We start from the raw sequence: 230,686 nt of genomic DNA, 5'->3' as shown, positions 1-230,686 counted from the left end.
ATGCCGGTTACATCGCGCTGAACACAGGCATCGCGGTGGGGGCGCTTGTAACGTTGATCCCTGAGGTTCCGTACGACCTGGAGCGCGACGTCATCGCCAAGATGAAGGCCACGCAGAAAACCGGCAAGCAGCATTTCATCATCATCATCGCCGAGGGCGTCGGCCATGCGCAGGACCTGGCAAACGAGATCCAGTCCCGCACGGGCATCGACTCCCGCGCTACCGTGTTGGGCCATGTGCAGCGCGGCGGCTCGCCCACACTGCGTGACCGTGTCACGGCCAGCCGTATGGGCTACCATGCCGTGGAGCTTCTGCGCAAGGGAATCTATAACCGTGTGGTCGCAACAAAGGCCGAGTCTATCGTTGACTACGATATTTCTGTGGCTCTTTCCATGTACAAGACCATTGATACAACGTTGCTGGACATCGGCTCCACGATTTCCATTTAATTTGTAAAAAACGGCAAGGGTGCTGCTTTTCGGGCGGCACCCTTGCTTTTTTGCATCAAAAACACGATTTGCCCCCGCCGTGAATATACTGTATTACTGCAACAGGGAAGGAGGGGGCTGAAATGCGGCGTTTTCGGAGGCCTGCTGTAACCGTGTCCAAAAGACGTGTCATACTGTTTCGGCTGTTTTTGGTGTTTTGCGCGGCATTTGCCGTGTTTTCCGTACTGGACAACCGTCTGCGTCCGGTGATCACCACAATGGCGCAGTACCAGTGCCGCGTGGTTTCCGTGCTGGCTATGAACGAGGCGGTGATGGAAGAATTGAATGAGGTGCAGGATATTGAACAGGCACTGGTGGAAGTGGACAAAGCGCCGGATGGCACGGTATCTGCCATCGAAATCAATTCCGTAGAAGTAAACCGCCTGAAAACGCGGCTGACAGACGCCGTGGCCAACCGGCTCCTCTCCGTCCCAAAACAGGATGTGCGCATCCCGCTGGGCACGCTTCTGGGCTGGCAGATCATGGCGGGGCGAGGGCCGGACATCCCGCTGCAGGTGGTGCCGGCATCCTTTGTGCAGAGCACGATCGTGGACACACTGGAGACGGCGGGCATCAACCAGACACAGCACCGCATCTTCATCCGTTTCACAGTGGAAATGAGCGCCATCCTGCCCGGGTATTCCACAAGCGTAACGGTGGAAAATGAAGTGTGCATCGCCCAGACGCTGATCGTAGGCAAAGTGCCGCAATTTTACGCATCCGGTTCGTAAATTTTATCCGTGCGCGCTGTATGCAATGGCGCTGTTTTATGCTATACTATTAACTGTATTTCTATGCGACTGAGGTGGTATCTTGGAGATTGCAGAGGCGCGGGAGCGCTATGCGGCCCTGAAAGAAAAAATCGATTATCACAACCATCTGTATTATGACCTGGATGCGCCGGAGCTGGATGATTATGCGTACGATGCGCTGACACGCGAGTTGAAAGCGCTGGAGGCGGAACATCCGGAATTCGTGAACGAAAGCTCCCCCACGCAGCATGTTGGCGGCGTTGCCTCCGGCCGCTTTGAAAAAGTGACGCACATTGTAAAAATGGAGAGCCTGCAGGATGTTTTTTCACTGGATGAAGTCCGGGAATTCGACGCGCGAATGCGGGAAGCCGGTCTGGCGCCGCAGTATGTGGTGGAGGCAAAGATAGACGGCCTCTCCATCAGCCTGGAATACCGGAATGGTGTTTTTGTTCGGGGCTCCACCCGGGGCGACGGCATTGTGGGGGAAGACGTAACGCAGAATCTCGCGACGATAAAGGATATCCCGAAGCGCTTGCCAGACGGAGCGCCGGACTTTCTGGAAGTGCGGGGAGAAGTATATATGCCCCGCGATGCTTTTTTGAAGCTGGTGGAGGAGCAGGAGCTCAGCGATAAGCAGCCATTTAAAAACCCGCGCAACGCGGCGGCGGGTTCGCTGCGTCAAAAGGACAGCGCCGTCACTGCCGGCCGTGGGTTGTCCGTATTTGTGTTCAATCTGCAGCGTATCGAGGGAATGACGCTGCACAGCCACAAGGAAAGCCTGGACTACCTGGCCTCGCTGGGGTTTCCGGTATCTCCGCGGCATGCGCGCTTCTGTAATATCGATGACGTGCTCCGGGAAATCGAAGCCATCGGCGCGCTGCGCGGTACGCTGCCGTATGACATTGACGGTGCAGTGGTGAAGGTGGACGATTTTGCACAGCGCGATGCGTTGGGAAGCACGAATAAGTTCCCGCGCTGGGCCGTTGCCTTCAAATATCCGCCCGAAGAGAAAGAATCAAAGCTACTGAATATCGAGGTTTCTGTCGGGCGCACAGGCGTGCTGACGCCGACGGCTGTGTTTGAACCGGTGCTGCTGGCGGGAACGACCGTTTCCCGGGCTATCCTGCACAACGAGGATTTCATCCGGCAACTTGGCGTCGGCATCGGGGATGTGATCCGCGTGCGCAAGGCGGGGGATATCATTCCGGAAGTGGTGGCTGTAGTACAGCATGCTCCGGATGCGCAGATGTTCGAGATGCCGCAGGCGTGCCCCTCGTGCGGTGCGCCGGTGTCGCACATGGAAGATGAGGCGGCCCTGCGCTGTACAAACCCCGAATGTCCGGCCCAGACGCTGCGCAACATCATCCATTTTGCCTCCCGGGCTGCAATGGACATCGACGGCTTCGGCCCGGCAGTAGCCAGGCAGCTTGTGGAACGCGGTCTTGTGCATACCGCCGCAGATATTTACGACCTTACAGCGGAACAGCTTATCACACTGGATAAGTTCAAGGAAAAATCCGTTTCAAATCTTCTGGCGGCTATCGCCGCTTCGCGGCGGAATGGGCTGGACAAGCTTCTGTTTGCTCTGGGCATCCGCAATATCGGCAGTAAGGGCGCCGCACTGCTGGCGGAGCATTTCGTTACGATGGAGGCGGTGCAGGCCGCGGCGGAGGAAGAAATCAACGCGATCGACGGCTTCGGAGGGGTGATGACCGAGAGCGTGCTGGACTTTTTTGCCAAAGATGGTACGCAGGATCTGGTGCGCCGTCTGCGGGAGGCTGGCGTCAATATGCGCTACAACGGGCCGAAAAAGACAGACCGTCTGGCGGGCAAAACGCTGGTGGTTACCGGCACGCTGCCCACGCTTTCCCGCACGCAGGCAGAAGCGCTCATCACACAGAACGGCGGCAAGGCGTCGTCGTCCGTCTCTAAGAAAACGAGCTATGTGCTCGCGGGCGAGGCGGCGGGCTCCAAGCTGACAAAAGCGCAGTCGCTGGGCGTCCCTGTTATCAGCGAGGAAGAATTTCTTGCGATGCTCCAAGCGCAGCGCGATACGATTGAAAGCTGACACCTTAAGCGCCGCGCTGTGCGGGGCGCCCGAACAATTCTGATAAAAGTGAGGAATGGAATATGGAAATCGATGTACGGCACATCGCGAAGCTTGCGATGCTGAAGATCCCGGAGGAACAGGTGGAAGCGTTTGAAAAAGAGCTTTCCGGTATCGTTGCGATGGTGGAGAATCTGCCGGAGATCCCCAGTGCGGCCACGCTGCTGGAGCCGGGCAATGTCATGGAGCTGCGCGAGGATGCCGTTGTGCCCTCGTATCCGCGGGATGAAATGCTGCAAAACGTGCCCCAGGCCGTTGCGGGCTGCATCGTCGTGCCGAAGACCGTAGAGTGAGGAGGGCATACAATGGAACTGTATAAAAAATCAGCGGCAGAGCTTTCCGCCCTGCTGCGCAGCAAAGAAGTGACCGCGTGCGAGATCCTGGACGACACGCTCGCGCGCATAGACGCGGTAGAGCCGAAGGTTGACGCGTTTTTGTCCGTAACGGCGGATACCGCGCGTGCGAAGGCAAAGGAAGTGGATGAAAAAATCGCCAGAGGGGAGACGCTGGGCGTGCTGGCCGGCATTCCTGTGGGGATAAAGGACAATATCTGTACCAAGGGCCTGAAAACGACCTGTGCCTCCCGGATGCTGGAGAATTTTGTGCCGCCGTATAATGCGACGGTAGTGGAGAAGCTGGCGGCCGCAGACGCGGTAATCCCCGGCAAGCTGAACATGGACGAATTTGCCATGGGCGGTTCGTGCGAAAATTCTTATTTCAAGCCCACGAAAAACCCTTGGGATACCACTCGTGTGCCGGGCGGCTCATCCGGCGGAAGCGCGGCCAGTGTGGCTGCGTGCGAGGTGCCGCTTTCCCTCGGCTCCGATACCGGCGGTTCCATCCGCTGCCCAGCCGGTTTGTGCGGTATCGTGGGCCTCAAGCCTACATACGGCGCGGTATCGCGCTTCGGCCTCGTAGCGTTTGCTTCTTCGCTGGACCAGATCGGGCCGTTCGCCCGTACAGTGGACGATGTGGCGCTGCTGTTCAGCGCCATCTGCGGCAGAGACGCGGCGCATGATGCGACCAGCAAGGAATATGCTTTCCCGGGCATAACGACGGGCGTTAAGGGCTTGCGCATCGGTGTGCCGAAAGAGTACTTCGGAAAGGGCGTCAGCGCGGAGAATAAGGCCGCTGTATGGAAGGCAGTGGATGACCTGAAAGCGCTGGGCGCTGAAATCGTCGAAATTTCTTTGCCTTCCACGGATTATGCTCTTTCGGCCTATTATATCATTTCCTCCGCTGAAGCGTCTTCGAATCTGGCGCGTTATGACGGCGTAAAATACGGCTATTCAGGCAATCGCGAGGGCAATTTGAACGATCTTTATCTTTCTACGCGCAGCGAAGGTTTTGGCGCGGAGGTAAAACGCCGCATCATGCTGGGCACCTATGTGCTTTCCAGCGGTTATTATGACGCGTACTACAAACGCGCGAAGATGCTGCAGCGGATGATCGCGCAGGAGTTTGAAGATGCATTCCGGAAATGCGACGTCATTGCCACGCCTACTACGCCTACCACGGCGTTCCGCCTGGGTGAAAAGACGAGCGACCCGCTGGAGATGTATGCCTCGGATATCTGCACTGTTACCGTGAATATCGCGGGCCTGCCGGGCATCAGCGTACCCTGCGGGTTCGGCGCGGGCAGCCTGCCCATCGGCCTGCAGCTCATCGGGCCGAAGTTCAGCGAGGCAAAATTGCTGGGCGTTGCGAAAACTTACGAGACTGCCAGGGGCGGTTTTGCGGTAAAGGAGCTGTGACGAGATGATAAACAGGGATTATGAAGTAGTGATCGGCCTTGAGGTGCATGCCGAGCTGTGCACCGAGACCAAGATTTTCTGCGGCTGCAAAAATGCTTTCGGCGCAGAGGTGAACACATTGTGCTGTCCGGTGTGCATGGGGATGCCCGGCACGCTGCCGGTGCTGAACAAGCAGGTGGTGGATTACGCCATAAAAATGGGCCATGCGCTGAACTGCTCTATCAACCGTGTGAGTAAAAATGACCGCAAGAACTATTTTTATCCGGACCTTCCCAAGGCATATCAGATCAGCCAGTTTGACGTTCCGTTGTGCGAAAACGGTTATTTGGACATCCTTGTGAATGGCGACGTACGGCGCATCGGTATCACGCGCATCCACATCGAAGAGGATGCGGGCAAGCTCATTCACGATGATTCCTTTGACGGAACGTTGGCGGATTACAACCGCTGCGGCGTGCCGCTCATTGAGATGGTTTCCGAGCCGGACCTGCGAAGTGCGGAGGAAGCAAAGGCGTACATGGAAGCCATTACAAACATCCTGCTTTATCTCGGCATCTCAGACGCCAAGATGCAGGAGGGCAGTGTGCGCGCAGACGTGAACGTCTCTGTGCGTCCCCGCGGACAGAAGGAATTCGGCACTCGAACCGAGATGAAAAACGTCAACAGCTTCGGCGCGGTGTACCGCGCCATCCAGTATGAGGCGCAGCGGCAGATCGAGGTCATCAGGAAGGGTGGCGTTATCGAACAGGAGACCCGCCGCTGGGATGATGCCAAGGGCAAAAGCTATGTGATGCGCTCGAAAGAGGATGCGCAGGACTACCGCTATTTCCCAGACCCCGATCTGCTCACGTTTGAAGTGAGTGAAGCGCACGTTCAGGAATTGAAGGATTCCATCCCTGAACTGCCAGTGGCTAAGGCGCTGCGCTATGTGAAAGAGTATGGCCTGCTGCCGGTGGATGCGGAACTTTTGGCCTCCAACCGTGCACGTTCGGAGTTTTTTGATGCCTGTGTGGCGCTTGGCAATTGTGATAAGAAGCTCATTTGCAACTGGATGATCGGAGATATTGCAAAGATTTTGAACGAGCGCCGCATTGAGATCACGGATACAGCCCTGACAAAAGAAAATCTGACGGAGATGATCGCTCTGATCGAAAAAGGCACCATCTCCAACACAGCTGCAAAAACAGTGCTTGACGTGATTATTGAGACGGATGTTCCTCCGGCCAAGGTCGTGGAAGAAAAGGGGCTTGCTCAAATCAGCGATTCGGGAGCGCTGGGTAAGATCGTAGACGATGTTCTGGCGAACAACCCCAAGGCTGTGGCGGATTATAAGGGCGGCAAGACCAATGTTGCGGGCTTCCTTGTGGGCCAGTGTATGAAGGCCAGCAGAGGGCAGGGGAATCCCGGCGTTCTGCGCGAAATGCTGCTTTCGGCCATTGAAAAACTGTGATTTTCAGAATTAAGAACAGTAAAAACGCCTGCACGGATAAACCGCGCAGGCGTTTTTGGTTAGGCGCTATTTCCTCAGGGCGTGGCAATTTTCGCCGCCAGCGTCATGTCGTCCATAAAGCCTTGGAAGCTGAACAGCACAAGGATCTCATCGTAGCCGCCGCGTTCGATCAGACTGTCCACTTTTTTATTGAGATAGCGGAAGTCCACAATCCCGATAGAGGCGTAATCCTCGACGAGATAGGGAATGAAAGCATTGGCATAACTGTCTTTGATGATGAGGATACTGCCTGTGCCGTTGCCCTCCAGAACAGAATAACCGTTGTTGCCGCGCAGGAATGCCTTATATTTGTCCCGTGTTTCAAAATCGGCGGTGTTGTACAGCGGGCCGGTTTCGCCGCTTTCGCTGCCGTCTGCGTTGGCCGTGTAGACAGTCAGCTGGTTGGGCAGATCGTAATACGTGATGGTATCAGGCACCACGTCGTAGTTGCGGGCTTTGGAATAGCTTGTTCCGTAAAAGTTTTCGACCTTTTTTTCATTCGCGGCCGAGCGGTCAAACAGCGGAAGGCCTTTGCTGCCTGCAAACTGTTCATATGCAAGGTAAGCGCCTTCACTTGTCCAGTGATGATCGGTACGGTAGAAAATGTATTCATCACCATGGGCGCGCAGTGTTTTTCGCAGGTCATACACCGCCGCCTGGCCGGACAGCCGTTCGACGATGCTGTCGTGATAGATATCCTCATCCGCAACAGGTGCCTGCCAGGGCAGCTTTTCAGAAAGCACAAGGCTGGATGAGGGCGCGATCATAACGCTCACCTTGCCGGGATGGCGCTGCGCCATGCGCTCAACAGCGTCGAGATTTTTTTCAAAGCGCTCGCCGACGGCAAGAAATTTCGGGAAGAGATAATTGTCTTTGCCGAACCAGATGCCGTTGTTTTCCGTTTTGAGAAGCATTGCCTCCGCGCGGCTTTTCAGGTCGATCCATCCGTCACGGAAAATGAACTGGTCTTTGGTGTATTCAGTATATTTGGCCATCCAGGGATCGTCTTTGGAAAGAACCCCCGCAAGAGTGAGCTTGGGCGGCTGCATCAGCTTCCGGTTCTCCAACTCGGAAAATTCCCGCTTGGGCCAGAGTGCGTCCAGGATGGAAAAGCAGAACAAAAAGGCGAGAAAAAGCAGAACGATGGGGAACTTTTTCAGCTCCTGCCATAAATTGCGGATCATTCCGGGGCCTCCTCGATTTCATCTCGGTTTTGCTGTGCAAAACCGGCCAACGCCGCTCCCATAGGGTATTGGTCGCGGCGCCTCCTCGATTTCATCTCGGTTTTGCTGTGCAAAACCGGCCAACGCCGTTTCCATATGGTTATTGGCTGCGGCGCTCCCTCTTTTTTCAGTGACCGCTTGTCAGAAGCGGAAATATAAGAACGGACTGTTCGTGGCGTCCACCATATAGGCGATGGTCACAACAAAAATCAGCGCAAGAACCAGCCCGCGCATCAGCGTGTTCGTTTTGAATTTTTCATACAGCTTCTGCGGAAGAGGCGTAGCGCACAAAATGCCGACAATGAGCAGAGCGCCGTAGTTGCGCAGGAAGTACAGCGGTGAAACGCCGCCCGAGGGCACGAACAGCTTTTGAAGCAGCAGCCCGAGCGAAACGCCTTTGTCGCTGCCGACGAACAGCGCCCAGCCCACAATGACAAGCAGCATCGTGTAAATGTGCGGCCAGACCTTGCCCTTTTTCAGGTGCGGCAGCAGCCAGATTTTTTCAATCATCAGCAGCACACAGTAATAGAGGCCCCAGAAGATGAAGTTCCAGTTTGCTCCGTGCCAGAAGCCGGTAAGGAACCATACTACAAAAATGTTGAACAGCTGGCGAGTCAGACCCTTGCGGTTGCCGCCAAGGGGGATATATACATATTCCTTGAACCAGCTGGACAGTGTGATGTGCCAGCGCCGCCAAAATTCAGTGATACTGCGCGAAATGTAAGGCAGATTGAAGTTGTCCGGGAAATCAAAGCCCAGCATTTTGCCCATGCCGATGCCCATCATAGAATAGCCGGAAAAATCGAAGTAGATCTGCAGGGCATAGGAAATGATGCCAAGCCACACCAGAGGTGTAGACGCGTTGGACAATCCAACACCTGCTTCCCATACGCCGTTTACATCATGGCCGATCACGTCGTACCAAAGCGCGCTGATACCGTCGGCCAGCAACACTTTTTTGGCAAGCCCGAAGATGAACAGTGAGATGCCCTCGTCGATGCGGTCCATCGTGACACGGCCCTTTAAAATGTGGAGCCGTTCCGCTACATCGCTGTATTTCACGATTGGCCCGGCAATGAGCTGCGGGAACATGACCACATAAGCGCCGAAGTTGATCAGATTATGCTCGGCTTTCACATCGCCGCGGTATACATCAATGGAATAGCTCATCGTCTGGAATGTATAAAAGCTGATGCCGAGCGGCAGAGTCAGGCGCAGGAGGGGAATGGACGTTCCTATTACGGCGTTGATGTTGTTGATGAAAAAGTCGGTGTATTTGAAAAAGAACAGCATGCCAAGGCTGCCGATGATACTGAACAATAAAAAGCCGCGTCGCGCAGCGGCGCTGTCTTTGAAGCGTTCAATGCCAAGGCCTGCAGTATAGTTGATTAGAATGGCGGCTGCCATTACCGGAAACAGGCGTACTTCGCCCCAAGAATAGAACACGAGGCTGCACAAAAACAGAACGGTGTTTTTCAGCCTTGCGGGCGCAAGATAATAAAGTGCCAGTGTGATGGGCAGAAAACGGAACAGGAACAGTACGGTGCTGAAGACCATGCTTTCACTCCTTGTTTGGAAACATTGCGCCGCCGGACATTCCCGCGGCAAAAAGCAAAGCCGGTACCCCGGAGGTACCGGCTTTGCGGGGCCTGTAAATGCTTATTTCAAAGCCTCGTCGATCGCGGCATCGACCTCGGTGTAATCGACGCCCGCAGCCGCGATGGCCAATACAGCGTAATCGCCTTTTGCAACGACGCGGCCGTCAGAGACCTGCTGGTATGCTTCGGGAAAATCATTTTGATAATTCTCGCTCACGGAAACAAGACCGTTTTTGTAATTTTCCAGCGCAGCCTTGATGTCGTCCACGCTGCCCGCAGAAGCCTTCACGACAAGCACCGTACCCGCCGTATTCGCCACGCCCGTTTTTTGGCCGGAAAACTCCTCGACCTTGTCCATATCTACGCCGAACTCATAGGTGAGGTCATCCTCGGTAATGTCCAGCGGATTTTCGATCTTAGCCACCGTTTCAACTGCGGAAGCAACATCGTTCACATTATAATTTGCGCTGCTGCCGCTGCAGCCGGCAAACGCGGCGCCCACAAGGCAAACTGCCAATAAACCAGCAAAAAAACGTTTCATAATCGGTTCCTTTCCTGAGAAAAATTGTTGTTACCATCTTACACGAATCTGGTAATATTTGCAAGGCCTTTCTGGGAGTGTGCGCAGAATCTTTACATTTTATACACAGCAAAACCGGCATGCGGCGGACGCTTGACAGAACGGGCAAACTTGCCTACAATCGTACTATCAGCCAAAGGAGATTCGTATGAAAAAAGCAATAAAAATGATCGCCGGAGCGTGTGCTGCAGCAGTGGTGTGCGCGGGTGGGCTTCTATATTATAATTTGTCCCGGCAAAACGTCCGCCACACTTCGGCGACATTTGTCATGGATGCTGTGGCGGACCAGAAGGTCTACGGTCCAAACGGAGAAAAAGCCATCGCGGCGGCGGAACAGGCGTTTCGTGAGATGGAGAACCGGCTTTCTGTATATAAAGAGGGGAGTGATATTGCACGTTTGAACGCGGCTGCCGGAAGCGGAGAGGCTGTGGCGGTCGAGGCGCAGACATACGCATTGCTCTCGCAGGCGAAAACACTCAGTGCACAGGCGGGCGGAGCGTTTGAACTTACAATCGCGCCGCTTGCACTGGCATGGGGCATTACCACGGATGCGCCGCGGGTGCTGCAGCAGGATGAAATCGACGCGCTGCTGCCGTTGGTGGATGACAGAGGCCTGCTTCTTGAATCCGGAACGGCGCGTCTGCAGCGTCCCGGCCAGGCGGTAGATCTGGGCGGTATCGCCAAAGGAGCAGCCTGTGACGTTGCGAAAGAGGTTTATGACGAATATGGCATCCGTGCGGCGCTGTGCTGGCTTGGCGGGAGCAGCATTTACGCACGGGGCGTAAAGCCGGACGGTGAAGCGTGGCGGCTGGGCTTTCGTGATCCGAAAGAGGAGGAATCGGTCTCGCTGGCGTCATTTGAAATCAGGGATGCGGTTTTCTGCACCTCCGGAGGATACGAACGTTATTTTGAGCAGGATGGTGTGCGGTATCATCATATTCTGGACCCCGCGACAGGGCGACCGGCGCAAAGCGATATCGTTTCCATAGGCATTCTCTGTGAAAATGGTGCGGAGGCGGATTTCTGGTCCACGGCCCTTTTTGTTCAGGGCAGGGAAAAGGCGCTGGAATATTTCGAGACAGGCGGTGAAGGCCTGCTTCTGGATGAGGACAACACACTGTATGTTTCCAAAGCACTTCAGGCTTCATTTGAATTGGCAGCAGAAGCAGAGGGGGCTTACCATGTTGTCTTTTTGTAAAAGCGGTTCGTGCATATCGCCGGAAAAGGAAGGTGAGTGTTCTGCGCAATGAAAAGACGCGCCGCGTGGCGTTGATGGGGCTTCTGTTTGCTCTGTCCGTGGTGCTTTCTTTTTTGGAGGGGACGCTCACGCCGCTGTTGGGGCTGCCGCCTGGCGTGAAGCTGGGTCTTGCAAATGTGGTTGTGATGTATGCGCTGTTCTTTCTGGGGCGCGGCAGCGCGTTCACGCTTGTTCTGCTCAAAAGCTTTTTTGTATTGCTCACCCGCGGTGCGATGGCCGGCGCGCTGAGCCTCGGCGGCGGTTTGTTGTCGCTTGGCGTAATGGCTGTCCTGTGCCTTTTCAGGAGCAGGCCTTCGGTATTCATACTCTCCGTGTGCGGCGCGATCACACATAATTTTGGGCAGCTGCTGGTCATCAACCTGTTGATGACTCAATCTGTTTATACATTGTATTATGCGCCTGTCCTGCTGCTTTCGGGCCTTGGGATGGGGGCGCTGACGTCGGTGGGGCTGAAGGCGCTTGTGCCGGCGCTGGAAAAGCTTGGTTTCCAAAGGTTTCAAAAATAATTGATATTTTTTATCAATAAATACTTGACACCAATTGGGAAGCATGATATATTATAGACACGGCAGCAATGCCTTTCAATGAAACAACAAAAATATAATAATGCTGGAGGAAACAAGTTATGTCTAAGTTTGTTTGCACTGTTTGTGGTTATGTGTACGAGGGTGAGGCTGCTCCGGAGTTCTGCCCGGTCTGTAAGGCGCCGGCTTCCAAGTTTGTTGAGCAGAAAGGTGAAATGACTTGGGCTGCCGAGCACGTTGTGGGTGTTGCCAAGGGCGTCGATCCTGAAATCATCGAGGGTCTGCGTATGAACTTCAACGGCGAGTGCAGCGAGGTGGGCATGTATCTGGCTATGGCGCGCGTGGCACATCGTGAAGGTTATCCGGAGATTGGTCTGTATTGGGAAAAAGCAGCTTACGAAGAAGCTGAGCATGCTGCGAAGTTTGCCGAGCTGCTGGGTGAGGTCCTGACGGACAGCACGAAAAAGAATCTGGAAATGCGTGTAGAGGCCGAGAACGGCGCGACTGCCGGTAAGATGGACCTTGCAAAAAAGGCCAAGGAGCTGGGGCTGGACGCCATCCATGACACCGTGCATGAGATGGCCCGTGATGAGGCCCGCCATGGCAAAGCGTTTGCCGGTCTGCTGGCCCGTTACTTCAAATAAGATTTCAACAGAACAGGCGGCAGAAAATTCTGCCGCCTGTTTTTCTTCTCTTTCGCAACAAAGGGATATCCCAATTGCTGAGGCAGGCTATATGATGGGGAAAACAACAGTGCAAGCGGTAAAAAGGAATGACGCGGATGGACGGGGCATATTGTTTACTCAAACATCTCGTGCGCCACGCGCTCCCCGGTACGGGGATAGACAGCCAGCTCGTTTTGCGCGTTTACGGTAGCGAGAAAAACGTCACCGATCCTTGTCACATGCTGCGCCTCAAGCTGCTTTTTCAGCCATACGTCGTCGTTGCCGGTGTATTTCAGATTTTTCGGAATAACGGTTCCGTCCAGGATGACGTTTACGCAGGGACGTTCCGGATCGGGAGTCATTTGGAGATCCTCCGGCGTAACGGGACGCTGGGCGGCCAGCGGCAAAAAGCTCACCTGGCCGTTGGTCTCCAGAATAGCGGTTTGCAGATCGGCAAGGTCGAAATAACCCGCTGTCCTGCACTGTGTTAGGAACTCATTGATGTCCAGCTTGGCCGCAGCCAGGTTTTTTTCGTAAAGCTTTCCGTTTTCATACAGGACAACGGGCTTGCCGTTGATGAATTTGCGCGCCGCCATAGATTTGCAGGTAATATAGGAGATCAGAGCGGCGGTGACGCCATATACGACCATGGCAGTCAGCGGCATCCAGTAGTCGTCCTCCAGGCTCGTGGCGAACTCCGCCGCGATGGAGCCTATGGTGATACCGTTTACGTAATCAAACATGCTCATTTGGCTGACCTGGCGGTTGCCCATAAGCTTAGCGAGCAGGAACAGTACGATGATGGAGAACAGGCTTGTAAAAAGAATATGAGGGATAACGTTCATGGAGCTTCTTCCTTTGCATTCATGTTTCCGCACGGCGGGCCTGCGGCAGACGCCGCTTTCCCTCAGTATACCCCATGGCACTTTGCTTTATTACCTGCCGCTTTTTTGCACGGAATGGCAATTGTATGTTTGGTATAAATGCGGTATGATGATAATGAAATGTGAGGAAAGGGGAATACCCTGATGAAGCATGTTTTTATTGTGAATCCGGTATCCGGGAAAGCGGACGCCAGCCTTTATCTTGTGCCGCGGCTGATCGACGCGGCGGCCGGTGCGGGTGTGGATTATGCTGTGGAGCTGACACAGCACGCCGGCCACGCGGCTGAAATCGCCCGGCAGTACGGTGATGACGGGGAACCGGTGCGCCTTTACGCCTGCGGCGGGGACGGTACTTTGAACGAGGTATTTACGGGGGCGTATCCCTATAAAAACGCAGAGGTGGCAAGTGTTCCGTGCGGCTCCGGCAATGATTTTGTGCGAAATTTCGGCGCGGCGGAGGATTTCCTTTCCCTTGCGGATAATATCGCAGGCACGGCGGTGCCTGTTGACTTGGTCGCGGCAAACGGCGGGGTCTCTGCGGCAATCTGTTCGGTTGGGCTGGATTCTGAAGTTGCATACAGCATTCCCAAATATCGCCGCCTGCCGCTGTGCGGCGGCCAGATGGCATATAATATTTCCATTGTAGAACGTCTTTTGCAGCCCATGGGACACAGGCTGCGCATTACGGTGGACGACGATGTGCTGGAGGGGGATTACCTCATCGCCACGGTATGCAACGGCGTCGCATACGGGGGTGGGTTCCGCGCTGCGCCCATGGCGGACCTGCAGGACGGAGTGCTGGATGTGATCATGGTAAAGAAAATGAGCCGGATGCGCATTGCGGGAGTACTGTCCAAATATAAAAACGGGCTCCACTATCAAAATGGTCGTGTCGTTCCGGAGCTTTCGGATGTGCTGGAATACCGCAGAGCGCAAAAGGTGTTGATCGAGCCGATGGATGGGAAGACTGTCATCACAAATATCGACGGGGAGTGCACTCCGGCGGACAGCCTTTCCGCACAAGTGCTGCCTCTGGCAGCGCGGTTTGTGCTGCCGGCTCCGCTGTATGCGCAGTTTGAGGACAGAGCTCCCGCCGTAACGGCGTGACATGACTTGAAGGCAGACAAATATGACAAATACCGGGTGGCTCCTTCGCAGGCCGCCCGGTATTGTTTTGTTTTCGTGCGAGTTCACAAAAAATTTTTATTTTACCCCCTTGATTTTTCCTGTAAATGTGGTTACAATATGTTTAGCACTCAAAGATATAGAGTGCTAAACAAGGAAAATTTAATTTAGGAGGAAAGTTTTATGAAAATCAGACCTCTCGCTGACAGAATTGTCATTAAAAATGTAGAAGCAGAGGAAACTACCAAGAGCGGCATCATCCTTACGGGCTCCGCCAAGGAAAAGCCCCAGGTGTGCGAAGTTGTCGCTGTGGGCCCGGGCGGCCTTGTGGACGGCAACCAAGTTGAGATGACCGTCAAGGTGGGCGACAGGGTATTGATCGCCAAATACGCGGGTACCGAAGTGAAGGTGGACGGCGACGAGTGCACCATCGTGCGCCAGTCGGACATTCTTGCCGTTGTAGAGTAAGCTCTCAGCAAAGTTGTTTTCATTCTATTTTAAAATAAAAGGAGTCGTTATTTATGGCAAAACAGTTACTCATGGGCGAAGAGGCGCGCAAAGCCCTCTGCGCCGGCATTGATAAGCTTGCCGATACGGTCAAGATCACACTTGGCCCCAAGGGACGCAACGTAGTTTTGGGCAAAAAGTTCGGCGCTCCGGTCATCACCAATGACGGCGTTACCATCGCCAAAGAGATCGAGCTGAAAGACCAGTTCGAGAACATGGGCGCTCAGCTCGTACGCGAAGTTGCCACCAAAACGAACGATGCTGCCGGCGACGGTACCACCACCGCAACGGTTTTGGCACAGGCGCTTGTTACCGAGGGCATGAAGAACGTTGCCGCGGGTGCAAACCCCATGGACCTGAAGCGCGGCATGCAGAAGGCCGTGAAGGCTTCTGTCGAGGCTTTGAAGGCGAACAGCAAGAAAATGGAGGGCTCTGCCGACGTGGCGCGTGTTGCCACGGTTTCTGCGGGCGATGAAGTCATCGGCAGCCTGATCGCTGAGGCGATGGAAAAGGTAAGCGCTGACGGCGTGATCACCATTGAAGAGAGCAAGACGGCTGAGACCTATTCCGAAGTCGTAAAGGGCATGCAGTTCGACCGCGGCTATATCACTCCGTATATGGTCACAGACACCGAGCGCATGGAGGCTGTTCTGGATGATGCATATCTGCTCATCACGGATAAGAAGATCAGTGTGATTCAGGATATTCTGCCCCTGCTGGAGCAGATCGTACAGTCCGGCAAGAAACTCGTCATCATTGCCGAAGATGTGGAGGGCGAGGCTCTGTCCACGCTGATCGTGAACCGCCTGCGCGGGACCTTCACGGTTGTCGCTGTCAAAGCTCCCGGCTTTGGCGACCGCCGCAAGGAAATGCTGCAGGACATCGCCATTCTGACGGGCGGCACGGTTGTCAGCGAAGAGCTGGGTTATGAGCTGAAAGACGCCACCGTCGATATGCTGGGCCGTGCCCGCCAGGTGAAGGTAACGAAGGAATATACCACCATCGTAGACGGTATGGGCGACAAGGAAGCTGTCAGCAACCGTGTTGCGCAGATCCGTGCGCAGATGGCGGAGACGACCAGCGACTTCGACAAGGAGAAGCTGCAGGAGCGTCTTGCCAAGCTGTCCGGCGGTGTTGCCGTCATCAAAGTCGGCGCTGCCACTGAGGTCGAGATGAAAGAGAAGAAGCTGCGCATTGAGGATGCCCTGAATGCGGCCAAGGCTGCCGTGGAAGAGGGCATTGTCGCGGGCGGCGGCACGGCTCCGCTGCACACGACTGCTGCTGTTGACGCTGTGATCGACGCTCTCGAAGGCGATGAGCGCACGGGTGCGCGCATCGTGCGCAAAGCACTGGAGGCTCCGCTGCGCCAGATCGCGGCCAATGCCGGCCTGGAGGGCAGTGTCATTATCGACAAAATTATGTCCGGCAGCGATGCCAACTATGGCTTTGATGCCCAGAAAGAAGTATACGGCGACATGATCAAGGCCGGTATCGTTGACCCGACCAAGGTCACCCGTTCTGCGTTGGAGAACGCGGCCAGCGTGGCGTCCATGGTCCTTACCACCGAGAGCCTTGTCGCGGATGAGCCGGAAGATCCCGCGGCCTCGGCTGCGGCCAACGCCGCCATGGCGGGCGGCGGTATGGGCGGCATGTATTGATTGCCCGGCTCCTGTTTTCATAAAATTTCCTTTGCCCTGCGGCGTTTTGCCGCAGGGCTTTTTGTATATTTGCGAGCCTTGGAGAAAAACTAATACCATTACAGAAAAGGAGGCAAACCCCATGGAAGAAATCACTGCCGTAGAGCTGGCCGGTTTTTCCGAACTGCTCACTCACGAGGAAAATATCATTAAAAAATACAAATGCTATGCACAGACCTGTGAGGACCCGGCGCTCAAAGAAATGTGCGAGGATATGGCCCAGCGCCATACGCAGCATTATGATGCGATTCTCAGCGAACTGAAATGAGGAGGGGACAAATAATGAATTGCTTTGATGATCAGGCGAAAATGACGGATGCGCTCAATTCCCAAAAATTCATCACGGGGAATTATAATCATTATGCCGGTGAATGCGCCACAAAGGAACGCAAGGATAAGCTGATGGAGATTCTTTCCGAGGAACATGACATGCAGTTTGAAGTGTTCAGCGAGATGCAAAAGCGGGGCTGGTATGAGCCGAAGCCTGCGCCTCAGCAAAAGGTGTGCGAGGCGTGCGAACAATTTGAACAAAAAGAAGGCTCCTTTTAAGATATAAGATAAGGTAAGTATGCTGCTCTATGCCCGTCTGAAGAACAATCGTCAGACGGGCATTTTTGTGTGTAAGCCGTCGAAGGAAAAACTGAAAATATTTGAGATTTTTTTAACAACTTTTTCATTTAACGGTTGCAACCGGGACGGATTTCATCTATAATATAAAAAGATATCGTAAAAAACAGGGAGGTTATTTCATGGGCATTTCACAGTTCCTTACGGTTGCGGCAAATACTGCATCCGGGAACCCCGAACCGTCCGTCGGCGTGGTTGTGGCAACGGGCCTCATCCTCGTATTCGGCGTTCTGGTGCTGCTCTACCTGCTCATTACGCTCGAGGGCATTATTTTTACATCTGTAGACCGCAGGAAAAAAGGCGCGCCTGCTCCGAAGAAAGAAGCGGCTCCCGCTCCGGTGAAAGCGGCTGCTCCGAAGGCTCCGGTTGTGGAAGCCGGCATCCCGGGCGAGGTCGTCGCGGCCATTGCCGCCGCTATCGCCTGCATGGACGGCGGCGAACATTATACGCTGCGCAGTGTTAAGCGCACAAGAGTGTCCGGGCGCTCCGCCTGGGGGCAGGCCGGTGTTGTGGCTTACACCGAGCCGTTTTGACAGGAGGGGATGAACAGACATGCAGGGCTTTTTAAACGCAGTCACCGGTATTGCCAATGAATCCGGCTTTGTCGGCATCATGGAGAATCCGGGCTATCTGATTATGATTATCGTCGCCTGCGGGCTGATTTATCTTGCCATAGGCAAGCAGTTCGAGCCGCTTTTGCTTTTGCCGATCGCTTTCGGCATGCTGCTGGCGAACCTTCCGTTTGGCGAGATTATCCACATGCAGTATTTCATCCCGCCGGAAGGCGCGGACCCTTCGCTGTATCCGATGTTCAGCGAGATCCTGCACCATGGCGGGTTGGCTGATATGCTGTATCTTGGCGTCAAGCTGGGCATTTATCCGCCGCTGATCTTCCTTGGTATCGGTACGATGACGGATTTCGGCCCTTTGATCTCCAACCCGAAGAGCCTGTTGCTGGGCGCTGCCGCACAGCTTGGCATTTTCACTACTTACATCGGAGCGAAGCTGCTTGGTTTTACCGGCCCGCAGGCCGGCGCCATCGGCATCATCGGCGGTGCGGACGGCCCGACAGCCATTTTCGTTGCCAGCAAGCTGGCGCCTGAACTGCTTGGCGCTATCGCTGTGGCCGCGTACAGCTATATGGCGCTGGTGCCCATCATCCAGCCGCCTATCATGCGCGCACTTACCACAAAGAAAGAACGTATGATCGTAATGGAACAGCTTCGTCCGGTTTCCAAACTGGAAAAGATCATGTTCCCCATTATCTGCACCATCATCATTTGTTTGATCCTTCCCACAGCCGTGCCTCTTGTCGGCATGCTGATGCTGGGCAATCTGATGAAAGAGTCCGGTGTTGTGGACCGCATCAACAAGACGGCGGGCAACGAGCTGATGAACATCATTACGATTTTCCTCGGTGTGTCTGTCGGCTGTACCACAAATGCAGAGACCTTCCTCAACAAGAACACGCTGTTCATCGTGGCGCTGGGCCTGATCGCGTTCTGCTTCGGCACTGCGGGCGGTGTTCTGTTCGGCAAAATCATGTGCTGGGCGACGCATGGCAAGGTGAATCCGCTGATCGGTTCTGCCGGTGTTTCCGCTGTTCCGATGGCCGCACGCGTTTCTCAGAAGGTCGGCCAGCAGGAAAACCCCCAGAATTTCCTGCTTATGCACGCCATGGGGCCGAATGTTGCGGGCGTAATCGGCAGCGCTGTGGCCGCCGGTATCCTCATCAATATGTTGAAATGACGCTTTTACGGAAAAAGCCGTTCCTTTGGGAGCGGCTTTTTCTTTTCAATCAGGTGCAAGTATGCTATACTAAATACGATAGTGCGCATGAATAGAATGCGCCAGAATACGACCAAAGGCGGAAAACAATGGAATCCCAATTTGAAACACAATTCCTTGCGCTGCGCAAAAAGTATATTGAGGCGCAATTCGGAAAGCTGAACCCGGTGCAGCGGGACGCGGTATTTACCACAGACGGGCCGCTGCTGATCCTGGCGGGGGCGGGCAGCGGCAAAACGACGGTGCTTGTCAACCGTATTGCGAATCTGATTCGTTTCGGCAGCGCGCACAGCAGCACATATGCGCCGCAAGGCGCCGGGCCGGAACAGGTGGCGGAGCTGGAACGCCTGCTGCACAGCGGCGGCGAGCCTTCCGAGGCTCTTCGGCCCTTCCTGCGGGAGCACACGGTGCGCCCCTATAATGTTCTCGCCATCACCTTTACAAACAAGGCGGCGGGGGAACTGAAAAATCGTCTTTCCGCCATGCTGGGTGAAGCAGGTCAGGATGTCAACGCATCTACATTCCATTCGGCATGCGTGCGTATCCTGCGCCGGGAAGCCGGCAGGCTGGGGTATCCCCAGAGCTTTACCATTTATGATACGGACGATCAGCAGCGCGCCATGAAAGAAGTATATAAGTCGATGAACATCGACGACAAGTTTCTTCCGCTGAAATCGGCCATCGGCGCCATCGGCCGTCTGAAAGACAAGATGATCAGCCCGCAGGACGCCATGAGCGCGCCCGCAGATACGCGTGCGGGGCTTGTTGCCAAGGTATACGACGCCTATCAAAAACGTCTTTTGCAGGCAGGTGCATTCGATTTTGACGATTTGATTTATGCCACAGTGAAGCTGCTGCGGGATTTTGAGGATGTACGGGAATATTATCAAAACCGGTTCCGCTATATCCTGGTGGATGAGTATCAAGACACCAGCGTGGCACAGTTTCAGCTTGTATATCTGCTGGGCGGCGAGCACCGGAACGTTTGTGTCGTTGGCGACGATGACCAGAGCATTTACCGTTTCCGCGGTGCAACGATTGAAAACATTCTTAATTTTGAACAGCACTTCCCCGGCGCAAAGGTCATTCGGCTGGAACAGAACTACCGCTCTACCTCCAATATCCTGAACGCGGCGAACTGTGTGATCAAGAACAATATGGGGCGCAAAGGAAAAACGCTTTGGACGGAGAACGGAAACGGCGAGAAGCTGATGTGCTATGAAGCGGATTCTGAGTTCGACGAGGCGGCCCATGTGGCGGCGGTGATCGGCCAGAACGTGAAAAAGGGCGCGAAGCTGCGGGATCATGCGATCCTGTACCGTATGAACGCACAGTCCGGGCCAATCGAAACCTATTTTGCCCGTGCGGGTATTCCGTATAAAATCGTCGGCGGCCAGCGTTTCTACGACCGTAAAGAGATAAAGGACATGCTTGCTTATATGAGCATCGTCGCAAACGAGCAGGACGATCTGCGGCTGCGGCGCATCATCAACGAACCGGCGCGCAAGATCGGCGCGACAACGGTGCAGAACGTGGCGGATATTGCGGCGGGGCTTGGCGTCTCAATGCTGGAGGTTATTGAGCACGCGCCGGATTATCCGGCGCTGGCGCGGGCAAGCGCGGCGCTTGGCGGCTTTTGGCGCATTTACCGCAGGCTGAAAGAAGCGTACGATACGATGCCTCTGGATGTGTTCGTTAGCGAGATGTTGGAGATCACGGGATACCGCAGTATGCTGGAGGCAGAGGGAGAAGAAGGCCAGACGCGCATGGAAAACATCGGTCAGCTTGTTTCCAGTGTAAAGACCTATGCCGATCAGCGCGGTCCGGAAGCCAGCCTGCCGGGCTTTCTGGAGGAAGTGGCGCTCATCAGTGATATCGACAGTTATGATGAAGGCGCAGATGTTGTCGTTCTGATGACCATGCATGCGGCCAAGGGGCTGGAGTTTAATTATGTGTTCATCGTCGGTCTGGAAGAAGGAATATTCCCCAGCGAGATGAGCCGGTATTCCAATGAAGATCTGGAGGAAGAGCGCAGGCTTTGCTATGTGGGTATTACCCGTGCGAAAAAAGAGCTTTATCTTTCCTGTGCGAACTCGCGCATGCTGTTCGGCCAGACGAAGCATAACCGCCCTTCCCGTTTTTTGGAGGAGATCGACGCCTCTCTGGTGGAGGTAGAGCAAAGCCCGGCTGCCGCGCAGACGAAGGCCATGCGTCAGCGTTATATGCAGCAGCAAAATGCATATTTGCAGACGGAATATGGCGCGGCAAGCATGCGCTCCACGGTACAGGCGGGATATTCGGCCCGTTACGGCGGCGCTTCCCACGGCTCTGGAGCGGGCGGCGCTTCACGCCCTGCCCGGCAGCGCGCTTCTGTGGGAGGCGGTTTTTCCACGGTTCAGGCGGGCAGCGCGGCCTCCGTTCCGCGAACGGAGGGCAGCGGAGCCTATCGTCCGGGAGACCTGGTGGAGCATAAAGTTTTCGGCCGCGGCGAGGTGCTGAAGGTAACGCCCGTGGCGGGAGATACCATCGTTGAAATTCGTTTTGATACGGCCGGCGTAAAAAAGACGATGGCGAATTATGCGCCGCTGAAACATATTTCTGAGTAAAAACGTCTTTAAGACGGGCGGCGCGCCGGAATTTCCTTTTGTGTTCCGGCCTCCGGCTGAAAACAGGCGCTTGCGGCCACCCGTTCCGCAAGAGGAAACGCAGCGCGGTCCGAAGCCGTCTTTGAAAGGGTTTTGAAGAATGGAAAAAACGCGCAGGCTTTTTTGCGAGATGGGCCCGTGGGCTTATTGGCTCTCCATGAAAAAGTGCCGTTTTGTGCGGCGTGTGCAGGATATGTTTTCCGGTGTGCGTTTTTCCCGGCATCGGCGGTGTGAGCCGCTGCCTGTCGTAGTGTATGCCCATAAGTCACTGATACGGCGCACACTTGGGACGGTGGACCAGAAGCTGCAGGAAAATAAAGCTGTTAATCTATCGCTTGCCGCACCCAGAGTAAACGGAGTGCTCATTCGTCCGGGAGAAACATTTTCGTTCTGGCGGATGGTGGGGCCGTGTACTGCGCGCCGGGGATATTTACCGGGCCTGACAATCAGCAAAGGAGAAACAGCCTGCGGCGTGGGCGGCGGGATGTGTCAGTTTACGAATCTGCTTCATTGGATGGTGCTGCATACGCCGCTCGTCATCACGGAACACCACCATCATGACGGATATGATCTTTTTCCGGATTTCGGGCGGACGATCCCATTCGGAACGGGGACCTCGATCCTGTACAACTATCTCGATTACCGTTTTTATAACCCTACGGAACAAACGTTCCAGATCTTGGTTCATACAGATGAGATTTATTTGTGCGGCGAGCTTCGCGCGGAACATGCGCTCCCGTACAAATACCATGTGCATGCGGAGGATGAATATTTTTCCTGTGAAGGAGAAAGCGTTTACCGCAACAACCGAATATGCCGCTCCCGCATCAACGTGAAAACGGGCGTTTGCGAGGAGCGCACCTGCATAAAAATAAACCATGCAAAAGTGCTGTACGATTCCTCCGGCCTTCCCATCCGGGTGTTGGAGAAATCGACGGCGGGAGAGGACAAGCCATGAAAGTAATGCTGATTGCACACACGCCGGAGCCGGAACGCGTTGTCGCGGCTGCGGCAAAGCTGTGTTATTCCAATGCGCACCTGGACGACCTGTTGGAGGGCCTTACGCCGGAGAAAAGCCGGGAATTTCTTTCAAAGCTCGCCAGCCTGGGGCATGAAAGCCCCACAGAACACGCATCCTTTACGTTTGCAATCGAAGGCGTGAGCCGCGCACTGCTTGCACAGATCACGCGCCACCGTATCGCGTCGTACAGCGTACAGAGTCAGCGGTATGTACGGCTGGACCAGTTTGAATATATTACGCCGCCGGAAGTGGCTCGGGACGAACAGGCCAGAGAGGCCTTTGACGCGGCAATGGCGGAGGAGGCGGAAAACTACCGCCGTATCGCGGAGTTGCTGAAAGACGGGCACATCCGCCGCCTGATGCAGGAGGGAGCGGATGAAAAAACGGCCGCGCGCAAGGCGGAAAAAATGGCCATTGAAGACGCGCGCTTTGTGCTGCCCAATGCCTGCAGCACGAAGATGATCGTTACAATGAACGCACGAAGCCTGAACAATTTCTTCCGGCACCGCTGCTGCCAGCGCGCCCAGTGGGAGATTCGGGAGCTGGCGGACGAAATGCTGCGCCTGGTGAATGAGGTGGCCCCTGCACTGTTTGCGCGCAGCGGCCCGCCGTGTGTATCCGGCGCATGCCCGGAGGGTTCAATGAGCTGCGGACGTGCCGCAGAGATGCGGAAGAAATATGCTTTTCTCAAAGGAGACGAAATGGTTTGAGCGGACGTTTGATCGTGCTGGAAGGGCTGGACGGTAGTGGGAAAGCCACGCAGACGGGGCTGCTCTACGAGGCATTGTGCGGACGTGGAGAACAGGCGATGAAGATCACCTTTCCGAATTATGAGAGTGATTCCAGCGCTCTGGTGAAAATGTATCTGGGCGGGGCTTTTGGGCAGGATGTGAATGATGTGAACGCCTATGCGGCGTCCAGCTTTTATTCTGTGGACCGGTATGCAAGCTATAAGACACTTTGGGGGTGCTTTTACCACGACGGCGGAACCGTGATAGCGGACCGTTATACGACCTCCAACGCGGTGCATCAATGTTCCAAGCTGCCGCGCGAGGAGTGGGACGCTTATCTCGCCTGGTTGTTTGATTTCGAATATCGCAAAATTGCCATACCGGAACCGGATATCGTCGTATACCTGGATGTGGACCCGGAGGTTTCCCAGCGGCTGATGTCCCAGAGGTATCATGGAGACGAAGAAAAAAAGGACATCCACGAAAAAAATATGGAATACCTGCAGCACAGCCGCCAGGCCGGGCAATACTGTGCAAAGGCACTCGGATGGAAGCGCGTGGCTTGCACGGAAGGTGGGCGGATGCGCGCTAAGGAAGACATCCATAAGGACGTTTTGGCACTGATTGCAAAGAGGTGACGAATATGGAAGAAAACAAAGAAGGAACCCAGCAGGCCGCACAAGAGGCTTATGTGCGGCAACTGGCCGAGCTTTCGGCGCGCGTGCTGCACATGACGGAGGAGCAAAAGCAGCGCAATGCGGCAAAAATCGAAGAGCTGAACAAACGTGTGGCGGCGCTGCCGCCTGCTCTGCGCGGGCTGTATGCTCAAAAGCTGCGTTCGTTGGCGCCGGAAGCGCCCGCGCCGCAGGCTGCGCCGGTGCAGCAGCCGCCCGCTGCTGATGCCGCATATGAGCCGGAGTATGCGGACGGCTATGAGTATGAAGAAGAGGATGAAGATGAAGTGCCCGCACGCAGACGGAAAAAACGCAAAAAACACGGATGCCTGATCGTGATGCTGGTGTTTTTGATGCTGGCGGCACTGGCGGCAGCAGCAGGCTGGTTCTGGCTGTCCGGCGAGGTGAGCGGCTCACGCGGTGCGGCTGTCACACAAAGCGTCACCATTGAAAAGGGGTCCGGCCCGCTGGCCATCGGCCAGAAGCTGCAGGATGCGGGGATCATCCGCTCGGCGCAGGTGTTCCGTTTTTATGTACGCGGCAAGGACGGTGCGGCGGATACACTGCAATACGGTACGTTTGAACTGTCCTCCGATATGAGTTATGATGAGATCATCGCCGCACTGCAGGTCGCTACAGATGACAGAGAGACGGTTCGGGTCACATTCCCGGAGGGAAAAACGGTGATCCAATACGCACAAATTATGGAGCAGGCGGGTTTGTGTTCCGCACAGGAATTTCTGGACGTGGCCAACAATGGAGATTTTTCCCAGTTCGGCTTCTGGGCCAAGCGCGAGGAAAAGCCCAACCAGTTCATGAAAGCGGAGGGGTATCTGTTCCCGGACACCTATGAATTCTTTGTGGGAGACACCGTGTACAACATGGTTGCCAAGATATACGGCGAATTCGACAATAAGATCACTGCTGAAATGTATGCACGCATGGATGAATTGGATATGACGCTGACAGAGGTTGTTACGCTGGCCAGCCTCGTGCAGGAAGAAGCAGGAAACGAGTACAGCAAAATGGTCTCCGCAGTGTTCCACAACCGCCTTGCCAGCGGCATGACGCTGGGCAGCAACGTTGCGTGGGACAAAGAAAAGGCCGACGACAACAACTATATTTATGACTCCATGGCCGGGCCCTATGGCTATGGCAGCTGGGATGCGATTCCGGCGGAGCTGCGCGAGGCGTACGATACCTACACGCATACAGGCCTGCCTGCGGGACCGGTGTCGAACCCGGGCCTGCTGTCCATTGAAGCGGCGCTGTGGCCGGAGGAAAACTGCGACTACCTGTATTTCCAGACGGACACACTGGGGAATTACCATTTTGCCAAAACAAATGCCGAGCATGAAGCAATCACGGCCGACCTGGAGAGCCAGGGGATCCGTCCGTGATTTTGAAGAAAAGGCAATAAAATAAGCGAAGCAGCCGCACCTCCTGTGTGCGGCTGCATTTTTGAGGTGATTGAATGAAACGGCCCGAAATTTTGAGCCCGGCCGGCGACCTGGAACGGCTGAAATTTGCCGTGCTGTACGGCGCAGATGCGGTATATGTGGGCGCTACGGAATTCGGCATGCGCAGCGCGCCGAAAAATTTCACGATGGAGCAGCTGGCGGAGGGCGTGCGCTTTGCCCATGCTAGAGGGCGCCGGGTTTATCTGACATTGAATACAGTGCCTACCAACGAGGAGATCGCCCGCATGCCCGATTTTATGCGGCGCGCACGGGAAACCGGCGTGGACGCGTTCATCGTTGCGGACCTGGGCGTGCTGGCGATGGCGAAGCATATTGCGCCGGAAATGGAGCTTCACGTTTCCACACAGGCGGGCATTGCCAATTATGCGGCCGCGTCTGCAGCGTATGATTTGGGGGCGAAGCGTGTGGTGCTTGCGCGGGAGCTTTCTCTGAATGATATCGCGGTCATTCGGGACAACACTCCTCCGGAACTGGAACTGGAAGCATTTGTCCACGGCGCCATGTGCATGTCGGTGTCCGGGCGCTGCCTGCTTTCGCATTATCTCACCGGCCGCGATGCGAACCGGGGAGAATGCACGCAGCCCTGCCGCTGGAAATGGCAGCTTACCGAGGAACACCGCCCGGGCCAGGCGTTTGAGGTTGGCGAAACCGAAGAGGGAAGTTACATTCTCAACGCGGACGATTTATGTACCGCGCCGTTTATCGACTTGATTTTACAGGCGGGCGTGGACAGCCTGAAAATCGAAGGGCGAGCCAAAACCTTCTATTACGTGGCCAGTACCACAAGCGCATACCGCCGTGCGGTGAACGCATATCTGGATGCGCCGGACGCTTACATGTGCCCCGAAGACGTGCTGGAGGAATTGACCCGTACATCGCACCGGCATTATTCCACCGGTTTTTATTTCGGCCGAGAAGGTGCGACGCAAAATACAAAGCACGGCGGCTACATTCGGGAATGGGAAGTTGTGGGCGTTGTAGATGAATGGCGCGAAGGAACTGCTTTTTGCACCCAACGCGGAAAGTTCCTGCTTGGAGAGGCGCTGGAAGCGCTTGCACCATCCGGCAAGGTTGTTGCCTTTACGCCGGAATGGATACAAAATGAAAGCGGAGAAGCAATCTGTGCTACGCCGCATGCGATGATGCGGTTCAGCATTCCGTGCACAGCCGCTCTGCCGGAGGGCACCATCCTGCGGCGCAGGGCAAACGCCGCAGAGGGGTGACGCGCCGGATAGGTGCAGAAGGCTTGGTTGATTCCACGATTAAAAACGCGCCCGGGCGGGTTGACGCCGGGCGCGTTTTGCGTTTGTATGCTATTTGGGAAAAGCATGCCTGGAAGGCGGCTCGGCCCAGAAGTCGGCCAGCAGTGCAGAGAGCTGTTCCGCGCTCTCTATCCGCCGCAGATGAGACCAGTGCGGGGGGAACAACCGGCGGTAGCTGCCGATTCGGTACCGGCTGTCGATGAGCAGCACGAGCCCGCGGTCTGTTTCCGTACGGATAACACGGCCGGCAGCCTGAAGGACCTTGTTCATGCCGGGATATTGATAGGCGTATTCAAAACCCATACCCATTGTGTCTTCGTAGTAATCCCGCAGGGCATTTTGTTCTACGCCAATCTGCGGCAAGCCCACGCCGACGATGATGCTGCCAATAAGACGGTCGCCTGCAAGATCAATGCCCTCGGCAAAAATGCCGCCAAGCACGCAGAAGCCCACAAGCGTTCCGGGCCTGTCGGCTGAAAACTGTGCGAGAAATGCCTCGCGTGCATCTTCGTCCATGCCGTTTTCCTGCACGGTCAATGGGACATCAGGATACATCATCGCAAATTCGTCGCTCACATCCTGCATGTATTTATAGGAAGGCAGAAACACGATATAGTTTCCCGCATGGGCGCTCACGGCCGCGCCGATGAGACGGCACACGGATTCCCGTGTGCGCTCACGGTCTGTATATTTTGTGCTGATCCCGGCAGCGGCGAGGCACAGCCTTTCCTGAGAAAATGGGCTTTGCAGGCGTATCGCTTTGGCGGCCGGGCCGCCGCCCAGCGTTTGAATAAAGTATTCCGCCGGTGATAACGTGGCGCTGAACAGAATGCTGGCGCGGCCAAGCGCCATGGATGCATCCAGAAACGGCGCGGCGTCCAGACAAAGCAAACGGACACAGACCTCCGAACCGAAGGCAGCGAGAAGCGTGGTGTAGTTCGTGTCGTAAAGCTCTGCGATGCGCAGATAAAAATGCACTTCAAAATAGAGCGCGAGCACTTCGGCGTGCAATTCGCCGTCACGGTGTTCTTCCAGCCAATCCTCACAGGCGGCGGACAGACGGGAGAGCAGCTTGTTCAACTCCGGCAAACCTTCCGGAATGACCAGCCGATGTTCATCCGCTTCCTCACAGCGGCGGCGCAGCTCGATCATTTCGCTGTTGACTTTGTTCAGAGCGGCCGTCAGCTTGCGGTGCCCTTTGCCCAGCGCTTTTTTTACGCCATAAACCGCGGATTTGAGCAGCTGTGCGGAATACATATCCCTCGCGCGATCCACCAGATTGTGCGCTTCGTCGATGAGAAAAATGAAGTCTCCGCCCTCGGTGAAAAAGCGCTTGAGGCTTACCACAGGGTCGAACAGGTAGTTGTAGTCACAGACGATGCAGTCGCACCAGTTGGTCAGGTCGAGCGCCAGCTCGAAGGGACACAGCTGCTTTTGCAGGGCAAATGCCTCGATATCCGCGCGGGTGAATTCGTCGGTTTGGGACAAAAAACTGTACAGCGCCGCATTGATGCGGTCGTAATAGCCGTCCGCCCGGGGACAGGCCTCCGGGGTGCAGACGCGTTCCTCCAGCGGGCAGATCTTGTCTTTGGCTGTCAGCGTGATGGTTTTAAGACGCAGCGGTGTGCCGCAGGATGTGCTGTGAACACGCAGACGCGCCAGCGCATCCTCGGCGGCCTGCCTTGTAATGGTTTTTGCCGTCAAGTAAAAAATGCGCTCGCCCTTTTCCTCACCCAATGCCTTTAGAGCGGGAAAAAGAGTGGAAACCGTTTTTCCGATGCCAGTGGGCGCGGCGCAAAACAACCTGCCGCCGCCCGCGATGGTACGGTACACCGCGCCGGCCATCTCGTACTGTCCGGGGCGGTAGGCGGGAAAGGGGAAGCGCAGTGCTTTCAGCGAGGCGTTGCGTGTGGCTCTCCACGCTGCCTCCATGTGCGCCCAAGGCGTATACAAACGCAGTGTATCCGTGAGAAAATCTTCAAGCGCTTCGGCGGAAAATGTGCGGCGGTGGCGGATGATCTCATCCGTGTCGACCTGATAATATGTGATTTGGATGTCCACGCCAGGCAGGCTTTCCCTCTGGCACAGGAACGCGCCGTAGCATTTAGCCTGCGCCCAGTGTAAGGGGTTAAAATCCGCCGTCAGCAGCTCGGCCGGTGCGCCTGTGGTTTTGATTTCGTCGATGGTAAAATGTCCGTCCGGCTCTGTGATAACTCCGTCGGCACGTCCCTCCAGCGTATAGCATACGTCGCCTACCGTGCGCTCTGCCTTGAAGGGTACCTCGGCTTTATAGGAATCTCCCGCCGCTTTTTGCAGCTTGCGGTGGATACGGCTTCCCTCGTTGGCGCGGTCAAAGCCGGAAAAGCGGCTGTCGATGCTGCCGCGGCGCAGCACGAATTCTACAAGCTCACGCACAGCGAGACGAATCTGAAGCGGCTCGGTTTCCATGGCGGAGACCCTCCTTCCCTTTAAAAACCGCACCGGTGCATGCGGTTTTGCGCATCCGTCCCGCAGTGTGCAGGGCGCCGCTTCACCGTTCAACGTGCAGCAGGATATGAGACGGTGCTGCGCCGCCGTGCCAGACGGTGTTGTGCGCGACACGGCTTTCGGTGCTGTTGTATGCATCTTTTGTATTGCTGTTGGGAAACACAAAATGCTTGGCGCCCGAAGTGACGCTCACCCGCAGACGGTGTCCGGGCAGAAAACAATGGGATATTTTAGAGGTGCGGATGACCAGTTTTTCTACCTTACCAGGCTCCAGATATTCTGGCGCGGAAAACCCGTTTCGGAAACGCGCGGCGAGAATGCCGTCCGCCAGCTTAACGCTGCGGCCTGCTTCGTCCACATCACACAGGCGTACCATAAAATCCGTATCCGGCGCATCGCTGGAGACATAAAGCGTCACGCGCGCGTCGCCTGTTACCGTAAGCGGCGCGGGCAGCGTGGGTGTGGTATAACATATATAATCCGGACGCTGCTCCTCTTGGGTGTAATCCTCCGGCACCGCGATTTCGTTCTCGCTCATGTCGATGATGTGGGTGCCGGGGTCCTGCGGGTCATAGGTATATCCTGTCCGGCCCTCTCGGCCGCAGATGGGGAACAGCGTTCCGTTTTCACCAAAATAAAACGGTGTGTCATCCGCGTTTTCCACGGGCCAGCGGCTCGCTGTTTTCCAGCGGTTTTCCCCCATCGTATAGTATTCCACGGGAGCGCTCTGTTCCACGCCGTTTTCTTCGCCCCGCAGGAAGTGGTCGAACCATTTCTGATACAGCAGATCCAGATCAAACCGCAGTGCTCCGGCGGGAAAGGATAGGGCGTGCAGGTCGTACCTGCTGTTGCCGCTGTGCTGCCAGGGCCCGAGCACCACCTTGCGCGTGCCCGGCGGGTAGCCGGCGGTGAGGTCCAGCGCCTCTGTGGTGCCCATACCGTTGTCGTCGAACCATCCGCTTTGAATGAGCACGGGAACCGTTTTCCCCGTGCTGCGTTTTGCCCAGTTGCCGCGCAGCCAGAAACTGTCTTCACAGGGGTGGGCCAGCATTTTACGGATAAAGGGAACATCTTCGCCCAGAGCCTTTTGGCCAATGTCCTCCAGCGGGCGGATATCCAGAATTTCATCCCAATCAGCCCGGTCCATGCGCTCTGGCGCGAAGCGGCGCTTTGTCATGGCGAAATTCCAGGCAAAGCCGCCGCTGGAAAAGCAGCCGCCGTGCAGCGGACCATCTGCAAAAGCAGTACCTGCCGTTACGACACTGATCATCGCCTTCAGATGCGGGTTGCCCAGAGCCGCCGCGCACCACTGTGTATATCCGAGGTATGAACCACCCAGCATGCCGACGCTTCCGTCGCACCATTCCTGCGTTCCAACCCAGGTGAGCGTATCGTCTCCGTCCTCCACCTCGTAATAATGGGGCAGCCATTCGCCGCCGCTCTCATTGCGTCCGCGTACATCCTGCACCACCACGGCATAGCCGCGGCGCACATAACGGAAATAGGTCTGTGCGCCGTCATCTTTGTCGTAGGGTGTCCGGACAAGCAATGCGGGAACGGGCAGCGGCGCTCCCTCGGGCAGATAAACGTCCGCGGCGAGCTCCACGCCGTCGCGCATAGGCATGTGGAACGTACCCAGCATGGAAACACCGTAAAGCGGACGGGCGGCATAATCCTTCCACAACGTCAGCGGCGTATATTCCTCGAAGCCGTCGCGCACCAAAAGATTGGCCTGTTCCCGGCAGGGGCAGAGCCATGCGATGAGCCGCCCGTCCCGGAACAGCGCGTCACAGGGAAATTTGACGCCGCGCTGGATGTAATAGAGCAGCCCGTTCCGCTCTGCGCGGGTATAGCGCAGGCCATCGACGGAAAATTCCGCAGGAGCACTGGCTGCTGCCGCTTCAAACTCGGTCCGCAGCGTCAGCAGCCGGTACGGCTGCAGCTTAACGGCGGCATAGTCTGTGTCATTTTGTGCTGTCATGGGCTGCGGCTCGGAAAAATCGAGCCCAAATATATCCCGACTGGAATGTGTAATGTCTGCGCGTTCCGCGGCAAAGCGGGCCAAAGCAATGCCGGAGGAGTAAAGTGTAAACGGTTCTTTCATTTTATAACACCAGCTTTTGGTTGATTTCTTTTACAACGGCCTCATCCAGCTTGCAGACAGCGCGGTCATAAGTGAAAAGGCCGTTTACTTCCAGCTCCACGTCTGTGAGCTGCGTGTAAATGGAAACGCACAGCCCCTTTTTCAGCAGCGGCAGGATCTGTTCTTCATGCAGCTTGCGGTAGGCGGCTGTCAGCGCGGCTTTATCGGGATACATCCGGTAGCCGAAGCTGTTCTCTTTATCCCATACATGACCGTCCAGCACCTGACTGTAACCACCGTATTCCGTCAGGGCGAACGCGCGGCCGTCCGGGTGCGGCGGACGCACCTTGAAGATGTATTTGTGGATGCTTTTGTAATCTCCCGCACCCTGGTCGTGCCAACCGCTGGCGTGGTCAACGGGGCGGGTGGGGTCCAGAGTCCATAGAAGCGCTGTGGCGGCTGCGGCGTCGAACTGGCCCCAGCCCTCGTTGAACGGCACCCAGGTACAAATGCACACGGCATCGGTCAGCGCTTCCACCATCTCTTTCAGTTCTTTGGTGAACTGAAGGCGCGCGGCGGTATTTTCACGCTTGAACCTCTTGTGCTTTTTATCGGATACCTGTACGCCGATATTCGGCAGGGCCACGGCAAGCAGATCCCCGGGGTAAGCCGCGCCGCTGGGCATATCCTGCCATACCAGCATGCCCATCGTGTCACAATGGTAATACCACCGGGCGGGTTCCACCTTGATATGCTTGCGCAGCATATTGAAGCCCAGCGCCTTTGCCTGTTCAATGTCCCGGCGCAGCGCTTCATCGCTGGGCGCGGTGTACAGCCCGTCCGGCCAGTATCCCTGATCCAGAAGCCCTTTTTGGAAGTAAGGCCTGCCATTGAGCAGAAAATACGGTGTGCCGTTCTCATCCGGCTGCACAGCGAAGGTGCGCAGGCCGAAGTAGCTTTCTACCCGGTCAGTCTCACGCCCGGCGCGCAGAAGGCTCAGGCGCACCCGGTAGAGAAACGGCTGTTCGGGCGTCCAGAGACGGGGCGCTTCAAACGAAACCGTCTGGCTGCCGCCCGCCGTAAACGTGTGGGCGGTGATGCATGAATCCTCCTCCAACACTTCCATGCATACGCTGCCGCTTTCGCTGGTCTGGACGAAGACCTCCACGGAATCCAGCGACGGTATGAAGTGAACGGATGTGAAGTGAGCACTGTCCACCTGCTCCAGCCAGACAGTCTGCCAGATGCCTGTTACCGCAGTATACCAGATGCCTTTGGGGTGCAGAACCTGTTTGCCACGTGGCGCGTCGCCTTTGTCGGTGTCATCCGTAACGGCGACCGTCAGCTCATTTTCCGCCGCGCGCACAAAAGAAGTAATGTCCAGCGTAAACGGACAGTAGCCGCCGGTATGCCCTCCGGCTTCCCGCCCGTTTACAAATACTGTGCAGGCATAATCCACTGCGCCGAAATGCAGCAGCGTACGCTTGGCTGCGTCGTATCCGTTGATGGAAAACGTGCGGAAATACCAGAGCGTCTGGCCCGGCAGAACAGGCTTTTCAACGCCGGACAGCGCGCTTTCCGGCGCAAACGGGACGCGGATGCCGCCTTGCCATACGGCCGGCTGCTCCGGACTTTCCGTAACGGCGTACTGCCACAGGCCGTTTAAATTCTGCCATTGCGCCCGGACCATCTGTGGGCGCGGATATTCGTCCAGAGGAGTGTCTCCGACGGGGAAAGAGGTGGATAGACGTTTCATTGTTGCACCGCCGTTCATTTGTGTTGGACAGAGCGCGTTTGCGGCTCTGTACGTATTCAGTTTACCACGGCGCGGCCTGCGGGGCAACTGAAAGCGGCGGCAAATGCGGAGACCGGGCTTTATTGCAATAAAGAAATAAAGTTTTTTCAAAAAACGTTTGACAAATCAAAAAGCCGTGGATATAATAAAATACAATATCCGCTGAAATGCAGTGAAGGGAACGAATAGCGCGTTTGCTCCGCGCACAGAGAACCGCCGGTTGGTGCGAGGCGGCAGGGGGCGCGCGTGAAAGTCTTCCCGGAGCAGCTTCGCCCAAGGGCGCTATGCCTGTGTAAGCGAACGCCGGTTTGGCACCGTTAAAGAGCCTGCGCGCTGCAATGGAGCAGTGCGCGCCGAGCGGCCGCGTTTTGTGCGGCAAACGGAGTGGTACCGCAGAGTGCTTGTGATAGGCCTTTGTCTCTGATGTAAGATCGAGACAGGGGCCTTTTTGTTTATTCGAAAACAGTTCACAGGGAGAATGAGGGAAGAAGGAGGGCGCAGGTATGGTATTGACAGGCGCGGACATTTTTGCAGAAGTTTTGGTGGAACAGGGCGTCGAGACGCTGTTTGGCTATCCCGGCGGTGCGGTATTGAATTTGTATGATGCGCTCTACAAGTACAGCGGCAAGATACGCCACATAATGACGGCTCACGAACAGGGGGCCGCACACGCGGCCGACGGCTACGCCCGCGCCACAGGAAAAACAGGTGTGGTTCTGGCAACGAGCGGCCCGGGTGCGACAAACCTTGTCACGGGCATCGCCACGGCATATATGGACAGCATCCCCATGGTGGCGATCACAGGCAACGTCGGCACCAGCCTCATCGGGCGGGACAGCTTTCAGGAGGTCTATATCGCGGGCATTACGATGCCCATTACAAAGCATAATTTCGTGGTGCGCAAGGTGGATGAGCTGGCGGACATTCTGCGGGACGCGTTCCGCATTGCGCAGACGGGGCGCAAGGGCCCGGTGCTGGTGGACATCCCGAAGGATGTGACGGGTGCAACGGCGGAATTTACCCCTGTGAAACCGCAGATCCCCGTTTACAAGACGGAGCTTGACGGACAGGAACTGGCCCGTGCGGCGCAGGTCATCGGAAACGCGCGCCGTCCCGTCATCTATTTCGGCGGGGGTGTGGCCGCGTCAGAGGCGGGCGAGGAGCTTTATGCGCTGGCCAAAAAGGCGGAGATCCCCGCAACTTATACGATGATGGCAGCCGGCGTACTGAGCTACGGAGACCCGCTGAACCTGGGCCTGCTGGGAATGCACGGCTGCCGCACCACCAACCGTGCGGTGAACGAGGCTGATCTTGTGCTGGCCATCGGTACCCGCTTTTCCGACCGTGTGGCGCTGAATACGGAAAAATTTGCGAAGAACGCGGCGATCCTGCAGATCGATATCGATCCCAGCGAGGTCAACAAAAACGTCGAAGTGGATTACAGCCTTGTCGGCGACGTCAAGCAGATATTGCAGGCTCTTCTGCCGTTGGTCAAAGATGCGAAGCACACGGAGTGGATGACGCAGATCCAGGCATGGCAGGCGCAGGATTACCGTCCCAAGGATGATAAGTACTGCATCCGCCCTCATCAGCTCATCGGCAAAATGTGCGAGCTGGCCGGGCCGGACGCGCTTTACGTGACGGACGTCGGCCAGCACCAGATGTGGGCCACGCAGTACATCCGCCATGTAAAACCCCGCAGTTTTCTGACGAGCGGCGGCCTGGGGACCATGGGCTTTGGCTACGGCGCGGCCATCGGCGCAAAGCTGGCGGTGGGCGAAAGCCGTCCGGTCATCCACATTACGGGCGACGGTTCTTTCCATATGAACCTCAATGAAGCATGTACAGCTGTCAGCTACGAGCTGCCCGTCATCACGGTCATTTTCAACAATACGGTGCTGGGTATGGTGCGCCAGTGGCAGACGGCGTTTTACGGCAAGCGGTATTCCAGTACGGACCCGCACCGCAAAACAAATTATGTAAAGCTGGCAGAAGGGTTTGGCGCGAAAGGCTATCATTGCGAGACGCTGGATGCGTTTTCGGCGGCGTTTGCCGAAGCGCTGAAATCGAAAGGGCCGGTGTGGATTGAATGTGTGATCGATAAAGATGAAAAGGTGCTGCCGATGATCCCGGCGGGCGGCAGTATCGAAGATATGATCATGGATTAAAGGAGGCGGCAGTATGCCCAGAGAAGTATTGAGCATCCTTGTGGATAACCATTCCGGCGTGCTGACGCGCGTGGCGTCCCTGTTTGGACGCCGCGGCTTCAACATCGACAGTCTGACGGTGTCCGCCACGGATGACCCCGCGATCTCGCGTATCACTATTGTGGTGCACGACGACGCCAAGGTGCTGGAACAGATCATCAAACAGACGGCGCGCCTGGAGGAAACGCGGGAAATTTTTCCGCTGGATACCGCCCACAGCCTGCTGCGCGAGCTGCTTCTGGTGAAGGTTGAGGCGGGCGAGGAAAATCGTTCAGCTATACGGGAGATCGCCAACATTTACAAAGCGAAGATCATCGACCTTTCCATCGGCAGTATGGTGATGGAGCTGACGGGCGAACCGGAAAAGATCGACGGCTTTCTGGATGTGCTTTCCCCATACAAAATACTGGAAATGTGCCGCACGGGCATCACGGCCCTGGAACGCGGCGGCGTGCACCGGCACGCGTGAGCGTTGTATCATCCGGCGCGGCACCCAGCCGTGCCTCACGGTAAATAATATATAGAGGGAGAAATGTAAAATGATCAAAAAGTATTATGACACGGACTGCAACCTGGGCTTTCTGGACGGAAAGACCGTTGCCATTATGGGTTACGGCAGCCAGGGCCACGCGCACGCACAGAACCTGCACGAGAGCGGTGTTGACGTTGTCGTTGGCCTGCGTAAGGACAGCGCAAGCTGGGCGAAGGCGGAAGCGGCCGGCCTGAAGGTCATGGAGGTGCCTGAGGCAGCCAAGGCTGCCGACGTTGTGATGATGCTCGTGCCGGATGAGATCGCCGCCGACATCTATAACGAGCAGGTAGCTCCGTACATGAAAGAGGGCGACGTGCTGATGTTCGCTCACGGCTTTAACATCCACTTTCAGTTCGTAAAACCCGCTAAGAACATCGACGTGATCATGGTGGCCCCCAAGGGCCCCGGCCACACCGTCCGCAGCCAGTACGTGGAGGGCAAGGGCGTGCCCAGCCTGATTGCCGTGGAGCAGGATTACACCGGCCATGCCAAGGATATCGCGCTGGCTTACGCCAGCGGCATTGGCGCAGGCCGCGCCGGCATTCTGGAAACCTCCTTCCGTGAAGAGACCGAGACCGACCTGTTCGGCGAGCAGTGCGTGCTGTGCGGCGGCGTGACCGAACTGATGAAGGCGGGCTTCGACACGCTGGTAGAAGCCGGCTATGAGCCTGAAATGGCGTACTTTGAATGTATCCACGAGATGAAGCTGATCGTCGACCTCATCAACAGCGGCGGTTTTGCCATGATGCGCTATTCCATCTCCAACACGGCGGAATACGGCGATTACCGGACTGGAAAGCGCCTCATCACCGAGGAGACCCGCAAAGAGATGAAGAACGTTCTGACGGAGATCCAGAACGGCACGTTCGCCAGTGAGTTCATGCAGGAATTTTCTCCGGCTGGCGGCCGTAAAGCGAAATTCCTTGCTACGCGCCGCGTAGAGAGCCAGCATCTGCTGGAGAAGGTGGGCGCAGAGCTGCGCAAGATGATGAGCTGGCTGAAAAAATAATCCGAAGCGAAAAGAGCCGCGCCGCGCGTCCCGAAAGACGCCGCGGCGCGGCTCTTTGATGAAACGGATGCGGAAAACGCCTCACACCTCGGCTTTCAGCAGCTCAATGAACTGCTTTGCCACACGGGGGCTGCGTCCGCCGTTGCGGATGGCGTGTGCCTCAGCTTTGATCATCAGCTCCGCTTCCGGCATTTCAATGCCGTAGAGCAGTGCGAGATTCTGTACGATATGGCAGTAAAGCTCTTTGTCCGGCCGGGAAAAAGTGATGGTAAGGCCGAAGCGGGCGGAAAGGCTCATCAGCTCCTGCATGGTATCCGCCAGATGAATCTCGTCGCCTTCCCGGTCGGAGAATGTCTCCTTCACCAGATGACGGCGGTTGGATGTGGCGTAGACCGCGAGGTTGGAACTGCGGCTGCTGACACTGCCTTCCAAAATCGCCTTCAGGGCGGCAAAGTCGTTGTCATTGGTGGAAAAACTGAGGTCATCGATGAACAGAATGAATTTGAGTGGATTGGCGCTGAGCGTTTCCACAAGGTCCGGAATTTGGTAAAGCTGATTTTTTTTCACTTCAATGAGACGAAGTCCTTCGTCTGCAAACGCGTTGGCAACGGCTTTTACCGTGCTGCTTTTTCCCGTGCCGGCATCGCCGTACAGCAGTACGTTGCTGGCGGGGCGTCCCTCCAAAAGGGCGCGTGTGTTGGCAATTACTTTCCCGCGCTCACGTTCATAGCCGGAAAGTTCGTCCAGCCGCTGAGGGTCCGGGTGTCTGACGGGAACGATGGCCCCGCTGTGTACGGTAAATACATGGTATTTGGCATAGATTCCATAGCCGTGGAGCGGAAGCGTGCGGATATTTTCCTCATAACGCGCGGCGAAATCCAGCGTTTGCGTGCCCCAGCGGGGCAGAAATGCGCCTTTCAGCGCGCCGCGCAGGGCGGCACCATCAAATTTGGAAAGCTCCTGCAAAAAGCAAAGCTCGTGTTGCAGGCATTCCGCAAGCTCGGCGGGAATCGACGCACCGGACGCCGCCCGGCGGACATACAGGTTTTCGTCCTCCAGTACGGCTTTCAATAAATAGGTGCTGAGGTCTCCGCCCCTTTCGTACAGTGCGGCGGCAAAGGCGCAATAGGCATCCGCACAGGCTTCCGCGTCCGAGGGCTGTGCGTGCAAAAGCGCCGCAAGCCGGGAAACAACAGGGTCCTCCAACAGCCCGCGGAATATGGTAAGGCTGTGCAGCCGCATGCGCAGGGCTTTATTTTCTTCCAACATAATGGGGATGCTCCTTTGTCTGCAAGATACCTTTTCAGTATACACGGGGCGGACGGAAGGCGCAATATTTTGCTTGCAAAATCACGCTGAAGTGGTAAAATTATTCTTAACGTTGTCCGATAGAGGGAATAATAGGGGAAAGAAGGAAACGGCATGCTCACACTGGACAAAATCTATCACGCCGCATATGTACTGAAATCTGTTGCACGAAAAACGGATCTGATTGCTGCTCCGGGACTCAATGCAGAGAGCGAAATCTATTTGAAGACTGAAAATCTGCAGGTAACAGGCAGTTTTAAGGTGCGCGGCGCCTATTATAAAATCAGCCAGCTTACGGCTGACGAAAAGGCAAAAGGCGTTATTGCAAGCAGCGCGGGCAACCATGCTCAGGGCGTTGCGCTGGCGGCTCAGCGCAGCAATATCCCAAGCGTTATCTGCATGCCGGATGGCGCGCCCATCAGCAAGGTGGAAGCGACTAAAGCATACGGTGCACAGGTCTGTCTTGTTAAAGGCGCCTATGACGACGCGTATGATTACGCCTGCAAGCTTCAGAAAGAGAAAGGGTATACTTTCATCCACCCGTTCAATGACGCGGAGGTCATTGCGGGGCAGGGTACTGTCGGCCTGGAAATTTTGGATCAGCTGCCCGACGTGGAGGTCGTATTGGTTCCGGTGGGCGGCGGCGGCCTCATCAGCGGCGTGGCTTACGCCATCAAGCATCTGCACCCGGAGTGCAAGGTGTACGGTGTACAGGCCGCGGGCGCGCCCAGCATGCGGGATTCCGTGCAGAAGCATGAGGCCATCACGCTTGACGGCGTGGCCACCTTTGCGGACGGCATTGCCGTAAAGCACCCGGGAGATTTGACCTACGAACTCGTCAGCGAGTATGTGGACGGCATCGTCACCGTGACAGACGATGAGATCGCTGCCGCGGTGCTGGCCTTGATGGAACGCCAGAAGCTGGTGACCGAGGGCGCGGGCGCGGTATCTGTGGCCGCCGCCATGTACAACAAGGTGGATATCAAGGGCAAAAAGACGGTCTGTCTGCTCTCTGGCGGCAATATTGATGTGAACATTTTGAGCCGCGTGATCACGCGCGGCCTTGTGATGGCAGGGCGCAACAGCACGCTCACCATCGAGCTGGAGGACAAGCCGGGCCAGCTCTCCGGAGTGAGCGATATCATCAGCCGCTGCGGCGGCAATGTGGTGAGTGTTCATCACAACCAGAGCGATACCAACATGGCCATCACAAGCTGTTATCTGCGCGTGGGCATGGAAACGCGCGACCATGCTCAGGTGGAGCAGATCAAGCAGGAGCTTGCGAAAGCGGGCTTTAAGCTGGTGGCAAACCAGCAGTGATTCCTTGTCTCAACGCATACATACCAGATAATAACAAACGCCCTCCGCGTCCGGCCTAATGGGCCGGACGCGGAGGGCGTTTCCCATTCTTTTGCTCTCAGAACAGAGAAAGCTGCTCTCCTTCAGGCAGAGTTTTTTTTGGCGCCGCGCCACCGGATGTAACGGCGCCGGATGGTATCTCGGCGAGGAACGGAGACGGCTCGCCCGGGTATGTGAGGATGAGTTCGTCCCGGGCGCGGGTGATACCGACGTAGAACAGGCGGCGCTCCTCCGCAAGGTCTGCAGCGCGCTCGGACATCTCCAACGGCAATGTGCCTTTGCATGCACCACAGAGAAAAACGGCGGGGAATTCCAGGCCTTTTGCGCCGTGCAGCGTCATCAGAGTAACCGCTCCGGCGGCGTAATTCTTTCGCCCGGCCCGCAGGATGTCCGCTTCTTCTCCGAGAGTAAGCGCGTTCAGCAAGGAATGCATATCCCGGTGAAACAGAGCTGTTCCAATCAGCTTCTGCAGCGGTTCGCTGCCCGCAAAGCCCGCGTCATCCCGCCAGCGTTCCAAAAGACGTGCAGGAGACTCCTGCGCGGCACACTGAGAAAATTTTCGCAGTGCGCACACAGCGGCACGCATCGGAAGCTCTGGAAATTCAGCCTCGGCTTTGTCCCAAAGATTTTCGTGCAATGCGCTGCACCCGGAGAAAAAAGCGCTGAGGCGCACCGCCTGTTGCGGTGAACAGGCCCAGCCGAGTTCCAGGGCAGTCTGCAGAGAATGCGTGTCCCCGGGTGCGAGCAGAAAGCGGAAGAAGCCTATGGCTGCGCGTACCGCAGGCTCAGACAAAAAGCTGTCGCGCCCGGCTACGGTATAGGGGATGTTTTCTTTTTGCAGACAATATTCCAGAATGTCTGCCTGGCGGTGGGTGCGATACAAGATTGCAATATCGGAAAAGCTGCGGGGTTGGATGCGTTCATCACCTGTGACTCCGCCCGCGTCCAGCATATCCATACCGCCAACCATACGGTTGATCTCTTTTGCAATAAAGATCCCCTCCGCAAGGGAACTGGCCGCCTGTGCCAAACGCACCGGCGCTCCGCTGCCGCGGTTGGGCAGCAAACTGCGCGCGCCGCCGGGATTGTGCCCGATCACAGGCAGCGCGCAGCCAAGCACCTCCGGCGTGGAGCGATAATTTTGGGTAAGGCGAACGACACGCAGCCCGGGGATATCTTCTGCCAAGCGGTCGAAGCATGCTGCATCCGCGCCGCGAAAGCCATAAATAGACTGGTCCGGGTCTCCGATGGCAAAAAGACTTTTGCAGCCTTTTGTCCATGCCCGCACAAGACGGTATTGCAGCGCGTCAATGTCCTGAAACTCATCCACCAGAAGATAAGTAAAACGCTGCGTTATCTCTTCCGGGAGCTCACCCGCTTCAAAAAGCGCCAGCGTTTCCAGGAGCAGGTCATCAAAATCCAGCACATCCAGCTCGCGGCAGCGGGCGACATAAGATTCACAGAACGCGGCATTCACATTTTCCGGCACCGGCAGTCCGTTTTTTTGCCGGGAAACAGCCTGCACCAGCTTTGCAGGCGGCAGCTTTGCCTCGGCCTGACGGAGCACGTCGGCGGCAACGGCCTGTGCATCCTCCTGTGAGAGAAGCGTCACGGCTTTGCCTGTCTCCCGCAGCAGTGAAAGGCAGATGGAATGGAACGTGCCGATGGTCAGGTCGCCGATTGTGCGGTCTTTGTCCAGCTCAGCGGTGAGCCGTTCGCGCATTTCACGGGCTGCTTTATTGGTAAAGGTGACGGCCGTGAGCTGCCGCGGGGATACCTGCTTTTCACACAGCAGATGAACGGCGCGGGAAACCAGCGTTTTCGTTTTTCCGGTGCCGGGGCCGGCGATAACAGCCACAGCGGGTTCGACGGCGCAGACGGCTTTCTGCTGCTCCGGATTCAGCTTGCTGTGAGCGGTTTGTACCGGCGCGGAAGACTTTGCGCCGGATGACTTTTGGGGTGCGTCTGTTTTTCGGGGCGTGCGTGCAGAAGCTTCGGGATGCGGCGCGTCGGAACTGAAAAAACTGATCTGTCCGTTAAGAGATTCGATTTCATCGGGGGAAAGAAGTTGGACGGTTCCGTATTGTCCATCGAAGCCCGGCGTGCGGGACACCTGCCCGCACCGCAGGCGGCGGATGCCTTCTTCCACACAAGGGCCGGCCGCACGGCGGATGTCCTCCAGCGGCGCTTGGCGCAGAATATAAAACTCCGGCCCAAGCTCCTCCAGAAGCGCTTGATACCGCGCGGCGACCTTGAGGCCTGAGGCGGAAAGTCCAGTGGACGCAGCAATCACATCCGGCAGCGGCACAAGGCTTTCAAACGGACGCGCGCCGGGCAGGGAAAAGCCTTCAGGTCTGTCGGCGAGCTGCTCCACCCGATGCTGCACGCCAATGGTGATTTTTTTGCCGCAGACAGGGCATCGTCCTCCGCAGGCTTCGGTTTCACCCGGCTCCAGGCACAGACCGCAGGCACGGTGGCCGTCCCAATGGTACTTGCCCTCCTCGGGGAAAAATTCCAGCGTTCCCGTCAGCGCAGCGGGACTGCGCCCTTGCAGCGCATCGGATAAGCCCGCGTAAGACGGTTCAATGTCCAACAGGTTGGCCTCGCGCCCAAGTTTGGCGGGAGAATGGGCATCTGAATTCGAGATCAGCGCATATCCATCCAGTGCGGAAATGCGCCAGTTCATGGGCGGATCGGAAGAAAGGCCGGTTTCAAGCGCGTGGATATAGGGCGTCAAGTCCTCAAAGCATTCCTCGATGGCGTCAAAACCTGAGAAAGCGCCGAACAGAGAGAAATGCGGCGTCCAGATATGTGCGGGGATAAACACTGCCTCTGGGCAGGTGTCCAGAGTGATTTCCAGCAGGTCACGGCTGTCCAGACCCAGGATTGGCCGTCCGTCCGAGTGGATGTTGCCGATCGCCTCCAGCTTCTGGGAAAGCCTTTCGGCAGCCTCGAGCCCCGGCAGCAGGATCAGATTGTGCACCTTACGCGTTTTGCCGTTCTTTTTGTAGATGGAGCTGATTTCTCCGGTCACTACAAAACGGGGTGCATCGTATTTGCCCGCGGTCTTGTCCGCCAGGCGAAGGCTTTCCCGTAATGTGTACAGGCCGTCCTCAGCAGGCTGCAGCTTGTCCAGTAGTTCAGCACGCCAGGCAGGATGCGTAAAATCTCCAGTGCCCACCAGCCCGATGCCCTTGCGGCGTGCCCAAAGGTCCAGCATCTCCGGTTCACAGTCATGGCTGGTAGCGCGGGAATATTTGGAATGGATGTGAAGGTCTGCAATCAACATTGTATCACCTGCTTGCTTTGAATTTCCTTTATATACCATGCGGCTTTGCATGGTTCAATGTTCTTAAAGCTCTGTGCGCGAGCGCAGAAGCGTGTGCAGTGCACACGCACAGCCGCGTAAGCGGCAGTTTTGAGGTTATTATACCATATTTCTAAGTTCACACTTCGCGTGCAGCTCGTGTTCACTAAGAAACATGGTATCTATGCCGCCAGGCTCATGCTTCGCTTGCGGCTCGCATTCGCTAAGCGCACATATTATACCATGACGCCGCACAGCGGCCACAACAAAACCGCACCTTGCTGCGGTTTTGCATGATACAATGTTCTCAAAGTTCTGTGCGTTAGCACAGAAGCGTGTGCAAAGCACACGCACAGCCGCGTAAGCGGCAGTTTTGAGGTTATTATACCATAATGCTGCGGCCTTCTACAATAAAAGCGCCCGTACGGCGCGGCGGAAAAAAACAATGTTTTTGCAGATTTCTCAGGTTCTGGGCCGGCCGATATTACGGGCGTAAGGGGAGAAGGATATTTTTGCGTGAGCCTGTTGACATTTTCGAAAGAAGATATATAATATCAATTGAACGGATGCTCATATGAAAGGATGTGCTTTTTATGGAACTGAGCCAAAACGAACGCTGCGAATATATGCATGTACACGAAGACATTGTAGCCAAAGTGGAGAAAGAGATGCCGGATGACGAGATCCTGTTCGATCTTGCAGAACTGTTCAAAATATTCGGGGACTCCACGCGCATCAAAATTTTGTATTTGTTGTTTGAATCGGAGATGTGCGTGTGTGATATCGCTCAGATGCTGCGTATGACGCAGTCGGCCATTTCCCATCAACTTGCGGTATTAAAAAAGAGCAAGCTGGTAAAATACAGGCGGGAAGGCAAGACCGTGTTTTACTCTCTGTCAGACGGTCATGTAAGGACGATCATCGACCAGGGAATGGAACACGTTTCTGAATAAACCAAATCAATTGAATCTTGGAGGTTGTCGGATATGAAAAAGCGTTTTAAACTTGTAGATCTGGATTGTGCGAATTGTGCGGCAAAGATGGAAGATGCCATTAAGAAGGTGGACGGCGTGAAGGACGCCACAGTCAGTTTTGTAATGCAGAAAATGACGGTGGAGGCCGATGACGCGCGTTTTGACGACATCATGAAGGAAATCGTTAAGGTGTGCAAGAGGGTGGAGCCGGACTGCGAGATTGTGCTGTAAATATGCGCCGCCCCGCGCGGCAGAACAGGGGATTAAAATATGGGTAAAAAGCAGAAGAAAATGCTGGCGCGCATTCTGGTCAGCGCCGTAGTGTTCGCGGCGGGATTCTTTTTGCCGCTCGCCGGCTGGTCACAGCTCGTCTTTTATCTTACGGTCTACGCAATCATCGGGTGGGACATCGTGTGGAAAGCCGTACGGAATATCGCTCACGGGCAGGTATTTGATGAAAATTTTTTGATGGCATTGGCAACTATTGGCGCTTTTTGTCTGCAGGAATTTCCCGAAGCGGTAGAGGTCATGCTGTTTTATCAAGTGGGTGAGCTGTTCCAAAGCTATGCGGTGGGGCGTTCGCGTCAGTCCATTGCAGCTTTGATGGACATCCGGCCCGATTACGCCAATATTGAACGTGACGGCAAACTGGAACAGGTTGACCCGGACGACGTGGCGGTGGGAGACACCATCGTTATCAAAGCAGGAGAACGCATCCCACTGGACGGTGTAGTTCTGGACGGAAATTCCACCGTTAATACAGCGGCGCTCACAGGCGAATCGCTGCCGCGGGATGTGGGCGCAGGCAGCGACGTCATCAGCGGCTGTGTGAATCAGAGCGGCCTGTTGCGTGTACGTGTTACAAAGGAATTTGGAGAATCCACCGTCTCCAAGATTCTGGATCTTGTAGAAAATTCCAGTACGAAAAAAGCAAAGGCGGAAAACTTTATTACAAAATTCGCGCGTTACTACACGCCGGCCGTCGTGATCGGCGCCGTGCTGCTGGCTGTGCTCCCACCGTTGCTGGGTATAGGGATGTTCAGCGTCTGGGTGGCGCGCGCGCTTACGTTTCTGGTCATTTCCTGCCCGTGCGCACTGGTTATTTCGATACCGCTCAGCTTTTTTGGCGGTATCGGCGGCGCGTCCAAGCGCGGCATTCTTGTGAAAGGCAGCAACTATCTGGAGGCGCTTGCTCAGACGGAAACGGTTGTTTTTGATAAGACCGGGACATTGACGCGCGGCACGTTCCAGGTGACCGCGGTCCACCCGGCCCGGGTTTCCAAGGAACAGCTATTGGAATTGGCGGCGTTGGCAGAGAGTTTTTCGGACCATCCCATCTCCCGTTCGCTCAAAGAAGCCTATGGCCGTGAATTGGACAACGCCCGCGTCAGCGATGTGGAAGAAATATCCGGCCACGGTGTATGCGCCCGTGTGGATGGAAGAACCGTTTGTGCCGGAAACGGTAAGCTAATGGATAAAATCGGCGCGCAATGGCATGAATGTCACAAGACAGGTACCGTCGTTCATGTGGCGGTAGACGGCGAATATGCCGGACACATCGTGATTTCCGACGCAGTAAAGCCGGACGCGGCCCGTGCGATTGCTTCGTTGAAGCGGCAGGGCATCCGCAAAACGGTCATGCTCACAGGCGATGCGAAGGCCGTAGGAGAAAGTGTTGCAAAGCAGCTCGGCCTGGACGAGGTACACGCGGAACTGCTGCCCGCGGATAAGGTGGAGCGCGTGGAAGAGCTGCTGAAGCAGAAGAGCGCAAACGGAAAGCTCGCTTTTGTCGGGGATGGTATCAATGATGCACCGGTACTCTCCCGCGCGGATATCGGAATCGCAATGGGCGGCCTTGGCTCCGACGCGGCCATTGAAGCGGCGGATGTGGTGCTTATGGACGATCAGCCCTCCAAAATCGCAACAGCGATGCGCATTTCCAAAAAAACGCTGCGTATCGTGCATCAGAACATCGTGTTTTCACTGGCTGTCAAGGGCCTGATGCTTTTATTGGGGGCATTGGGCGTGACCAATATGCAGGCTGCGATTTTTGCAGACGTGGGTGTTATGGTTCTGGCCGTTCTCAATGCGACCCGCGCGCTGCGCACAAAGGAACTGGAATAGAGCCGACAGCAAAACAGACCGGCACAGGCCTTTCAGTTGGCCTGTGCCGGTCTGTTTTGCTGTCGAAACCCGGAATCAAAATCGCAACAGCCGCTCTGGATTTCTTCAGAGCGGCTGTCCGCTTATGTTCTGTTTCAGTTTTTGAAATCGATTTCTACGCCGCCAATGGTCACACGGGAAATCTGCTCCAAGGGCAGTGGGGAAGTGAATTGGTTTTTGCAAATACGCTCTGTACCGTTCCAGGAGCTGGAAGAACCATTGACGGGAATGGGGGCGCCTGATTTGTCATATGCAAGGATTTCCGGAAGCGGGTCGCTGGAGCCGTTGTCATCCACTGTCACGGATACACCCATCGGCGAAAGTTCTACTTGCGTGACATGCCAGCCGCCAATATTCAGCTCCACATGCGCCACACGCTGACGGGACACACTTTCCAAACGGAAGGTAGTATCCCATTTGCCGGGTACGGCGTCCTCATAGGAGATGCCGCTGTATGCGACCGTCAGCTTTTCCGGGTCTGCGCCTTGCGGAAGTGGGAGAATATATTCGGTGTATTCGTAATACTGGCTTCCTCCGCGCGTTTCGCATTTCCCGAAATCAATGGAATGGATCGGCAGCTTTTCGTCCTTTTCGGGTTTTCCGGTCATCAGAAATACCTGAGTGAACTGCGCGTATTTGCCGACAGCGCTGTATTTAAGCTGCAAATGGAGCGCGTTATCCGCCACGCCGCCGGATGTGAGACCGCCCCAGGGGAACATGCTGTCCAGCGAACCATCGGATTCCGCAGGGACGAGCGCCTGGTCGCCGTTGAAGGGAGCGCCGGAATCAGAAAAGCCTACAGTGGTGCGGGTGGCGTTGCCTGTTATGGGCTGGAACGCAGGGGAGGGGAACACTGTTTCAATGTCGGAAACGCTGATACCGGTGTTCTGGTCCGACCATTCGGTCCTTCCCAAAAGAACAGCGCCAATGGAAAGCGTGATTTTTTTACCATTTAGATCCTCGCCGCATACGCCTTCAATGCGGAAGGTGGCTGTCGCAGTTTTTTCGTCGAATTGGACCATCTGCACCATCGGCGTCATGGCAATGCCGGAGAGCTGAACATCCGCCAGATTGGTCCGCTCATTGATGCGTGAACCTTCCAGATCCTTGACTGCAACATAAATATCCACCATGTCGTTGTCGTTCATCGCGGCAACAACCGTCGTTTCGATGCCGTTGTCGGTGCAGGAGCGCTCAATGGGCTGCAGCATGGAAGATATCTGTGTGCCCACTATGGCAAACAGATTTTGGACAGAGGGGACGGTGGTGGCCAGTACGCCCATGCTGCAGGCTAATATCAGGCAAAATACAGCCGCCACGGCAAGGGGACGGCGGAACCGGATAACGCGCGGCCTTTTTTTCTGCGCGGCCGCCTGAATGCGCTGCGCCATGTCATCGGGCACACAAAGCGCCGAAAGGCGTCGGTCGATCGCGCTTTTCATCGGGTTATTTTCCGTCGGCATACCATCCCTCCAATCTCTTTTTCAATTGCTCGCGCGCACGCTTGAGCCGCACAGAAACCGTAGATTCCGGCGCGTCCAGCACGCGCGCAATCTCGCTGATTTTCATATCCTGATAATAAAACAGCAGGATGACTTCCTTGTATTTAGGCTTCAGGTTCATGATCTCCCGCAGGAGCGTGTCATCTTCATGGGGAGAATCTTCTGCGGCCGGTATCTCATTCAATGCCTCCACGACGCTGACCCTGCGGTTCCAGGCACTGCGCAGATAGTCCTTACACACATTGATAGCGATACGCATTACCCATGTTTTTTCTCCGGCGGTGCCGTCGAATTGCGCGTAGTTGCGGTACACTTTTAAAAAGGTCTCTTGTGACGCATCCTCGGCAAGGTGTGAATCCTTCAAATAAAGAAAACACATGCGCAATACAGCGTTGCCGTATGCGCCAACGATACGCTCCATATCGGGCGGCGCAGCAGATTGCGCCGTCTGTTCGGGAATCACAGCGGCGTCCACCGCCCTTTCCTGCCGTTTAGACGGCGTTACTCATACAAAATCTTTCAAAATTGCATTGCAAAATCATTATAACCAGATAATGTAAAAAACGCAAATAAAACAGGGAAGAATGGGGATGCGGTGCGTTTTCGCAAACGGAGGCCGGGCGGAGCCAATAAGGCCGCGAAACCGAAAGCGCCTGAGACCTTATATGGCGTCCCAAGCGCTTGTTTTCAGCATTTTGCAGAATAGAAACAGCATGGCGGCACACCCTTGCGAAGCTGGAAAGGCGAACTGCAAAACGGAGGCTGTTTTACAATGCCGAAAAATTTTACATCTGCGTGTCCGGCGCAATCAGCTTTTCCGCCAGCGTTTTGCTGGCGTTGGCCCGCACGGCCATTTCCATAGCCAGCGCGGGGCGCGTCCCGGCAGCGGTCTCAAGCTGCGCCGCCTGCCGTGCCATATCCGCAAACGCGGTCTCTTGAAGGGTGCAAAAGCAGTCGAAAGCCTTCGCGAAGCCGCGTTTCTCCGCGCCGCCGTCGGTCTGCTCCTGCGCGCCTTCAAACTGGCTTTCCAGCAGCGCTTTCACATCGGGTATGGGCAACACCTGCTTGAGCAGGCCGATTACGAGCAGATAAGCGAGTTGGACGCGTCCATAACGTTTCTTTACCGGCGCGGGCACAATACGGAGCTTTACATAATTATTGATCATGCTGGCTGTCAGTGCATGACCACCGTTTTCAGGCAAAAAAGGCCCCAGATATTTGTCCAGCAGCGTCAGGACCTGATCGAGGTACAGGTCTATATCCGGCAGTTCGTCCCAACGCGGCAAACGTTGTGCGGCCAGCCCGGCACTCCAGGCGGCGACACTATTGTTTATTTCCATGATGATGCGGCACTCCTTTTGATTGGGCTGATTCTTTGGCAAAAATACGCCGGTAAATTGCAAATTCAGTATATCACGGTGCTTGCGAAGGAACAATAGCTTTGCGGAAATAGATTGACAAAAATGCAAAACGTGATAATCTAATTATTAAAACCAGATAAAGAGGTGCGGTGAATGATATCGAAGATTGAAGTGTGGGGAGACAGTATTTTGCGCGGCGTCGTGCTGGACCCTGAGACACGGCGATATTCCAGGCTGAAGGAAGCGTCCTGCGTGGCGCTTTCGTCACGCGCGCTCGGAATCCCATCCGAGAATCATGCGCGTTTCGGCATGACAAGTGAAAAGGGCCGCGTTGTAATGGAGCGGGAGATCCCTGCCCATGCGGAGGGAGAAGCGGCGCTGATCGGGTTCGGCGGCAACGATATAGATTACGACTGGCGAGCCGTCGCGGCCGACCCGCACGCGGAGCATCTGCCGCATACCCCGCCGAAACGTTTTTGCGAGAACATGCGTGCGATGGTATGCCTTGCGCGGTCACGCGGGATGGAGCCGCTGCTTATGACCTTGCCGCCCATCGACGCCGTACGCTACTACGAATGGATCGGCCGTGATATCGAAGGGAAAGAGAACATTCTTGTTTGGCTGGGGGATGTGCAGCAGATCTACCGCTCTCATGCCGCATACAACAGACTGGTGGTGGAACTGGCGCGGCAACTTGGATGCCGCCTGGTGGACCTGCGTGCATCTTTTCTGGAGAATGGCGACTATCGTCCGTATTTATGTATGGACGGCATCCATCCAAACGCGGAGGGACATGCGCTGATGGAGCGTGTTTTTCTAAGATATGCACGGGAAAATCTTCGTACGGCATGAATAAAATGAACAGCGTTTGGGAGAAATCCGGGGCGCTGTTTTTGTTGTATTCGCAAAAGGGCAATGTTATAATGTTTTTAGGTTTGCGGAACGCGCCCATGGCTCTGAAAGTGGGAAGCGTGCAAGACTGCGGCAAGAGTTTTGCCGTGCCGCAACAAAAAAACGTGCCGCCGGGCATGAACCGGACGGACGGCGGAATATATTGTAAGCAAGGAAGTGCCTTTTATGCAGTCTACTTATTTGAATTACGCGCTGCGCCAGCTGGAAGCAATCGTCAATATCCCAAGTCCCAGCGGCTTTACGGCAGAGGCCGTTCGGTACTGTTCGAACGAATTCGCCAATATGGGCTATACGCCTGAGATTACACCAAAGGGCGGCCTGCTTGTCTGCCTGGGCGGCGAGGGCGAAGGGCTTTTGCTGGGGGCGCACATCGACACTTTGGGCGCTATGGTGCGCGAGGTAAAAGCGAACGGCGCGCTACGCGTGGCCCCAGTAGGCGGCCTGCAGGCAAACAACACGGAAACGGAGACCGTGCATGTATATACGCGCGCGGGGAAGGTGCTGGAGGGAACACTTCAGCTTGAAAACGCCTCGGTGCATGTGAACGGAGAATATTCCAAAACACAGCGCACCTTCGATACGCTGGAGCTGCTGTTGGACGCCAAGACGCACTCTGCGGCGGAAACGCGCGCTCTTGGTGTGGATGTGGGCGATTATGTTGCTGTCGAACCGCGTTTCAACGTCACCGAAACAGGATTCATCAAAAGCCGCTTCCTGGACGATAAGCTGTCCGCCGCTATCCTGCTCGCTTATGCCAAATACCTGAAAGATACCGGTCGGAGGCCGCGCCGCAGAGTGTATGTGGATTTCACCGTGTTTGAGGAGGTAGGCCACGGCGGCGCGGTGATTCCGCAGGATGTAGTGGAGATGCTCTCAGTGGACATGGGGTGCGTTGGTACAGGGCTGCAATGCGATGAGACGATGGTCTCTATATGTGTGATGGACTCAAAAGGCCCGTCACATAAAGCGGTGGTGGACGGCCTGGTGGAGGCGGCGCTGCGCGCCGGGGTGCGCTACGCGCTGGATGTTTATCCCCACTATTCCTCGGATGCGGACGTAGCGGTCTGCGCAGGCAACGATGTACGGCATTGTGTGGTGGGGGCTGGTGTGTATGCCTCTCACGGATATGAGCGTTCCCACATTGAGGGGCTGGCCAACACCTTCGACTTATTGAATTCCTATATTGAAACCGCAGATTAAACAAGTTTTCGGGTAAACTGCCCAAATTTTGTGAAAGACTTGTGTTTTTTCGGGGGATACAGTATTATATTTTTCATAACTAATAATTTTTGTTTACACAAACAATGATGTTTGCGCGCAGAAGAGGGATACTCTGGAAGCGGCATTTCAGGGGGCCTTTAAAAAGGTCCCCTGTTGTTTTACACAAAAACGTTGGAAATGGAGGCATGGCAAAATGGAGAAACTCAGACAACAGATTGAACAGAGGCTTTCCGCCGTAATGGGCGACGCCTGCTTTTATTACGAGAACCTGGCGACAGGCGTGTGCTTCGGCCACGCGGCTGACAAGCCCGTAGTGGCGGCCAGCGTCATCAAGCTGGCGGTGCTTATTGAAGCGTTCCGCCAGATGGATACGGACGCTGTGCGCGCGAACGAGATGTTCGTGATTGCGCGTACGGATAAATTGCCGTCCTGCGGTGCGCTCAATTATCTGCATGACGGCCTTTGCGTCACATTCCGCGATCTTTGCGTGCTCATGACCATCCTTTCGGACAATACGGCCACGAATCTGCTCATCAAGCGTCTGGGCATCGGCAACATCAACGACACGCTGCGCATGCTGGGGGCAGAAAAAATGACGCTCAACCGCCTTCTGTTTGACCGTGAAGCATCGTCCCGCGGCATTGAAAATTATATCACGGCGCGGGAGGCAGGGCTGCTGCTCAAACGTTTGTACGACGGCGAGGCTGTTTCCGGGCCTGCCAGCGAAGATATGCTTTCGATCCTGAAAGACCAACGCCTCAATGGGAAGATTCCGTTCCTGCTGCCGCACAGCGTGAAGATCGCGCACAAAACAGGTGAGGACGATGGCATTACCCATGACGTGGGCATCGTATACGCGCGGCAGCCGTTTATTGTGTGCTTCTGTGGCGAACACGTATCGCCACCGGAATTCGAGCGCGCAATGCAGGATATCACCCTAATGCTGTATGAAAATGCGGAGCGAATTCGTTAAAATATTGTATAATCGAAGGAAAAAACTTGTAATCGTATGCGCTGTTTGGTATACTGGTTGCAATTTATAACCGCTGTAAAGTGCTAAAGTGTTCCGAGAGGAGGAACAGTACAATAATATGAAAATCACAGAAATTGAAGTCGGAGAGATATTCGTTCCGCTGGCAAAGCCCTTTAAAACGGCGCTTCGTACGGTAGAAAATGTAGAGGATATCGTGGTGCGTATCACAACCGACACCGGGGCCGCAGGGTATGGCGAGGCGCCGCCCACGGCGGTTATCACCGGGGATACCAAGGGAAGCATCCGCTGTGCCATCGAGGATTTTATCCGTCCCGCCTTGCTTGGCATGGAGATCGAAGATCTGGACGGCATTATGTACAGGCTGCATTCCAGCATTGTGAAAAACACTTCCGCCAAGGCTGCGGTGGATATGGCAGTGTATGATTTGTATGCCCAGCGCTTCGGCGCGCCGCTGTACCAGCTTTTGGGAGGCGCTGGGGACACGGTGGAAACGGATATCACCATCAGCGTAAATCCGGTTCCTCAGATGGTGGCGGACAGCCTTGAGGCGGTGCAGCAAGGATATAAGATACTTAAAATCAAAGTCGGCAAAGAGGGCCTGGCCGACGTGGCGCGCATCGCAGGCATCCGCAAGGCCGTAGGCAGCGGCATCCAGATTCGTGTGGATGCAAACCAGGGCTGGACGGCAAAGGAAGCCATTCGTATCATCACCGCGATGGAAGATAAAGGGCTGAACATCGACCTTGTGGAGCAACCGGTGCCCGCGCATGACCTGGACGGCATGCGCGCCGTCACAAAAGCTGTATATACGCCGATTCTTGCGGATGAAAGCGTGTTTTCGCCCGAAGATGCAGCCGAGATCATCCGCACCCGTGCGGCCGACCTGCTCAACATCAAGCTGATGAAGACCGGCGGCATTTGGCAGGCGCTGAAAATCTGCAGCCTGGCCGAGATGTACGGTGTGGAATGCATGATCGGCTGTATGCTGGAATCCAAGCTGGCGGTGAGTGCGGCGGCGCACCTTGCCGCTGCAAAGCGCGTGATCACCCGGGCGGATCTGGACGGCCCGTCCCTGTGCAAAGCAGACCCGTTCACAGGCGGCCCGCTGTATGAAAACGGCGTTATCCGAATGACGGACGCGCCCGGCATCGGCATTACGCGCGTTCCGGCGTTTGTATAAAACGGCCAAACGAAAAGCCCCGGGGCTTTTCGTTTGGGGAACAGGTGTTCCCCAAATGATTCCTTTTGTTCCGCGATGGAAAAGCGTTATCCGGCGTATCTTGTGAAACGCGCCTGATAATAGAGAGAGGGAAACGAAACGGAGGAAAGAACATGAAAAAGTTACTCGCGATCCTTTTGTGTCTGGCACTGGTTGTGGGCTGCTTTGCAGGCTGCGGCCAAAGCGCCGGAAGCGGCACTACGTTCCGCAAGATGTATTCGGGTGAAGTCACCACGATGAACTATCTTGTCACGGGCAGCACCAACGATTTGATCATTCCCGCGAACGTTATCGATACGTTGGTGGAATATGATGCTTACGGCGCCATCAAGCCCGCTTTGGCCGAAAGCTGGGAGACCAGCGAGGATGGCCTGACCTGGACATTCCATCTGCGCGAAGGCGTGAAATGGTACGATTATACGGGCAAGGAAGTCGCGCCTGTCACGGCGCAGGATTTTGTCGACGCCGCCATCTATGCACTGGACGCCAAAAACGCCAGCAGCACGGAATACATGATGGAGGGCATCATCGCAAACGCTACTGAATATTACAAATATACCTCTTATTTGTTGGAAAGCGAAAACGGAACCAAGACCACCGACGAGGATGGGGAAGCCATCGAGCCGGTGGCCGAAGTAAAGCCCGAGGATGTCGGTGTAAAGGCTGTGGACGATTTGACGCTGGAATATACGCTCGTACAGCCCACTCCGTATTTCCTGTCCGTTTTGAACTATGGCTGCTATCTGCCTGCAAACGGTGCATTCATGCAGAGCTGCATTGCCGAAGACGGTACCGATATGTTCGGAACAGACAACACCAAGCTGCTCTATAACGGCGCATATATCCTTTCCACGTTTGAGCCGCAGGGACGCCGCATCATGACGAAGAACCCCAATTACTGGGATAAGGACAATGTGTTCATCGACGCCATCGAGGAGACCTATAACAAAGAGATGGACACCATTGCGCCGGAGATGTTCAAGCGCAATGAAACGGATCTCGCGTACCTCTCCGCCGATATTCTGGATGCATGGCTGGCTGCGGACGACACCAAGAATATGGTCAGCCCGAGCCGGGTGGATTCCAGTTACTCCTATTTTTATGCGTTCAACTTTGAACCGAAGTTCGACGAAGCCTATGAGCCGGACAACTGGACGCTGGCCGTCAATAACGAGAATTTCCGCCAGTCCATTTTCCATGCGCTGGACCGCGTGAAGGCCAAAACCGTCATGCAGCCCTATGATCCGGAATCCTTCATCATCAATACGGTCACCCCGCCGAACTTTACAGATTTGAACGGCGTTGACTTTTCCGAAGTGGGGGACCTGGCCGCGATTTCCGCACGCGATTCCTTCCAGAGCGACAAAGCTCTGGAATACAAGGAAAAAGCTGTGGAGGAGTTAACAGCTGAGGGGGCGACGTTCCCGGTCAAGGTCCTCATGCCTTACAATCCCTCGTCCACGAACTGGGACAAAGAGTGTCAGGTCGTGGAGCAGCAGCTGGAAGGCCTGCTGGGCAGTGATTATATCGATGTGATCGTTGAGGCCGGGCCGTCTACGGGCTTCCTGTCGGAAGTCCGCCGCGGCGGAAAATTCGCTCTGATGAAGTGCAACTGGGGCGCGGATTACGCTGACCCCGCCACCTGGACCGAGCCGTTCAGTGACACCGGCTCCGACAGCTATCTCCACTGGCGTGCAGACACCGCGGCGGGTGTGCGGGATATCATCGCCGAATATGACGCGCTGGTAGCCGAAGCAAAAGCGCAGGTGGAGGATATGAGCGTCCGCTACAACACCTTCGCCCAAGCGGAGGCGTCCATCATCAACCATGCTGTTATCATTCCCTACGGCGTGGAAGGAGACGGCTTCAAGGCCACCCGCCTGAATGAGCTGGAAGCGGAATATGCCCCGTATGGTCTGGCGCGCCAGCGGTATAAATACCAGAAGCTGCGCACCGAGCCGATGAGCCAGAATGAATTCAACACCCTGTACGAGGCATGGCAGGCCGAGCGCGCCAAAGCACTGGCTGCTGAATGATCCGATTGTAAAAGCAGGCTTTGTCCGGATGCGCCGGACAGGGCAGGCGGCCGAAACAACGGCCGCCTGCTTTCATTAGGGAACGGGTGCGCCCGTTTCTTAATGAAAGCAGTCTGTACGGCGGGCATTGTATGTCCGCCATCCAACAAAACAACCAAGTAAGGAGCTCCTGCCCATGATCCGATACTCGGCCAAACGTCTGGCGCGGTCCATGCTCACGCTGTTCATTATTATAACAGTCGTATTCTCGCTGCTGCGCCTGATGCCGGTGGAAGGCTACTTCCAGAACTATGAAAAAATGAACGATGCGCAGATCCAGAACGGGCTGCGTCAGCTCGGCCTGCTGGATCCGCTGCCCGTACAGCTGATGAATTTTTACAAGCAGGTGCTGCACGGCGATCTCGGCGTGTCGAATATTTACCGTATGAATGTACCTATTACGCAGATCGTTGCGGAAAAGGCGCCTGTTTCCATGATGATGGGCGGTATGGCGCTTTGTATCTCGCTGTTGCTGGGCCTGCCCATGGGGGCCGCTATGGCGCGCGGGAAGGGAAAGTGGTTCGATAAGATCGGCACAGGGTTCGTCGTGCTGGTACAGGCGGTGCCAAGCGCCGTGTATTATCTGGTCATCCAGCTGTACGGCACGCAGATACCCGGCTTTCCGCTCCCGATGCTGTTCCGGATGGACAACCCGTTGAGCTGGATCCTGCCAACCTTTTCCCTGGCCATCGGAAATATCGCTTATTATGCCATGTGGCTGCGCCGCTTTATGGTGGACGAATCCAACAAGGATTATGTCATGCTTGCGCGTGCCAAGGGCGTTTCTTCGAAAAAAATCATGAGCGGACACGTGTTCCGTAACGCATTCGTACCTCTCGTACAGTATCTGCCCACGTCTTTTCTTATTACGTTGATGGGCTCTATCTATGTGGAGAGCCTGTATTCTGTGCCGGGAATGGGCGGCCTGCTGGTAGACGTTATCCAGCGGCAGGACAACACTGTGGTGCAGGCGCTTGTACTCATCTATGCCGCGATCAGCATTCTTGGCTTGCTGATTGGCGATATTCTGATGGCCGTGGTGGACCCGCGCATCAGCCTGAACAAAAAGGAGGGCGCGAGGTAATGGGATCGTTCAACAAAAAAAGCGTACAGCTGAGCGACAGCCTGAATCAGGCCACCGCACAGGCGCTGGACGGCCTGAGTGCGGCCGATGAGAAAGAACTGTTTGCATTCGCGGAATACCATCCCGAAGACGCGGAAAAAACCGGGTTTTCAGGCTATTCCTACTGGCGGAGCACACTGCGTGTGTTCACGCGCAATAAAATGGCGATGTTTCTGCTGGGCGTCATCATCGTTCTGCTGCTTTTTACGTTCATTCAGCCGTATCTGCCCGGACAACGTGACCCAATCGTTATTAATAACGATGAAAACGGCATCCAGATTATCAATATGAAGCCGAACAGTGAGTTTTGGTTCGGAACCAATTCCATCGGACAGGATCTGTGGAGCCGCGTTTGGAGCGGTACGCGCACCAGTCTGTTCATCGGCTTTTCCGTAGCCATGTGGGAGGTCGCTTTCGGCATTCTTATCGGCGTGCTGTGGGGTTATGTGCGCAAGCTGGATTTCTTTTTTACCGAGCTGTACAACGTTGTGGACAATATTCCGCAGACGATCGTGCTCATTCTGTTTTCCTACATCATGCGGCCCAGCGTGGGGACGCTGATTTTCGCCATGTGCCTGACGGGCTGGCTGACGATGGCGCGCTTTGTGCGCAACCAGATCGTTATCATCCGTGACAGGGATTATAACCTTGCGTCCCGGTGCCTGGGCACTCCGACGCGGCGCATCATTGTGCGCAACCTGCTGCCGTACCTGGTGTCCGTCATCATGATGCGCGTGGCCATGGCCATCCCGCTGGCCATCGGTAATGAAGTGTTCATCACATACATCGGTCTCGGTCTGCCGGTCTCTACGCCCAGCCTGGGCAACCTGATCAACCAGGGCCGCATGATTATGATGAACCCCTCTTTGCAGTATCAGCTGGTTTTCCCGACCGTCGTGCTGTGCATCATTACCGTCAGTTTTTACATCATCGGCAACGCCTTTGCCGATGCCGCTGACCCCAAAAACCATGTATTTTAAGGAGGACGGCGCAGCATGCAGGATGTGATCTTATCTGTGCAGGATCTTGAAGTGGAATTCACGCTCCGCGGCAAGACATTGCACGCCATTCGGGGTATCAGCCTCGACATCTGTGAAGGCGAGAGCCTTGCCATCGTGGGGGAATCCGGCAGCGGTAAATCCGTGTTCTGCAAAACGTTCATGGGTCTGTTGGATTCCAACGGCCGCGTCACCCGCGGCAGCATCCGTTACGGCGAAAAGGACCTTGCCGCCTTTAAAACGGAAAAAGAGTGGCTCAGCGTGCGCGGAAAGGAAATCGCTATGGTCATGCAGGATCCGATGACCAGTCTGAATCCGCTCAAAACCGTCGGCGCGCAGATCTGCGAAGCGCTGACGCTGCACCAGGGAATGAAGGGGGAGGCCGCCAAGCAAAAAGCTACTGAGATACTGGAGGATGTCGGCATCACTGAGGCGGCGCGCCGTTTCGGCCAGTATCCGCATGAGTTTTCCGGCGGTATGCGCCAGCGGGTGGTCATTGCCATCGCCATTGCATGCAACCCGCGCATCCTTATCTGTGACGAGCCAACGACGGCTCTGGATGTTACCATTCAGGCACAGATATTAAAGCTTCTGAAGGACCTGAAAGCCAAGTATAAGCTGACCACGCTGTACATCACCCATGACCTTGGCGTGGTGGCGAATGTGGCCGACCGAATCGCGGTGATGTACGCGGGCGATATCGTTGAAATCGGGACCTGCGAGGAAGTGTTCTACACGCCCAAGCACCCGTATACCTGGGCGCTGCTGTCCAGCCTGCCGCAGCTCGGTGTGCGGGGCGAGAACCTGTATTCCATTCCTGGTACGCCGCCAAATCTGTTCGCAGATGTAAAGGGAGACGCCTTTGCGCCTAGGAATCCGTATGCGCTGAAAATTGATTTTGTGGAGCGGCCGCCGTATTTTGAGGTGAGCCCGACCCACAAAGCGCGCACCTGGCTGTTGGACCCGCGCGCACCCAAAGTGGAGCCGCCGGAAAATATCCGCAATCTGCGGAGTGTGCAGGAGGGGAATGTATGACAATGGAAAACAAGCCTCTTCTGCAGGTCAAAGACCTCACAGTGACCTTTGGAGAGCGGCACAATAAGTTTACCGCCGTCAAAAACGTCAGCTTCGATATTTTCCAAGGCGAGACGTTCGGCCTTGTGGGCGAATCCGGCAGCGGCAAAACGACCATCGGCCGGACGGTCATCCGCATCAACCCGGCGGCGAGCGGCGAGATTTTGTACGATGGAGAACGCATCAGCGGCAGGATCAGCCGTGAAAAGGACAGGGAAGTCACCCGAAAAATACAAATGATCTTCCAGGACCCGATGGCCTCCCTCAACGAACGAGCCAAGGTGGATTACATCGTCTCCGAGGGGTTGTATAATCTGGGCGGACGCGTGTCGGAGGAAGAACGCCGCAAAAAGGTTGCGCAGGCACTTTCCGACGTGGGACTGCTACCGGAATTTGCCAGCCGTTTTCCGCACGAGTTCTCCGGCGGGCAGCGCCAGCGCATCGGCATCGCCCGCGCGCTTATCATGGAACCGGAATTCATTATTGCGGACGAGCCCATCTCTGCTTTGGACGTATCCATCCGTGCTCAGGTGCTGAACCTGATGGCCGAGCTGCAGCGTCGGCGCGGGCTGACCTATCTGCTCATCAGTCATGATCTCTCGGTGATGCGTTTCATCTGCGACCGCATCGCGGTCATTCATTTGGGACGCATCGTAGAGCTTTCCAGTACGGAAAAGCTATTTGCACATCCGCTGCATCCGTATACGAGAGCGCTGCTTTCCGCTATTCCGCTGCCGGACCCTGCGGCGGAAAAACGCAAGGTCCTGGAGGTGTACGACCCGTCCTGTCATCATTATGAGGCAGACCCTCCGACATGGACGGAGATCGAACCGGGACATTTTGTGCTTGCAAATCAGGAAGAACTTGAAAAATACCGGACAATGATTTAAACTGAATGACATGAAGGACGCAGCGCGGCGTTTTTCGCGCGGAGCGTCCGTGCTGAAAGCGGACAAAGCGTCCGCTTTCGGTGTTTCTGTATGCAGTTTACACAGTTTTTACACATGTTTCCGTTTGCCGCGGCTTTGCCCTCCGGCGGAGGAAAGCATGTGCCGGAGAAGTCGTAACCATTCTGAACAAGCAAAGGAGAGCTGCCATGATTATACCAAAACCGTTGTTTACAGGCGCGCGTGTCGCGCTGATCGCGCCTTCCGGCCCTGTTCCAGAAGGGCGCTTGGAGCCTGCCGTGGCCAGTGTGCAGGCACTTGGGCTGGAGCCTGTCGTTTTTCCGTCCTGTACCATGCGGCACGGTTATCTGGCCGGATATGACCGCGAACGTGCGGCAGATTTTAATAATGCGTTTTCGGACGCGAGCATCCATGGCGTTATCTGCATCCGCGGAGGATACGGTGCGCAGCGCCTGATGGACCGCATCGATTGGACTGCTATTGCAAAAACGCCCAAGGTGTTCTGTGGGTACAGTGATGTCACCATCCTGCATCTGATGCTGAATCAGCGCTGCGGCTTTGTTACTTATCACACGCCTATGCCAGCTACGGAATGGTATGCAGGTTTGGATGAATATACCGAGCGTTCACTGAAAAACGCGATTTTCGGCGTGCAGGAGCCGAATATCCTCAATCCAGACGGTATGCCGCTGTATACAATCGCCAAGGGCGTGAGCCACGGCGTGTTGACGGGCGGCAACCTGTCGCTGCTCGCCGCCTCTTTGGGAACGCCTTATGAAATCGAGACAAAGGATAAAATATTGTTCATTGAGGATATCGGTGAAACGCCGTACCGTATTGACCGCATGCTGCTCATGCTGAAGCAGGCGGGGAAGCTGCGCGCCTGCGCGGGTATTCTGCTGGGTGCGTTCACGGATTGTGCAGCACCTGACCCGGCGGAGAGCCTGACGCTGCGTGAGGTCATCACAGAATTGCTGCTGGATGAAGGCAAGCCGATCCTGGGGGCGCTTCAGTGCGGGCATATCATGCCTACGATGTCCCTGCCGCTGGGGGTAAACGTGAATCTTGACGCAACGAACCGCACGCTGCGGGTATTGGAGTATTGAATATGACCAGGCAAGAGCTTTGCGCCGCGCTGGATGCGCAGCTTGCAGCGGCGCAGGAACAGGTGTGCGTGCTGGCTGTCCCGTTGGCTGGCGGCGTGCCGTTGTATGAACGGGGCGCGGGCAGGAGGGCGGTCTCCGCGTCTACCATCAAGGTGTTCATCCTGCTGGCCGCGCTGGATGAGGTGCGGCGGGGAAGGCTCGCGCTGGACACGCCTGTGTCGGTCACAGCGGAAGACATTCTTCCTGACACAGGCGTCTTTGTGGACGGTCCCGGCATGCATCCGCTGGAGGAGCTGCTTGTGTGGATGATCGTCCTTTCCGACAATACGGCAACGAACGTGCTCATCGGGCTGCTGGGCGCCGAATGTATAAATGCGGCGGCATGCAGCGTTGGGACGAAAAACACTGTACTGGAACGCAAAATGCTGGATTGGGATGCAGTATCAGCCGGGCGCAATAATTATACCAGCGCGGAGGACCTGCTGCGCGTGTTCCGTGCGCTGTATGACGAAACAGTGCTCACGCCAGAGCTTTGCGCGCTGGCGCGCTCGATCCTGCGCCGTCAGCGCGATACGCGGATGCTCACCCGTTACATTTGGCAGGACGTGCCCTGTGCCCACAAGACGGGTGGCCTGGACCGTCTGAGCCATGATGCGGGAGTGTTCGAGCTTCCGGGCCGTCCGTATTTCATCGCCGTACTCATTTGGGACGCACCGGATATTGACGGCGACGAGCCTTTGGCGGGGCGTGTTTCGAAGTTGGTTTTCGATTATTATTCCCAGGAGGATACGCAATGAGTTTTGCTGTTGTGGTTTCTGATATCGCCCCTTTGTATACGAAGCCGGAGCCGTTGTGCGAGCTGGCGGATGAAGCGCTTTATGGTATGGCGGTGGAAGTGCTGGCACGGGAAGGGATGTATTGCCGTGTGCGCACCCATTACCGCTATGAGGGCTGGACGCCCGCGCGCTGCCTTCTGGAGGACGGCGCGCTTGCCGCACAATGGCAGTCGGTGCCAAAGCTGGTAGTGCAAAAACCTTATATCGATGTGCTGAACGAGCCGAAGGTACAGGGGGGCTGCCTGCAGAGCATGCCGAGGGGAGCTTTTCTCTGCCCGGAGGGCGGCCCGGATGAAAACCAGTGGCAGCCCGTTCGTCTTGCGGACGGACGTCTCGGCTACACCAAAGCAACTTATCTGGCTCAGCCGGCTCCCGCGTGGGAAAGCGTTGGGGAAGATGAACTGCGGCAGCGCTTATGCGGCGCCGCACTGTCTTATCTGGGCGCACAATACCGCTGGGGCGGTAAAACGCCGTTGGGCATCGATTGCAGCGGCCTTGTCTCCATGGCCTATCTGCTCAACGGTGTGATTATTTACAGGGATGCTGCCATCAAGCCGAGGTTTGCGCTGCATGAAATTTCATTTGAAGCAGCAAAGCCGGGCGATCTGCTGTTTTTCCCCGGCCACGTGGCGATGTATCTGGGAGAGGGACGGTTTGTTCACTCCACCGGACATACAGGTACAGAAGGCGTCATCCTCAGCAGTCTTGCGGAAGAGGCGCCGGATTACCGGGTGGATCTGAAAGAATCCATGACTGCTGTGGCCAGTATTTTCGGCGCGCCGCAGTGAAGATATTATCAATCAGACAGGGGATCGGAAAGCAATGAAAATCAAGGACTTTGGCGTTGAGATGTGGATGAACGCCTATGAAAACGACTGTACTTATAATTTGGCGGAGACCTGTGTGGAATCCCTGACCGTGGAGCAGCTTTTGGAGCTTGGCGGCTGCCGTGAGCAGGCTGTGGCCGATATCCTCGGCATGAAGCTGACCTACGGTGCGATTGAAGGCAGCCCGCGCCTGCGGATGCTCATTGCCGGACTGTATGAAAAACAGACACCGGAGAATGTTATTACGGCGCACGGGGCTATCGGTGCGAATCATCTTGTGATTGAAGCACTGGCCGGGCCGGGGGACGAGGTGGTCTCCGTGCTGCCCACTTACCAGCAGCATTATTCTATTCCGGAGGCGCTGGGCGCTGAAGTTCACATCCTGCCCCTGCGCAGCGGAAATGCATTTTTGCCCGACCTAGACGAACTGCGCGGCATGGTGAATAAAAATACAAAACTCATCTGTATCAACAACCCCAACAACCCGACAGGCGCCCTGATGGAACGGGAATTTCTGCAGGAGGTTGCCGGGATCGCCCGTTCTGTTGATGCATGGCTGCTGTGCGATGAGGTATACCGCGGCCTGAACCACGAAGGCGAGCCGTTCACGGCCTCTGTGGCAGACCTTTATGAAAAAGGAATTTCCACGGGCAGTATGTCAAAGACCTTTTCATTGGCCGGGCTTCGTCTGGGCTGGATCGCCGGGCCAAAAGCGCTGTTGGAGCAAGTATCCCGCCATCGGGATTACAGTACCATCAGCTGCGGTATGATCGATGAATATCTGGCCGGGATAGCTCTGGAGCACAAGGAGGCGGTCATCGCGCGCAACCGCGCCATCGTCACCGGAAATCTTGCCGTTTTGGAGCGGTGGCTGAAAGGACAGCCTAAGCTGAGCTTTGTAAAGCCGCGTGCGGGCACGACTGCCTTTTTGAAGATGGAGTTCGACATGCCCAGCGCAGATTTCTGCCGGGGGCTGCTGGCGGAAAAAGGCGTGCTGCTCGTACCGGGCAGTGTAATGGACCGGGAGGGATATCTTCGTATCGGCTACGCCAATACGCCGGAAGTGATTGCAGCCGGACTTGACAAAATGGGAGAATATCTTGCGGAGCTGCCGTTGTAAGCTCTGCGCGGCTGGCATTGCAGGCTGTTTCTTCCGCTTTGTTGTATCGATATACAAAAATATACAATATTCAGGAGTGAATTTAGTAGCATTCTGCTATTGTTTTCACGCCTTTTTTTGTGATATACTTTAGCACAATAAAGCATCAGAGAAAAATACGGTACACATCGTATTTTCCGGTGCCTATGGAGGGAAAGAAATGAAAAAGTTATTTGCACTTTGCCTTGCCGCTGTGGTGGCGCTGGGCCTTGCGGCGTGCGGCGGCTCCACATCGTCTTCGGCGGCCGCCTCAGAACCGGGAACATCCGACGCAGCATCCTCTGCGGCAGCTTCTGTTGCTGCCGCCGGCAAGGACCCGGCCAACTGCAAGATCGGCGTCATTCAGCTGACGGAGCATGTGGCTCTTGACGCCGCCCGCGACGGTTTTATCGACGCGCTGGTGGAAGCGGGCTTCAACCGGGAAAATATCGACGTGCAGAATGCGCAAGGCGAGATTCCCAATTGCGCGACCATTGCCACTAAGTTTGTCAATGATAAAGTAGATCTGATCCTGGCTGTAGCTACGCCTGCCGCGCAGGCCGCCGCACAGGCAACCACAGAGATCCCCATTCTGGCCACGGCAGTGACGGATTTTGTGAGCGCCGGCTTGGTGAACAGCGACGAGGTCCCGGGCGGAAACGTATCCGGCACATCTGATATGAACCCCATCGAGGAACAGGCCGACCTTTTGGTAAAGCTGGTGCCCGAGGCGAAAACGGTTGGTATTCTGTACTGCTCGGCAGAGGATAACTCCATTCTGCAGGCGGGCCTGGCAAAAGCCGCCTTTGAGGCGCGCGGCCTGACGGTGAACGAGTATACCGCCGCCGACGTCAATGAGATTCAGCCCGTCACCACAAAGGCTGTCGGCGAGGTAGACGCACTGTACATTCCCACAGACAATCTGTTTGCCGAAAACATGCCCACTGCAGCGCTGGTTGCGGAGAATGCCAAAATTCCCGTGATCTGCGGCGAGAGCGGTATGGTGGATTCCGGCGGCACGGCCACTTATGGCATCAACTACTATAATCTTGGTAAACTGGCTGCTGCTCAGGCGGTAGAAATTTTGGTGGACGGCAAAGACGTGGGCACGGTTCCCGTAGGCTTCGCCTCTGTGGAGGATCTGGAGTTTGCTGTCAACGAGGCGAATTGTGAAGCCATCGGCCTGACGCTTCCGGAAGATCTGAAAGGTTGAGTTTTATCCGGTGCGTTTGTGAAAAAAACAATAAAAACAGGCGGCAGGGCTTTGCCCGCCGCCTGTTTTGTGTTATAATTATTTTATCTGTACGCATTTGGGCGTAACGCTTAACAGTAAAGGACGGATATCATTATGGGCGGCATCATTGCGGCAATTCCCGGCGCGACGGCGCAGGGGCTCGTCTGGGGCGTCATGGCTCTGGGCGTGTATGTGACCTATAAGCTGCTGGACATCGCGGATTTGACGGTGGACAGCAGCCTTTGCACCGGCGGCGCGACAAGCGCCGTGCTGATTTTGATGGGAATGCACCCGCTGCTTTCTCTGGTTTTCGCGGTATTTGCCGGCATGCTTGCAGGGCTTGTAACCGGCTTTTTGCACACGCGTCTGCGCATCCCGGCCATTCTTGCGGGAATACTCACACAGCTGGGGCTTTACTCCATCAATCTGCGCATCATGGGCAAATCCAGCGTGGCGCTTCTGCGCCAGCCGGTGGTCATCAGCCTGGGAAACATCCCCATGGCATTGCTCATCGGCGTGCTGGTAGCGGCGGCTGTTGTCGCTGTGATGTACTGGTTTTTCGGCACGGAACTTGGCTGCGCCATCCGCGCAACGGGCAACAACCGCAAAATGGTACGCGCCCAGGGTGTGAATACCGACACGATGAAGATCATCGGACTGGTCCTCTCCAATGGTCTTGTGGGCCTTGCCGGCGGCTTGCTGGCGCAGTACCAGGGAAGCGCAAACATCAATATGGGCCGCGGCGCCATTGTCATCGGTCTGGCCAGTGTCATCATCGGCGAGGTCATCTTCGGCGCGCGCTTCAATTTTGCCTATCAGCTCGGTTCCATCGTGGCCGGGTCTGTGATTTATCAAATCGTTATTGCCTTTGTGCTGCAGCTGGGCCTTTCCACCGAGGACCTTAAGCTGTTCAGCGCGGTCACTGTTGCGCTGGCGCTCAGTGTGCCCGCATTGCAGAAAAAATTCCTGAAATCCAAATTTACGCCTGTGCCGGCGGGGAAGGAGTGAGCGGTATGCTGGAACTGAAAAACATCCATAAGGTGTTCAATCCAGGCACCATCAATGAAAAACGGGCGATTCAGAATCTCAGCTTCACACTGAACGACGGTGATTTTGTCACAGTCATCGGCGGAAACGGCGCAGGCAAATCCACGATGCTCAACCTTATTGCGGGCGTTTATACCGCAGATGCGGGCAGCATCGTGCTGGACGGCGCGGACATTACCAAACTGCCGGAGTACAAACGCGCCAAACTTTTGGGCCGTGTGTTTCAGGACCCGATGATGGGAACAGCCGGGAACATGGGCATTGAAGAAAACCTTGCCATGGCCTACCGCCGCGGCAGGACCCGCACGCTGCGTTGGGGCATCAGTAATGAGGAGCGCGAATTTTACAAAGAAAAGCTGCAGATGCTTGACCTCGGCCTGGAGGGGCGACTCACCAGCAAGGTTCGCCTTCTTTCGGGGGGACAGCGTCAGGCGCTGACGCTGCTGATGGCAACGCTGCAGAACCCCAGGTTGCTGCTGCTGGACGAGCACACCGCCGCGCTGGATCCAAAAACCGCGCACAAGGTGCTTACGCTCACGGAAAAGATCATTTCAGAGAATAGGCTGTCCACGCTGATGGTCACACACAACATGAAGGACGCCATCCGTTACGGCAACCGCTTGGTGATGATGCACGAGGGCAACATCATTTACGACGTGTCCGGTGAAGAGAAAGCGAACCTTCAGGTGAGCGACCTTCTGGCCAAATTCGAGGCCGTGAGCAACGGTGAATTCGCCAACGACCGCATGCTGCTGGCGTGATAATTTTTTCAAGGAAGGGGCGTCTGTTTGCAGACTTTTGACGCGGTGCTGTTCGATTTGGACGGCACACTCATTGATTCTGCGCCCGGTATCTTCGATTCCTTCGAGTTCACACTGGCGCAATATGAGATGACTGTTCCACAGGAACGGCTCAGGCGTTTCCTCGGGCCGCCGCTTCGCGAAAGCTTCGCAAAGCTGTTGCCGCCCGACGAGGTAGAACGCGCGGTGGAAATCTACCGCGCGCATTATGCCGAAGCCAGCGGTGCGCTGACAAAGCTATATCCCGGCACAAAAGAACTTCTGAGTGCGCTCCGGGAGGCAGGATATATCGTATGCCTTGCCACGTCCAAGGTGCGCTATGCGGCGCTGAAGCTGTTGGATAAACTGGAGCTTACGCCGTATTTTGATTACATTGGCGGTTCTTCTCCGGATGCTTCACTGGATACTAAAACAGCCGTGATCCGCCATGTGCTTGCCCAGCCGTGTGTACAGGACAAGCGGGCTGTGATGGTGGGCGACAGGGACAACGATATGCATGGGGCGGCGGATTGCGGGCTGCCGGCGGTGGGCGTGCTGTACGGCTACGGTTCCCGCGGGGAGCTGGAACCTTTTGCTCCGCTGTATCTTGCGCCGTCCGCCGGCGCGCTGCGTGCATGGCTGCTGCAGCGCAAAGATCAAGGGGAAGCTGCGCTTCCGGAAAAGGAATGACCGTATTTGAACGATACTTCTGCACATTTCAGAATGCGTGACTGGAAATATGTGCCGAAACGGCAGCGGCGCGCATGCGTGACGCTGATCGTCTGCATTTTGTTTTTTCTTGCTTCGGCGTCGGCCACGGTTCTGCTGCTGATCCTTGATGCACGTTCTGCCAATCCTGTTTTGCCGCAGGTGATGGCCGAACTTACCGGAAAGGCCGAGCCGGAGGTGCAACAGCCGGAGTTCCCCGGCGGCGCGCTGCCAGAGAGCGCAGATGCGGGCCAGGCCTATCTGGATGAAACGATTTTCGTAGGGGATTCCAATACTGTGCGGATGTTTGCCTACGGGCTTGTCCCGCTGGAAAACTATATGGCGTTGGAGGGGATGGGCATCGAGAGCATCTCGCAGGCGCCCTGTGTCTATTTCAGTGGGGAGACAAAAGTCTATACCATTCCGCAGGCCATCGCAAAAGTGAAGCCGCGCCGGGTCGTGATGACCTTCGGCACAAACAACGCCAGCGGCCAGTTTACCCGGGAGTCGTTTATCGATGCTTACCGCGACGCGATTGCGGCGATTCAGGATGCTTACCCGTATTGCGACGTCATCATCAACGCAATTCCGCCCATAGGCAAGGTGCGCTCTTATCCTGACATCACAATGGAAACGCTGGATGATTTCAATAAGGCGCTGGAAGAACTGGCGCAGGAGCTGGGACTCCCGTTCCTGAACTCGTCTGAAGCGCTCAAGGGCGGAGACGGCTACGCAAAGCCGGATTATGTGATCGGCGATGGGCTGCATCTGAGCCAGGCAGCGTTGGAAGAGCTGCTGTTCTATACGCGGACCCATGCGTATGAGGCAGAGGACAGGCGGCCTGTAGCTGTAAAAGCACCGGAACGCAAGGCTCCGCCTGCCTGGCAGGGCGTTGTGGCAGCATCCGGCGGCGCGCAGGCGAGCTGACCGGCTGTTTTCAAAAATAAACCGAGGAGTTTTTTATGAATATTTCCGTACTCGGCTGCGGCCGGTGGGGTTCTTTTTTAGCGTGGTACCACAGCGCAAAAAATGACGTGACGCTTTGGGGGCGCGAGGGCTCCCGCAGCCTTGCGGCGCTGCGGGAAACAGGCGGCAACCGCTACCTGAAGCTCCCGGAGTGTGTTTGCCTGACCAGTGATCTGGGCGCTGCTTTGGAATCGGCGCAGCTTGTCGTCATTTCCATCAGTGCGCAGGAGTTGCGCGCGCTGGCGCGATGCATTCAGGCTTATCCTGTGGCGGGCAAAACGTTTATCCTTTGTATGAAAGGCCTCGAATGCGGTACCGGAGACCGGCTGACACAGGTGTTCCGTAGCGAGGTGACGCAGCCCGTCTCGGTTGCCGTATGGGTGGGCCCCGGGCACGTAGAGGATTTTACAGCCGGCGTTCCAAATTGTATGGTTGTGGATTCCGACGACCGGACGGTGGTGGATTTCATTGTGGAAACGATGAGCACCGACCTCATCCGCCTATACAAAGGCGGAGACCTTGTGGGAACAGAGGTTGGAGCCGCGGCGAAAAATGTGATCGGCATTGCGGCGGGCATGCTGGACGGCAAAGGCCTTTCCAGCTTGAAAGGCTCGCTGATGGCGCGGGGCGCGCGGGAGATTGCGCGGCTCATCCGCGCCATGGGCGGAAACGAGCTTTCCGCATACGGGCTGTGCCACCTGGGCGACTATGAGGCCACGCTCTTTTCAAGCCACAGCCACAACCGGCAGTTCGGAGAGAGCTATATCAAAGGTGAGCCGTACGGAAGCCTTGCCGAAGGCGTGCCCACTGTGCGCGCCCTGGTGGAACTGGGGGCGCGCTATGGAGTGGAACTTCCTATTTGTAACACGATTTACGCCATTCTTTATGAAGAAGCAGACGCGGATGCCGCGTTGCGCACCTTGTTTACCCGCAGTGTAAAAGGAGAATTCGATTCCTGAATCCATGCGGCACATCCCGAAGCCTCCCGGCATAAGATGGGCACAAGGAGGTATGCCGTATGATCGAACACAATGCGTTTTGCAACAGTGAGCCGCAGGAGGATGCCCTTTGCGGCTGCGTGGACAACTATGACCTGACGGACTGGAACGATATCGAACCGCCGGACTGGGAGGGCGGCGATGCGCCGCACCAACGCTCCTGCCTGTGCAACGGAGAAAATGGGGACGCCTATGACAATCGGGACCCCGACGGCTGCCGGAATTGCTGCGAAGGGGAGTCCTGCGACGGATGCAGGGATCCTGAAATGGAACTCTTTATCCCAAAGGCATCTTCTCAGCAACAGCCGGAATCCGGGACGCAGCGGCCGATCGTTTATAATTATATGGAGAACGAGGGCAGCTACGAGGAGCAGATCATTCAAATTTGAAGCAGACTGCGGCGGGCATGCCTGCCGCTTTTTGCTGCCTTAACAGAATTTTATCGCCGGCCCTGTTGACGAACGCAGACAAATCATGGATAATAGTAACGATAGATTCTATTTTCGCGCAGAAGGGGCGTGGCGTTTTTTGGCCTTTTATTATTGCCTGCTGTTTGATGTGGACGGCACTCTGCTGGATTTCAATGCGGCGGAGGACGGCGCATTGCGGGATACGCTGGCGCATTTTTCCCTGCCAAACACCGAGGATGCCGTCTCCCAGTACCATGACATCAACAATGCGCTGTGGGCGGCGCTGGAGCAGGGGAAGGTACGGCAGGACAAGCTTGTTATCCAGCGCTTTGAAAAGCTGCTCGCTGCGTTTGGCGTGCAGGGCAATCCCGTGGAGATCAACGATTATTACTTAACACAGTTATCTCAGCGCGCAGATACGTTCCCGGGCGCTGAGGAAGCGCTGGAGGAACTGGCGGAAGTGGCCACGCTGGCTGTTGTTTCCAACGGCGTTGAAAAAGTGCAGGCGGGCCGTTTGGAAAAGTCGGGCTTGGGCCGCTTTTTTGACGGCGTGTTCGTATCCGGCCGGGTAGGCGCGACAAAGCCCGCCCGCAAAATATTCGATACGGCCCTCAATACACTGGGCATTGAAAACCGGAAAAAGGTACTTATGATCGGCGATTCTCTGAAAGCGGATATCGCCGGGGGCACGGGAGCGGGTATCGACACCTGCTGGTGCAACTTCCGCGGCGCGGTTTTGCCCGAGGGCGCTCCGCAGCCGACCTACACGATCCAGGGATATGAGGAATTGCTTCGCATCGTCATGGAAGAGGAGGAGCTTGCAAATGCCGGAAGTAAAGAAAAACGCCATCAGCTTTAAGTCCTCCAATGGAACGGACATCGTCGCGGGGTATTATTACACCTGTCCCGGGATGGAACCGCGCTGTATCCTGCAAATTTCCCACGGCATGTGCGAATACATCGGCCGTTATGACGATTTTGCCGGGTATATGGCGCAGAAAGGCTATGTGGTTTGCGGCAACGACCATTTGGGACACGGCGCCACAAGCAGCGGCCCGAACGGAACAGATGGCTATTTTGCCGAAAAGGACGGACGCAAATTTGTGCTGCAGGATCTGCACGAAATGAACCGCCTTGCCCGCGAGGCGTATCCGGGGCTGCCTGTTATCCTGCTCGGACACAGCATGGGCAGCTTTTTTGCGCGGATGTATGCCGTCCTGTATCCGGAAACGCTGCATGCACTGGTGCTCAGCGGCACGGGCGGTCCTAACCCGTTGGCGGGCGTAGGACTTGCTCTTACTGAGGCGATCGGCAGGGTGAAAGGGCGAAAGCACCGTTCGAAGTTTCTTAACAACATGGCGTTCGGCCAATATTTGAAGCGGGTGGATTCTCCCGATACGCCCTATGACTGGATCTCACGCGACAAAGAGGTCGTTGCACGGTATGCACAGGATGCAAAGTGTACGTTTATTTTTACTGCCAGCGCGTTTCACGAGCTAATGGCGATTTTGCGTGCGGTGAACCGTCCCCAATGGGCGCAGAAGGTGGACAAGCGTCTGCCCGTCGCGCTGTTTGCCGGCGACGCAGATCCGGTGGGAGATTACGGCAGAGGCGTTGAATCCGTTTACCGCGCGCTGAAAGATGCCGGTGTGAAAGACGTTTTCCTCAAACTGTACCCCGGCGCACGGCACGAGATATTGAATGAAACAAACCGGGCTGAGGTATACGCGGATATCCTCGCGTGGTGCGATGCCCATCAGGCGTGAAAGCTCGGGCAAAATGTTTTTGGATAAAGCGGCGGTGTACTCATGCCGTTGTTTTATATAGGCGATATCCCAAATCTTTGGAATGGAGAGAGAAATCGTAAATGGAAGTATTCATGAATTTTATCAATGCGATGTTTGGAAGCATCCTGTCGCTTGATCCCGTTTCGGCCGTTAAAATGGTCGTGATGTGGGCCATCGGCGGCACTCTGATCTATCTGGCTATCAAGAAGGACATGGAGCCCAGCCTGCTGCTGCCCATGGGCTTCGGCGCCATCCTTGTCAACCTGCCGCTTTCCGGCGCCATCGACCAGATGCATGAGTTGGGCATCGAGGTGGGCGCCCTGAGCGAGCTGTTCCGCGCGGGCATCTCCAACGAGCTGTTCCCGTTGCTGCTGTTCATCGGCATCGGCGCGATGATCGACTTCGGCCCGCTGCTGGCCAATCCCAAGCTGCTGTTGTTTGGCGCGGCCGCGCAGTTCGGCATTTTTATGACGCTGACGCTGGCCTGCCTGGTGAACCTGATTTTTCCGGGCATGTTCAGCATTCAGGATGCCGCCAGCGTTGCCATCATCGGCGCTGCGGACGGCCCCACGTCTATTTTTGTCGGCAACTTCTACGGCACCAAGTATCTGGGCGCCATCATTGTTGCGGCGTACAGTTACATGGCGCTGGTGCCCATCATCCAGCCGCCGGTCATCCGCATGGTGACAACAAAAAAAGAGCGTCTGATCCGCATGCCTTACGAGGCGAAGGAGATCAGCAAGACGGTGCGTATCCTGTTCCCGATCGTGGTCACCGTGATTGCGGGCCTGATTGCGCCGCGCAGCGTTTCTCTGGTCGGCTTCCTGATGTTCGGCAACCTGCTGCGTGAATGCGGTGTTCTGAACAGCCTTTCTGAAACAGCTCAGAATGTGCTGGCAAACCTCATTACTATCGTGCTCGGCATCACCGTTGCCACCCAGATGCAGGCGGATATGTTCCTGTCCTGGGGCACGCTGATGATCATGCTGCTTGGTCTGTTTGCATTTATTTTCGACACGGTCGGCGGCGTGATGTTTGCCAAATTCCTCAATCTGTTCACGAAGAAAAAAATCAATCCGATGATCGGCGCATGCGGCATTTCCGCGTTTCCGATGAGCAGCCGTGTGGTCCATAAGATGGGCCTGAAGGAAGACCCGCAGAACTTCCTGCTCATGCACGCGGCGGGCGTCAATGTCGGCGGGCAGATCGCCAGCGTTATCGCGGGCGGCCTGATCCTCAACCTGATCGCCAGAGTATAAGGAGGTACTGGTATGGATATGGTATTGCAGTCTCTCAGTGTCATGCTCATGGGCATGTGCGGTATTTTCATTGTTATGGGTATCATCAGCGTGGCCGTTTCACTGCTGAACCGGTTCTTCAAATAAAAGAAACTGGCAAAGAGAATCGATGCCTGCACAGGATGTCTGCGCAGGCTTGAGATACAATGAAGAAACCGCTGCCGAGGCGCATTCCCGGCGGCGGTTTCTTCCTGTTGCAGGGAGGAGGGCCGACGTGCCGAGAAAATTGTTCTTCCGATTGAAAGACGGTTTCCCACGGGTAAAGTTGTGTTTTTGCGTGCTCTGCGTTTTGACTTATCTGGCGCTCATCCGCGTGTCTGGAGCAAAGCTGTGGGGGATGTTTGTTTTCTTCCTCTGTGCCGCGGTGTATTTATACCTCCCCGGCCGTTTCTGGGCCCGCGTCACAGGAATGGAGAAGGTTCTGCCGGAATTCGCTGTGCCGCTGGGCGTCCTTCTTGGCACAGGCTTTCTGGCCGTCCTGTATTGTGTCAGCATGCGTTTGGGCGTTCTGTGGCTGCTGCGCGCGCTGCCGCCGGTGCTGGGGCTGCTCTGGCTGGTGCTCCTGCGGGGCGCGCCGCAAAGTCCGTGGAAAGCGGCACGCGCTGTATATGCGGACGGCGGATTCCTTTCACGGGTCACTCTTTGGTGTGTCCTGTCCGTTTTGTTTGCGCTGATGGTCAGCGTAAAAAATGCGCACCCTGCCGCTGCGGGAGAGATCGTGCTGACGCAGGATGTGATGTGGAATATCGGGAATGCCAATTCCTTTGCGCTGGGATTCCCTCCGCAGGACATCCGCTTTTCCATGGTGCGTTTTTCCTATCATTATCTCACGGAGCTTGTGTTCGGTGCGCTTTCTATTGTGAGCGGAATCGCCTGCTATGATATTTACGTGTTTTATGCGGGACCGCTGGTTTTGGCTGCTCTGCTGTGCTGTCTGTATGCACTGGGCATCTGCTTTTACCGCGGCCATCGGAACAAGGCGTTATTGTTCACCTTCGCCATGTTTTTGTTCAACTGCGCCAGCCTGTGGACAGCTCTGACAAACGGAACAGGCAGTTTCGGCAATACAAATATGATGCACCTCATTACGAACGTGAATGCGCAGGGAACAGCGGCTGTTTTTGTTTCGGTTTTTGTGATCCTGTTTACAGAAATGGCCCGCAGATGCTTTGATGTGAGTTGGATGTATCTGACGGTTTTTCTGGGCAGTTTTGCACTTGTGTGTTTTGCCAAAGGGCCGGCAGCAGCCATTGTCGTTTGCAGCTTTGCGGTCACAATGCTGTTTGTACTGTTCCGCAAACCGCGCTGGAGCCGGGCATTGACCGCGTTGGCTGGAGTTCTGGCGGTTTTCCTGGTGGTCTACCTTGTGATTTTTTCTTCCGGGACAAACACCAGTGTTCATTTCGGATTCAAGACGTTGGAAGCTTCCGCACCGCGCCAGTGGCTGCGTGCATGGATGGGAGACAGCGCAGCGGCCGGTGCGGTATGCATGGTGCTGGGAGCGGTTTTGCATGCATTTTGTATGCAGCCTTTTCAATTTCCACTGTATTTAAAAGGGCTTTGTAGGGACATCCACGGATTGCTGCGGCTTCCGGCGGAACGCTTGCTGGCAAACGGCATTGTGGCGGGCGGCTTTCTTGCCTATTTTCTGTTTTGGCATCCCTCATACAGCCAGCTTTATTTTGTTCTGATTGCAATTATGTTTATGAATCTGCTCGCGGTTGACCAGGTCACGACGGTGCGTACACGCGCGGGAAAAGCCTTCTGCACGCTGTGCGGTGCCGTCGGTCTCGCCACCAGCGCCGTGCTGGTGATTAACTTTACAGGCAGCGGGATGCGCCAGCTGGCGCGTAACCTTGATATTATCCCCAAGTACCCGTATGTCAGCACCGCCAGCGCAGGCGATGAGGCGGCGATGAAATGGCTGCAGAGCAATACGCCGCAGGATGCAGTGTTCGCTACCAACCGTATTCACAGCATGGCCAACGCCTCGGACGGTATCTCCAGCTTGTATACCGCGATGAGCGGCCGGCAGGCATATATGGAAGGCTATACCTATGCAGTGACGAACATGGGGGTTTCCGAGGCCGTTGTTGCGCAAAAGCAGGCTGTGAATACTGCACTGTTCGATGCATCGACGGCGCCGGAGGAAGTCCTGCGACTTTGTGCGGAAAACGGCATCGACTACCTTGTTTGTTCCAAACAGTATCCGGGCGACACAAGCCAGCTATCCGGGCTTGTGGTCGTGTATGAAAACGCCGACGTAACGATATACGCGGCAGATCAATGAGAAAATTATGTTATTAACGATACAAAACATTCAAAAATATTTTGGAGCTGAGCTGTGTCTCAGGAACATCAGCTGCGTGCTGGACGCACAAGACCGCGCCGGAATTATTGGCGAGAACGGCGCAGGCAAAACCACGCTCATCAAGATCATCACGGGTGAGCTGTACCCGGATGACGGAATCGTGACGCTGGCGCACGGGGCGACGATAGGTTATCTGGAGCAGAACAGCGTGCTGGACCCCGCATGCACGGTATATAGAGAAATGGAAAACGCGTTTCGTTCCGTTTTGGACGCGATGGACGAGATGAAGCGTCTGGAGCGTCAGATGGCGGAGTGTCCGGACGACCATATGCTTTTGGAACGTCATGCGCAGCTCTCCGCTGTTGTAGATGCGGCGGACGGCTATAATATGGACACACAGATCAAAAAGATATTGAATGGCATGGCTTTTCCCGCGCCGGATTATCAGAAAAGCGTGGCTGTGCTCTCCGGCGGCGAGCATACCCGACTTTGCCTTGCCAAGCTGCTGCTGCAAAAGCCTGATCTTCTGATTCTGGACGAGCCGACAAACCATTTGGATTTTGAGACGATGGAATGGCTGGAAAGCTATCTCAAAACCTATCCGGGCGCGATTCTGGTGGTGAGCCACGACCGTTATTTTCTTGATGCTGTCTGCAACCGCATTTTCGAAATCGAGGACAATACGCTTACAGCATATAAGGGGAATTATTCCGCTTATCTTCCGCAGAAAGAGGCGGCTGTGGCGCTTCAGCAGAAGCAGCATGATGCGGATATGGAGAAAGCCGCGAAGCTGGAAGATTATATTGCGCGTAATCTGGTGCGCGCCTCCACCACAAAAATGGCCCAAAGCAGGCGCAAGCAGCTTGAGAAAATGGAGATCACAGAAGCACCGCGCACCTCCCACACCGATCTGAAGTTCCGCTTCACCTTCGATGTGACGCCTTACAACGAGATTCTTACGGCGAAGAATATTTCTGTCACACTGGGCGGCAAAAGACTTGTTGAAGGATTGGATCTGCTTGTAAAGCGGGGAGAACGCCTGGTCATCGCGGGCCCGAACGGCGCGGGAAAATCCACGTTGCTGCGTGTGCTGGACGGCAAGCTGCGTCCACAGGCGGGCACAGTGCGCTTAGGCGCTGGCGCAAAGCCGTCTGTGTTCGAACAGCAACAGCTTCGCCGAGGCGGCACGGTCATCAGCACGATTTGGGACAAATATCCAAAATTCACGGAACTTGAGGTGCGCAGCCACTTGGCCAAGCTGAATTTTCGTGGTGAAGATGTATTCAAGCCGTGTTCGGCACTTTCGGGCGGCGAACTGGCCCGTCTGCGCTTTGCGGAAATTTTGCTGGAAAAGCCGAATCTTTTGTTCCTGGACGAGCCGACGAACCATTTGGATATCTATACCCGGGAATCTCTGGGGGCGGCGCTGGCTTCCTATGAGGGGACGCTTGTGCTCGTCACTCATGACCGTTATCTGATGAACAGCCTTGCTTGTCCAATTTTATTCATTGAAAACGGAAAGACTTCGCTATATGAAGATTATGACGCGATGATGCACCGCGGGGCTGTGCCGCCTGAAAAAAACATCGCACCGGAAAAGACGGCGTCTGCAGGCAAGGCTGCTTACGGCAAGGAGCAACGCCGCCGTCGCGCGGAGCTTCGCACACGGATCAAAGCGCTGGAGGATGAAATGGAGACTCTGGCCCTGCGCATTATGGCGTTGGAGGGTGAAGTGAACGACCCTGATGTTCTGCGGGATCACACGCGTCTGCGGGACGTATGCGATGAGCTGGACGATACCCGTTTTCATCAGGACGAGGTCCTGGCCGAATGGGAAAGGCTTGTGGAAGAACAGGAAGCTTACGAGCAGGAAAACGACGAATAACACAATACAGGTATGCCCCGGACGCATTCAGCGCCCGGGGCATTTTTGGTTCTAACGCCTGTCCGCGTTTCATATCATTGAACAAATGAATGGCAAAGGACGGGAAGATATGGACGCTTTTTATCATGCTGCGTCACAGCTGCCCGGTGCAGTCTCGCAGGCGCTGATGCGCATTCCGCCCCGGTGGGCGGGGGACATTACGGAAATCCGCCTGCGTTCGGGCCGCCCGGTGTCGCTTAGCACGCCGAGCGGCGCACGGTTTGTTTCCATAGACGGCGGTTGGCGAGAAAAACCGGATACAGGCGTGCTGTCTACGCCGCACACGCTGGTGCAGAACTGCTTTCAGGCCATCTGCGGATATTCGGTGCACAGTTTTGCGGATTGCATCGCGAACGGCTTTGTTCCGCTGCCGGGCGGGCACAGGGCGGGCGTGTGCGGTACGGCATTCGTGGATGGCAACGGAACCTTTACGCTCAAAAATATCACGTCCATCAATCTGCGCGTGGCTCGCACGGGCTTGTGTGCCTGCGACGCCGTTCTGCGTCCGCTGCTGTGCGCACCCGGCGTGGGGCTGCTGATCGCGGGTGCGCCGGGCAGCGGCAAAACGACGCTGCTTCGCGCCGTGCTGGCGGAGCTTTCCGCGGCGGGCCGAAAAACAGCCGTGGTGGACGAGCGTTTCGAAATCGCCCCTGTGGAGCAGTCCGGCTTCTGCACGCGGCTGCCTCAGCACTGCGACGTGCTTTCGGGATACCCCAAACACATCGGTATGCAGCATGCGCTGCGCGCACTTGCACCGGACGTTATCGTGTGTGACGAGGTTGGAGCAATGGAAGATATCGCGGCGATCACGCAGGCGGCAAACGCAGGCGTCGGGCTTGTGGTGACCATCCACGCGCCTGACGCGGAAACGCTGCGCCGCAGGCCGCAGTACACGGCTCTGCTGCAGACGGGCGCTTTCCGTCATGTGGCGTTTTTAAAAGGTAAGGAAACACCGGGCAGAATATCGGAGGTCGTGGATGCGGGAACTGTTTTTTAAATGTATCGGTGCGATACTTGTGCTTTACACGGGCGCAGCCATGGGCTGGCGCAAAGGCAACGCCGCCATGCGCCGCGTACAGGTGCTGGCGGATATCTGCGCTTTTTTGGGCGCAGTGCGGGACGACCTTCATTTCCGCTGCGGCCGAACGGAGGAAATCCTCGCTGCGGCACAGCAAAATACCCGGCTGTCGGCGCTGCCGCTTTATTTTTCCGATCTCGCCTCCGGCTGCGGCCTTCAGACAGAGCTGGACAATGCGCTTTGCCGCACTGAACGGGAAATTGCGGGCGTGACGCGGCGGGAAGAGCGCGTGCTGCTGCGCGGCGCGCTGGAGGGGCTGGGCGGCTGTCCCGCGCAGGAGGAGGAACAAAGGCTGGCCTACGCCCAAACACAGCTGGAAACCGCTTTGGATGCTGCCAGAGCGGAGGCTACCCAGCAGCGCCGGCTGTACCGGACGCTGGGCCTCTCGCTGGGCGGGGCTGCCGCGCTGCTGCTGCTGTGAGCCTGGCGGCGTTCCGGGCAGCACGCTGTATGTGAAAAAGGAGCGAAGCGGAAAATGAACATTGATTTTGTATTCAAGATCGCCGCCATCGGCATCATTGTAGCTGTGCTCAACCAGCTGCTGATCCGTTCCGGCCGGGAGGAACAGGCCATGATGACGACGCTGGCGGGGCTTATCGTCGTGCTGATGATGATCATCAGCCAGATCAGCGTCCTGTTCGACACCATCAAGGACCTGTTTGCATTGTGACCTGCCATGGACATTTTCAAGGTCCTGGGCTTCTGTCTGTGTGCGCTGGTGCTGTTGAGCGTACTGCGCCAATACAATCCCGGATACGCGGTGCTGGCCGCACTGGCCTGCTGCATGGTATTGCTTTGGTTCGTCATGCAGGCGCTGGGGCCTGTACTTTCTTTTGTGGAAACTCTTTCGCAGTTTTCAGGCTTCGAGCATTTGGGAACCGTGTTCAAGGCCGTCGCCATCGCGCTGATGGCCCAAAGCGTGCAGGACCTGTGCATGGAAGCAGGGCAAACGGCCCTTGCCGGACGCGTGGAGCTGGCGGGCAAGGTGGCCGTGCTGCTGGCGGCTATGCCGCTGTTCACGGTGCTGACGGATACGCTGCTGGCGCTGCTGCGATGAAGGAGCCGCTTCACTCACGAAGGATTTGGAAACGGCTGGCTTGCCTTGCAGCCATGCTGTTCTGCGTTGCGGCGGCCGGCGTGCCGGCGCTGGCGCAGGAGGCGGCGGGAGACTCTGGAAGCGGGCAATCCGGGATACCTGAGGAATGGGCGCAGGTCACGCAGGAAGCACCAATGACCGCCGGGGATTTCAGCGGGATGACATTGTCCGACTGGCTGGAAAAGGGCGCGGAAATACTGCGCGAGAGCTTGCATGAGCCTTTGAGACTATTGGCAAGGCTGTGCGGCCTGCTGCTGCTGGCGGCCGTGGGAAAAAGCATGTGCACCGAGCGAACGTCGCCGGAACTCGCGGGCCTTGTGGATACTGTTGTCACGCTGGCTGTGTTCACGCTCTGTTCTTCCTGCATGCTGGCGCTCACCGGTGTACTGCAGGATGCAATCGAAACAAGCCGCGTTTATATCATTTCTTTTGTTCCGGTGTTCGCTTCTGTGCTGACAGCCTGCGGACAGGTAGGCGGCGCGGCGCTGTACAGTGGCTTTTTCTTCGGTGCGGCTATGGTTATGGCAGATATTCTGTGCAGAGTGGGGCTGCCGCTCACGCGTGTGCTGCTGGCGCTGAATGCTACTGCGGCCGTAGGCAGTACGCTGGACCTTTCGCAATTGACCGCCTCCGTATGCCGATGGACGAAGTGGCTGCTCACGTTTTGCGCCACGGTGTTCGGCGCGCTCATCGGCCTGCAGGGGATATTTGCGCAGAGCGCGGATACACTCGCGCTGAAAACCGGGAAATTTCTGCTGAGCAGCGGCGTGCCCGTTGTGGGACGGGCAATCTCCGACGCAATGGGCAGTGTGCTGGCCGGATTGAAAATGCTCAAAGGCACAGTAGGGTTTGCGGTGATCGCCGTCATTGCGGCGTCGTTTCTGCCGCTGCTCATACAGTGCTGTGCGTACCACCTTGTGTTTTCCGCCGGAAACATCGTGGCGTCGGCAACGGGCGGCACCAAAAGCGCAAAGCTGCTTTCCGGCCTCTCGGATTGTGTGAGCCTTTACATTTCGATGGTTGTCTTTTTTAGCCTGATCGTCATTTCTTCCACGCTTGTGATGATCCTGCTGGGGAATGGAGGGTAGAATTGGAACAAATCAGGGCCTGGGTGCTGGCCGTGTGCTTTGCGTGTATCGCGGCCGGCATCCTCGGGCAGCTTTCTTCCTCCCGGACGCGGTTTTCTGTCATAAAGCTGATACTCACCCTATATATTTTAATAACCGCATTCGCCCCGCTGCAAAGCCTGGGCGATGGGCATGTAACGTTCGACATTCCGGAAGCGCCGCAGACAGTGCAGGCGCCGGATACGGAAGCAATGGTGTTGAACACGGTGTGCACACGGTTGGAGGATACTGTGCGCAGCGCGCTTGCGGAGAACGGGATTGCGTACACCGAAGTGGACGTGGCGTTGGACGCCGACAGCGAGACCGTAGAGGTGGCGGACGTCACTGTAATAGTCCCCGGCGGCACAGATGTTTCGGGCGTGGAGGATGTTGTCACAAAAGCGCTGGGAACACATGTCCCGGTAACGGTAAATGAAGAAGGATAATGCAAATGGAAAAGAAAGCGGAGCATGGGGGCTGGCAGGAAATGCTGCACGGGCTGTTCCAGAAAAAGAATTGGCTTTTCTTTGTCGGGCTCGCGGGGATCTGTCTGATTTTTTTATCCGACATTCTGTTCGGAGGCCGGGAGGGTTCCACGGGCGCGGCGCGGCAGAGCACACAGCAGGCTGTGAGCGCAGCGACGGGCGTTCAGGAATTGGAGACCCGCCTGACCGAAATGCTGGCGAGCGTGCAGGGCGCCGGCAAAGTGCAGGTGATGATCACACTGGAAAGCGCCGGAGAAACGGTGTATGCACGCGACGAACAATCTGATACACAGACGACGCAGGACGGATCGGACGGTGTGACGGACCGCAAGGAATCCTATAAAAGCGAGCATATCATCGTTGACGCGGCGGATGGAAAACAACCTCTTGTGGAAACGTACATCGAACCGGAGGTGAAGGGCGTGGCCGTGGTGTGCGAGGGCGGGGACGATATTACTGTGATAAAACGCATTACCGATCTGGTCTCGGTTGTATTGGGGCTTTCGACCAACCGGATATGCGTTACAAAAATGATTTAGACGGAGGATGCATATGAAAAGCGCAAAAAGCAAAAGACAATTCACCTTGCTTACCCTGGTGGTGGCGCTGGGCGTTGCGGTGTACCTGAACTGGGAGTACGCGAAAACAGACGCGCCTTTCGCACTGCAGGACCCCGGTGCTGTAAGCGCCAACGCAGCCGTGGAAACTGTTACAGACGGCACCACATCCGGCGTGCTGGACGCCCTGCCCGTGCAGGAGGCGCTGCCCGACAAGAACTACGGCGACGCACAGCTTGTGAGCGCGAATGAGACCAGCAACGACAAATACTTTGAACAGGCTCGACTGACACGAAGCAAAACGCGGGATGAAGCGCTGGACACCATGCAGCAGGCGCTGAAAAATGCCGAGTTGTCCGAGACTGAAAAGACAGCGGTCACCCAAACGCTCACCAACACCATCAACAGCATCACAGTGGAAAGCGACATCGAAAACATGGTAAAGGCGAAAGGCTTTGCGGATTGCGTCGCATTTATCGAGGGAGAAAAGATCAACCTTGCCGTGAAAACAGGCAGCGAAGGATTGGATAAGAGTGAGGTGGCGCAGCTGCGGGATATCATTTTGGGTAAAATGGAGACGGAGGCGAAAAATATCAGTATCGTCGAAGTGAAATAGGTGTTGTGAAAGCAGCCGGAAGATGGTATAATAATTCCAAAGCCGCTTCGACGGGCGGCCGGCGCACAGTTGGTGTGCCGGCTTTCCTATCGCCGGCGGCTTGTGGGATGCCGGCAGTGAAAAAACGTGCCCGGCACTCCTGAAAACTTGCATGTGCGCCCGCGCAGCGGGCAGGGAGGCTTTGAAATGGACGTTACAAATTCCAGCACCATCGGCGGCAGCCTGCAGATATCCACGGATGTCATTGCGAAGATCGCAAAGCTCGCCACGCTTGAGATCGAAGGCGTGAAGGAAGTATCCACCGGAACGATGGGTGTAAAGAGCCTGTTCAATAAGGTGAATCTTCAAAAGCCGATCCTCGTCCAGCTCACTGATGATGTGGCGGAGATCACGGTGAATATCATGGTGAGGTATGGTTATAAGATTCCGCAGCTCTGCGAGAAGGTGCAGGAAAACGTGAAAAGTTCTGTGCAGAACATGACATGCATCACCGTTTCTAAAGTCAACATTGTGGTAACAGGCGTCGCGCAGGAAACTGCCGGCCCGGAAGCGGAGTAACCGAGAAAATCCATGACCCTCCCGCTCTCTGCAGGAGGGTTTGTTTTTGTGAGGAATATCATGAAGAGAAGAATTGCCCGTGAAAACGCTTTTATCGCCGCCTTTGAAGCCAGCTTCAACGCCAACAGCATCGAGGAGATCGTTGCCGCATCACGCGAGCAGGACGAATATGCCGTCGATGCGTATGGCGAAGCGCTGCTGGCAAACTTTTACGCACACAGCGCCGAAGTGGACGATCTGATCAAGGCCAGGCTTAAAGATTGGACGCTGGCCCGTCTGCCGCGCGTAAATGCAGCCATCCTGCGCCTCGCCGTGACCGAAATGCGGTTCAACGGCAGCGACGATATGGACAGTATCGTCATTAACGAAGCGGTAGAGCTGGCGAAAAAATACGCCGGAGAAGAGGACTACCAGTTCATCAACGGCGTGCTGGGGGCAATCTCCCGGGAGGCGCACAGCGCAAAAGCGGACGAGCCTGCCGTTCCGGCGGACTCCGCTTCGGAGGAAGCCTGAGCATTATGTACACCCTTGGCATTGATACGAGTAATTATGCAACCTCTTTGGCTGTGTTCGACACCGCGGCCGAAGAGGTTGTTTGTGACCGTAAACGTTTTTTACCCGTGAAGCCGGGCGAACTGGGCCTCCGGCAGAGCGACGCCGTGTTTCACCATACGGCTGCGCTTCCGGAGCTGCTGCGGGAGCTGGATGCCGAGTTTCCGTTGCACAGAGTGGACGCCGTCGGCGTTTCGGAGAAACCGCGCCCGGTGGAAGGCTCATATATGCCGTGCTTCCTCACAGGGCTTGCAGTGGCACAGGGGCTGGCGCTGGCGCGCGGCGTCCCTTTGGTGCGCACCACTCATCAACAGGGGCATATCGCCGCCGCTCTGCTCTCCGCAGCGGGGGCGTCGCTTTTCGCACGGCGCGTGCTTGTGTTCCATATTTCGGGCGGAACCACCGAGCTCCTTTTGTGCAGCGGAACGTCTGTCGTGTGCCGGGTGGGCGGCAGCACCGACCTTTATGCCGGCCAGGCGGTGGACCGCATCGGCGTAAAACTGGGCTTTGCGTTCCCGGCAGGGGCGGAGCTTTCCAGCCTCGCTTCTGAATGCAGCGAAGAGATAAAGCCAAAGGTAAGCGTAAAAGGTGCGGACTGCAGCTTTTCCGGATTGGAAAACCAGTGTGCCGCACTGCTGGAACATGGCGCAGCCCCGGCTTACGTTGCGAAATATTGCCTGAGTGCCGTGGGCCAGACGGTACTTCGAATGATCTGTGCCGCACAGGAACAGTATCCCGGCGTGCCGGTGGTATGCGCGGGCGGCGTGATGAGCAGCGATATCATACGCGCTTATGTACAGCGGACGCAGCCGGATATTTATTTCGTACCGGGCCGGTATTCCAGCGACAACGCCATCGGCGTGGCCGTTCTGGCGGCAAAGGAGGTTCAGGCATGGCCAATGTGATCACGGTAACGGCGCTGAACCGTTATGTGAAAACGCTGTTGGAGCGAGACTCTGTTTTAACAGATGTGGCGCTGCGCGGCGAGATATCCAATTTTACGAACCATTATAAGACCGGACATTTTTATTTTTCCCTGAAAGACGAGCAATGCTCTGTCAAAGCAGTTATGTTCCGGCGTGATGCACAGAATCTGGCATTCATGCCGCAGAACGGCATGCGCGTCATCGTGCGGTGCCGGATTTCTCTGTTCGAGCGGGACGGCGCGTTTCAGGTCTATGTGGAAGATATGTTTCCGGACGGTATTGGTGCAATGCAGATGGCATTCGAGCAGCTCAAGGAAAAGCTTGACAAGGAAGGTCTGTTCGCTCCGGAGCACAAGAAGCCCCTGCCTGCAATGCCGAAATGCGTCGGCCTGGTTACCTCCAAAACGGGCGCGGCGTTGCAGGATATCCTCAACGTGACGCAAAGGCGCTATCCGATTGCACGTTTTCTGCTTTATTCTGTAACCGTACAGGGAAACGAGGCTGCTCCGGAGATCGCAAACGCCATTACGCGGCTGGACAAGGGCGGACGTGTGGACGTGATCATCGTTGCGCGGGGCGGCGGCTCACGGGAGGATCTGTGGGTTTTCAACAATGAGAGTATCGCCCGCGCGGCATTTGCCAGCAGTACGCCCGTAGTCTCGGCCGTGGGGCATGAAATCGATTTCTCCATTCTGGATTTTGTGGCGGATCTGCGTGCTCCTACGCCTTCGGCGGCAGCGGAGCTGGTGATGCCGGACATGGAAGCGGAATTGCGGGAGATTCGGCGCAGTTATTCAAATATTTGCAAAGAAATACAAAACCGCCTTCAGTTATGTTATAATAGAGTGCGGGATATAGAGGCGGCGCCCCAGCTTGCGGCGGCGCGTTCGCTGCCGCTGGGCCTGCTGCGGGAGCTTTCAGAAAAAGCTGACGCCGCCCGGGCTGCCATGCATGGCAAAATGGACGCCGCCAAGGGGCGCGTTGCTCACGCAGCCATGCTCTGCGGTTCGCTCAGTCCATACAGTGTACTGGCGCGCGGTTACAGCATCGCCCGGAAAGCGGGCTCTGTGCTCAAAAGCAGCGCGGACGCTTCGGAGGGCGACAGGGTAGAGGTACAGCTGGCCGCAGGACGGCTGAGCTGCAGGGTGGAAACGATTATTACAGAGGAAGAGCTATGAAAAAAGAAATGACATTTGAAGCGGCGGACACGGAGCTGGACGCTATCCTTGCGGAGCTTTCCGACTCGGAGACGCCTCTGGACCGCAGCCTTGTGCTGTACGCCAGGGCGGCAGAACTCATCGCCTTTTGCAACGAAACACTGCAAAAGGCGCAGATCACCATTGATGAGATCGACGCAAAAAACGCCGGGAAGCAGGAATAAAGAAGGAGCGTTCTATGGATTACAACGCGCAGTACCAGGCATATTTGAACACGGCCGAGACGGCGCTGGCGCAGCAGGCGGACCGGTGCTTTAACGAACGCTCCCGCGTGTGTGAGGCGGCGCGGTACAGCCTGTTCGGCGGCGGAAAGCGTGTGCGCGCCGTGCTTTGCCTGGCCGTGTGTGATATGCTGAACGGCAACAGAAACGCGGCAGCCTGTTATGCGGCTGGGGTGGAGATGCTGCACTGCTATTCTCTCATCCATGACGACCTTCCTTGCATGGATAATGACGATATGCGCCGAGGGCGTCCGTCGTGCCACAAAGCTTTTGGGGAGGCTACGGCTCTGCTGGCAGGCGACACTCTGCTTACGGCAGCATTCGAAACTCTTTCCGGTTCACCAGGCACTGCCGTCCAGAACACCGCCGCTGTTTGTGCGTTGAGCCGTGCGGCCGGGGCAAACGGTATGGTGTGGGGTCAGGAGCTTGACCTTGCTTTTGAAGAAAAGCCTGCCACGGCTGAAGAATTGCGCGAGGTGCACCGCAACAAGACCGGAATGCTCATCAACGCGGCGGCGCAGCTGGGAGCGGTGGCGGCAAGTGCGGACGATATTCAGCGGCAGGCCATTGCGCGATATGCCTTTTCCGTAGGACTGGTGTTCCAGATCATTGACGATATTTTGGACGTTACGGCGACGGCGCAGCAGTTGGGCAAACCCATTGGCAGCGACACTGCCAATGGGAAAACGACGTTTGTTACATTGCACGGCGTGGAACGCTCCCGCGGGATTGCGCAGGAATTGACAGACGGGGCCTGTGGCGTCCTACGCGCGGCATTCGGCGGCCGGGCGCAGTTTCTGGAGACCTTAGCGGCCAGCCTGCTGGAACGAAATCAGTAGAAAGGACCAGATCGTAATGCATGTTTTGCAACGGCTTTTTTTCGGGAATTACATCCTGTCCGTCGCTCTGCTCTCCTGGCTGGCGGCGCAGATATGTAAGACGATCATCAACTATATCCTGAGCGGCAAATTTGAAGCGGAGCGCATGTGGGGAGCAGGCGGCATGCCCAGTGCACACTCGGCGCTCGTCTGTTCCATGTTTATGGCCGCAGCAAAAAGCCAGGGCGTCAACTCGCCCATTTTCGCTATTGCATTTATCCTGGCCGCTATCGTAATGTACGACGCCATGGGTGTGCGGCGTGAGACCGGCGAACAGGCCAAGGTACTCAACCGTATGATATCCGACTGGCTGAGCGAAGACGAGGACGCACCTGCCTATCTGGCGCAGAATGGCCGCAAGCTGAAGGAAAAAGTGGGGCACACTCCATTTGAAGTGCTTTCCGGCGCGTTATTGGGAATTTTGATCGCTGTGATCGTCCCCGCACCCTGAAGGCAGTAAAACGATTGATAGAAAGGACGTGAACGGCACGCGCCTTTTAGACACGATCCATTCCCCGGCCGACGTCAAACGGCTGGATTTCGGACAGCTGCAGGAGCTGTGCGCGGAGATCCGCGCGTTTTTGATTGACTCCGTCTCCAAAACCGGAGGGCATCTTTCCTCCAATCTCGGTACCATTGAACTGACGGTTGCGCTGCATAAGGTGTTTGCTACACCCAGCGATAAATTTGTCTGGGACGTGGGACACCAGTGTTATACGCACAAGATCCTTACCGGGCGCAGGGAAGGATTCGACCGGCTTCGCATGCTGGGAGGCATCTCCGGGTTCCCAAGCCCGCGGGAAAGCGAACACGACGCTTTTATCGCGGGACATGGCAATACCTCACTCTCCGCTGCCATCGGCATGGCCCAGGCGAAGAAGCTTCGGCATGAGCCGGGCAAGGTCATTGCCGTCGTGGGAGACGGCGCTTTTACCGGTGGCATGATCTATGAGGGCATGAACAATATCCGTAGCCTGAACAATTTGATCGTCGTGCTCAACGACAACAAAATGTCCATTTCCAAAAACGTCGGTTCGGTGGCGCAGTATCTTACCCAACTGCGCACCAGCCCGCGTTATTTCAAAGCAAAACGGGATGTGGAATCTCTCCTGGACTCCACGCCGGTCGTGGGCGGCGCCATCAAGGCAGGCATCCAAACGGTGAAATCTGCATTTCGGCGTTCGTTGTATCATTCCACAATGTTTGAGGAAATGGGGTTCCAATACGTCGGCCCGGTTGACGGGCACGACGTCAAAGAACTTTCCATGTTGTTTGATGCATACCGGCAGGAGCAAAGCGCGCCGCTGTTCGTTCACGTTTTGACCATAAAGGGGAAAGGCTTTACGCCGGCGGAACAAAATCCCGGCGAATTTCACGGCGTTTCCGCTTTCGATGTAAATCATCTGACGGATCCGGACGTCGCGCCGGACAGCTCTTTTTCCACAGTGTTCGGGCAGCAGTTGGCACAGCTCGCCGGGCAGGACGAACGTATCTGCGCGATCACGGCGGCCATGAAGTACGGCACAGGGCTTCAGTATTTTTATAAGCAGCACAAATCGCGGTTCTTCGATGTGGGCATGGCGGAACAGCACGCCGTCACGTTTGCCGCCGGCCTGGCGGCAAATGGAATGCGGCCCGTTGTTTCAATCTATTCCACATTCCTGCAGCGCGGTTACGACCAGATCATTCACGACGTCAATTTGCAGCGTCTCAGCGTGCTTTTCGCGGTAGACCGCGCCGGCCTTGTGCCCGGTGACGGCGAGACGCATCAGGGTATCTATGACGCCGCGTTTTTCAGTGAGCTCGACAGTTTTCAGATCGTTTCTCCCTGCAATTACGCAGAATTGGCATATTGGCTGGAACGGCTCCTTCTGGAAGACGGCCCGCGTGCGCTGCGTTACCCGCGCGGCGCGGAGGACGAAGCGTTGGCCGCTCTGGACTGCAGCGGCCTGGAATACGACGTGTTTCGTGCGGAAGGTCCCGCGGATGCGGCGCTCGTGACCTATGGCGCACAGGCTAAGGAAGCGTTGGCGGCCGCGAAATTGGCCGCGCAGCAAGGCGTTTGCGTGGATGTGTACAAACTTACAGTGATACATCCTCTGCCGCAGGGGCTTTGTGATGCGCTCGGCGGTTACCGCAGCATCCTGTTTGCAGAGGAGGGCGTGCGGGGCGGCGGTATCGGTGAGCATCTGGCGGCCGCGCTGCTGGAGCGCGGCTGCAACGCGTCTTATCGGCATATCGCCGTGCCGAACAACGGGCTGACGCATGCTTCTGTGGACGAATTGCGCGCCCGCTTTGGGTTGGATGCGGCGTCCCTGGCAGCAGCTATTATGAAGCAAGGAGACGTCAAGTGAAAATTCGATTGGATCAATATCTTTGCCAAAACGGCCTGGCACAGAGCCGGGAGCGTGCAAAAGCGCTCATCATGGCCGGCATTGTGTATGTGGGTGAGGAAAAAAGCGACAAGCCCGGCAATATGGTAGACGAAAATGCACACGTGGAAGTACGGGGCCATGATATCCGATATGTGAGCCGTGGTGGACTGAAGCTGGAAAAGGCGATGCAGGTATTTCCGCTCACCCCGGAGGGAAAGGTTTGCATGGATATCGGCGCGTCCACAGGCGGTTTCACCGACTGCATGCTGCAGAACGGAGCTGTAAAGGTATATGCTGTGGACGTGGGCTACGGACAGCTTGCATGGACGCTGCGCTGCGACAAACGTGTTGTGAATATGGAACGCACCAACATCCGCCATGTGACAGCGGAACAGCTACAGGAGCCAGTCGCTTTTTTCAGCGTGGATGTTTCCTTTATTTCTCTCAAGCATATCTTTCCGGTCGCTGCCGCCATCACCGCGCCGGAGGCGGAAGGTGTCTGCCTTGTAAAGCCGCAGTTTGAGGCCGGGAAGGAAAAGGTTGGGAAGAAAGGTGTCGTGCGCGAAGCTGCTACCCACCGTGAAGTCATTGAAGCGGCGTCCGGCTTTGCCGTTCAGAATGGTTTTTCTGCCGTTGGCCTGGATTTTTCACCCATCAAGGGACCGGAGGGGAACATCGAATTTCTGATGCATGTGCGCAAATGCGTACAGCCTGAAGGCCTGCCGCAGCGTACGATAGAAGCGGTTGTGTCAAAGGCGCATGAATCCCTGTAAAGGTGTGGTTTTGTGACTGTTTTTTTGATCCCAAACCTAAAAAAGAAAATGCCGTTCCCACGGCGCTTCGTGCGGCAAAAACGCTGCGGGGTGCCGGCGCGCGCGTTTTGCTGTCCGATGCAGTGCGGGAGTATTTTGTCGGAATGGGACAGGAATTTGCGGAGGACGCCAAAGCGTTCGAACTTTGTGATGTGATCGTGACGGTGGGCGGCGATGGCACGATCCTGCACGCCGCACGCCAGAGCCTGGGATATAATAAGCCGCTTCTGGGCATCAACATCGGCCGTATGGGCTTTTTGGCCACCGTCGAAGCCTATGAGATGGAAAAGCTGGAACGCCTGGTGCATGGAGAATATATCCTTGACAGGCGCTCTATCCTTTCTGTTTCCGTGGACGGACAGAATCGGTTCCGCCAAACGGCGCTGAACGATGTGGTCATCTCAAAAAGCGGCATCTCTCAGACGGTCGATGTAGAGATTTTCTGCGACGACATTCTGGTCAACCATTACCAGGGCGACGGCGTGGTCATCGCAACGCCCACGGGTTCTACCGCATATTCGCTTTCTGCGGGCGGCCCGGTGCTGGATGCTCACATTGCAGGACTCGTCGTGACACCCATCTGCGCCCACAGCCTGCACAGTCCGTCCATGGTGTTTTCGGCCGGACGCCGTCTGCGCGTTTCGCTGTCTTCTCCGTTGGGGCCTCATAACGCGCTGCTCAGTTGCGACGGCCGCAGTCCGGAGACGATTTCCTGTCAAGACACAGTGGACGTCGCGCTGTCGGACAAGTACATTTCGCTGATCTGCTTCAACGAGGCGGATCAGTTTGAAGCCATAGACAAAAAGCTGAAAGGACGGTAACACAATGAAAAACGCACGCCACAGCAAAATTTTGGAGCTGATCGGCCAGCATTCTATTGATAAACAGGAAGAGCTTCTCGCGCATTTGCGCCGGAGCGGCTTTGAGGTGACGCAGGCCACCGTATCGCGGGATATCCGGGAACTGGGGCTTGTCAAAGTCGCCACCGGGGATGGGCATTACCGCTATGTCGCGGCCTCCGGCGCAGGTAAAAGCGCCCATTCGCCCAGCCGGTTTGAAACAATCTTCCGGGAATCTGTGCTTAAGGCGGATTTCGCGGGCCATTTTGTGCTCGTCAAATGCTATACCGGCATGGCCAATGCCGCCTGCGAAGTGTTTGACGCAATGGTGTGGAACGATGTGGTCGGCACGCTTTCCGGCGACGACACATTCCTTGTCCTGATGCGCTCCGAGGATGCCGCGCGCACTCTCGTGGGTGAGCTTGCGAAATATATTGCGCATTGACGCCGCTCTGCGGAGGTGATTTGCCATGTTGTGCGAAATAAAAATTGAGAATGTCGCCGTCATTGAAAAGGCTGCCGCTGTATTCAGCGACGGCCTCAATGTGTTGTCCGGTGAAACGGGCGCGGGCAAATCCATCCTGATCGATTCAATCAACGCTATTCTGGGGAACCGAACTTCCCGAGAGATCGTGCGCAGCCACACGCCCAAAGCCATGATATGGGCCACGTTCCGCGGAATCGGCGCAAAGACACGCGCCCAGCTTGCGGACGCGGGCTATGAAGCGGAGAACGAGCTGCTTCTCTATCGTGAGATCACGGCAGAGGGGAAAAGCACTTGCCGCATCAACGGCATGCCGGCAACAGCGTCTGTGGTGCGCGACATCTGCAGTGGACTTATCAACATTCATGGCCAGCACGACAATCAGAGCCTGATGAACCCTGCGCGGCATCTGGGTATTCTGGATTCCTTTGCGCAGAACGAGACGGCGCACGATGCTTATTATGTGGTCTACAAAGAGCTTTGCCGCGTCAAAAAGGAAATTGACGCGTTGTCCATGGACGAGACGGAGAAGGAACGCCGCATCGAGACGCTTCGGTTTCAAATTGAAGAGATCGGAGCTGCGGAGCTGCGGCCCGGTGAGGAAGATGAGCTGCTGAACCGCCGGACACTCATCCGCAACGCCCAGACCGTAACGGAACAGTTGAACATTGCTTACGCCGCGCTCAGCGGTGCAGAGGATGCTCCCGGCGCGGGCGAAATGCTGGGCAGTGCCGCCACGGCACTGGAGAGCATCAGCAGTCTTTCTGAGGATTTTGCACCGTTGGCTGAGCAGATGAGCGGGCTTTATTATACGGCCCGGGATGCGGCAAGCGACATTGCCGATATCCTTGCGCGCTGCGAGTTTGACCCGCAGGCGCTGGACGCTGTGGAGGAACGGTTGGATCTTATCTATCGCATGAAGCAGAAATACGGTGGGGATGTGCAGGATATCCTTGCTTATCTGGATGCGGCCACGGCGGAACTGGACGGTATTGAGACAGGCGCGCAGAGGCTGGATGAATTGTACGACCGTCAGGCGGCTTTGTACGATAAAGCAAAAGCGCTGGCAGACGCCCTGACGCAGACGCGGCTGGAGGCTTTTGAGCGCTTTAACGCGCAGATCACGGACGCGCTGCGCTTTTTGAACATGCCCGGCATCCGCTTCACGCTGTCACACAAAAAAGGCCCGCTGGCGGGCAGCGGACAGGACTCCGTTGAATTCAACATCTCTACGAACCCGGGCGAAGAGCCCAAGCCGTTGGCAAAGATCGCATCCGGCGGCGAGCTTTCGCGCATCATGCTGGCTGTCAAAAGCGCATTAGCGGATAAAGATGATATCGGCACTGTGATCTACGATGAGATCGACACCGGGGTCTCCGGTCTGGCGGCAGGGCGCATCGGTGAAAAGCTGAAGCAGACGGCGCAGGGCAGACAGGTCATCTGCATCACACATACTGCGCAGATCGCGGCGCAGGCAGATAACCACCTGCTCATCCGAAAAAACGTCAGTGAAGACCGTACTTATACGGAAATAGACGCACTGAGCGGGGAGGGCCGTGTGCAGGAGCTGGCGCGCATGATTTCCGGCGATAAAATTACGGAACTGGCGCTGGCGAATGCCCGGGAAATGCTTCGGATGGCAAAGGCTTGACAGCCGCGCGTATTTTGGCTATACTATAACCCATAAATGCAGCGACGGGAACGAGTACCTGTGAAAGCGCCGGCAAAGAGAACCTCTGTTTGGTGAAAAGGGGAGCGGTGCGCATGGCGAATACATCCCTGAGCAGCGGGCTGAACAAGTGATTCAGTAGGCCTTGCCGGGTGCGCCCGTTAAAGCGCAGTGTGTTACTGGACACACGGAGGCCGGCATCCGCGAGGGGCCGGTGAACAGAGGTGGTACCGCGGATATCCGCCCTCTGCCAAATTTATTTTGGCAGAGGGCTTTTTTGTATGTCTTCTGCCGCAAAACACAGGAGGAAGTTCCATGGAAAACGTATTCGATCTTTTCAAAGAGCGCGGTCTCATCGCGCAGGCCACCGACGAAGCATCCATTCGAGAGCTGTTGGGCAAAGAAAAAATCACTTTCTATACCGGCTTTGACCCTACGGCGGACAGCCTGCATGTGGGCCATTTCATGCAGCTTATCATCATGCGCTACATGCAGCAGGCGGGGCATCGCCCCATTGTCCTGCTGGGCGGAGGTACCACGATGGTGGGTGACCCCACAGGCAAAACAGACATGCGCAAAATGCTCACCCAGGAACAGATCCGGCACAACGCGGACGAATTTAAAAAACAGATGAGCAAATTCATCGATTTTTCCGAGGGCAAGGCCATCATGGCGAACAATGCCGACTGGCTTCTCGGCCTGAACTATGTGGATTTTCTGCGGGAGATCGGCGTGCATTTCTCTGTCAACAAGATGCTCACCGCCGAGTGCGTCAAAACACGTATGGAAAAAGGCATCACGTTCCTGGAATTCAACTATATGCTGATGCAGAGCTATGATTTTCTGCACTTGGCGCGGGAGTACGGCTGCAAAATGCAGTTCGGCGGAAATGACCAGTGGAGCAATATCATCGGCGGCGTGGAGCTGAACCGCCGATGTGATAACCGCGATGTGTACGGCATGACGTTCACGCTTTTGACAACGCGCGAAGGCAAAAAAATGGGTAAGACCGAAAAAGGAGCAGTCTGGCTGGACCCCGAAAAAACAAGCCCGTACGAGTTCTTCCAGTACTGGCGCAACATAGACGATTGTGAGGTGCAAAATTGCCTGAAGCTTCTCACCGGTGTGCCCGTCAAGGAGATCGACGCGATTGACATGGGCAACGCCTCCGACGTGAACAAGGCGAAGGAACTGCTGGCCTATGAGCTGACGAGCCTTGTGCACAGCAAGGAAGACGCCGAAAAAGCCATTGCCACAGCAAAACGCCTTTTCAGCGGTGAAATGGATGCGGAGCATATGCCCGCCACCGTTGTGGACGCGGCGCTTGTGGCGGACGGAAAGGCCTCCGTGCTCGACCTGCTCGTTGCCGCGGGCCTCGCGCCCAGCAAAGGGGAAGCACGGCGCCTGGTGCAGCAGGGCGGCATTTCCGTGGACGGCGAAAAGGTGACGGATGTATCGGCCGTCGTAAACGCCGAAGCGTTGGGAAAAGGCATCGTTATCAAAAAAGGTAAGAAGGTCTATCACCGTATTACACTGTAACCGGAAAACAACCAAAAAACAAGCCGGGATGCTCCGCAGAGGGCGGTCCCGGCTTGTTTTTTAATATGTCCGTTTATGCGGCAAATGCCTGACGCAGCACATTCAGCGCGCTGTCCTCATTTTCCCCGCGTACAAGCAGAGAAATATCCAGATCGGACGTCGTGATGAGCACTACCTCGATGCCCGCATCCCGCAGCGTACGCAGAGCAAGGGCAGCCACGCCGCAGCTTGTCACCATCTCTTCACCAAAAAGATTGATCTTGCTGTATCCGCTGCTGATAAGAGGCGCGCTGCCCGCGCCCGTGCGGTACTCCGAGATGGTCTGCATGGCGGATTCAAAATAAGACGCCGGCATTGTAAAGCTGAAGTCGATGGTAGCGGCACGGGGCGCGCTCTGGCAAATCATGTCTACAACAACGCCTTTTTGCGCAAACGCGGTCAAGGCGTCCGCAAGAGCCGAGGCCGTATCGGCCTCTGTAAAAGTAATCATCATAACGTCCTGCTCACTGGAAATTCTGGTTACGCCGTTCATAGCAATGCCTCCTTATTCAAGTACGAGAAATTCCGGGCTGATGTATTCTGTCAAAAGCTGTGTGATATATTCCTTACTGAAACCGGAAAAGCGTGCGCGCACACCATGAGCAGCAGCAAGTTCTTCCGTGTAATCCCGGTACAGATAGGCGCGCGCATTGGTGTAGTTGGAATCATAATGCATCACCATCGGCACCGCATGAACATTACCCACCGACGCGCTGGCGGAGCCGTCCGGCTGTGTTGTTTTGGTGATATCAAAGGTCAGGATCACACCGACCATGTTGTTTGCGGCAGCCTGTGTGGAAACAAAATTTCCCAGGGAATAGGCAATGGGAACCGTTTTGCCCGTTCCGGCTGCGGTAAGCAGCTCCACGGGCTGGATGACATGCGGGTGCGTGCCAATAATGACATCCGCGCCCCAGTCCGCAATTTTCTGTCCCAGCGCACGCTGGGCGTCGGTGGGAGTATGACTGCCTTCAACACCCCAGTGTACACCCACAACAACGATATCCGCCTGTTGGCGTGCAAGCTCGATCTGCTGCTGGATCACATCCTCCTGGCTGGTATAAATAACATTGGCGGCAGCATCGGAAGGCGTGGGGAGGCCGTTCGTCGTCTCCGTATAGGCCAGATAAGCGATGCGCACGCCCTCCTTTTCCTGGATGGGAATGTTGCCGTAATCGGCTTCGCCTGCGTACAGGCCCGTGGTGACCACGTCGTCCGGCATGTCGTCCCAGAAACGGAGCGTTGCTGCGATACCCTGACTGCCTTTGTCGTAGGAGTGGTTGTTTGACATGGAGATCACACGCCAGCCGACATCATATACCGCCCGCCCCAACGCGCCGGGCGTACAGAAACAGGGATAGGAGGAAGGCGGAAGCTCGTCCGTTACCAGAGTTTCCTGATTGATCCAGTTGATGTCGAAGTCTTTATAAAAAGGCGCGACATTTTCATACAAAGCCGTAAAATCATAACCTTCGCCGCCTGCACGGCTGCGGGCCTGCAGATAAAGACCGTCATGAATCAGGTTGTCGCCTGTGGCGGAAAAGCGCAGCGTCGTCACGGCGGGCTGCGGTTCCGGCTCGGGCTGAGAAACGGAAACGGCGGGCTCGGAGCCCGGAGCGGTGCTGGAAGACGAAAGCTGTCCCGATGCACCGCTTCCGCAAGCGGAGAGCAGCAAGGCCGGCACAAGCACCACGCTCAGCAAGGCTATGTGTTTTTGGTTTCTCTGTTTCATAGATGCATCAGATCCTTCATATTATACATCCCGGCGGGTTTTCCCGCCAGAAACACCGCTGCGTTCAGCGCGCCGTTGGCGAACACCTCTCGGGAACCGGCGCTGTGGGAAATGGTGATGACCTCCTCCGGTCCGGCAAAAATCACCTCGTGCTCGCCCACGATGCTGCCGCCGCGCACAGCGTGAATGCCGATCTCTGTCGGTTCACGTTTGCGCCGCTCGGCGTGCCTGTCATATACATAGTGGTAGGGAACCGGGGACGCGCCGCAAAGCTCATCTGCAATCATCAACGCCGTGCCGCTGGGCGCATCCAGCTTGTTATGGTGATGCTTTTCGATGATCTCTACGTCGAAATCTGTCCCCAGCACAGCGTTGGCCTGTTTGGCAAGCTCGATGAGCAGATTGACGCCCAAAGACATGTTCGCACTCTTGAACACCGCTACGGTTTTTGAAAGCTCACGCAGCGCCTGTTCCTGTCCCTCGCTCAGGCCCGTTGTACATATGACGCAGGGCAGCTTGTGCGCTCTGCAGTATTCAATGGCATTCTGCGTGGCGTCAGGGTTGGAAAAATCGATCAGCACGTCCGCTGGCACGGTGTTTTTCTCCAGTGACGGGAACACCGGAACAGCGCTTGGAAGCTCTTTCGCGTCCACACCAGCCACCACGCGGCAGTCTGTGCGCGCCTCGATCATTGTACACAGCGCGCGGCCCATACGCCCGTGGATGCCCTGGATGATGATATCGGTCATATTCACACTTCCTTTTCAAAGGATGATATAAGTATAACACAACAGCTTACCCGATGGCAAAACCAAAGGTAAGCTGTTGCGAAGCTGGGGCTGCATCAGGTTCGGCCGCAGGTGCAGCCATGCTCCTGGAGAGCAGCCTGTCGATTTGTTTTACGCTTTCAGGAAACCGGCCGCACAGAGCGCCGTGCGCAGACGTTCCCGGTTCGCTGCGTTCAAAGGAGCAAGCGGCATACGGCATTGTCCCGCGTCATGTCCCAGCAGATTCATCGCTTCCTTTACAGGAATAGGGTTCACGTCGCAGAACAATGCTTCGATCAGTTCCAGAAGCCGAAGCTGCAACGCAAGGCTTTCCGCGTGTTTGCCCTCGAAATAAAGCCGGCAGATATCGTGCGTTTCCCGCGGGGCTACGTTCGCCAGCACAGAGATCACTCCGATGCCGCCCAGAGCCAGCAGGGGAAGGATCTGGTCGTCGTTTCCGGAATAGATGGCCAGTTCGTCGCCGCACAGCGCAGCCGTTTTCGCGATGGCGCTCACGTTTCCGCTCGCCTCCTTGGTGGCCACAATGAGCGGATGCTTCGCAAGCTCTGCGTATGTCTCAGGCTGAATATTCATACCTGTGCGCGAAGGCACATTGTAAAGGATCATCGGCAGACCTACGGCGTCCGCCACCGCATTGAAATGCCGTACAAGACCTGCCTGGCTGGTTTTGTTGTAATAGGGCGTCACCTGCAGCAAAGCGTCTGCGCCGCGGCTTTTCGCCTCGCGGGAGAGGGCGACGGCGTGGCGCGTATCATTGGAACCTGTGCCGGCGATGACCGGCAGACGACGGTTCACCGTCGCACAGGCAAATTCTATCACATCCAGATGTTCCGTGTCGTTCAGCGCGGAGGCTTCGCCCGTGGTGCCGCAGATGACGATTGCATCTGTGCCGCCCGCGATCTGCTGCTCCAGCAGTTCTTTCAACACCGGATAGTTGACGGAACCGTCCTCCAGCATCGGCGTGATGATGGCCACGCCGGAGCCCTTGAAAATCGTCTGCTTCATGGGGGTATACGCTCACTTTCTTTTAAACGGTTTCTGAATCTCAAAACGGTGGGGAAGACGATCAGCCCATGTACCCCTCCGCCGCCAGCAGCTCTGCCAGCAGAACCGCACCGCCGGCGGCGCCGCGGAGCGTGTTATGTGAAAGGCATACAAATTTGTAATCATATTGCGTGTCGGGGCGCAGACGGCCGATGGAAACCGACATGCCGTTTTCCAGGTTGCGATCCAGCTTTGTCTGAGGGCGGTCGGCCTCTTCAAAATAGTGCAGGAACTGCTTCGGCGCGCTGGGCAGCTTCAGCTCCTGGGCCGGGCCGGAAAAGGCGGCCCACTTTTCTTTGATTTCCTCCATTGTGGGCTTTTTGTCAAAGCTGACGAACACCGCCGCCATGTGGCCGTCTGAGCACGCAACGCGCAGGCACTGGGCAGTAATGGAGGGCTTGTCGGCCGGAACGATCTGTCCGTTTTCAATATGGCCCCACAGCTTGAGCGGCTCTTTCTCGCTTTTTTCCTCTTCACCGCCGATGTATGGAATGCAGTTGTCAACCATTTCGGGCCAGGTCTCAAAGGTCTTGCCTGCACCGGAAATAGCCTGATAGGTGCACACAAGGCATTTGGAAACGCCGTAATCCCGCATCAGGGGATGCAGAGCGGGAACATAGCTCTGCAAAGAGCAGTTGGACTTTACGGCAATGAAGCCGCGTTTGGTACCAAGGCGCGCGCGCTGAGCGGAGATAACTTCAATATGCTCCGCGTTGATCTCAGGCACGACCATCGGGACATCCGGCGTAAAACGGTGCGCGCTGTTGTTTGAGACAACAGGGCATTCCGCCTTCGCATAGGCCTCCTCCAGAGCTTTGATCTCGTCCTTTTTCATGTCCACGGCGCAGAACACGAAGTCTACTTTCGCGGCAACGGCGGCAACGTCGGCGGCATCCATCACCACCATTCTTTTCGCTTCTCCGGGCATTGGCGTAGGCATGGCCCACCGTGCGCCCACGGCTTCCTCATACGTTTTTCCGGCGGAACGGGGAGAGGCGGCCAACGCCGCGAGACGGAACCACGGATGATTTTCCAGCAGAGAAACAAACCGCTGCCCAACCATACCTGTTGCGCCAACAACACCGACTTTGTATTCTTTCATTTTTAACAACCCTTTCCCATTGACCTCTTTATCTATTTTATGCGCATGATACAAAAACGATGAACATGCGAATAAAGCCGCAAAAGAAAAAAACCGGCTTGAAAAACCGGCAAGAATTGCAATATAATATATAAGATTGCTACCTTCCGCAGCGCAACGCGCCACGACGGACGCGACAGCCGCAAGCCTTTCAGCGTTGCAGCCAGGCGGCGCTTGCCGCGCGCTGCCTTCGGCGGTTTTCCCTTTTGACGCGGCTTAGGATTTTGGCAATCACGATACACGCGTTTACTCTTGAAAACCGCACCTCTGCGGTTTTTATTCTATTTATTGTTTAATATATCATCCACACAACGTGATGTCAATGAAAAGAAGGCCTGAACGATGCAAAAAAGCGACTTTTATTTTGACCTGCCCAAAGAACTGATCGCCCAGGAGCCATGTGAACCACGAGATGCCGCGCGCCTGTTGTGCCTCGGCCGCGCCAGCGGCGAGCTCCGTCATGCTGTATTCCGTGACCTTCCCGGCCTTCTGCAGCCCGGGGACCTGCTGGTCGTCAACAATTCCAAGGTGCTGCCTGCGCGTCTCATTGGGCACAAGGAAGGCACCGGCGCAGTCTGCGAACTGCTTTTGCTGCGGCAGGTGAAAGGCGACGTATGGGAATGCCTGGCCAAACCCGGCAAACGCCTGCATGCGGGTACGCGTATCATCTTCGGCGACGGCACACTGACGGCGGTCGTCCGTGATACAATGGAGGACGGCAACAAGCATGCGGAATTTTTTTACGATACTCCGACGCTGTATGAAAAACTGGACGCCTTCGGGAAAATGCCTCTGCCGCCCTATATCCAAAAGCAGCTGGACGACCAATCCCAGTATCAGACTGTATATGCGAAAGAGCTTGGAAGCGCTGCTGCGCCCACGGCAGGCCTGCATTTCACACCGGAGCTTATGGATACACTGCGAAAAGAAGGCGTCCGCTTTGCCGAGGTAACGCTGCATGTAGGACTCGGCACGTTCCGCCCTGTGAAAGAGGATGATATCCTTGACCACAAAATGCACAGTGAATGGTATTCCGTCAGCGAAGAAACCGCTCGTCTGATTCGGGAAACCAAGGCTGCCGGACGACGTGTGATCGCCGTGGGAACCACAAGCTGCCGCACGCTTGAAGCTGTTGCCACAAAATACGGCGAAGTCCGCGCATGCAGCGGCGATACGGATATTTTCATCTATCCGGGCTACCAATACAAGGCCATCGACGGTCTTATCACCAATTTTCATCTTCCGGAAAGCACGCTCATCATGTTGGTGTCCGCCTTCTGTGGCTACGAAAACACCATGCGCGCTTATCGTGTGGCCGTGGAAGAAAAATACCGCTTTTTCAGCTTTGGAGATGCAATGTACATTGGGTGAGTAAAAAATCCGGTCAGAGAGCAGGAGAACGAACTAATACAGCTTCTTTTTGCTAAACAGGAGTTTATCAAAACACTGGTTGGCGATGCCTTGTGATGACGTTTGAATGGACATAAAAACATCACTGTTGAACCTTTTTTCTGCAAATGCTGAAGCAGTGCCTATTGTCCATGTTGACTTTCGAAGAAAAGCCTGTTATGATAAAAGCAAAGAAAAGCGGTGTGGGGAAGTGTTCCTACACCGCTCATTTTTTGGGGATGCATTTGCCCGTTATAACGGCCCGCCGCATCCGTTTGCAAGCCTGTAACAGAGAGGAACGGTATATCAATGTACAAGCTATTGAAAAACGAAGGTTCCGCCCGCCGCGGAGAATTTTCCACTGTGCACGGAACTGTGCAGACTCCCGCCTTCATGAACGTTGCAACTGCGGCGGCCATCAAGGGAGGTCTCTCCGCGTTCGACCTGAAGGCCAACGACTGTCAGGTAATGCTGTGCAACACCTATCATCTGCATCTGCGTCCGGGTGACAAAAACGTAGCCAGACTGGGTGGATTGCATAAGTTCACGCGCTGGGACGGCCCCATCCTCACGGACAGCGGTGGATTCCAAGTGTTCAGCCTGTCGAAGCTGCGCAAGATTACTGAGGAAGGTGTTACGTTCAATTCCCATCTGGACGGCCACCGCATCTTCATGGGGCCTGAGGAGAGCATGCAAATCCAGGCAAACCTCGGTTCCACAATCGCCATGGCGTTTGACGAATGCATGGAAAACCCCGCGGAATACCAGTATGCAAAAGCCTCCTGCGATCGGACGGTTCGCTGGCTGAAGCGCTGTAAAGCAGAACTTTCGCGTCTGAAAGGCGAGGGCCTCGCCGTAAACCCTCATCAGCTTCTGTTCGGCATCAATCAGGGATGCTGTTATGACGACCTGCGCGTCGGCCATATGCAGGAGATCGCAGCGCTCGATTTGGATGGTTATGCCATCGGCGGCCTTGCCGTGGGCGAACCCAAAGAAGAAATGTACCGTGTGATTTCTGTGGTGGAAGAGCACATGCCCAAGGATAAGATCCGCTACCTGATGGGTGTGGGTACACCCGGCAACATCCTCGAGGGCGTACGGCGCGGAGTGGATCTGTTCGACTGTGTGATGCCCAGCAGAAATGCGCGTCATGGGCATCTGAACACTTGGAAGGGCATCATCAACATCAAAAACGCGAAATACGAACTGGATGAACAGCCGTTGGACGAGGCATGCTCCTGCGAGTGCTGCCGCAATTTCTCCCGCGCGTATCTGCGCCACTTATTCAAGGCTGACGAGATGCTGGGTATGCGGCTGGCCGTGATGCACAACCTTCATTTTTACAACAACCTGATGCTCCGTATCCGCGAAGCACTGGACAACGGTACCTTTGATGCGTTTTACCGCCGTTACGTGAATCTCCTGGACACCCGTATCTGACCACACCGCAAAAAGGTGAACAAACTGCAAAAAAACGGGAAAACACTTGCAACAGCGCGCTTTTTTCGGTATACTTTATGATAACGCTTATAAGGAGGAATATTTTTCAATGAGTGCAGAGACAACCAGTATGCTCGTCACATTCGTCCCGCTGATCGGTATGGTGGTGCTGCTTTATTTCTTTATGATTCGTCCCCAGAAAAAGAAAGAGAAGCAGGCCGCTGATATGCGTAATTCCATCGAAGTGGGCGACGGTATTACCACCATCGGCGGCATTGTTGGCCGCGTTGCCAGCATCAAGGAGGATACCTTTGTGCTGGAGACGGGGTCCGACCGTGTGAAAATGCGCTTCAAACGCTGGGCGATTCAGGACGTCGAGAAGCTTTCGCTGGATACCCCGGCGGACAGCAGCGCCAGCAAATAAATCCGGAATGAACAGACACCTCCATGCATACCTTTTGATAGGAACATGGGGGTGTTGTTTTATGCAAAAACGCAAAATGAGTGCCGAACGCGGTGCGCCGCGCCTTGCGGCACATGCCCTGGCCGGAATGGTGAGCGGCCTCGCGTCGGCATTCATCCTGTTTGGGCTGGTCGCAGCCGTTTGCTGCAAGGTGGATATTCCGCCGCATCTGCTTTTGCCTCTCTCCACCGTGGCAGTTTCGTTCGCAATGCTGCCCGCCGGGCTTGTTTTTGCAGCACTGCACGGAGAAAAGGGGATGCTGTACGGTCTGCTCATGGGGGCAATGTTTTTTGTGGCGCTCTGGATCGCAGCCTTGGCGCAGGGGCAGACCGAATTCACATCTCTGTCCGCCGTGAAAGGCGTTGCAATGATGTCTGCGGGCGCTATCGGAGGATATTTGGGCATCGCCCTCCGTGAACGCCGCCGCCGCATTCATTGAAAAAGCCCGTCCGTAAACGAATAAACCCCGCATTTCACTCATATCCTGTACAAAGCTTGTACAGCAAAGAGGAGTGTTAAAATGCGGGGTTTTATAAAGCCAAGGTTTACTCGTCTGCACATGCCATTTCGTGCGAAGGCAGAAAGAAGCCGCCATTCGTTTCATCTGCAGGCCGTCAGTCTGGCATTGGCTCTGCTGGCCGGAGTGCTCTGCGGCAGCTTCTGGCAGCATGCCTCCCAACAAAATGTATACCTGTCTTATTTTGCAGAACAATATCTTGCCGGGCACAATACCGGCAGCTTTTCCGCGGCAATGTCGGTATCCTTTTTGTCGGCTATGATATTACAGGCCGTCGTGCTTTTTTTCAGCCTGTCCTGTATCGGCGCGCCGGTGCTTGCCTGTGTGCCCGTACTGCGCGGTATTTCTATCGGATGTGTATCCGCCTACCTGTATGCCTCTATGGGGATGAGGGGTCTATTGGCCAATCTGATCCTTTTCTGGCTCCCGGCTATCCTGCAATCCGTATTTCTGGTTTTATTTACAGACGCTGCACTGGATACTTCCACAAGCCTGTTCCGGCTGAATTTTCTGGAACAGGCAACCGGAGCGGGCACCAAAATTAGCCGTTGCCTGCGGATTTTTGTTGTTTCCTCTCTCGGTATGCTGCTTGCGGCAATCTTGGAAGGGCTTCTTGCCGTAATATTCGCTCCCGTTTTCTTGAAATAAATGATCCTAACCGATGCACCTTAACCGCCATAAGGAGGAGGGGACAGGGAAAACGGCGTTCAGAGTTCGTCATCCGAATGCTTAGGCAGCGCTGCAGCCTTTACCGGCTGTTCAGGCGCTTTTTCAAAATCGAGCTTTGCAAAAGGAGACGCCTGGGCTGCCTGCCGAAGCTGTGCCGTCCCCATGTGGGTATAGATTTCTGTTGTGGATACATGCGCGTGGCCCAAAATCTCCTTGAGGGCGAGCATATCCACATGGCCTTCCTGATACATCAGCGTCGCCGCCGTGTGCCGCAATTTGTGAACGGAATATCCTTTTCCAGACAAACCCGCCGCTTTCAGACAGTTGTCCACAATTTGCTGGATACGCCGCGCGGAAAGGCGCTTCCCGGTATGCTTGGAAACAAAAAGAGCTTTTTTGTCCTGCAAATTCGGCAGTTTGGCGCGCTCGTCGCACAGGCGGCGCAGTGCAGTATTACACGCATCGTTCAAATAAACGAGCCGCTCTTTATTGCCTTTCCCGACGATCCGGATCGTGCCGTCATCATGAATATCGGTAATATTGATATTAACCAGTTCACTCAAACGCATCCCGCAATTCAAAAACAGCGTTAGGATACAATAATCGCGTTCGTAAAAGTCGGACTGCACATTTTTCAGCAGTTCGACGCCTTCATTCAATGATAAGTACTTGGGCAGACGTTTTTTCAATGCCGGCGTTTCCACGTCATCGGTGGGATTTATTTCCAAAACCTTCATTTTATTGCACAGATACTTATAAAATCCTTTCAGGCTGGAAAGCTTGCGTGCGCGAGTCGCGGGAGCGTTATCACGCTCCCGCGTGACATAATGCAGAAATTCGTAGATATCGCTGGTCGTGACGCTTTTGATTGTATCCAAATCCACGCGGCGGATGTCGATTTCATCCGGAGGCACATCTGCCGGGACAAGCCCGTGTGCCTGCATTAAAAAACGAAAAAAGGTGCGCAAATCAATGTAATATCCGTTCACTGTACGCGGCGAAAGGCCGCGGATGGTTTCACTGTCGTACAGATAACGTACGACAAGCTCCGGACAATCTTTATAGTCGCCATGTTTGTTTGGCTGGCGAGGATCAATATAGGTGCTCAAACCAATGACAAATCTTTAATCTCTCATCTTATTATAAATCAATCCCCTGAATTTCGCTAAATTTTGATTTAGCGAAATTGCTCCTATTCCTCATTCCTGTCGGATATGTCCCTCCCTTCGCTGAAATTCGGAGATTTTTCAAGATCAAGATTCGTCGTCCCTCCCTTTTTAGATTAATCCATAACTGCATTGAATCGTCTACAATAGCTGAATCGCTTGCTTCACATACGTTACACCCAGCAATTCCATTGTATTGAATTCCTTCGGATCGATTTGTGCAAGGCTGTGCTTGGGCACGACCGCACGTACAAATCCCATACGCTGCGATTCTCGAAGACGATATTCTAGATTTGTTACGTTTCGCACCTCACCGCCAAGCCCGACTTCACCAATTGCAATCATATCGTCCGGTACAGGTTTGTCCATCAGGCTGGATACGACCGCCAGGCAAACCGACAGATCGCATGCAGTTTCGTCCAGTTCCAGGCCGCCTACAATATTGATATAAACGTCCAAATTACCCAGAAAATATCCTGCCCGCTTTTCCAGCACGGCCAACAATAGGTTCATCCGGTTGAAATCAAACCCGGATGCGGCGCGGCGCGGCGTGCCAAAGCCTGTTTTGGTTACCAGCGCCTGAATCTCCGACAAAATGGGACGCGTTCCTTCCATCGTGCATGCAACACAATTGCCGCTTACGCCAATCGGGCGCCCTTCCAGCAGCAGCTTGGAAGGATTTTCAATCACTTTCAGTCCGGTGCCCGTCATGTCGAACATGCCGATCTCATTGGTGCTCCCATAGCGGTTTTTAGCAGCACGAAGCACGCGGTACGGCAGCATTTTATCTCCTTCAAAATAAAGCACGGTGTCAACAATATGCTCCATTACTTTCGGCCCGGCAATTGCGCCGTCCTTATTGACATGGCCCACAATAAATGTGGGAATTTCCAGCGTTTTTGCCACGGTAAGCAGCCGCGCCGTGCACTCCTTGACCTGCGACACGCTTCCTGCCGAGGATGATATCTCCGCACAGTGCATCGTCTGGATAGAATCAATAACGACAATGCCGGGTTTTGTTTGTTCAACCAAATCGCAAATTGAACCGATATCGGTCTCCGCCGCCAGCATGATATTTTCTTCTTCTACCCGCAGGCGTGTTGCCCGCAGCTTAATTTGCCTTGTAGATTCCTCTCCCGTGATGTAAAGTACATTCACTTGCCTGGAGATTGCCCCACATAATTGCAGAAGAAGCGTGGACTTTCCCGCGCCCGGTTCGCCGCCCAACAGCACGACGCTTCCCAAAACAATACCGCCGCCCAACACGCGGTCCAGTTCACTGATTCCGGTGATGATGCGGCTGTGCTCTTCCGTGGTGCTGATGTCCTTAAGCCTGCTGGCGATGATGGCCGCGTTTCCTGTCGCCGGAGCAGATACGCCCTTCCCTTTCGTTTCTTTTACGATGTCTTCCACCATTGTGTTCCATTCCCCGCAAGAGGGGCAGCGTCCCATCCATCTGGGGCTTGCTTCTCCGCAGGAGGTGCAGACGTATACAGTCTTAAATTTTTCCTTTGGCATAATAAGATTTCTTCCTGTTTATCCATAGTTTTGTTGTTTGTTACAGTATAGCATCAAACCCGTTCAAAATAAACAGGCTTTGAAAAAAACATCCCAAAGATGTTATACTAATCTTATATTGCCAGAAGGAGGCTGCACGAAATGCTCGCGATCCTTTCTCCCGCCAAAAACATGCACCGTGTGCCCACTCCGCCGCATGCTACGCGCCCTATGTTTTTGCAGCAGACCGAAACCCTCGCAGCATCGATGAAGCGTTATGCGCCGTTTCAACTGGAGAGCGTTCTGAAGGTCAACCCACAGCTTGCGCTGCGTGCATTTACGGATATCCAAGACTGGAATGCGTCTATCCCCGGCTCTCCCGCGCTCCTCAGCTATCACGGACTTGCTTACAGCGCTCTTGATGCCGCAACGCTCTCCCGGGAGGATCTCACCTTCGCTCAGGATACTCTTCGCATCCTGAGTGCTTTCTATGGCGTGCTGCGCCCATTGGATAACATTCTTCCGCATCGTCTCGATTTTGAAAGCAGTTTTCGCTGCTGCGGCAAAACAATGTATGAATTTTGGGGCAGCATGCTGCATGATGCCGTTTTTCAGGCCGGCGCCCCTGTTATCAATCTTTCTTCTGCCGAGTATTCGAAAGCGGTTTCCCGATATCTTCGCGCACAGGATGTTTTTATCACCTGTGATTTTCTGGAATTTAAACACGGAAAATGGTGCATGCCGGCGACCCATGCAAAAATGGCACGCGGCAAAATGGCACGGTTCATCGTGAAAAACCGCTTGACAGCGCCGGAACAGCTGAGCCTTTTCGAAGAAGACGGATATTGTTTTTCTCCGAAGCTGTCGACCTCCAGCCGCTATGTGTTTTCACGATCGTAATCAACCTGTAAAGCCAATAGACATTACAGTGCAAAAGCAACCAGGTGCTTTCGCATCTGGTTGCTTTTGCGCTTTTTAATGGATAGACTGTAAAAATGCACGCAGCCGCGGGCTTTCAGGGCATTCGAACAACTTTTCAGGAGTGTTCTCCTCCAGTATCTTTCCTTCGTCCATAAAGAGAACGCGGCTGGCGGAATCTCTTGCAAAACGCATATCATGCGTTACGATCAACATTGTAACCGCGCGCGCCACCAGCTTCTGTATCGTGACAATTACTTCGTTGGTCGTCTCAGGGTCCAGAGCGCTTGTCGGTTCATCAAACAACATGATCTGCGGATTCATTGCCAGCGCCCGAGCAATCGCAATGCGCTGCTTCTGTCCGCCGGAAAGCTGTGCAGGATAATTGTCCGCTTTATTTCGAAGCCCCACAACATCCAAAAGTTCCATGGCTTCCGCCAGAACTGCCGCCTTGTCCCGCTTGAGAATACGCAGCGGCGCGACGGTGATATTCTCCAGACATGTCAGATGCGGGAAAAGGTTAAAATGCTGGAACACCATTCCTGTTTTGGTGCAGATACGCCGCACTTCTTTTTCGGGGGGATATTTCGCCGTGCCTTTCACTGTGTCCACCAGCACATCCCCATCAATGACGATGCGGCCGGCAGAAACGCGTTCCAAATTGTTCACACAGCGCAGCAATGTGCTTTTGCCGCTGCCGGACGAACCGATGATCGCCACCGCTTCCCCTTGCTCCACCTGAAGGGAAACATCGTCCAGCGCTGTAAATGAACCAAACCGTTTGCTGACATGCTCGATCGACAAAATCGCCATATCTCACGCCTCCTTCCTCTCATGGCGGGAAAACCGCTTTTCACACCACTGCGAAAGCAGCGTGAGCAAAAAGGTGAGCGCCAGATAAATCACGGCAGCAATAAAAAATGCCGTAGGATTTACATCCCGGTTGTTGGCGTCCTTGGCCGCTTTCAGCAATTCTCCCACACCAATTGCCGTCACTAGGGCCGTATCCTTGATGAGCGTGATGACCTCGTTGCTCACAGGCGGAATTACACGGGCGATGGTCTGAGGGATGATAATGATGCGCATGGTTTGCCAGCGGCTGAAGCCGAGCGTCTTGGCCGCTTCGTGCTGGCCGTGGTCGATAGACTGCACACCGGCTCGATAGATCTCTGCAAAATATGCCGCATAATTCATCGTGAATGTAAGTACAGCGGCTACGGTATTTTCCATCCGGAACGCGGGCCCGAACATAATGGGGAGCCCGTAATACACAAAGAACAGCTGAAGCATCAGCGGCGTGCCGCGGAACACCCAAATATATGCCTTTGACAAAAAACGCACCGGAAAGAAGCGTGAAATCGATCCCAGGGCAAACGGAAGACCCAAAGGCAGTGATAAGACCAACGTCAGGAAGAACACCTGAAGCGTCTGCCACGTTCCTTTCAACAGTGCCGGCAAAATCGCCTGAATATATTCAAGATTCATCTTCGCTCCCCTTTTTGCAGTTCTCTGTGGCGCCCCGCAAAAAGCGCGGGCGGGGCGGCCCCGTCCGCGCTGTTCACATTTTAGCCTTTGACGACGATATCCGCGCCGAACCAGGCTTCGCTGATCTCCGCTGCTTTTCCGCTTTCAATCAAAGCGTTAATAGCGTCGTTGACGGCCTGCGTCAGTTCAGCGTCACCCTTACGGAATCCGATCGCATACAAATCGTCTCCAAAGTCCACTTCCGAGACGGCAAAAATGCTCCCCAGCTTGGCGTTTTTGTAACCGCCGTATACTTCATCGATGATCATGCAGTCCAGACGGCCCGCCTGCACATCCAAAATCACTTCATCATAAGTAGGATACTCCGTAATTTTGTCCTGAATGGACGCGTAAACGGCATCGTTCGTTACCGCTTCAAGCGCTGCGCTGCCGGCCTGGATGCCGATGTTATAATTCGCAAGATCCTCTTTGGCAGATACTGTAACGCCTTCCTTCGTCATAATGACGATTTTGTTGTTCAGATATGCCTGGGATAGGCTCATCGCTTCCTCACGTTCCGGCGTGATGGACATTCCATTCCAGATGCAATCGATATTTCCGGAAGAAAGCTCCATTTCCTTCGCATCCCAATCAATAGGCTGGAATGTCGCCTTTACACCCAATTCTTCGCACACTGCCGTAGCAAGGTCAATGTCGAAACCAACAAGGTTTCCGCTTTCGTCCCGGAAGCCCATGGGAGCGAATGTATCATCCAGACCGATGACAAGTTCGCCTTTTGCCTGAATATCCGCGAGTGTGGTGCCATATACGCTGCTGTTCACCGCACTCCCCGAAACCGAAGCTGGTTCAGATGCGCCGGCAGCGCCGGAGGAAGACACGCCCGCGCCGGAACCGCCGCAGGCAGTCAGTACAGTACCCAAAACTGCCGCGCTCAAAATAAGGCCGAAAATCTTTTTCATACGCTTTCAAACTCCTCTCATACCACAGTTCACTGCGGCGAGATTCATTATACTATATTACGCTATCATAGTAAAGTGAAAAATTGCTGAATATCCGTTTTTTTGCAAGAAAACACTTCTCACCTTTTCAATATGCCCAGAAGCAGCATGTCCAGAACTTCTTCGGCAGCCGCCAGCATAGAGCGAGCATCTTTGGGGTCATCTTTTGCGCAATACTGCTCCAGTATCCGGCGGAACACACACTCCAGGCTTTCCAAATAACGGGCTGCATGTTCTGCTTTTACAGCGGGACGCAAAGACATTTCGGCAATCACCTCTTGCAGGAAACGCCGGTTCATTTCACGCACGGGACGCCGCAGTTCCAGAATATCCGCTCTCAAGTGCTCCGGCATATGTACCATCGCACTCTCAAAAATCACTTCCCATGCGGGCTCCCGCGCAAAGAAGCGCTCGCGAAGCATGAAATATTGACGGATAGCGGCATGACTGTTTTCTTTTTGTATTTGCGTCGATTCTTCCTGGATATACGCCTGCAGTGATTGAAACAATTCTTTAACGCAAAGAAGAAACAATTCATCCTTGCTGGAAAAATAATGATACATCATCCCTTTCGAGATTCCGTGGCGCGAACAGATCCGGTCCATCGTCACGGTCTCGTATGGCTGCGCGCCAAATTCCGCCAGCGCCGCCTGAAAAATCGTCTTTTTTGCATGCTCCTGCCGTTCCCTTTGCGTCATATCACGGATTCCTTTCCGCCTGATGCAGTTCTCCTGCCCATTCAAAGCCTTTCTTTGCCATAAAAACAGCGATGATTTCATTGATAACCGCTGCGGCTGCAATCGTTCCTTGAATGATAGAAGCACACTCCGGCGCCGGGCCGTTCAGTACAGAGACCGCGATGCCGGTAAACACCAGCGATACTCCCGAATGCGGCAGCAACGTAAACCCTAAAAATTTTTTGACTGTCTGCGGCGCATGCGTGACGGATGCGCCCAAATATGCACCGCTGTATTTGCCTATCGCCCGGGCCGTGATATAGATGGCGGTATAAAGGCCTGCTCCGAAAATCAAATGGTAGTCCAGCGGCGCCCCCAGATTCAGTATCGCGATGATCAGGCTTATTCCGATTACAGGGTCCATCACTTTCATGATTTCTGCAAGCTGTTTCTCTGAAATCATATTTGCAAACACCGTCGAAAACGCCATACCAATAAGCAAAAAATTGATGGCCGGTACAGGCAGAACATATTGATTCAGCACCATGCCTATTGCCGCCGAACACAGCAGCAGCAACAGCATTGCGGCAAGCGCTCCGCTTGCCGTATGGGCTTTTTGAAGCAGTTTTCCCGCTACAAAGCCTGTTGCCGCTCCTATGAGCACAGGGAGAAAGACAAGAAACAGCACGCCCAAAACCGGAATCCCTGCCGTCGAAACGTGAGCCGAAACAAGCGCAACAACCGTAAAGAACACCAGTGCCCCGACAAGGTCGTCCAGCGCCGCCATAGGAATCAGCGTGCTCGTGACAGGCCCTGCAGTTTTCATTTCATTCACAATGGAAAGTGACGGGGCTGGTGCTGTGGCTAAAGCGATACCGCCGAACAGGAATGCCAGGTACAACGGCACGCCCGTTATCCCAAAAATGACGCCGAACACCAGGCTGACGACCAGAAATGTCCCCAGGGATTCGGTGATGGTCGTGACAACGATTTGCTTGCCGGCCTTTTTTATCTTGCGCCAGATAAGCTCCGTACCAATCATGAGGCCCACGACGCACTCCAGAATGCTTTCCGCAGTAGTATACCATGCGGCTTCCATCATGGGCTCGTTCAGAAGGCCCAGTGCGTGCGGGCCCAATGTCATACCTGCCAACAGCCATCCAAGAATTGCCGGCAATTTGAGCTTTGAAACCAGTTTTCCGAACAAAAAAGCAACAAAAACTGCGAAAATCAATTTCAACACATCTAAAAACACCATATTAAGCAGCACCCCAAAAATATAGACGAAGTCGTCTATTTATTGCGTCTTTTAGCATATCACTTTTAGACGGAACAGTCTATATCTTTTTTGTAAACTTTATTCGGCTGTCTAAAACCGTGGGAATTTGAGTTCTTTTCAGTTCAGACTTTTCCACTTATCCCCTTTCAAATTCCATTCGTCGGGTATCTCTCATAAACCTGGCGGCAAATCCTGCACCGGTTTGACATTTTCAACTCGCGCCAGGCGGAAGCACTTCTGAAAAATAGTGTGAAAATATCTCTGTCACTTGCTGCACTAAGCATACATCATTTTCAGCTTCACTTCAGTATTTTGATGTAATATAATAAAACCGAACACTGGAGGTAAAAGGCATCATGAGAATCCTGATTATAGAAGATGAAAAACTGCTGGCCGATTCGCTTAAAGCCCTGCTTGAGCAAAATGGCTTCGAAGCCGATGCCGCCTGCGACGGCAAAACCGGTGAGTATTATGCTGCGCTGGGAATTTATGACCTGCTGATCCTGGACGTGATGATGCCGGAGCGGGACGGTTATGAGGTGGCCCGGCGGCTTCGGGAAAGGCGGATGGAAATGCCCATCCTGATGCTGACGGCCCGATCTGAACTGGACGATCGAGTGACAGGGCTGAACGCCGGCGCCGATTACTACCTGACGAAACCCTTTGATACGCAGGAATTGTTGGCCTGCGTCAATGCATTGCTGCGCAGACAGGGCGTACATGTGGACGTGCTTTCCTTTGGAAATACCGTTCTGGACTTAGCCAGCGCCACACTGGTCTGTGGAGCGGAGCGTATTCGGCTTTCCTCCAGAGAGTTTGAGATCATGCGGCTTCTTCTCCGGGCGGAGGGAAATAACATTTCCAAGGAAACGATCCTCACCAAGGTATGGGGATATGACTCTGATGCGGTGGAAAATCACGTGGAGGTATACATCGGTTTTTTGAGAAAGAAACTTGCGAATATTGGCTCCAACGTGCGGATCGAGGCGATCCGCCGGCTGGGATATCACCTGGAGGTATGCGTACATGCTTAAAAAGCTGCGGCTCAAATTTGTGTTGATCAACATGAGCATCGTGACCATCATGCTCTGCGTCATCCTGGGATTGGTCTTTTATTTTACCAGCGCGAATCTGGAGGCCGCGAGCATCAATATGATGCAGAATATTGCGGCCAACCCACTCCATCTCGGAGTTCCCAATGAGAGAGAGAAGGATATTCGCCTGCCTTATTTTACGATCCAACTGGGACTGCGCGGTGAGCGCATTGCTGCCGGCGGCGGCTATTACGACTTATCTGACACGGATTTTCTGGATGATCTTGTAAACGCTGTTTTTTCGTCTCCAAAACAGCTTGGCATCATTGAGGAATATAACCTGCGATATTACCGCTCGGATATGCCGCTGAACCATTGTCTCGTGTTCGCGGATATCTCCAGTGAACGCGCGACGCTGAACGCTCTGCTCGGCACCTGCGGCTTCATCGGCGCGCTTAGCTTCCTCGTATTTCTCGGCATCAGCATCCTGCTTTCCCGATGGGCGGTAAGGCCGGTAGAGACGGCGTGGATGCAGCAGCGGCAGTTTGTGGCGGATGCTTCGCACGAACTGAAAACCCCACTCACCGTAATCATCACAAATACGGAACTCGCCCAAAGCAACGAGTGCAGTGAATCCGTCCGAAGGACATCACTGAACAATATTGCAGCGGTGTCCAGGCAAATGCGCAACCTGATTGAGCAAATGCTTGAGCTTGCACGCGCGGATAACGCTCGAGGAAAAGAACTTTCCGGCAAGGTGGAGCTGGGCAAGCTTATTTTAAATGCTCTGCTGACCTTTGAGCCGGTATTCTTTGAGCGCGGACGTATGCTGGAGCAACGGGTCATTGAGGATATTCATGTACAAGGCAGCGCGGAACAGCTCCGACAGATCGTGGATATCCTGCTGGACAATGCCCAAAAGTATTCCAGAGAAAGCGGGAAAACGTGGGTGAGCCTTCAAAAGAATGGGAAAAAGCGATGTCTTCTGACCGTAGAAAACGAAGGCGAGCCGCTTTCGCCGCAGGAAGCACGGGATATTTTCAAGCGATTTTATCGTGCCGATAAAGCGAGAAGCCGTACCGGAAGCTTCGGGCTTGGATTGTCCATTGCGGAACGCATTGCAATGCAGCACCATGGAAAAATATGGGCAGAAGGAAGAGATGGGGTCAACTGTTTTTTTGTGGAGCTTCCCTGTCTGTAACACAATCGAAAGAAGGCCAAACGCCGTACGCACTGCGGCGCTTGGCCTTCTTTGCGTACGATCTTCAGTGATCTATCTGACATCAGGCTGCGCTTTCAGCGTCATTTCAGCTTTGTGTGTTAACATGGAAATGCTGACAAAGCATAGCAAACAGGAATGGAGGCAAAAACATGATATCGGTCGAACATTTGACCAAATGCTATGGCGGCTTCAAGGCAGTCGATGACCTTTCGTTCGAAATCGACGAGGGACATGTATATGGCTTTCTGGGGCCAAACGGCGCCGGAAAATCCACCACCATGAACATTATGACCGGCTGTTTGTCTGCTACAGAGGGAAGCGTTAAAATTGATGGTTACGGCATCTTTGAAGATGCAGGCAAAGCAAAAAAACTGATTGGCTATCTGCCGGAGCAGCCGCCGCTGTATATGAACGAAACGCCGATGGAATATCTGCGTTTTGTAGGTGAGGCCAAAGGGCTTCATGGCGCAGAGCTGGAATCTCAAATCGAGGAAGTGATCCGCCAGACAAAAATCGGAGATGTGAAGGGCCGCAGGATTTCCGCGCTTTCAAAGGGTTACAAGCAGCGCGTCGGAATCGCGCAAGCGCTGCTGGGCAATCCGAGGGTCATCGTCCTTGACGAACCAACTGTCGGTCTGGACCCCATGCAGATCATTGAGATCCGCGCGCTGATCAAAGAGCTGGGACAAACGCACACTGTTATTTTCAGCTCACACATCCTGTCAGAGGTGCAGACGATCTGCGACCGGATTTTGATTATCGCCAAAGGAAGACTGGTCGCCTTTGATGAACCGGAGAACCTGGAAAAAAGGCTGCTGGCGCCGAACGAGATCACCATCACAGCCGACTCGTCCCAACAGGAGATCCGGGAGATCCTCTCCTCCGTCAAAAACATCTCGGATGTGCGCATCGAGGCGCGGGATGAAAGATTTGTACAGGCGCATATCAAAACCGACTGTGAAGATATTTTTGCAGTATCCCGCGCAGTGTTTTTTGCCTTTTCCACAAGAAAAACAGCTCTGCTTGAGATGTCGCTGAAAAAAGCGAATCTGGAGGACGTGTTTATCGAGCTGACAGAGAACGACAGAAAAAAACAGCCGTCTGAAGGACGCGCCCAAACAGCTAAAGCGGGAGAAAGTGAGGGAATGAGTAAATGACTGCGGTATTGAAGCATGAATTGCGGGCGTATTTCCATTCGCTGACCGCCTATGTGTTCGGCGCATTTCTGTTGGCTTTTGTTGGGATCGGCGCCATGATGTATAATCTTCAGGCATCTGTGAGCAACTTTGAATATGTTCTCAGCTTCGGCTGTCTCGTCTTTGTGGTCATCGTCCCAATCCTGACGATGCGCGTCATCGCGGAGGAGCGCAAGCAGAAAACAGATCAGCTCCTGTATTCCCTGCCCATCACCACCACACAGGTAGTCATCGGGAAATATCTGGCACTGCTCACAGTCTATCTTATCCCTCTGTGCATCATCTGTATTTACCCGCTGATTTTCTCGCAGTTCGGCGACGCTTATCTCTTGACATCCTATGGTTCTGTTTTTGCCTTTTTTGTTCTGGGCGCCGCGCTGATTGCAGTGGGCGTGTTTATTTCTTCCCTTACAGAAAACCAGGGCTTTGCCGCGGGCATCGGCATTGCTGTAATTTTGCTGAATTATTACAGCGTCAGCCTTTCAAAGTACGTCTCTTCCACGGCAACCGGCTCTGTGATTGCTCTGGGCGTTATTGTTCTGGCTTTGGGGGCGGTAATCCGATATTTGACAAAAAACGATAACCTCGCCTATGCGTTCAGTTTTATTCTGCTCCTGGCAATTGCGGCGGTCTGCTTTATCGACAGCTCTAAATTTGAGGGTTTGCTGCCGCGCATTATGGAAAAGCTGTCGCTGTTTGAGCGTTTTTACACCTTTGTCAACGGAGTGTTTGACATGACGGCCATCGTATATTTTCTGTCGGTTATTGTATTCTTCCTGTTTCTGTCTGTGCAATCGCTTGAGAAACGGAGGTATAACTGATGAAAAAGATGAACCTGCTAAAGAAAAATCCGCCAAGTTACAACGCCTTTCGCGGCGGCTCGTACTCGCTGATAATCTCTGCCGTAGTGCTGGCACTTTTGGTCGTGGCAAATGTCTTTGCTTCTGCCCTGCCCTCCGCAATGACAAAATACGACATCAGCTCTACGAAATTGTACTCCGTTACAAGCAACACAAAGGTAGTTGTGAACGCACTGGAGCAGGACGTGACGATTTACTGGATCGTTCAATCCGGAAAAGAGGACGACATCATTGAAAACCTGCTCAGCAAGTACGAAACCCTTTCCGGGCATATCAAGGTCGTAAAGAAAAACCCGGACGTTTTCCCGACCTTCACGGAACAGTATACAAACGAAACCGTTCAAAACAACAGCTTGATTGTGGAATGCGGAGACCGCAGCCGGTTTATCGGCTATGACGATATCTATATCCAAGAAGCAGATGTGTATTCCTATTCCTACAACACCTCCTTTGACGGCGAAGGCGCCATTACCTCAGCCATTGATTATGTGGTCAGCGAGGAACTGCCGCAGTTGTATATGCTGGAGGGGCACGGCGAAGCAGAGCTTCCGGCTACATTCAGTGAACAAATTGAAAAGGAGAACATTGAGGTCAGCAGCTTTTCACTGTTGACGGTAGATTCCGTGCCGGAGGAAGCGGACTGTGTGCTGATTTACGCACCCACCAGCGATATTTCCGAGGAAGAACAGAAAATGCTGGCCAACTATGTGACAGACGGTGGAAAGCTGCTTGTCATGGCAGGGCCCACAGAGGAAGGGACGCTGAAAAATCTGTACGGTCTGCTGGAGGCATATGGCGTAGAGGCCAGCGACGGCGTAGTAATTGAGGCGGACCGGGAACACTATGCGTTTCAGGCGCCTTATGTACTGCTTCCGGATATGGCCGGTAGTGACATTACAGACTCTCTGATTGAAGAAAATTATTTTCCCATCATGCCGATTTCCCAAGGGATGAAGAGCACCGGCTCTTCCGGAAATGGGACTGTGACAGAGCTGCTCACGACCTCAGACGCAGCCTTCAGCAAAATTGCAGGATACAGCCTTTCCACCTATGAAAAAGAGGAGGACGACATTGACGGTCCATTCTCTGTTGCACTCTCGGTCGAGGCCAACAGCGGCGGGAAAATCGTCTGGTTCGCCTCGTCGAGCTTCCTTGAGGATATGTACAATGCCTATTCCTCTGGGGCCAACGGAGACATGGCCATGAACGCGTTGTCATCTCTGGTCGGCGAGAGCGAAGCCATGGCGATTCGAAGCAAGTCGCTGAATTACAATTATCTGACGATCAGCGCGTCCACGTCCTCTTTGCTGAAGGTGATGATGATCGGCGTGTTCCCGCTTTTGTATCTGGGAATCGGCATCTGCGTGGTATTGACAAGGAGGAAAAAACAGAATGAAACGGTATAAAAGGCTGTATCTGCTGCTGGGCGTTCTGGCCGTCGCCTGCATCGCAACCTTCGGTGTACTCCGATTCGAAGAACATCAGGAGCAGATCAAAAACAGCGATGAAATCATTTTGAAGGTTCCCAGCGACACAGTAACATCGCTGTCGTGGGAGTATCAGGAGGAATCCCTCTCTTTTCACAAGGAAGAAGTATGGCTTTACGATGAAGATGAAGCGTTTCCTGTAAGTGAGGAAAAGATAAATGGACTGTTGGCGCAGTTTGAGGAATTCGGCGCGTCCTTTATTATTGAGAATGTTCAAGATTACGGTCAATACGGGCTGGATGTCCCGGTTTGCACCATCCGGTTTTCCACCGATGAACAGGAATATGAGGTGCAGTTGGGCGATTACAGCAGCATGGATTCCGAGCGGTACGTTTCAATCGGAGATGGAAATGTCTATCTGGTGCAAAACGACCCGCTGGATCAGTTCGACGCAGTGCTCAGCGACATGATCGACCACGATGATGTCCCCCGCTTCGATGCCGTGGCTTCGATCCAATTTTCCGGAGATGAAACATACAGTATCGTTTATGAGGAGGGCAGCGATAACACCTATTGTGCCGATGATGTTTATTTTGCCCAAATAGGCGGCGAAATGCTGCCGTTGGACACCGAACGCGTGCAGAGCTATCTGGACAGTATAACCGACGCAGTTCTGACGGATTATGTCACCTATAACGCAACGGAGGAAGAGCTGCAGTCCTATGGGCTGGATTCACCGGAACTGACAATTTCGCTGAACTACACTTCGGAAGACGAAGATGGCGAGAGCTTTTCCGATGCCTTTGTGCTGAATATCAGCCGGGCTCCTGATGAAAAGACTGCGGCCGAAGCGGATGAGACAACCGAAGCGGAGAGCAGCGTCGAAAACGGAGAGACAGACAGCAAAGAGGAAGAGATTACGGCTTACGCGCGGGTTGGGGAATCGCAGATCGTCTATCAGATATCTGCAGCAGATTACAAAGCGCTGACAGCCGCGGCGTACAACTCTCTTCGTCATCTTGAGGTGCTCAGCGCAGACTTTGCAGACATCGAGCAAATCGACATTTCTCTTGATGGTGCGGAGTATACCATTGCTTCCGAAAAAAAAGGCAACGATCGCACATATTTCTATGGCGAGGAAGAGCTGGATATCGCCATGTTCCAGAGCGCTCTGGAAGGCTTGGTTGCGGAAAGCTTTACGTCCGAGCAGCCCTCGCAGCAAGAAGAGATTGGCCTGACGGTTTATCTGGATAATGAAAATCATCCGGAAGTTCAGATTAAACTGTATCGCTACGACGGCTCTCACTGCCTTGCGGTGGTTGACGGTGCGCCGGTGTCGCTGGTGACGCGTACCAGCGCAGTCGATCTGATCGAAGCCGTCCATGCCATTGTGCTGGACTAAAAGCGCGTGAAAGCACATGGGAAAACCATTTAATAAGCGGCCGCCGGAATGATTCCGGCGGCCGCTTATTGGTTTCCAGCAATACGGAGGATGTCTTTCATTTATGGGTATGCGGCACCATCCGTTATGGAAAGCTTTGCTTGAACTTCAATAGTGTAAACTTTATAAAATTTTTTCTTCGTTAATAAACCAATCCGAACCCATCGCCAATCGGCACAAGTTCGGATTCACGTGAAAAAACAAAGACTCTTTTTGACACCAAATGTGAACCTCTCCAACCTTGTGTGCAAGGGTCAAACGGTATGTGCTTCTTTTAATTGTTTGTTTTTAATCATGGTGTGCATTCTCGTATGCTTTCCGTACATCCTCCGGCAAACCATTAGGAATCATGCTCCGCACCCGATCTTCGCTGCCATCCTGCGCTGCCTGCCCATAGTACCAGCACTTGAATTTCAGCATATCCAACACTTGGTTCATATGGGCAATTTCCGCCTCCAGTGTTTCCCTTTGCTTTTCAAAGAGTGCCTTTCTCTGGGAGTAGGTGGATGCACCTTTCACGCACCAGTCCATAAATTGCTTAATATCCTTGATTTCCAGTCCGGACTTTTTCAAACACTCAATAACCCTCAATGCTTCAAGTTCGGTATCACTAAATTTGCGGATGCCCGATACTCGCTCCATCTCCGGAAAAAGTCCCTGTTTATCGTAATAGCGCAAGGTAGAAATGGGCAAACCGAACATTTCTGAAACTTGTCCAATCGTATACATACGCTCTCCTGAAAAAATTACAAATAAATTTTCAAATCCATCTTGACCTAAAGTCAGGTTTATGTATTACCATAACTATAGCAGAAATGCAAAACCGATGCAATGGAAAAAGGAGATTTTTCGATGCGTAAAAATGTTTTGATTATTTCTTCCAGTCCTCGTAAAGGCGGCAATTCCGAAACACTGGCAGCATCTTTTGCAAAAGGCGCACAGGATGCCGGAAACCATGTAGAAACAGTCTGGCTTCGTGAAAAGCAGATTGGGTTCTGCAAAGGCTGTCTGGCCTGCCTCAAGGCCGGTCATTGTGTAATTAAAGACGACGCGGCGGAGATTGCCGCAAAGATGCACGACGCAGATGTGCTGGTGTTTGCCACCCCGGTCTATTACTACAGCGTCAGCGGCCAGTTTAAAACCATGCTGGATCGTGCCAATCCGCTGTTCGGTACGGACTATGCTTTTACAAAAGCTTATCTTCTGGCAACGGCGGCGGAGAATGAAGCAGCGACGGTAGAGGGCACTGTCAAGGCGGTACAAGGCTGGGTAGACTGCTTTGACCGCTGTGAATTGGCAGAAACCATCTTTGCAGGCGGTGTCAGCAGCGTTGGCGATATTGCCGGACATCCTGCACTGGAACAGGCTTATCAGTCAGGCAAGGAGGTATAAACGTGGAAAATTTAGAATTGACCCAAGAATGGGATAAGGTCTTTCCCAAAAGCAACAAAGTAGACCATCAGAAAATCACCTTCCATAACCGCTATGGCATCACGCTGGCGGCGGATATGTATACGCCAAAAAATGCTGCCGGAAAGCTCTCAGCCATTGCGGTCAGCGGTCCTTTCGGCGCGGTGAAGGAGCAGTCTTCCGGGCTGTATGCTCAGACAATGGCGGAGTTTGGATTCTTGACCATCGCCTTTGACCCGTCCTTTACCGGCGAAAGCGGCGGCAGTCCCCGTTATGTGGCATCCCCGGACATCAACACGGAAGATTTCTGTGCCGCGGTGGATTTTCTGTCCGTGCAGGAAAATGTTGACCCCGACCGCATCGGTATCATCGGCATTTGCGGCTGGGGCGGCATGGCAGTCAATGCCGCTGCTATGGATACCCGCATTAAGGCAACCGCTGCCATGACCATGTATGATATGGCTCGTGTGAACGCCAATGGATATTTTGACAGCGAAAACACCGCCGATGCCCGTTACGCAAAGAAACAGGCGATGAACATCCAGCGCACCGAGGACTACAAAAACGGCAGCTACGCTCTTGCCGGCGGCGTGGTCGACCCACTGCCGGAGGATGCACCGCAGTTTGTGAAGGATTACCATAGCTATTATAAGACCCGGCGCGGCTACCATCCTCGCTCTCTCAATTCAGGCAGTGGCTGGAATGTCACTTCTTCTCTTCCCTTTATAAATATGCCGATTTTGCAGTATTCCAGCGAAATTCGCTCTGCCGTCCTACTGGTGCATGGAGAAAAGGCGCACTCCCGTTATTTCAGCGAGGGTGCATATGAAAAGCTGACCGGAGACAACAAGGAATTGATGATCATTCCGGGTGCAAACCACGTTGACCTCTATGACAGCCCGACTGCAATCCCCTTTGAAAAACTGAAAAGTTTTTTTGAGGAATATCTTAAATGAAAGAACGGATTTTTCTTTGTCTGCTGTTAGCGACTGTATCGCTGCTCTGCAGCTGCTCTGAGCAGCGGTATGTTCCAGACAGTATATCGTCGCATGCAGAAATCACCGCCAAGCCGAGAACTACGCAACCTGAGAAAAGCACCACTTTGCCTGGGCCCGAGCCACAGGAAAAAGAACTCACGATGATCGTAAATGGTATGGCGTTGGATGTCTCGTGGGAGGATAATGAAACAGTTGAGGAATTGCTCGTCTATGCCCAAAACGGAACAATTACAGTAAACACTACGATTTACGGCGGCTTTGAACAAGTGGGCAGTCTGCCTCAGAGTTTTTCCAGAAATGATGTACAGATGACCACCGAGCCGGGAGATATTGTGCTGTATTCCGGCAATCAGCTTGTGGTGTTTTTTTCCTCAAACACTTGGAACTACACCAAACTGGGGCATATTAACTTGGCTGCGGAGAAACTGGCGGGATTGTTGGGCGGTGACTCAGCGGTTATTGAAGTCAAATACGAATAATCGAGCAGAAAGGACGCAAGGAGTGCGTTGACCTTATAATACTTCCTGTTCGTATTATGCACAACATCCAGCTCTAAAAATTAAAAAGTTTATACACAAAAAGGCACTACGGCAACCAAGGAGTGGCCGCCGTAGTGCCCGCTTTCGTTAAATGGCAGGGACTTTGCAAAAAGAAACTGGACACCCGCTCTGATACACATTGTGTCAAAATTGGTGTCCAGTTATGGTGGAGATGACGGGAATCGAACCCGTGTCCGAAAAGAGGTCCACGCTAGTATCTCCGGGTGCAGTTCACCTACAGGATTCCCCCATCGGCAGGCCGGTAAACGGGCCGCCGCTTCGGTAGCTTCATCAGTTCATGGCAGCAAACAAAGCTTGATGCTGCTCACGTGCACCGCTAAATGATGCCTTGACCCCGGCGCGCGGTAAGCCGGGCAAGACAGCTGCCTTTAATTAGGCAGCGACAGCTAATTTATTGTTGTTAGCTATTTTTTTGGAGGCGTTTTAAGTGCGTCCCCCGAGCACTACCCGCTGCTTTCGCTTTCCTCTCTCCGTCGAAACCTTTACATCCCCATATAAAAGGCTGTTCGATGACAGCCTTAACGGCGCTGCTCTTTCATGGCGCGGTCGATGTCCCGTTTTGCTTCCCGCGCCGCCATATCGGCTCTCTTGTCATAGAGCTTTTTGCCTTTGCACACACCAAGCTCCAACTTTACTTTACCACGTTTGAAATAAAGCTGCAAGGGGATCAGTGTATATCCTTGCAGCTTCTGCTGCTCCTGCAGGTGTTTGATTTCCCGTTTATGCACCAGCAGCTTGCGTTTACGCACCGGGTCCCGGTTAAAAATGTTGCCTTTCTCATATGGGCTGATGTGCATGCCCAAAACATACAGCTCACCGCCATCGATCTCCACCCACGAGTCCTTCAGATTTACTGCGCCGGTACGGATGCTTTTCACTTCCGTTCCCACCAGCTCGACGCCCGCCTCCATGGCTTCCATGACAAAATAGTCGTGGCGTGCCTTGCGGTTCACTGCGATCAACTTGCTGTTTTCCTGTCCGGCCATTTTGTCACCTCCTGCCGTGGGATAATAGAATACCCGATTGCGGCCCCTTTGTCAAGTGCTTCGCCCGCACACGTCACAATTCGCCGCGGTTTGCCAGTGAACGCCCCAGTGTTACCTCATCGGCATACTCCAGATTACTGCCCACGGGAAGTCCATAGGCAAGCCGCGTGGCTTTCACACCCAGAGGCTTGACAAGCTTCGCCACATACATGGCTGTCGCCTCCCCCTCCACCGTGGGATTGGTCGCCATAATGATTTCCTTTACACCGCCTGCCTGAATACGCGCCAACAGCTCTTTGATGCAGAGCTGTTCTGCGCCCACACCGTCCATCGGAGAAATCAGCCCGTGCAGCACGTGGTACAGCCCCCGATATTCCCGCGTGCGTTCAAACGCCGTCACGTCCCGCGGGTTTTCCACCACACAGATCACGCTGTGGTCCCGCGCCTCTCCGGTGCAGATGGCGCAGATCTCATCCTCTGTAAAATTCTGGCACACTCTGCAGCGATGGATTTTCGTATGGGCTTCTTCAATGGCGCGGGCAAAGTCCAGAGCTTCTTCTTTATCCATGCTCAGCACCTGATACGCCAGGCGCGTGGCGCCTTTCCGGCCGATGCCCGGCAGCTTGGCGAATTGTTCGATCAGCCGTTCCAGCGGCGCCGCGTTATATCCCATAATGCGATTCTCGCTCCTTCTGCGTTCTTCCCGTTACAGACCCAGCCCAGGAATATTCAGTCCGCCCGTCAGCGCACCCATTTCCTTTTCCGATGCTTCGTCCACCACACGCACAGCTTCGTTTACCGCCGCAGCAATCAGGTCTTCCAGCATTTCCACGTCATCTTTTTCAACAACGTCCGGGTTGATTTTCAGCCCTGTCACCTGATGTTTGCCCGTCATCTTCAGTTCTACCATGCCGCCGCCCGAGGTGACGCTGTACTCCGTGTTTTCCAGTTCCTCCTGCTTCAGACGCATATTCTCCTGCATCTGCTGCACCTGCTGCATCAGCTGCTGCTGGCTCTGCTTGCCGTACCCCTGCGGTAATCTTGCTTTCATTACGATTTCTCCTTTATATCATTCGTTTTCGTAAACTATTTCAACACCCTGCCGTTCCAGCTGGCTTAGAACGTCTTCGGCACTCTGTCTGGCCTCTTCCTCCTGCCTTTTGCGCTTGTAGGGGCCGATGGCATATCTTGTGCCCGTCACTTCGGCAATGGTTTTTTTGATAAGGTCTGCCGAATAGTCATTTTTGCGCATATACTCCAGGAAAAGGTCGCTTCCGTCGATCAATACACGCTTGCCATCATAAAATGCATTGGAATTGCGCAAATAGACAAACAAAAGCTGATCCTTGGCCTCCATCGCCGCAACGACTTTTTTCCATGCCGCAAACGGCTCCTGTACCACACCGTCCGCCAACGGCGGAGGCGGCGCCAGAGATGGCGCCGCCGGCTTCGGCGCGGAAGGCTCCTTCTTCGGTGCCTGCTGCGGAGAGGATACAGCCACAGGTTTGGCTTCGGCGGCTGAAGCAGGCATTTGGGCAGAGGACACAACCGCCGGTGCAGTTTCAGCAGCCGAAGCAGCTGCCGCACTGAACTGCGCTCCCGGCGCAGAGACAGAAGCCGCCGCAAACGGCTGCGGGGCGGCAGGCACAGCAGCAAAGGGCTGCGAAACAACAGGATGAACCGTCTGGACATCCGGCGCACCCTCGCACAGCTTGAACAACGCGACTTCCAGCTCGATGCGCGCGTCGGTCCCCTTCCCCATCTTGTCCAGCGCACCACATAAGATCTTGATGGCGCGTACCGCATCATTCTGAGGAACTTTGGGCGCAGCCTCCAGATACTTCCGCTCTTCTTCCGGGCTCACACCTACCAGCAGACCTTGTCCGCCGGACATTCCGGCAAGCAGCAGATTGCGGTAATGCAGGATCATTTCATCGCACAAGCGCTTGATATCGATGGATTTCTCCCGCAGCTCCGCCACCAGGCGAAGCGCGCCCGCCGCATCCTGCCTTGCCACGGCACCGGCCAAATCAAACAGGTAGCTTTTATCAGTCACGCCCGCCATACGGCGCACAACGTCCGCATCCACCTGGTTCGTCACGCCTGCGCATGTATCCAAAATGGAAAGCGCGTCGCGCATCGCCCCGTCGGCCAACCGCGCGATCAGCCCGGCGGCATCCGGCGTCAATTCGATTTTCTCCTGCCCGGCCACATACAGCAAACGGCCCTCGATATCCTGAGGCGCAATGCGGGTGAAATCATAGCGTTGGCATCGGGACAGAATCGTCGCGGGCACCTTGTGGATCTCCGTGGTGGCCAAAATAAAAATAACGTGGCTGGGCGGTTCCTCCATTATTTTGAGCAGCGCATTGAACGCCGCTGTGGAGAGCATGTGCACCTCGTCGATAATATATACTTTGTATGTGCAGACACTGGGCGTGTAAGCCGTTTCATCCCGCAGATCCCGGATATTGTCCACGCCATTGTTGGATGCGGCGTCGATTTCCACAACGTCCATCACACTGCCATCGTCAATACCCGTACATACCGGGCATTGTCCGCAAGGGTCTGCGCCATTCCGGCTTTGACAGTTCACTGCTTTGGCGAATATCTTGGCGCAGGTCGTTTTACCGGTGCCGCGCGTGCCTGTAAAAATGTAGGCATGTCCTACTTTGTCGTGCAATATCTGGTTCTTCAGCGCCGTGGTAATGCCCGCCTGGCCCACAACGTCCTCAAATGTTGCAGGACGCCATTTACGGTAAAGCGCACGGTACATATTCACGGCCTCCTTTTGAAGATGCGGCAAAAAACAGGACAGGACGCGGCGCTAAACGCCCGTTATACGGCTCGGCATACAGAGGACAGGCTGCCTGCGGCGCACAAGGCAGGCCACTTAATGCTGCTCGGTTCCCCGCCTGACATGGTTCATGGAGCCCCGTCGCACAGGGCCCGCCCTCTGTATGCCGAACAGTACAAACCTTCGCCCTGTCCGGTTGTTCTCTGATGCGGCTCCCCGGCCGCCGCACCTTCGCCTTTATACGGAACTGCAGACATGCGTGGCCACGGCCGCGTCTCCGGGTGTTTCGGGTTATATTATACTATATTTTCAAGCCGAATGCAAGAAAAAAGCGGGACGCGGCAAAAGCCGCGTCCCGCCTGCACGCAGGCATTCTTATTTAATGATCTCTCCGCTGTTGGGGCCGCCCGCAGCATTGCTTTCGTCGGTATCGATATGCATAGCCGTAGCGAATTTCTCGCTCACACGAATGACCACATCATCGAACACCAGCTTACGGCCGTTGCCGCCTGTAACGACCTTGACAATATCCTTGTCCGCCACGCCTGCGGCCGCTGCATCGGCCGGAGTCATGTGGATATGCCGCTTGGCAATGATAACGCCCTCGCCGATCTCCACCTCGCCTGCCGGACCGACAAGCTTGCAACCGGCAGACCCGACCACATCACCGGATTCACGCACCGGTGCGACAATACCAATGGAGCGCGCATCGGTCATGCTCAGCTCCACCTGCGTGGCGCTGCGGCACGGGCCGAGAATCGAAACATTGGCAAGCTCCTTCTTCGGGCCGACAACCGTCACGCGCTCGTTAGACGCGTACTGGCCGGGCTGAGAAAGCTCTTTTTTCACAGTGAGCTGATATCCTTTGCCGAACAGGGTCTCCAGATCGGCCTCGGTTACATGCACATGACGGGCAGAAGTTTCCACAAGAATATTCATTATAAGTCCTCCTTCCAGGTACAATACTATTTTAGCAATCCGCATTTAAAACCGCAAGGGGTATGTGCTATAATTAAAAGAATAAAGCAATAAAAGGTGATTAAAAATGGATTTTGAGCAATTAAAGCAAACCTGCCTTGTGTGCGAAAAGTGCGATCTGTGCTGCACCCGCACCCACGTCGTGTTCGGCACGGGAAACCCCAACGCCGAAGTTCTGTTCATCGGCGAGGCGCCGGGACGCAACGAGGACGAGCAGGGCCTTCCCTTTGTGGGACGCAGCGGCCAGCTGCTGGACCAATACCTGAAAGCGATTCACCTGGACCGCGAAAAAAATGTGTTCATCACAAACATCGTCAAGTGCCGCCCGCCTGAAAACCGGGACCCTCTGCCCAATGAATGGGACGCATGCATCCCCTATCTGCGCGAGCAGTTCCGGCTGATCAAGCCGAAAATCGTCGTCTGCCTGGGGCGTATCGCCGCGCAGCGCATCATCCGTCCGGATTACAGCGTCATGAAAGAGCACGGCCAGTGGGTGGAAAAGAACGGCGTTTACTTCACCGCCACACTCCATCCCGCCGCGCTGCTCCGAAGCCCGGGCAACAAGCCGCTGAGCTTCGCAGACTATGTCGCCATCCGCGAAAAAATCGAAGCCGTGTGCACCCACACTTATGATTGACCGAAGCGCAGGCATTATCCTGCAAACCCGCTGTAAAACAGCGGGTTTTTGTGTCAAAATCCCAGCATTTACATACTATGGACTAAAGGGGTGTATGCATATGCAACAGCAGGAATTGGATTTCTTTTTGGGAGCGCTTTCCCCCACCGGTTTTTCTAGTTATTACACACAAGTTGTAAAAGATGCGGAAACACAGACCTCGGCCCTTTTGAAGGCCGGCCCAGGCTGCGGCAAATCTACCCTGCTGCGGCGCATCGCGGCCCATCTTGAGGAACAGGGCGAGACTGTGGAGCTCATCCACTGCTCCAGCGATCCGGACTCTTTGGACGGTGTCATCTGCGGCGCGCGGAAATTTTCGGTAGTGGATGCTACCCCGCCGCACGGCGCGGTACATAAACACACTTTTTCATGAAGAATATATAACGTCATATTTAATTATTGCAGAATACATTGCAAATGTTTAAAATTCGACTTTTTCGGCAAAACAAGCATTGCGTTCGCCCAAAAGCAGGTTCGCGGCTTCGTTTTCATGCTGCACGCGGTACTTTGCGGACAGAACATGCACAGAATACGGGACCCTTTTGTACGTATTTTCTAAAGAAAATGAGCAGAACGGAAAGCTGCCTTTAAAACAGCTTTCCGTTCTGTTATATACGTCTGCCGAATCTCGCCGGCGGTGTGTTTTACATATCTTCCAGGGGATTCGACCACGTATAGTGCAGCTCTGTTTTTCTCCAGTCCATGCGCTCCATCATGACGTCCATAGGCGTTCCCGCCTGCTGCACAGGCCGGAAGCTGACGATATTGTTCGCAGACGTCTTTCCGAAGAACATCTCATCACAGAAATCCACAATGGCGATCCAATCCGCCGCCTGAAATTCGTGTTTTCCTTCTCGGAAATGCAGAGCATTTTTTTCGGGGACACCCAAAAAATCAAACACTTCCTGCGCGGCACGCCAGGTGACCTGGGTGCCGAACGTGTTAGCCCAAACATCGCCCAAGCCGTCCGTTGTGATCAGTGCGCGCGGCGCAATCAACGCCTTTGCGAAGTGCATATCAAAGGGCAGGCGGTCCTCGTCTTGCAGTGTTCCCAGTTTGTCCAGAGAAAAGTTCGCCATAAACTCCATCTGATTTTTGGCCACCGGGAAATTGGAACGCGTATAGCGCTTTTGCCGCGCACCGAATTCTCCAAAGGCGTCCGTCCACCAGTATCCCAGCATGTCATTGATGCTGCCGGCCGTTTCGCACAGACCAATGCCTTCGCCGTAGCGTCCGCCCAAAAAGCGGAAGCAGCCCGCCCCGCCGCAGCCGGAGCCGTTGGGTGCGCACAGCGCGATGCGCTCGTCGTAAATTGCAGCGCACAGCGCTACCTTGCCGCCGCGGGAATGTCCTGTGGCGATGATCTTATCGGTATCCGCCCAGTCTGTTGTGAACAGATAATCCACCAGGCGGCTGTGTCCCCAGGCCCACATGGCAATGGCGCCCCAGTCGCACTCCGGGAAAGCCTTCGCCACAACACCGTTAATGGCGTCTCCGTTGTCCGGAGCGAGCTGTTCCTTGTCGAATTCCATAATGGCATAGCCTCTGCGGCAGACGATCTCCTCTTCTGCCGGAGAACCATGGGTTCCAGTAAATTGATTCCAAGTGAAAACAGGGACCTTGCCTTCTTTCACCGGCCGGATCAGGTCTGCATAAAACACGACCTCGCCCTTCCGTCCTGCCGTGAGCTTTATTGTTTCAGCCACGGCCTTTCCGTTGTAGACAGGACGCGAGAAAACGACCTCGCCTTTTGTTACGCCGGAATCTTTAGGCATATGTCCGTACAGGTAATGGGCAAGCATTTCTTTGAGATATTCCCGCTGCGCAGGCCATTCCTCGGGCACCATCACACGGCTTCCGTCCGGTTTTTCAAAGGGGTCCGGAAGTTCCGGGATGCTGGGCAAATCGTCTTTTTTGCGAAAATAGTATTCCATTATTCTTTTACGCCTCCAACCATAACGCCAGAAACAAAATATTTTTGCACGAACGGATACACTACTAAAATAGGCAAAGTAGAAACAACGATGGTAGCATATTTTATCATTTCGGACAACGCCAGCATACTTGAAGCGTCGCCACCCGTATTGACCATGGACTCTGCTGAGCTGGTGAGCAGAATCTCCCGCAGAAATATCTGTAGCGGGAATAATTCACGACTGCGAAGAAACATAGCTGCGGGCAGCCATTCATTCCAGCGTGCCACTGCATAGAACAGCAGTATTACCGCCACCGTCGCTTTACTTAACGGGATAATAATACGGAACAAACAAGTTATATCGGACGCGCCGTCCAACTTCGCGGCTTCAATCAGACTTTCGGGCACACTTGCGAATGCTGTGCGCATCACAATCATATTATATGTGTTCAGTGCCAACGGCACAAGGATAGCCCAACGCGTGTCGATAAAACCGAGTTCCTGTATCCATAGATAAAATGGCACGATGCCGCCGCTGAAATACATTGTGAAGAGGATGAACATTGTGAGCGGTTTTTTAAGCATATAACCTTTGCGCGAGAGTACATATGCTCCGAAGAAAGTAAGAAGCATGCTGATGGCCGTACCTCCTACCACATAGATAAGCGTATTGGTATAGCCTGTTAGAAGATCATTTGTGAAAACACGGCTGTATGCTGTTAGTGAAAAGCCCTTGGGCCACCATAGCAGCGTAAAATCGTGTTTCATGAACTGCGCCGGGTTGCTGAACGAGGCAAACACCACATACAGGAAAGGATACAGGCAAACAATTCCAATGAGCACAAGAAGACAGTGATTGCACACATCGAATACCTTGGCACCTAGGCCTTTTTTTCTACCATTCTTCTCCTCTCCTTCTCACCACAGGCTCGTCTCACTGACCTTGTCGCTGATTTTATTCACAATTACAACGAGGAAAAAGTTTACAATCGAATTGAACAGGCCCACGGCCGCACTGAAACTGAAATTTGACTCTACGACACCCTTACGATACACAAATGTGGAAATCACATCTGCCGTCTCATAGATGCTGCTGTTGTACAAAAGCAGTATCTTGTCGTATCCCACGCTCATGAACTGACCTACACGCAAAATGAACATAATAATGATGGTGGGCATAATAGCCGGAATCGTCACGTGGAGCACACGGCGGAATCGTCCAGCGCCGTCCACAGCGGCCGCGTCGTACAGCGTCGGGTCAACGCCGGAAAGCGCCGCCAGATAGATGATGGAGTTCCAGCCCAGCGTTTGCCAAAGATCACTGACAACATATATGGAACGGAAGCGGGCGGGATCCTGCAGCATTGTCTCGGCTGGAACTCCCACCATTGCCAGCAACGAGCTGACGAGGCCGGTGCTCTGAGTAAATTCCTTGATAATGCCGCAAATAACTACCAGCGAAATGAAGTGGGGCAAGTAGCTCACCGTCTGTATGGTACGCTTGAATAGCTTGCTTTTCACTTCGTTGAGCAACAGTGCAAATACGATAGGCAACGGGAATGTAACAAGAATAGTATACAGACTGAGCAGCATGGTATTCCGGATGGTTCGCCAGGCGTAAGGCCCGCTGAAAAATGCGATGAAATGCTCGAGGCCCGCCCATGGGCTACCCCAAATGCCTGCGCCGAAATTATAGTCTTTGAAGGCGATCTGTACACCGGCCATAGGAATATAGGAAAACAGAATATAAAATGCAATCACAGGGATTGCCATGATATAGATCCAGCGGTTTTTCACCAGATCGCGGCGCAGGTCACGCAATATGTGACGGGTGCGATTCATGATCAGTCTCCTTCTGTCGGCAGACATGCCGTCAGGGCGCAGTCCGCTCGAATAGATTTATGTCGGTTCATTTTGGGCACCGCCCCTTCATGCGGTGCGGTTATAATAGCGCTGCAGTGCGCCTTCCTGCAGTTCCAGCACACGGTCGAGCCCCATGGTCTTGAGTGTTTGCTGGTACTGCTCAAAGTTTGAAAGCGGTTCCGTGCCCATGATGAATTTCGAGAACATTTCCTCCACATAGGTGGACAATTCATTGTAGGTGTTGGCATATTCGCTGGCCTCCTCCGTCAACATCGTAATAGAGGGCAGGCCTGCGCGCACCGAACCGTTGGCATTCGATGACCAGAGATCCAGCGCCGCAATATTCTCGTCTACCGCGCCATCGGGCAGCGAGTAGTCGCGCTTGAGCACGAGACGCTGGGTATGATCCTGCGGATAGGGACCGTTGAGGTTCCGGTAGCGGGAGAAAGCCTCGGACGGCGTGTACTGGGAATCATTAAGAATCTGTTCCGTCAGTTCCGGCCAGCCGTCCACCATCTGATACGACTCGCCCTCGATGCCCCAGTTAAGCAGCATATTGCCTTCATCGCTCCAAGCGTAATCCAACACACGGCACGCCGTGGCAATATCTTTACAGGATGTTGTAATTGCGGCACCGGAGGCCGTATAGGCAAGGTTTCCCTGACGATAGCGCAGCTGCTGACCTTCTTCCTTCACGGGGTTCAGCACACCAATTGGATAGAAATCAGAATCAGGATCGAGCGCCAGAACTTGTCCGCGCAGTCCTCCGATACCGATGGGCATCATCTGGACCCATGCCCCCACCTCGCCGTTGACGATCTTTGTGTGCATCGTGGTGGCATCCTGCACCATAAAATCCGGATCCAGCAAGCCTTCCTCATACAGTCTATGCATAAATGTCAGATATTCGCCGTAGCCGTCCTCGGCTGGGCCGTACTGAATTGTGCCGTCCTCGCGCAGCGCAAAATCGCTTCCCATGCCTGGCATGCCCACAACGGGCAGCGTGATGTCGAATGCTGATGCAAAACTCTGAGCCAGCGTGGCATGAGTCCAATAAACGTTTCATCATAGGGCTCACGCTCGATAGTGTTCTGCCACACACCGCTGTCCTGGCTCGTATAGGTATATATAGCCGGGAAACAATAAATATTGCCTGAGTCGGTCATGATTTCTTTTGCAACGTCCGGGTGCGCCTCAAGATATGCTGTAAAATTCGGCGCATATTCCTCAATATAATCGTTCAACGCCACGATCTTTCCATCCGCAATGGCGGCGTCCGGACCGCCCGGATAGGCGTTCAACCAGCTGTAATACATGATGTCCGGCATGTCAGGCGAGGCAATGATAAGATTGAACTGTTCGGCGGACTGGCCGCTGGCAGGCTGCTGCCATACAATATCTACACCCAAATTCTCCTCGTATTTCTGCCAGCCTAAAGATTCGTCGAAACCTGAAAGTACGCTAGACGAAAGATTCAATGGATCCATCCACCAAGTGACGGACGTGGCCGTCCCCGAAGTGTTGGGCAACTCTCCATCTGGTCCGTTGCCGGATGACGGAACCGGCGTGCCGCCTTCACCGCAACCTGCCAGCGAGAGCGCCATGACTGCACATGCGAGAAATGCGGAAATGCTCTTCTTCATGTTTGTACCTCTTTTCACTCCATTTTATTATCCCGAAACGTCCGGGTTTCAACGCTTTCAGTTTATCAACCATTCGTCAAAATTGCCATCTTTAGTTTTTAATGCAATGTATTTTTGTTTTGTATTTACAGTTTTTCGCCATCGCTAGTTTTTTGTCTATCACTATTTTTTTCAAATCTATTTGTAAACCGCACAAAAAAAGCGGGAAAGTTTTGTCAACCTTCCCGCCGAGACGACATTTCAAGCTCAGCTGTTGATGCTTCCGGGCGTCGTGCCCTCATATTTTTTGAAGATACGGATAAACGTATTGATATTTTCGAACCCGGCCTCATGCGCGGCTTGCGCGACCGAAATGTGCCGTTCCAAAATACACTGCTTCGCATATTTGACGCGCAGGCCGCTGATGTAATTCAAAAGGCCGATCCCTGTTTGCTGTTTGAACAGGTTGGAAAGATACGGTACGCTCATGCCCAGGTATTCCGCGGCCCGGGATACATTGAAATCCAGGTCTCTGTAATGCTCATTCACACACTGCATGATGCGCTCCATCGGCTGTTCCCGCGCTGCGCCCGCCACAGTGTGAAAGCCCTCACAGGCGGCGGATGAGCGAAGCACCGTCGCCATCAGCATCTGTGCTATCTCATCCCGAGTGCCTGCGTGGCGCAGCAGATGCAGGTCCGCCCGCAGCGCCTCCCGCTGCTGCTCCCACACCTCGGGCATGGTTCCCAGGCAGCGCAGAATACCGCACAACAGGTCATACGCCAAACAGCGGCACATGCTGACAGGGAGCTCCTGCTCTTCCCAATTGTGCCGCAGGATCATCTGCAGAACAGAAGCTGCTTCTTCTTCATTTCCTGCCGCGATGTAGCGCATCAAAAGCTCTTCCTGCTCACTGGAAAGCCGCGGCACCTGCGCCGGTTGCAGAGTCGGCCCGCATTGTTCCTGACAACCGGCGGCTTTTTCATGCTGTTCGCGCAGCGCTTCGTTGGCCGCCAGATAAGCAAGATGGATGTTTTTAAAATCCCGCCATGGTTTTGAAAAGGCGCACAGAAAATCCCCGCCCGCCTCCCGCGCCGCGCGTTTCAGCAAAGCGTCCAGCTCCGCCACGGTTTGTTCGATCCCACTGCCGGTGGCCGCGTTTAAAAGTATGCTCCACTGGCGTCCGCGCGGCAGAAGATAAGCCCGGACGCCCTGCGCCATATGGTTCAAAAGATCCTCCAGCGCTTCACGCTCACTGCCGCTGTCCAGCAGCGTCTCCGCTCCGCCTCCGGCGTCCAGCAGGACCACACCGAACCAATCGCCGCTGAAGCCGGCATCCAGACGCTCCAGGACCTGATGCAGATGCTTTTCATCATATACAACGTCGCCTTCAATGCAGGACTGCACAAATTCCTGCCGCAGCTCGTTCCTCTGGTTCTCCCACAGCATTTGTATCTGATCTCTGCTGCTTTTTGCGTCTGTAAACGCAGCCAACAGCTGGTCATACTCATTTCCGCTCAGCGCGTGGCCCGCTGTGCCGGCAAGTTCCTTGCGAAGCCGGTTAAGCGGCTTGTATTGGATATACAAAAAACACAGACACAGCACCGCTGTCATGCAGACCATAGCCAGCATGACCGGGAGTGCCCGGCGGATGATCCAATCTGACTTTGCACCGATGGAAGACATCGGTACGACCGTGATAAGATGCCACCCGGCTTTCGGGAGCCGTTCGCGCTGTATCCAGTAGAGCTGTCCGCCCAATGTGATCTCCGAGTCCTCCGCGGAAGACACGTCGGCGTTTTCCAGCAGCTCCGCAACCGCAGCATCACCTGTTGCGCTCAGCAATGAGCCGTCCGAATCCAGCAGCACTGTCGTACTGTCCTCAACGGCGGAGTTTGACTGGATCATTCCCGCAATGGTTTCGGGGTTCATCACTTGTACCAATGTTCCTTTTGGCGTTCCGCCCACAAGGGGCACGCTCGTCAGCATCAATGCTTCTGATTTTCCGCCTGTTTCAAACACATACAGCTCGTTGTAATGATAGTCCTGCAAAAGTGTGGTGAAATCCCCGGCAGACATGGCGGCTTCCAGCCTTAACGAGGTGTAAAATTCATACAGTCCGTAAATTGTATCTTTGGAAAGAGTCCTGCCGATATTGTCCATGTAAAGATATCGGCTCACCTCTCCGCCGGACTGGAGCGCGTATACCGAAAGAGACTGCTGAATGGGCTGCAAATTGTAATATTTCGAGCCGCTTGGATCAGGCGTAGAAACAAAATCGTTTACCAGATAATCGTTGCTGATCTCATACGCACAGCGCTCCAGTTCATCGAAATAATCATTGATCGCGTTGTTGCTCTGCTTTTGCAGCGTCTGCGTAATAGATTTATATTCACTGATGAGCTGGTTTCGCGCATTGCGCCCCAGCATAATGCACATGACCACCATCATCAAGAGCAGCAGTCCATAGGAAAGACACCAGGTATACAATACGCTTTTTCGTTTAAACATCTTCCCCATCCCTCTCGTTAGCCATAGAAATTATTATAGCACACATGCAGACGGCGCGCAAAACATCGAAACAAAAGAGACTGCGGACGCCCTCTCTTCGATAGCGCCCGCAGCCCCAATATATCCTTAATAAATAGCAGCAATATGTATATGCCGTACAGCCTGAGAGAAAAAGCTTTTATTCTTCGCCACACGCGGGGAACCGCACGCAAGCATATCCTCAACCACACCTTCGAAATGCACAGAGGCGACACGCCGACGGTTCATGCACCCCGCCATCAACTTTACATGATGTTTGTTTGTGGAGATATCTTCGATTTTCCGTCGGACCCCACCGTCTTTCCAAAGTGCGATTCCATAGGTCCTATGAACCACACCGTGCTCATCTCTTATCGCTCCTGCTGTTACAAAATAATACTCCAACTGGAATCCGCCCTTTCCGCCGAAAATAATAATTGCAGAATCCAGTATACTGAAAAAAGGCGTTAATTGCCGTTAAGAAACCGCGGGCAGCCGCCAATCTTCCGTTAAGACTTATTCCTTTTCCCCGTCCAGCATCCGGTAACCGACGCCGGTCTCCGTAAAAATATATTCCGGCTCCGCGGGGTTCTTTTCCATCTTGCGGCGAATATTTGCCATATTCACGCGCAAAATCTGATTGCTGCCCCCTGTAACGCCGGGGCCCCAGGTCTCCCGCATCACAAAGTCGTAAGTAAGCACACGCCCGGCATGGCGCGACAGCAACGCGACGATATTATATTCCGTTTGCGTCAAATGCACATCCGCACCGTCTACCGTTACCCGGCGCTTGTCATAATCGATGCGCATTTTGCCCGCACGGAACACGCCGCCCGATGCATTTATATCCGCTCTGTTCTGGCTGTGGCGCAGCGCTGTGCGCACACGGGCCAACAGCTCGCTGGTCCCAAAAGGCTTTGTGATATAATCATCCGCGCCCAGATCCAAAGATTCCACCTTATCCCGCTCATGGGAACGCGCCGATACAACGATCACCGGCGTCTGTGTCCAGCTGCGCACCGTACTGAGCACTTTCTGCCCGTCGATATCCGGCAGGCCCAAATCCAGAATGATCAGATCCGGACAGTAGGAGGACGCCATCATCAACGCCTCCTCCCCCGTGGCTGCGCGTTTCACCTCATACTGGTTCGCGCGCAGAACCGTTGTGATGAAACTGGCAATGTTGCTTTCATCTTCCACCAGTAAAATCAAATATTTGTTTGCCATTTTTATTCCTCCTCCAGCGGAAGCCGAAATGTAAACTCCGCGCCGCCTCCAGGCACGTTGCGCGCCTCCATGGTTCCGCCGTGCGCTTTTACAATACTGTTGCAGACCGAAAGGCCGATTCCCATGCTGTGGTGGGCGTCCGCATGGTCCTCTCTGTCCCTTTGAAACATGCCGTCAAAAATATGCGCAAGCCGTTCCGGAGAAATGCCCGCGCCGTTGTCACTAACGCAAAATTGTGCGTTTTTCCCCTGCCGTGACACGGTAAGCCTTGCTCTTGTATCCGGCGGAGTATGAAAAGCCACGTTTTCCAGCAGATTTATGATCACCTGCTTGATGAGCATCGCATCCATGGGCACCATCAGCAAATCGTCCGGCACAGAAGCCGAGATCACGCGTTCCGGGAAACGTTTTCGAAATTTTGAAACAGCTTCTGCAACAACTTCCTCAGCCGCCTCCGGTACTTTATTCAAATTCGCTCCCACCGCCCCGTCTACACGCGTAACCGTAAGCAGATTTTCAACCATACCCACGAGCCATTCGGCATCTTCGTGTATCTCTCCCAGCAAAGTAAGGCGTTCTTTTGCTGTGAGCACACTGTCATTTTCCAAAATCGCAGAACTTGCCCCCAGAATGGAAGTAAGCGGCGTGCGCAGGTCATGCGACACGGCTCGCAGCAGATTGCTGCGCATCTTTTCGCGCTCTGCTTCAAGCTGAAGCTGTCCCTGTTCCTTGATGCGGGCCGTCATCGTGCTTGTTGTGACGGAGACAATGAGCGCACACAAAATCGTTACAGGATAACCGGGCAGCGTGAAATTGAACGCCCAGTACGGATAGGTGAAAATAAAGTTGGTAAGCAGCACGCCCGCGACTGCGGCAAAGGTTCCGTACAAAAAGCCCTGGGTAAACCTTGCAATCATGAACGCCGCCAACACATAAATGACCTGTACAGCCGCCATGTAATCATCTCCCGGGTTAAGTTCCCGCAAAATGATGCACGACGCTGTCGCCAGAAACAGACCGAACAGCGTTTTCAAGCAGTCTCCTGCGGATACGGGAAAGCACCGCTTGAAAAATCCGCTTATGCGGTTCGCCACAAAAATCACCTCTCCCTGTCTCATGCTCAGGAACTGCAATAGAAAAGCTCTTCTATATAATAACAAAATCCAGCAAAAATTCCTAGTACCCAGCTTTTGTGCGGAACGGCGGAACGGCAGATACAAATAAAATACGGAATATGCCACAATCTCCACGGCATCCACGAATTTTTTCTCAAATCAGCCAGTCGATTTTTATTTCCTGCGCACCTGTTTTACCATCTCTTTCTCCTATCTGAACATCTTGAATAAAAAGAGCCGCCAGTTCCCTTGTCAGAGCGGATGCTTCCGTAATCTCCTGTAAGTAAGTCTCCAGTTTCGTCCTGCCTCCCGGCGCTTTTTGTTCCTCTTTTTCCTCAAGAGCCAATGCTTCGAGCCTGTGTATCAATTCTTTTTTGTCCGCAAGGTAAACCCGGTTCAGTTCCAGAAACTGTTCTTCTTCCAGAATGCCACGGGATTTGTCCAAATACAGGTCGTGCAATGCCTTGACCCGCTGCTCAAGCTCCATCTTCAGGCGCAATTGTTCCTTTGTACGGCGTTTCCGGTCGCTCTGTGCAAGATCTTCCATAGCGCATACATCCGCCTGCTGCGGATCGAAATAGCGATTTATATGACATTGCAGCCGGCGCAGCACCTCCTCCTCCAACCAGTCCAGGCGGATGTTATGATTTGTACACAGAGGCTTGTGCGTCGCATACAGCTTGCACCTGAGATAAGAATATTTGCCGGCAGCCCGGCCGTTGCTGTAGCGCTGCATCGCGCTGCCGCACTGCATACAATGGACTTTCCCCGCCAGTGGATGCACCTCTCCCAGCCCCGTGGAGCGTGTGCGCGCATGCAGCATTTCCTGTACGCGCTCGAACGTTCTGCGGCTGATGACCGGCTCATGGGAATCTGGCACAATGATCCAATCGCGCTGCGGTACAGAAGCCATCTTTTTGGATTTATAGCTGATTTTTTTTGTGCGCCCCTGTACAAGGTCTCCCGTATACATCTGATCCCGCAGGATACGGCTTACTGTCGTGCGGTTCCACAGCCCATGGTCGTTGTGCGCTGCGCCGTTACGGTACGGATAGCCCATCGCCTGCTTGTGCCTCGTCGGGTTCGGCACGCCGTCCCGGTTCAGAATGGCCGCGATGCTCTGTGTGCCATGCCCCGCCAGATACAGCGCGTAGATGCGCCGCACCACGGCGGCCGCCTGCGGCTCCACGATCAGCTTATTTTTATCCGCCGGGTCTTTCCGGTAGCCGTAAAGCGGGAACCCTCCGATGTATTGTCCCGCCCGGCGCTTGTAGTCGAACACAGTACGGATATTTTCCGATAAGTCTTCCAGATACCACTCGTTGACAAGGCCGTTGATCTGCCGCGCTTTTTTGTTGCCCTTGATGTCCGTGTCCACGTTGTCGACCGTAGCGACAAAACGAATGCCCCACTCCGCGAATAAGCCGTGGATGTATTTTTCGACCAATTCCATGTCGCGCGTAAAGCGCGACTGTGTTTTCACCAGCACAATGTCGAACCGCCGCGCCTCTGCATCCGCGATAAGCTGTCGAAAGGCCGGGCGCTCCCGGTCAATGCCGGAGTAATCTTCATCACAATAAATATTGTAAATGTCCCAGCCCTTGTCCAGCGCGTACTTGATGAGCATGGATTTCTGGTTTTGGATGCTCTCGGACTCCGATTGCTTCTCCTCATCCTCCCGGCTCAGCCTGCAATAAATCGCCGCCGTCATGGCACTACCTCCTGCACAGTGTTCTGCTGCAACGGCAATACGGCCACATCGTTTTCAAAACAGCCGTCACACACAGGAAGAATTTTCTGTACGGGATTGTAAGTATTGCTCCATTTTCTGCTGAACGGATGTCTTCCTTTCAGCCTCTGTTTTCGCCTGAAAGGATTCTGTTACAATAAATATTGGCCGTTTCATATAGATCGCCCCGGTAATACTTATGCATCAGCAGCCCGTCCCTATCGCTCGGCAAACAGGACATTCTCCGGCAAGGAGCCGCACTGCCTGTATACCGCCACTCCGTTTTCGCAAATAAGAACATCTTGCATTTGGCTTTTAGCGCGGAATCCATCTTGAATGCGCATAAATTCCATTTCCACAAAAAAGCTCCCCGGAACAGTCAATTGGGCTGTTTCGGAGAGCTTTTTCTTATTGATTCGTATCTTTTTGATTTGCAGATTTGCGTTACATCCTGCAGGCGCTGCACCCCTGAGGGCATGCAGGAGAGGCATCGCCCTCTTCATTTTTGCCGAACACCTGTTCGTACAGCCGCTTGCCTGCCGGCGTCGCCGCGAGGCCTCCTTCTGCTGTTTCCTTCAATGCCGTGGGCATCGCGTCGCCTACGCGCTTCATCGCGAGGATCGCTTCATCGGCGGGGATAGGGCTGCGAATGCCAGCCAGCGCGAGCTGCGCCGCAACAAGAGCGCCCGCCACGCCTGCCGCATTGCGGTGGATGCAGGGAATTTCCACAAGACCGGCCACAGGGTCACACACAAGACCCAATACATTGCCCAGAGAGATGGACACCGCGTCACCCAGCATATCCGGCGTGCCGCCGCACAATTCCACAAGAGCCGCCGCAGCCATGGCTGCGGCACTGCCGCACTCGGCCTGACAGCCGCCCTGCGCGCCCGCAATGCACGCATTGTTTGCAATCACCATACCAACCGCTGACGCCGTGAACAGTGACATCACGCAAGCGCGCTCCGGCAGCTTACGCTCTGCCTGCAACGTGAGCACGGCGGCCGGCAGAATTCCGCAGGAGCCTGCCGTGGGCGCCGCAACGATACGGCCCATTGCCGCGTTCCATTCGCTGACTGCAAGCGCGCGGGTGAGCGCGCCGGAGAACACCCCGCCGCACAGCACGTTCCCTTCCCGCTCTGCACGTGCCATACGGTAAGCGTCTCCGCCCGAAAGGCCGCTGGCCGAACGTACGCCGGGCGCTTTCCCCTCCTCCACGGATGCCGCCATTACCGCGTAGCTTTTGCGCATGATTTCATACAATTCGTCCGCGCTCTGTTCCATTTGTACCGCCTGCTGCTCCAGCACCAGCTCAGAGAGCTTCCTCCCGCTTTGTTTCGCTGCTTCGATCAATGCGGCGATTGAATCATATCTTAAATCCATTCTCATTCTCCCCCGTTACATCGGTGCAAGCATCGTGGACGACAATACATTCGGAAGTTTTTCCACACAGGAATTCACATCAGGCTCCAGCGCGCCGTCCACCTCGATGGTCATGACCGCTGTTCCTCCTTTTTGTGCGCGGGAAAGGCGGAAATTACAGATATTGACGCCGCGCCGGCTCATTTCCTCCGTAACGGCGGCAATCGTTCCTGGCGCATCACGGTGCAGTACGATCAGCGTCGTATACTGACCGGTGATCTCCACAGCCATGCCGTTTACGCGTGTGACAAGAATATTTCCTCCGCCCACTGAAGCTCCCTGCACGCTCACCGTATGTCCCTGCGCATCCGTCAAAGTGATAAGCGCGGTATTGGGGTGTGCATTTTCCAAAGCAGCCGGCATGATGGTGATGGCCAGCCCGGCTTTCTGCGCAAGCGTCAAACTGTCGCGCAGGCGCGCGTCATCGGGCTTCATGCCCAGTATCCCCGCGACAAGCGCCTTATCCGTCCCGTGGCCCCGGTATGTCTTGGCAAAACTGCCGTGCAAACGAATGTCCGCCGTCACGGCCGGAGCACCCAAAAGCGCCCGTGCGATGAGCCCAATACGCGCCGCGCCCGCGGTATGTGAGCTGGACGGCCCGATCATCACAGGCCCGACAATATCAAATACATTCATGGAACCCCTCCACATTATGTTTTACATATGCGCTGCCGCCATTTGCCCGCCCCTCTGAACATCGCTCTGCGGCTTCGGGGTTATTATACTACATTTATCCCTTTTTTGATATGGGAAATATGTATCATCCGCAACCAAAAAGGCGGCGCTCCCGTGCAGAAACGCCGCCATGAATGGGTCAAATTTTGATTTTGAGCCACTTGTCATGTTTGAAGCGCCACATTGTGAGCAACAGGCGCAGAAGCTGATCGATGGCCAAGCCGAGCCATGCACCGAACAGCCCCATGCCCAGCGGATAAACAAACAGCCAGCCGGACAGCGGACGGATACACGCCACACTGATAAGAGAAACCAGCGCCACGAAACGCGTATCGCCGCCGCCGCGCAGGCACCCGCTGTAAATCACCTGAGATATCTGCAGGAACACGATGACCGCGACGAAATCCATGATCATGGCGCCGTAATCGAGGATCTCCGGATCTGCTGAAAAAAGGCGGAACACATCGCGGCCAAATACAACATACACAAACGCCACCGCTGCCGAGCACAAAAAGCCCAGCCGCTGGCAAAAGCCGCCGTACACCTTGGCCAGGTCCGGACGCTTTTCTCCCAGGCTCTGCCCGACAAGTGACACCGACGCAACAGAAAGGCCGTCGCCAAACGCAAAGGAAATGGTAATAATATTCATGCCGATCTGATGGGCGGCAAATGCGTTCGTTCCCAGGCGCGCCACGACCATCGTGTACATCAGGAAGCCAAAACGCAGGAACAGCTGTTCCGCCAGGGTGGCGGAACCAATGTTGGCGATGGAGCCGAGTGTCTTGCGGTCAAAGCCCACCGGCCTTTTATTGTAAAATAAGCAGAGGAAGCTGTCGGGATGCATTACCGAGCGCAAAGCCATTCCGCTGGCTACGACAGTACCCAGCACTGTTGCGATGGCAGCGCCGTTTACCCCCAGTGCCGGGAAGCCGAAGTTTCCGCCGATAAGCAGGTAGTTGAACACAATATTCACAAGATTTGAAACAATATTGGTACGCATCGCAATTTTTGTGTTGCCGACGCCGCGCTGAGCCGCATTGATGACCATATTCAGCACGTTGAAAAACTGGCAGCCCACAATGATGCGAAAATAACCCGTGGCAAGCTCGTGCGTGTCCTCGTTGGTTCCCGCGAGCCGAAGCACCGGCTCTGCAAAAATGAGCGCTAGAGCGGTGATAACGACAGTAAGCACCACTGTGATCAAAATTGCCTGTACCAGAACACGATTTGCGCCTTCGCGGTCTCCTTCCCCCTTGCGCCGTGCTACAATGGCACTGACCGCCACATTCACAGAAAGGAAAACCGCCAGACAAATGAATTTCGGCTGCCCGGTCAGACCGATGGCCGCAATGGCCGCGGCTCCCAGTGACGATACCATAATGGTATCCACCACGCTGACAAGCGCCACCAGAAAGGATTCCAGCGTGGAAGGCCATGCGACGCGGAACGCCCGCCTCAGCAGGTCTCCGTCGTCCGGCAGGGGTCCCTCCAGCTGTGTGCGCTTTAAAATGCGCCGCGCATTAAAAAGCAATGAAGCAACTCGGTTCAATTCCCAATCCTCCATACATTTGGCCGCATCACAGATGCGGCCATTTTTCCTATATATTTACATTATATAACACCTTTCGGCACAGAGCAAGCCGCCTGCTATGCCGTCAAAAAATCCCGGCCGAAGTACAAACGGCCGGGATACATTTTAAGATAACAGGAGCCGCTGCCTTATCCTTTGACCGCTCCCGCTGTCAAACCAGTGATGAACTGACGGTTCGCCAGCAGGTATACGATCAAAATAGGGATCAGGGCGATGGAAGCGCCGGCCGTCATAATGTGCCATTCTGCCGCGGCGTTGGCAGAATAACGCAGATTTGCCACAGCCACGCTCAATGTTTTCAAGCCCGGGTTTGACATCGTGAAAACCTGTGCCGTCACAAATTCGTTCCATGCGGTGCGGAATGCAAACAGCGCGATGACGCCGAGGATGGGTTTGATCGCAGGAACAATGATCTGCCAGAAAATGCGGAACGTACCTGCGCCGTCTATGGTCGCAGCTTCATCCAGTTCCTTGGGAACACTGCGCACAAAGCCTGAAACCATGAAGATATTCGCCGCCTGCCCGCCCGTGAGCAGCAATGCCAGCCCCACCATATTACTGGTGAGTCCGACGGCATGCAGAAGGCCGTACAGCGGATACAGCGCCACAGAACCCACGGAGATGAACATGCTGAGCAGATAACTTGTGGTGAGCAGTTTTTTGCCCGGGAACTCTCTGCGGGCAATGATATATGCAGCCATCGAAGCAGTCGTAACTGTGAACAACACGGTCAGCAGGGCCAGCACAACACTGTTTAGCGTATATTTACCGAACTCCAGCTTCTGGAATGCGTAGATATAGTTTTCAATCTGCCATTTTTCCGGCAAGATACCGCCGCCCAGCGTAAGCTCGGCATTTGTTTTGAAAGAGCCCAACAGAGTGTAAATAACAGGATACAGCGTAAAAATGCACATTGCGCCCACAAAAGCCCATTTGAGCACCTGCCCGATGAAAGATACCGCCGCATCGCGGCGTTCGCTGGGGCGCATCTCTGCCCAGCGCAAACGGTGTGTTTTTTCCATAGCGGTCCCTCCTTATTCGCCCGTTACTTTGTCCAGCTTACTGCCGATAAAGAGATACAGACCGGTGATCAAACCGATGATGCAAGCCGCCACCAGGCTGACAGCCGCGCCGTATCCAAATTCCTGGGTGACCGTAGAGCCTGCGGAAATCGGGAAGAAGAGCTGGTAGATATAAAGGAACATGACATTTGTTTTGCCCATTGGACCGCCCTCGGTCAGCACCATGATGCTCTGCATATCCATAAAGGAAATCACCAGTGCCAGCATCAAGATCATCTTCAGAACCGGTGCCAGGAGCGGTATCGTGATGCGGAACAAAGTCTGTGCACCGTTTGCACCGTCCAGCTTTGCGCTTTCATATACATCCGTAGAGATCCCCGTCAGGCCTGCGATAAAATACACCATGTAGTTGCCCACACCACCCCAAACAGCCAGGATGATGACTGTGAGCATCGCATGCTGCACCCCCAGCCAGTTTATATTTTCATCGATGACGCCAAGCCACATCAGAAAACGGTTGATCTCGCCGTTGTATGTATTGAACAGCAGATAGAAGATAAGAGCCATCACTGCGCTGGACATAATGGTTGGCGTAAAAATAATGGACTGGCTCACGGCGTTGATGCGTGTGCTTTTACTGAGCAGAAATGCCAGCATGAACGCGATGGGCAGCGTAAGAATGAGTTTGCCCCCCACATAGACGAAGGTGTTTACCACAGAATCCCAAAACACAGGGTCCCTCGTAAAAACACGCACAAAATTGTCCATTCCAACAAACTTCGCCTCGCCGTAGCCGCGATAGTCGAACAGCATATACCGCAGCGCCCACAGGATGGGATACACCGTGAACACTGCGAACATGATGATGTTCGGCAGCAGCATCAGATACGAGGTGCGCTCGTTATAGACGCGCTCCCAGACCTTTTTCCCTTTCTTCGACATGCCGTCACTCCCCTTGCCGTAATTGGTACCTCAATTATACCGCCGGCCCAAGTATGCGAGGGAGGAAAATCATCGGAAGATATGTCTAAAATTCAACGAATATCAAGCCTTTCCCGCCAGGGCGGCAGCTTGATATTCACTGGGCGTCATATGGTAGAATTTTTTAAAACATACGGAAAAATATCGTGAATCCGCGTAGCCCGCCTGTTCGGCAACATCGCACACCTTCGTCTGCGGATTGCCAAGCAGCATGTGTGCGTGCTGCATACGCTGCGCTGTCAGGAATTCCGTAAACGTCTGCCCAGTCTCCTGCTTGAACAGCTGCCGCAGATAATTGGGGCTGATAAACAGTGCCGCAGCCACGTCATCCAGAGAAAAATCAATGTCTGAGATATGCGCCTGCACCACCTCGCTCACCCGCTCCGTCAGTATGCGCCGGGGCGGTTTTTCTCCCTGGCGGCGCAGCCAGTACAGCGATACGAAGTTCTCGAAGCAGGCTCTCAGCTCCTCCATGCTCGCCGCCGCCATGATCTCCTGCTGAAAATTTGTGAATTCGTAATAGCTCATCGGCATATCGGAAGCTGGTTTTTTCAGAATGGAATAGCATAAGCGCAGCACGCACATGCGAATGAATGTCGCATCGCGGATCTCCCGCTCCACAAACCATGCGAACAGCGCTTCGCAATTTTGGACAAAAGCAGCCCGGCTGCCGCACTGTACCGCGGCGGGGATGTCACGAAGGAGCTCCTCCGGCGGCTCCGGACACGGCAGAAGCTTTCCGGCCAAAACATCCTCGTAGGTGGTAACGGGCGCCGCCTGTTCCGGGAACGCATAGGCGCGAGCCTGCGTAGATTGGCGGTAGGAAAGCTCCAGCTTGGCGGGCGTTTCCGCAATACAGCCGACAAAAAAATGCACATCCAACGCCTGCGCGCGTTTACAGGATACCGCAATGGAAGTAAGCGCATGGCTCAGCGTGAGAAACAGCCCTGCGCGTGCCGTGCGGGGCGCACAGAACACCACCGCCTGCCGGGGCGGCGTGCCGAGACGGAGCAGTACAGTACGCACCGCGCCATAGAGCCGTTGTTCCAGCACCCGCTCTAAAAGAGCGCGCTGTGCGTCCAGGCCGTCGCACAGTACGCAGCAATAGCTTGTCCCCTCTTGCGCAAACACGGCGTTTGCCGCAGAGAGAGCAGGCAGCTCTTCTCCCAGCAACGCAGCACGGAAATAGCTCTGCAATTCCAGCTCGTTGGTTTTCTGCGTGTTGGTCCGCAGCGTTTCTATCTGGGCCCAGCGCAAAGCCTGTGCGTCCAGTTCCGCTGCGAAACGGCTCAAAGCGGAAACGAGCTTTGCAGTGTCCAACGGCTTCAGCAGGTAATCGCTGACCCCAAGACGGAGAGCCTGCACAGCGTATTCAAACTGGTCATACCCGCTCAGCACCAGCAGCTTTGCCTCCGGCAGAAGATCAGACAGGCTTTCCAAAAACTCCAATCCGTTCATGTGGGGCATCGTGATATCCGTCAACACCGCATCGGGCAGAATCTCCCGCGCCAGCGCCAGCGCCTCGCGTCCGTCCCGCGCCAGTGCTGCAACATCCCATTCCGGGCAGTTCTGCCGCACAAAATCCGCCACGCCCTCGCGGATGCTCTCCTCATCGTCCGCTATCAGTAAGCGATACATATTGCTCCACCTCATCCTGTGTGATACAGGGCAATCGCACGGCGGCCACCGTGCCGCGCCCATATTCGCTCTCCAGCATCAATCCGTACTCTGCGCCAAAATACAGCCTGATACGTTCGTTGACGTTGAAAATGCCGTACCCCTCCCCGCTGACGGAAAGGCCGCGCGCAAGGTCTGCCTGCAGCATGGCCAGCCGTTCCGGCGGTATCCCCGGGCCGTTATCCGTCACGCGCAGCTCCATCACACTGCCGCTGCGCCGCCCGGATATGGCAATAAGCCCCGGCGCCTCGCTCTCTTTGATCCCGTGATAAATCGCGTTTTCCACCAACGGCTGCAAAATCAGCTTAACGGTATAAAGCTGCAGGATATCCGGCGAAAGCTCCACCGTATAACTCAGCTTTCCGCCGTAACGCAGCTTCTGAATCTGCAGATAACTGCCCACATGCTGCGCTTCCTGCTCCACGGAAATGATCTCTCTGCCGCGGCTCAGCCCGATACGGAACAGCGTCGCCAATGCCGTTGTCATTCGGCTGATATCCTGCGCGCCCGCACGTTCAGCTTTCCAGCGAATGGAGTCCAGCGTGTTGTACAAAAAATGAGGATTGATCTGCGCCTGCAGCGCCTTCAGCTCTGCGCGGCGCTTGAGCTGCTGCTCCACACGCACACGCTCTTTTTCGTCCTGTAATTGGGCGATGTATGTTTCCTGTTCGTCCAAAAGCATGTGAATGTGCGCCAGCATGCTGTTAAAGCTGCGGGACAGCGTTCCGATCTCGTTATGATACGGATATTCAAAGCCCTGCCAGTCGTTTTTCACGTCCACACTGCGCATACGCTGCGACAGACGCGAAAGCGGCTGTGTTACGCTGTGGACGATACGGGTCAGCGCCACGAGAAGCACCAGCACCACAGCAAGACTGACGGCAAAAAACACATTGCGGATGTTCTGCAGCTGGCCCAGAATATGTTTTTCCGATTGAAGATAGACCACGTGCCAAGGAGCGTTTGCCAACGCACGGTGAGCCGTCAGATACTTCCCCCCTTGCGCTGCGGTTTCTGTAAAACCTTCGGTTTCAAGCACCGCATGCAGCGCCCCGTAGTCTTCCGCAAGCGCGGCGGCAGCCGCGCCTCCCGCCTGCGTAACCAACCGGCCCCGGCCGTCCACCAGCAGCATATCCGAACCGTCGTCGGGTACAATATCGTGCAGATACGCCGTCAGACGCGCTTTGTCGATATTGGCCAGAAGCACGCAATCGCCCCCGTAACCGTCTACGGAAAAACGGTACATCACAGGCAGCACCTCGCGATGCGTGATGAATATTTCATCTTTCTGCACTTCACCCCAAATAACATAGCTTTCGCTTTCTTCAGCCTGGCGCCACAGCACAGACGCCTCAAAGCGGTATTCCTGCTCGGTAGAGACGCCCATATCCGTGAAGCTGCTTTTGGGCGTATACAAAAAGATGGAACTGATGAGAGGCTCCGTTACCTTGTGCAGCGAGAGGCACGGCGAAAGCAGCGTCATCGCCACGCCCTGCGCCGACGGCTTATCGCTGAGCAGATAATCGGTCAATGCGCCCTCAAAGCTCGGGTCGAGCCGAATATAAAACAGCCGCTCCACTACATTGCGCAGCTTTGCGTCCATATAAGTCTGCGCCTGTGTGAGCGTCACATCCGCCGCGCTGCGCGCCTGCCGTTCCACATTTTCAGCCACATAGAAATACAACGCTACCTGGCACGCGATCAGCACGGTCAAAAGCACCGCCGTCACCAGCAGCGAAAGCTTTACCCTGAGGCTCGCGTTGCGGTAAGCACACAACAGCCGTTTCATTCCAATCCCCCCGGCACGAAGCGCAAAATACCGTTCATTCTTGCTTTGCACAGCAAAGCAAGAAAACCGCCCGGGCGGTTTTGCGCCGCTTTTTTATACAAGTATACCATTTTGCCCCGCCAAACGCCAAAAAGAGAGCCCTTGGGCAGGGTTCTCTTTCGGCGCTTAGGGTTTGTATTTTACTTGGCGGTGTCCTGCTTGAGCGGATCAAAATTGGGATAGACGATGCGCTCCGCACCACCGTCCACCAGCTTGTCGTAAGCGGCGTTGTAGCGGGTGTTCAGGTCTTCAATGGCACTGTCGATGTCCGTCACACCAAAAATGCACTCCACACAGGTGGTGTAATAATCCTTGCCTTCCACCACGACGCCCGCAGGCAGCGGCGGCCAGTTCTGGTCATCGGCATTGATGGCCAGATTCGGCATCTTCTCAATGGATTCCGGCGCTTCGGCGCTTTCCACGGCGCTGGGGATCATCACGGTGCCAAGCCCGGCTGTATGATACGGTCCCATAACCTCATCGCTGTGCAGGAACTTCATCACTTCCCACGCCTCATCCGGATGCTCCGTCGCGGGATTGATGCCGAGGTTCGAACCGCCGAACCAGAGCTGCTGCTTACCTTCCACCTTGCCGTTCACCGTGGGGAGCTGAGCGCAGTTCCAGTTTGCATCCGTCGGGAACTGGCTGGCATATACGCCCGGCTCCGCATGGCTGATGGAGATATACATCGCGATATTTCCGGCTGCGAATTGCGTGCGCAGCGGGTCGATATCCAAAGATTCACTGCCCGGGAACGAAACGCCGGTGGCGAACATTTCCTTGAACGCCTCCAGGACGGGCTTATAGCTGGAGAAGTCATAAGTACCGGTTTTGTAGTCAAACCCACCGCGGGTGCCGCCGCTGCGCATCACGATCATGTCGATGGAACGCGCCACGGAGCTCGCCGCGGATTTGAAGTTACCCGCAATGCCGTAAATCCCTTCACTGCCAAGCTGTTCTGTAACAAGCTTTGCGTCCGCCACCAGCTCATCCAGCGTTTGAGGTGGCCCGTCTATGCCTACACGGTCAAAGATGTCCTGGTTATAGAACAGGCGCGCGGCAGAAGCCGTGTACGGCAGCGAATAGATGCCGTCCCCCAGCGCGTTGATGCCTTCCACAAAAGCGCCTTCGCCAAAACGCGTTCTGTATTCGTCATCCATGTAAGGGGCAAGGTCCAGAAGCTGCCCCTTCTCCTTGACGACGACCTCGATCGGGTCCGTACCTGCAAGCTGGTACACATCCGGCGCTGTGTTTGTGCTGAACGCCAGATCCAGCATTTGGCTGTAATTGTCGGCATATACCTGGAAATCAATGTAGATATTTTTGTCGTTGGTCGCATTGAACTCTTCTATGAGCGGCGTCATATACGCCTGATCGTGACGGTTTGTGGTCCAGTAGGAAATCGTGATTTTCCCTTCCGCTCCTGCCGGCGTGGAACCGGCTGCCGGAGCGCTCCCGGATGCGGACCCGGACGCGCTGCCGGAGCCTCCTCCGCACGCGCTAAGCGAAAGCACCATAACACCTGCAGCAACTGCCGAAAGGATACGTTTTGCCTTTTTCATGTTTCTTCCTCCTTTGGTTGATATCCGCCGCGCCGTCTCCAGCGGCGCTGCCGTGGTTTCATGGTATCCGTTTTTCGCCCGTTTTAAAAGAGAAAATTTTCCGAACCCATGTGTGTTATCTTCAGTTTCAAGCGCCGGAGCCGCTACGCCTCACAATCGCACCATATCTCCAGGCCGTTTTCGCGAAACACTTTACCGACACGGATGGCGTCGGGCGCACAAACCGCGGCAGCCTCTCCGGACATCAGACGGTCCGTCATGGAAATATATCGTGCAATCGCCTGTTTTTCCCGCAGTGCGGGCAGCTCATGTCCAATACAGATAGAGTCAAATTCGCTCTCGCGCGCCCACAGTCTGCGCAGGCTGGCGTTGTACTCATGAAAATCATGTCCGGTGAGCGCCATGCTTACGTTGACCGTGTCGCCGGTAAACAGAAGCCTGTTTTCTTTGTCCAACAGACAAATGGAACCGGGCGAATGCCCCGGCGTGTGGATGACCTCCAGCCTCCGTCCGCCGAGATCGAACACATCACCGTCAGCCAAAGGCAAATACTCGGGCTGCGGAAGCTCCTGCCGGGGCACCAGCGCATCGATTTTCCTCTCGTTGCCCGGGTTGCGCACCGGCGCCCGCGTTTTCACAAACCATTTGCGCATCGTATTGTTCAGCGGGAAACGGCGGCTGTGTTCCCAATCCAGAGGGTGGAGATACACATGCGGGAAATGGCCCGCGCCGCCCACATGGTCCGGGTCTCCGTGTGTCGCAATAACAACGAGGGGAAGCCCTGTAAGCCTTTCGATGTCTTCCGGCAGCGGGCCGATACCTCCGCCCGTGTCGATCAATGCGGCCCGGTGTTTTCCGACCACGAGAAACATATTAACGAGTTTGTATTCACTGACCAGATAAGTATCCGGAGCTATTTTTACAACGGGCCGTTCCAGCATGTTGTTATCCTCTCCTTTAATCATACAAGGCGTTCGGGTTCATACCAGATCAGTACGCGCTTGTATTTGTATCCTGTTCCGCCATGCAGTGCATTCCGCCCTTTTTCCCCGTGTGCCTGTCCGGACAGCAGGAGATCCGTCGCTTCAATATAGTCCGTGATCATGGTTTTATCCGCCTTGTCCAGCGCGTCATGCCCCAGGCAAATAAAATCAAATTCTTTTTCCCGCGCCCACAGTCTGCGCATACTTTCGTTATACACTTTCACGGTACTGCTGGAATCTCCGCAGTTCAGCAGCAGACTGTCGTTGCACATATCGCCCGTGAACAGCAGACGGTTTTCCCTGTCCAAAAGACAGACGGAACCCAAGCTATGGCCAGGCGTATGGATGACTTCTATTGTGCGGCCTCCCAACTCGAAAACCGTTCCGCCTTCCATAGGGATGCGCCTCACAGGCCCGTTTTTCTGCACCAGCGCCAGAAGTTCTTCCTCCGTCGCCTCCGGGTTGCGCACAGGGCCGCGGCTTTTGGCATACCAGGCGCGCGCTTCTTCACCGCGGGCATAGCCCTCCTCCGACAGCTTGATATCCATCGGATGCAGGTGAATTTCCGGAAACAGTGCGGCTGCGCCGTCATGGTCAAAATGGCCGTGTGTGATGGCAACCGTGAGAGGCTTATCGGTAAGTTCCCGAACCGTCTCGGCCGCATTTCCGATGCCGGTACCGCAGTCGATGAGCAGCGCAGCTTCATCGCCCTCCAACAAATACATATTCACCAGTTTATATTCACTGATGAGCCAGGTGCGCGGTGCGATTTCGACAACAGGTTTTGCAAGCATATGTTTTCCTCCTTTTATCAGCCGGACTCTCGTTCATTTGAATCCGGCGCCGGTGTTGATCCATGCGCATATCTCATCCAAGGCCCAGTCTCTCGTGAAAAGTAGTTTCACATCCTATCGCTATGCGTCGTTTTTGTCCAGAAACAGCAAAAACTGCATCCAGTCCCACGCAGTCAGGTCATGGCCGCCCTCCCGGCGGTGATATCCGATCCCCTCTGTAATGATTGGCTCGCCCGCCAAAGGCGCATTCCGCGGCAGCTCCGGATGCCCAAACAACCGCCATGCGGCACTCGCCTCCCTTGCGCCGAGCCATTCCGCATCCGGATCGCTCCACGCGTCCTGCGCGCCGCTGGCCACATAGCAAAGACGCGGGGCAACAGCAGCCAGCAGCATATGCTGGTCAAACGGCATTTCATCTTCCCGCCAGGCATACCGTGCGTAGCTGGGACAGAACCAATGCGGAAAAAACGCATTGATGGAGGCCACATTCTCTCCGCGTTTTCCGCGCGACACCGCAGCACCTGTGCAGCCCGAATCGTTCACCAAAACGCTATGGATACGCGTATCCTGCGCAGCACACCACAGCGCTGTTTTCGCCCCGCGGGAGTGCCCGGCCAGAGAAATTTTTTTGGCATCTATTCCTGCATGGGCACACAAAACGTCTGCCGCTCGGCTGGCCGCAAATGCCCAAACGCCCAACGTTCCCAACCCGTCCGGCTCCCGGGCCGTGTCCTCCCCGGCAAACAGCCTCGCAAGTGCTGCTGGGAACAGCCTGCGGTCATCCGGCTGCACCTCTCCGGCATAAAACGCCGCAGCAGCCCGCCCGGATGCAAGTATCTGTTCCACCGGCCAATATCCCTGCGCGGTATCCCGTTCAATATCCAGAAGCTGCGGCATGGACGCCCCGCCCTTTTGGAACGCGGCCATCATCCGTTCCACATCTGTCCGCCATTCTTTCGGCGCGCGCGCCATCAGTTCCTCCAAAGCGGACATGTCCGGGCCCTTCACAGCCGCAGGAGTTTTCTCATGATTGCTGATCATCAGAACCGCCGGCACAGGCTTTTGCGGATTCGGCAACACCAAAGCCATGTGAAATGCCGCACTGCCCCGTTTTGTACGCACCGTGATCCTGTAAAATTCACGTTTTGCGGTGCCCTCCAGGGCTTCTGCTGCATACAGCAGATCCGCTCTTATTTCGAAGCCATCCCGTGGCGTGCGGCCGAAGACGTTTTTTTCAAATAAACGAACGATCTGCACACGGCGCTGTTCCCAATTTTCCGCGGTAATATCCGGCCCGTAAATGGGCGGCAGACAATGCTTCATCCCACAAGCACGCACCTTCCCGTATATTTCTTTCAAAATCTATTATACAGGCTTTTATCAGAAAGCCGTGTACAGTGGATTACGAAGCTTGGTTGAAAAAATTATGATGATGCTTTTTTCACAAATAAAAAACAGCCGCGCTGCGGAACTTTTCCACAGTGCGGCTGTTCATCGTTGTTAATAATAAAATGCGGGGCGTCAAGGCTTATACTCTTCCAAAAAAACGCCGTCCGCCTTAAGCTGCTCGCGCAGAGCGTTTGTATCCAGCTTATTTGCAGGCATGTCCGTGTGCGCACTCTGTGCAGCAGCGGTACCCGCCGCCTGGGCGATCCCCATGAGCACCGGAGTGACGCGCACCGCTGAGCACGCTACGTGTGTAGCGCTCAGGCAGCGGCCCGCCACAATAAGGTTCTCCACGCCGGGCGTGACCAGGCTGCGGTAAGGAACAGAGTACCAGCTGCCCGGCTTGAGGAATTTGTGTACGGTGTTTCCTCCGTCCGGCGAATGCACGTCAATGGGATAGCCTCCCATGGCGATGGCATCCGGGAACATCACATTGTCCGTCAGATCTTCAGCCGTCAGCTTGTAAACGCCATCCACTTTACGGCTTTCGCGAATGCCGATGTTCGGCCCGGAAAATGCCAGATGACAATTTTCAAAGCCCGGGATATACTTTTTCAAAAAACGCAGCGTTTCCTGCACCTGCTTACGGCCTTCTATCTCCGCTTCCGTCAAATCGAACGGGTCCACAGCACTGTGCTTGGCGATGCGCGTCATATTTACCACATATTCGCCGTCAGTGTTCGTTTCAAAACAGAGCACAGTATCCCGGTCGATATGAAATTCACCCGCATCCTTTGCGGCCTGAATCCTGCTGAACGCCCCGGAGATGTCATAGTGGCGCAGCTCACGCAGGTTGCGCGGCGTATAACGCGCCATGTCGTCCAGATTGTTCAGTACAAAATCGCAAACCTTTTCTCTGTCCACTCCGTAAACGTGAAAATTCATTGTCATCGGCTGGGCGAGATTGTCCTCCTCGCGGCCGTAAACACTCGTTACGCCGGCACTTGTGGCGACGTCCGCGTCCGCCGAAGCATCCACGAACACCTTGGCGGAAAGCTCATAAAAGCCGCCCTTGGTGTAGAGGCGGGCCGTGCGGATCACGCCATTCTCCACAGTACAGCCCGTGAACACCGTGTGATACATCAGCGTCACACCTGCTTCACGCGCCATATCCTCCCAAACGATTTTCATCCCCTCCGGATCAAACGCCGTAGTGGAAGAACAAAAACCTACGGCATCCGGGATATGCCCCGTGGAAAAGCCCCGGCGGATCATTTCCTCTTCCATTTCCTGGGGGATGCCCCGCACGACCTGCACGTCTCCCGCGTGGTATGTCATCTGCGGGCCGGTGCCGCATGCCGTCAGCGCACCGCCCAGATATCCGTTCTGCTCTACAAGGATCGTCTTTGCGCCCCTGCGCGCGCTGGCAATGGCTGCGACGGTTCCCGCCGGGCCTCCGCCGATCACAGCCACATCAAATTCCAGTTGCTTCATCCTTCCGCTCCCTTTCTTCGGTCAATTCATAATATGTACGGGCAAAGGCATGAGCGCCGATCTCCGAAAGTGCGCGCACACCGGTCTTTCCCAGCTTCAAAGGCCCCAGCTTCAGCATGGGAACTTGATATTCCCTGCTTGTCAAGCCCAGCTTCGTCCACTCCAGAAAGTGAAAATACTCATGGCTTAGGATAACGTTCTGCGCAGTTTCCAGTGTCATACCATTTTCCTGCGCCCACAGGCGGATAGCGCCAAGATACAGATGAATACGGCTCTGTCCCGAAATATAATCACTGAAATAACGCTGGTTTCCAGATATATAATCCTTATCGACACACTCGCAGACGAGGCCGCTGTCCGCGGCGATCTTGAAAAAATCCGTTTCACCGCCGTATTTTACAAAAATATCCCGCGCCGCCTGTTCACCTTTCCGCCAGGCCCGCTCCACGATGGAGGCACGGTCCTGCGGAAGGATCTTTGCGTAACAGACGTCGTACGTCAGCTCCTGGTCCGCAAGTTCCCTTCCCGGGAACGGCAGTGTATAATCCGGCATCATATCCTCCTTTGTCGGGCAGCCCCTGCTCAGGCATCAACGCGCTTGGTCGCGGCAACGATCAGCGGCTCCTGCGCGCCGCACCCGGCAAGCTCCACATTGCCCAGGCTATATATCTGTGTATCGCTGGAGAGACCGGAAAGGTCTATCACCCGTTTGCCCAACACCACATATAAGTTGGGCAGGTTTGCGCCGCCGTCGTTGTATTCCGTTAATTCTTCCAGCATCCATGCGGCATCCTTTTCCCATTCCGCTACGCTGGACTGCCGCACCCATGCATTGTTTTTCTGCAGGCGTATGACGCCCTCCTCGTCGATGAGGCGCAGCGGATGCGTCGTTTTTTTACGCAGGCCGAACAGCTTCTTTTCGACCTTGTCGTACTGCACCGCGAACATGGGACCGTTCTCGGCAACAATGCGAAGCTGAGCTTTGTCCGCGCCCAGATTTTCCGCCACAATGGCGAACAACGCATCTTTCCCCAGCTTCTGATTCATCATATCCTTGCTGCGCATCTCGGTCGCACCCACGGCGATTGCGCGGATGATATTGCGCTGGGTGTCCACCTCCACGCTCACCTCCACGGTGCCGGGAGCCGCGCCGTTCTGGATGGCCTTCAATTCGGCCTCCCGGCGCACGCTGATGATATCGTCGTCAGTGGGATTTGTCACCGTACGTTCCACCATATCACGCACCATGGCCAGCGCCACACCGATGGTGGAAATGACGGGCGCGTTTTTTGCGATGCGGTGCTTATGCCCCATCGTTTCCGCCAGGTGCGGCACGACGGTAGACGCGCCGCCGCCGCCGCCAACAAACACTGTATTGCGCGGGTCCATCTGATAATCTTTCATCAACTGTGACGCTACCCGGGCGTTTTTCTCCGCCGCAAAGGCCAGCACCCTTTTGGCCGCCTCCTCCACAGTGCATCCCATGTTATCCGCCAACGGCTTCCAGGCCTTTTCAGCAGCCTCCCGGCTGCCATAGGCATAATCATCCGGGTGGACATAGCCCGCAATGTTCGCCGCGCCCGCCATGGTGAGCGCCACTTTCACGCCATTTGTGCATTGGATACATGCGTATTCCGGGTCTGTGGGAGTGGGGCGCACGCCTGTGAGGCGCGGTTCCACGATGTCTTCCGGCTTGGAATAGACCTCGTACTCCAGATCAGCGATATGCGCGCTGCGCGGCCCGGTGCCGACAGCCTTTCCATCCCTGAGCTGCACCATGCTGCCGCCGCCTATCCCTACCGTACGAACATCCAGACTGTTTAAATAGGTTTTGTGTCCGCCCACCTCGGCGTATTGGATCATCACCTTGCCGTCCTTCACGCAGGAGATGTCCGTGGACGTGCCGCCCACTTCAAAAAAGATACCGTCGGTGAGCTTTTCATACATCAAAGCGCCCGCCACGCCTGCGGCCGGGCCGGAAAGAATGGTAAGGATGGGCCGGTTGCGAACCTCCTCCACCGTCATGACACCGCCGTCGCAGCGCATCACCATCAGCGGGCTTTTGATGCCCGCCCCCTGGATGCTGCGTTCCGTCATTGTGGCGGCCTCCAGCATTTTCGGCATGATGCTGGCATTCACTACTGCCGTGCGCGTGCGGATTTTCAGGCCGTAAAGCTTGGAGATATCGTTGGTCGCCGTGCCCGGTACGCCCAGTTCTGCGCACACATGCACGGCAGCGTTCTCATTCGCCGGGTCATCCACGCTGAATGCCTCGGCGGCAACGATGCTGGTCGCTCCCTGCCCAATCAGCTCCTGCACCGCGCTTTTTACTGCGGCCGCAACGTCCTGTGCCGCGCCGGTATCCACATAGACGTTTTCGCTGGGCAGGAACTTGCCTGCCGCCAGCTCAATGCTGCCCATCGCCGTGTCGGATCTGCTTTTCGCGCCCTGCAGGCCGCTCCCCATTGTCACGATACCCACGTTTGCAACGTCGCCTTCCAGCAGAGCGTTGGTAGCCTGTGTGGTACCGTGGGCAATGAAGGTAACATCCTCCGGGCGGATGCCGTTTTCCTCCATCACCTTATGCAGCACCTCCACGATGCCCGCGGCCACGCCCTCTTTGGCCGTGTGGGTGGTCGGCACCTTCACGGTGCCGATGAGTTCATATGTATCGTTGTTGATCGCGACAGCGTCGGTAAAGGTACCGCCGACATCGATGCCAATGCGCACTTTCATATCATGCATTCTCCTGTTCGTTGTTCTACCGGGCCTTTCACGGCCAGCCCAAGGGCGAAAGCATCTGCGCTTTTGCCCTTGGGCCGGCTGTGAAACGGAGCGCCGCTTCGCGGTCCGCGCCCCGTCCACAGCGGATAAAAGTTTATAAAAAATCAGAAATAAAGGAATGCGCTGAGCACCACACCGAAGACCGCGATGACCCACAGGTAGGGCAGCAGCTTTTTGGTGATGGTGTTTACATCCACTTCCGCAAAGTTCGCCGTCCAGACGTTCTGAGTATTTGTCGGGTCGCCGCAGCCTTGGATGCGTTCAGCCGCCAGGAAAGCGCCCATAACGGCCAGCGGGGACAGCGTGCCCAGGCCGATGACAAGTGCCGCAATGCCGGAGCCGAGGCCGAACAGGTTCATCGGGCCGCGGTACAGAGAGAGCGGAGCCAACAGGCTGAAGAAAATGATGTAAGCAATGCGGTTCGACGGAATGACTGCCAGCAGGAACGGATTGAGCACTTCCTTTACCATGCTGTGCGTCACAGCCAGGTACAGGATGCCGATGCCTATCATCAGGATAACGGCCGGGCCTGCATCCGTGATGCCGTCATAGCAGGTCTTGACCAGCAGATTCATCGCCTTGGAAAAGCTCTTGGATGTAAACACAAGCACCCAAATGATGCCTGCGACGAATGCCGGCACAACAGGCACCTTAAGCAGAGCGACCAGCAGGATGGGAACCAGCGGAGTGAGCATGGCCAGCGTACCGGCAACACCCTTGAGCTGGCGGGTCTCCGGAACATCGCTCACGGGGGCGGAGAAGGCAAATTTCACACCGTTTTTCTTGAATTCCACAAACACCAAGACCAGCGTGGCGATGAGCGTGGCAATCAGCAGATAGATCTCAAAACTCTTGATCTGTTCGATCTCCAGTCCGAAAATACTGGAAAAGCTCTTCCAGTTGGCAATGTTAAACGTGAGGCCCGTGGTGAATGCCATTAGGAAAATGCACGCTGCGCTGATAGCCGGAACGCCTACCGACACCAGAATAGGCAGCACGATGGAGCCAACCATAATGATAGAGCCCAGGCCGCTCAGCGTGGTGAACAGGATCGCCACGGCCACCACCATGATGAGGGTAACGACCAACGGGCGGTCACCGCCCAGCTCAGCGCTCTTTTTAATGATGTTTTCCGTTACGCCCGTCTTGTTCATCAACTGGCCGAGCCATGCGCCGAAAATAACGGCCATGATGGCGCTGCCCATACGGACAGTGCCGTTTTCCACCACCGTCTGCAGCCAGCCGATGGCATTGCCTTCGGCGTCGGTGCCCACGGCGGGCACGCCTGCAATGATGCAGATGATGACTGCCATCAGCGGCAGCGCTAACAGTGTGGGGATCTTCTTGGTCATCATCAGCGCCGCAATGACCAAAAAGACTACGATGATGAGGATACCTTGTAGCATAATTCTGCTCCTTACTTTCCGGGGCCAGGGGCCCCTTGTTCTATGTTCAGCCGCCGGGCGGCGGCCTACATACAGGGTTCAGACTGCGTCCGCAGCCGCACGGAAAGCGGCAGTGGCACGCTTTACGTCCTCCGGCCGCGCACCGCCCATCACAACGGCGCCAATCATTATGGCCTTGCATCCCGCAGCAGCCAGATGACGCACCTCTTCCGGGCGTATCCGCCGCTGTGTGGGCACCACACAGGGCTTGGCCGTCTTAGCCGCAATGTCCGAATAACGCAGGATATCCGCATAATTCATGGACGTGCCGTAATTTTCTCCCGGCTGGATGCTGCATTCCAAAACGTCGATTGCGGATGCGCGCACAGCATCCAGTGTATTCTGGGTATAATCCGTACCAATGGCAATCATGCTGGAAAGGCGCGTGCTCTCCATCATGTGGCAGGGAACGTACTGCGCATAGCTGGAAAAAAAGGAAAGCCCCATCTCTTCCAGCTCCAGCCGCTCCTCCTCATTGATGTAGGCGTCCTCCCCGCCGGGAACAAGGCCCACTGGCACATCCCCGCACAGGGCGATCAGCTCACGCAAAAAAGTCCTGTTTTCTGCAAAGGTGCCAAACGTGTTTCCGCTGGCGCGGTGCCAAACATTGCAGTGCACCTTGACAGCCTGCGCTCCGCCCTCCAATGCAGCCTCCGCCAGCGCAAGATCGTTGCGGGGCAATGCAGCTATGACGGAAAATCGGTTATCTGTGAGCATTTCTGTATAATCCATTCTGTCATTCCCTTCCTTTCCCGTTCTGAAGGCGGTGTACTCGTCCCCCCCCGCCTGCGGTGTGCCGCGGCAGACCTTGAAGCAAAATTTTTTTAAAATAATTTCAGCCCGCACAAAGAACGTTCTTACGGATACGCTCCGCCAGCAACGCCGAAAGATCCCGATGCGGCAAATCAGCCCGACGCACCTCCGGCGCCTGTTCGGAAAGCCTCTGCTTGACCTGCGCATCCACCTGCTCTACAAATCCACGCACTTTTGCAGCGTGTCCGGACAGCAAAACGGTATCCAGAGGGAACAGCGTGCACAACACTGCGATCAGGCCGGAAATCTGCGCGGATAGGATACCCGCCCAACCGCCCTGACGGGCGGGCAGAAGCCCTGTCTCTTCCGCATCGGGGCCTGCGGCCGCTTTAAGCGCCGGCAGGACCAGCGCGTCGCCGCAAAGCATCGGAGTGACATCAGAGCACATACCTTCCCGCAGCGGCAGCGGCCGTCCGGACAGCGTGATGCTGGCCAGCACGCGTTCGCCAATGGCGATATGGGCGGTGTTCTCTGCTTCCACATTCTCCCGCTGCTCCAGCGCACGGCTCACCGTATATACCTGAGAGTACTCTTCCGTCACCGGCACGCGAAATTGTGTAATCAGCGCTTCCCGCAGCGAAATGCTCGCGGAGGAAAAGCCGGTGGAATACATTACGTTAAATTCGCTCGCCTTCATGTCCTCCTGGAACAAGAGACCGAAGCCGGCCACCTTACCAGCATGGAGGCTGGCGGAATCAAAAAGCTCAAACACCGCGGCAGTGATGGCAACGAGCAACTCATTGCCGGAAAGATAGCTTTCCGACAACACCTTGCCGTTGCAGCGGTTCAAACACATATCAAACAAATCAAGGCTTGCGCCCTTTCTCCCGATGTTTACAACCGCTATGCAGCCGTATTCGGTGTTGATGTCCAGTGCAGTACGGCTTCGGCCTGCCGTTATGGCCCTCTGGCCGCTTTCGGCCAGAATCCCCTCTTCCAGCAGCTCTCCTACAAGAGCGGACACTGTACTGGGGGAAAGCTGTGTTTCATGCGCAAGCTCAATGCGTGACAACTCGCCCTTTTCCAGGATCGTGCGGATCAGCATTTCCCTGTTGCGCCGTTTCATCTCTTTCAAACCTGTTTTTTTCATGTTTCAAATTCTCCCATTGCAATGGCATTCTGAGCAGCGGGACGTCTCCCGCCACCTATTATTTCGGATTCCGAATCCGTTATTTCGGAGTTCGAAATAATTGTAGCTTTATTATATCGCCGCACCTTCTGGTATGCAAGGAGAAGTTTTCAGTGCATTGTTTTTTCTCTTTTTTGACAGAAATCCCAATGCGTTTTTTGTGCAATACTATAAAATCTCAATTTTTCCAGCCATTTCGTTTTATAAAGCAAAACAGCCGGGTACAGTTCAAACTGCACCCCGGCTGTTCCATTGCCCTCATGTCCTGAAAAACTACTCGATCGCCACTTTCATCACACCGTCGCGCCGGTTCTCGAACAAATCATAAGCTGCGGCGATTTCCTTAAGCGGATAGGTATGCGTGATCAGCGGCTCGGTGTCCAGCTTGCCCTGCGAAACAAGCTCCAGGATCTCTCCGCAGTCACAGCCATCCACACCGCCCGTTTTAAATGTCAGATTTTTGCCGTACATTTCCGGCAGCGGCAGTATCTGGCTGCCATTATACAGCGCAACGATGGTGACCACGGCGTTTGGGCGCGCGCACTTCCAGGCCAGACGGAATGTCTCCTCCGCGCCCGCTGCCTCCAGCACCACATCCGCACCGCCGTGGCTGCTGTTGGCCCGTACAAATTCAAGCGCATGAACCGGTTCCACCGTCAGGACCTCCGGATAATGCTCCCGTACAAAGCGCAGGCGCGCCGCGTCCTTTTCACAGACAATAACACGGGCAGGCCTTTTCAACAGTGCGCACAACAGCGTACAGATGCCTGTCGGCCCGGCGCCGATAATGAGCACGGTATCCTCCGGGCCGATTTCAGAAATGCGTACCGCCCAAAAACCCGTGGCCAGCACGTCGCCCACCAAAAGAGCCTGGCGGTCGCTGACATTGGCCGGAATCCTGTTCAACCCCTGATCGGCATACGGCACCCGGACATACTCCGCCTGTCCCCCGTCGATGCGGCAGCCCAGCGCCCACCCGCCGTTCGGATCAGTGCAGTTGTTTACATAGCCATGCTTGCAAAAAAAGCATTCGCCGCAAAACGTCTCTACATTTACCGCCACTCTGTCTCCAGGCTTTACAGCCGCTACTGCCGGCCCCACAGCCTCCACCACGCCCACCATTTCGTGCCCAACGGTAACGCCCGGCACAGCGCGCGGCACCGAGCCATGCTTAATGTGCAGATCGCTGGTGCAGATGCTGGCCAGCGTTACCCTGATAATCGCATCCCGGTCATCCTGCAAGGCAGGCTTTTGTTTTTCCTGCAATTCGAATTTTCCGCGTTCCACATAAGTATAGGCCAGCATAATTGCAATACCTCCTGAGATGTCCCGACGCCACGCGTCCTATTACTGTATTACCAATATCATACCATTTGAAACGTTGGGGTTCAATCACGGGTAAATGCTTCGATACTTTCTTCAAAAATGATCCTCGTAAAGGCTTCGTTAAAAAAAGCCTATCTTCATTGACATTGCATAAAGAGGTTCGCTATACTGTCTGCAATTCGCGGATTTTCCGTCCGCCGACTTTCAGGGAAATCTTTCCCTTAAAGGGCGGACACTGAAAAGGGCATGGCCCGCGCCTGTGAGGCGCCGGCTGTGCCTTTTCCAAACTGGAACCGCTGAAAACAAGGAGGCTTATGAAAGAAAACTGGTTGAAAATATTTTTGAAAGGGCTGTGTGTGGGGGGCACGATGCTTGTGCCCGGCGTAAGCGGCGGTTCCATGGCAATGATCCTGGGTATATACGACAAACTCATCACTTCGGTGAGTTCCTTTTTTGCCTGTAAAAAAAGGAATGCCTTGTTTCTGCTTCTATTTGCTCTGGGAGGCGGTGCCGGGATGCTGCTGTTCGCCAATCCGCTGCTTTACCTGCTGCAGCGTTATCCTCTCGTGCTCCGCTGGTTTTTCATCGGCGCGGTGGCGGGAAGCACGCCGATGATGCTGAAAAAAGCACAGATACACAGCGTCTCCTGGCGGCTCCCCGTGTTTCTCGTGGTCGGTTTCAGCGCCGTTGCATTATTTTCCATTCTGCCAGCAGCAGACGCCTCCGGAGCGGAAAATCCCGGCGCGCTGTTTTTGATCTGCGCCGGCCTGGTCGCGGCTGTTGCACTTGTTCTTCCGGGCATCAGCGTATCTTATCTTCTTCTCATGATGGACATGTACAATACAGTCATCCAATCCATCAGCCGCCTTTATCTGCCCTATCTGCTCCCTCTTGGTGCGGGCGTGCTTTTGGGGATTATACTAACGACTAAGCTGCTGGAACGCGCCATGGAAAAGCATCCGCAGCAAACCTATCTGCTGATTTTAGGCTTTGTGCTGGGTTCTCTGCCGGAATTGTTTCCCGGCTTCCCTGTTTCCGTCCCGCAATGGCTTATGTGCCTTTTTTCACTTGCCTTGGGCGGCGGAGCGATCTGGCTGCTCTCCTCACAGGAGGCGTGATCATTTCCGCAAAACATTCCGTAAAATATTTTGTGAAAGCAAGGTCAAATAAATGAATTTCATCAAAAGGCAGCCTCCGGGCCGCCTGATTGCCGCAGGTTTCGCGCTGGTGATCCTCGCCGGAGCCGCATTGCTGATGCTTCCTGTATCTGTTCGAGACGGCGCGCAGGTCACCCCCATTGATGCACTGTTCACTTCCACCAGCGCGGTCTGTGTTACAGGGCTCATCGCCATCGACACGGCGGATCATTTCACCGTGTTCGGGCGTACAATCGTTGCGCTGCTCATCCAGGTCGGCGGTCTGGGCGTTACTTCTGTAGGCGTCGGTTTCATTCTGGTAGCAGGCAAACGCGTAGGTTTCAAAAGCCGTTTACTGGTGCGTGAAGCCATGAATATGGAAAACGGAAAAGGCATCGTACGGCTTGTCAAATCCATTCTGCTCATGACACTGTGCTTCGAGGGTGCGGGCGCGCTGTTGAGCTTTCTGGTTTTCGTACAGGATCATCCTCCGGTGGAAGCCATAGGCATCAGCATATTTCATTCCATTGCCGCGTTCAACAACTCCGGCTTTGACATTCTCGGCGGGCTGCAAAATCTGATCCCTTATCAGAACAATTTACTGCTCAACTTAACCACCGCTGGGCTGATCATTTTCGGCGGATTGGGTTTTCTGGTTATCCTCGACATCTTAAAAAAGCGTTCGTTCCGCGCGCTGGCTCTGCACTCCAAAGTCGTCATCGTGATGAGCGCGGTATTGATCCTTCTGGGCACGCTGCTTTTGAAAGCGACGGAAAACGTCACATGGCTGGGCGCATTCTTTCAGAGCGTTTCGGCCAGAACGGCCGGTTTTTCCACCTATCCGATCGGTTCGTTCACTGACGCCGGCCTGTTTGTTTTGATCCTTCTCATGTTCGTAGGCGCGTCGCCCGGCTCCACCGGAGGCGGCATAAAAACCACTACGCTGTTCGCTCTTCTGCAGGCGACGCGCAGCGCGGCTACCGGGCGGATGCCCACGGCGTTCCGGCGCACTGTGGCCGGAGAAGTCGTCCAAAAAGCTTTTATCGTCACGCTGCTGTCTGCGTTCGTCGTATGCGGCGGCACGTTCATCCTGTGTCTTCTGGAGCCAGACCTCACATTTCTGCAGCTCTTATTTGAAGCGACATCCGCTTTCGGTACGGTGGGCCTGTCCACAGGCATTACGCCGCAGCTCCAGCCCGCCAGCAAACTGATCGTCATATTGATCATGTACACCGGACGTATCGGCCCGTTGACTGTGGCCTCGCTTTGGGCCTTCCGAACGGAGCAGCACGTCTGGTATTCAGAAGAAACCATCACCATTGGATAAGGAGAAAAGCATGGCAAAAAATAAGGATTCCGCGTCCTACGGCATCATCGGGTTGGGACGCTTCGGCACGGCGCTGGCCAAAAGCCTGGCTGCCGCTGGCAAAGACGTAATGATCATCGACAGCAGCGAGGCAAAGGTGCGCGAGCTGCGCCAATACACCGAACACGCATTTGTCGCGCACGATCTGGGCCGCGAGACGCTGGAGGAAGCCGGCATTCAAAACTGCGACACCGTCGTCGTATGTATCGGTGAAAAAATCGACACCAGCATCCTCACCACGCTCAATGTCGTAAGTCTGGGCGTGCCCAATGTCATCGCCAAAGCGATCAGCGAAGATCAGGGCGCGGTACTGGAAAAAATCGGCGCGGAGGTCATCTACCCTGAGCGCGACATGGCGCTGCGCCTTGCCAAGCGCCTGCTTTCCAGCAGCGTGCTGGATTATATATCTCTCAACAGCAATATTGAGATATCGGAGATACGCATCACGCAAAAGCTCGTTGGCCGCAGCGTACAGGAGGCCGATCTGCGCCGCAAATTCGGGTTAAACATCATAGCCATTGAGCGCGGCGAACAGACGATGACTGACATCAATCCCGCTCATGTTTTTGCGGTGGATGATATCATCGTCGTGGTCGGTAAAAACGAAAGCATACAGCGGTTTGAAGAGCATCTGGTTTGATGAAAACAGCATCAGAAAACAGCGCAGGGTATACTTGTCACACCCTGCGCTGTTTGGCGTTTCCCCTATCTCACAACCCGCCCGCGTAGCCATAACCGTTTCACCTCCAGCCGGTACGGCCGCGGGCATCGATAACGCAGTCCCCCGACGGAAAAGACGGCTGCCGCGCGGAAAATACCGGTTTGCCTTGTGCCGATGTGTTGGAGTATCACCTGAAAGGCCAAAACAAATTGATAATCAGGCCATCCGGCACTGAACCCAAAATCAAAGTATACCTGTCTGCAGCCGGCAAAAGCAACGCCGGCGTTGAAGCAATAAACACCACATTGACCAATGCGGTTTTTAACCTGGTAAAAAGCATTGCATTCATTTAGCTCCCTGATCGCATGTAAGGCTGTTTTGCCTTCCAGCATCAACGTGTTCAAAATTTGCAGAGCCGCTCATCCCATCGGCCGCTTTACCCTCCACTCATTTAAAAAGTGTGTTTATGAACTGCGCCGCATGTGCTGGAGCCTGTATATCCTGTCGCGTTCGAGGATATCGTGTCTCTGTACCGTGCAGTAGACCGTCACAAACTTCAAGCACATCGAAGCGAGATCATCAGCCTCTTCCGGCAAAACACGGCATTGGTCGAGCGCGCCACACGTTATATCACTGCTGCCGGCAGCCTGCTGCAGGACAGCATGCGCGTCGCTTTGTCCTGTACGGACACCGCAAAGGCGCGCGCGTTTGCAGGCACACTTTCCCGCCGTTACATTTCTTCCTCCGGAGAGGCTCCGCACGAAGAAATCAGACTGTTAAGCGCATTAACTTTACAGGGGATAATTTTTTACAGCAATACGATCGCAAAGCTTGCAGACACGATCGTAGTACTGGATGACGAATACGGCGCCGCCAGCCGCACATTGCTCTACGCATTGCGGGAGGAGGCGCTGCAGAAAGGACACAACATCGTAACCTGTTATTGTTCCATGAGCCCATACGAAAAAATCGAGCATCTGTTCATTCCCGCACTGCGTCTTTGCTTTGTCACCAGCAACTCATATCATCCGATACAGTTTTCCGGCCAACGCACCATCCACTGCACACGCTTCTGCAACAAGGAAGGGTTGAAGCTGCGCCGCAAGCGCCTGCACTTCAATAAGCGCGCCGTGGATGAGCTGTTCGCACAGGCTTCTTCCATTCAGAAGGAAGCCAAAGAATGCCATGACGCTTTGGAGCAATATTATATTGACGCGGTCGATTTCACTTTTTTGGAAAAGGCTTATCAATATCTGCTTACCACACTTTGAACAAAGGCCGCTATTTTCAAAACTCCCATATACACATTTGAAGAGATGCAAAACGAACGCCCCGGCAATGCGCGCCGGAGCGTTCGTTTTAGCTTATTCAAGGCTACCAGCCTTCCAAAAAACGTCCTGTTGCAGACTCCGTACAGGCAGCCAGTTCCTGAGGCGTCCCCGAAAACACGGCCCGTCCTCCGTCCACCCCGCCGCCGGGCCCCAGCTCAACGACCCAGTCCGACGCAGCGATCACCTGTTGATTGTGCTCCACTGCAATCACCGTAGCACCGCCTTCCACCATACCGTTCAGCAGCGCGAGAAAGTGCTCAACGTCAAGCGGATGCAGGCCTACGGTCGGCTCATCCATTAAATACAACACATTGTTCTGTGCCTGCTCCATCAGTTCCTTTGCCAGCTTCAGACGCTGGCCTTCTCCGCCGGACAATGTCGTGAGCGTTTGCCCCAACTCCAAATAGCCCAACCCCGCACCGCACAACGTGTGCAGCCGCGCCGCCAACCTGCGTTCTGCGGCAAACATCTCCATCGCCTCTTCCACGGAAAGCGACAGTATATCGGAAATATTTTTCCCGTTCCACCGGACAGACAAAACCTTTTCGCCGAAGCGCCTGCCGCCGCACACCGGGCATGTGATTTCCGTATCCGCGAAAAACAGCAAATTGTTTGGAACAACGCCCAGGCCTTCGCACGTCTCACATCGGCCCCCTTTTGTATTAAAGGAAAAAGCCCCTGCTCCCAATCCCAGCTTTTTGGCCTGCGGCGTTGCCGCGAACAAGCTGCGGATATCAGAATACAGTCCTGTATAGGTCGCTACATTGGAGCGGCGCATGCGGACAAGCGCCTCTTGTTCAATAACCACCACACGGCTGAAATGTTCCAGCCCCGCAACATGTGTACGCTGTTCCCTCTCGTCCGCCAGCACGCCGAATACCAGCGAGGACTTTCCGGAACCGGACACCCCCGTCACCGCAGAAAGACAGCGGATCGGAAATTCCGCATCCACATTTTGCAGATTGTGCAGGCAGGCGTTCCTTATCTTCACCCTTCTGCCGTCCCCCGCCCGAGGCGTCCGCTTTTGCGGCCGATGCCTCGCCAACCAGGCGCCCGTGACAGAATCAGGCTGCGCTGCCAGCTCTTCCAGCGTGCCGCTGCCGACAACCTGTCCGCCATGCCGGCCCGCACCCGGCCCAATGTCGATGATATGATCCGCAGCGCGCATTACATCCGGGTCATGCTCGATCACCAGTACAGTATTGCCGTTGTCACGCAGCTGTTTCAAAACATCGATCATACCCTGCGTATCCTGCGGATGCAGGCCCACCGTCGGCTCGTCCAGCATATAAAATATCCCCGTGATGTCCGAGTCCAACGCCGCGGCCAACCGCAGGCGCTGCGTTTCACCGCCTGAAAGTGTTCCCGCCTGCCGCTCCAGCGAAAGATATCCCAAACCAACATCCGACAAGCGCCGAAGCTTTGTCTGCAGATCCAGCAAATACGGCTCCACCAGTTTTTGATGCGCGGAAGGCAGCTCCTGCTCCAACTTTTCAAGCCACCTGCGAAGCTCATCCAGCGAAAGCGCAGAAAGCTGTGGCAAACGCACGTCCCGCACAGCGGCGCCGCGGCTCAGAGGATTCAACCGCTCGCCGCCGCACGCGCGGCACGGCGTATGAAGGAAATACCCCTCCATCCCCTTAGCGTCGCCGCCCTTTTCCTGCAAACGCCTCCAAAGCATCGGTTCCACGCCCTCAAACCTGCCCTGCGCGACAGTTTTCGGCACGGCTATATTCGGAAACGTTTCTTGCAGCGCAGAGCAGGAAGTTCCCTCATACAGCACTGCCTTTTGCAGATCGCTGTATGCTTCGACTGCCGTCCCCGGCTGTACAGGGAGCCCATAATGCCGCAGAGCCGCATAAAACGCACCCGTCTGGTATTCAGCGTATTTCTGTGCCCAAAAACGCACAGCGCCATCCTCCAGAGAACGCCGCTCATCCACCGCCCCCGTTCGGTCCACCTTGAGTGTCTGGCCAAGCCCCTGACATTCAGGACATGCCCCTTCTTTGGTGTTATAGGAAAACTGCGTGCGCGTCAGCTTATCCATGCGTTTGCCGCATACACAGCAGTCCATATAGACAAAAAAATCTCCGCCGCGCTTTTCCGTGGTTTCAAAGCAGTCCGCCGCGCAAATGGCAGCTCCGCAATGCGGACAATTGCGTACCGCCAGCTTTTCGTACAGCATGCGCAGTTCCGTATAAATGTTCGTGACAGTGCCCACAGTGGAACGTGGGTTTCGATTCGCCCCGCGCTGCGTGATGCACACGGCCGGAGAAACGCCTCGGATGCTTTCCACCTGAGGCTTTCGGATTCCCTGCAAGTCCATCGCCTCCAGATACTGCCGCTGGCATTCATTGAACAGTACATCGATCAGCAACGTGGATTTTCCTGAACCGGACACGCCCGTGAGTACCACAAGCTTCTCCCGTGGTATCTGCAGAGAGATATTTTTCAAATTGCCCTCTCGGGCGCCGGAGATGACGATATCTTTCATGGCGGCTCCTTTTCTGCTTTCTATAAAAATCATATACAGCGGCCTGACTCGCTCTGGCCGGGAAACAGCGAACACGACGCGGCGGTAGTGGAATCATTATATCATGAACGCTGCGAAGCGGCCACAACGAAACCACACCCGCTGCGGTTTTGCATGATTCAATGTTTTCAACTCTATACGCGAAAGTGCATCAGCGCATAAAATGTGCACAGCCGCGTAAGCGGCGGGCCTGAGGTTATTATACCACAGCGCTGTTATCGACGGCTCTATCTCAACCGCATCTGCTTCACTTCTGCCAGTTTTCCTCATTTTTGCATCTGAACAATCTTTCATTTAAGTCTTGTTATTTTGCCAAAGTGGAGTATAATAGTATAGAAAGCGTTTTCCACATCATCATCGACGAAGTATTCTGCCGCGATTATATGCTCAACCGGCTTCAGGAGGGAATATTCATAGTATGCTGAAATTATCAAAACTCACATGGCAGCCACCGGAAGGCGGACAAATTATCAAAGGTATGGACCTCGCTATTCCGGACGGAAAACTTGTCGTGCTCACAGGCCCCAACGGCGGCGGGAAAACAACGCTGGCGAAGCTGATCGCCGGGCTGGAGACACCCACATCCGGGCAGATATTCCTGGACGGAAAAGACATTACTCCGCTTGACGTTACCCAACGCGCACGCTGCGGCGTGAGTTATGCATTCCAGACGCCCGTCCGATTCAAAGGACTCACCGTGCGCGACCTCGTGGAACTGGCCGCAGGAGGCGCTCTTTCCGAAGCAACACTGTGCGAGCTTCTGGGAAAAGTCGGGCTGTGTGCCCGCGAATATATGGACCGTGAGATCAACGCCAGCCTGTCCGGCGGCGAGATCAAACGCATCGAAATCGCCACTGTGCTTGCCCGGGGTACGCGCTTCATGCTGTTCGACGAGCCGGAAGCAGGTATTGACCTGTGGAGCTTCACCGGGCTTATCGACGTTTTTCGCGACTTACGCAGCCATCTGGACGGTTCGCTTGTCATTATTTCACATCAGGAACGCATTCTCGCCATCGCGGATGAAATCGTAGTCATTGCCGACGGTGTAGTACAGCAGGCCGGACCGCGTGCCTTGGTGCTGCCCGGGTTATTGGACGGCGCAGCCGGCTGCACGCAATGTCCCAACAAGGAGGTTGGAAAACAATGAACGGCATCACTGAAAAATTGCTCGGCATCGTTTCGGACTGGGCCGGCTCTTTCAACGGCGCGTTCAACATTCGTGAAAACGGCCAATGCGCAGGGCGGCAGTCCACCGCGCATATTAAAATAGAATCCAAAACCGACGTCCCCGGCTTGGATATCCGCATTCTGCCCGGCACAAAAGGCGAAAGCGTTTCCATTCCCGCCTGTGTGACTCACGGAGATGTTGATGATCTGGTTTACAACGACTTTTTTGTGGGTGACGGCGCCGACGTGACCATTGTCGCTGGCTGCGGTGTGCACACCGACGACGGAGAACCCGCCCGCCACAACGGAATCCACCGGTTTTTTCTGGGACGGGACGCTCACGTCGTGTATCTGGAAAAGCATATCGGTACGGGCGGCGGCAGCGGCAAACGCAGCATTGACCCCGTAACGGAAGCCACGCTCGCAGAGGGCGCCATACTGGAAATGGACACCACGCAGCTCGGCGGCGTGGATGACACCACGCGCACCACCCGCGCCACCCTGGCCGCAGGTGCAAAGCTGTATATCCGTGAGCGGCTCCTCACTGAGGGCAGCCAGCAGGCGCGAACTGATTTTGAAGTTTTTCTCGACGGAGAGGACTCTGGCGTGGACCTCATTTCCCGTTCTGTTGCCAAGGGAAATTCTCATCAGGCTTACCGCTCGCGTATCGTTGGCAACACGCGCTGCACAGGCCACTCGGAATGTGACGCCATCATTGCAGACAACGGTACTGTAACGGCTGCACCCGAACTTACCGCAAACAGCGGCGATGCCGCGCTCATCCATGAAGCGGCCATTGGTAAGATCGCTGGCGAACAACTGCTCAAGTTGCGAACGCTCGGCCTTACAGAGGAAGAAGCTGAAGCAAAAATCGTGGCGGGCTTTTTAAAATGATATAATGGCGGGCCGGTTTTATACCACCCGCTACAGCTTGGCAAAAAAGCTACGCTTTTCCGCCAAGCTGCCTGCGAACAGGGCTTTTGGCCTTGTTCGCCGCGCACGGCGTGGGTTATTTTAAATGAAAAAGGGGCGTCTGCGCGCTATAAGAGCCGCGCTTCCAGCGCGGTTGCTTTTCGACACGCGCCTGCGGGCGCAGCCGCCGCCCCTTTTTCAAACTTTAGCCTGTGGCGGGTCGGTTTATACGGCCCGCTATTTTCATTCTCCTGCGGTCTTCACATATGTAAAAATTTTTTGTTTGGATGGTTTTCTGTCATAAATCGTGTGGATGCCGCGTATATAGAACATTACAATGGTTTAAGAACGCTATGCTGAAGGAGGATGCCCCTTGCAACAAATCATCTGCAAAACAGGCTGTATCCAATCTGTCGGCGGCGCGATCGACAGCACCGCCGCACAGTATACCATCACCGCCCACGTCAAGCTGTATAATGCTGTGCAAAGTGCACGTTTGACCGTTGTGCTGCAAAAAAACGTACAGACCTGGTCGGGCACCTGGGACGATATTTTCGTCTTCAGTGCCGGAGGCGCAGGCAGTGCCGCGCTGGCGCACGAAATGCGCCTTTCCTCCGGCGTGTACCGTGCAAAGATCATCGCCGATGTGTACGATCCGGGCGGCATTCGTGCGGATACTTCCACTGTGTATACAGCGGAACGCATTGTTTCCTGACGCAGACCCTCCCACACAAGGCCAAGGCCGGGCAAAAGCCCGGCCTTGGCCTTTTCTTATCCCAGTAAAGCTTTTCCGAATGAAATACGCACGAAACGCCATGTTTCAGCCGTCTCCTGCGCACATTTTCCTATGGACAAATAAATTTCATCCCTTTACAATTGTTGTATTACACCAAAAAGGAAGGAAAAGGAACCATTCATGGGAAAACGTTCATTCGCTGCAAGACTGCAGCAGCTTTTCTCCGCGCACGATATGACTCTGGGCGCTCCCTGGAAGCGCATTCTTGAGTTTGCTATCCCCATGCTGATCGGCAATCTGGCCCAGCAGCTTTACAACACCGCGGATTCCATCATCGTAGGCCGCTATGTCGGCGATAATGCGCTGGCGGCCGTCGGCAGCGCCTCCCCCATCCTCAACCTTCTGCTTGCGCTTTTTGTGGGCGTCGCCACAGGCGTAGGCATCCTGGTAGCACAGCGTTACGGCGCAAAAGATCGTGAGCAGCTCTCCGTCGTTATTGGCAACTGCATCACACTGTCCGCCATCGTATCCGTCATTACAATGATCATCGGCGCGCTTATCACCCGCCCAATGCTCGAGCTGCTCAGCACGCCCGCCTCCATCATCGACTGGTGCGCGGATTATCTGATGATCTATTTCCTGGGCATTGCCGGTTTTGCTTATTATAATATCCTGTCCGGCGTGCTGCGCGGCATGGGCGACAGCCTGTCCGCACTGGGTTTTCTGCTTGTTGCCGCCGCGTTGAACGTAGGGCTTGATTTGTGGTTTGTAGCCGGCCTGGGTATGGGTGTGGCCGGTGTGGCGCTGGCCACCGTGCTGGCGCAAACGATTTCCGCTTTCCTCTGTCTGTGGAAACTGCTGCGCATGCGGGACGTGTTCGACCTGACGCTGCATTACTTGAAACCCCGCTCCGCGCCCATTGCCAATATCATCCGCATCGGTGTGCCTTCCGGCATCACTCAGGCCATCTTCTCCGTGGCCATGCTTGTGGTCCAGTCCCTCACCAACAGCTTTGGTGAAATGGTCATCGCCTGCAACGTGATCGTCATGCGGGTGGATGGCTTCGCGATGATGCCGAACTTCACCTTTGGACAGGCAATGACGACGTATACCGGACAAAACGTTGGCGCGCGCAGGTTGGACCGTGTGCATCAGGGTGCAAAGCAGGGCACCTGGATCGCCGTCGGCATCTCCGCTTTCCTGACTGCATTGATTCTTTTATTCGGCCGCCAACTGATGGGCGTTTTTACCGAAACAGCCGTGCTGGTAGATTTGAGCATGCGCATGATGCAGATTCTCGCCTTCGGATATATCGCCATGTCCATTACTCAATGTCTCTCTGGCGTGATGCGAGGCGCAGGAGACACGATGACACCAATGTGGATCTCCATCATCACCACTGTTGTGCTCCGCGTTCCCATTGCCTACGGCATCGCATTCTTTACACGCAGCGCCGAGTATCCCACCGGGCGCCCGGAATCCACCTTTATCTCCCTGCTGGTCTCCTGGTCGCTGGGCGCACTGCTCACGGCTGTCGCCTATCGCTTCGGCGCCTGGCGTAAGCGTTTGGCTACCGCAGAACCTGCCCCGCAGCTTTGAACGGCATACCGTCATCCGGCAGAAAAGCACCTGCGGACACATCGTCCGCAGGTGCTTTTGTTTGTCGATCTTTCTCTACAGCTCCGGCTGCTCCAGCTCCAGTGTTCCGTCCGCGTAAATGCGCACTCCAGGCGAAAGCGCCCGCAGATACTGTAATAGCGCCGCGCCCTCTGCATCTTCCATGAGTGCGGTACGTCCTCCATGCTGGATACACGGCTCGAACTGAACGGAATACTCACCCGGCGCTGTGATTCTGACGGAAAGGAAGCCCGTTTCCACCGTATCCATATTGAACCAGAAATTCCCCAGACTATATGCAACATGCTTTCCGTGCTCAAATGCAAAGCCCTGCAGGCAGTGCGGATGTGCGCCTACAACAATGTCCGCGCCCGCTTCAATATATTGGCGGGCCTGCTCCCGCTGAGCGGTTTCCAGCACAGCGGTATTCTCCGTGCCCCAATGCACATAGGCCGCCACAAAATCGCTGTTCTTCCTCGCTTCTGTGACTGCTTGCAAGAAAAGATCGGGTTCGTAGGTGCGCAGCACTCCCGGCTGTGTTGCCCCCGCCTCCTGCGTGAAAATGAATTTTTCCGCACGGGTGGCTGCGACAAAGGCAAGCTTCATGCCGTTTACAATAAAATATTGGGGGCGCATTGCCTGCTCCAGGTCTCGCCCTGCGCCGATATAGGGAATCCCTTCTTGTTCCAGCGCCGCCAGCGTGTCCTCGAATGCGTCCGGTCCGTAGTCGAATACATGGTTATTGGCAAGGCCTGCAAGGTCCGCTCCCATCTGTCGCAAAAAAGAGGTGCTTGCGGGGTCTGCCCGGAACGTGTATAGTTTTCCCGGCAGCGCCACGCCGCGTCGGGAGTACGGGAACTCGTTGTTCACCACAAGGACATCCGCGCCGCGCAGCCGCTCTAACAACGCCGATGAAAATGCATCTTCCACGCCGCCGCCGCTGTCTTTCAAATGCCGCATAATCTCCCAATCATCGTCAAGGTTCACGTCGCCTGCAAAAATAATCTCCGCCGCGCCGTTGCCTCCCTCCCGCTCATGCCAGTTCGAGCCGCTGTCCTGCCCGGAGTAGCGGCCGTACAGCACATGAAGAGAAATCCCGCACAGGTCATAGAACCATGCGTCTGAATACAGGGCCTCGGCTTCGAGACGATCATCTATTCCCTCCAGCAGACCGGACGGCGCCTCCTGCGCGCACCATGAAAAAAATTCTTCCGTCAGCGGGTGCGCACTTTGTACCGCAGCCAATTGACGCGCAAGCGTTTCGGGCACAACCTGTACGGCCTGCCCCTCCGTGCTGCTTCCTCCGGATGCCGGGGATTCCGCTCCCCATGCGTCCGTTCCCCGCCCGGAAAAACCAGAGCAGCCTGCCAGCAGCACGGAGCACAGTAAAATCGCAGCGATATATTTTTTGCAGCTCATCCCTTTGTCTCCCTGTTTTATATCAAGCGCACACGGCCCCAATTTTCCCCGAAACGCAAAAGAGGCCGGGGCTCACGATAGGCCCCGGCACATTCTCTAAAGAATTATTTCCAAAGCACTGCCAGCGTCCGGTGGACAAATGTGCAGGTCAGTATAATATTGTATCCACCCAGCATCACTACATACAGCTTTTTATTCTTCCTGTTCCTGATCTTCCCCGAAAAGGACATGATCATAAGGCAGGAAACCACTACGGCGGCGATATCCGCAAACGCCACCACCGATTGAGGCGCAAGCGCGGGAAAAAGCGAATCTGTCCACCAGCTTACCGGCAGCGCGAGCAGATGCACGAAGGGAACGGCCAGGATGGGCGTGACACTCGCTGCGTAATCCCCGTGCCCCGCACGGATGAATACCACAACGAGGCAAAGTGAGATTGCCAGTATCGCAACGCATTCTGTAACCATTCTTTTCCCTCCCGAAACTTCTCTGTTTGCTTATTGTACCGCAAAATAAAATTTTCGTCCACAACTTTTCAGAAAAAGCTTGACGAACGCAAAAAATTCCTTATAATAGATAAAGGCACTTGATTTAAGCGCCATATGCTGGTGTGGCTCAGTCGGTAGAGCAGCTCACTCGTAATGAGCAGGTCGTCCGTTCGAATCGGATCACCAGCTCCAGTAAGAAAAACCCATAAAACAGCCTGCAGGCTGTTTTATGGGTTTTCTTTTTGCGCAAAAGCACAGCCCATGCTTTCCAGAGACGCGCTTTGGTCTTATGACCATTGTACGGAACATTTTCACAAGGGCTTGTTTGCGTTCGAAGCCGAACTGCACACCCGCAGGTATATCTCCTATCAGCCGAGCGCTGCAGACCATTCCGCCTCGCGGAAACCCACCAGCACAAAATCGTCCGCCACAATCAAAGGCCGCTTCACAAGCATTCCGTATTCACCCAACAAAATGTACTGCTCATTGTCCGTCATTCCAGGCAGCTTGTCCTTCAGCGCCATGCCTTTGTACAGCAGACCGCTTGTGTTGAAAAAACGCCGGAGAGGCAGGCCGCTTTTTTCATGCCAGGCCCGCAGCTCCTCCGCGTTCGGGTTTTCTTCCTTGATGTCGCGCAGCGTATAGGTCACGCCATGCTCATCCAGCCATGCCTTGGCGCGCTGGCAGGTGGAACATTTCGGATACCAGACCAAAACCATTTTCTACATCCTTTCTTCTTATCAACTGCCTGTCAATATCGATAACAAAAATATAAAGCCCAACAAAACAGGCTGATGCAGCAAATATGCCCACAAGCTGTGCCGCCCCAGCCAAACCAATGGACGGCAGGCAGGCCAGCCGCGCACCGTCTCTTCGGCATACGGGCGCAGAAAACGCCACAGGAAAAGCCCCGCCCAGAACAGAAATATCCACGGGATCAGCGGAAAATAATCCGCCGAATAGAAGCCCGGGCCGGGCAGGCCAAGCGGAAACAAAAACGGCACGCTGTACAGCTGGCGCGGCAGCTCAAACAGCTGCAGCTCGCCAATGCCCAGATATCCCATCGGGACGCTTCGCAGGAACAAAAACAATACAAAGGAAGCTATGGCGCCGGGCAGCGCTGGCGCGCGGTCCAGAAAGCGGCGCAGCAGCGCGCTGAGCAGCACGGCCGCCCCAATCAAGTGCAGAACGCCGAACAGTATTTGCTCCGACGGCATCACCAGCATCGTAACGGCCGTGAGCAGAAATCCGCAGCCAAATGTGACCGCGCCACGGCGTACCGCATGCTTCCCATAAGGAAACACAGCCCCCGCCAGCAGAATGAACGTCCAACAGATGAATTGCTGCCAGATATGCGCGTTGCCCGTTTGCGTAAACCATGCCGCAGGTCGGCCGAATACATAGACCCAGTCGTAAACGCCATGGTATACGGCCATATTTACCAGTGCAAAACCGCGCAAGGCATCGAACGCCGCGATTCGCCGCGGGGCAGCCGACCATTTTTCCCGCACGGCTTACAGTGCCTCTGTCACACACAGCGCACCGTAGTTGCGCACATTCAGCACGTAACAGGAGCCCTCGCCGAACACGCTGTCCATCGCCGCGCGGTACGCCTCCAGCAGATGCACCGGGACGAACGCCTGAATGGTGCCCGCAAAGCCGCCGCCCTGCAAACGCCACGCACCATACCCCTCGAGTATATGCTGAGAAAGTGCCAAACCAAGCGAAACGCCCTGCTCCCGCGGATTTTTTGCACTGTATGCATTCTGGTTGTATTCAAACGACGAATGGCCGCCTGCCACGATCAATTCCAAAAAGTCTTCAAAGCGATCCTCACGGATGGCACTGCATAACGCACCGGCACGCCGACTGTCCGCAAAAAAGTGGATAGCGCGCAGTACGGCACGGTCCCCCAGTTTTTCACGCACACCAGCAATATCCGCATAAAAAGCAGACTCATCCACTTCGCGCAGCACCGACTTATCGAAATAGGCCGCCACTGCTTCCATCTCTTGGCGGACGGCCGCATATTCATCGGTAAGCGACGCATGGCTCCCTTTTGTATCTGTAATGCACAGACAATAATCGTGTTTTGCCAGATCAAAATCCACTTTTTCCACTACGGGGCTGGCAGGATCACGAAAATCAATGGTGATCACGCTGCCCACGCTGCAGGCTGTCTGATCCATCAGGCCGCTGGGTTTGCCAAAATATTCATTTTCCGCATATTGACTGATCTTTGCGATGTCTACCGCGGAGAAACGGCCTTGGTTGTATTCCCCATTGAATACAGTACCAATGACAACCTCGAACGCAGCCGAACTGGACAGCCCTGAGCCGCGCAGCACATCGGACGTGGTATAGGCGTCGAAGCCGCCCAGTACACCGCCCTGCTTTGCGATGCCCGCAGCCACGCCGCGGATGAGAGCGGCGGAGCGGCCCTGCTCTGCCAGCACAGGAGACAGCTGCTCCAGCTTCACTTCGTCCCTGCCGTCAAAGCCTTTCGATTTCACACGTACCACATCGTCCGTGTTTTTGGAAACCACGGCAATCACGTCCAGATCCACCGCGCCGGCCATTACCACGCCGTGGTTGTGGTCGGTGTGGTTGCCTCCGATCTCGGTGCGGCCGGGCGCGGAATAGATGGCGGCTTCCCGTTCCCCGCCGTATAGCGCCGCAAAACAGTCCAGCGCATCCGCGTACCGCGCACGCTGGCGCTCCAGCACGCCAGCCCGCCGGCCATACAGCTTTCCCAGGGACGCGTCCCACACACCGCGCTCGATCTCTTTCTTTAACTCTTTTGCCGTTGACATATTACCGGCCTCCCCTTGTCTTTCGTTTATCCTATAGACGCCGCCGAAAAGCGGCCCCGATGCCTTCTTCTCCGCCGGGGTGCCGCATGGCGGCGCATTTTCAGCGCCGCTCCAAATGCAGCCCGGTACTGCCCCGGTGTCAAATCCATTATAACAGACATGCGCTTGATGTAAACACTATTTTATATCACGAAAAAATGGACTTTTGTTGATTGATTTGCTATAATTAAATATCATATGAGGAATAAGAGGCGGAATCGTTTTTTGTCCCACACGGTTTCGCCGGAGGTGAATCGGATGCCCAGCACATACAAGCAGTCGTTCAAGCAGAATTATACCGACAATGTGGAACTTTCCATCTTCAACTGCGGCCTGCAGAGCTGTGAGCGCGGCTATACCTGGGGCCCCGGCGTACGGGATCACTATCTGATCCATTATGTTGTCGACGGGAAAGGCACATATACGGTAAACAACACAGTTTATGAGCTTCGGGCGGGGGATATCTTTCTTGCAAAGCCCAGCCAGCTCATCACTTATTCCGCAGACAAGGAGGAACCGTGGGAATATTACTGGGTGGGCTTCAACGGGGCCTGTGCCAACAAGCTGGTGCTTCAGCTGCCTTTTCGGGAGGACATGCCCACCCACCACTGCAAAAATGCCGAACGCGTAAAAAAGGCGCTGTTCAATATTTTTCTGTCCCGGGGGCCCGAGCCGCGCAATGAAACGCTGATGGTCGGATATCTGTATCTTTTCATTGCTGAGCTGATGCAGGAGGCAATGGACCTTGAACCGCATGCCTCCAATTCCAGTTCTCAGTATGTCATCAACGCAATCAAGTATATCCAGTTCAACTATTCCCATGACATCAGCATCGACGATATCGCCAAGGCCGTGGGCGTCAGCCGCAGCCATCTGTACCGGGTATTCATGAGCAACGTGGGACAGTCCCCTATTGATTACCTTACCAGCTACCGCATCAGCGAGGCATGTTTCCTTTTAAAAAATTCTCAGCTTTCCATTGCAGAGATCGCCGTGTCCGTCGGCTTTTTTGACCAGTTTTATTTTTCCCGCGTGTTCAAAAAAAGCAAGGGCGTTCCGCCCAGCAAATACCTGACCAGCATCAACCAGGAAAAAGCCGCGCGCTAGCACGGCTTCCCCGTTATTTTCAAAGCGGCATGCCTGCCGCTTTTTTTGTGAGGAGAACCGCTCATATGCCGCTTGTCAAAAACCAGATCATCCCCCTTACCATCGACGCACTGTCCAGCGACGGCAACGGCGTCGGACGTTTTGAGGGCCAGGCCGTTTTTGTCCCGTTTGCCGCCGTGGGCGACGTGCTTTCCGTCAAGGTGGTAAAAATCTGCAAAAGTTACGCCTTTGGCATCGTCGAAAGCGTCCTCACGCCCGGCACCGGGCGCATCCCTGCGGACTGCCCTATTTTCGGCCGGTGCGGCGGCTGCTGTTTCCGGCACCTTTCCTACGAAGCAGAGCTTGCGGCAAAGCAAGGCTTCGTGGCGGACGCCCTGCGCCGCATCGGCGGGCTGGATGTGCCCGTGCGGGACATCCTTCCCTCTCCACAGACCGAGCGCTACCGGAACAAGGTGCAGTATCCTCTGTTTCTCGCTGGGGACGGCAGTGTTCAAGCCGGCTTTTATGCGAGCCGCAGCCATCGGCCGCTGTCTTGCGGGGACTGTCTGCTCCAGCCCGGACTGCTGAACCGAATCGCCGCGACGCTGTGCGCGCTTCTGACGCAATATCATATCTCCGTCTATGATGAACAGGCACACCGAGGGCTCGCGCGCCATATTTATTTGCGCCACGCCGTCACAAACGGAAGCGTGCTTGTATGTCTTGTCTGCAACGGACGCAGCCTGCCTCACGCACAGGATATCTGCGCCGCGCTGGTAAAGGCGCATCCGGAGGTAGAGAGCGTGGTATTGAACGTCAACACGCACAAAACGAATGTTATCACCGGAAAAGAATGTATCACGCTGTACGGTCCCGGCGTGCTCCACGATACCATGCGCGGCGTACCCGTCGCGCTCGGTCCGCTTTCTTTCTATCAGGTGAATACCGAAGGCGCAAACCGCCTATACAGTGTTGCTGCTGATTTTGCCGCGCCCGGCCCCGAGGATACGCTGCTGGACCTTTATTGCGGTGCGGGTACCATCGGCCTTTCCATGGCGGAGCACTGCGGCAGGCTTATCGGTGTAGAGATCGTACCCGAAGCGGTGGAGAGCGCCCGGCGCAATGCCGCCGCAATGGGGGTAGAGCACGCGGAGTTTTTCTGTGCCGACGCCGGAACCGCCGCACAAAAACTGGCCGCCGACGGCCTGCTGCCCAATATCGTCGTTCTGGACCCTCCCCGCAAGGGCTGCGACGAGCCGACGCTGAAGGCCGTATTGGCCATGGCCCCCCAGCGCATCGTGATGGTGAGCTGCAATCCTGCCACCGCCGCGCGGGATCTTAAATATCTTTCTCAACACGGATATGCTGTACAGGCCGTACAGCCAGTGGATATGTTCCCGCGCACAAAGCATGTGGAATGCGCGGCGCTTCTCTGCCGCGAAAAATTCTGAAAGTCAACAGAACGGAGGCTCTGCATCCGCACCGCCATGTCAAATGAAACGATATCAAACAAGCCTGCCGGACGTGTTCTGGATTTGACTTCCGGCAGCATCACCGGCACAATGCTCCGGTTTGCTCTGCCCATGATCGCCGGCAATCTGCTGCAGCAGCTTTACAATGTAGCCGACACGCTCATTGTCGGTCGTTTTCTCGGTTCCGTCGCGTTGGCAGCCGTTGGCTCGTCTTATACGCTGATGACCTTTCTCACCTCTATCCTTCTGGGGCTCTGCATGGGCAGCGGAGCATTTTTCTCCATCCGTTACGGAGAAAAGGATTTCTCCCGCCTGCGCGCCGGCATTTTCGCTTCTTTCACGCTTATCGCCGCGCTGACATTCGTCATCAATGCCGCTGTCTTTTTGTGGATCGACCCTATCATGCGCCTGCTCTCTGTTCCCGTCTCTGTGTATGGGCTGATGCGGGAGTACCTTTGGGTCATTTTTTTCGGCATCGCCGCCACGTTCCTTTACAATTTCTTCGCCTGTCTGCTGCGTGCGGTGGGCAATTCTGCGGCACCTTTGATTTTTCTGGGGATCTCGGCGGTATTGAACATCGTGCTGGACCTTGTGTGTGTGCTGGTGTTTCATTGGGGCGTGGCAGGAGCTGCAGCGGCGACTGTGTTTGCACAATGGATATCCGGTATCGGGTTGGGGCTGTACACACTGGCGCGTATGCCGGGCCTGCGTGTTTCCCGCAGCGACATGCGTTTTGATCGGGCTCTCATGACGGAAATCTCTCATTTTTCTCTGCTGACCTGCATGCAGCAATCTGTCATGAATTTCGGTATTTTGATGGTACAGGGCCTGGTGAACAGCTTCGGGCCTTCCGTCATGGCCGCATTTGCCGCCGCGGTAAAAATCGACTCCTTCGCCTATATGCCCGTGCAGGATTTCGGCAACGCATTCTCCACCTTCATCGCTCAAAATTACGGCGCCAAAAAAGAAGATCGCATTCGCGCGGGGATTAAAAGCGCGGTCGGAGCCGCAGCTGTTTTCTGCCTTCTCATCTCCACATTGGTGTTCCTTTTTGCAAGGCCGCTTCTCTTGATTTTCATACGTCCCGAGGAATCTGAGATCCTTTCTATCGGCGTGGAGTATCTGCGCATCGAGGGCGCTTTTTACTGCGGCATCGGCGCATTGTTCCTGTTATACGGACTGTACCGTGCCATCCAGAAGCCCGGAATGTCTCTTGTGCTCACGGTCATTTCCCTCGGCACACGCGTAGTGCTGGCTTATACGCTTTCCGCTGTACCCGCCATCGGTGTTGCCGGCATCTGGTGGTCCGTCCCCATAGGTTGGTTCCTTGCCGACCTTGCAGGCCTGCTTTATTACAGATATTACATCCGAAAAAATCACGGATTGTTCTGAACGGAGGCTTTTCCATGGAGATTCGAAATGTCACAAGTATTTTCTTCAGTCCAACAGGCTCCACCCGGCGCCTTGTGTCCATGCTCTCGAAAACGTTTCCCTCAAAACCACGCGAGGTCGATATCACGCCGTATACACAGCGCGGACTAAGCATGGACTTTGGCCCGGATGACCTTGTGCTATTTGGCGTCCCCGTATATGGAGGACGCATTCCCTCTCCGGCGGTGCAAACGCTGCGCCGCATGCAGGGCAGCCGGACGCCTGCCGTCCTGGTTGCGGCCTACGGCAACCGCGAATATGACGACGCGCTGCTGGAGCTTGCGGATATTGCCGCTGCAAACGGGTTTATCCCATTCGCAGCGGCCGCGCTGATCGCGGAGCATTCCATCATGCATTCCGTCGCCGCCGGACGGCCCGACGCACAGGATGCGAAAAAAATCGAAGCGTTCGGCACACAGCTATGGAAAAAGCTGTCCACATCCGAGGCGCTCTCTCCAGTTTCCGTAAAAGGGACTCGCCCTTACAAAGAGTTTGGCGGTGTTCCCATGAAGCCAAAGGCCGGGCGAAGCTGTACCGGCTGCGGAATCTGCGCCGCGCTTTGCCCTGCACATGCCATCCCCGCTAACGTTCCCAGTTGTACGGATAAGGACGCGTGCATCTCCTGTATGCGCTGCATCAAGGTGTGTCCCGTCCACGCCCGCAGGTTGAATCCCGTGATGCTGCGCACTGCAGAAAGCGCTTTTTACCAAAAACACAACGCACGGCGGGAGCCGGAATTCATTTTATAAAAACAAATATGGGCAGGCACGCTGCTTTACCCGCCGTCAAAGAAATTCCTGCTTTCCGCGGATACCCGGCTTTTTTCTTTCTTTGTCATCCCACTCAAATCGAGGCGTAAAATCAATGCAGTCATTTTTCAAAAAGCTTCCGCGCTATTCCCTGCGCTTGCTGCTTGCCTATCTGGTTTATATCTTTACCGGAGGTGTGTTGGCCTATCTGCTTCCCCGCCAGGCGCGAAACCTTCCCCAAACCGACAGCTTTTACGGCATCGGCCGCGGGCCGGACCGGGCCGTACTGGTGGAGGAGCCACAAGATGCGTTTGCACGCCGCGTGGAAGTGATCCGTACCGCGCAGAGCACACTGGACGTCTGCTATCATTGTGTCAAAAGCGGCGAGACTACGGAGTGCTTTTTCGCAGAACTGTTGAGGGCGGCCGACCGAGGCGTGCGCGTACGCGTTCTGCTGGACGGCACTGTGGGCGGCCTTTCCGGCGCGCGGAGTAATATCGCCCTTGCGTTGCGTGCGCATCCCAATATCGAATACCGTATTTATAACCCCGTAGATCTGCTCAGGCCATGGGAATGGAATGCACTGCTGCATGACAAATTTATCCTGGCAGATGATCGGATGCTTCTGTTGGGCGGCCGCAATATCGGCGACGAATATTTCGCCCCGCCCGGCTATGAGGGGGCTGTCACATATGACCGGGATGTTCTTGTTTTGAACGATCTTGCTGGGACGCCGGATTCCTCCGAAAGCGTGACCGCACAAGCCAAAATCTATATGGATACGCTTTGGGATGCGCCGGAGACCGACAAATTCGGCACACTTTCACCAAGCCGCCGTGCAGACGGCCTTGCGGCGCAGGAATACTTGAAGGAAACTGCCGCAAGATGGGAGGCCGCCGCCCCCTCGTTCTATCTGCCCTCGGAGCCTGCCTCCCAATGTGCCGTTCCTACACAGCGCGTCACCCTGCTGCACAATCCTGTCTCCCCGTTCAAAAAAGAACCCACACTGGGCGCGACGCTGGCGCAGCTTCTCTCCGGTTGCCAAAAAATCCGGCTCCAGACGCCCTACGCGACAGCCAATCCGTCAACGCTGGCCGCGCTCACCCGCCTTGCAAAGCAGGGGCATGTGGAATATCTGACAAACTCCATGGCATCTTCGCCCAATTATCCGGCGTTTTCTGCGTATAGCTCCCAGCGCGCCAAGTTTTTGGCAACCGGCGTGGAAATCTACGAATATCAAAGCACAGATTCTATTCACGGAAAATCCTGTGTCGCAGATGGGCGGATTTCCGTGGTAGGTTCCTTTAATCTGGATGACCGAAGCCTGTATATCGACACGGAATCTGTTCTTATCATCGACAGCCCGGAGTTTTTCGCACAGCTGAATGCGGAGCTGGATACTTTGTTCGCGCAATCGGCCGCAGTCGGTCCGGACAACGCTTATCTTCCGGGGAGCGGAGCAACGGCGCTGAATGTCTCTCTCGGCAAGCGCCTTTTGATGGGCTTTGTTTCCATTTTCTCCCGGTTGTTCCGGTTTCTGATATGACGTAAAACTAAGTGAGGGATCGTTTATGCAATATGGATTTGTAAAGACAGCAGCGCTTACCCCCAGCATCCGCGTGGCGGACTGCGCCTACAATGCCCGGCAGATCATCGAGGTGCTGCGCGGCGCAGCAGCCGCCGGTGCGGAAATCGCATGCTTGCCGGAGCTTTGCATCACAGGCTATACCTGCGGGGACCTGTTTTTTCAACCGGTGCTGCAGCAGGGCGCGCGGGACGCACTGGCTGACGTCCTGCGGGATACCGCCGGGCTGCCGCTTCTTTTTGTTCTGGGGCTGCCGCTTACGCACGGCGGTAAGCTGTATAACTGCGCGGCTGTGTGCCAAAACGGGCGTGTGCTGGGCGTCGTGCCGAAAACACACCTGCCCAATTACAATGAATTTTACGAAAAGCGGCAGTTTACACCTGCCCCGGCAGAAAACGGCGTCATTGACCTGTCGGGCGCACAGGTCCCTTTCGGCACGAACCTGTTGTTCCAATGCGGAACGCAGCCCGCGCTGACGCTGGCCGTCGAGATCTGCGAGGATCTTTGGGCTCCTTTGCCTCCCAGTACACGGCACGCCATGGCAGGCGCCACACTCATCTGCAATCTTTCCGCCAGTGACGAGACCATCGGCAAGGCTGAATACCGCCGTGCGCTTGTGACCGGCCAGTCTGCCCGCCTGCTGTGCGGTTACGTTTACGCGGATGCAGGTGAAGGCGAATCGACCACCGATATGGTTTTCGCCGGACATAATATGGTCGCTGAAAACGGCGCGCTTCTGGCCGAAACTGCGCCTTTCTGCGGCGGTATGGCGTTAACCGACATCGACGTGGAACGCCTTGCGGGGGAACGGCTGAAAAACACCAGCTTCCCCGCTGAAGACAACGCAAACTATGAAGTCATCCCATTCGTACTGCCGCAAAACGTCTCTCCGCTTACCCGCATCGTCTCATCCGCTCCTTTTGTGCCGGCGGACGCCGAACAGCGCGCCCGGCGCTGTGACGCCATCCTGGCTATGCAGGCGTCAGGCCTGAAAAAGCGTCTGGAACATACGCATGCTAAAACCGCTGTTGTCGGCATCTCCGGCGGACTGGACAGCTGCCTTGCACTGCTCGTCACCGTTCGGGCCTTTTCCCTGCTGGAGCGCCCGCTCTCTGACATCGTCGCCGTAACGATGCCTTGCTTCGGCACTACGGAGCGCACGCGCACCAATGCCCAACGCCTTTGCGAGGCGCTGGGCGTGACGCTGCAGCATGTAGACATCACTCAAACCGTGCGCAGCAACTTTGCCGACATCGGCCAGGACGAAACCCGACACGACGTCACGTATGAGAATACGCAGGCTCGTGTGCGCACGTTGGTGCTCATGAACCTTGCCAACCGGCTGGGCGGGCTTGTCATCGGCACAGGCGATCTTTCAGAGCTGGCGCTGGGCTGGGCCACCTATAACGGCGACCATATGAGTATGTACGGCGTAAACGCCTCGGTCCCCAAGACGCTCATTCGGCATATCGTCGCCTCCGTGGCGGACGAAACTGAAAGCAGCGCGCTTCGGCAGGTGCTTCGCGATATTCTGGACACACCCGTCAGTCCGGAGCTGCTGCCCGCTGAAAACGGAAAAATCAGCCAACAAACAGAAGAGATCGTCGGGCCTTACACACTGCACGACTTTTTCCTCTATTATGCCGTGCGCTGGGGGTTCTCTCCGGCAAAGGTCTATTATCTTGCCCGACAGGCTTTTGCCGGAGAATACACAAATGCCGTGCTGCTGAAATGGCTGCGGAATTTTTACAGGCGTTTTTTCTCCCAGCAGTTCAAACGCAGCTGCCTGCCGGACGGTCCCAAGGTGGGTTCCGTAACATTGTCGCCGCGCGGAGACTGGCGCATGCCCAGCGACGCCAGCGCCGCGCTGTGGGTGGCGCAGGCAGATGCGCTGGAGGAATAATGCTTCACAGCAAACAGCTTTTGCTGTTTGCCAGACCGCGGTACTTTCCGTATTTTACGCTCTTTGCCACGGCAATAAAAAATGAAAAGAAGGTATGAAAAAAATGGCTGACCTTGAATTATGCGCTGCGATATCCGATGCATTCGGCCCCTCGGGATATGAAAAAGAGGCGGTCGATGTGATTGAAAGCAGCCTGGGCGGACTGGCCGCACACCGCGACAGCATGCAGAACCTGTATGTCTCTTTGCCGCAGAATGTGGGCGGACGTCCGTTGGTAATGCTGGACGCCCATACGGATGAAGTGGGCTTTATGGTACAGAGCATCACGGCCACAGGCCTGCTGCGCATCGTGCCGCTGGGCGGCTGGGTGGAGCACAACATCCCCGCCCACACCTTTCTGCTGCACAACAGGCGCGGTGAGACCGTGCGCGCCGTGTCCACCTCCAAGCCGCCGCATTTTATGACGGCGGCTGAGCGCAGCGCGCCGCTTTCGATGGAGAGCATCCTGCTGGACGCCGGAGTGTGCAGCCGCAAAGACGCCACAGAGCTGCTTGGATTGGAACCCGGCCTTGTTGCGGTACCCGACGTGCAGTTCAGCTACAACGACGCCACCGGTTTGATGCTCGGCAAAGCTTTTGACTGTCGCTTGGGCTGTGCCGGTGTTGTGGAAGTTCTGCGTGCATTGAAGGACGAAACCCTTTGTGCCGACGTTACAGCGGCGTTTTCCACGCAGGAGGAAGTCGGCCTGCGCGGTGCAAAAATCACGGCGGAGCGCCTGCGTCCCGCACTGGCCATCTGCCTGGAGGGCACGCCCGCGGACGATAACTTCACCGCCCCGGACGAGGCCCAAGGCGCCTTGAAAAAAGGTGTGCAGATACGCTTCCGCGATGGCAGCATGGTGGCGCATCCCGGCCTTGTGGCATTTGCACGCAGGGTTGCGGAAGAGAACAACATTCCCCACCAGTGCGCGGTCCGCACAGGCGGCGGCACCAACGGCGGCAGCATCCACCTTGCGCCGGGCGGGGTGCCGACGCTGGTGTTGGGCATTCCCGTGCGCTATGCGCACACGCATTACGGCTATTCTGCCGCCGCAGATGTCGACGCCGCCATTGCGCTCGCCTGCGCCATCCTGCGCGCGCTTACGCCCGACGTGCTCCGTCTGCTCAACCCCATGGCCTGATGCTTATATCAAACAAAGCGCAGTGCAATGAGTAGAGAGCCTCGTCGCAGAATAGCGAAGAATTCTGCGGCCCTGCTCCTGATTGGGTTGGGCGTGAGGCCGTTTCCAATTCAATGCGTTTAAAATTGTAGAATTGGGTGTACTCAGGGTTCAGTAAATGCGTTTCGCAAATTGAAAATGTATAAAAAGAGACAATGGTTTGCAGCCCATAGCTTTCTGCTTTTTCCCGATTTGTTTCTCCTGCCGCTTTCTTTCGAAATACTTCCCCGTTCAACTCTTCTGCTTTTGCATATTGTCTCGACACAACAACACCTCCTGTTGTAGTTTTTATTCTACAACAGGAGGTGTCTTTTCTCTGTCCATTTTTCGGGTATAATCTGCTATTCGTGCCGGATGGCTTCCAACGCAGAGATTTTGACGGCCCGATTGGCCGGAGCAATGCCGGAAAGCAGTCCCACCACCGTCGCAAAAATCAGCGCCATCAACAGCAGCCAAGCGGGAATATCGGAAATGTTTCCGATACCGCCCATGCCGCCCATACCGAACAACGCGCCGACGTCAAAGCTGGAAGCATCGAAATTCACCTGCACGCCGATGCTCATCAGCCACCCGGTGATGGCCTGCATCCAAACCGTAAAATTATTCAGAACAAAGCTGATCAAAACACTAAACAGACATCCTATAACACCGCCGATAAAACCGATGGTGCCGGATTCAATGAGGAACATCTGGCGTATCTTCGAAAGCTTGCAACCGAGCACCTTCATCACGCCGATCTCTTTTGTTCGTTCGTAAATCGCCATCGTCATGGTATTGGCAATGTTGAGCGCCGCCACCAGAAGTGAAACCGCCGCAAGGCCACCCAGCATCATCTGGCCGGAAGCTACCTGCTTTTGCATATCCTCCCTGTACTGCGTCATGGAGGAAGTTTGGTAGCCGATATCCTTGATCATCTGCTCCACCGCGCCCACATGGTTCACATCGTCCACCTTAACGTATACCTGGTCGTATCCTTTCACCTTGGTACCGCTGGAGCCACCGTACATCACGACGCTGCCGCCGCCCATACCGGAATTTTTGCTCAGTTTTTTATACTCTTCCTCCAGCCGCTTCATATCGGCAATATTCATGATGATGCCCTCGGTGCCGCGTTTGGAGTAGTCAGTCTTCATCACGCCCACAACAACCAGTTCGTATTCCCGCATTTTGGGGTTGCCCTGGTCATCGTACTCGTAAATCATCTGCATGGTGAGCGTCTCTTTCGTGATATCAAAAAACGGCTGCTTGATGACGTTTCCGTTTTCATCTGTTTCCTTCCAGCGGTAACGGTCCGGATTGCGGTAACTTTTTTTCGTATCCTCGAACTGATAGGCTGTGTCCTCGCCCACCAGCACGGGAATCTTGTTGCGTCCCAGCGACTGGCCTGTCAGATAACTGCCGCTGACAAGCTCGATCCCCATCGGCTCGATCGCATCTACATCCATGCCCACAGCGTTGTACATATACATGGAATAGCGGTCTTTTTTGCCCGCCACCACGTTCGCGTTCATGCTTTGAAAATTGTACAACGGCGTGGCCGCCACAACATTTTCCATTTCCTTGAACTGTGCGACCATTTTATCATCCAGCGCAGGCGTATCCGGATTTTCCGAATAGCTGAACACCTGAATCTGCGTCAGATCGCTCCAAGTAGACAGCATCTCGTCCGTGCGCCGGTTGGTGGCGATGCCGAGGGAGATCATTACGACAATGGCGCAGGTTCCCACGACAACACCGATCACGGTGAGTGCTGTACGGCCTTTGCGGCGGCGAAGGTTATCCGTGCTGAGCTTCAGCAAATCAGATATCTTCATCGTCATCCTCCATGAGCTGTGCCGCGCGGCGTTTCGCCTTTTTCTTCTTCAAAACAACGAGAACCACGACCACGGCCGCTACAACGCCCACGCCCACAACGATCCACACCCATACGGGCACGCCTGTGGGCTCCGGCTCCATCGGGACCATAGTGTCCATACCGCCGCCCATCGTATCGTCGCCGCCCATCTGCATCTCCTCTACGGTCATGGAGAACTCTTTTGTGAGCGTTTTTGCGTTGCCTTTCTCGTCCTCATAAGTGACGGTCAAAAGGCCGTTCAGCGTGCCTGCATTGGCAGTTTGAATGGTAAAGTCTGCAGAGCTTTCAGTTCCTGCAGCAATATTGCCGATGAATTGGTTGCCCTCGGTGGTTGTGATTCCATCGCCCGTGATCTCGGCCGAAACATTATAAATGATGCCTTTGCCCTTATTCACAAAAGAAACAGAGGCATAGCCTTCCTCGCCCATGGAAAGATACTCCGGGAAATCCGTGCGGGATATCTCGAAGCGTTCGGGCTGTACAATGGGTACCGTAACAGGCATCTGTGCTGTGAGCGCAGCGCTGTCAGACGCGGAATTTCCCGAAACGTTTACTGTAATATTATAGCTGCCGCCATTTGCCACAGCGCTGGCATTCAGTTGAAACGTCACCTGTGTGGAAGCGCCCGGTTTCATGTTGCCTACAAAAATATTGGTGCTGCCGCTGGCAACGGTGATCTGCTCGGGCAGCGCAAGGTTGACAGCCACATTTTCGGCCCCCACGGTACCGCCGGAAGCCAGCACATCGACGGTCAGCGCGAAATCGCTGCCCGCGTTGATGCTGCCGCCGCCATAGCTGGCGGAGGTGACGACCAGCGCCGAGGCCTTGGCGCCCTCGGTGGAAGAACCCACGCACTGGCTGATGGGCTGCGACATGGATTTGAGTTGGCGTGTATTGTCATTGTACGCCAAATCGAAAGAAAGCTTATTATCCCCGCCCAAGTAAGTAATGTCGTTCAGGATAATCGCATATTGAAGACCTGCTGCACCGACTTTATCGGCAGCGAATGTCGTCGTCGTGATATCTCCCAGCGAAGGGGATGCGAACGATGCTGTCGATGTAATTTTAATATTCGCAGCCAGTGCGCGTCCGTCTGCCAGTGTCAACTGATCAGCGGAGGTAATACGCGGGTCAACAACCGCAATGATAATACGGCATTTCTGCCCTTCTTCAATGCGCTGGAGCTCTGCTCCTGCAGCATCCGTGACTGTATAAGCCGCAATGTACGGGTCGCCTGCAACAGGAGCAGGCGTTGTGTCACTGCTGCTGGTACTCGCGCTGGAACTTGTGCCTGAGCCTGTCTCATCCGCCCAAGCCGGAACGGCCAGCATGGTGAAGATCATCACCATCGCCAAAATCACGCCTGTCTTTTGCAGGACCTTCTTCGTTTGGTTCTTCATATGTTTGTACTCCTTCTCACATGGATTCCTGGTTTACTTTTTCAGCCACGGCAGCAGCCACGGCCTTTGCCTGCCTGGCTGCCGGTTTTTTTCCCTCTGCAACGGTCGTTTCCGGCTCTGCGATATCCCCGCTCGTTACATCGCCAAACAGGCGACGGCGGTTTTCCGCTTTTTCGTCTTCGCCCAGCAGCACATTGTCCAGCACACGCCCGTCCTTGATGGTAACAATGCGGTCTCCGCAATAGGCCAGCTCTTTTTCATGCGTCACCATCACGAAAGTGATGCCGTAGGACTTGGCCATCTCCAGCATGGAATAAAGCACCTGGCGCGAGGTCGTGGAGTCCAGATTGCCCGTCGGCTCGTCTGCAAAGATAACCTTTGGCTTTGCAACAAAAGCGCGCGCAATGCCCACACGCTGCTGCTGCCCGCCGGACATCTCCGTCGGCTTGTGGTTCGCGCGGGAGAGCAAACCCATTTTTTTCAATTCTTTACGCGCCAACTTTTCCCGCTGCTTTTTCCCCATGCCTTTGAACATCAGCGGCAAGGCCACGTTTTCCGCAGCCGTCATGGAAGGCAGAAGATTGTAGCTCTGGAAAATGAACCCCAAGTGCTGCTGGCGGAAATCCGCCAATTCGTCCTCTGTCATTGCGGAAATATCATGCTTGCCAATCAGCACCCTGCCTTTGGTGGGCTTTTCCAGCCCTGCAAGCTGGTTGAGCAGTGTGGATTTGCCGCTGCCGGAAGCGCCGACGATACAGCACATCTCCCCTTCGCCGATTTCCAGGCAGATGTCGTCCAGCGCGACCACCTTTTCCTTGCCTACGCGGTATACCTTGCGCAGGTTTTGTACTTTTATAATGGATGCCACGAAGCGCATCACCTCTTTCTAAAACAGTCTATCACAGTCTGGCTCTGTATTTCAAGTTGCTTTCGACAGCTTTCGCTGTTACAATAAGCCTATCGAAGAAACGGAGGTCCTCATGAAGATCATTTTCGTCTGGCTCCTTGCCATTGTTTTCCTCATCGACAGCGTCCTGCGCGCCATCCGCTCCAGCTTCAACCTTGGGGTGCTGATGATGTATCTCATCACTGCCGCACTGTGGATATACGCTCTTTTCAATACCAAAATCGACGCTTTTTGCGCTGCCGGTGCAGGCCGCGTTCTAAAAATCATCTTTTTCTGCTGCTGCGCCGTTTTTGCGCTGCTGCTTATATTCGTCGCGGTGAGCGGCTACTCCGACACCGCGACCAAACAGGAAAAAGCGGTGATCGTACTGGGCGCCGGCCTGCGAGGCGAACGCGTGACCGACCTTTTGGCACGCCGTCTGGATGCCGCATATGATTATCATCTGGAAAACCCGGATGCCGTTATTGTTGTGACGGGCGGACAGGGGCCCGGCGAGGACATTCCCGAAGCCCGGGCCATGAAAGCCTATCTTGTGGAGAAAGGCGTGCCGGAGAAGCAAATTCTGGAAGAAGCGTCCAGTACCTCCACCGAGGAAAATTTTTGCTTTGCGCGCGAAATTTTGGAACAGAACGGTCTTTCGCAGGACGAACCCGTCGCGTATGTCACCAATGCGTTCCATTGTTACCGCGCAGCAAAATACGCTGCCGCCGCAGGCTTCACAAATGTGAACGCCATCCCCGCCTCTATCGGCTTTTCTTCCGTACTCCCCTGTTATATGCGTGAGGTAATGGCGGTGCTGTACTACTGGGTGTTTCGCACCTGACAAGACGGGAATACCGCAAAATCTCACAACCGCTGTATAATGAACGTTTTATCCTCCGCAATTATTTCATAATTATTGCAAAAAGTATGCGTGCTATGCCATTTTTCGCAAAAACCGGCCAGACGTTTTGCCGTAAAATTTCGCGCGATGGAATCTTCGTCATCTGTTTTCTTCGTCCACCATGCCTCTTCTTCCGAATTTCTCATGTTGTCCGGGTTGCAAATCACAATAGAAAGGCTTGTGAATGTATGATAAAAAAATTTTTTCTCAGCGCACTGCTGTGGATGACAGCGCTTTCTTTTGCAGGATGTCAGGCTGTATCCGCATCGTCTGCTCTTTCAAATCCTGCCTCATCCTCCGCTTTTTCAGGCAGCAGTGCCGTTCGTTCCCCTGCTGTTTCCTCCAGCGCAGCTTCTCTTTCAGAAACGCCCGGCAGCACCCCCTTCGGCGAGATGATGTCGGCCCTGTCCAGCTATCAGCAAGGAACCGCCGGGAGCCATCTGAAGCAGTATACCGCAGCGTGCGGTGTTCTCAACTTTGCACAGCAGTACGACAGCAATCAGGAGGAACAGCTGCGCAGCGATCTGGACGAATATCTGAACGCTGCCAGCGCTGAAACGATCGACATCCTTGCAGAGGGATGCGGAAACGTCGACTTTGCCGCTCGGGAAATTCTTTCAAACGGTGTAGACGGTGTGGCCGATATCCTGAACGATGCGGGAAACCCAAATCAATACGATGAATATGATCCGGAAAAGTACGAGGCAGTGGCTGGCATCCTGAAAGAAACCCTGGCGGCATATACCTGACGCAATTCTCTCTTTGAGGCATCTCCCCGATACGGAAAACGGCGGTTTGCAAATCTGCAAACCGCCGTTGTTCATTTCATTAAACTTTTAAACTTTCAGCGCAAAATCTCTTTCAGGAAGCTTTTCCCGTCCAACTGAACAGGCACGCCCAGATACTCGCAAACGGTCTGCGCAATGCAAGCAAAGCTGCGCCTTGTACCCAGGTCCACGCCCGCACGGACACCTTTGCCATAGGCGAGCATCGGCACATACTCACGCGAATGATCGGTAGATGGGGTCGCGGGGTCACAACCGTGATCAGCCGTGATGATGAGCAGGTCCTCCGCGCGCAGCAACGGCAGCAGCTTTGCAAGCTGCCCGTCGAATTCCGTTGCCGCATTGGCATAGCCGTTCACATCGTTGCGGTGGCCGTACACCATGTCAAAATCCACGAGATTCACGAACGCAAGGCCTGAAAAACCACGCTGCGCGAGCTCCAGCGTCACTTCCATGCCGTTGGCGTTGCCCGTTGTCTTAAGCTTCTCGCTCACGCCTTCCCCGTCGAAGATATCATAAATTTTCCCTACGCCGATGGTATCCAGCCCCGCCGCGCGGATATAGTCCAGCATCGTTTTGCGCGGCGGCTTAAGCGAAAGGTCGTGCCGGTTGGTGGTACGCTTGAAATTCTTCGCGTTTGTTCCCACAAAAGGACGCGCGATGACGCGGCCCACATTGTGGTCTCCGGTAAGCATCTCCCGCGCTATTTCGCAGTAACGGTACAATTCCGGCACCGGAACCACAGCTTCATTCGCCGCTACCTGAAACACGCTGTCCGCAGAGGTGTATACGATGAGCGCGCCTGTTTTCATATGCTCTTCGCCGTAATCCCGGATAACGTCCGTTCCTGAATACGGCTTATTGCAAAGCACTCTGCGGCCCGTGCGGCGTTCAAACTCCGCAATCACCTCATCCGGAAAACCGTTCGGATACACGGGCAGCGCCTTTTCGCTTTCCACGCCCGCGATTTCCCAGTGGCCGGTCGTGGTGTCTTTTCCGTTGGAAACCTCCTCCAGCCGCGCAAAACTGGCCAAAGGCGCCTCGGCCCGCCGGCCGCACACAACTCCCTCGATGTTGAACAGGCCCAGCTTCTGCAGCGTGGGCGTATGGTATTTGGGGCTTTTCACGATCGCTCCCAGTGTATTGCTGCCCACATCGCCGAAGCGGGCGGCGTCCGGCATCTCTCCGATGCCAAAGCTGTCGAGCACAATGATAAACACTCGTTTTGCCATAATTTTTTCTCCTTTGGGCGGGGCTTTTTTCTGCTTCGCCGTTTTGGTCCGGCATTTCATAGAATTCGCCTCCGCACCCACAGTATACCAGAATCTTTACGGAATGTTAAGCCTGCCGCCATTGCATGGAGATGGAATTTGTGTATAATATAAACTAGGTAAATTTGTTGCTTTTCACAAAAAGCGGATTGGAGTATCTGACTATGCTGCGTAAACAAAAATCGTCTGCACGCTGGGACCTTCCACAGATCAGGAAGGCGTGATGCGCAATATGATCGTGAGCGGGATGAATGTAGCCCGTTTCAACTTTTCCCATGGCTCCCACGAGGAACACGCCGCCCGGCTGGCCAAGCTGCGCGCACTGCGCGACGAGCTGTGTATGCCTGTGGCCGCCCTGCTGGATACCAAAGGCCCTGAGATCCGCCTGAAGAATTTTAAAAACGGCAAGGTCACGCTGAAAGCCGGGCAGACATTTACGCTCACCACGCGCGATGTTGAAGGCGACGAAAACATCTGTTCCATCACTTACAAAGAACTGCCGCAGGACCTCGCGCCCGGCGCGCGTGTGCTGCTGGACGACGGCCTTGTCGGCATGAAGGTGGACGTCATTCAGGGCGACGACATTATCTGCACCGTGCAGAACGGCGGCCCGGTCTCCAACCATAAGGGCGTGAATGTGCCCGGCACCAAGCTCTCGATGCCGTATATGAGCGCGCAGGACCGCGATGACATCCTGTTTGGTATTGAGCAGGGCTTTGACTTCATCGCAGCCTCCTTTGTACGCAGCGCCGCCGATATATTGGAGATTCGCCGCCTGCTGGACAGCCGAAAATGTGATTTCATCAAAATCGTGGCCAAGATCGAAAACCACGAAGGCGTGGAAAACATCGACGAGATCCTCAACGTGGCCGACGGCATTATGGTGGCGCGCGGCGATATGGGCGTGGAGATCGACTTTACCGAGATCCCCATCATCCAGAAGGACATCATCTGGCGCTGTTATAACGCCGGAAAGCCCGTCATCACAGCCACGCAGATGCTGGACAGTATGATAGAGCACCCCCGTCCCACCCGCGCTGAGATCACCGATGTCGCCAACGCCATTTACGACGGCACCTCCGCCATTATGCTCTCCGGCGAAACGGCTGCCGGGCGCTGGCCTGTGGAGGCTGTGCGCACCATGTCCGCCATCGCCGAACGCACCGAGAGCGACATCAATTATGACAAACGCCTGAAAATGCGCACTATGGAGGGCCAGCTGAGCGTGGCGGGCGCCGTCGCCCACGCGGCCTGCACCACGGCCATGGATATCAAGGCAAACGCCATCATCACTGTAAGCAAAAGCGGCGAAACAGCCCGCCTGCTGTGCAAATACCGCCCCGAGACGCCCATCATCGCCTGTGTGCTGACAGAACAGGTATACCGCCAGCTCACACTTTCCTGGGGAATCACACCGATCATGATGGAATATGCGCACGACACAGATGAACTGATCGAAAAAGCCGTTTCGACCTCCCAGAGTGCGGGCCTTGTGCAGGACGGGGACCTGGTGGTCATCACTGCGGGCGTCCCTGTGGGCATCTCCGGCACTACCAATATGATCAAGGCCCATCTCGTGGGCGATGCGCTCCTGTCCGGCATCGGCATCGGCAAACGCAACGGCGTCGGTGTTGCCTGTGTGTGCCGCAGTGATGACGAGGTGCGCAGCAAATTCAAGCCCGGCAATGTGCTGGTCGTCCCGGCAACGAACAACAATATGCTGGATTCCATCCGCGACGCCTCCGCCATCATCGCCGAAGAGGCGGGCGTTAATTCCCACGCCGCCATCGTTGGCCTTACGCTGGGCAAACCGGTTGTCGTGGGCGCGGCGGGCGCTACCCGCAAGCTGCACGACGGTGTGCGCGTTTCGGTGGACGGAGAGCGCGGCGTGGTGCATTCGATGCCCCAATAAGCAATATTTTTGACCGGATTGGAGGAACAGCAATGGAACGGATCGCAAGCTTTTGTGTGGATCACACCCGGCTCGAGCGCGGCATGTATATCTCCCGTGTGGACGGCGATGTGGTCACTTATGACATTCGCATGAAAAAACCGAATCAGGGCGATTATCTGGCCAACGGAGCGCTGCACACCATTGAGCATCTGTTCGCCACCTACGCCCGCAACTCGGTATATGGCCCCGGCGTCATCTATGTCGGGCCCATGGGCTGCCGCACCGGGTTCTATCTGCTCACCCGCGGCTTGTCCCACGCAGACGCCATCCGGCTGGTGCAGGACAGCTTTCGCTTTATGGCGGATTATGCGGGCGATATCCCCGGCGCCTCCGAAATTGAATGCGGCAATTACCGTGAGCAGGACCTGCCCGGAGCGAACCGGGAAGCGCGGGCCATGCTCCCGGTTCTAAAGGAATGGACGGAGGAACGTCTGCAGTACGAGGCATAAAGTGTGTTTTATCTGTGCCGCCGGTTTCTTTGCCGCTGCCTATATAAAAGCGCGGCGTCTCGAATGTCAACCACCGATAAGGAAGTATTGAAAGCAAACTAACTTAACGGCTGACAAACAGGTACAATACAAAGCAAAGGATAGGCTACCAATCTCGGTATGCCTATCCTTTTGCTTTATAATCAAATCTACTCCGCTAATTTTAATTCCATTTGTCGCGGTTCTTCCAAAATCTCTGACAGATAGTCTTTTTCGATTAATGCTTGGTAATGAGTTGTCAACTTGTCTTTCAAATTAAACAATCTCTTTCCGGCGGTTTGAGCAAGTTGCCTATATGTATAGGCATAAACTTCGCCATAGTCTTCCTGTGTCTTTTTTGTGCTTATAGCTTCAGAAATAGTATCGCCAACAACAAAAGCTTTGATTTTAGGCTTACAATTCAGCTTGTTCCCTTTGTAAAGGCTATCAACATACTCTTCTGCTTGCCCCATTTCTTTTCGTCCAATAGTAAAGCCACCCTTTTTTAGTTCAATAATTAACACTTTGCTGATTACAAATATTTCATTTTCATCAGCTTCTTCTGTACATGTAGAACTAAGAGTAAAGTCGCTTCCAATTGCTAAGTCTGGTCGTTTAGACCAATTAATATCAACATTTTCGTTGCGCTGACCTTTTAGCAGAGTTTGTAGCACTGTAGTAAGCGTTCGGTTAAACGTGTAATTTGGATTATCAAATTCTACTCCGAATAACCATTTTGCTTGACTGATAAGGGGGTGTAAAACGTGCAGTTCATCAGTCGTGGAATCACTACAAAGTTGCTCAATCGCACTAATAACTTTCAACCTGCGATCAATTTCATCAAGCACATCTTTTATGTCAGTTACCGACCATTCATCCAAAAATCTATTCAGGGTATCTATATCGTCAACATCCATTTCAGCTAATTTCTCTAATAATGACAATCCATTTCTTGATTGGAGAACAGATATAAGAGCGTTGACAATAATATTCAATTCATCGGTATCAACTTCTGGTTTTTGTTCCAAATAATTTTCAAAAAAATTTTTTAAATCATATAACGAAGGTATTGAAAGGGTTTCGATTCTATCAATATTATTTTTAATTACATCCTTTCTAACTTCTGCTACTTTTCCTTTATAGTATTCCCCACGGAATTCTCTAACGAAGTGTATTACCGCAGAAAAAACTTCGTTTACCTTTTCAGTATTATTAAAACGCGACCAGTCATAAAACACATCATCTATCAAGTGGTCGGCTTCTATAACTATCAGATGGCGTAGCGCAAATTTTCTGCGCGCATCTTCAACTCGTGTATTACCTATATTCCAAGAGGGATTTCCAACTAATCTCGCACCTGTCCAAAATGCAATTCCATTAGTAGCAGTAGTTTTTTCGCCATCCGGAATTTGGTAAATGTCAATCTTGATTTTAGCCTTTGATTTCAGCAAAATTTCTTTGCTAACCGTAGGAGCAATATTGGTTTGAAATTCAATTTGTTCATTATTTACAAAAACAGAAAACTCCGGGTCAAAAAGGAAACGATATCTAAGAGTACGCATTACTTCACTTTTCGTGGGCTGCTTTTTTATTGCTTTTACAGTTAAGCGAGTACCATTTCCAGCTTTGTCAAATATACTATGCTCAAGTACAGAAAACGCAGAATCACCACCGTCAATACTAATTAAGTATTTATTGCATTTTCCATCTCTCCAAGTTTCTACTTGATACTGGTCATTAAAACAGAACATTGCATGGCGCCCTACGCCATTTCGGCCGTATGCTAATCTTTTTGCCTTTCCCTTTGATGATATATACTCAATATATTCCCCTTGATGTGCTACTCGATTATATGCAATAACCATCCATCTTTGTTGGAACTCATCGTCTGTCATTCCTGTTCCATTATCTTCAATAACGATTTCATCGCCTCTTTTTTCAGGCAACGTAATAGAAACCGTTGTTGCACCAGCATCCCAAGAATTCGCTACGAGCTCAGAAAACGCAATGGATATATCTGTAACAATACTTGAATAAGTTCGTTCGATGAAGTCTTTTTCATACTTTGAACGTTGAATAATTTCACCCATCACATTCACCCCCGACGTTTTTATTATACTGCTGTATGTGTACAAATACAAGAAATATTAAGAGTTAGTGGAACGATAGAACAGCATTTTTGTGCTTCCGAGGGATATTATATTACCCGCCCCGTTGCTGCACTCTGCAAACCTTATCAATTCAGATTTTTTGCTCGCCTAAATATCCACGCTGGCATAGCGAACTGTTACGCAGGAAGAAGCCGTTTTTACTGGCGAGCATATAAACCCTTAACCGTTCTGCTTTTAAGTCCGAAAAGCATTGCAGCACTAAGGGTTATCACGCTCCATTGCGTAACGCACAATAATATTTTGAGGGCGCAAGCGGTCTATCCGTTTGCGCCCTCTTAACTACCCAACAGCAAAGGCGGGAAAAGCCGTCAAGGACGCGAAGCGCGAAGTTTATCCTTGACGGCTTTTTCTGGCTTTGCTACTCGTCATCTATCAAAGCGAAACTTGGGTAGGCTTCCATTAAGCATGCTTTGAGGTAGTCTTGAATATTATCGTTGATACTCCCTTGAAAATAGGACAGATATTTGATGTATCCGATATAGTTTTGGATTACCGTATTCACTGCTTCCGGCTCCCCGACTGCTGCTTTCTCGATGATTTCATAAGGCAGCAATTTATACTTCCTATTCCTCATTCTCGAACACCTCCATTTCTTTTCGCATTAAGTGCAAAGCGATTTTTCGTCTGCGGAAGACTGCGCTTCGGCTAATGCCGCACATCTTACTGATTTCCTCGTCGCTGTAACCGAGATAGTACCGCAAAAACAGCACTTCCCGCCGCTTTTTCGGAAGTCGAAGCAAGGCGGCTGCTAACGTATCACTTTCCACAATTACTGTTTTCCCGCGAACGATAAAGGCAATAGGCTCATCGTATTTCACAAAATGCTCATCTGTTGTAGTAACAGGCTCAAAATTAAACTCATGAAGATAGTCAAGGGATATTTCAAATTGCTGCTTTTTTCGCAATTTCTTGTAAGCCTCCAGCGCCGCATGGTAAAGCACAATTTTGTAAAAGGCGTTGAAAGTACACTCGATATGCTCCCGATACTGCTCTGTATTCGCCATTTTTCTCACCCCCTTTTCTGCCTAAAGTAGGGGGAATGACAACAAGCGCCCACGCAGCATAAAACTACATGGGCGTTTGGAAAAGAAGAATTATTTAAGACAGCTAATCAATTTAGAAAAATCTTCAAATGTATCGCCCGTCCGTTTTTCCGCATTTTCAATGAGATTAAAAAAGCAATTTGGAATTTCTTTCAACTGTAAATTCTTACTGATACATGGGCTACACCCTTTGTCATGCTTTGTTGGATGTAGTGGACAATTTATGTTTTTGCAAGTGCAAAAACTACTGATATTATTCATCAACATATATCCTGCTTACTTAATTGCTTCGTTGAATACGGAAACAACATACTCCGCAATCTCGCAATCTTGCGCCTCACTCCCGCCGCCGACACCAATACCGCCCGCGATTTTTCCATCTGCAAACAGCGGATACCCACCAGCTACGAGCGTAATGCGGGGATCATTTGTCTGAATTGCCATAAGGGAAGCGCCCTCCGCGGCGGCTTCGGCAACATCTTTTGTTTTGCATTGGGTAACGGCGGCGGTATAAGCCTTGCCGGGAACAAGTGTAATGCTTAATACCAATGCTTCACCATATCTGCGGTAAACGCGCGGCAGCCCATTTTCATCGCTAATGGCAAAACTGATGTCAATGCCGATCTCCCTGCTTTTCTCCTTTGCGGCAGCGCATAGTTTGTCGCACAATTCGTCTGTTAAAATCATTGTAAATACCTCGCTTTCAGATAACTTCTTAAGGAAATAGCAATGTGCTTCCTATGTCGTATCATAACAAAAAGAACAGGCATTTGGCTTGCCTGTTCCTCTGAAAAAATATCCTATTTCTTTAACGGCTCCTTGAAGTGAGAAATATCTTCTTTAGGCGCGGTTCCAAACATTTTCTTATAATCGCGGATAAATTGCGACACACTCTCATATCCGACTTCCAACGAGGCCTCTGTTACATTCCGGCCATCGTCTAACATCAGCCGCCGCGCTTCAGTCAAACGTAACCTCTTCTGGCATTGCAGAGGCCCCATTCCCACTGCGCTCTTGAATTTTTGATGAAACAATGAAACGCTCATATTTTGCTGTTCCGCCAAACTCTCTACGGTAAACGAACTGCGGAAATTCTCTTTAATCCAACTATTTGCTTCGTAGATTTCATCGACGTTCTGTATATTTGTAATGGCTTGCAGGAACTGTTTGCCACATGAGCCGCAAAGGATATAATAGATGACTTCACGCATGATATTCCTGCGTATGTAATCAGATGCGAGCGGCTTTTGCATTGTAACGAGAAGCCGATAAACAGATTCTATAACGGCATCATCAGCCAAAGACATTTCTTGCTCTGGAATGGCCTCTTTCACAATCCTTTCAGCCAATGTGTTGTCCAAATCCAGTACGGCAGCAATCACCTCATGACTTGTCAGTTCCAATGCGATTGCTAAAAAATCATTCTGTTCTGAAAGGGATAAAATTGTACCGTACAATGGCGTGTCTATTTTGGATATGGAGTATTGTCCGGGCATATAGTCCATGATTCCCGACGGCGTATAAAGCCGGAGCGTCCCATCAAGGACAAGATACAGATATGGCTTTTCCGTCTGTGGCATATTGATTTTTGCTTCGGTAAACCGATATGCTGTCATAAAAGAAACCTTTGCTTGATTGCCGCTTTCTGTACGGAAAATGTTTTGAATCTCAAGCCGCAACCTTGAGAGAACCGAATCCATATGAGATCACCTCTTTTACCCCGTATTATTAAAATTATATCATGGAATATCGCCATTTACAAACAACCTGTTTAGCAAAGCCAAGAATCGGATTGCTGAAAAACTGCACTACACAACGATAAACACGCAACAAAAACCGCCTTTCAAACGGGATATTGAGTGAGGGAACACACAAGGGATTGGGATTTTCCCAACAAGCCCAAAATTGCAAATGGGTACTCATTTGCTGTGCTTGCTCCCTACTCGAAACAAGGAAAGGACGGGAAAGGAATGGAAAAGAAGCGAGAAGCAGAACATAGCGATGTATTGCCTCATACGGGCAATCCATTGAACGAAATCGTATGCTATCAAATCAGCGGGACGGTCTTTGAAGTCGAAACTTCCTGCGGCGGCTCCGAACTGCTCTACGACAAGATGACACGCCTCATCAAAGCGGAAACCAGCGAAACGCCTGCTGACAAGAAAATCAAGGAGCGTTATAATAGCGTTAGCAACCTGTTTGTCGGGCGTTCATTACAGGAGGAATGAACCATGAATACATATCCTGACAACATCACCGCTTTGTATGCCCGTTTATCACAAGAGGCCGCTTTGGACGGAGAAAGCAACAGCATAGCCAACCAAAAGAAAATCTTGCTCAAGTATGCAACGAACAACGGTTTTCCCAACCTAACCTTTTTCATCGACGACGGCATATCCGGAGTAACTTTCGATAGACCCGGCTGGAATGAGATGATACGCCTTGCGGAAGCGGGAAAGGTCAAAATGGTTATCGTCAAGGGTATATCCCGCATGGGGCGGGACTATCTAAAAGTCGGCTACTACACCGAGAGTTTCTTTGCTGAGCGCGATATACGGTATATCGCCATCAACGACGGTGTAGACAGCGATAAGGGCGACAACGATTTTACCCCGTTCCGCAATCTGTTTAACAATTTCTATGCCCGCGATACCAGCAAGAAAATCCGCGCCATCATGCGGGCAAAGGGCAACGCCGGGGAATATCTTTGCAGCAACCCGCCCTATGGGTATGTGAAAGACCCCACCGACAAGAAAAAGTGGATTGTGGACGAGGAAGCCGCCGAGATCGTCAAGCGAATTTTTGACTTGTGCGTTGCGAGGAAAGGGCTGATGCAGATTGCAAAGGTTTTAACCGCCGACAAGGTTTTGACTGTCAACGCGTACTATGCAAAACGGGACGGCAAGCCTATGCCGGACAATCTTTACCGCTGGTCTGTGGAAACCATACGGGGGATTTTGGAACGCCCCGAATATATGGGATGTACGGTGAACTTCAAAACCTACTCCAAGTCCCACAAACTGAAAAAGCGTCTGCAAAACGCCCTGGAGAATTATCGTATCTTCCCCGACACACAACCCGCCATTGTTAACCGCAATGTGTTTGAGCGAGTACAGGAACTCCGGGCAAATAAACGCCGCCCCGCTAAACAAACGGAACGGCAAGGGTTATTCTCCGACTTGCTTTACTGCGCCGACTGCGGCAGCAAACTGCATTTTGCTACGGGCAAGAACATGACCCCGGAGCAGGATTGCTACCGCTGCGCGAGGTACAAAAGCAATCCGGGAGATTGCACCATGCACTTTATCCGCGAGGAGACGCTGAAACGGTTTATGCTGCGCCGGATATTCGATGTAACCGCCATGTTCTTTGAGGACATTATGAGTTTTCAAAAGGCGGTATATGAACAGCGGTTTGAAGAAGCGGAAAAAACAACGAAAAAGCGCAAGCGGGAAATCTCCCAAGCCGAGAAACGGATAGCGGAACTTGATCGGATTTTCAAGCGTATCTACGAGGACGATATATCCGGCGTAATTTCCCACGAACGGTTTTTGAAGTTGTCCGCCGAGTATGAAGCGGAGCAGAAAGAACTGACGGAGAAAGTCCGGGTAGGCTGGGAAATGGTAAGCACCTACGAGCAGGACAAAGCGGATTTTGACAGTTTTGCGGCGGTCATTCGGAAGTATGTAGGGATTACCGAACTCACGCCCACGATTGTCAACGAGTTTGTGAAAAAGATTATCGTCCATGCGCTGGACAAGTCCAGCGGCCACCGGCGGCAAAAAATCCAGATTATTTGGAACTTCGTCGGGGAACTGAAACAGGACGAGGACAGGCAAACCATTGAACGAGAAAGAAAAAGCAGGACAGCATAGCAATTTGCCATGCTGTCCTGCAAGATACCATTACTTCCTTATGAGTGTGTTGCTAATGAGACGCCGCGCTTATTTTTCGATGGGTGCGTATCAGCCTTCCAAACTTTCCAATTCCGCGCGCAGAGCGGCAAGCGTCTCCGCTTTCCGCTCCGGCGCGCCGTGGCCCGGCACATACAGCTTGAACTCCATTGCTTCCACCGACGCAAGGTAACGCTTCAGCCGTGCTTTATCATAACCGCCGTCAAGGCTGTAAAAATCCCCGCAGTCCGCATCCCCGGCAAATAAAATCCCCTGTTCCGGCACATGCACCAGAACGCAATCTCTTTCATGGGGCGCTTCGGTTTGCAGCAGCACACAGTGTACACCGCCCAAATCAATGGACAGGCGTCCATGAAACACAAGGCTGGCCGGTACGACGCTGATTTCTTTCCTGTCGGGATATTCGGCACGGATATGCTTGTCACAGAATTCAATTTCTTCACCCGTCCGCAGGCGTTCCCGCATGGCTTCTTCGCTCCACTTCCAGCGTGAAGCCCTGCATAGCATTTCGTTCGTGGCCTCGCACGCGATGGCCGCGCCGTCCACCGCATGAAGGCCAAACGTATGGTCCCAATGCCAGTGGGTCAGCACCGTAAAATCCGGCCGCCGAAGCTCCGCGGCGTCCAGCGCCGCATAAAATTTTTCCACATGACGGCGGGAATTTCCCGCATCCACGGCAAGGGAGTACCGCTCTCCCCGGATATACCCCAGCACAGGACGATCCGCCGGTTCTTCATGCGGCAAATAAAATACCCGCTCCGTAAGCTGCCGCAGACCTCTATTCACACTGCATCACCCCAAAACCTCCCGGGCGATATCCACAGACTGTTTCGCGTCTTTTGCATAGTAATCTGCGCCGATGTGCATTGCATATTCCGGTGTAAGCACCGCGCCGCCCACCATCACCTGGCAGGAAAGCCCGGCCCTGCGCAGCGCACAGATGGTTTCTTCCATACTGCCCAGCGTGGTAGTCATCAGCGCACTGAGGCCCACCAATCGTACGCCATGCTCCTGCGCTGCTTTTACCACGGTTTCCGCAGGCACGTCGCGCCCCAGGTCCAGCACGTCATAGCCGTAATTTTCCAAAAGCGTTTTAACGATATTCTTTCCAATATCATGAATGTCGCCTTTTACGGTCGCCACAATAATTTTCCCTTTGCCGCCGCTCTTTTTTCCCGACGCCGCGATCGCATCCTTTACGACTTCAAACGCCGCCTGCGCCGCGCCTGCGGACTGCAGAAGCTGCGGCAGGAACAATACGCCCTTTTCAAAACCGGCGCCCACCGTGTCCAACGCCGGAATGAGCACCTCATTGACAAGCTCCTCCGGGCTTTTCGCCTGTAATGCGGTGCGTGCCGCCTGCGCCGCAGCCGCTTTCAGTCCCTGAAGCACCGCGTCGTACAGAGTAACAGTCTGTTGTGCCGCAGGCTGCACCGCTGCCTGTCCGGCGTAACGGGCCAGATACTCCCTAGAGTCCCTGTCGATATTGTACAGCACCTTGAAGCTGGCCACCGCCGCCATCATTGCCTCTGCGTTGGGATTGATGATCGGCAGATCCAGGCCGTGTGCCATTGCCAGTGTGAGGAAGCTGGTGTTCACCTGTTCCCGGCAGGGCAGCCCAAAAGAAATGTTGGAAACACCCAGTACCGTTTTAACGCCCAAACGCTCTTTCACCATGCGTACGGCTTTCAGAGTCTCCCGCACCGCTTCCTGCTGGGCGCTGGCCGTAAGAGTAAGGCAGTCGATATATACGTCTTCCCGCGGGATGCCTGCGGCTTCGGCCGCGGCCACGATTTTTTGCGCCAGTGCAAACCGCTGCTCCGCCAGCGCCGGGATACCGTTTTCATCCAGCGTCAAGCCTACGACCGCAGCTCCGTATTTTTTGCAGATGGGAAGCAGACGGTCCAGCACCGCCTGTTCCCCGTTTACCGAGTTGACGATAGGCTTGCCGTTGTATACCCGAAGCCCCGCTTCCAGAACATCCGCGCGGGTGGAATCGAGCTGCAGCGGCAGATCGCACACGCTCTGCACAGCCTTTACAGCACGGATCATCATTTCCTGTTCATCAATTTCCGGCAGGCCCACATTTACGTCCAGGATATCCGCGCCCGCGCCCGCCTGTTCCACCGCTTGGGAAAGGATATAATCCATATCTCCGTCCCGAAGCGCCTCTTTAAAACGCTTTTTTCCCGTGGGATTGATCCGTTCGCCTATCACACGTACAGTGTCGATTTCCACAGTGCGTGTCGGAGTGCACACGGCACTGCGCCGCACAGGCTCCCGGTGCACAGGCGTGTCCTGCTTAAAAGCCTTGGCGAGCAGCGCCAGATATTCGGGCGTAGTACCGCAGCACCCTCCTACCGCCGAAATTCCCAACGCCTTGAAGCGCTCCAGTTCATCACAAAATTCCTTCGGGCCGATGCTGTACCTTCCGGTGGCCGGGTCCGGCAGGCCCGCATTTGGTTTGATGAACACCGGCAGGCTGGTTGCGGCGCACAGCCGCTGCGCCATTGGATAGATCTCCGCCGGACCCAATGAGCAGTTGATGCCCACGCCGTCCACCCCGAGCCCCTCCGCGGTGATCGCGAAAGACTCCACGGTGCAGCCTGTGAACGCGCGGCCGTTTTCCTCAAACGTCATGGAAACAAGCACCGGAAGAGGTGTGTTTTCTTTTGCCGCCAAAACCGCTGCTTTTATCTCATACAAGTCTGTCATTGTGGCGAATTTCACCAGATCCGCTCCGGCACGCCAGCCCGCCAGGACAACTTCCTTGTAAATCTCGTACGCTTCTTCAAATTTCAGCACGCCTGCGGGCTCCAGAAGTTCGCCTATGGGGCCAACGTCCAGCATCACACGCGCCGCGGTTCCGGCCGCAGCACGTTTTGCCGTCCCAATGCCTGCGGCGACCACTTCTTCCACCGTATAGCCGCAGCCGGCCAGCTTTTTCGCGTTGGACCCAAACGTATTGGCGCAAATCAAATCACTGCCGACCTCCACATATGCCCGATTGATGCGCTCTACTACATCAGGATGTGTGATGGAAAGCAGATCCGGCCTTTCCCCCAGCTTGAGGCCGCTTTTCTGGAGCATCGTCCCCATCGCGCCGTCCAACAGCCAATAGCGTTTCCCGTCAAATATTTTATTCACAGGTCTTCCCCTCCTTACGGTAAGCGCAACGTTCACGCAGCGCACAGTTTGCGCAGCCCGCACGACGGCCCGTCACCGGATGACCGGCCACGCCCAAAACAGCCGTAACGCTCTTGCGCGGCGTCAGCAGATGCGCCGGAGTGGCGCACAGGCCGATTTTTCGCGGTGCATCCAGCAAACGCAGCAGATCGTTCTGCACGGCGATGGGATAATCGCCGTATCCAGGAGAAAAACGCCCCGTCAAAAACTGCCCTTCCTCCCGTTCCTCATTGCGCAGCGTCTGTTCAGCGGCATCGGCCGTCTGCTCCACCGCCACAGAAGCCAGCGCGTCCAACACCACAGCATACGCCATATCGGACGCGCCCGCAGCACGCAGGGCCGCATCTACTCCGGCGCCCAGTGTACATGCCAGGAGCACACAGCTCCCGCACCCTTCCAGATGCCGCAGGATATCGTTTCCCTGCAAATAAGGAGAAATATCATCCCGCGCTGCGCGCACCGCCACTGCGCGCGGCCCGGCTGCTGCGCGCAGCGTCCTCTCCGCACGCCGCAGCAGAGCCCGCGTCGCGCTGTCCGGCTCTTCTGTGCTGATGCCCAAATACCGCAGCGCCTGCCGGGTATTAAACCGCTCGGGCAGTGCAAGCTCCATCCTCATGTCCTTTCCGGCAGCAGATCGCGGATTCCCTCATATACAAGACGCGCCACCCGTGCGTTATTCATTGCATATAAATGGATTCCATCCGCCCCGCCTGTGATCAGGTCGCGGATCTGTGTGACCGCGTATTCAATGCCTGCGTCGAACAGGGCCTGTTCGTCGTGGTCATACCGGCTGATCATTTTAGTAAACTGCGGCGGCAGGCTGGCGGAGCTGAGCGCCACGGTGCGCTCGATCTGCCTTTTGCTCACGATGGGCATAATACCAGCCTGCACGGGCAGAGAAATTCCCGCCTTGCGCGCCATATTCAAAAATCGGTAATAGCTGACATTGTCAAAGAACAACTGTGTGATAAGATGGGAAACGCCCGCTTCCGCCTTGTAGCGCAGGCTCTCTACATCCGCTTTCAGCGACGGACTTTCCACGTGCCCCTCAGGATAGCACGCACCTGCCACGCCGAAGCCGCCGGTCTGCGCAATGGCTTTTGCAAGGTCGCTCGCATGCAGGAAATCCATCCGGCGCGGCAGATCCGGGTTGATATCCCCGCGCAGGGCAAGAACGTTTTCCACGTTGTCCTCGCGCAGCCGGGTAAGTGTTTCCTCCACCTGCACACGCGTGGAGTTTACACATGTCAGATGCGCCAGAGCCTCCACATGCAGCCCGTTTTTGATATACGACGCAATCTTTGCAGTCGACTGTCCGGCCGTGCCTCCGCCCGCGCCATAAGTAACGCTGATGTAATCCGGCCCAAGCGTACACAGCTCTCGCAGCACCGGATAAAGCGTTTCCTCCGCGGCCCCTGCCTTTTTGGGCGGAAACACCTCAACGGAAAAAACACAGGGCTTTTGCTGAAACATTTCATGAATAAACATATACGATCCCCTCTTTACTGCAAGGCGGGCATTCTGCCTTCAAACATGCCGGATATGCCGGTTGAAAAGGCCCAAAAGCCGCCGAAGCCGCACGGACGCGCGCGGCATAAAAATATTATAAGTGAGCGCTTTGCCGATGTAAAGTTTTTTCTTACGAATATGCCCACGCTTTTTATATGGCCGTTGACATGCGGGCGGAATTTATTGTATGATAAGAAAGCGGCCGAACCAGCCGCCTGTTTGCTGCTGTGGCGAAATCGGCAGACGCAAGGGACTTAAAATCCCTCGGTGGCAACACCATACGGGTTCGATTCCCGTCAGCAGCACCATAAAGCAAAGCGAAAGGCATGCCCGTGCGGCATGCCTTTCGCCGTCAGAAGGGAAAACCCAATATGCGCGAATTTGTCATCACCGATGCTTCCATGCCCCGTTTGGACTCCGCGCTGCTTGCGCAGTATCCTCAGCTTTCCCCCGGCAGGCTGCACAAGTATCTGCGTGAAAACAAAATCAAGGTGGATGGAAAAAAGCTTCCGCTCTCTGCACGCCTGCCACGCGGCAGCACTGTGCGTGTTTTTTTGCCGGATCTGCTTCTGGATAAGCCGGACGGCCCGTTATTTCTTTCCGCAAGGCCGGAGCTGTGCGCCGTTTATGAAGACAGCGACGTCCTGGTTGCCGACAAGCCCGCCGGACTTCCTGTAACGGATGAAGACGGACGCACTGCCGACACCCTCATCAACCGCGCGCTCCTGTACCTGTATCACAAAGGCGAATATGCGCCGGAACGCGGCTGGACTCCGTGCCTCTGCCATCGGCTCGATACCGGCACGTCCGGTCTTGTGCTCATTGCCAAGACGCAGCAGGCTGAAGCGCTTCTGCTGCACCTTGTAAAAGAGCGTATGATCGAAAAAAAGTACCTTTGCGTCACCTTTGGACACCCCTCGCCTGCGGCAGCAACACTGCGCGGCTATCTGCAAAAGGACGCCCGACAGGCGCGTGTGCGTATTCTGGACACATCCGCGCCCGGAGCAAAAGATATTGTGACAAAATATAAAACGCTGGCTGTCAGCGGACGGCTGGCTTTGTTGGAGGTTGAACTCGTCACGGGGCGCACACATCAGATACGCGCGCATTTGGCCTCCATCGGCTGCCCTATCCTTGGGGACGGCAAATACGGGAACAACGCGGCCAACCGGGAACTGAAGCTCAAATATCAGGCTCTGTGCGCGTACAGCCTTCACTTTCCCGCGTTGCCGGATGGATCGTGCGCGGCGCTCTCCGGCAAAACGCTGTATGCTTCCCGGCCCTGGTATTATGCGCAGGTCCTGGACGGAACGCTTAAATAAAGCGTTCCGTATCGCCATCTCCGCTGTTCACGCCCCATGTTTTAAAAAAAACCAAAAGCCGCTCCGTCCGCAACGCACAGAAGCAACTTGCGGACAGGGCGGCTTTTTGCACAGCTTATATCAACGAAGCACTGTTTCCCGGCACGGTCTGTACGAATTCCTCATAAGTGTACAGACTGTTGAGCACCTCGCACAGCGCTTTTTTGGAAAGGCGCGGCGGCAGGCCAAGGCTTTGCAGCCAGGCGCGCCGCACGCCCGCGCTTCCCTCTGTGCCGGAAAGACCCAGCTCGTACAGGTCGGTATAGGTGATGGCGCGCCCTGCGCGCTTCGCCTTTTCCCGCGCGCCCGCGGTCTGCAGTGCGCGCAGTATCGCTTCGGACGGCACACCCTCCACGCCCAGCACGCCTTCTTTCGAAGGCTGAGCTTTACGCCGCTCTTTCCCTGCGATGGCCGGAACATATGCATTTTTCACACATATGCCCTGCGCCAGCTTATTGATATAATTGCGGATGCGGAACCCGGCGTCATCGGAATCCGTCAAAACGATAATGCCCCGCTTTTTGCCCAGTTCTACAAGCAGACGCTTTGTCTCCGCATTTTTAAAGACCGAAAATCCATTCGTCGTAAGAATGAGCCCATCCACCAAATCCGCCAGCTTCGCCGCGTCGTACTTGCCTTCTACGACGATCACTTCTTCCACGCGCAGCTTCTTCATCGCCGTTCTCCGATCTGCATCACTTCGCAAAGAGCCGTCTGCAGCAGCACCGTTCCGTCTGCGGCAGATGATTTCAACGCGGCATCCAGCCCCAGCAGCACACTGAGGATGTGCTCCAGCTGGGCGCGGGAATAATGGGACGCCGTCTCACCGGATTTGCGCAGGCGGTAATCGCTTCCCCGGTATGAAAAATCCTTGTGCACGGCCGCATAATTACGATGTGCCGCTGCGCCGCACTTCACACGGTACATATCTACAAACGAGCCGGACAGCGCCGCCGCAATGGCAATGGGCTCATTTTGCAGTTCCAACAGCTGAGACAGCTTGGCCATCGCCCGTGTTTTATTGCGCGCCGTGACAAGACGCACCATTTCAAACACATCCGCTTCGATGCTCTGGGTGCCCATTTGTGCGATCAATTCAGGCGTGATCTCTCCATAATCAGCCACAGCCGCCAGCTTGCTCAGCTCGCTCTCCAACGCAAACAGGTCTGTCCCACAGCGTTCCACCAGCTCAGACGCAGCGCCCGGGGACAAAACCGCTCCCAGCTCCCGGGCTTTTTCCACAGCAAACCGCTTTGCGTCCTGAGGCCCGGGCTTTACAAGTTCTGCCGTCAGCCCGGCCTTCTCCGCTGCGCCGATCAGCTGTTTGGCCTTTTTGGAGAGCTTCGCCTTGTCGTCTTTAAACACTGTGCTCATCACAAGCACTGCGTTTTCCAGACTTTGCATCAAGTCGCAAAGCGCCCCCACATCCGCCTCGTTCATCGCGGACGGCTCCAGCATCGGCAGTTCAACGATGCGTTTTGTACCGAAAAATGATATGGTGCCCGCAGCAGCCACGGCTTCCTCAATAGACGGAGCAGGGCCTTCAACACGCGTTACCTCCGCATCGTCCTCCTGCTTTGCCAGCAGGGCCAGCGTTTTTGCGGCGTAGCTCCGCACAAGATATTCCTCAGTGGAATAGTAATAATAAACGCCGTGCCGCAGCGGCTGTTCCAGCGCTTTTTTAAGATTCTGCTCGTTTAAAACCATTTGTTCCCCTCTTTGATCGTTACAGACGCTCCCGCGCGCAGACAGATATCCGCAGGGCCGTGGAACTGTGCCCGGGGCGCATCCTCAAGCCATCGATACCCTGTCCGGGGCAGGATCAGATGCGTGCACGCCAGCCCATCCGGCCGTCCTGTGCCCGCAACGTAAATGTCAAAAGGCGGATAAGAAGAAAACTCCACACTGCCGCTGGCGATCCCCACGCGGTATCCGCACACCTCAACACAGGCAAAATTCCCCTTCGCCTGATGCTTTACATAAATGATTATATCATGGAACGGTGCGAGAATGGTACTGTTTATGATGCTGTTCTGTGCACTCAAAGCATCCTGCGCATGCAGTTTTTGTGCCAGTGCAGCCGTATCACCCTCCATGCGCAGATCCACCAGCAGATCCACCTGCGTACGGTTGTATTGTTCCAACACCTCCCGCACATCGTCCGCATTTGCTTCCGGGCCACGGAACAGGACCGCAGTTTTAAGCCCCTGCATTACCACCAGAGGCGGATTGGCCGCACTGCCTGCAAGCTCCATGCGCACAACGCCGCTATCCGCCGCCGCGTATGCCAAGCCTGACAGCATTACAAACGCCAGACAAGCGGGCACCGCCCGCCGTACAGGGACATGCAGACGCCAGGCTGCCCAGCCAAGCGCACAAAGCAAAAGAGCCGCGCACATGGCAAAGGCCCCGCTCACATGCAGAAACGCATACGGCACGGACGCCGTCCATTCCGCCACGGCCAGCATCCAGCGCAAAAGCAGCGCGCAGCCCAGACCCGTCAGCTTTGCCAGAAAACCGAGCCAGGGCACGCCCGAACACAGCGCCGCTGCAAAACCGAGGCCCACGACAGCCGGCATAACAGGCACTGCAAGCAGATTGCTTACAACGGAAAGCAAAGAAACTCCTCCGCCGATGGCAATGAGCACGGGAAGCGTGGTCAGAGACGTCGCGGCCGGCACCGCGGCAGTCCACAGCAGCTTCCAGACCAGCCGTGCTGCGTTTTTTCCCTGCGCCGCGCTGCCGGCGCGCCAGCGCCTGTGCGCCGCCGTCACCCAAAGCACCCCCAACGTGGCCGAGAACGAAAGGAGCAGGCTTACATCCACGGCAGCATATGGGTTCTGCAGGCACAAAAGCAGTGCCGCTAGGCCCAGCGAAGTGAGCGCGTCGCTTTTCCTGTTAAACAGAGCGCCCCCGTAGAGCAGCAGCATTGCCGTACCCGCGCGCACAACAGAGGGTGTAAAACCCGTGAGGCACATAAAAGCCAGAGAGGAAAACATGGCGCAGGCGCAGGCCAGCCTGCGCCGCCCCATACGCCGCACCGCCGCATAAACGAGCCCGCCCACTGCGGACAGATGCAGACCGGACACCACCAGCACATGGGACAGCCCTGCGCCCCGGAACGCGTCCTTCACCTCATCCGTCAAAAGCGCACGGTCGCCTGCCGTCATTGCCGCGGCTGCTCCCGCATAAGGCTGTGCCAGAACTTTGCGCAGCGCCATGCTCAACGCCGCCTGCACCCGTTTCGCCCGAGCCCAAAGCGCACCGCTCTCCCCCTGTGGCAAAAAGCCGTCCAGATATTCTCCCGCCAGAAAAATGCCGTCTGCGTAATTGCCGTATGTATATTCGTTTTCTTCCAGTTCCGCGAACTCCACGCGCGCAGAAAAGCATTCGCCCGGCAAAGCCTGCGGCAGAGAAAGAAAATACACCCGAAAAGGGCGCACAGCCATGCCGTTCACTTCGTCCACAAGAACACCGGCCCGAACGGTATCCTCAAGAAAGCCCGGCGACGTTTCCACAACCGCTGCGTGGATCTCCGCCTGTGTTCCGGCGCGCGCCTGAATGGGAGCCATCATCCATGTAAACGCCGCCATGCGCAGCAGCAGCGCCGCGCCCGTAACGGTGCATGCCAGCACGGCGTGAGTGCGGAACCGTCCGCCCAATTTCCAGGCTGGAAAAACGGCCGCAAGAAAAACGGCCGCCAGCGGCCCAAAAGCCGCTGGCGGCAGAAAGGCTGCAAGCAGTTGTATTACAAGATATAGAAACCCGGCGCAGGCAAGCGGCCTTTTCATACGGGACTATTTGAAAAACAGGGGCAGCGGCTCCAGATAAATGATATCCTTACGGTCTGCCGCGTCGCCTTCCGCCAGCACAGCCGCGCGCGCCACAACCGTGCCCTTGCTCTTGTTTACAAGCGTTTCCAGTGCATGCAGGCTGCCGCCGGTGCTGATCACATCATCCACGATGAGGATGCGTTTTCCATCCATGGAATCCAGATCCTTACGGTCGATGACGAGCTTCTGCACGGCCTCGGTCGTAATGGAAACATCCTCCACCACAACAGGTTCCTCCATGTAAAGCTTGGGGCCTTTCCGGGCCGGGATATAACGTTTGCCGCTCTGGCGGCTCATCTCGTAGGCCAGCGGGATACCTTTCGCTTCGGCCGTAACGATAATATCAAACTCCGGCACTTTTTTCAGCAGCGCTTCGGCGCAGGCCACAGTAAGCTCCACATCACTGAACATCACAAACGCGGCAATGTCCAGCTTTTCATTCACCGGGCACAGCGGCAGCTCCCGCGTAACGCCGGCAACATTCAGCGTATAAGTTTTACGCATAATTCATTCTCCTTTTTTATGATCGGCGCGCGTCACTCAACCCGGCGGCCATGCCAGGCTGCGCTTTGCCAACACATGAAAATGCAGATGCGGCACGCTCTGTCCGCCGTCCCTGCCACAGTTCGTCACAACGCGGTATCCGTTTCCAAGCTCCAGGTCTTCGGCCAGCCGGGCAATCACCTCAAAGATATGCGCTACCACAGCGCTGTTCTCCGGCGTAATGCCGCCAGGCGAAGCGATGTGTGTTTTGGGGATCACGAGAAAATGCACCGGTGCCTGCGGATCGATATCATGAAACGCAAGCACGGTGTCATCTTCATACACCTTGCTGACAGGGATATCCCCCGCCGCCATCTTGCAAAATAAGCAGTCCTGCATGAACGCTCCCTCCTTCTGTGTTCTGTTTTCCCAAAGAACGCCGCGCCCCAGAATGGGGCGCGCGTCTTTTTCTTTTAACGAACGGCCCGTTCAGACCAGGGCAGCCTTGACGATGCCCGGCACCGCGTTCAGCGCGTCGTCGATGCGGGAGGTGTCCTTGATGCCCGCCATCGCGAAATCGGGCTTGCCGCCTCCGTTGCCGCCGGCCACAGCCGCGATTTCCTTCACCAGCTTGCCCGCCGCAAGGCCGCGCGCCTGCGCCTCCTTGCCGACAGCCACAGCCAACGTTGTCTTGCCCTCGGCTTCGCCGATCACCGCAGTAACAGACGCGGGCGCTTTGTCCCGTGCATTGTCGCACAGCTTGCGCAGCGCATCTGTCGCAGTCCCCGTCAGATACATCGTGAAGATCTTTATGCCGTCCACGTCCTTGGCATCCTCAAACAAACCGCTGGCCTTCATGGCCGTCTGCCTCTGCTTAAGGTCGTCCAGTTCCTTCTGCACGGATCTCAGTTCTGCGGTGAGCGCAGCCGCGCGGGCGGGCAGGTCGTGGATATTGCTTACCTTCAGCGCGCCCGCCGTCTGGTTGAGCATATCGGATTTTTCATCCAGCAGGCGCAGCACGCCGTAGCCTGTTGTGCCTTCGATGCGCCGGATACCCGCCGCCACGCTGGATTCGGACAAAATCTTGAAGCAGCCCAGTTCGGCCGTATTGGAAACGTGCGTACCGCCGCAGAATTCCGTAGAAAAGCCCTCCACATCCACAACGCGCACGATATCGCCGTATTTTTCTCCGAACAGCGCCATAGCGCCCAGCTCCTTGGCCTCCTTGAGGGGCATCACCTTGATGTGTACGGGCAGCGCCTCGAAGATTTTGGCGTTGACGATCCGCTCCACCTCAGCCAGCTCCTGGGGCGTTACAGCGTTGAAGTGCGTGAAATCGAAGCGCACACGCTCGTCGTCCTCATACGAGCCGGCCTGATGCACATGAGCGCCCAGCACTTCTCGCAGAGCTTTTTGCAGCAGATGCGCACCTGTATGGTTGCGCATGATCGCATGGCGGCGGTCGCGCTCCACAGAAGCGATGACCTTATCGCCTGCCTGCACCACGCCGTCCAGCAGCGTACAGGTATGCACATAATAACCCTTCGGCGTCTTTTTACAGGCCGTCACCGCCAGATGCGCGCCGCCCGCCGTTGCAATCACGCCGGTATCGGCTACCTGACCGCCGCTCTCGGCATAGAAAGGCGTGCGGTCCAGCACCACCAGAACGCCCTCCTTCGCACCGTCGTCCGTGGACACGGCATCCGTCAGCTCATCGCCGTCGGACAGCGCCACGATTTTGGCCTCAGCCTCCAGCGTGCCGTAACCCAGAAATTCTGTGGCCGAAGCGTCCAGCGCGCCGAACAGATCCGCCGTCCAACCGGAAATGTCACGGCTCAGACGGTCCTTGCGTGCCTTTTCCCGCTGCTTTTGCATCTCGGTACGGAAGCTGTCCTCATCCACCTCAATGCCGTTCTCAGCAGCGATCTCCTTGGTAAGATCCAGCGGAAAGCCGAACGTATCGTTCAGCTTGAACGCATCAATGCCCGCCAGCACGCGGCGCTTGCCCTCGGCAGCGGCCTTTTCGATGTTGTCGATGAGATTCGACAGGATATTCAGGCCCTGGTCGATGGTGCGGGAGAAGCGCTCCTCCTCTGCGGATATGGTCTTTTTGATATAATCAGCATGCTCCACCAGCTCGGGGTAGGCTCCGCCGTTTTCGCGGATGACGGTATCGCACAGCTCGGCCAGGAACGGGCGCGTAACCCCCAGCATACGGCCATGGCGTGCGGCCCGGCGCAGCAAGCGGCGCAGCACGTAGCCACGGCCCTCGTTGGAGGGCAGGATACCGTCGCTCACCATAAACACGGTGGAACGGATGTGATCGGTGATGACACGGATGGAAACGTCCGTCGCATGGTCGCGGCCGTAGGTCTTACCCGTAATGCGCTCCACATGGTTCAGGATATTGTGAACGGTATCCACCTCGAACAGGTTTCCCACGCCCTGCATCACGCAGGCCAGGCGCTCCAGGCCCATGCCCGTATCAATGTTGGGGCGCTCCAGGCGCGTATATGTGCCCTTGCCGTCTGAATCAAACTGGCTGAACACCAGATTCCAGACCTCCATATAACGGTCGCAGTCACATCCCACCTTGCAATCCGGCTTGCCGCAGCCGTGCTCGGGGCCGCGGTCAAAATAGATCTCGCTGCAGGGGCCGCAGGGGCCGGAGCCGTGCTCCCAGAAATTGTCCTCCTTGCCGAAGCGCACCATGTGGGACGGGTCGATCCCCACTTCCTTTGTCCAAATATCGTAGGCCTCGTCGTCGTCCTCATACACCGAGACGTACAGAAGCTCGGCGGGAATCTCCAGCACCTTCGTCAGGAATTCCCACGCCCATGCGGTAGCCTCGCGCTTGAAATAATCCTGAAAGCTGAAGTTGCCCAGCATTTCAAAGAACGTGCCGTGACGCGCCGTGATGCCCACGCGCTCAATGTCCGGCGTGCGGATGCATTTCTGGCAGGTGGTGACACGGTGGCGCGGCGGCTCCTCCTGGCCGAGGAACCATTTTTTCATCGGCGCCATGCCGGAGTTGATCAACAAAAGGCTGTTATCGTTGTTGGGCACCAGGGGAAAGCTGTCCAAACGAAGGTGTCCTTTGCTTTCAAAGAAAGAAAGGTATTTTTCGCGCAGCTCGTTCAGGCCGGTCCATTCCATCGGGTTCATTCTCCTCACAAAATAAATGTCATTTTTGTTCTGCCGTGTAAAAAAATATAGCCCTCGCCCCTGTGTCAGGGACGAAGGCCTGTCAGCATCCGTGGTACCACCCAAATTGCGTACCAAAAGGCACGCCGCTTTCCCCGCGTTAACGCCGCAGCTACGTCCCGCTCATCACGGGAGGCTATCCGGGTGGCGGTGGGGTCCGAAGCGGGAACGTCTCAGCCCTGCGTTCCCTTTCTGTAAGCCGTGCGGAACCCCATTGGCCCAGTCTCTGCCGTAATACCTGTTTTTACACGTTTACCATATTATTATAAATCAAATCCGGGCAATGTCAAGCCCCGGACGGCTTACTCCTGCGCAAGAAAAAAGCTCAGGGCATCCGTTACTTTGGCGAACACCTGCGCAGCGTCGTCGCTGTCGTGTGTGCCGCTGTCCAGCAGAACGGCGATGGTATATCGAGGTTCTTCCGCAGGGTAAAAACCCACGAACCACGCGTCCATAATTTCTTCTCCGTCCTCCTGATAGCGGCCCGTCTGCGCTGTCCCCGTCTTGCCCCCCGCACCGCCGGCCCGGGGCGCGGCTTTTCGCCCCAGCCCTTCCTCAACAACGCCCACAAGCATCTGCCGAATCACCTCCGCCACATCTTTGTCCATCACCTGCCGCTGGACGGGGCGGTACAGGCTTTCCGTTACCGACTGCGTGTATTCATCCACAATTCCCTCCACAAACACAGGTTCCACATACCGCCCTCCGTTTGCAAACAGGTTCATCATCGCGGCAACCTGTACGGGCGTGGCGGTCAGCGCTCCCTGGCCGAAGCTGATAGATGCGAGCTGGCCCAGATCTTCCAGCTGCGCCGCGTCCGGCAGGTTCCCGGAGGCTGCCCGCAGACCGCCCGCAACCTGCTGGCTTTGCCCAAATCCCGCACTTTTTGTAATGTCGTACACCGTCTGCGCGCCCAGGCGCAGCCCAAGCTGCACAAAGTAGCAGTTACAGCTTTGCTCCAGCGCGGTTTTCATGTCTACCGTCCCGTGGCCCCGCCCATAGGCGCAGCGGTAAACATGGCCGCCCACCTCGATGGATCCCGTGCATTCATACGTCTCCTGCGCGCTGATTCCCTGCTCCAGCGCCGCCGCGGCCAGCAGCGGCTTGAACACCGAACCCACATTATATGCACTGAGGGCGCGGTTGACCAGTGAAGTATCCTGGCGCGCGATGCTTGCGGCCACATTTTCCGGGTCGTACAGCGGCAGGCTCACGCTGGCGCGCACGCGCCCGGTGGGCGCGTCCAGTACAACGATGCATCCCTTATCCACCATTTCAATGCCTACGGCTTCGCAGGCGCGCTGGATGCTTGAATCCAGCGTGAGCATCACACCCGCCCCCGTGCCGGGAGATTCCACCAGGTACGGCGCATCTGATTCTATGAATCCCCCGCGCGCATTCATTGCGCAGCGCACCTCCGTCAAAGTGGAGCCTCCTGTCAAAAGATCATCAAAAGCATATTCCACACCTGAAACACCGTGGCCGGACGCTCCGAGATATCCAATGAGGTGCTGGGCGATGGGCATAGGCTGGTACCGCACAGGCTTTTCAAACGTATACTGCGCACGCGCTGCGGCCGCCCCTGTGACAGGCATCAGGAACGGAGAGCCCCGCTGGATGCTTGCATAAAACTGCGTGCGCAGTTCCGCCGGGATGGCCTCAAACAAAGTATGATAGCTCGTCCTCCCTGGCTCAATCAACGCATAGCGCTCCGAGACCGTCCCTGTAAGCGGCAAAAAACCGCAGTCGTAAATATTGCCGCGCCCTTCACTCAGCACGACGCTGGTACTGCTCTGCTGTACGGCGGCAGCCGCATATGCCGGATTTGTAGACACGGCTGCAAGAGCACAAACCACTACGGCGAACGCAAGCAGACACGCGCCCGCCATTGCAATGAGCCTTTTTTCCAACATATCCCCTCCTTTTCCACACAAAAATAGTGTGCGCGCTATATGCCCCGGCTAAACGCCAAACCAGTATGCGGCGAGATTTTCCTCGTTTCCGGGCATGCAAAAAGCCCCGCCTTCCGGCGGGGCTCTGTTCAGCAGGGATAATGTTTCTCAGGTTGGGGCTCACTCCGCATCGAATACGATCGCCTGAATGGCGTTTACGATATCCTGCGTAGTAAAGCGCGCCACGCCAATAGCGTCCAGCATACGGTCCGTCTCCGACTTCGTCGCATCGATGTAGCGGAATTCGGCGCGCTGGATCGCATTTTCCAGAACCGATTTTTCCTCAGGCGTATTGCCGGGATCGTTCCATTCTTTTGTGAGGAGCTGCAACGTAGCGGAAATCGCCTGCTGCTTTGTAAAAACGGCGTTGGCCGCCTCTGTCTGGAATTCAGAAACACTGTTGAGTGTACGCATCGTGATCGTTCCTCCGTCCTTTATTTTCCTGGGGCTGTTTTGATTCTACACCCGTCGCACATAAAACGCAAGCGCCGTTTTCCGGAAGAAGCGGTTGCATACGCTAAACGATCGGGTCCAGCTCCTGCGCTTTCATACGCAGCTCGATTTTCGCGCTCAGACGCACTTCCTTAAAAGCATCCTTGATGCGGTTCTCCACCACAACGCTGTCGGCAGGCGAAGTGACCGTCAACATAAGGATGTACTGGTTGCGGCTGTAACGGCTGAATACATCGCCCTTGCGCAGAGACTCCCGAATGACTTCCTTGCCGCGCGCCATCGCGTCCACGATCTCCTGTTTTGCCACGGTCTGGCCGTTTTTTCCTTCAAACGTCACAAGGATGAGCAGCACATGACTGTTGGAACGTGCCGCGCTTCGTGCGACCATCTGGTACACGGATTTGAACATCTCATACTCGCAGTAGTATGCGCCGTGGATGGGTCGGGCGTCCCGCGTAATCTCGCCCAAATCCTGCTGGATCTGGCGCAGATTTTCCTTCATCTGGTTCGCTCCCTGGGAAGCCCAGAGATATATGTCCCGCAGCTCGGGCGAAAGACGTTCGCCCAGCTCGTCGTAAAACAGGTTGGAGATCACCGGATAATAGCTCAGCACAGCCTGCTTCATATCCAACCTGCGCATGGTATTGAAGATGTAGCGGTAAAGTTCCTCGTGCAGCGGCTCCAGCAGCGCCGCACGGTTGCAGATATCCAGCGTCTCCTCCAGATCCTCCCTGCCTCCGCGTTCGCAGAGCGTGGCAGCCAGATTTTTAACGGTACGCAGATAGGTCTGCCGCAGATAACTGCTGTATTGGATGACCCACTGCTGCATGCTCAGGCTGGGCAGAAGATCGCCGGTATACAGCTTCAGCGCTCGCCGCGCATGCGGGATACGCTCCTCCGCCGGCGTGCCCGGTTGATCCGCAAGACGCGCCTCCTGCTCGAATTCCCACACATCGGTGGTGACGGAGATTTCCGGGTTCCAAATGTAACGCCCGCTCTCTGTGATGATAAAGCGTTTTTCCTTATCCGCTTTCTGCAAAAACTTGCGAAGCGAATACGCCGCGTTTTTCAACGCGCCGGCCGGGTTTTCGATTTCATCGCTCTCCCACAGGCCGTCCATCAACTGCTCATTCGTCAGCTTTTTATCGCCGCGCAGCAAAAGCAGCGCCAAAAGCTCCAAAGGCTTGTTGAGCCGCGCGCTGTGCTCCAGGATCGGCGTACCGTTCCACAGGATCGTCATACCGCTGAACAGGGATATTTCCATTTTACTTTGCTCAGGCACTTTCCTCTCCCCCTTCCGAATCAATTTGGATTCAGCTCATTGCTGAAAGGCGTTTTTCCATCGCCTCATAATGCATGCAGTGTGTGAGGGCTGTCTCTTTACTGACGCGCTTTTCCGTCACCAGGCGCAGCAGGCTTGTGTCCATGGTACACATACCCTGTGCCGCACCCGCTTGAATAGCGGAATCAATCTGGTGCGTCTTTGCCTCACGGATCAGGTTTTTGATGGCCGGGTTCGTATACATGATCTCAAACGCCGGGGTCTGCTTGCCGTCCAGCGTGGGAACAAGCTGCTGGCTGATGACCGCCTGAAGCACCATGGAGAGCTGCATGCGCACCTGCGCCTGCTGCCCGGCCGGGAACACATCGATGATGCGGTCCACCGTGTTGGCAGCGCCTGTGGTGTGCAGCGTGCTGAACAGCAGCTGCCCCGTCTCCGCGGCGGTCATGGCCACCTCGATGGTCTCATAGTCCCGCATTTCGCCTAGCAGGATGACGTCCGGGCTCTCCCGCAAAGCACTGCGAAGGGCGCTGACATAGCTCGGAGAATCGGTTGAGATCTCTCGCTGCGTCACGATACATCTGTCATGCCGATGGATGTATTCAATGGGGTCTTCCATTGTGATGATGTGCCCTTCTCTTGTCTGGTTGATGGCGTTGATGAGGCAGGCCAGCGTTGTGGATTTGCCGCTGCCCGCCGAGCCCGTCACCAGGACAAGTCCTTTCATCAGCCTGGCCGAGGCAAGCACCTCAGGCGGAATGTTCAGCTTTTCCGGCTCCGGCAAGCCAAAACGTATCACACGAATGACCGCTGCAAGGCTGCCGCGCTGATGCAGAACATTCGCCCGGAAACGTCCGAGATCCGGAATCGAAAAGGAAAAATCGTCGTCCATATCCTCCCGTTCGATTCGGCTGCGGCTGCGTCCGCACAGCGTGTAAATATCCGAGATGACCGCGGCGGTATCCGCAGGCATCAGCCGCGCTTCCATCCGCCTCTGGCGGCCGTCCACCTTATAGGTAAGCGGCAGTCCGGCGATAATAAAAATATCAGACGCACCCATTTCAACGGCCTGTCTGAGCGTTTCCCTGACGTCCATGCGTCTCCTCCTATCCTTCCCGCAGTGTACCGAACAGCGCAGGAGCCTCGGCCTCGCCCGCCCATTCGGCGCTCTGCTGCCATTGTATCACTCTGTATCCGCCGTCCGCTGTCAACTCCGCAAAAACAGAAAGCGAACGCCCGTCCGCGCCCTCCAGTACGGCGCTCACACCGGGGCCTTCCCGGGCAGTGCCATGCGGCAGCAGCGCATCCAGCTCCGCCGTACCTCCGGCCTGCGCCAGCGCTGCGTCCAGCTCTGCCAGCCATTGTTGTCCCGCGCATTCCAGCGCATAAACGCTTTGGGCCTGACGCGCCTGCTTCTGCGCGAGTGCAAGGTCGGCCCGGGCGGTGGAAAAGCTCAGCACAGAGAGCGTTGCCAGACACAGGATGATCACCGTCAGCAGCAGCGACAGCCATCCCAGACGCACCGGCCTGCTTTCCATCTCGTCTCCCCCTTGCCCGCGGCGTTATCCGCCGATGTATTTCTGCGTATCCAGCTCATACAAAACCGTATCGCCGTCCGCCGCAGTTACAACAAAATGCGCCGTGCGCATCTCACCCGCCTGCCGCGGCGTTTCGTCCAGCACTGCTTCCAGGACATAGGCCCCCTGTGTTTCGTCCTCTGTCCAACCGCCCTGGACGTCGTATGCGGCGCGCAGTGTGCCGCGCGCCGTTTTCTCAGCACCCAACAGGACTGCGAAATCTTCCTGTGAGCCGCTTGCCGCAAACAACTCCGCCGCATTTTGGGCGATGCTTACAGCTGTGGAAAGCTCCCTGGCCTCCCGTGAGGTACGCTTTGCAGCACCCAGTATCTGCACCAGCACGGTCAGGCTGGCAAGCAGAAAGAGTACCAAAAGCAGCGTTTCCACATAAAAAGCTGCGCCGCCCCGAGATCTACGCATCCGGGCCAGTCCCCCTTCCGCTGCGCAGCGCGATATCTGCGCTTCCGTATTCGGTTGACACTACCAGCAGACCCGGTCGAACCTGCTCGATGGAAAAGGATTTTGCATCCACGATGCGTTCGGAGTCCTGCGGGTCCAGCGCAGCATCTGCCGTCCCATATTCCTCCCGCAGCGCGCCTTCATATAAATAAATACGGGTTTCGTAAGTTTCGCCGTCTGCGTTCTCCCGCAGCAGCAGCGCCGCGCCCTCGGGGCCTTCCCCAACGGAAACAGCTCCCGCCGCGTCCGCCGCATGCACCCGCGCGGCAAGATATGACAGCGCCGCGCGCGCCTCTCTGTTCCGCGTCTGGCTGTCCACGACCGCACTGTAAAGCCCGGTCCCCGTCATCACAAGGAACAGCAGCGACAGCACGATGATGGCAAACAGAAGCAGCGGATACAGATGCATCCAAAACGCTCCGTGTTTTTTCACTCCGCCGCCTCCCTTCATTTTGTCTTATCCCGCGCCTAAGACTGTCATGCCGTCTGCTTTTCCAGCACGGCGACGGCCGGCAGCTGGTTCGATGCATACGCCTCATAGCTGACGATAAACCGGCTGTGGTTGACCTGCACGCCATAGTTTTCTTCCAGATAGGAAAGGCTCTGCGGGTATGCCCCCTCAAGAGCGTAGCACTGCACCGCCGCATCCAGCACCGCCGTGCGGAGGCTCTGCGCCGCCTGTTCCCTCATTGCCGCCTGTGCGCCGTTCCAAACAGCCCATACACCCAGCAACAGCAGCAGTGTACATACTGCCGCTATGGCTGCGCCCAGCCGTTTTGCGCCGCGCCGCAGCCGTTTTTCCTGATACATCCCCGCGCCCCCTTATCCGATGGAAGTGAGAATGCCGATCAACGGCAGCATCACGGCCAGAAGAGTAATCCCCACCGAAACGGTGAGAAATCCTGCAAGCACAGGTTCCACGCTGTCGATGATGCGCCCCATCCGCATGTTTGCATCCTCACTGAACACCTGCGCAAGGCGCGCCAGCACCTGGTCCAGATTGCCGCTGCGTGCTCCGCTCATCAGCATGCGCGCGTACAGCGGTTCGAACACGCGGTTATCGTAAACGGCCTGCGCCAGGCTGCGCCCCTCAAGCATCTGCCGGCGGCAGCTTTCCAGCTGCGCGCGCAGCGCGCGGTGCCGCACCATGTCCGACGCGCGTTCCATTGCTGTGTCGGTGTCCATCCCGCTGGCCGTAAACGTGGCCAGCGCCGTAGTAAATTGCGCCTCCGCCAGCCGCCGGGCAGCAGCAGAAGTAAAGGGCAGTTTTTCAAACAACGTGCGGAACAGGCCGTTCCCACGCTGCGTGCGCGCCGCAGCCGCACCGGTAAGCAAAAGCGCCGTCAGCACGATGACCAGGCACAGAGATGCCCAGCCGATGATATTTGCAGCCGTGATGTACGCATAAGAAGAAGCCGCTACGCTTCCCGCCAGCCCCGTATAAACACCGGTGAATACCGGAAGCACACGCGCGACCAGAACGGCCAGCACTCCGGCCATCAAGAACAGCAAAACTGCCGGATAGATCACAGCACTTTTCAGCCTTTTTTCCAGCTTATCCTGTGTTTCGTAATATACCGCGAGGCTTTTCAGCACGCTCTCGGTGCGTCCCGCCGCCTCGCCCGCCGCGACAAGCTGCGCCGCATACGCGGGAAAATATCCGCATTGCTCCACCGCCTCGGCCAAAGGCTCCCCCATTTGGACACGCTCAAGCACGGCGGAAGCCGCATCGTACAGCGGGCCGTCCCCGCTGTCTCCGCGCATCAGGGAGAGCGCGTCGTCTACCTGAATGCCCGCTGCCAGCATCATCGCCATATCTTCGCAAAAGGCGCTCACCGCCAGCGAGCGAAGTATTTTTGCCGCCATGACCTCTCCTCCTCAATAGACCTCTTTATCCGCATAGCCCTTACCGTCGCCCACAAGCGCGCTCTGGCCGGCAGCCGCAAACGTCAGGTCGATGCGCTGCCATTCATGCCTGGGCGCCCTGATCTCCACGGTGATCCAGCCGCTCTCTTCCAGCCAAATCATGTTCCACGCATGGTACAGCTCGCTTCCGCCGCTGGAAACATATCCTGTGATAAGCTTTGTCGGGATACCCTGGCTGCGCAGCATTGCCGCGGCAAGCGCAGCATAATCGTAGCAGATGCCCTTCTTTGTGGAGAGCGTCTCATCCGGGTCCGGCAGATATCCGGTAACGTTGTTGTCTACGATGTTTTGGGCTTTGTCGTAATCATAGTCCACATTGCCTTGGATATATTCGTACACACTGCTCACCACCGCCGCCGCATCCGCTGCCTGTGCGCTTATGTCCGACGCCAGCAAGACACATGCGGAGTCCACACTGTAAGCTACCCGCTGACTGGGCCGCAGGAACGGCTCGAATTCACTGTCCAGCACAACGTCCGCCTGTGCGGAAAACAATTCCATGTACTTGTTCTCTGTGGTATTCTGCATCACGCGGACATTGTATTGCCCGTTGCCGCTTTGCAGCGGATAAACGACCGGCGTTCCGTCTCCGGGCAGATCGTAATTGTATTTTACGTCTCCATACACGACCTGGCATTTCAGGCGTTTGTCGCTTTGCGCCCGCACGGCGACATACCCCTGCGACACCGCCGAAAGGTCTATTTCCGCCCCGCTGCCGCTTACAGCGGCGTCCGGGTGAAACTCGGCGTTCCGAAATGCCGGCGGCTCGTAATGTGTGCTGTTCGCCGGCGCCACGGTACGGCTTTCAGCGCCGCTCCCCGCAGGGGCCGCGCTGCATCCTGATATCAGCATGATAAAAGTCAAAAAAGCGGCCATTCCGCCGCGCCATTGTCTTTTCACTGAATACTCCCAAGCCGTGGGCTGCCCGCCCTGTGGTATGCCGCATGACGGAAACGCCGCTCTACACATCGCCGCGCGGGGTTCGCGGTATGACAGAAGCCTGCCAAACGCCGCCATGGGGTTATCACTTATTATAGGGGAAATCCTTTCCGCTTTCAAGCCAAAACGTCTTTCCTGTTCAAAATTGTCAATCTTCCGGTATGCTTCCGGTAAACTTTTTGACGCCGCATTACCCCGCTCCGCCTTTTTGCGCGCTGCCAAACATTTTAAAAAGTCCCGCGCCCGCAAAACGGACGCAGGACAGACTGTTTTCAATTCAGTCGGCAATATATCTCTCAGCAATCTCTTTAAATTCCGCCTCATGCGCCGGATACCACTGCGCAAAAGTTCCGTCGGACGCGCGCACCGCACGCCCCAGCTCCGCAAGAAAAGCCGGGATATCCTGTTCCAACATCATCCCCAGCTCCTGGCCGAACTGTTCCGCCCCCTGCGCATCGCATCCGCCTGCATACAGCATATAGGCAGGCATCGGCTTTTTATCCACCAGCTTCACGCCGCCGCGAAAACCCAGCGTACCGATTTGGTGCGTACCGCAGCTGGAAGGGCAGCCGGAGATATGGATGCGCGGCAATATGCCGTCGGAAAATCCTTCCCTGCGCATTGCCTCCACCAGCATCTTCAATGTTGACTGTGAATCCCGCACACCCTGCTGGCAGGTCGCTGCACCCACGCATGCCACAGAAGATTCGAACAAATCCCGCGCACCGTCTTCCGTAACGGCAAGTACTGCCTGCGCCTCTTCCGCCGTCAGATTGATACAATACATCGTTTCATCCGGGCCAACCCGCCATTCCGCGTCCGGAGCATTGCACATGGATTCATAAAGCTCGGCAGGTTTTTTACCAGACAGCATCCCGCCGATGGGATGATATGCCACAGCGTAAAGCCCCGGCTGTTTCTGCGGGATGGCGCGCGGATGCGAGAGAGACGCACCGCCTGTTTTGGGTGCCGTCGAGTCCGGCAGCACCAGGGCCATATCCTTCTCCTTCGCCAAAGCCAGATTCTCACGAAAAACAGTTTTCAGGCCATCTTCGCCTAATGTTTCCTGCAAATAACGCGTACGCGCGCGGGCACGATTCTCGTAATTTCCGTGCTCCTGGAAAGTCTTTACCATAGCGCATACGTCGTACAGAACATTCCGGGGCGCAACGCCTGTGTCTACCAGTACACCCATTTTGGGATTTGCGCCAAGCCCGCCGGCGCAATAGACATCAAAAGTTCCGTCCGCGCAGGCTACAAAGCCCAGATCCCGGAATGTCGCATGTGTTTCATTCGCCGGTCCATTGGAGAACCCTACCTTGAGCTTACGCGGCAGCCGGATTTCCCTCACTTGCGCCAGTAGATAATCATTGACTGCCTGAGCCGTGGGCATCACATCAAAATACTCTCCCTGCTCCACACCCGTAAGCGGGCTCACCATGACATTGCGCGGGAAGTCGCCGCCGCCGCCGCGCGTTATAATGTCGTAATCAAGCGCCCGCTTCATGATCTCCACCACACTCTGCGGCGGGAGGTCGTGCATCTGGATGGTCTGGCATGTGGTGAGCTTCATACGCGGTACGCTGTATTTTTCGGCACATTCGGCTATAAACCCAAGCCGTTCCTTCGTCAGCCGCCCGCCGGGCAGGCGCAGACGAAGCATGCTGTATCCGTTCTCCCTCTGCGCATAACTGCCAAAACCGCCCGAAAAGCCTTTGTAAGCCTTGCGGTCAATCTCTCCGTTTGTAAATTCATATATTTTCTCTTCAAAAGCATCAATGTCCTGCCTGAGTACGGCAAGTAGTTTTCCGTTCATATGCCCGACCTTCCCTTTTTCTTTTGTTTCGCAGCGGCAAGCTCCGCCATGTTTCTTTTGGGTTCTACATTATTATACAAAACTCATGAGCGGTGTCAACCGTCATGGACACGGGTTCTGTTTTTCGCACAAACCGCCCCGCTTATAGCATGCCCTGTTTTTATATTTTCCCGTCTGCTGCCCGCTGTTTTATTTCTTCACAAAAAAAATTGAAAATTCGGGGTTGACAACGAAGAAATGATTTGATAATATAATAAAGCACTCGAGAGAAGAGTGCGGCGCTGATAGGCGCTGGTGCCGTGGGGGTGTAGCTCACTTGGGAGAGCGCTTGAATGGCATTCAAGAGGTAAGGGGTTCGATCCCCCTCATCTCCACCACATAATCAAAATCCGAACCTTATAGGTTCGGATTTTTGTTTTTAACATTGCTGCAAGAAAACCGCTTAAACATAGTGTTTAAGCGGTTTTCTTATTGCATAAAAGCAGCAACCCGTCGGGGCGGCTACTTTTGAATCCGCAAAACACAATAATTTATGTTTCACTGTCGTTCCGCGGAAACACAACTGTGAGCAGCATTTTGAACGCATCTTCCGCATGAACGGAATGCGGCTTTCGGGCAGGCATCACCAGTGTTTCCCCTGCGGACAGGCAGTATTCCCGGCCGTCTACCACGAATCTGCCTTTTCCTTCGATGACTGTGACCATCGCGTCGCCTGCAGAATCGTGTGTTCCGATCTCCTCTCCTTTTGCAAAAGCGAACAGCGTGATGCTGACGCAGCTGTTCTGCGCCAGTGTTTTACTGACGACCTGCCCTGTGTTCGCCGATATCTCATCCGCAAGCCGCACTATCTCTTCGTGTTCGATATTTTTGATAAAAGCCATAATATTTTCTCCTCCTTTTGCCTCTAAACCGATTTTTCTTTGTTTACAGTTTGCCACAGATATTTTTTCCAATGCGTTGTTTTAACAACAATATCCCAAAAATATTTCAAAACAACTATTGACTTCGAGTCTGCTCCAAGGTGTATGCTCTTTTCAGCGGTTCAAATGGAGGTCTGCGATTGAAAGGAGAAATCTTCATGGATGCAAACCGAATGAAGCGGGAACTCGGCGGCGGCGCGGTTTTTCCCATCGGAGCTGAAAACACTGCCTACGCGCAATATTTTACGGGTGAATGCTATCTGAATATGCTTACAACCTCCGGCGTCGGCATCGGCGTTGTGACTTTTGCCCCCGGTACGATCAACGCCTGGCACATCCACCACAAGGGCGGACAGATCCTGCTTGTAACGGGGGGACGCGGCTGGTATCAGGAGGACGGAAAACCGGCACGGGCACTGGCCGCCGGAGACGTTGTCAATATTCCCCCGGAGGTCAAGCATTGGCATGGCGCCGCCGTGGACTGCTGGTTCCAGCATCTGGCCGTGGAGGTCCCCGCAGAAGGCGCATCCAATGAGTGGCTGGAATTCCTGCCTACAGAAGATTATGCTTCATTATAACACATTTTTCATGGAAAGGAGCGGAAGCTATATGGCGAAAGCAAGGGTATATTTCACACGGGAGATCACACCACAGGCGATGGACCGTCTCTATGATGCGCTCGGCATCCGGCTGAGTGGAAAGACCGCAGTGAAAATCTCTACCGGAGAGCCGGGCGGACATAACTTTTTGCAGCCCGCGTTGATCGGTCCGCTGACAGAACGTCTGCACGGCACCATCGTTGAGTGCAATACCGCTTACGAAGGCCGGAGGAACACCACACAGGAGCATTGGAAGGCCATTCAGGAGCACGGTTTTTTGGATATCGCACCCTGTGACATCATGGATGAAACCGGCGAGCTGGCACTGCCTGTCACAAACGGTATGCATCTGCAGGAAAATTTTGTCGGAGCGCACCTGCGGAATTACGACTCTATGCTGGTTCTTTCTCACTTTAAGGGCCACATGATGGGAGGCTTCGGCGGCGCATTGAAAAATATTTCCATCGGCATCGCCTCTGTTCACGGCAAAGCACATATTCACGGTGTGGGTGTTCCAGAGGAGCTATGGACGGCCGATCACAACTCTTTTCTGGAGTGCATGGCCGACGCGGCCAAATCCGTTGTAGAATATCTGGGGCGGCGGAACATGGCTTTTATCAATGTTGCCAACCGCCTTTCCGTGGACTGTGACTGCGACGCGCACCCACACGAACCGGAAATGGCCGACATAGGCGTCTTTGCCTCTCTGGACCCCGTAGCGTTGGACCAGGCCTGTGTGGACGCGGTATATGCCTCCCCTGACCCCGGAAAAGCCGCGCTCATCGAACGCATGGAATCCCGCAACGGTATCCACACGGTTGAAACAGCTTGTGCGCTGGGCATAGGCGTCCGGGAATACGAATTGATTTATCTGGATTGAGCTCATGGACCATTTTCGGATTTCGAAAAAACAAAAGGAGAAAAGTATGATTGAAAAAGTAACGGCAGGACGGGACGCCATGGGCGTTTTTGCACCCAAATTCGCAGAACTGAACGACGATGTGCTGTTCGGGCAGGTCTGGGCGCGAGAGGAACAGCTTTCCGCCCGCGACCGCAGCATCGTCACAGTGACGGCTCTGATGGCCAGCGGAATTCTCGACAGTTCTCTGCAGCATCATATTCAGAACGCAAAAAAGCACGGCGTAACGGCTGTGGAAATGGCCGAGCTTCTCACCCACGCTGCTTTTTACGCAGGCTGGCCCAAGGCCTGGGCCGCACTGCGCATGGCGAAGGAAATCTACGGCACGGCAGACTGAACAGCACGTCC

General features: G+C 55.0%; 216 protein-coding genes, 3 tRNA genes, 2 other RNA genes, 1 pseudogene, 1 riboswitch and 1 other annotated feature (1 of these 224 cut by a window edge). Of the genes and pseudogenes, 121 read left to right on the top strand and 101 right to left on the bottom strand.

The window, feature by feature from the left end:
* From pfkA to gatB, 6 genes are all read left to right on the top strand, one after another.
* Positions 1–449, top strand: partial view of a 6-phosphofructokinase gene (gene pfkA / locus TQ39_RS01090; RefSeq protein ID WP_009325802.1) — the end only. Its footprint begins 526 nt before the window's first position; the window shows 449 of its 975 coding nt (coding positions 527–975); its start codon lies beyond the left edge, outside the window; the stop codon is at positions 447–449.
* Positions 450–601: 152 nt separating this feature from the next.
* A complete protein-coding gene (gene yunB / locus TQ39_RS01085; protein WP_158557607.1) occupies positions 602–1,219 on the top strand; it encodes a sporulation protein YunB in 618 nt (205 codons plus the stop codon).
* 82 nt (positions 1,220–1,301) lie between these two features.
* Positions 1,302–3,308: an NAD-dependent DNA ligase LigA gene (ligA, locus tag TQ39_RS01080; RefSeq protein WP_050004242.1), complete on the top strand. Its 2,007-nt coding sequence runs from the start codon at positions 1,302–1,304 to the stop codon at positions 3,306–3,308.
* A gap of 62 nt (positions 3,309–3,370) precedes the next feature.
* Positions 3,371–3,640 (top strand): Asp-tRNA(Asn)/Glu-tRNA(Gln) amidotransferase subunit GatC, encoded by a 270-nt coding sequence (gene gatC / locus TQ39_RS01075; protein ID WP_009325799.1) that lies wholly within the window; start codon positions 3,371–3,373, stop codon positions 3,638–3,640.
* Positions 3,641–3,652: 12 nt separating this feature from the next.
* A complete protein-coding gene (gatA, locus tag TQ39_RS01070) occupies positions 3,653–5,101 on the top strand; it encodes an Asp-tRNA(Asn)/Glu-tRNA(Gln) amidotransferase subunit GatA (protein WP_050004241.1) in 1,449 nt (482 codons plus the stop codon).
* A 4-nt stretch (positions 5,102–5,105) separates the two neighbouring features.
* Positions 5,106–6,551: an Asp-tRNA(Asn)/Glu-tRNA(Gln) amidotransferase subunit GatB gene (gene gatB, locus TQ39_RS01065; protein WP_050004240.1), complete on the top strand. Its 1,446-nt coding sequence runs from the start codon at positions 5,106–5,108 to the stop codon at positions 6,549–6,551.
* Positions 6,552–6,625: 74 nt separating this feature from the next.
* Here gatB and TQ39_RS01060 read toward each other — a convergent pair whose 3' ends face one another.
* The 3 genes from TQ39_RS01060 to TQ39_RS01050 all read right to left on the bottom strand — a co-directional run bounded on the left by TQ39_RS01060 (position 6,626) and on the right by TQ39_RS01050 (position 9,952).
* Positions 6,626–7,774, bottom strand: coding sequence for a DHHW family protein (locus TQ39_RS01060; RefSeq protein ID WP_050004239.1), 1,149 nt, complete (start codon positions 7,772–7,774; stop codon positions 6,626–6,628).
* 180 nt (positions 7,775–7,954) lie between these two features.
* Positions 7,955–9,370 (bottom strand): MBOAT family O-acyltransferase, encoded by a 1,416-nt coding sequence (locus tag TQ39_RS01055; protein WP_050004238.1) that lies wholly within the window; start codon positions 9,368–9,370, stop codon positions 7,955–7,957.
* Positions 9,371–9,472: 102 nt separating this feature from the next.
* The gene (locus TQ39_RS01050; RefSeq protein WP_009325794.1) at positions 9,473–9,952 is read right to left on the bottom strand and encodes a DUF4358 domain-containing protein; all 480 of its coding nucleotides are present in this window, start codon (positions 9,950–9,952) and stop codon (positions 9,473–9,475) included.
* A gap of 187 nt (positions 9,953–10,139) precedes the next feature.
* Between TQ39_RS01050 and TQ39_RS01045 the strand changes: the two genes are divergently transcribed.
* From TQ39_RS01045 to TQ39_RS01035, 3 genes are all read left to right on the top strand, one after another.
* The gene (locus tag TQ39_RS01045) at positions 10,140–11,189 is read left to right on the top strand and encodes an FAD:protein FMN transferase (RefSeq protein ID WP_009325793.1); all 1,050 of its coding nucleotides are present in this window, start codon (positions 10,140–10,142) and stop codon (positions 11,187–11,189) included.
* 32 nt (positions 11,190–11,221) lie between these two features.
* On the top strand, positions 11,222–11,755 hold the full coding sequence (locus tag TQ39_RS01040) for a Gx transporter family protein (RefSeq protein ID WP_009325792.1): 534 nt from the start codon (positions 11,222–11,224) through the stop codon (positions 11,753–11,755).
* 119 nt (positions 11,756–11,874) lie between these two features.
* Complete coding sequence (locus TQ39_RS01035) at positions 11,875–12,417, top strand: NADH peroxidase (RefSeq protein ID WP_009325791.1); 543 nt, start codon at positions 11,875–11,877, stop codon at positions 12,415–12,417.
* A gap of 155 nt (positions 12,418–12,572) precedes the next feature.
* Here the strand turns inward: TQ39_RS01035 and TQ39_RS01030 are convergent, their stop codons facing one another.
* Complete coding sequence (locus tag TQ39_RS01030; protein WP_050004237.1) at positions 12,573–13,283, bottom strand: DUF421 domain-containing protein; 711 nt, start codon at positions 13,281–13,283, stop codon at positions 12,573–12,575.
* 183 nt (positions 13,284–13,466) lie between these two features.
* On the opposite strand from TQ39_RS01030, the gene TQ39_RS01020 reads away from it, so the two are divergent.
* The 13 genes from TQ39_RS01020 (at position 13,467) to TQ39_RS00960 (ending at position 26,841) form a co-directional block, all read left to right on the top strand.
* Positions 13,467–14,429 (top strand): diacylglycerol/lipid kinase family protein, encoded by a 963-nt coding sequence (locus tag TQ39_RS01020; RefSeq protein ID WP_009325789.1) that lies wholly within the window; start codon positions 13,467–13,469, stop codon positions 14,427–14,429.
* Positions 14,430–14,630: 201 nt separating this feature from the next.
* Positions 14,631–14,915, top strand: a complete 285-nt coding sequence (locus tag TQ39_RS01015; protein WP_009325788.1) for a co-chaperone GroES — start codon at positions 14,631–14,633, stop codon at positions 14,913–14,915.
* A 53-nt stretch (positions 14,916–14,968) separates the two neighbouring features.
* Complete coding sequence (gene groL / locus TQ39_RS01010; protein ID WP_009325787.1) at positions 14,969–16,612, top strand: chaperonin GroEL; 1,644 nt, start codon at positions 14,969–14,971, stop codon at positions 16,610–16,612.
* A 121-nt stretch (positions 16,613–16,733) separates the two neighbouring features.
* Positions 16,734–16,919, top strand: coding sequence for a hypothetical protein (locus TQ39_RS01005; RefSeq protein WP_009325786.1), 186 nt, complete (start codon positions 16,734–16,736; stop codon positions 16,917–16,919).
* 14 nt (positions 16,920–16,933) lie between these two features.
* Complete coding sequence (locus TQ39_RS01000) at positions 16,934–17,200, top strand: spore coat protein (RefSeq protein ID WP_009325785.1); 267 nt, start codon at positions 16,934–16,936, stop codon at positions 17,198–17,200.
* Between the two features lie 200 nt (positions 17,201–17,400).
* Positions 17,401–17,811, top strand: a complete 411-nt coding sequence (locus TQ39_RS00995; protein WP_082052068.1) for an OadG family transporter subunit — start codon at positions 17,401–17,403, stop codon at positions 17,809–17,811.
* 19 nt (positions 17,812–17,830) lie between these two features.
* Positions 17,831–19,027: a sodium ion-translocating decarboxylase subunit beta gene (locus TQ39_RS00990; RefSeq protein ID WP_050004234.1), complete on the top strand. Its 1,197-nt coding sequence runs from the start codon at positions 17,831–17,833 to the stop codon at positions 19,025–19,027.
* A 128-nt stretch (positions 19,028–19,155) separates the two neighbouring features.
* Positions 19,156–21,672 carry an ATP-dependent helicase gene (locus TQ39_RS00985; protein WP_050004233.1) on the top strand — a complete coding sequence of 839 codons (2,517 nt, stop codon included), beginning with the start codon at positions 19,156–19,158 and terminating at the stop codon, positions 21,670–21,672.
* A 139-nt stretch (positions 21,673–21,811) separates the two neighbouring features.
* Positions 21,812–22,669, top strand: coding sequence for a VanW family protein (locus TQ39_RS00980; protein ID WP_050004232.1), 858 nt, complete (start codon positions 21,812–21,814; stop codon positions 22,667–22,669).
* The gene (gene thyX / locus TQ39_RS00975; protein WP_009325779.1) at positions 22,666–23,442 is read left to right on the top strand and encodes an FAD-dependent thymidylate synthase; all 777 of its coding nucleotides are present in this window, start codon (positions 22,666–22,668) and stop codon (positions 23,440–23,442) included. The genes TQ39_RS00980 and thyX overlap by 4 nt, the downstream gene beginning before the upstream one ends.
* A complete protein-coding gene (locus TQ39_RS00970) occupies positions 23,439–24,101 on the top strand; it encodes a dTMP kinase (protein WP_050004231.1) in 663 nt (220 codons plus the stop codon). Before thyX ends, TQ39_RS00970 begins: the two co-directional genes overlap by 4 nt.
* Positions 24,102–24,106: 5 nt before the next feature.
* Positions 24,107–25,537 carry an endolytic transglycosylase MltG gene (gene mltG, locus TQ39_RS00965; protein WP_242853440.1) on the top strand — a complete coding sequence of 477 codons (1,431 nt, stop codon included), beginning with the start codon at positions 24,107–24,109 and terminating at the stop codon, positions 25,535–25,537.
* A 74-nt stretch (positions 25,538–25,611) separates the two neighbouring features.
* Positions 25,612–26,841, top strand: a complete 1,230-nt coding sequence (locus tag TQ39_RS00960; protein ID WP_050004230.1) for a peptidase U32 family protein — start codon at positions 25,612–25,614, stop codon at positions 26,839–26,841.
* Between the two features lie 90 nt (positions 26,842–26,931).
* On the opposite strand, the gene TQ39_RS00955 is transcribed toward TQ39_RS00960, so the two are convergent.
* From TQ39_RS00955 to TQ39_RS00945, 3 genes are all read right to left on the bottom strand, one after another.
* Positions 26,932–29,328: a helicase C-terminal domain-containing protein gene (locus TQ39_RS00955; protein WP_050004229.1), complete on the bottom strand. Its 2,397-nt coding sequence runs from the start codon at positions 29,326–29,328 to the stop codon at positions 26,932–26,934.
* Positions 29,329–29,410: 82 nt separating this feature from the next.
* Positions 29,411–31,348: a CocE/NonD family hydrolase gene (locus TQ39_RS00950; protein WP_242853439.1), complete on the bottom strand. Its 1,938-nt coding sequence runs from the start codon at positions 31,346–31,348 to the stop codon at positions 29,411–29,413.
* Positions 31,349–31,472: 124 nt separating this feature from the next.
* Entirely contained in the window at positions 31,473–33,206 is a 1,734-nt protein-coding gene (locus tag TQ39_RS00945) for a glycoside hydrolase family 2 protein (RefSeq protein WP_050004227.1), read from the bottom strand.
* A 542-nt stretch (positions 33,207–33,748) separates the two neighbouring features.
* Here TQ39_RS00945 and ilvB point away from each other — a divergent pair.
* The 3 genes from ilvB to ilvC all read left to right on the top strand — a co-directional run bounded on the left by ilvB (position 33,749) and on the right by ilvC (position 36,993).
* A complete protein-coding gene (gene ilvB, locus TQ39_RS00940) occupies positions 33,749–35,413 on the top strand; it encodes a biosynthetic-type acetolactate synthase large subunit (protein WP_009325772.1) in 1,665 nt (554 codons plus the stop codon).
* A 13-nt stretch (positions 35,414–35,426) separates the two neighbouring features.
* The gene (ilvN, locus tag TQ39_RS00935) at positions 35,427–35,921 is read left to right on the top strand and encodes an acetolactate synthase small subunit (protein ID WP_009325771.1); all 495 of its coding nucleotides are present in this window, start codon (positions 35,427–35,429) and stop codon (positions 35,919–35,921) included.
* Positions 35,922–35,991: 70 nt separating this feature from the next.
* Positions 35,992–36,993, top strand: coding sequence for a ketol-acid reductoisomerase (gene ilvC / locus TQ39_RS00930; RefSeq protein ID WP_009325770.1), 1,002 nt, complete (start codon positions 35,992–35,994; stop codon positions 36,991–36,993).
* An 81-nt stretch (positions 36,994–37,074) separates the two neighbouring features.
* On the opposite strand, the gene TQ39_RS00925 is transcribed toward ilvC, so the two are convergent.
* The gene (locus tag TQ39_RS00925; RefSeq protein ID WP_050004226.1) at positions 37,075–38,262 is read right to left on the bottom strand and encodes an ATP-binding protein; all 1,188 of its coding nucleotides are present in this window, start codon (positions 38,260–38,262) and stop codon (positions 37,075–37,077) included.
* Positions 38,263–38,415: 153 nt separating this feature from the next.
* Here TQ39_RS00925 and ilvA point away from each other — a divergent pair, with 153 nt between their 5' ends.
* The gene (gene ilvA, locus TQ39_RS00920) at positions 38,416–39,621 is read left to right on the top strand and encodes a threonine ammonia-lyase (RefSeq protein WP_009325768.1); all 1,206 of its coding nucleotides are present in this window, start codon (positions 38,416–38,418) and stop codon (positions 39,619–39,621) included.
* A 97-nt stretch (positions 39,622–39,718) separates the two neighbouring features.
* Here the strand turns inward: ilvA and TQ39_RS00915 are convergent, their stop codons facing one another.
* A complete protein-coding gene (locus tag TQ39_RS00915; RefSeq protein ID WP_050004361.1) occupies positions 39,719–42,949 on the bottom strand; it encodes a UvrD-helicase domain-containing protein in 3,231 nt (1,076 codons plus the stop codon).
* 611 nt (positions 42,950–43,560) lie between these two features.
* Here TQ39_RS00915 and TQ39_RS00910 point away from each other — a divergent pair.
* From TQ39_RS00910 to TQ39_RS00900, 3 genes are read left to right on the top strand one after another with little or no spacing between them, the layout of a single operon-like run.
* The gene (locus tag TQ39_RS00910) at positions 43,561–43,920 is read left to right on the top strand and encodes an ArsR/SmtB family transcription factor (protein ID WP_009325766.1); all 360 of its coding nucleotides are present in this window, start codon (positions 43,561–43,563) and stop codon (positions 43,918–43,920) included.
* Positions 43,921–43,953: 33 nt separating this feature from the next.
* Positions 43,954–44,172 (top strand): cation transporter, encoded by a 219-nt coding sequence (locus TQ39_RS00905; protein ID WP_009325765.1) that lies wholly within the window; start codon positions 43,954–43,956, stop codon positions 44,170–44,172.
* A 39-nt stretch (positions 44,173–44,211) separates the two neighbouring features.
* Positions 44,212–46,065, top strand: coding sequence for a heavy metal translocating P-type ATPase (locus TQ39_RS00900; protein ID WP_050004225.1), 1,854 nt, complete (start codon positions 44,212–44,214; stop codon positions 46,063–46,065).
* 134 nt (positions 46,066–46,199) lie between these two features.
* On the opposite strand, the gene TQ39_RS00895 is transcribed toward TQ39_RS00900, so the two are convergent.
* From TQ39_RS00895 to TQ39_RS00885, 3 genes are all read right to left on the bottom strand, one after another.
* Complete coding sequence (locus TQ39_RS00895; RefSeq protein ID WP_082052067.1) at positions 46,200–47,567, bottom strand: DUF4179 domain-containing protein; 1,368 nt, start codon at positions 47,565–47,567, stop codon at positions 46,200–46,202.
* Entirely contained in the window at positions 47,551–48,081 is a 531-nt protein-coding gene (locus TQ39_RS00890) for a sigma-70 family RNA polymerase sigma factor (RefSeq protein ID WP_009325762.1), read from the bottom strand. Before TQ39_RS00890 ends, TQ39_RS00895 begins: the two co-directional genes overlap by 17 nt.
* Before the next feature lie 310 nt (positions 48,082–48,391).
* The gene (locus TQ39_RS00885; RefSeq protein WP_050004223.1) at positions 48,392–48,946 is read right to left on the bottom strand and encodes a DUF1836 domain-containing protein; all 555 of its coding nucleotides are present in this window, start codon (positions 48,944–48,946) and stop codon (positions 48,392–48,394) included.
* 174 nt (positions 48,947–49,120) lie between these two features.
* Here TQ39_RS00885 and TQ39_RS00880 point away from each other — a divergent pair, with 174 nt between their 5' ends.
* The 47 genes from TQ39_RS00880 (at position 49,121) to tyrS (ending at position 93,868) form a co-directional block, all read left to right on the top strand.
* Entirely contained in the window at positions 49,121–49,819 is a 699-nt protein-coding gene (locus TQ39_RS00880) for an SGNH/GDSL hydrolase family protein (RefSeq protein ID WP_050004222.1), read from the top strand.
* Positions 49,820–50,044: 225 nt separating this feature from the next.
* Positions 50,045–51,079, top strand: a complete 1,035-nt coding sequence (locus tag TQ39_RS00875) for a M42 family metallopeptidase (protein WP_009325759.1) — start codon at positions 50,045–50,047, stop codon at positions 51,077–51,079.
* 214 nt (positions 51,080–51,293) lie between these two features.
* On the top strand, positions 51,294–52,073 hold the full coding sequence (locus TQ39_RS00870) for a serine hydrolase (RefSeq protein ID WP_050004221.1): 780 nt from the start codon (positions 51,294–51,296) through the stop codon (positions 52,071–52,073).
* Between the two features lie 118 nt (positions 52,074–52,191).
* Complete coding sequence (locus TQ39_RS00865) at positions 52,192–53,274, top strand: mandelate racemase/muconate lactonizing enzyme family protein (RefSeq protein ID WP_050004220.1); 1,083 nt, start codon at positions 52,192–52,194, stop codon at positions 53,272–53,274.
* Positions 53,275–53,426: 152 nt separating this feature from the next.
* Positions 53,427–55,349, top strand: a complete 1,923-nt coding sequence (locus TQ39_RS00860) for a peptide ABC transporter substrate-binding protein (protein WP_050004219.1) — start codon at positions 53,427–53,429, stop codon at positions 55,347–55,349.
* Between the two features lie 175 nt (positions 55,350–55,524).
* Positions 55,525–56,472, top strand: a complete 948-nt coding sequence (locus TQ39_RS00855; protein ID WP_009325755.1) for an ABC transporter permease — start codon at positions 55,525–55,527, stop codon at positions 56,470–56,472.
* The gene (locus tag TQ39_RS00850) at positions 56,472–57,491 is read left to right on the top strand and encodes an ABC transporter permease (RefSeq protein ID WP_050004218.1); all 1,020 of its coding nucleotides are present in this window, start codon (positions 56,472–56,474) and stop codon (positions 57,489–57,491) included. The genes TQ39_RS00855 and TQ39_RS00850 overlap by 1 nt, the downstream gene beginning before the upstream one ends.
* 15 nt (positions 57,492–57,506) lie before the next feature.
* The gene (locus TQ39_RS00845; protein ID WP_009325753.1) at positions 57,507–58,544 is read left to right on the top strand and encodes an ABC transporter ATP-binding protein; all 1,038 of its coding nucleotides are present in this window, start codon (positions 57,507–57,509) and stop codon (positions 58,542–58,544) included.
* Positions 58,541–59,473, top strand: coding sequence for an ATP-binding cassette domain-containing protein (locus TQ39_RS00840; protein WP_050004217.1), 933 nt, complete (start codon positions 58,541–58,543; stop codon positions 59,471–59,473). The genes TQ39_RS00845 and TQ39_RS00840 overlap by 4 nt, the downstream gene beginning before the upstream one ends.
* A gap of 206 nt (positions 59,474–59,679) precedes the next feature.
* The gene (locus TQ39_RS00835; protein WP_050004216.1) at positions 59,680–60,597 is read left to right on the top strand and encodes a S66 peptidase family protein; all 918 of its coding nucleotides are present in this window, start codon (positions 59,680–59,682) and stop codon (positions 60,595–60,597) included.
* A 2-nt stretch (positions 60,598–60,599) separates the two neighbouring features.
* Positions 60,600–61,394 carry a serine hydrolase gene (locus TQ39_RS00830; protein ID WP_050004215.1) on the top strand — a complete coding sequence of 265 codons (795 nt, stop codon included), beginning with the start codon at positions 60,600–60,602 and terminating at the stop codon, positions 61,392–61,394.
* The gene (locus TQ39_RS00825; RefSeq protein WP_050004214.1) at positions 61,391–62,221 is read left to right on the top strand and encodes a C40 family peptidase; all 831 of its coding nucleotides are present in this window, start codon (positions 61,391–61,393) and stop codon (positions 62,219–62,221) included. Before TQ39_RS00830 ends, TQ39_RS00825 begins: the two co-directional genes overlap by 4 nt.
* A 34-nt stretch (positions 62,222–62,255) precedes the next feature.
* A complete protein-coding gene (locus TQ39_RS00820) occupies positions 62,256–63,380 on the top strand; it encodes an aminotransferase (RefSeq protein WP_050004213.1) in 1,125 nt (374 codons plus the stop codon).
* A gap of 199 nt (positions 63,381–63,579) precedes the next feature.
* Positions 63,580–64,611: an ABC transporter substrate-binding protein gene (locus tag TQ39_RS00815; RefSeq protein WP_050004212.1), complete on the top strand. Its 1,032-nt coding sequence runs from the start codon at positions 63,580–63,582 to the stop codon at positions 64,609–64,611.
* Between the two features lie 135 nt (positions 64,612–64,746).
* The gene (locus tag TQ39_RS00810; protein ID WP_009325746.1) at positions 64,747–65,640 is read left to right on the top strand and encodes an ABC transporter permease; all 894 of its coding nucleotides are present in this window, start codon (positions 64,747–64,749) and stop codon (positions 65,638–65,640) included.
* 5 nt (positions 65,641–65,645) lie between these two features.
* Positions 65,646–66,440 carry an ABC transporter ATP-binding protein gene (locus TQ39_RS00805; protein WP_009325745.1) on the top strand — a complete coding sequence of 265 codons (795 nt, stop codon included), beginning with the start codon at positions 65,646–65,648 and terminating at the stop codon, positions 66,438–66,440.
* A 27-nt stretch (positions 66,441–66,467) separates the two neighbouring features.
* The gene (locus TQ39_RS00800; protein ID WP_009325744.1) at positions 66,468–67,148 is read left to right on the top strand and encodes an HAD-IA family hydrolase; all 681 of its coding nucleotides are present in this window, start codon (positions 66,468–66,470) and stop codon (positions 67,146–67,148) included.
* Between the two features lie 6 nt (positions 67,149–67,154).
* Entirely contained in the window at positions 67,155–68,093 is a 939-nt protein-coding gene (locus TQ39_RS00795) for an SGNH/GDSL hydrolase family protein (protein ID WP_050004211.1), read from the top strand.
* A 35-nt stretch (positions 68,094–68,128) separates the two neighbouring features.
* Positions 68,129–69,091: an NAD(P)H-dependent glycerol-3-phosphate dehydrogenase gene (locus tag TQ39_RS00790; protein ID WP_050004210.1), complete on the top strand. Its 963-nt coding sequence runs from the start codon at positions 68,129–68,131 to the stop codon at positions 69,089–69,091.
* Between the two features lie 59 nt (positions 69,092–69,150).
* Positions 69,151–69,519, top strand: coding sequence for a hypothetical protein (locus tag TQ39_RS00785; protein WP_009325741.1), 369 nt, complete (start codon positions 69,151–69,153; stop codon positions 69,517–69,519).
* Positions 69,520–69,658: 139 nt separating this feature from the next.
* On the top strand, positions 69,659–70,399 hold the full coding sequence (locus TQ39_RS00780) for a YjjG family noncanonical pyrimidine nucleotidase (protein WP_050004209.1): 741 nt from the start codon (positions 69,659–69,661) through the stop codon (positions 70,397–70,399).
* Positions 70,365–71,306 (top strand): alpha/beta hydrolase, encoded by a 942-nt coding sequence (locus TQ39_RS00775; protein ID WP_050004208.1) that lies wholly within the window; start codon positions 70,365–70,367, stop codon positions 71,304–71,306. Before TQ39_RS00780 ends, TQ39_RS00775 begins: the two co-directional genes overlap by 35 nt.
* A 113-nt stretch (positions 71,307–71,419) precedes the next feature.
* Entirely contained in the window at positions 71,420–72,586 is a 1,167-nt protein-coding gene (locus TQ39_RS00770) for a sodium ion-translocating decarboxylase subunit beta (RefSeq protein ID WP_040910499.1), read from the top strand.
* Between the two features lie 12 nt (positions 72,587–72,598).
* Positions 72,599–72,712: an OadG-related small transporter subunit gene (locus TQ39_RS21415; RefSeq protein ID WP_009325737.1), complete on the top strand. Its 114-nt coding sequence runs from the start codon at positions 72,599–72,601 to the stop codon at positions 72,710–72,712.
* A 127-nt stretch (positions 72,713–72,839) separates the two neighbouring features.
* Positions 72,840–74,915 carry a hypothetical protein gene (locus TQ39_RS00765; RefSeq protein ID WP_009325736.1) on the top strand — a complete coding sequence of 692 codons (2,076 nt, stop codon included), beginning with the start codon at positions 72,840–72,842 and terminating at the stop codon, positions 74,913–74,915.
* Positions 74,916–74,922: 7 nt separating this feature from the next.
* Positions 74,923–76,821 (top strand): ABC-F family ATP-binding cassette domain-containing protein, encoded by a 1,899-nt coding sequence (locus TQ39_RS00760; RefSeq protein WP_009325735.1) that lies wholly within the window; start codon positions 74,923–74,925, stop codon positions 76,819–76,821.
* A gap of 109 nt (positions 76,822–76,930) precedes the next feature.
* Positions 76,931–77,857: an ATPase, T2SS/T4P/T4SS family gene (locus tag TQ39_RS00755; protein WP_050004207.1), complete on the top strand. Its 927-nt coding sequence runs from the start codon at positions 76,931–76,933 to the stop codon at positions 77,855–77,857.
* Complete coding sequence (locus tag TQ39_RS00750; protein WP_050004206.1) at positions 77,838–78,359, top strand: hypothetical protein; 522 nt, start codon at positions 77,838–77,840, stop codon at positions 78,357–78,359. The genes TQ39_RS00755 and TQ39_RS00750 overlap by 20 nt, the downstream gene beginning before the upstream one ends.
* Before the next feature lie 54 nt (positions 78,360–78,413).
* Positions 78,414–78,608 (top strand): stage III sporulation protein AC, encoded by a 195-nt coding sequence (spoIIIAC, locus tag TQ39_RS00745; protein WP_009325732.1) that lies wholly within the window; start codon positions 78,414–78,416, stop codon positions 78,606–78,608.
* Between the two features lie 6 nt (positions 78,609–78,614).
* Positions 78,615–78,995, top strand: a complete 381-nt coding sequence (locus TQ39_RS00740; protein ID WP_009325731.1) for a stage III sporulation AC/AD family protein — start codon at positions 78,615–78,617, stop codon at positions 78,993–78,995.
* Complete coding sequence (locus TQ39_RS00735; protein ID WP_009325730.1) at positions 78,992–80,122, top strand: stage III sporulation protein AE; 1,131 nt, start codon at positions 78,992–78,994, stop codon at positions 80,120–80,122. Before TQ39_RS00740 ends, TQ39_RS00735 begins: the two co-directional genes overlap by 4 nt.
* A 2-nt stretch (positions 80,123–80,124) precedes the next feature.
* Positions 80,125–80,586 carry a hypothetical protein gene (locus TQ39_RS00730; protein ID WP_009325729.1) on the top strand — a complete coding sequence of 154 codons (462 nt, stop codon included), beginning with the start codon at positions 80,125–80,127 and terminating at the stop codon, positions 80,584–80,586.
* Positions 80,587–80,591: 5 nt separating this feature from the next.
* A complete protein-coding gene (locus TQ39_RS00725) occupies positions 80,592–81,164 on the top strand; it encodes a hypothetical protein (protein ID WP_156146143.1) in 573 nt (190 codons plus the stop codon).
* Positions 81,165–81,177: 13 nt separating this feature from the next.
* A complete protein-coding gene (locus tag TQ39_RS00720; RefSeq protein WP_009325727.1) occupies positions 81,178–81,798 on the top strand; it encodes a SpoIIIAH-like family protein in 621 nt (206 codons plus the stop codon).
* 186 nt (positions 81,799–81,984) lie between these two features.
* On the top strand, positions 81,985–82,356 hold the full coding sequence (locus TQ39_RS00715) for an Asp23/Gls24 family envelope stress response protein (protein ID WP_009325725.1): 372 nt from the start codon (positions 81,985–81,987) through the stop codon (positions 82,354–82,356).
* A 60-nt stretch (positions 82,357–82,416) separates the two neighbouring features.
* Complete coding sequence (nusB, locus tag TQ39_RS00710; protein ID WP_009325723.1) at positions 82,417–82,869, top strand: transcription antitermination factor NusB; 453 nt, start codon at positions 82,417–82,419, stop codon at positions 82,867–82,869.
* A 5-nt stretch (positions 82,870–82,874) separates the two neighbouring features.
* On the top strand, positions 82,875–83,813 hold the full coding sequence (locus TQ39_RS00705; RefSeq protein ID WP_050004204.1) for a tRNA (adenosine(37)-N6)-threonylcarbamoyltransferase complex transferase subunit TsaD: 939 nt from the start codon (positions 82,875–82,877) through the stop codon (positions 83,811–83,813).
* Positions 83,801–85,012 (top strand): exodeoxyribonuclease VII large subunit, encoded by a 1,212-nt coding sequence (xseA, locus tag TQ39_RS00700; protein WP_050004203.1) that lies wholly within the window; start codon positions 83,801–83,803, stop codon positions 85,010–85,012. Before TQ39_RS00705 ends, xseA begins: the two co-directional genes overlap by 13 nt.
* Complete coding sequence (gene xseB, locus TQ39_RS00695) at positions 85,009–85,215, top strand: exodeoxyribonuclease VII small subunit (protein ID WP_050004202.1); 207 nt, start codon at positions 85,009–85,011, stop codon at positions 85,213–85,215. The genes xseA and xseB overlap by 4 nt, the downstream gene beginning before the upstream one ends.
* Before the next feature lie 14 nt (positions 85,216–85,229).
* Positions 85,230–86,111: a polyprenyl synthetase family protein gene (locus TQ39_RS00690; RefSeq protein WP_050004201.1), complete on the top strand. Its 882-nt coding sequence runs from the start codon at positions 85,230–85,232 to the stop codon at positions 86,109–86,111.
* A 16-nt stretch (positions 86,112–86,127) separates the two neighbouring features.
* A complete protein-coding gene (locus TQ39_RS00685; RefSeq protein WP_009325718.1) occupies positions 86,128–86,601 on the top strand; it encodes a divergent PAP2 family protein in 474 nt (157 codons plus the stop codon).
* Positions 86,602–86,629: 28 nt separating this feature from the next.
* Complete coding sequence (gene dxs / locus TQ39_RS00680; RefSeq protein WP_009325717.1) at positions 86,630–88,504, top strand: 1-deoxy-D-xylulose-5-phosphate synthase; 1,875 nt, start codon at positions 86,630–86,632, stop codon at positions 88,502–88,504.
* Complete coding sequence (locus tag TQ39_RS00675; protein ID WP_009325716.1) at positions 88,501–89,298, top strand: TlyA family RNA methyltransferase; 798 nt, start codon at positions 88,501–88,503, stop codon at positions 89,296–89,298. The genes dxs and TQ39_RS00675 overlap by 4 nt, the downstream gene beginning before the upstream one ends.
* A 143-nt stretch (positions 89,299–89,441) precedes the next feature.
* On the top strand, positions 89,442–90,158 hold the full coding sequence (locus tag TQ39_RS00670) for an NAD(+)/NADH kinase (RefSeq protein WP_058722562.1): 717 nt from the start codon (positions 89,442–89,444) through the stop codon (positions 90,156–90,158).
* 4 nt (positions 90,159–90,162) lie between these two features.
* The gene (locus TQ39_RS00665; RefSeq protein WP_009325714.1) at positions 90,163–90,621 is read left to right on the top strand and encodes an arginine repressor; all 459 of its coding nucleotides are present in this window, start codon (positions 90,163–90,165) and stop codon (positions 90,619–90,621) included.
* 25 nt (positions 90,622–90,646) lie between these two features.
* Entirely contained in the window at positions 90,647–92,311 is a 1,665-nt protein-coding gene (gene recN, locus TQ39_RS00660) for a DNA repair protein RecN (protein WP_009325713.1), read from the top strand.
* Between the two features lie 32 nt (positions 92,312–92,343).
* Positions 92,344–92,580, top strand: a binding site (T-box leader).
* Positions 92,581–92,644: 64 nt separating this feature from the next.
* A complete protein-coding gene (gene tyrS, locus TQ39_RS00655; protein ID WP_050004199.1) occupies positions 92,645–93,868 on the top strand; it encodes a tyrosine--tRNA ligase in 1,224 nt (407 codons plus the stop codon).
* Between the two features lie 73 nt (positions 93,869–93,941).
* On the opposite strand, the gene TQ39_RS00650 is transcribed toward tyrS, so the two are convergent.
* The 5 genes from TQ39_RS00650 to asd form a co-directional block, all read right to left on the bottom strand.
* Complete coding sequence (locus TQ39_RS00650; RefSeq protein ID WP_050004198.1) at positions 93,942–94,400, bottom strand: ACT domain-containing protein; 459 nt, start codon at positions 94,398–94,400, stop codon at positions 93,942–93,944.
* 12 nt (positions 94,401–94,412) lie between these two features.
* The gene (locus TQ39_RS00645; RefSeq protein WP_050004197.1) at positions 94,413–95,639 is read right to left on the bottom strand and encodes a CapA family protein; all 1,227 of its coding nucleotides are present in this window, start codon (positions 95,637–95,639) and stop codon (positions 94,413–94,415) included.
* On the bottom strand, positions 95,636–96,388 hold the full coding sequence (gene dapB / locus TQ39_RS00640; protein WP_009325709.1) for a 4-hydroxy-tetrahydrodipicolinate reductase: 753 nt from the start codon (positions 96,386–96,388) through the stop codon (positions 95,636–95,638). Before dapB ends, TQ39_RS00645 begins: the two co-directional genes overlap by 4 nt.
* Positions 96,389–96,538: 150 nt before the next feature.
* Positions 96,539–97,432 carry a 4-hydroxy-tetrahydrodipicolinate synthase gene (gene dapA / locus TQ39_RS00635; protein WP_050004196.1) on the bottom strand — a complete coding sequence of 298 codons (894 nt, stop codon included), beginning with the start codon at positions 97,430–97,432 and terminating at the stop codon, positions 96,539–96,541.
* A 61-nt stretch (positions 97,433–97,493) separates the two neighbouring features.
* Positions 97,494–98,573, bottom strand: coding sequence for an aspartate-semialdehyde dehydrogenase (asd, locus tag TQ39_RS00630; RefSeq protein ID WP_050004195.1), 1,080 nt, complete (start codon positions 98,571–98,573; stop codon positions 97,494–97,496).
* 141 nt (positions 98,574–98,714) lie between these two features.
* Positions 98,715–98,890: riboswitch (Lysine riboswitch) on the bottom strand.
* Between the two features lie 64 nt (positions 98,891–98,954).
* Here asd and queA point away from each other — a divergent pair.
* The 5 genes from queA to TQ39_RS00605 all read left to right on the top strand — a co-directional run bounded on the left by queA (position 98,955) and on the right by TQ39_RS00605 (position 103,069).
* A complete protein-coding gene (queA, locus tag TQ39_RS00625; protein ID WP_050004194.1) occupies positions 98,955–99,983 on the top strand; it encodes a tRNA preQ1(34) S-adenosylmethionine ribosyltransferase-isomerase QueA in 1,029 nt (342 codons plus the stop codon).
* Positions 99,984–100,310: 327 nt separating this feature from the next.
* Positions 100,311–101,441 (top strand): tRNA guanosine(34) transglycosylase Tgt, encoded by a 1,131-nt coding sequence (gene tgt / locus TQ39_RS00620; protein WP_050004193.1) that lies wholly within the window; start codon positions 100,311–100,313, stop codon positions 101,439–101,441.
* Between the two features lie 109 nt (positions 101,442–101,550).
* Entirely contained in the window at positions 101,551–101,865 is a 315-nt protein-coding gene (gene yajC / locus TQ39_RS00615; RefSeq protein ID WP_050004192.1) for a preprotein translocase subunit YajC, read from the top strand.
* A gap of 61 nt (positions 101,866–101,926) precedes the next feature.
* Positions 101,927–102,343: a TIGR04086 family membrane protein gene (locus TQ39_RS00610; protein ID WP_050004191.1), complete on the top strand. Its 417-nt coding sequence runs from the start codon at positions 101,927–101,929 to the stop codon at positions 102,341–102,343.
* A gap of 81 nt (positions 102,344–102,424) precedes the next feature.
* A complete protein-coding gene (locus TQ39_RS00605; protein ID WP_050004190.1) occupies positions 102,425–103,069 on the top strand; it encodes a hypothetical protein in 645 nt (214 codons plus the stop codon).
* Between the two features lie 59 nt (positions 103,070–103,128).
* Here TQ39_RS00605 and TQ39_RS00600 read toward each other — a convergent pair whose 3' ends face one another.
* The 3 genes and pseudogenes from TQ39_RS00600 to radA form a co-directional block, all read right to left on the bottom strand.
* Positions 103,129–103,827: a tyrosine-type recombinase/integrase gene (locus tag TQ39_RS00600; RefSeq protein ID WP_270261718.1), complete on the bottom strand. Its 699-nt coding sequence runs from the start codon at positions 103,825–103,827 to the stop codon at positions 103,129–103,131.
* 15 nt (positions 103,828–103,842) lie between these two features.
* Positions 103,843–104,199: pseudogene (locus TQ39_RS21805) on the bottom strand (phage integrase N-terminal SAM-like domain-containing protein); the annotation flags it as partial.
* A gap of 198 nt (positions 104,200–104,397) precedes the next feature.
* The gene (radA, locus tag TQ39_RS00595) at positions 104,398–105,774 is read right to left on the bottom strand and encodes a DNA repair protein RadA (RefSeq protein ID WP_082052062.1); all 1,377 of its coding nucleotides are present in this window, start codon (positions 105,772–105,774) and stop codon (positions 104,398–104,400) included.
* 141 nt (positions 105,775–105,915) lie between these two features.
* On the opposite strand from radA, the gene TQ39_RS00590 reads away from it, so the two are divergent.
* Positions 105,916–106,653 carry a YaaA family protein gene (locus TQ39_RS00590; protein WP_050004187.1) on the top strand — a complete coding sequence of 246 codons (738 nt, stop codon included), beginning with the start codon at positions 105,916–105,918 and terminating at the stop codon, positions 106,651–106,653.
* A 75-nt stretch (positions 106,654–106,728) separates the two neighbouring features.
* On the opposite strand, the gene TQ39_RS00585 is transcribed toward TQ39_RS00590, so the two are convergent.
* The 5 genes from TQ39_RS00585 to TQ39_RS00565 all read right to left on the bottom strand — a co-directional run bounded on the left by TQ39_RS00585 (position 106,729) and on the right by TQ39_RS00565 (position 111,089).
* Entirely contained in the window at positions 106,729–107,484 is a 756-nt protein-coding gene (locus TQ39_RS00585; RefSeq protein ID WP_009325698.1) for an amino acid ABC transporter ATP-binding protein, read from the bottom strand.
* A 3-nt stretch (positions 107,485–107,487) separates the two neighbouring features.
* Positions 107,488–108,156: an amino acid ABC transporter permease gene (locus TQ39_RS00580; RefSeq protein WP_009325697.1), complete on the bottom strand. Its 669-nt coding sequence runs from the start codon at positions 108,154–108,156 to the stop codon at positions 107,488–107,490.
* Positions 108,157–108,236: 80 nt separating this feature from the next.
* On the bottom strand, positions 108,237–109,115 hold the full coding sequence (locus TQ39_RS00575; RefSeq protein ID WP_050004186.1) for an amino acid ABC transporter substrate-binding protein: 879 nt from the start codon (positions 109,113–109,115) through the stop codon (positions 108,237–108,239).
* A 119-nt stretch (positions 109,116–109,234) separates the two neighbouring features.
* Positions 109,235–109,852, bottom strand: coding sequence for a TetR/AcrR family transcriptional regulator (locus TQ39_RS00570; protein WP_050004185.1), 618 nt, complete (start codon positions 109,850–109,852; stop codon positions 109,235–109,237).
* A 1-nt stretch (position 109,853) separates the two neighbouring features.
* Entirely contained in the window at positions 109,854–111,089 is a 1,236-nt protein-coding gene (locus TQ39_RS00565) for a cation:proton antiporter (protein WP_009325694.1), read from the bottom strand.
* Between the two features lie 377 nt (positions 111,090–111,466).
* On the opposite strand from TQ39_RS00565, the gene TQ39_RS00560 reads away from it, so the two are divergent.
* The 6 genes from TQ39_RS00560 (at position 111,467) to TQ39_RS00535 (ending at position 118,251) form a co-directional block, all read left to right on the top strand.
* Positions 111,467–112,144: a response regulator transcription factor gene (locus TQ39_RS00560; protein ID WP_050004184.1), complete on the top strand. Its 678-nt coding sequence runs from the start codon at positions 111,467–111,469 to the stop codon at positions 112,142–112,144.
* A complete protein-coding gene (locus TQ39_RS00555) occupies positions 112,137–113,345 on the top strand; it encodes a sensor histidine kinase (protein WP_009325692.1) in 1,209 nt (402 codons plus the stop codon). Before TQ39_RS00560 ends, TQ39_RS00555 begins: the two co-directional genes overlap by 8 nt.
* Positions 113,346–113,515: 170 nt before the next feature.
* Positions 113,516–114,523 (top strand): ABC transporter ATP-binding protein, encoded by a 1,008-nt coding sequence (locus tag TQ39_RS00550; protein ID WP_050004183.1) that lies wholly within the window; start codon positions 113,516–113,518, stop codon positions 114,521–114,523.
* Entirely contained in the window at positions 114,520–115,383 is an 864-nt protein-coding gene (locus tag TQ39_RS00545) for an ABC transporter permease (RefSeq protein WP_050004182.1), read from the top strand. Before TQ39_RS00550 ends, TQ39_RS00545 begins: the two co-directional genes overlap by 4 nt.
* Positions 115,383–116,828 (top strand): GldG family protein, encoded by a 1,446-nt coding sequence (locus TQ39_RS00540; RefSeq protein ID WP_050004181.1) that lies wholly within the window; start codon positions 115,383–115,385, stop codon positions 116,826–116,828. Before TQ39_RS00545 ends, TQ39_RS00540 begins: the two co-directional genes overlap by 1 nt.
* Positions 116,815–118,251 carry a DUF4340 domain-containing protein gene (locus TQ39_RS00535; protein WP_050004180.1) on the top strand — a complete coding sequence of 479 codons (1,437 nt, stop codon included), beginning with the start codon at positions 116,815–116,817 and terminating at the stop codon, positions 118,249–118,251. The genes TQ39_RS00540 and TQ39_RS00535 overlap by 14 nt, the downstream gene beginning before the upstream one ends.
* A gap of 327 nt (positions 118,252–118,578) precedes the next feature.
* Here TQ39_RS00535 and TQ39_RS00530 read toward each other — a convergent pair whose 3' ends face one another.
* Positions 118,579–119,019, bottom strand: a complete 441-nt coding sequence (locus tag TQ39_RS00530) for a MerR family transcriptional regulator (protein WP_009325685.1) — start codon at positions 119,017–119,019, stop codon at positions 118,579–118,581.
* 123 nt (positions 119,020–119,142) lie between these two features.
* Here TQ39_RS00530 and TQ39_RS00525 point away from each other — a divergent pair, with 123 nt between their 5' ends.
* From TQ39_RS00525 to TQ39_RS20640, 3 genes are read left to right on the top strand one after another with little or no spacing between them, the layout of a single operon-like run.
* Positions 119,143–119,682: a flavodoxin family protein gene (locus tag TQ39_RS00525; protein WP_050004179.1), complete on the top strand. Its 540-nt coding sequence runs from the start codon at positions 119,143–119,145 to the stop codon at positions 119,680–119,682.
* Complete coding sequence (locus TQ39_RS00520; protein WP_333492256.1) at positions 119,679–120,656, top strand: alpha/beta hydrolase; 978 nt, start codon at positions 119,679–119,681, stop codon at positions 120,654–120,656. Before TQ39_RS00525 ends, TQ39_RS00520 begins: the two co-directional genes overlap by 4 nt.
* The gene (locus TQ39_RS20640) at positions 120,653–121,177 is read left to right on the top strand and encodes a cyclophilin-like fold protein (protein ID WP_117459734.1); all 525 of its coding nucleotides are present in this window, start codon (positions 120,653–120,655) and stop codon (positions 121,175–121,177) included. Before TQ39_RS00520 ends, TQ39_RS20640 begins: the two co-directional genes overlap by 4 nt.
* Positions 121,178–121,401: 224 nt before the next feature.
* Here the strand turns inward: TQ39_RS20640 and ssrA are convergent.
* From ssrA to pduL, 7 genes are all read right to left on the bottom strand, one after another.
* Positions 121,402–121,750: a transfer-messenger RNA gene (gene ssrA / locus TQ39_RS19925) on the bottom strand.
* A 26-nt stretch (positions 121,751–121,776) separates the two neighbouring features.
* Positions 121,777–122,244 carry an SsrA-binding protein SmpB gene (gene smpB / locus TQ39_RS00510; protein WP_009325681.1) on the bottom strand — a complete coding sequence of 156 codons (468 nt, stop codon included), beginning with the start codon at positions 122,242–122,244 and terminating at the stop codon, positions 121,777–121,779.
* 73 nt (positions 122,245–122,317) lie between these two features.
* The gene (gene recR / locus TQ39_RS00505; RefSeq protein ID WP_009325680.1) at positions 122,318–122,917 is read right to left on the bottom strand and encodes a recombination mediator RecR; all 600 of its coding nucleotides are present in this window, start codon (positions 122,915–122,917) and stop codon (positions 122,318–122,320) included.
* Positions 122,918–122,950: 33 nt separating this feature from the next.
* Positions 122,951–123,295: a YbaB/EbfC family nucleoid-associated protein gene (locus TQ39_RS00500; protein WP_009325679.1), complete on the bottom strand. Its 345-nt coding sequence runs from the start codon at positions 123,293–123,295 to the stop codon at positions 122,951–122,953.
* Between the two features lie 18 nt (positions 123,296–123,313).
* Positions 123,314–125,020: a DNA polymerase III subunit gamma/tau gene (gene dnaX, locus TQ39_RS00495; RefSeq protein WP_050004176.1), complete on the bottom strand. Its 1,707-nt coding sequence runs from the start codon at positions 125,018–125,020 to the stop codon at positions 123,314–123,316.
* Between the two features lie 80 nt (positions 125,021–125,100).
* Positions 125,101–125,199, bottom strand: an RNA gene (ffs, locus tag TQ39_RS19920) — signal recognition particle sRNA small type.
* A gap of 217 nt (positions 125,200–125,416) precedes the next feature.
* Positions 125,417–125,980 (bottom strand): phosphate propanoyltransferase, encoded by a 564-nt coding sequence (gene pduL / locus TQ39_RS00490; RefSeq protein ID WP_050004175.1) that lies wholly within the window; start codon positions 125,978–125,980, stop codon positions 125,417–125,419.
* A gap of 106 nt (positions 125,981–126,086) precedes the next feature.
* Between pduL and TQ39_RS00485 the strand changes: the two genes are divergently transcribed.
* Together TQ39_RS00485 and TQ39_RS00480 are read left to right on the top strand one after the other, a co-directional pair.
* Entirely contained in the window at positions 126,087–126,656 is a 570-nt protein-coding gene (locus TQ39_RS00485; protein WP_009325676.1) for a uracil-DNA glycosylase, read from the top strand.
* A gap of 100 nt (positions 126,657–126,756) precedes the next feature.
* On the top strand, positions 126,757–127,068 hold the full coding sequence (locus tag TQ39_RS00480; RefSeq protein ID WP_040910273.1) for a P-loop domain-containing protein: 312 nt from the start codon (positions 126,757–126,759) through the stop codon (positions 127,066–127,068).
* A 271-nt stretch (positions 127,069–127,339) separates the two neighbouring features.
* Here the strand turns inward: TQ39_RS00480 and TQ39_RS00475 are convergent, their stop codons facing one another.
* The 28 genes from TQ39_RS00475 to TQ39_RS00340 all read right to left on the bottom strand — a co-directional run bounded on the left by TQ39_RS00475 (position 127,340) and on the right by TQ39_RS00340 (position 161,586).
* Complete coding sequence (locus TQ39_RS00475; RefSeq protein ID WP_050004174.1) at positions 127,340–128,629, bottom strand: alpha/beta hydrolase family protein; 1,290 nt, start codon at positions 128,627–128,629, stop codon at positions 127,340–127,342.
* Entirely contained in the window at positions 128,629–129,378 is a 750-nt protein-coding gene (locus TQ39_RS00470; protein WP_242853436.1) for a carbohydrate ABC transporter permease, read from the bottom strand. The genes TQ39_RS00475 and TQ39_RS00470 overlap by 1 nt, the downstream gene beginning before the upstream one ends.
* Positions 129,379–129,528: 150 nt before the next feature.
* Positions 129,529–130,452, bottom strand: a complete 924-nt coding sequence (locus TQ39_RS00465; RefSeq protein WP_050004172.1) for an ABC transporter permease — start codon at positions 130,450–130,452, stop codon at positions 129,529–129,531.
* 87 nt (positions 130,453–130,539) lie between these two features.
* Positions 130,540–131,451 (bottom strand): type 2 periplasmic-binding domain-containing protein, encoded by a 912-nt coding sequence (locus tag TQ39_RS00460; protein ID WP_050004171.1) that lies wholly within the window; start codon positions 131,449–131,451, stop codon positions 130,540–130,542.
* Entirely contained in the window at positions 131,373–132,116 is a 744-nt protein-coding gene (locus TQ39_RS00455; RefSeq protein WP_156146139.1) for a type 2 periplasmic-binding domain-containing protein, read from the bottom strand. The genes TQ39_RS00460 and TQ39_RS00455 overlap by 79 nt, the downstream gene beginning before the upstream one ends.
* 246 nt (positions 132,117–132,362) lie before the next feature.
* A complete protein-coding gene (locus TQ39_RS00450; RefSeq protein ID WP_050004169.1) occupies positions 132,363–134,606 on the bottom strand; it encodes an AraC family transcriptional regulator in 2,244 nt (747 codons plus the stop codon).
* 126 nt (positions 134,607–134,732) lie between these two features.
* Positions 134,733–135,029 (bottom strand): DUF6514 family protein, encoded by a 297-nt coding sequence (locus TQ39_RS21940; protein WP_055080792.1) that lies wholly within the window; start codon positions 135,027–135,029, stop codon positions 134,733–134,735.
* A gap of 111 nt (positions 135,030–135,140) precedes the next feature.
* Positions 135,141–135,851 (bottom strand): response regulator transcription factor, encoded by a 711-nt coding sequence (locus TQ39_RS00445; protein ID WP_050004168.1) that lies wholly within the window; start codon positions 135,849–135,851, stop codon positions 135,141–135,143.
* 2 nt (positions 135,852–135,853) lie between these two features.
* Entirely contained in the window at positions 135,854–136,945 is a 1,092-nt protein-coding gene (locus TQ39_RS00440) for a sensor histidine kinase (RefSeq protein ID WP_242853435.1), read from the bottom strand.
* A 175-nt stretch (positions 136,946–137,120) separates the two neighbouring features.
* Complete coding sequence (locus TQ39_RS00435) at positions 137,121–138,677, bottom strand: recombinase family protein (RefSeq protein WP_082052059.1); 1,557 nt, start codon at positions 138,675–138,677, stop codon at positions 137,121–137,123.
* A gap of 462 nt (positions 138,678–139,139) precedes the next feature.
* Positions 139,140–140,084 carry an L-serine ammonia-lyase, iron-sulfur-dependent, subunit alpha gene (gene sdaAA, locus TQ39_RS00425; RefSeq protein ID WP_050004166.1) on the bottom strand — a complete coding sequence of 315 codons (945 nt, stop codon included), beginning with the start codon at positions 140,082–140,084 and terminating at the stop codon, positions 139,140–139,142.
* 9 nt (positions 140,085–140,093) lie between these two features.
* Positions 140,094–140,753 carry an L-serine ammonia-lyase, iron-sulfur-dependent subunit beta gene (sdaAB, locus tag TQ39_RS00420; RefSeq protein WP_009325665.1) on the bottom strand — a complete coding sequence of 220 codons (660 nt, stop codon included), beginning with the start codon at positions 140,751–140,753 and terminating at the stop codon, positions 140,094–140,096.
* Between the two features lie 178 nt (positions 140,754–140,931).
* Positions 140,932–142,341, bottom strand: a complete 1,410-nt coding sequence (locus TQ39_RS00415; RefSeq protein WP_009325664.1) for an MATE family efflux transporter — start codon at positions 142,339–142,341, stop codon at positions 140,932–140,934.
* Positions 142,342–142,511: 170 nt separating this feature from the next.
* Positions 142,512–143,405 carry a carbohydrate ABC transporter permease gene (locus TQ39_RS00410; protein ID WP_009325663.1) on the bottom strand — a complete coding sequence of 298 codons (894 nt, stop codon included), beginning with the start codon at positions 143,403–143,405 and terminating at the stop codon, positions 142,512–142,514.
* Between the two features lie 12 nt (positions 143,406–143,417).
* Positions 143,418–144,347 carry a carbohydrate ABC transporter permease gene (locus TQ39_RS00405; RefSeq protein WP_050004165.1) on the bottom strand — a complete coding sequence of 310 codons (930 nt, stop codon included), beginning with the start codon at positions 144,345–144,347 and terminating at the stop codon, positions 143,418–143,420.
* Between the two features lie 102 nt (positions 144,348–144,449).
* A complete protein-coding gene (locus TQ39_RS00400; RefSeq protein WP_050004164.1) occupies positions 144,450–146,024 on the bottom strand; it encodes a response regulator transcription factor in 1,575 nt (524 codons plus the stop codon).
* Positions 145,996–147,852 carry a sensor histidine kinase gene (locus TQ39_RS00395; RefSeq protein WP_009325660.1) on the bottom strand — a complete coding sequence of 619 codons (1,857 nt, stop codon included), beginning with the start codon at positions 147,850–147,852 and terminating at the stop codon, positions 145,996–145,998. Before TQ39_RS00395 ends, TQ39_RS00400 begins: the two co-directional genes overlap by 29 nt.
* A 179-nt stretch (positions 147,853–148,031) precedes the next feature.
* The gene (locus tag TQ39_RS00390; protein WP_050004163.1) at positions 148,032–149,453 is read right to left on the bottom strand and encodes an ABC transporter substrate-binding protein; all 1,422 of its coding nucleotides are present in this window, start codon (positions 149,451–149,453) and stop codon (positions 148,032–148,034) included.
* Positions 149,454–149,596: 143 nt separating this feature from the next.
* The gene (locus TQ39_RS00385) at positions 149,597–150,394 is read right to left on the bottom strand and encodes an MBL fold metallo-hydrolase (protein ID WP_050004162.1); all 798 of its coding nucleotides are present in this window, start codon (positions 150,392–150,394) and stop codon (positions 149,597–149,599) included.
* 20 nt (positions 150,395–150,414) lie between these two features.
* Positions 150,415–151,230, bottom strand: coding sequence for an MBL fold metallo-hydrolase (locus TQ39_RS00380; protein WP_050004161.1), 816 nt, complete (start codon positions 151,228–151,230; stop codon positions 150,415–150,417).
* A gap of 120 nt (positions 151,231–151,350) precedes the next feature.
* Entirely contained in the window at positions 151,351–152,553 is a 1,203-nt protein-coding gene (locus tag TQ39_RS00375) for an alpha/beta hydrolase family protein (RefSeq protein WP_050004160.1), read from the bottom strand.
* 198 nt (positions 152,554–152,751) lie between these two features.
* Positions 152,752–154,110 (bottom strand): FAD-dependent oxidoreductase, encoded by a 1,359-nt coding sequence (locus tag TQ39_RS00370; protein WP_009325655.1) that lies wholly within the window; start codon positions 154,108–154,110, stop codon positions 152,752–152,754.
* Positions 154,091–154,666, bottom strand: a complete 576-nt coding sequence (locus tag TQ39_RS00365) for a hypothetical protein (protein ID WP_242853434.1) — start codon at positions 154,664–154,666, stop codon at positions 154,091–154,093. Before TQ39_RS00365 ends, TQ39_RS00370 begins: the two co-directional genes overlap by 20 nt.
* A gap of 26 nt (positions 154,667–154,692) precedes the next feature.
* The gene (locus TQ39_RS00360; protein ID WP_050004158.1) at positions 154,693–156,846 is read right to left on the bottom strand and encodes a hydantoinase/oxoprolinase family protein; all 2,154 of its coding nucleotides are present in this window, start codon (positions 156,844–156,846) and stop codon (positions 154,693–154,695) included.
* A gap of 152 nt (positions 156,847–156,998) precedes the next feature.
* Positions 156,999–158,300: a C4-dicarboxylate ABC transporter gene (locus tag TQ39_RS00355; RefSeq protein WP_009325652.1), complete on the bottom strand. Its 1,302-nt coding sequence runs from the start codon at positions 158,298–158,300 to the stop codon at positions 156,999–157,001.
* Positions 158,301–158,378: 78 nt separating this feature from the next.
* Entirely contained in the window at positions 158,379–159,071 is a 693-nt protein-coding gene (locus TQ39_RS00350) for a hypothetical protein (protein WP_050004358.1), read from the bottom strand.
* Positions 159,072–159,174: 103 nt separating this feature from the next.
* The gene (locus TQ39_RS00345; protein WP_009325650.1) at positions 159,175–160,242 is read right to left on the bottom strand and encodes a winged helix-turn-helix domain-containing protein; all 1,068 of its coding nucleotides are present in this window, start codon (positions 160,240–160,242) and stop codon (positions 159,175–159,177) included.
* Between the two features lie 312 nt (positions 160,243–160,554).
* On the bottom strand, positions 160,555–161,586 hold the full coding sequence (locus tag TQ39_RS00340) for an alcohol dehydrogenase (RefSeq protein WP_009325649.1): 1,032 nt from the start codon (positions 161,584–161,586) through the stop codon (positions 160,555–160,557).
* Positions 161,587–161,921: 335 nt separating this feature from the next.
* Here TQ39_RS00340 and TQ39_RS00335 point away from each other — a divergent pair, with 335 nt between their 5' ends.
* Genes TQ39_RS00335 through TQ39_RS00325 form a run of 3 tightly spaced genes read left to right on the top strand, consistent with a single transcriptional unit; the run spans position 161,922 to position 164,749 of the window.
* The gene (locus tag TQ39_RS00335; RefSeq protein WP_009325637.1) at positions 161,922–162,725 is read left to right on the top strand and encodes a DUF368 domain-containing protein; all 804 of its coding nucleotides are present in this window, start codon (positions 161,922–161,924) and stop codon (positions 162,723–162,725) included.
* 52 nt (positions 162,726–162,777) lie between these two features.
* Complete coding sequence (locus TQ39_RS00330; RefSeq protein WP_009325636.1) at positions 162,778–164,070, top strand: TrkH family potassium uptake protein; 1,293 nt, start codon at positions 162,778–162,780, stop codon at positions 164,068–164,070.
* Between the two features lie 10 nt (positions 164,071–164,080).
* Positions 164,081–164,749 carry a potassium channel family protein gene (locus tag TQ39_RS00325; protein WP_009325635.1) on the top strand — a complete coding sequence of 223 codons (669 nt, stop codon included), beginning with the start codon at positions 164,081–164,083 and terminating at the stop codon, positions 164,747–164,749.
* A gap of 65 nt (positions 164,750–164,814) precedes the next feature.
* Here TQ39_RS00325 and TQ39_RS22060 read toward each other — a convergent pair whose 3' ends face one another.
* Positions 164,815–165,174, bottom strand: a complete 360-nt coding sequence (locus TQ39_RS22060; protein ID WP_432213956.1) for a hypothetical protein — start codon at positions 165,172–165,174, stop codon at positions 164,815–164,817.
* Between the two features lie 78 nt (positions 165,175–165,252).
* On the opposite strand from TQ39_RS22060, the gene TQ39_RS00315 reads away from it, so the two are divergent.
* Entirely contained in the window at positions 165,253–166,041 is a 789-nt protein-coding gene (locus TQ39_RS00315; RefSeq protein ID WP_050004156.1) for a hypothetical protein, read from the top strand.
* Between the two features lie 103 nt (positions 166,042–166,144).
* Here the strand turns inward: TQ39_RS00315 and TQ39_RS00310 are convergent, their stop codons facing one another.
* Entirely contained in the window at positions 166,145–168,595 is a 2,451-nt protein-coding gene (locus TQ39_RS00310; protein ID WP_050004155.1) for an excinuclease ABC subunit UvrA, read from the bottom strand.
* 457 nt (positions 168,596–169,052) lie between these two features.
* Between TQ39_RS00310 and TQ39_RS00305 the strand changes: the two genes are divergently transcribed.
* From TQ39_RS00305 to TQ39_RS00290, 4 genes are all read left to right on the top strand, one after another.
* Positions 169,053–169,781, top strand: a complete 729-nt coding sequence (locus TQ39_RS00305) for an ABC transporter ATP-binding protein (protein WP_009325631.1) — start codon at positions 169,053–169,055, stop codon at positions 169,779–169,781.
* The gene (locus tag TQ39_RS00300; protein WP_050004154.1) at positions 169,778–170,695 is read left to right on the top strand and encodes a SufB/SufD family protein; all 918 of its coding nucleotides are present in this window, start codon (positions 169,778–169,780) and stop codon (positions 170,693–170,695) included. The genes TQ39_RS00305 and TQ39_RS00300 overlap by 4 nt, the downstream gene beginning before the upstream one ends.
* Before the next feature lie 391 nt (positions 170,696–171,086).
* Positions 171,087–171,428, top strand: a complete 342-nt coding sequence (locus tag TQ39_RS00295; RefSeq protein ID WP_009325628.1) for a hypothetical protein — start codon at positions 171,087–171,089, stop codon at positions 171,426–171,428.
* A gap of 201 nt (positions 171,429–171,629) precedes the next feature.
* Entirely contained in the window at positions 171,630–173,048 is a 1,419-nt protein-coding gene (locus TQ39_RS00290) for an MATE family efflux transporter (RefSeq protein WP_050004153.1), read from the top strand.
* Between the two features lie 75 nt (positions 173,049–173,123).
* Here TQ39_RS00290 and TQ39_RS00285 read toward each other — a convergent pair whose 3' ends face one another.
* Together TQ39_RS00285 and TQ39_RS00280 are read right to left on the bottom strand one after the other, a co-directional pair.
* Complete coding sequence (locus TQ39_RS00285) at positions 173,124–174,485, bottom strand: CapA family protein (RefSeq protein WP_050004152.1); 1,362 nt, start codon at positions 174,483–174,485, stop codon at positions 173,124–173,126.
* 104 nt (positions 174,486–174,589) lie between these two features.
* Entirely contained in the window at positions 174,590–174,952 is a 363-nt protein-coding gene (locus TQ39_RS00280; protein WP_050004151.1) for a hypothetical protein, read from the bottom strand.
* Between the two features lie 137 nt (positions 174,953–175,089).
* Between TQ39_RS00280 and TQ39_RS00275 the strand changes: the two genes are divergently transcribed.
* A tRNA-Thr gene (locus TQ39_RS00275) sits at positions 175,090–175,165 on the top strand.
* Positions 175,166–175,341: 176 nt separating this feature from the next.
* Here the strand turns inward: TQ39_RS00275 and TQ39_RS00270 are convergent.
* Genes TQ39_RS00270 through TQ39_RS00260 form a run of 3 tightly spaced genes read right to left on the bottom strand, consistent with a single transcriptional unit; the run spans position 175,342 to position 177,786 of the window.
* On the bottom strand, positions 175,342–175,692 hold the full coding sequence (locus TQ39_RS00270) for an arsenate reductase family protein (protein WP_050004150.1): 351 nt from the start codon (positions 175,690–175,692) through the stop codon (positions 175,342–175,344).
* A 21-nt stretch (positions 175,693–175,713) separates the two neighbouring features.
* Positions 175,714–176,484 (bottom strand): heparan-alpha-glucosaminide N-acetyltransferase, encoded by a 771-nt coding sequence (locus tag TQ39_RS00265; protein WP_050004149.1) that lies wholly within the window; start codon positions 176,482–176,484, stop codon positions 175,714–175,716.
* Positions 176,485–176,487: 3 nt separating this feature from the next.
* Positions 176,488–177,786 carry a galactokinase gene (locus TQ39_RS00260; RefSeq protein WP_050004148.1) on the bottom strand — a complete coding sequence of 433 codons (1,299 nt, stop codon included), beginning with the start codon at positions 177,784–177,786 and terminating at the stop codon, positions 176,488–176,490.
* 297 nt (positions 177,787–178,083) lie between these two features.
* Between TQ39_RS00260 and TQ39_RS00255 the strand changes: the two genes are divergently transcribed.
* From TQ39_RS00255 to TQ39_RS00225, 7 genes are all read left to right on the top strand, one after another.
* Entirely contained in the window at positions 178,084–178,932 is an 849-nt protein-coding gene (locus tag TQ39_RS00255) for an AraC family transcriptional regulator (RefSeq protein ID WP_040910268.1), read from the top strand.
* Between the two features lie 65 nt (positions 178,933–178,997).
* On the top strand, positions 178,998–180,362 hold the full coding sequence (gene rlmD / locus TQ39_RS00250) for a 23S rRNA (uracil(1939)-C(5))-methyltransferase RlmD (RefSeq protein ID WP_050004147.1): 1,365 nt from the start codon (positions 178,998–179,000) through the stop codon (positions 180,360–180,362).
* 36 nt (positions 180,363–180,398) lie between these two features.
* Positions 180,399–181,775: an MATE family efflux transporter gene (locus TQ39_RS00245; RefSeq protein ID WP_050004146.1), complete on the top strand. Its 1,377-nt coding sequence runs from the start codon at positions 180,399–180,401 to the stop codon at positions 181,773–181,775.
* Positions 181,776–181,789: 14 nt separating this feature from the next.
* Positions 181,790–182,563, top strand: a complete 774-nt coding sequence (locus tag TQ39_RS00240; protein WP_009325616.1) for a 4Fe-4S binding protein — start codon at positions 181,790–181,792, stop codon at positions 182,561–182,563.
* Positions 182,564–182,678: 115 nt separating this feature from the next.
* Positions 182,679–184,109, top strand: coding sequence for a phospholipase D-like domain-containing protein (locus TQ39_RS00235; RefSeq protein ID WP_009325615.1), 1,431 nt, complete (start codon positions 182,679–182,681; stop codon positions 184,107–184,109).
* A 25-nt stretch (positions 184,110–184,134) separates the two neighbouring features.
* Positions 184,135–186,051, top strand: coding sequence for an NAD(+) synthase (locus TQ39_RS00230; RefSeq protein WP_050004145.1), 1,917 nt, complete (start codon positions 184,135–184,137; stop codon positions 186,049–186,051).
* Positions 186,052–186,154: 103 nt separating this feature from the next.
* A complete protein-coding gene (locus TQ39_RS00225) occupies positions 186,155–187,231 on the top strand; it encodes a M42 family metallopeptidase (protein WP_167541514.1) in 1,077 nt (358 codons plus the stop codon).
* On the opposite strand, the gene TQ39_RS20635 is transcribed toward TQ39_RS00225, so the two are convergent.
* The 4 genes from TQ39_RS20635 to TQ39_RS00210 form a co-directional block, all read right to left on the bottom strand.
* On the bottom strand, positions 187,215–187,535 hold the full coding sequence (locus TQ39_RS20635) for a hypothetical protein (RefSeq protein ID WP_154521380.1): 321 nt from the start codon (positions 187,533–187,535) through the stop codon (positions 187,215–187,217). The two genes, TQ39_RS00225 and TQ39_RS20635, sit on opposite strands and share 17 nt — an antisense overlap.
* 76 nt (positions 187,536–187,611) lie before the next feature.
* Positions 187,612–189,084, bottom strand: a complete 1,473-nt coding sequence (locus tag TQ39_RS00220; protein WP_009325611.1) for an ABC transporter permease — start codon at positions 189,082–189,084, stop codon at positions 187,612–187,614.
* On the bottom strand, positions 189,071–190,525 hold the full coding sequence (locus tag TQ39_RS00215) for a COG1361 S-layer family protein (RefSeq protein ID WP_050004143.1): 1,455 nt from the start codon (positions 190,523–190,525) through the stop codon (positions 189,071–189,073). The genes TQ39_RS00220 and TQ39_RS00215 overlap by 14 nt, the downstream gene beginning before the upstream one ends.
* 16 nt (positions 190,526–190,541) lie before the next feature.
* Entirely contained in the window at positions 190,542–191,402 is an 861-nt protein-coding gene (locus tag TQ39_RS00210; protein ID WP_155202245.1) for an ABC transporter ATP-binding protein, read from the bottom strand.
* A gap of 103 nt (positions 191,403–191,505) precedes the next feature.
* Between TQ39_RS00210 and TQ39_RS00205 the strand changes: the two genes are divergently transcribed.
* Positions 191,506–192,255, top strand: coding sequence for a YdcF family protein (locus tag TQ39_RS00205; protein WP_050004142.1), 750 nt, complete (start codon positions 191,506–191,508; stop codon positions 192,253–192,255).
* Between the two features lie 95 nt (positions 192,256–192,350).
* Positions 192,351–193,064, top strand: coding sequence for a hypothetical protein (locus TQ39_RS00195; protein ID WP_154521374.1), 714 nt, complete (start codon positions 192,351–192,353; stop codon positions 193,062–193,064).
* Between the two features lie 95 nt (positions 193,065–193,159).
* On the opposite strand, the gene TQ39_RS00190 is transcribed toward TQ39_RS00195, so the two are convergent.
* Entirely contained in the window at positions 193,160–194,332 is a 1,173-nt protein-coding gene (locus TQ39_RS00190) for a phosphopentomutase (protein WP_050004356.1), read from the bottom strand.
* A gap of 220 nt (positions 194,333–194,552) precedes the next feature.
* Here TQ39_RS00190 and pyk point away from each other — a divergent pair, with 220 nt between their 5' ends.
* Positions 194,553–196,283 (top strand): pyruvate kinase, encoded by a 1,731-nt coding sequence (gene pyk, locus TQ39_RS00185; RefSeq protein WP_082052055.1) that lies wholly within the window; start codon positions 194,553–194,555, stop codon positions 196,281–196,283.
* Positions 196,284–196,315: 32 nt separating this feature from the next.
* Entirely contained in the window at positions 196,316–196,774 is a 459-nt protein-coding gene (locus TQ39_RS00180) for an S-ribosylhomocysteine lyase (protein ID WP_009325604.1), read from the top strand.
* 188 nt (positions 196,775–196,962) lie between these two features.
* On the opposite strand, the gene TQ39_RS00175 is transcribed toward TQ39_RS00180, so the two are convergent.
* The 6 genes from TQ39_RS00175 to TQ39_RS00155 all read right to left on the bottom strand — a co-directional run bounded on the left by TQ39_RS00175 (position 196,963) and on the right by TQ39_RS00155 (position 201,706).
* Positions 196,963–198,882 carry an ATP-binding protein gene (locus TQ39_RS00175; protein ID WP_050004138.1) on the bottom strand — a complete coding sequence of 640 codons (1,920 nt, stop codon included), beginning with the start codon at positions 198,880–198,882 and terminating at the stop codon, positions 196,963–196,965.
* A gap of 439 nt (positions 198,883–199,321) precedes the next feature.
* The gene (locus TQ39_RS00170; RefSeq protein ID WP_242853433.1) at positions 199,322–199,516 is read right to left on the bottom strand and encodes a helix-turn-helix domain-containing protein; all 195 of its coding nucleotides are present in this window, start codon (positions 199,514–199,516) and stop codon (positions 199,322–199,324) included.
* Positions 199,517–199,526: 10 nt separating this feature from the next.
* Positions 199,527–199,967 (bottom strand): RNA polymerase sigma factor, encoded by a 441-nt coding sequence (locus tag TQ39_RS00165; protein WP_050004136.1) that lies wholly within the window; start codon positions 199,965–199,967, stop codon positions 199,527–199,529.
* A gap of 90 nt (positions 199,968–200,057) precedes the next feature.
* Positions 200,058–200,267 carry a DUF6485 family protein gene (locus TQ39_RS21530; protein WP_082052082.1) on the bottom strand — a complete coding sequence of 70 codons (210 nt, stop codon included), beginning with the start codon at positions 200,265–200,267 and terminating at the stop codon, positions 200,058–200,060.
* 15 nt (positions 200,268–200,282) lie between these two features.
* Positions 200,283–200,693: a GlcG/HbpS family heme-binding protein gene (locus tag TQ39_RS00160; RefSeq protein WP_050004135.1), complete on the bottom strand. Its 411-nt coding sequence runs from the start codon at positions 200,691–200,693 to the stop codon at positions 200,283–200,285.
* A 113-nt stretch (positions 200,694–200,806) separates the two neighbouring features.
* Positions 200,807–201,706 carry a helix-turn-helix domain-containing protein gene (locus TQ39_RS00155; RefSeq protein WP_050004134.1) on the bottom strand — a complete coding sequence of 300 codons (900 nt, stop codon included), beginning with the start codon at positions 201,704–201,706 and terminating at the stop codon, positions 200,807–200,809.
* Positions 201,707–201,976: 270 nt separating this feature from the next.
* Here TQ39_RS00155 and TQ39_RS00150 point away from each other — a divergent pair, with 270 nt between their 5' ends.
* Entirely contained in the window at positions 201,977–202,234 is a 258-nt protein-coding gene (locus TQ39_RS00150; RefSeq protein WP_050004133.1) for a hypothetical protein, read from the top strand.
* Positions 202,235–202,237: 3 nt separating this feature from the next.
* Positions 202,238–203,881: a DUF4368 domain-containing protein gene (locus TQ39_RS00145; protein WP_050004132.1), complete on the top strand. Its 1,644-nt coding sequence runs from the start codon at positions 202,238–202,240 to the stop codon at positions 203,879–203,881.
* Positions 203,882–203,971: 90 nt separating this feature from the next.
* Here TQ39_RS00145 and TQ39_RS00140 read toward each other — a convergent pair whose 3' ends face one another.
* From TQ39_RS00140 to TQ39_RS00125, 4 genes are read right to left on the bottom strand one after another with little or no spacing between them, the layout of a single operon-like run.
* Positions 203,972–204,706, bottom strand: a complete 735-nt coding sequence (locus tag TQ39_RS00140; RefSeq protein WP_069955668.1) for an MBL fold metallo-hydrolase — start codon at positions 204,704–204,706, stop codon at positions 203,972–203,974.
* A gap of 6 nt (positions 204,707–204,712) precedes the next feature.
* On the bottom strand, positions 204,713–207,067 hold the full coding sequence (locus TQ39_RS00135) for a homocysteine S-methyltransferase family protein (RefSeq protein ID WP_270774890.1): 2,355 nt from the start codon (positions 207,065–207,067) through the stop codon (positions 204,713–204,715).
* A complete protein-coding gene (locus tag TQ39_RS00130) occupies positions 207,060–207,716 on the bottom strand; it encodes a methionine synthase (RefSeq protein ID WP_050004131.1) in 657 nt (218 codons plus the stop codon). Before TQ39_RS00130 ends, TQ39_RS00135 begins: the two co-directional genes overlap by 8 nt.
* 2 nt (positions 207,717–207,718) lie before the next feature.
* Complete coding sequence (locus tag TQ39_RS00125; RefSeq protein ID WP_009325600.1) at positions 207,719–208,594, bottom strand: methylenetetrahydrofolate reductase; 876 nt, start codon at positions 208,592–208,594, stop codon at positions 207,719–207,721.
* A gap of 242 nt (positions 208,595–208,836) precedes the next feature.
* On the opposite strand from TQ39_RS00125, the gene TQ39_RS00120 reads away from it, so the two are divergent.
* A tRNA-Leu gene (locus TQ39_RS00120) sits at positions 208,837–208,923 on the top strand.
* Between the two features lie 63 nt (positions 208,924–208,986).
* Complete coding sequence (locus TQ39_RS00115; RefSeq protein WP_050004130.1) at positions 208,987–209,937, top strand: RluA family pseudouridine synthase; 951 nt, start codon at positions 208,987–208,989, stop codon at positions 209,935–209,937.
* A gap of 115 nt (positions 209,938–210,052) precedes the next feature.
* Here TQ39_RS00115 and TQ39_RS00110 read toward each other — a convergent pair whose 3' ends face one another.
* From TQ39_RS00110 to TQ39_RS00030, 17 genes are all read right to left on the bottom strand, one after another.
* On the bottom strand, positions 210,053–210,652 hold the full coding sequence (locus TQ39_RS00110; protein WP_050004129.1) for a ribonuclease M5: 600 nt from the start codon (positions 210,650–210,652) through the stop codon (positions 210,053–210,055).
* A complete protein-coding gene (gene holA, locus TQ39_RS00105; protein WP_050004128.1) occupies positions 210,649–211,683 on the bottom strand; it encodes a DNA polymerase III subunit delta in 1,035 nt (344 codons plus the stop codon). The genes TQ39_RS00110 and holA overlap by 4 nt, the downstream gene beginning before the upstream one ends.
* Positions 211,674–213,638, bottom strand: coding sequence for a ComEC/Rec2 family competence protein (locus TQ39_RS00100; protein WP_158555323.1), 1,965 nt, complete (start codon positions 213,636–213,638; stop codon positions 211,674–211,676). The genes holA and TQ39_RS00100 overlap by 10 nt, the downstream gene beginning before the upstream one ends.
* 135 nt (positions 213,639–213,773) lie before the next feature.
* A complete protein-coding gene (locus TQ39_RS00095; RefSeq protein WP_009325593.1) occupies positions 213,774–214,313 on the bottom strand; it encodes a phosphoribosyltransferase family protein in 540 nt (179 codons plus the stop codon).
* 36 nt (positions 214,314–214,349) lie between these two features.
* Positions 214,350–214,691, bottom strand: coding sequence for a histidine triad nucleotide-binding protein (locus TQ39_RS00090; RefSeq protein WP_009325592.1), 342 nt, complete (start codon positions 214,689–214,691; stop codon positions 214,350–214,352).
* Positions 214,692–214,781: 90 nt separating this feature from the next.
* Positions 214,782–217,448, bottom strand: a complete 2,667-nt coding sequence (gene alaS / locus TQ39_RS00085; protein WP_050004126.1) for an alanine--tRNA ligase — start codon at positions 217,446–217,448, stop codon at positions 214,782–214,784.
* A 350-nt stretch (positions 217,449–217,798) separates the two neighbouring features.
* Positions 217,799–219,409: a peptidoglycan D,D-transpeptidase FtsI family protein gene (locus TQ39_RS00080; protein ID WP_050004125.1), complete on the bottom strand. Its 1,611-nt coding sequence runs from the start codon at positions 219,407–219,409 to the stop codon at positions 217,799–217,801.
* Between the two features lie 159 nt (positions 219,410–219,568).
* Entirely contained in the window at positions 219,569–219,862 is a 294-nt protein-coding gene (locus TQ39_RS00075) for a hypothetical protein (protein ID WP_009325589.1), read from the bottom strand.
* A gap of 103 nt (positions 219,863–219,965) precedes the next feature.
* The gene (locus TQ39_RS00070) at positions 219,966–221,183 is read right to left on the bottom strand and encodes an AfsR/SARP family transcriptional regulator (protein ID WP_009325588.1); all 1,218 of its coding nucleotides are present in this window, start codon (positions 221,181–221,183) and stop codon (positions 219,966–219,968) included.
* A 31-nt stretch (positions 221,184–221,214) separates the two neighbouring features.
* Entirely contained in the window at positions 221,215–222,279 is a 1,065-nt protein-coding gene (locus tag TQ39_RS00065) for a type IV pilus twitching motility protein PilT (protein ID WP_050004124.1), read from the bottom strand.
* A 10-nt stretch (positions 222,280–222,289) separates the two neighbouring features.
* Complete coding sequence (locus TQ39_RS00060) at positions 222,290–222,721, bottom strand: hypothetical protein (protein ID WP_009325586.1); 432 nt, start codon at positions 222,719–222,721, stop codon at positions 222,290–222,292.
* A gap of 24 nt (positions 222,722–222,745) precedes the next feature.
* Positions 222,746–223,180 (bottom strand): hypothetical protein, encoded by a 435-nt coding sequence (locus TQ39_RS00055; protein ID WP_050004123.1) that lies wholly within the window; start codon positions 223,178–223,180, stop codon positions 222,746–222,748.
* Complete coding sequence (locus tag TQ39_RS00050; protein ID WP_158555324.1) at positions 223,173–223,652, bottom strand: DUF4860 domain-containing protein; 480 nt, start codon at positions 223,650–223,652, stop codon at positions 223,173–223,175. The genes TQ39_RS00055 and TQ39_RS00050 overlap by 8 nt, the downstream gene beginning before the upstream one ends.
* Positions 223,653–223,696: 44 nt before the next feature.
* Positions 223,697–224,029 carry a hypothetical protein gene (locus tag TQ39_RS00045; protein ID WP_050004121.1) on the bottom strand — a complete coding sequence of 111 codons (333 nt, stop codon included), beginning with the start codon at positions 224,027–224,029 and terminating at the stop codon, positions 223,697–223,699.
* 12 nt (positions 224,030–224,041) lie between these two features.
* A complete protein-coding gene (locus TQ39_RS00040; protein ID WP_050004120.1) occupies positions 224,042–225,085 on the bottom strand; it encodes a type II secretion system F family protein in 1,044 nt (347 codons plus the stop codon).
* Positions 225,086–225,097: 12 nt separating this feature from the next.
* Positions 225,098–226,045 (bottom strand): transglutaminase-like domain-containing protein, encoded by a 948-nt coding sequence (locus TQ39_RS00035; protein WP_167541513.1) that lies wholly within the window; start codon positions 226,043–226,045, stop codon positions 225,098–225,100.
* A gap of 316 nt (positions 226,046–226,361) precedes the next feature.
* A complete protein-coding gene (locus tag TQ39_RS00030) occupies positions 226,362–227,900 on the bottom strand; it encodes a nitrite/sulfite reductase (protein ID WP_050004118.1) in 1,539 nt (512 codons plus the stop codon).
* A gap of 301 nt (positions 227,901–228,201) precedes the next feature.
* On the opposite strand from TQ39_RS00030, the gene TQ39_RS00025 reads away from it, so the two are divergent.
* Positions 228,202–228,277, top strand: a tRNA-Ala gene (locus tag TQ39_RS00025).
* Positions 228,278–228,430: 153 nt separating this feature from the next.
* On the opposite strand, the gene TQ39_RS00020 is transcribed toward TQ39_RS00025, so the two are convergent.
* A complete protein-coding gene (locus TQ39_RS00020; protein ID WP_009325579.1) occupies positions 228,431–228,781 on the bottom strand; it encodes a cupin domain-containing protein in 351 nt (116 codons plus the stop codon).
* Between the two features lie 197 nt (positions 228,782–228,978).
* Here TQ39_RS00020 and TQ39_RS00015 point away from each other — a divergent pair, with 197 nt between their 5' ends.
* From TQ39_RS00015 to TQ39_RS00005, 3 genes are read left to right on the top strand one after another with little or no spacing between them, the layout of a single operon-like run.
* On the top strand, positions 228,979–229,398 hold the full coding sequence (locus TQ39_RS00015; RefSeq protein ID WP_009325578.1) for a cupin domain-containing protein: 420 nt from the start codon (positions 228,979–228,981) through the stop codon (positions 229,396–229,398).
* A gap of 31 nt (positions 229,399–229,429) precedes the next feature.
* Entirely contained in the window at positions 229,430–230,299 is an 870-nt protein-coding gene (locus TQ39_RS00010; RefSeq protein WP_009325577.1) for a DUF362 domain-containing protein, read from the top strand.
* A 46-nt stretch (positions 230,300–230,345) separates the two neighbouring features.
* Positions 230,346–230,675 carry a carboxymuconolactone decarboxylase family protein gene (locus tag TQ39_RS00005; RefSeq protein ID WP_172615953.1) on the top strand — a complete coding sequence of 110 codons (330 nt, stop codon included), beginning with the start codon at positions 230,346–230,348 and terminating at the stop codon, positions 230,673–230,675.
* Positions 230,676–230,686: the final 11 nt, after the last annotated feature.

This window comes from Ruthenibacterium lactatiformans, from assembly GCF_000949455.1.
GTDB lineage: Bacteria > Bacillota > Clostridia > Oscillospirales > Ruminococcaceae > Ruthenibacterium > Ruthenibacterium lactatiformans.
The sequence above is the reverse complement of the archived record's forward strand: the minus strand, read 5'-3'. Positions and strand labels throughout refer to the sequence as shown.

Coding starts and splice junctions, on each gene's coding strand:
- TQ39_RS00125 (WP_009325600.1), bottom strand. CDS start 208,594: ATGTTTATTCATGAAATGTTTCAGCAAAAGCCCTGTGTTTTTTCCGTT.
- TQ39_RS00865 (WP_050004220.1), top strand. CDS start 52,192: ATGAAAATCACAGAAATTGAAGTCGGAGAGATATTCGTTCCGCTGGCA.
- TQ39_RS00690 (WP_050004201.1), top strand. CDS start 85,230: ATGGATTACAACGCGCAGTACCAGGCATATTTGAACACGGCCGAGACG.
- TQ39_RS00850 (WP_050004218.1), top strand. CDS start 56,472: ATGGGATCGTTCAACAAAAAAAGCGTACAGCTGAGCGACAGCCTGAAT.
- TQ39_RS00065 (WP_050004124.1), bottom strand. CDS start 222,279: ATGGACGTCAGGGAAACGCTCAGACAGGCCGTTGAAATGGGTGCGTCT.
- TQ39_RS00545 (WP_050004182.1), top strand. CDS start 114,520: ATGACTGCGGTATTGAAGCATGAATTGCGGGCGTATTTCCATTCGCTG.
- TQ39_RS00095 (WP_009325593.1), bottom strand. CDS start 214,313: ATGCGTAAAACTTATACGCTGAATGTTGCCGGCGTTACGCGGGAGCTG.
- TQ39_RS00705 (WP_050004204.1), top strand. CDS start 82,875: ATGTACACCCTTGGCATTGATACGAGTAATTATGCAACCTCTTTGGCT.
- TQ39_RS00480 (WP_040910273.1), top strand. CDS start 126,757: ATGCAACAGCAGGAATTGGATTTCTTTTTGGGAGCGCTTTCCCCCACC.
- TQ39_RS00650 (WP_050004198.1), bottom strand. CDS start 94,400: ATGAACGGCGTAACCAGAATTTCCAGTGAGCAGGACGTTATGATGATT.
- TQ39_RS00500 (WP_009325679.1), bottom strand. CDS start 123,295: ATGAAAGCAAGATTACCGCAGGGGTACGGCAAGCAGAGCCAGCAGCAG.
- TQ39_RS00580 (WP_009325697.1), bottom strand. CDS start 108,156: ATGAATCTTGAATATATTCAGGCGATTTTGCCGGCACTGTTGAAAGGA.
- gatA (WP_050004241.1), top strand. CDS start 3,653: ATGGAACTGTATAAAAAATCAGCGGCAGAGCTTTCCGCCCTGCTGCGC.
- TQ39_RS00375 (WP_050004160.1), bottom strand. CDS start 152,553: ATGAAGCATTGTCTGCCGCCCATTTACGGGCCGGATATTACCGCGGAA.
- TQ39_RS01050 (WP_009325794.1), bottom strand. CDS start 9,952: ATGAAACGTTTTTTTGCTGGTTTATTGGCAGTTTGCCTTGTGGGCGCC.
- TQ39_RS00820 (WP_050004213.1), top strand. CDS start 62,256: ATGAAAATCAAGGACTTTGGCGTTGAGATGTGGATGAACGCCTATGAA.
- xseB (WP_050004202.1), top strand. CDS start 85,009: ATGAAAAAAGAAATGACATTTGAAGCGGCGGACACGGAGCTGGACGCT.
- TQ39_RS00405 (WP_050004165.1), bottom strand. CDS start 144,347: ATGTCGAAGAAAGGGAAAAAGGTCTGGGAGCGCGTCTATAACGAGCGC.
- TQ39_RS01060 (WP_050004239.1), bottom strand. CDS start 7,774: ATGATCCGCAATTTATGGCAGGAGCTGAAAAAGTTCCCCATCGTTCTG.
- TQ39_RS00750 (WP_050004206.1), top strand. CDS start 77,838: ATGCGGGAACTGTTTTTTAAATGTATCGGTGCGATACTTGTGCTTTAC.
- dapA (WP_050004196.1), bottom strand. CDS start 97,432: ATGAAGCAGACGATTTTCAAGGGCTCCGGCGTGGCCATCATCACGCCG.
- TQ39_RS00830 (WP_050004215.1), top strand. CDS start 60,600: ATGACCAGGCAAGAGCTTTGCGCCGCGCTGGATGCGCAGCTTGCAGCG.
- radA (WP_082052062.1), bottom strand. CDS start 105,774: ATGCCAAAGGAAAAATTTAAGACTGTATACGTCTGCACCTCCTGCGGA.
- TQ39_RS00790 (WP_050004210.1), top strand. CDS start 68,129: ATGAATATTTCCGTACTCGGCTGCGGCCGGTGGGGTTCTTTTTTAGCG.
- TQ39_RS00235 (WP_009325615.1), top strand. CDS start 182,679: ATGCAGTCATTTTTCAAAAAGCTTCCGCGCTATTCCCTGCGCTTGCTG.
- ilvC (WP_009325770.1), top strand. CDS start 35,992: ATGATCAAAAAGTATTATGACACGGACTGCAACCTGGGCTTTCTGGAC.
- TQ39_RS00450 (WP_050004169.1), bottom strand. CDS start 134,606: ATGTTTAAACGAAAAAGCGTATTGTATACCTGGTGTCTTTCCTATGGA.
- TQ39_RS00410 (WP_009325663.1), bottom strand. CDS start 143,405: ATGGAAAAAACACACCGTTTGCGCTGGGCAGAGATGCGCCCCAGCGAA.
- TQ39_RS00205 (WP_050004142.1), top strand. CDS start 191,506: ATGAAGATCATTTTCGTCTGGCTCCTTGCCATTGTTTTCCTCATCGAC.
- tyrS (WP_050004199.1), top strand. CDS start 92,645: ATGGAAAACGTATTCGATCTTTTCAAAGAGCGCGGTCTCATCGCGCAG.
- TQ39_RS00350 (WP_050004358.1), bottom strand. CDS start 159,071: ATGGATTATACAGAAATGCTCACAGATAACCGATTTTCCGTCATAGCT.
- TQ39_RS00305 (WP_009325631.1), top strand. CDS start 169,053: ATGCTGAAATTATCAAAACTCACATGGCAGCCACCGGAAGGCGGACAA.
- TQ39_RS00590 (WP_050004187.1), top strand. CDS start 105,916: ATGCTCGCGATCCTTTCTCCCGCCAAAAACATGCACCGTGTGCCCACT.
- TQ39_RS00455 (WP_156146139.1), bottom strand. CDS start 132,116: ATGAAGAAGAGCATTTCCGCATTTCTCGCATGTGCAGTCATGGCGCTC.
- TQ39_RS01015 (WP_009325788.1), top strand. CDS start 14,631: ATGAAAATCAGACCTCTCGCTGACAGAATTGTCATTAAAAATGTAGAA.
- TQ39_RS01035 (WP_009325791.1), top strand. CDS start 11,875: ATGTCTAAGTTTGTTTGCACTGTTTGTGGTTATGTGTACGAGGGTGAG.
- TQ39_RS00365 (WP_242853434.1), bottom strand. CDS start 154,666: ATGATGCCGGATTATACACTGCCGTTCCCGGGAAGGGAACTTGCGGAC.
- TQ39_RS00715 (WP_009325725.1), top strand. CDS start 81,985: ATGGACGTTACAAATTCCAGCACCATCGGCGGCAGCCTGCAGATATCC.
- dnaX (WP_050004176.1), bottom strand. CDS start 125,020: ATGTACCGTGCGCTTTACCGTAAATGGCGTCCTGCAACATTTGAGGAC.
- TQ39_RS00210 (WP_155202245.1), bottom strand. CDS start 191,402: ATGCGCTTCGTGGCATCCATTATAAAAGTACAAAACCTGCGCAAGGTA.
- TQ39_RS00875 (WP_009325759.1), top strand. CDS start 50,045: ATGCAGTCTACTTATTTGAATTACGCGCTGCGCCAGCTGGAAGCAATC.
- TQ39_RS00335 (WP_009325637.1), top strand. CDS start 161,922: ATGAAAGAAAACTGGTTGAAAATATTTTTGAAAGGGCTGTGTGTGGGG.
- TQ39_RS00605 (WP_050004190.1), top strand. CDS start 102,425: ATGCGGGGTTTTATAAAGCCAAGGTTTACTCGTCTGCACATGCCATTT.
- queA (WP_050004194.1), top strand. CDS start 98,955: ATGCAAAAAAGCGACTTTTATTTTGACCTGCCCAAAGAACTGATCGCC.
- TQ39_RS00340 (WP_009325649.1), bottom strand. CDS start 161,586: ATGCTGGCCTATACTTATGTGGAACGCGGAAAATTCGAATTGCAGGAA.
- TQ39_RS00330 (WP_009325636.1), top strand. CDS start 162,778: ATGAATTTCATCAAAAGGCAGCCTCCGGGCCGCCTGATTGCCGCAGGT.
- pduL (WP_050004175.1), bottom strand. CDS start 125,980: ATGAATATTCTTGTGGAAACTTCTGCCCGTCATGTGCATGTAACCGAG.
- TQ39_RS00735 (WP_009325730.1), top strand. CDS start 78,992: ATGAAGGAGCCGCTTCACTCACGAAGGATTTGGAAACGGCTGGCTTGC.
- TQ39_RS00390 (WP_050004163.1), bottom strand. CDS start 149,453: ATGAAAAAGGCAAAACGTATCCTTTCGGCAGTTGCTGCAGGTGTTATG.
- TQ39_RS00570 (WP_050004185.1), bottom strand. CDS start 109,852: ATGACGCAAAGGGAACGGCAGGAGCATGCAAAAAAGACGATTTTTCAG.
- TQ39_RS00840 (WP_050004217.1), top strand. CDS start 58,541: ATGACAATGGAAAACAAGCCTCTTCTGCAGGTCAAAGACCTCACAGTG.
- TQ39_RS00175 (WP_050004138.1), bottom strand. CDS start 198,882: ATGGGTGAAATTATTCAACGTTCAAAGTATGAAAAAGACTTCATCGAA.
- TQ39_RS00380 (WP_050004161.1), bottom strand. CDS start 151,230: ATGCTTGCAAAACCTGTTGTCGAAATCGCACCGCGCACCTGGCTCATC.
- gatB (WP_050004240.1), top strand. CDS start 5,106: ATGATAAACAGGGATTATGAAGTAGTGATCGGCCTTGAGGTGCATGCC.
- TQ39_RS00575 (WP_050004186.1), bottom strand. CDS start 109,115: ATGAAAAAGATTTTCGGCCTTATTTTGAGCGCGGCAGTTTTGGGTACT.
- TQ39_RS00445 (WP_050004168.1), bottom strand. CDS start 135,851: ATGGCAAACAAATATTTGATTTTACTGGTGGAAGATGAAAGCAACATT.
- TQ39_RS00060 (WP_009325586.1), bottom strand. CDS start 222,721: ATGGAAAGCAGGCCGGTGCGTCTGGGATGGCTGTCGCTGCTGCTGACG.
- TQ39_RS00180 (WP_009325604.1), top strand. CDS start 196,316: ATGGAACGGATCGCAAGCTTTTGTGTGGATCACACCCGGCTCGAGCGC.
- TQ39_RS00300 (WP_050004154.1), top strand. CDS start 169,778: ATGAACGGCATCACTGAAAAATTGCTCGGCATCGTTTCGGACTGGGCC.
- TQ39_RS00910 (WP_009325766.1), top strand. CDS start 43,561: ATGGAACTGAGCCAAAACGAACGCTGCGAATATATGCATGTACACGAA.
- TQ39_RS20640 (WP_117459734.1), top strand. CDS start 120,653: ATGAAAGAACGGATTTTTCTTTGTCTGCTGTTAGCGACTGTATCGCTG.
- recN (WP_009325713.1), top strand. CDS start 90,647: ATGTTGTGCGAAATAAAAATTGAGAATGTCGCCGTCATTGAAAAGGCT.
- TQ39_RS00885 (WP_050004223.1), bottom strand. CDS start 48,946: ATGGAAATAAACAATAGTGTCGCCGCCTGGAGTGCCGGGCTGGCCGCA.
- TQ39_RS00150 (WP_050004133.1), top strand. CDS start 201,977: ATGGAAAAGAAGCGAGAAGCAGAACATAGCGATGTATTGCCTCATACG.
- TQ39_RS00245 (WP_050004146.1), top strand. CDS start 180,399: ATGTCAAATGAAACGATATCAAACAAGCCTGCCGGACGTGTTCTGGAT.
- TQ39_RS00285 (WP_050004152.1), bottom strand. CDS start 174,485: ATGAGCTGCAAAAAATATATCGCTGCGATTTTACTGTGCTCCGTGCTG.
- spoIIIAC (WP_009325732.1), top strand. CDS start 78,414: ATGAACATTGATTTTGTATTCAAGATCGCCGCCATCGGCATCATTGTA.
- asd (WP_050004195.1), bottom strand. CDS start 98,573: ATGAAAGAATACAAAGTCGGTGTTGTTGGCGCAACAGGTATGGTTGGG.
- sdaAB (WP_009325665.1), bottom strand. CDS start 140,753: ATGAATGTATTTGATATTGTCGGGCCTGTGATGATCGGGCCGTCCAGC.
- TQ39_RS00805 (WP_009325745.1), top strand. CDS start 65,646: ATGCTGGAACTGAAAAACATCCATAAGGTGTTCAATCCAGGCACCATC.
- TQ39_RS00220 (WP_009325611.1), bottom strand. CDS start 189,084: ATGAAGATATCTGATTTGCTGAAGCTCAGCACGGATAACCTTCGCCGC.
- TQ39_RS00665 (WP_009325714.1), top strand. CDS start 90,163: ATGAAAAACGCACGCCACAGCAAAATTTTGGAGCTGATCGGCCAGCAT.
- ilvA (WP_009325768.1), top strand. CDS start 38,416: ATGCTCACACTGGACAAAATCTATCACGCCGCATATGTACTGAAATCT.
- TQ39_RS00810 (WP_009325746.1), top strand. CDS start 64,747: ATGGGCGGCATCATTGCGGCAATTCCCGGCGCGACGGCGCAGGGGCTC.
- TQ39_RS00090 (WP_009325592.1), bottom strand. CDS start 214,691: ATGCAGGACTGCTTATTTTGCAAGATGGCGGCGGGGGATATCCCTGTC.
- smpB (WP_009325681.1), bottom strand. CDS start 122,244: ATGGCCGGACAGGAAAACAGCAAGTTGATCGCAGTGAACCGCAAGGCA.
- gatC (WP_009325799.1), top strand. CDS start 3,371: ATGGAAATCGATGTACGGCACATCGCGAAGCTTGCGATGCTGAAGATC.
- TQ39_RS00165 (WP_050004136.1), bottom strand. CDS start 199,967: ATGGCGAATACAGAGCAGTATCGGGAGCATATCGAGTGTACTTTCAAC.
- TQ39_RS00560 (WP_050004184.1), top strand. CDS start 111,467: ATGAGAATCCTGATTATAGAAGATGAAAAACTGCTGGCCGATTCGCTT.
- TQ39_RS01055 (WP_050004238.1), bottom strand. CDS start 9,370: ATGGTCTTCAGCACCGTACTGTTCCTGTTCCGTTTTCTGCCCATCACA.
- TQ39_RS00355 (WP_009325652.1), bottom strand. CDS start 158,300: ATGCTACAAGGTATCCTCATCATCGTAGTCTTTTTGGTCATTGCGGCG.
- TQ39_RS00645 (WP_050004197.1), bottom strand. CDS start 95,639: ATGAAACAGAGAAACCAAAAACACATAGCCTTGCTGAGCGTGGTGCTT.
- TQ39_RS00740 (WP_009325731.1), top strand. CDS start 78,615: ATGGACATTTTCAAGGTCCTGGGCTTCTGTCTGTGTGCGCTGGTGCTG.
- TQ39_RS00055 (WP_050004123.1), bottom strand. CDS start 223,180: ATGCGTAGATCTCGGGGCGGCGCAGCTTTTTATGTGGAAACGCTGCTT.
- TQ39_RS00005 (WP_172615953.1), top strand. CDS start 230,346: ATGATTGAAAAAGTAACGGCAGGACGGGACGCCATGGGCGTTTTTGCA.
- yajC (WP_050004192.1), top strand. CDS start 101,551: ATGAGTGCAGAGACAACCAGTATGCTCGTCACATTCGTCCCGCTGATC.
- TQ39_RS00325 (WP_009325635.1), top strand. CDS start 164,081: ATGGCAAAAAATAAGGATTCCGCGTCCTACGGCATCATCGGGTTGGGA.
- TQ39_RS21530 (WP_082052082.1), bottom strand. CDS start 200,267: ATGAATAATATCAGTAGTTTTTGCACTTGCAAAAACATAAATTGTCCA.
- TQ39_RS00385 (WP_050004162.1), bottom strand. CDS start 150,394: ATGCTGGAACGGCCCGTTGTAAAAATAGCTCCGGATACTTATCTGGTC.
- TQ39_RS00255 (WP_040910268.1), top strand. CDS start 178,084: ATGCCCAGCACATACAAGCAGTCGTTCAAGCAGAATTATACCGACAAT.
- holA (WP_050004128.1), bottom strand. CDS start 211,683: ATGGTTTTAAACGAGCAGAATCTTAAAAAAGCGCTGGAACAGCCGCTG.
- TQ39_RS00565 (WP_009325694.1), bottom strand. CDS start 111,089: ATGGTGTTTTTAGATGTGTTGAAATTGATTTTCGCAGTTTTTGTTGCT.
- TQ39_RS00400 (WP_050004164.1), bottom strand. CDS start 146,024: ATGTATCGCTTACTGATAGCGGACGATGAGGAGAGCATCCGCGAGGGC.
- TQ39_RS21415 (WP_009325737.1), top strand. CDS start 72,599: ATGGATATGGTATTGCAGTCTCTCAGTGTCATGCTCATGGGCATGTGC.
- TQ39_RS00080 (WP_050004125.1), bottom strand. CDS start 219,409: ATGTTGGAAAAAAGGCTCATTGCAATGGCGGGCGCGTGTCTGCTTGCG.
- TQ39_RS00905 (WP_009325765.1), top strand. CDS start 43,954: ATGAAAAAGCGTTTTAAACTTGTAGATCTGGATTGTGCGAATTGTGCG.
- sdaAA (WP_050004166.1), bottom strand. CDS start 140,084: ATGAGAATGGATTTAAGATATGATTCAATCGCCGCATTGATCGAAGCA.
- TQ39_RS00960 (WP_050004230.1), top strand. CDS start 25,612: ATGAAACGGCCCGAAATTTTGAGCCCGGCCGGCGACCTGGAACGGCTG.
- TQ39_RS00835 (WP_050004216.1), top strand. CDS start 59,680: ATGATTATACCAAAACCGTTGTTTACAGGCGCGCGTGTCGCGCTGATC.
- TQ39_RS00130 (WP_050004131.1), bottom strand. CDS start 207,716: ATGGAGCTTGCACTGCCCGAGCGGTTTAATACCCGGCAGGCGCTGCGG.
- TQ39_RS00955 (WP_050004229.1), bottom strand. CDS start 29,328: ATGGAAACCGAGCCGCTTCAGATTCGTCTCGCTGTGCGTGAGCTTGTA.
- TQ39_RS00475 (WP_050004174.1), bottom strand. CDS start 128,629: ATGGAATACTATTTTCGCAAAAAAGACGATTTGCCCAGCATCCCGGAA.
- TQ39_RS00995 (WP_082052068.1), top strand. CDS start 17,401: ATGGGCATTTCACAGTTCCTTACGGTTGCGGCAAATACTGCATCCGGG.
- TQ39_RS00900 (WP_050004225.1), top strand. CDS start 44,212: ATGGGTAAAAAGCAGAAGAAAATGCTGGCGCGCATTCTGGTCAGCGCC.
- TQ39_RS00770 (WP_040910499.1), top strand. CDS start 71,420: ATGAATTTTATCAATGCGATGTTTGGAAGCATCCTGTCGCTTGATCCC.
- TQ39_RS00845 (WP_009325753.1), top strand. CDS start 57,507: ATGCAGGATGTGATCTTATCTGTGCAGGATCTTGAAGTGGAATTCACG.
- TQ39_RS00925 (WP_050004226.1), bottom strand. CDS start 38,262: ATGTTGGAAGAAAATAAAGCCCTGCGCATGCGGCTGCACAGCCTTACC.
- TQ39_RS00610 (WP_050004191.1), top strand. CDS start 101,927: ATGCAAAAACGCAAAATGAGTGCCGAACGCGGTGCGCCGCGCCTTGCG.
- TQ39_RS00470 (WP_242853436.1), bottom strand. CDS start 129,378: ATGAAACACGATTTTACGCTGCTATGGTGGCCCAAGGGCTTTTCACTA.
- TQ39_RS00985 (WP_050004233.1), top strand. CDS start 19,156: ATGGAATCCCAATTTGAAACACAATTCCTTGCGCTGCGCAAAAAGTAT.
- TQ39_RS01005 (WP_009325786.1), top strand. CDS start 16,734: ATGGAAGAAATCACTGCCGTAGAGCTGGCCGGTTTTTCCGAACTGCTC.
- TQ39_RS00280 (WP_050004151.1), bottom strand. CDS start 174,952: ATGGTTACAGAATGCGTTGCGATACTGGCAATCTCACTTTGCCTCGTT.
- TQ39_RS00535 (WP_050004180.1), top strand. CDS start 116,815: ATGAAACGGTATAAAAGGCTGTATCTGCTGCTGGGCGTTCTGGCCGTC.
- TQ39_RS00915 (WP_050004361.1), bottom strand. CDS start 42,949: ATGTTGATTGCAGACCTTCACATCCATTCCAAATATTCCCGCGCTACC.
- rlmD (WP_050004147.1), top strand. CDS start 178,998: ATGCCGCTTGTCAAAAACCAGATCATCCCCCTTACCATCGACGCACTG.
- TQ39_RS00870 (WP_050004221.1), top strand. CDS start 51,294: ATGGAGAAACTCAGACAACAGATTGAACAGAGGCTTTCCGCCGTAATG.
- TQ39_RS00585 (WP_009325698.1), bottom strand. CDS start 107,484: ATGGCGATTTTGTCGATCGAGCATGTCAGCAAACGGTTTGGTTCATTT.
- thyX (WP_009325779.1), top strand. CDS start 22,666: ATGAAAGTAATGCTGATTGCACACACGCCGGAGCCGGAACGCGTTGTC.
- ilvB (WP_009325772.1), top strand. CDS start 33,749: ATGGTATTGACAGGCGCGGACATTTTTGCAGAAGTTTTGGTGGAACAG.
- TQ39_RS00950 (WP_242853439.1), bottom strand. CDS start 31,348: ATGACAGCACAAAATGACACAGACTATGCCGCCGTTAAGCTGCAGCCG.
- TQ39_RS00670 (WP_058722562.1), top strand. CDS start 89,442: ATGGGACAGGAATTTGCGGAGGACGCCAAAGCGTTCGAACTTTGTGAT.
- TQ39_RS00460 (WP_050004171.1), bottom strand. CDS start 131,451: ATGGGAAGCGATTTTGCGCTGCGCGAGGACGGCACAATTCAGTACGGC.
- mltG (WP_242853440.1), top strand. CDS start 24,107: ATGGAAGAAAACAAAGAAGGAACCCAGCAGGCCGCACAAGAGGCTTAT.
- TQ39_RS00555 (WP_009325692.1), top strand. CDS start 112,137: ATGCTTAAAAAGCTGCGGCTCAAATTTGTGTTGATCAACATGAGCATC.
- TQ39_RS00860 (WP_050004219.1), top strand. CDS start 53,427: ATGAAAAAGTTACTCGCGATCCTTTTGTGTCTGGCACTGGTTGTGGGC.
- TQ39_RS00110 (WP_050004129.1), bottom strand. CDS start 210,652: ATGAAGAAGCTGCGCGTGGAAGAAGTGATCGTCGTAGAAGGCAAGTAC.
- TQ39_RS00685 (WP_009325718.1), top strand. CDS start 86,128: ATGCATGTTTTGCAACGGCTTTTTTTCGGGAATTACATCCTGTCCGTC.
- TQ39_RS00030 (WP_050004118.1), bottom strand. CDS start 227,900: ATGAACGGAAAACTACTTGCCGTACTCAGGCAGGACATTGATGCTTTT.
- TQ39_RS00075 (WP_009325589.1), bottom strand. CDS start 219,862: ATGCGTACACTCAACAGTGTTTCTGAATTCCAGACAGAGGCGGCCAAC.
- TQ39_RS00360 (WP_050004158.1), bottom strand. CDS start 156,846: ATGAAAGTGCGCATTGGCATCGATGTCGGCGGTACCTTTACCGACGCT.
- groL (WP_009325787.1), top strand. CDS start 14,969: ATGGCAAAACAGTTACTCATGGGCGAAGAGGCGCGCAAAGCCCTCTGC.
- TQ39_RS00880 (WP_050004222.1), top strand. CDS start 49,121: ATGATATCGAAGATTGAAGTGTGGGGAGACAGTATTTTGCGCGGCGTC.
- TQ39_RS00465 (WP_050004172.1), bottom strand. CDS start 130,452: ATGAATCGCACCCGTCACATATTGCGTGACCTGCGCCGCGATCTGGTG.
- TQ39_RS00815 (WP_050004212.1), top strand. CDS start 63,580: ATGAAAAAGTTATTTGCACTTTGCCTTGCCGCTGTGGTGGCGCTGGGC.
- dapB (WP_009325709.1), bottom strand. CDS start 96,388: ATGACCGATATCATCATCCAGGGCATCCACGGGCGTATGGGCCGCGCG.
- TQ39_RS00895 (WP_082052067.1), bottom strand. CDS start 47,567: ATGCCGACGGAAAATAACCCGATGAAAAGCGCGATCGACCGACGCCTT.
- TQ39_RS00600 (WP_270261718.1), bottom strand. CDS start 103,827: ATGAAGGTTTTGGAAATAAATCCCACCGATGACGTGGAAACGCCGGCA.
- TQ39_RS00040 (WP_050004120.1), bottom strand. CDS start 225,085: ATGGCGGCAAAAATACTTCGCTCGCTGGCGGTGAGCGCCTTTTGCGAA.
- TQ39_RS00760 (WP_009325735.1), top strand. CDS start 74,923: ATGTTATTAACGATACAAAACATTCAAAAATATTTTGGAGCTGAGCTG.
- TQ39_RS00345 (WP_009325650.1), bottom strand. CDS start 160,242: ATGAAAAAAACAGGTTTGAAAGAGATGAAACGGCGCAACAGGGAAATG.
- TQ39_RS00540 (WP_050004181.1), top strand. CDS start 115,383: ATGAAAAAGATGAACCTGCTAAAGAAAAATCCGCCAAGTTACAACGCC.
- TQ39_RS00435 (WP_082052059.1), bottom strand. CDS start 138,677: ATGACGGCGGCGATTTATTGCAGGCTGAGCCGGGAGGATGAGGAGAAG.
- TQ39_RS00785 (WP_009325741.1), top strand. CDS start 69,151: ATGATCGAACACAATGCGTTTTGCAACAGTGAGCCGCAGGAGGATGCC.
- TQ39_RS01030 (WP_050004237.1), bottom strand. CDS start 13,283: ATGAACGTTATCCCTCATATTCTTTTTACAAGCCTGTTCTCCATCATC.
- TQ39_RS00020 (WP_009325579.1), bottom strand. CDS start 228,781: ATGGCTTTTATCAAAAATATCGAACACGAAGAGATAGTGCGGCTTGCG.
- xseA (WP_050004203.1), top strand. CDS start 83,801: ATGGCCAATGTGATCACGGTAACGGCGCTGAACCGTTATGTGAAAACG.
- TQ39_RS01000 (WP_009325785.1), top strand. CDS start 16,934: ATGAATTGCTTTGATGATCAGGCGAAAATGACGGATGCGCTCAATTCC.
- TQ39_RS00215 (WP_050004143.1), bottom strand. CDS start 190,525: ATGAAGAACCAAACGAAGAAGGTCCTGCAAAAGACAGGCGTGATTTTG.
- TQ39_RS00270 (WP_050004150.1), bottom strand. CDS start 175,692: ATGGTTTTGGTCTGGTATCCGAAATGTTCCACCTGCCAGCGCGCCAAG.
- TQ39_RS00045 (WP_050004121.1), bottom strand. CDS start 224,029: ATGTATCAGGAAAAACGGCTGCGGCGCGGCGCAAAACGGCTGGGCGCA.
- TQ39_RS00310 (WP_050004155.1), bottom strand. CDS start 168,595: ATGAAAGATATCGTCATCTCCGGCGCCCGAGAGGGCAATTTGAAAAAT.
- TQ39_RS00825 (WP_050004214.1), top strand. CDS start 61,391: ATGAGTTTTGCTGTTGTGGTTTCTGATATCGCCCCTTTGTATACGAAG.
- TQ39_RS00010 (WP_009325577.1), top strand. CDS start 229,430: ATGGCGAAAGCAAGGGTATATTTCACACGGGAGATCACACCACAGGCG.
- TQ39_RS00525 (WP_050004179.1), top strand. CDS start 119,143: ATGCGTAAAAATGTTTTGATTATTTCTTCCAGTCCTCGTAAAGGCGGC.
- tgt (WP_050004193.1), top strand. CDS start 100,311: ATGTACAAGCTATTGAAAAACGAAGGTTCCGCCCGCCGCGGAGAATTT.
- TQ39_RS00290 (WP_050004153.1), top strand. CDS start 171,630: ATGGGAAAACGTTCATTCGCTGCAAGACTGCAGCAGCTTTTCTCCGCG.
- TQ39_RS00160 (WP_050004135.1), bottom strand. CDS start 200,693: ATGATTTTAACAGACGAATTGTGCGACAAACTATGCGCTGCCGCAAAG.
- TQ39_RS00145 (WP_050004132.1), top strand. CDS start 202,238: ATGAATACATATCCTGACAACATCACCGCTTTGTATGCCCGTTTATCA.
- TQ39_RS00550 (WP_050004183.1), top strand. CDS start 113,516: ATGATATCGGTCGAACATTTGACCAAATGCTATGGCGGCTTCAAGGCA.
- TQ39_RS00530 (WP_009325685.1), bottom strand. CDS start 119,019: ATGTATACGATTGGACAAGTTTCAGAAATGTTCGGTTTGCCCATTTCT.
- TQ39_RS00755 (WP_050004207.1), top strand. CDS start 76,931: ATGGACGCTTTTTATCATGCTGCGTCACAGCTGCCCGGTGCAGTCTCG.
- TQ39_RS00015 (WP_009325578.1), top strand. CDS start 228,979: ATGGATGCAAACCGAATGAAGCGGGAACTCGGCGGCGGCGCGGTTTTT.
- TQ39_RS00720 (WP_009325727.1), top strand. CDS start 81,178: ATGAAAAGCGCAAAAAGCAAAAGACAATTCACCTTGCTTACCCTGGTG.
- TQ39_RS00990 (WP_050004234.1), top strand. CDS start 17,831: ATGCAGGGCTTTTTAAACGCAGTCACCGGTATTGCCAATGAATCCGGC.
- TQ39_RS00775 (WP_050004208.1), top strand. CDS start 70,365: ATGCCGGAAGTAAAGAAAAACGCCATCAGCTTTAAGTCCTCCAATGGA.
- TQ39_RS00395 (WP_009325660.1), bottom strand. CDS start 147,852: ATGAAACGGCTGTTGTGTGCTTACCGCAACGCGAGCCTCAGGGTAAAG.
- TQ39_RS00945 (WP_050004227.1), bottom strand. CDS start 33,206: ATGAAACGTCTATCCACCTCTTTCCCCGTCGGAGACACTCCTCTGGAC.
- TQ39_RS00980 (WP_050004232.1), top strand. CDS start 21,812: ATGGAAAAAACGCGCAGGCTTTTTTGCGAGATGGGCCCGTGGGCTTAT.
- TQ39_RS00190 (WP_050004356.1), bottom strand. CDS start 194,332: ATGGCAAAACGAGTGTTTATCATTGTGCTCGACAGCTTTGGCATCGGA.
- nusB (WP_009325723.1), top strand. CDS start 82,417: ATGAAGAGAAGAATTGCCCGTGAAAACGCTTTTATCGCCGCCTTTGAA.
- TQ39_RS00230 (WP_050004145.1), top strand. CDS start 184,135: ATGCAATATGGATTTGTAAAGACAGCAGCGCTTACCCCCAGCATCCGC.
- TQ39_RS00370 (WP_009325655.1), bottom strand. CDS start 154,110: ATGAAGCAACTGGAATTTGATGTGGCTGTGATCGGCGGAGGCCCGGCG.
- TQ39_RS00240 (WP_009325616.1), top strand. CDS start 181,790: ATGGAGATTCGAAATGTCACAAGTATTTTCTTCAGTCCAACAGGCTCC.
- TQ39_RS00115 (WP_050004130.1), top strand. CDS start 208,987: ATGCGCGAATTTGTCATCACCGATGCTTCCATGCCCCGTTTGGACTCC.
- recR (WP_009325680.1), bottom strand. CDS start 122,917: ATGGGATATAACGCGGCGCCGCTGGAACGGCTGATCGAACAATTCGCC.
- alaS (WP_050004126.1), bottom strand. CDS start 217,448: ATGGAATGGACCGGCCTGAACGAGCTGCGCGAAAAATACCTTTCTTTC.
- TQ39_RS00155 (WP_050004134.1), bottom strand. CDS start 201,706: ATGGATTCGGTTCTCTCAAGGTTGCGGCTTGAGATTCAAAACATTTTC.
- TQ39_RS01020 (WP_009325789.1), top strand. CDS start 13,467: ATGAAGCATGTTTTTATTGTGAATCCGGTATCCGGGAAAGCGGACGCC.
- TQ39_RS00260 (WP_050004148.1), bottom strand. CDS start 177,786: ATGTCAACGGCAAAAGAGTTAAAGAAAGAGATCGAGCGCGGTGTGTGG.
- TQ39_RS00195 (WP_154521374.1), top strand. CDS start 192,351: ATGCCATTTTTCGCAAAAACCGGCCAGACGTTTTGCCGTAAAATTTCG.
- ilvN (WP_009325771.1), top strand. CDS start 35,427: ATGCCCAGAGAAGTATTGAGCATCCTTGTGGATAACCATTCCGGCGTG.
- TQ39_RS00485 (WP_009325676.1), top strand. CDS start 126,087: ATGGATTTTGAGCAATTAAAGCAAACCTGCCTTGTGTGCGAAAAGTGC.
- TQ39_RS00725 (WP_156146143.1), top strand. CDS start 80,592: ATGGAAAAGAAAGCGGAGCATGGGGGCTGGCAGGAAATGCTGCACGGG.
- TQ39_RS00855 (WP_009325755.1), top strand. CDS start 55,525: ATGATCCGATACTCGGCCAAACGTCTGGCGCGGTCCATGCTCACGCTG.
- TQ39_RS01045 (WP_009325793.1), top strand. CDS start 10,140: ATGAAAAAAGCAATAAAAATGATCGCCGGAGCGTGTGCTGCAGCAGTG.
- TQ39_RS00225 (WP_167541514.1), top strand. CDS start 186,155: ATGGCTGACCTTGAATTATGCGCTGCGATATCCGATGCATTCGGCCCC.